At 61.6% G+C, this 230,686-nt stretch carries 196 protein-coding genes and 1 pseudogene (2 of these 197 only partly in view); 91 read left to right on the top strand and 106 right to left on the bottom strand.

What is annotated here, in order from left to right:
• On the top strand, nucleotides 1–652 hold the 3' end of the coding sequence (locus tag LDN85_RS10830; RefSeq protein ID WP_223943090.1) for an amidohydrolase. 980 nt of this gene lie to the left of the window's left edge; 652 of the gene's 1,632 nt are visible here — the last part of the coding sequence; its start codon lies beyond the left edge, outside the window; its stop codon occupies nucleotides 650–652.
• Here LDN85_RS10830 and hrpB read toward each other — a convergent pair.
• Entirely contained in the window at nucleotides 649–3,516 is a 2,868-nt protein-coding gene (gene hrpB / locus LDN85_RS10825; protein ID WP_223943089.1) for an ATP-dependent helicase HrpB, read from the bottom strand. The two genes, LDN85_RS10830 and hrpB, sit on opposite strands and share 4 nt — an antisense overlap.
• Nucleotides 3,443–4,486, bottom strand: coding sequence for an NAD(P)-dependent alcohol dehydrogenase (locus tag LDN85_RS10820; protein WP_026540574.1), 1,044 nt, complete (start codon nucleotides 4,484–4,486; stop codon nucleotides 3,443–3,445). The genes hrpB and LDN85_RS10820 overlap by 74 nt, the downstream gene beginning before the upstream one ends.
• Before the next feature lie 128 nt (nucleotides 4,487–4,614).
• Here LDN85_RS10820 and LDN85_RS10815 point away from each other — a divergent pair, with 128 nt between their 5' ends.
• Nucleotides 4,615–5,505 carry a helix-turn-helix transcriptional regulator gene (locus LDN85_RS10815; RefSeq protein ID WP_091551733.1) on the top strand — a complete coding sequence of 297 codons (891 nt, stop codon included), beginning with the start codon at nucleotides 4,615–4,617 and terminating at the stop codon, nucleotides 5,503–5,505.
• 160 nt (nucleotides 5,506–5,665) lie between these two features.
• Nucleotides 5,666–7,372, top strand: a complete 1,707-nt coding sequence (locus tag LDN85_RS10810; protein WP_223943088.1) for an acyltransferase — start codon at nucleotides 5,666–5,668, stop codon at nucleotides 7,370–7,372.
• 106 nt (nucleotides 7,373–7,478) lie between these two features.
• Here LDN85_RS10810 and LDN85_RS10805 read toward each other — a convergent pair whose 3' ends face one another.
• Together LDN85_RS10805 and LDN85_RS10800 are read right to left on the bottom strand one after the other, a co-directional pair.
• Nucleotides 7,479–8,039, bottom strand: a complete 561-nt coding sequence (locus LDN85_RS10805; protein ID WP_223943087.1) for a Clp protease N-terminal domain-containing protein — start codon at nucleotides 8,037–8,039, stop codon at nucleotides 7,479–7,481.
• Between the two features lie 151 nt (nucleotides 8,040–8,190).
• The gene (locus LDN85_RS10800; protein WP_223943086.1) at nucleotides 8,191–9,141 is read right to left on the bottom strand and encodes a 5'-3' exonuclease; all 951 of its coding nucleotides are present in this window, start codon (nucleotides 9,139–9,141) and stop codon (nucleotides 8,191–8,193) included.
• A 169-nt stretch (nucleotides 9,142–9,310) separates the two neighbouring features.
• Here LDN85_RS10800 and LDN85_RS10795 point away from each other — a divergent pair, with 169 nt between their 5' ends.
• Both LDN85_RS10795 and LDN85_RS10790 read left to right on the top strand, forming a co-directional pair.
• Nucleotides 9,311–11,221: an FAD-binding monooxygenase gene (locus LDN85_RS10795; RefSeq protein WP_223943085.1), complete on the top strand. Its 1,911-nt coding sequence runs from the start codon at nucleotides 9,311–9,313 to the stop codon at nucleotides 11,219–11,221.
• A 185-nt stretch (nucleotides 11,222–11,406) separates the two neighbouring features.
• A complete protein-coding gene (locus tag LDN85_RS10790) occupies nucleotides 11,407–12,678 on the top strand; it encodes an MFS transporter (RefSeq protein WP_223945457.1) in 1,272 nt (423 codons plus the stop codon).
• 19 nt (nucleotides 12,679–12,697) lie between these two features.
• On the opposite strand, the gene LDN85_RS10785 is transcribed toward LDN85_RS10790, so the two are convergent.
• Nucleotides 12,698–13,654, bottom strand: a complete 957-nt coding sequence (locus tag LDN85_RS10785) for a LysR family transcriptional regulator (protein ID WP_223943084.1) — start codon at nucleotides 13,652–13,654, stop codon at nucleotides 12,698–12,700.
• 29 nt (nucleotides 13,655–13,683) lie between these two features.
• Entirely contained in the window at nucleotides 13,684–14,910 is a 1,227-nt protein-coding gene (locus LDN85_RS10780; protein ID WP_223943083.1) for an MFS transporter, read from the bottom strand.
• Between the two features lie 271 nt (nucleotides 14,911–15,181).
• Between LDN85_RS10780 and LDN85_RS10775 the strand changes: the two genes are divergently transcribed.
• The 7 genes from LDN85_RS10775 (at nucleotide 15,182) to LDN85_RS10745 (ending at nucleotide 21,712) form a co-directional block, all read left to right on the top strand.
• Nucleotides 15,182–16,201 carry a VOC family protein gene (locus tag LDN85_RS10775; protein WP_026546732.1) on the top strand — a complete coding sequence of 340 codons (1,020 nt, stop codon included), beginning with the start codon at nucleotides 15,182–15,184 and terminating at the stop codon, nucleotides 16,199–16,201.
• The gene (locus tag LDN85_RS10770) at nucleotides 16,201–17,142 is read left to right on the top strand and encodes a fumarylacetoacetate hydrolase family protein (RefSeq protein ID WP_223943082.1); all 942 of its coding nucleotides are present in this window, start codon (nucleotides 16,201–16,203) and stop codon (nucleotides 17,140–17,142) included. Before LDN85_RS10775 ends, LDN85_RS10770 begins: the two co-directional genes overlap by 1 nt.
• Nucleotides 17,143–17,186: 44 nt before the next feature.
• On the top strand, nucleotides 17,187–18,146 hold the full coding sequence (locus LDN85_RS10765) for a cyclase family protein (RefSeq protein WP_175493428.1): 960 nt from the start codon (nucleotides 17,187–17,189) through the stop codon (nucleotides 18,144–18,146).
• 65 nt (nucleotides 18,147–18,211) lie between these two features.
• The gene (locus tag LDN85_RS10760; protein ID WP_223945397.1) at nucleotides 18,212–19,336 is read left to right on the top strand and encodes an FAD-dependent monooxygenase; all 1,125 of its coding nucleotides are present in this window, start codon (nucleotides 18,212–18,214) and stop codon (nucleotides 19,334–19,336) included.
• Nucleotides 19,333–20,409 carry an amidohydrolase family protein gene (locus LDN85_RS10755; RefSeq protein WP_223945396.1) on the top strand — a complete coding sequence of 359 codons (1,077 nt, stop codon included), beginning with the start codon at nucleotides 19,333–19,335 and terminating at the stop codon, nucleotides 20,407–20,409. The genes LDN85_RS10760 and LDN85_RS10755 overlap by 4 nt, the downstream gene beginning before the upstream one ends.
• A 10-nt stretch (nucleotides 20,410–20,419) precedes the next feature.
• Nucleotides 20,420–21,433 carry a fumarylacetoacetate hydrolase family protein gene (locus tag LDN85_RS10750; RefSeq protein WP_026546727.1) on the top strand — a complete coding sequence of 338 codons (1,014 nt, stop codon included), beginning with the start codon at nucleotides 20,420–20,422 and terminating at the stop codon, nucleotides 21,431–21,433.
• Nucleotides 21,434–21,451: 18 nt separating this feature from the next.
• On the top strand, nucleotides 21,452–21,712 hold the full coding sequence (locus LDN85_RS10745) for a hypothetical protein (protein WP_026540560.1): 261 nt from the start codon (nucleotides 21,452–21,454) through the stop codon (nucleotides 21,710–21,712).
• A 59-nt stretch (nucleotides 21,713–21,771) separates the two neighbouring features.
• On the opposite strand, the gene LDN85_RS10740 is transcribed toward LDN85_RS10745, so the two are convergent.
• The 5 genes from LDN85_RS10740 to LDN85_RS10720 form a co-directional block, all read right to left on the bottom strand.
• Complete coding sequence (locus LDN85_RS10740; RefSeq protein ID WP_026546726.1) at nucleotides 21,772–22,128, bottom strand: TraR/DksA C4-type zinc finger protein; 357 nt, start codon at nucleotides 22,126–22,128, stop codon at nucleotides 21,772–21,774.
• A gap of 3 nt (nucleotides 22,129–22,131) precedes the next feature.
• A complete protein-coding gene (locus tag LDN85_RS10735; protein ID WP_223945395.1) occupies nucleotides 22,132–22,614 on the bottom strand; it encodes a pyridoxamine 5'-phosphate oxidase family protein in 483 nt (160 codons plus the stop codon).
• Between the two features lie 161 nt (nucleotides 22,615–22,775).
• A complete protein-coding gene (locus LDN85_RS10730; RefSeq protein ID WP_223945394.1) occupies nucleotides 22,776–23,420 on the bottom strand; it encodes an MBL fold metallo-hydrolase in 645 nt (214 codons plus the stop codon).
• Nucleotides 23,417–24,052: a dihydrofolate reductase family protein gene (locus LDN85_RS10725; protein ID WP_223945393.1), complete on the bottom strand. Its 636-nt coding sequence runs from the start codon at nucleotides 24,050–24,052 to the stop codon at nucleotides 23,417–23,419. Before LDN85_RS10725 ends, LDN85_RS10730 begins: the two co-directional genes overlap by 4 nt.
• A 72-nt stretch (nucleotides 24,053–24,124) precedes the next feature.
• Nucleotides 24,125–24,520, bottom strand: coding sequence for a hypothetical protein (locus LDN85_RS10720; protein WP_223945392.1), 396 nt, complete (start codon nucleotides 24,518–24,520; stop codon nucleotides 24,125–24,127).
• A 158-nt stretch (nucleotides 24,521–24,678) separates the two neighbouring features.
• Between LDN85_RS10720 and arfB the strand changes: the two genes are divergently transcribed.
• Nucleotides 24,679–25,098: an alternative ribosome rescue aminoacyl-tRNA hydrolase ArfB gene (gene arfB / locus LDN85_RS10715; RefSeq protein WP_026540554.1), complete on the top strand. Its 420-nt coding sequence runs from the start codon at nucleotides 24,679–24,681 to the stop codon at nucleotides 25,096–25,098.
• Nucleotides 25,099–25,147: 49 nt separating this feature from the next.
• Nucleotides 25,148–27,661 (top strand): excinuclease ABC subunit UvrA, encoded by a 2,514-nt coding sequence (uvrA, locus tag LDN85_RS10710; RefSeq protein WP_223945391.1) that lies wholly within the window; start codon nucleotides 25,148–25,150, stop codon nucleotides 27,659–27,661.
• A gap of 1 nt (nucleotide 27,662) precedes the next feature.
• Here the strand turns inward: uvrA and LDN85_RS10705 are convergent, their stop codons facing one another.
• Nucleotides 27,663–29,411, bottom strand: coding sequence for a pyruvate dehydrogenase (locus tag LDN85_RS10705; RefSeq protein ID WP_223945390.1), 1,749 nt, complete (start codon nucleotides 29,409–29,411; stop codon nucleotides 27,663–27,665).
• 81 nt (nucleotides 29,412–29,492) lie between these two features.
• Nucleotides 29,493–29,843: a DUF3846 domain-containing protein gene (locus tag LDN85_RS10700; protein ID WP_223945389.1), complete on the bottom strand. Its 351-nt coding sequence runs from the start codon at nucleotides 29,841–29,843 to the stop codon at nucleotides 29,493–29,495.
• Between the two features lie 407 nt (nucleotides 29,844–30,250).
• On the opposite strand from LDN85_RS10700, the gene ligD reads away from it, so the two are divergent.
• The 3 genes from ligD to LDN85_RS10685 all read left to right on the top strand — a co-directional run bounded on the left by ligD (nucleotide 30,251) and on the right by LDN85_RS10685 (nucleotide 33,797).
• Nucleotides 30,251–31,495 carry a non-homologous end-joining DNA ligase gene (gene ligD, locus LDN85_RS10695; RefSeq protein WP_223945388.1) on the top strand — a complete coding sequence of 415 codons (1,245 nt, stop codon included), beginning with the start codon at nucleotides 30,251–30,253 and terminating at the stop codon, nucleotides 31,493–31,495.
• Between the two features lies 1 nt (nucleotide 31,496).
• Complete coding sequence (locus LDN85_RS10690; protein WP_223945387.1) at nucleotides 31,497–32,771, top strand: cation:proton antiporter; 1,275 nt, start codon at nucleotides 31,497–31,499, stop codon at nucleotides 32,769–32,771.
• 132 nt (nucleotides 32,772–32,903) lie between these two features.
• Nucleotides 32,904–33,797 (top strand): glucose 1-dehydrogenase, encoded by an 894-nt coding sequence (locus tag LDN85_RS10685; protein WP_223945386.1) that lies wholly within the window; start codon nucleotides 32,904–32,906, stop codon nucleotides 33,795–33,797.
• A gap of 37 nt (nucleotides 33,798–33,834) precedes the next feature.
• Here LDN85_RS10685 and LDN85_RS10680 read toward each other — a convergent pair whose 3' ends face one another.
• The 7 genes from LDN85_RS10680 to LDN85_RS10650 all read right to left on the bottom strand — a co-directional run bounded on the left by LDN85_RS10680 (nucleotide 33,835) and on the right by LDN85_RS10650 (nucleotide 40,935).
• A complete protein-coding gene (locus tag LDN85_RS10680; protein WP_223945385.1) occupies nucleotides 33,835–35,031 on the bottom strand; it encodes an FAD/NAD(P)-binding oxidoreductase in 1,197 nt (398 codons plus the stop codon).
• Nucleotides 35,032–35,035: 4 nt separating this feature from the next.
• Nucleotides 35,036–35,242 carry a DUF2945 domain-containing protein gene (locus LDN85_RS10675; RefSeq protein ID WP_223945384.1) on the bottom strand — a complete coding sequence of 69 codons (207 nt, stop codon included), beginning with the start codon at nucleotides 35,240–35,242 and terminating at the stop codon, nucleotides 35,036–35,038.
• 92 nt (nucleotides 35,243–35,334) lie between these two features.
• Nucleotides 35,335–36,951: an ABC transporter ATP-binding protein gene (locus LDN85_RS10670; protein WP_223945383.1), complete on the bottom strand. Its 1,617-nt coding sequence runs from the start codon at nucleotides 36,949–36,951 to the stop codon at nucleotides 35,335–35,337.
• Nucleotides 36,944–37,789 (bottom strand): ABC transporter permease, encoded by an 846-nt coding sequence (locus tag LDN85_RS10665; RefSeq protein WP_223945382.1) that lies wholly within the window; start codon nucleotides 37,787–37,789, stop codon nucleotides 36,944–36,946. The genes LDN85_RS10670 and LDN85_RS10665 overlap by 8 nt, the downstream gene beginning before the upstream one ends.
• Nucleotides 37,773–38,714, bottom strand: coding sequence for an ABC transporter permease (locus tag LDN85_RS10660; RefSeq protein ID WP_223945381.1), 942 nt, complete (start codon nucleotides 38,712–38,714; stop codon nucleotides 37,773–37,775). Before LDN85_RS10660 ends, LDN85_RS10665 begins: the two co-directional genes overlap by 17 nt.
• Before the next feature lie 27 nt (nucleotides 38,715–38,741).
• Complete coding sequence (locus tag LDN85_RS10655) at nucleotides 38,742–40,331, bottom strand: ABC transporter substrate-binding protein (protein WP_223945380.1); 1,590 nt, start codon at nucleotides 40,329–40,331, stop codon at nucleotides 38,742–38,744.
• Nucleotides 40,332–40,509: 178 nt separating this feature from the next.
• Entirely contained in the window at nucleotides 40,510–40,935 is a 426-nt protein-coding gene (locus tag LDN85_RS10650; RefSeq protein ID WP_223945379.1) for a ChaB family protein, read from the bottom strand.
• 180 nt (nucleotides 40,936–41,115) lie between these two features.
• On the opposite strand from LDN85_RS10650, the gene LDN85_RS10645 reads away from it, so the two are divergent.
• Complete coding sequence (locus LDN85_RS10645; RefSeq protein ID WP_223945378.1) at nucleotides 41,116–41,895, top strand: type 1 glutamine amidotransferase domain-containing protein; 780 nt, start codon at nucleotides 41,116–41,118, stop codon at nucleotides 41,893–41,895.
• On the opposite strand, the gene LDN85_RS10640 is transcribed toward LDN85_RS10645, so the two are convergent.
• Nucleotides 41,896–42,834, bottom strand: coding sequence for a LysR family transcriptional regulator (locus tag LDN85_RS10640; protein ID WP_026540541.1), 939 nt, complete (start codon nucleotides 42,832–42,834; stop codon nucleotides 41,896–41,898).
• 228 nt (nucleotides 42,835–43,062) lie between these two features.
• On the opposite strand from LDN85_RS10640, the gene LDN85_RS10635 reads away from it, so the two are divergent.
• Nucleotides 43,063–44,181, top strand: a complete 1,119-nt coding sequence (locus LDN85_RS10635) for a PrpF domain-containing protein (protein WP_223945377.1) — start codon at nucleotides 43,063–43,065, stop codon at nucleotides 44,179–44,181.
• A gap of 12 nt (nucleotides 44,182–44,193) precedes the next feature.
• The gene (locus tag LDN85_RS10630; RefSeq protein ID WP_091551687.1) at nucleotides 44,194–45,639 is read left to right on the top strand and encodes an SLC13 family permease; all 1,446 of its coding nucleotides are present in this window, start codon (nucleotides 44,194–44,196) and stop codon (nucleotides 45,637–45,639) included.
• Between the two features lie 192 nt (nucleotides 45,640–45,831).
• Here LDN85_RS10630 and LDN85_RS10625 read toward each other — a convergent pair whose 3' ends face one another.
• The 9 genes from LDN85_RS10625 to LDN85_RS21925 form a co-directional block, all read right to left on the bottom strand.
• The gene (locus LDN85_RS10625) at nucleotides 45,832–47,256 is read right to left on the bottom strand and encodes a glycoside hydrolase family 32 protein (RefSeq protein ID WP_223945376.1); all 1,425 of its coding nucleotides are present in this window, start codon (nucleotides 47,254–47,256) and stop codon (nucleotides 45,832–45,834) included.
• Nucleotides 47,257–47,417: 161 nt separating this feature from the next.
• Nucleotides 47,418–48,968 (bottom strand): glycoside hydrolase family 32 protein, encoded by a 1,551-nt coding sequence (locus LDN85_RS10620; RefSeq protein WP_026540537.1) that lies wholly within the window; start codon nucleotides 48,966–48,968, stop codon nucleotides 47,418–47,420.
• Nucleotides 48,965–50,044, bottom strand: a complete 1,080-nt coding sequence (locus LDN85_RS10615; RefSeq protein WP_223945456.1) for an ATP-binding cassette domain-containing protein — start codon at nucleotides 50,042–50,044, stop codon at nucleotides 48,965–48,967. Before LDN85_RS10615 ends, LDN85_RS10620 begins: the two co-directional genes overlap by 4 nt.
• A gap of 11 nt (nucleotides 50,045–50,055) precedes the next feature.
• Nucleotides 50,056–51,018, bottom strand: coding sequence for an ABC transporter ATP-binding protein (locus tag LDN85_RS10610; RefSeq protein WP_026540535.1), 963 nt, complete (start codon nucleotides 51,016–51,018; stop codon nucleotides 50,056–50,058).
• Complete coding sequence (locus LDN85_RS10605; RefSeq protein WP_223945375.1) at nucleotides 51,015–51,953, bottom strand: ABC transporter permease; 939 nt, start codon at nucleotides 51,951–51,953, stop codon at nucleotides 51,015–51,017. The genes LDN85_RS10610 and LDN85_RS10605 overlap by 4 nt, the downstream gene beginning before the upstream one ends.
• Nucleotides 51,954–51,963: 10 nt before the next feature.
• A complete protein-coding gene (locus tag LDN85_RS10600) occupies nucleotides 51,964–52,941 on the bottom strand; it encodes an ABC transporter permease (protein ID WP_026540533.1) in 978 nt (325 codons plus the stop codon).
• A 242-nt stretch (nucleotides 52,942–53,183) separates the two neighbouring features.
• Entirely contained in the window at nucleotides 53,184–54,857 is a 1,674-nt protein-coding gene (locus LDN85_RS10595; RefSeq protein ID WP_026540532.1) for an ABC transporter substrate-binding protein, read from the bottom strand.
• Between the two features lie 80 nt (nucleotides 54,858–54,937).
• The gene (locus LDN85_RS10590; RefSeq protein ID WP_026540531.1) at nucleotides 54,938–56,008 is read right to left on the bottom strand and encodes a LacI family DNA-binding transcriptional regulator; all 1,071 of its coding nucleotides are present in this window, start codon (nucleotides 56,006–56,008) and stop codon (nucleotides 54,938–54,940) included.
• 166 nt (nucleotides 56,009–56,174) lie between these two features.
• Nucleotides 56,175–56,303: a hypothetical protein gene (locus LDN85_RS21925; protein WP_263422089.1), complete on the bottom strand. Its 129-nt coding sequence runs from the start codon at nucleotides 56,301–56,303 to the stop codon at nucleotides 56,175–56,177.
• Between the two features lie 207 nt (nucleotides 56,304–56,510).
• On the opposite strand from LDN85_RS21925, the gene LDN85_RS10585 reads away from it, so the two are divergent.
• On the top strand, nucleotides 56,511–57,539 hold the full coding sequence (locus tag LDN85_RS10585; RefSeq protein ID WP_026540530.1) for a DUF808 domain-containing protein: 1,029 nt from the start codon (nucleotides 56,511–56,513) through the stop codon (nucleotides 57,537–57,539).
• A 6-nt stretch (nucleotides 57,540–57,545) separates the two neighbouring features.
• On the opposite strand, the gene LDN85_RS10580 is transcribed toward LDN85_RS10585, so the two are convergent.
• Both LDN85_RS10580 and LDN85_RS10575 read right to left on the bottom strand, forming a co-directional pair.
• Entirely contained in the window at nucleotides 57,546–58,580 is a 1,035-nt protein-coding gene (locus LDN85_RS10580; RefSeq protein WP_223945374.1) for an AAA family ATPase, read from the bottom strand.
• 98 nt (nucleotides 58,581–58,678) lie between these two features.
• Nucleotides 58,679–59,368 (bottom strand): ANTAR domain-containing protein, encoded by a 690-nt coding sequence (locus LDN85_RS10575; RefSeq protein ID WP_337588005.1) that lies wholly within the window; start codon nucleotides 59,366–59,368, stop codon nucleotides 58,679–58,681.
• Nucleotides 59,369–59,741: 373 nt separating this feature from the next.
• Between LDN85_RS10575 and LDN85_RS10570 the strand changes: the two genes are divergently transcribed.
• The 3 genes from LDN85_RS10570 to LDN85_RS10560 are packed head-to-tail and all read left to right on the top strand — an operon-like array spanning nucleotide 59,742 to nucleotide 63,623.
• Complete coding sequence (locus tag LDN85_RS10570) at nucleotides 59,742–60,788, top strand: homoserine dehydrogenase (protein ID WP_026540527.1); 1,047 nt, start codon at nucleotides 59,742–59,744, stop codon at nucleotides 60,786–60,788.
• The gene (locus LDN85_RS10565; protein WP_081733281.1) at nucleotides 60,781–62,208 is read left to right on the top strand and encodes an aldehyde dehydrogenase family protein; all 1,428 of its coding nucleotides are present in this window, start codon (nucleotides 60,781–60,783) and stop codon (nucleotides 62,206–62,208) included. Before LDN85_RS10570 ends, LDN85_RS10565 begins: the two co-directional genes overlap by 8 nt.
• Nucleotides 62,209–62,246: 38 nt before the next feature.
• A complete protein-coding gene (locus LDN85_RS10560; protein WP_238324869.1) occupies nucleotides 62,247–63,623 on the top strand; it encodes an aspartate ammonia-lyase in 1,377 nt (458 codons plus the stop codon).
• A 24-nt stretch (nucleotides 63,624–63,647) separates the two neighbouring features.
• Here LDN85_RS10560 and LDN85_RS10555 read toward each other — a convergent pair whose 3' ends face one another.
• Nucleotides 63,648–64,865 carry an MFS transporter gene (locus LDN85_RS10555; RefSeq protein ID WP_051421521.1) on the bottom strand — a complete coding sequence of 406 codons (1,218 nt, stop codon included), beginning with the start codon at nucleotides 64,863–64,865 and terminating at the stop codon, nucleotides 63,648–63,650.
• Between the two features lie 60 nt (nucleotides 64,866–64,925).
• A complete protein-coding gene (locus tag LDN85_RS10550; RefSeq protein WP_346347066.1) occupies nucleotides 64,926–65,777 on the bottom strand; it encodes a dihydrodipicolinate synthase family protein in 852 nt (283 codons plus the stop codon).
• Between the two features lie 150 nt (nucleotides 65,778–65,927).
• Here LDN85_RS10550 and LDN85_RS10545 point away from each other — a divergent pair, with 150 nt between their 5' ends.
• From LDN85_RS10545 to LDN85_RS10530, 4 genes are all read left to right on the top strand, one after another.
• Complete coding sequence (locus tag LDN85_RS10545; RefSeq protein WP_026540523.1) at nucleotides 65,928–67,337, top strand: PLP-dependent aminotransferase family protein; 1,410 nt, start codon at nucleotides 65,928–65,930, stop codon at nucleotides 67,335–67,337.
• A 66-nt stretch (nucleotides 67,338–67,403) separates the two neighbouring features.
• Nucleotides 67,404–68,102, top strand: a complete 699-nt coding sequence (locus tag LDN85_RS10540; protein ID WP_223945372.1) for a histidine phosphatase family protein — start codon at nucleotides 67,404–67,406, stop codon at nucleotides 68,100–68,102.
• 18 nt (nucleotides 68,103–68,120) lie between these two features.
• On the top strand, nucleotides 68,121–68,675 hold the full coding sequence (locus tag LDN85_RS10535) for a DUF3090 domain-containing protein (RefSeq protein WP_223945371.1): 555 nt from the start codon (nucleotides 68,121–68,123) through the stop codon (nucleotides 68,673–68,675).
• Nucleotides 68,675–69,442, top strand: a complete 768-nt coding sequence (locus LDN85_RS10530; protein ID WP_026546696.1) for an SCO1664 family protein — start codon at nucleotides 68,675–68,677, stop codon at nucleotides 69,440–69,442. Before LDN85_RS10535 ends, LDN85_RS10530 begins: the two co-directional genes overlap by 1 nt.
• Before the next feature lie 173 nt (nucleotides 69,443–69,615).
• Here the strand turns inward: LDN85_RS10530 and LDN85_RS10525 are convergent, their stop codons facing one another.
• Nucleotides 69,616–70,497 (bottom strand): helix-turn-helix transcriptional regulator, encoded by an 882-nt coding sequence (locus tag LDN85_RS10525; RefSeq protein WP_223945370.1) that lies wholly within the window; start codon nucleotides 70,495–70,497, stop codon nucleotides 69,616–69,618.
• Between the two features lie 166 nt (nucleotides 70,498–70,663).
• On the opposite strand from LDN85_RS10525, the gene LDN85_RS10520 reads away from it, so the two are divergent.
• The 4 genes from LDN85_RS10520 to LDN85_RS10505 all read left to right on the top strand — a co-directional run bounded on the left by LDN85_RS10520 (nucleotide 70,664) and on the right by LDN85_RS10505 (nucleotide 77,748).
• Entirely contained in the window at nucleotides 70,664–71,548 is an 885-nt protein-coding gene (locus tag LDN85_RS10520) for an aldo/keto reductase (RefSeq protein WP_223945369.1), read from the top strand.
• A 159-nt stretch (nucleotides 71,549–71,707) separates the two neighbouring features.
• Nucleotides 71,708–73,924 (top strand): catalase, encoded by a 2,217-nt coding sequence (locus LDN85_RS10515; protein ID WP_223945368.1) that lies wholly within the window; start codon nucleotides 71,708–71,710, stop codon nucleotides 73,922–73,924.
• 601 nt (nucleotides 73,925–74,525) lie between these two features.
• Nucleotides 74,526–75,938, top strand: a complete 1,413-nt coding sequence (locus LDN85_RS10510) for an MFS transporter (RefSeq protein ID WP_223945367.1) — start codon at nucleotides 74,526–74,528, stop codon at nucleotides 75,936–75,938.
• 412 nt (nucleotides 75,939–76,350) lie between these two features.
• Nucleotides 76,351–77,748 (top strand): potassium transporter TrkG, encoded by a 1,398-nt coding sequence (locus tag LDN85_RS10505; RefSeq protein WP_223945366.1) that lies wholly within the window; start codon nucleotides 76,351–76,353, stop codon nucleotides 77,746–77,748.
• Between the two features lie 50 nt (nucleotides 77,749–77,798).
• Here the strand turns inward: LDN85_RS10505 and LDN85_RS10500 are convergent, their stop codons facing one another.
• Complete coding sequence (locus LDN85_RS10500; protein WP_223945365.1) at nucleotides 77,799–79,070, bottom strand: amidohydrolase family protein; 1,272 nt, start codon at nucleotides 79,068–79,070, stop codon at nucleotides 77,799–77,801.
• Nucleotides 79,071–79,176: 106 nt separating this feature from the next.
• On the opposite strand from LDN85_RS10500, the gene LDN85_RS10495 reads away from it, so the two are divergent.
• Nucleotides 79,177–79,665: a MarR family winged helix-turn-helix transcriptional regulator gene (locus tag LDN85_RS10495; RefSeq protein WP_026540513.1), complete on the top strand. Its 489-nt coding sequence runs from the start codon at nucleotides 79,177–79,179 to the stop codon at nucleotides 79,663–79,665.
• 491 nt (nucleotides 79,666–80,156) lie between these two features.
• On the opposite strand, the gene LDN85_RS10490 is transcribed toward LDN85_RS10495, so the two are convergent.
• From LDN85_RS10490 to LDN85_RS10475, 4 genes are all read right to left on the bottom strand, one after another.
• Nucleotides 80,157–81,317, bottom strand: coding sequence for an acyl-CoA desaturase (locus LDN85_RS10490; protein ID WP_223945364.1), 1,161 nt, complete (start codon nucleotides 81,315–81,317; stop codon nucleotides 80,157–80,159).
• A 13-nt stretch (nucleotides 81,318–81,330) separates the two neighbouring features.
• The gene (locus tag LDN85_RS10485) at nucleotides 81,331–82,431 is read right to left on the bottom strand and encodes a ferredoxin reductase (RefSeq protein WP_223945363.1); all 1,101 of its coding nucleotides are present in this window, start codon (nucleotides 82,429–82,431) and stop codon (nucleotides 81,331–81,333) included.
• 399 nt (nucleotides 82,432–82,830) lie between these two features.
• Nucleotides 82,831–83,694 (bottom strand): nucleoside hydrolase, encoded by an 864-nt coding sequence (locus LDN85_RS10480; protein ID WP_223945362.1) that lies wholly within the window; start codon nucleotides 83,692–83,694, stop codon nucleotides 82,831–82,833.
• Nucleotides 83,695–83,755: 61 nt separating this feature from the next.
• Nucleotides 83,756–84,364, bottom strand: a complete 609-nt coding sequence (locus LDN85_RS10475) for a TetR/AcrR family transcriptional regulator (RefSeq protein WP_223945361.1) — start codon at nucleotides 84,362–84,364, stop codon at nucleotides 83,756–83,758.
• Between the two features lie 188 nt (nucleotides 84,365–84,552).
• Here LDN85_RS10475 and LDN85_RS10470 point away from each other — a divergent pair, with 188 nt between their 5' ends.
• The 4 genes from LDN85_RS10470 to LDN85_RS10455 all read left to right on the top strand — a co-directional run bounded on the left by LDN85_RS10470 (nucleotide 84,553) and on the right by LDN85_RS10455 (nucleotide 90,661).
• Nucleotides 84,553–85,872 (top strand): MFS transporter, encoded by a 1,320-nt coding sequence (locus LDN85_RS10470; protein ID WP_223945360.1) that lies wholly within the window; start codon nucleotides 84,553–84,555, stop codon nucleotides 85,870–85,872.
• A gap of 39 nt (nucleotides 85,873–85,911) precedes the next feature.
• Nucleotides 85,912–87,183 carry a family 1 glycosylhydrolase gene (locus tag LDN85_RS10465; RefSeq protein ID WP_223945359.1) on the top strand — a complete coding sequence of 424 codons (1,272 nt, stop codon included), beginning with the start codon at nucleotides 85,912–85,914 and terminating at the stop codon, nucleotides 87,181–87,183.
• Between the two features lie 48 nt (nucleotides 87,184–87,231).
• Nucleotides 87,232–89,511 (top strand): family 78 glycoside hydrolase catalytic domain, encoded by a 2,280-nt coding sequence (locus tag LDN85_RS10460; RefSeq protein ID WP_223945358.1) that lies wholly within the window; start codon nucleotides 87,232–87,234, stop codon nucleotides 89,509–89,511.
• Nucleotides 89,512–89,593: 82 nt separating this feature from the next.
• Nucleotides 89,594–90,661: a quercetin 2,3-dioxygenase gene (locus LDN85_RS10455; RefSeq protein WP_223945357.1), complete on the top strand. Its 1,068-nt coding sequence runs from the start codon at nucleotides 89,594–89,596 to the stop codon at nucleotides 90,659–90,661.
• Nucleotides 90,662–90,725: 64 nt separating this feature from the next.
• Here LDN85_RS10455 and LDN85_RS10450 read toward each other — a convergent pair whose 3' ends face one another.
• From LDN85_RS10450 to LDN85_RS10405, 10 genes are all read right to left on the bottom strand, one after another.
• Nucleotides 90,726–91,979, bottom strand: a complete 1,254-nt coding sequence (locus tag LDN85_RS10450; RefSeq protein ID WP_223945356.1) for a DUF3500 domain-containing protein — start codon at nucleotides 91,977–91,979, stop codon at nucleotides 90,726–90,728.
• A complete protein-coding gene (locus LDN85_RS10445; protein WP_223945355.1) occupies nucleotides 91,957–93,678 on the bottom strand; it encodes an FAD-dependent monooxygenase in 1,722 nt (573 codons plus the stop codon). The genes LDN85_RS10450 and LDN85_RS10445 overlap by 23 nt, the downstream gene beginning before the upstream one ends.
• Nucleotides 93,678–94,535, bottom strand: coding sequence for a fumarylacetoacetate hydrolase family protein (locus LDN85_RS10440; protein WP_091551640.1), 858 nt, complete (start codon nucleotides 94,533–94,535; stop codon nucleotides 93,678–93,680). Before LDN85_RS10440 ends, LDN85_RS10445 begins: the two co-directional genes overlap by 1 nt.
• Nucleotides 94,536–94,634: 99 nt before the next feature.
• Nucleotides 94,635–95,492: an alpha/beta hydrolase gene (locus LDN85_RS10435; RefSeq protein WP_223945354.1), complete on the bottom strand. Its 858-nt coding sequence runs from the start codon at nucleotides 95,490–95,492 to the stop codon at nucleotides 94,635–94,637.
• A gap of 94 nt (nucleotides 95,493–95,586) precedes the next feature.
• Entirely contained in the window at nucleotides 95,587–96,594 is a 1,008-nt protein-coding gene (locus LDN85_RS10430) for an alpha/beta hydrolase (protein WP_223945353.1), read from the bottom strand.
• The gene (locus LDN85_RS10425; protein ID WP_223945352.1) at nucleotides 96,591–97,469 is read right to left on the bottom strand and encodes an alpha/beta hydrolase; all 879 of its coding nucleotides are present in this window, start codon (nucleotides 97,467–97,469) and stop codon (nucleotides 96,591–96,593) included. The genes LDN85_RS10430 and LDN85_RS10425 overlap by 4 nt, the downstream gene beginning before the upstream one ends.
• Nucleotides 97,470–97,606: 137 nt before the next feature.
• Nucleotides 97,607–98,614, bottom strand: coding sequence for an ABC transporter ATP-binding protein (locus LDN85_RS10420; protein ID WP_051421503.1), 1,008 nt, complete (start codon nucleotides 98,612–98,614; stop codon nucleotides 97,607–97,609).
• A complete protein-coding gene (locus LDN85_RS10415) occupies nucleotides 98,611–100,662 on the bottom strand; it encodes a dipeptide/oligopeptide/nickel ABC transporter permease/ATP-binding protein (protein ID WP_223945351.1) in 2,052 nt (683 codons plus the stop codon). Before LDN85_RS10415 ends, LDN85_RS10420 begins: the two co-directional genes overlap by 4 nt.
• Nucleotides 100,659–101,612 (bottom strand): ABC transporter permease, encoded by a 954-nt coding sequence (locus tag LDN85_RS10410; RefSeq protein WP_026540496.1) that lies wholly within the window; start codon nucleotides 101,610–101,612, stop codon nucleotides 100,659–100,661. Before LDN85_RS10410 ends, LDN85_RS10415 begins: the two co-directional genes overlap by 4 nt.
• Before the next feature lie 51 nt (nucleotides 101,613–101,663).
• A complete protein-coding gene (locus LDN85_RS10405; protein ID WP_026540495.1) occupies nucleotides 101,664–103,220 on the bottom strand; it encodes an ABC transporter substrate-binding protein in 1,557 nt (518 codons plus the stop codon).
• 230 nt (nucleotides 103,221–103,450) lie between these two features.
• On the opposite strand from LDN85_RS10405, the gene LDN85_RS10400 reads away from it, so the two are divergent.
• Complete coding sequence (locus LDN85_RS10400; RefSeq protein ID WP_081733280.1) at nucleotides 103,451–104,281, top strand: IclR family transcriptional regulator; 831 nt, start codon at nucleotides 103,451–103,453, stop codon at nucleotides 104,279–104,281.
• On the opposite strand, the gene LDN85_RS10395 is transcribed toward LDN85_RS10400, so the two are convergent.
• Nucleotides 104,278–104,925, bottom strand: coding sequence for a TetR/AcrR family transcriptional regulator (locus LDN85_RS10395; protein WP_223945349.1), 648 nt, complete (start codon nucleotides 104,923–104,925; stop codon nucleotides 104,278–104,280). The two genes, LDN85_RS10400 and LDN85_RS10395, sit on opposite strands and share 4 nt — an antisense overlap.
• 109 nt (nucleotides 104,926–105,034) lie before the next feature.
• Here LDN85_RS10395 and LDN85_RS10390 point away from each other — a divergent pair, with 109 nt between their 5' ends.
• The gene (locus LDN85_RS10390; RefSeq protein WP_223945348.1) at nucleotides 105,035–107,428 is read left to right on the top strand and encodes a family 78 glycoside hydrolase catalytic domain; all 2,394 of its coding nucleotides are present in this window, start codon (nucleotides 105,035–105,037) and stop codon (nucleotides 107,426–107,428) included.
• A gap of 41 nt (nucleotides 107,429–107,469) precedes the next feature.
• On the opposite strand, the gene LDN85_RS10385 is transcribed toward LDN85_RS10390, so the two are convergent.
• Entirely contained in the window at nucleotides 107,470–108,099 is a 630-nt protein-coding gene (locus LDN85_RS10385; RefSeq protein WP_081733531.1) for a TetR/AcrR family transcriptional regulator, read from the bottom strand.
• A 9-nt stretch (nucleotides 108,100–108,108) separates the two neighbouring features.
• Nucleotides 108,109–108,528 carry an FAD-dependent monooxygenase gene (locus LDN85_RS10380; protein WP_223945455.1) on the bottom strand — a complete coding sequence of 140 codons (420 nt, stop codon included), beginning with the start codon at nucleotides 108,526–108,528 and terminating at the stop codon, nucleotides 108,109–108,111.
• Between the two features lie 178 nt (nucleotides 108,529–108,706).
• Between LDN85_RS10380 and LDN85_RS10375 the strand changes: the two genes are divergently transcribed.
• Together LDN85_RS10375 and LDN85_RS10370 are read left to right on the top strand one after the other, a co-directional pair.
• Nucleotides 108,707–109,606, top strand: coding sequence for an ABC transporter ATP-binding protein (locus LDN85_RS10375; RefSeq protein WP_035760651.1), 900 nt, complete (start codon nucleotides 108,707–108,709; stop codon nucleotides 109,604–109,606).
• Entirely contained in the window at nucleotides 109,606–111,225 is a 1,620-nt protein-coding gene (locus LDN85_RS10370) for a polyketide antibiotic transporter (RefSeq protein WP_223945347.1), read from the top strand. The genes LDN85_RS10375 and LDN85_RS10370 overlap by 1 nt, the downstream gene beginning before the upstream one ends.
• A 142-nt stretch (nucleotides 111,226–111,367) precedes the next feature.
• Here the strand turns inward: LDN85_RS10370 and LDN85_RS10365 are convergent, their stop codons facing one another.
• Nucleotides 111,368–111,850, bottom strand: coding sequence for a pyridoxamine 5'-phosphate oxidase family protein (locus LDN85_RS10365; protein ID WP_026546672.1), 483 nt, complete (start codon nucleotides 111,848–111,850; stop codon nucleotides 111,368–111,370).
• A gap of 262 nt (nucleotides 111,851–112,112) precedes the next feature.
• Here LDN85_RS10365 and LDN85_RS10360 point away from each other — a divergent pair, with 262 nt between their 5' ends.
• The gene (locus tag LDN85_RS10360) at nucleotides 112,113–112,535 is read left to right on the top strand and encodes a pyridoxamine 5'-phosphate oxidase family protein (RefSeq protein ID WP_026546671.1); all 423 of its coding nucleotides are present in this window, start codon (nucleotides 112,113–112,115) and stop codon (nucleotides 112,533–112,535) included.
• On the opposite strand, the gene LDN85_RS10355 is transcribed toward LDN85_RS10360, so the two are convergent.
• The 4 genes from LDN85_RS10355 to LDN85_RS10340 are packed head-to-tail and all read right to left on the bottom strand — an operon-like array spanning nucleotide 112,480 to nucleotide 116,465.
• Nucleotides 112,480–114,408, bottom strand: a complete 1,929-nt coding sequence (locus LDN85_RS10355; protein WP_223945454.1) for a heavy metal translocating P-type ATPase — start codon at nucleotides 114,406–114,408, stop codon at nucleotides 112,480–112,482. The two genes, LDN85_RS10360 and LDN85_RS10355, sit on opposite strands and share 56 nt — an antisense overlap.
• A 9-nt stretch (nucleotides 114,409–114,417) precedes the next feature.
• The gene (locus LDN85_RS10350; protein ID WP_223945346.1) at nucleotides 114,418–115,485 is read right to left on the bottom strand and encodes a zinc-dependent alcohol dehydrogenase family protein; all 1,068 of its coding nucleotides are present in this window, start codon (nucleotides 115,483–115,485) and stop codon (nucleotides 114,418–114,420) included.
• 48 nt (nucleotides 115,486–115,533) lie between these two features.
• The gene (locus tag LDN85_RS10345) at nucleotides 115,534–115,998 is read right to left on the bottom strand and encodes a pyridoxamine 5'-phosphate oxidase family protein (protein WP_026540485.1); all 465 of its coding nucleotides are present in this window, start codon (nucleotides 115,996–115,998) and stop codon (nucleotides 115,534–115,536) included.
• On the bottom strand, nucleotides 115,995–116,465 hold the full coding sequence (locus tag LDN85_RS10340) for a pyridoxamine 5'-phosphate oxidase family protein (RefSeq protein ID WP_223945345.1): 471 nt from the start codon (nucleotides 116,463–116,465) through the stop codon (nucleotides 115,995–115,997). The genes LDN85_RS10345 and LDN85_RS10340 overlap by 4 nt, the downstream gene beginning before the upstream one ends.
• 153 nt (nucleotides 116,466–116,618) lie before the next feature.
• Between LDN85_RS10340 and LDN85_RS10335 the strand changes: the two genes are divergently transcribed.
• A complete protein-coding gene (locus LDN85_RS10335; protein WP_223945344.1) occupies nucleotides 116,619–118,328 on the top strand; it encodes a GAF domain-containing sensor histidine kinase in 1,710 nt (569 codons plus the stop codon).
• On the opposite strand, the gene LDN85_RS10330 is transcribed toward LDN85_RS10335, so the two are convergent.
• Nucleotides 118,321–119,028 (bottom strand): response regulator transcription factor, encoded by a 708-nt coding sequence (locus LDN85_RS10330; protein ID WP_223945343.1) that lies wholly within the window; start codon nucleotides 119,026–119,028, stop codon nucleotides 118,321–118,323. The two genes, LDN85_RS10335 and LDN85_RS10330, sit on opposite strands and share 8 nt — an antisense overlap.
• Nucleotides 119,029–119,332: 304 nt before the next feature.
• On the opposite strand from LDN85_RS10330, the gene LDN85_RS10325 reads away from it, so the two are divergent.
• Entirely contained in the window at nucleotides 119,333–120,196 is an 864-nt protein-coding gene (locus LDN85_RS10325; protein WP_223945342.1) for a universal stress protein, read from the top strand.
• 215 nt (nucleotides 120,197–120,411) lie between these two features.
• Nucleotides 120,412–121,821, top strand: a complete 1,410-nt coding sequence (mtr, locus tag LDN85_RS10320; RefSeq protein WP_223945341.1) for a mycothione reductase — start codon at nucleotides 120,412–120,414, stop codon at nucleotides 121,819–121,821.
• Nucleotides 121,822–122,568: 747 nt separating this feature from the next.
• On the opposite strand, the gene LDN85_RS10315 is transcribed toward mtr, so the two are convergent.
• From LDN85_RS10315 to LDN85_RS10285, 7 genes are all read right to left on the bottom strand, one after another.
• Nucleotides 122,569–123,543, bottom strand: a complete 975-nt coding sequence (locus tag LDN85_RS10315; protein ID WP_223945340.1) for a cyclase family protein — start codon at nucleotides 123,541–123,543, stop codon at nucleotides 122,569–122,571.
• Between the two features lie 225 nt (nucleotides 123,544–123,768).
• The gene (locus tag LDN85_RS10310) at nucleotides 123,769–124,032 is read right to left on the bottom strand and encodes a hypothetical protein (protein ID WP_223945339.1); all 264 of its coding nucleotides are present in this window, start codon (nucleotides 124,030–124,032) and stop codon (nucleotides 123,769–123,771) included.
• Nucleotides 124,033–124,178: 146 nt separating this feature from the next.
• Nucleotides 124,179–125,066 carry an alpha/beta hydrolase gene (locus LDN85_RS10305; RefSeq protein WP_223945338.1) on the bottom strand — a complete coding sequence of 296 codons (888 nt, stop codon included), beginning with the start codon at nucleotides 125,064–125,066 and terminating at the stop codon, nucleotides 124,179–124,181.
• A 71-nt stretch (nucleotides 125,067–125,137) separates the two neighbouring features.
• Nucleotides 125,138–126,688 carry a sodium:solute symporter family protein gene (locus LDN85_RS10300; protein ID WP_223945337.1) on the bottom strand — a complete coding sequence of 517 codons (1,551 nt, stop codon included), beginning with the start codon at nucleotides 126,686–126,688 and terminating at the stop codon, nucleotides 125,138–125,140.
• Complete coding sequence (locus LDN85_RS10295; protein WP_223945336.1) at nucleotides 126,688–126,924, bottom strand: hypothetical protein; 237 nt, start codon at nucleotides 126,922–126,924, stop codon at nucleotides 126,688–126,690. Before LDN85_RS10295 ends, LDN85_RS10300 begins: the two co-directional genes overlap by 1 nt.
• Nucleotides 126,925–127,054: 130 nt before the next feature.
• Nucleotides 127,055–127,462 (bottom strand): LuxR C-terminal-related transcriptional regulator, encoded by a 408-nt coding sequence (locus tag LDN85_RS10290; RefSeq protein ID WP_223945453.1) that lies wholly within the window; start codon nucleotides 127,460–127,462, stop codon nucleotides 127,055–127,057.
• 618 nt (nucleotides 127,463–128,080) lie between these two features.
• Nucleotides 128,081–129,109: a substrate-binding domain-containing protein gene (locus tag LDN85_RS10285; protein WP_223945335.1), complete on the bottom strand. Its 1,029-nt coding sequence runs from the start codon at nucleotides 129,107–129,109 to the stop codon at nucleotides 128,081–128,083.
• 73 nt (nucleotides 129,110–129,182) lie between these two features.
• Between LDN85_RS10285 and LDN85_RS10280 the strand changes: the two genes are divergently transcribed.
• On the top strand, nucleotides 129,183–130,583 hold the full coding sequence (locus LDN85_RS10280) for an amidase (RefSeq protein WP_223945334.1): 1,401 nt from the start codon (nucleotides 129,183–129,185) through the stop codon (nucleotides 130,581–130,583).
• Nucleotides 130,583–131,392, top strand: coding sequence for an alpha/beta hydrolase (locus LDN85_RS10275; RefSeq protein WP_223945333.1), 810 nt, complete (start codon nucleotides 130,583–130,585; stop codon nucleotides 131,390–131,392). Before LDN85_RS10280 ends, LDN85_RS10275 begins: the two co-directional genes overlap by 1 nt.
• Nucleotides 131,393–131,672: 280 nt before the next feature.
• On the opposite strand, the gene LDN85_RS10270 is transcribed toward LDN85_RS10275, so the two are convergent.
• The 5 genes and pseudogenes from LDN85_RS10270 to LDN85_RS10250 all read right to left on the bottom strand — a co-directional run bounded on the left by LDN85_RS10270 (nucleotide 131,673) and on the right by LDN85_RS10250 (nucleotide 138,733).
• Nucleotides 131,673–133,139 (bottom strand): NAD-dependent succinate-semialdehyde dehydrogenase, encoded by a 1,467-nt coding sequence (locus LDN85_RS10270; RefSeq protein WP_223945332.1) that lies wholly within the window; start codon nucleotides 133,137–133,139, stop codon nucleotides 131,673–131,675.
• Between the two features lie 39 nt (nucleotides 133,140–133,178).
• Nucleotides 133,179–134,526 (bottom strand): annotated as a pseudogene (gene gabT / locus LDN85_RS10265) (4-aminobutyrate--2-oxoglutarate transaminase).
• 175 nt (nucleotides 134,527–134,701) lie between these two features.
• Nucleotides 134,702–135,508 carry a maleylpyruvate isomerase family mycothiol-dependent enzyme gene (locus LDN85_RS10260; protein WP_223945331.1) on the bottom strand — a complete coding sequence of 269 codons (807 nt, stop codon included), beginning with the start codon at nucleotides 135,506–135,508 and terminating at the stop codon, nucleotides 134,702–134,704.
• A gap of 47 nt (nucleotides 135,509–135,555) precedes the next feature.
• Entirely contained in the window at nucleotides 135,556–137,247 is a 1,692-nt protein-coding gene (locus LDN85_RS10255) for an amidohydrolase (RefSeq protein WP_223945330.1), read from the bottom strand.
• 154 nt (nucleotides 137,248–137,401) lie between these two features.
• Nucleotides 137,402–138,733 carry an MFS transporter gene (locus LDN85_RS10250; RefSeq protein ID WP_223945329.1) on the bottom strand — a complete coding sequence of 444 codons (1,332 nt, stop codon included), beginning with the start codon at nucleotides 138,731–138,733 and terminating at the stop codon, nucleotides 137,402–137,404.
• A gap of 156 nt (nucleotides 138,734–138,889) precedes the next feature.
• On the opposite strand from LDN85_RS10250, the gene LDN85_RS10245 reads away from it, so the two are divergent.
• A complete protein-coding gene (locus LDN85_RS10245) occupies nucleotides 138,890–140,059 on the top strand; it encodes a helix-turn-helix domain-containing protein (RefSeq protein ID WP_223945328.1) in 1,170 nt (389 codons plus the stop codon).
• 193 nt (nucleotides 140,060–140,252) lie between these two features.
• Here the strand turns inward: LDN85_RS10245 and LDN85_RS10240 are convergent, their stop codons facing one another.
• Nucleotides 140,253–141,194 (bottom strand): LysR family transcriptional regulator, encoded by a 942-nt coding sequence (locus LDN85_RS10240; RefSeq protein WP_091551424.1) that lies wholly within the window; start codon nucleotides 141,192–141,194, stop codon nucleotides 140,253–140,255.
• Between the two features lie 120 nt (nucleotides 141,195–141,314).
• On the opposite strand from LDN85_RS10240, the gene LDN85_RS10235 reads away from it, so the two are divergent.
• The 3 genes from LDN85_RS10235 to LDN85_RS10225 are packed head-to-tail and all read left to right on the top strand — an operon-like array spanning nucleotide 141,315 to nucleotide 143,949.
• Nucleotides 141,315–142,307, top strand: a complete 993-nt coding sequence (locus LDN85_RS10235; RefSeq protein WP_223945327.1) for a DUF1852 domain-containing protein — start codon at nucleotides 141,315–141,317, stop codon at nucleotides 142,305–142,307.
• A 20-nt stretch (nucleotides 142,308–142,327) separates the two neighbouring features.
• Nucleotides 142,328–143,374, top strand: coding sequence for a methionine synthase (locus LDN85_RS10230; protein WP_223945326.1), 1,047 nt, complete (start codon nucleotides 142,328–142,330; stop codon nucleotides 143,372–143,374).
• A gap of 2 nt (nucleotides 143,375–143,376) precedes the next feature.
• The gene (locus LDN85_RS10225; protein WP_223945325.1) at nucleotides 143,377–143,949 is read left to right on the top strand and encodes a flavin reductase family protein; all 573 of its coding nucleotides are present in this window, start codon (nucleotides 143,377–143,379) and stop codon (nucleotides 143,947–143,949) included.
• Between the two features lie 53 nt (nucleotides 143,950–144,002).
• Here the strand turns inward: LDN85_RS10225 and LDN85_RS10220 are convergent, their stop codons facing one another.
• From LDN85_RS10220 to LDN85_RS10190, 7 genes are all read right to left on the bottom strand, one after another.
• Complete coding sequence (locus tag LDN85_RS10220) at nucleotides 144,003–144,680, bottom strand: response regulator (protein WP_026540472.1); 678 nt, start codon at nucleotides 144,678–144,680, stop codon at nucleotides 144,003–144,005.
• On the bottom strand, nucleotides 144,680–147,319 hold the full coding sequence (locus tag LDN85_RS10215; protein ID WP_051420775.1) for a DUF4118 domain-containing protein: 2,640 nt from the start codon (nucleotides 147,317–147,319) through the stop codon (nucleotides 144,680–144,682). Before LDN85_RS10215 ends, LDN85_RS10220 begins: the two co-directional genes overlap by 1 nt.
• Nucleotides 147,320–147,368: 49 nt before the next feature.
• Nucleotides 147,369–147,974 (bottom strand): K(+)-transporting ATPase subunit C, encoded by a 606-nt coding sequence (gene kdpC, locus LDN85_RS10210; RefSeq protein ID WP_026540471.1) that lies wholly within the window; start codon nucleotides 147,972–147,974, stop codon nucleotides 147,369–147,371.
• A 7-nt stretch (nucleotides 147,975–147,981) separates the two neighbouring features.
• Nucleotides 147,982–150,120, bottom strand: coding sequence for a potassium-transporting ATPase subunit KdpB (kdpB, locus tag LDN85_RS10205; protein ID WP_026540470.1), 2,139 nt, complete (start codon nucleotides 150,118–150,120; stop codon nucleotides 147,982–147,984).
• Nucleotides 150,117–151,784 (bottom strand): potassium-transporting ATPase subunit KdpA, encoded by a 1,668-nt coding sequence (gene kdpA, locus LDN85_RS10200; RefSeq protein WP_223945324.1) that lies wholly within the window; start codon nucleotides 151,782–151,784, stop codon nucleotides 150,117–150,119. Before kdpA ends, kdpB begins: the two co-directional genes overlap by 4 nt.
• Before the next feature lie 6 nt (nucleotides 151,785–151,790).
• On the bottom strand, nucleotides 151,791–151,889 hold the full coding sequence (locus LDN85_RS10195) for a potassium-transporting ATPase subunit F (RefSeq protein ID WP_155854075.1): 99 nt from the start codon (nucleotides 151,887–151,889) through the stop codon (nucleotides 151,791–151,793).
• Between the two features lie 258 nt (nucleotides 151,890–152,147).
• Nucleotides 152,148–154,124: an amino acid transporter gene (locus tag LDN85_RS10190; protein ID WP_026540468.1), complete on the bottom strand. Its 1,977-nt coding sequence runs from the start codon at nucleotides 154,122–154,124 to the stop codon at nucleotides 152,148–152,150.
• Between the two features lie 413 nt (nucleotides 154,125–154,537).
• Here LDN85_RS10190 and LDN85_RS10185 point away from each other — a divergent pair, with 413 nt between their 5' ends.
• Nucleotides 154,538–154,870, top strand: coding sequence for a carboxymuconolactone decarboxylase family protein (locus LDN85_RS10185; RefSeq protein ID WP_223945323.1), 333 nt, complete (start codon nucleotides 154,538–154,540; stop codon nucleotides 154,868–154,870).
• An 8-nt stretch (nucleotides 154,871–154,878) separates the two neighbouring features.
• A complete protein-coding gene (locus LDN85_RS10180) occupies nucleotides 154,879–155,325 on the top strand; it encodes a cupin domain-containing protein (protein WP_223945322.1) in 447 nt (148 codons plus the stop codon).
• A gap of 403 nt (nucleotides 155,326–155,728) precedes the next feature.
• Here LDN85_RS10180 and LDN85_RS10175 read toward each other — a convergent pair whose 3' ends face one another.
• Both LDN85_RS10175 and LDN85_RS10165 read right to left on the bottom strand, forming a co-directional pair.
• On the bottom strand, nucleotides 155,729–156,013 hold the full coding sequence (locus LDN85_RS10175) for a hypothetical protein (RefSeq protein WP_223945515.1): 285 nt from the start codon (nucleotides 156,011–156,013) through the stop codon (nucleotides 155,729–155,731).
• Nucleotides 156,014–157,184: 1,171 nt separating this feature from the next.
• Complete coding sequence (locus LDN85_RS10165; RefSeq protein WP_026540466.1) at nucleotides 157,185–158,504, bottom strand: MFS transporter; 1,320 nt, start codon at nucleotides 158,502–158,504, stop codon at nucleotides 157,185–157,187.
• Between the two features lie 230 nt (nucleotides 158,505–158,734).
• Between LDN85_RS10165 and LDN85_RS10160 the strand changes: the two genes are divergently transcribed.
• Nucleotides 158,735–159,613 (top strand): LysR family transcriptional regulator, encoded by an 879-nt coding sequence (locus LDN85_RS10160; RefSeq protein ID WP_162150369.1) that lies wholly within the window; start codon nucleotides 158,735–158,737, stop codon nucleotides 159,611–159,613.
• A gap of 71 nt (nucleotides 159,614–159,684) precedes the next feature.
• Here the strand turns inward: LDN85_RS10160 and LDN85_RS10155 are convergent, their stop codons facing one another.
• The 7 genes from LDN85_RS10155 to LDN85_RS10125 all read right to left on the bottom strand — a co-directional run bounded on the left by LDN85_RS10155 (nucleotide 159,685) and on the right by LDN85_RS10125 (nucleotide 166,329).
• Nucleotides 159,685–159,897: a hypothetical protein gene (locus LDN85_RS10155; protein WP_035760648.1), complete on the bottom strand. Its 213-nt coding sequence runs from the start codon at nucleotides 159,895–159,897 to the stop codon at nucleotides 159,685–159,687.
• A 131-nt stretch (nucleotides 159,898–160,028) separates the two neighbouring features.
• The gene (locus LDN85_RS10150; RefSeq protein ID WP_026540464.1) at nucleotides 160,029–161,426 is read right to left on the bottom strand and encodes an aldehyde dehydrogenase family protein; all 1,398 of its coding nucleotides are present in this window, start codon (nucleotides 161,424–161,426) and stop codon (nucleotides 160,029–160,031) included.
• A 115-nt stretch (nucleotides 161,427–161,541) separates the two neighbouring features.
• On the bottom strand, nucleotides 161,542–162,870 hold the full coding sequence (locus LDN85_RS10145; RefSeq protein ID WP_051420772.1) for an aminotransferase class III-fold pyridoxal phosphate-dependent enzyme: 1,329 nt from the start codon (nucleotides 162,868–162,870) through the stop codon (nucleotides 161,542–161,544).
• A 93-nt stretch (nucleotides 162,871–162,963) separates the two neighbouring features.
• A complete protein-coding gene (locus tag LDN85_RS10140; protein WP_091470866.1) occupies nucleotides 162,964–163,362 on the bottom strand; it encodes a heme-binding protein in 399 nt (132 codons plus the stop codon).
• 102 nt (nucleotides 163,363–163,464) lie between these two features.
• Nucleotides 163,465–164,418, bottom strand: a complete 954-nt coding sequence (locus tag LDN85_RS10135) for a phosphotransferase (RefSeq protein WP_223945321.1) — start codon at nucleotides 164,416–164,418, stop codon at nucleotides 163,465–163,467.
• Nucleotides 164,419–164,551: 133 nt separating this feature from the next.
• Nucleotides 164,552–165,679, bottom strand: a complete 1,128-nt coding sequence (gene solA / locus LDN85_RS10130; RefSeq protein WP_223945320.1) for an N-methyl-L-tryptophan oxidase — start codon at nucleotides 165,677–165,679, stop codon at nucleotides 164,552–164,554.
• A gap of 35 nt (nucleotides 165,680–165,714) precedes the next feature.
• A complete protein-coding gene (locus tag LDN85_RS10125; RefSeq protein WP_223945319.1) occupies nucleotides 165,715–166,329 on the bottom strand; it encodes a TetR/AcrR family transcriptional regulator in 615 nt (204 codons plus the stop codon).
• A gap of 224 nt (nucleotides 166,330–166,553) precedes the next feature.
• On the opposite strand from LDN85_RS10125, the gene LDN85_RS10120 reads away from it, so the two are divergent.
• From LDN85_RS10120 to LDN85_RS10105, 4 genes are all read left to right on the top strand, one after another.
• Nucleotides 166,554–167,351, top strand: a complete 798-nt coding sequence (locus LDN85_RS10120; protein ID WP_223945318.1) for a tyrosine-protein phosphatase — start codon at nucleotides 166,554–166,556, stop codon at nucleotides 167,349–167,351.
• A 46-nt stretch (nucleotides 167,352–167,397) separates the two neighbouring features.
• Nucleotides 167,398–168,846 carry an APC family permease gene (locus tag LDN85_RS10115; RefSeq protein WP_026540458.1) on the top strand — a complete coding sequence of 483 codons (1,449 nt, stop codon included), beginning with the start codon at nucleotides 167,398–167,400 and terminating at the stop codon, nucleotides 168,844–168,846.
• A 66-nt stretch (nucleotides 168,847–168,912) separates the two neighbouring features.
• Nucleotides 168,913–170,481, top strand: coding sequence for an amidohydrolase (locus LDN85_RS10110; RefSeq protein ID WP_223945317.1), 1,569 nt, complete (start codon nucleotides 168,913–168,915; stop codon nucleotides 170,479–170,481).
• Nucleotides 170,482–170,612: 131 nt separating this feature from the next.
• Nucleotides 170,613–171,464, top strand: a complete 852-nt coding sequence (locus LDN85_RS10105; RefSeq protein ID WP_051420770.1) for an SDR family oxidoreductase — start codon at nucleotides 170,613–170,615, stop codon at nucleotides 171,462–171,464.
• 1,392 nt (nucleotides 171,465–172,856) lie between these two features.
• Here the strand turns inward: LDN85_RS10105 and LDN85_RS10100 are convergent.
• From LDN85_RS10100 to LDN85_RS10085, 3 genes are all read right to left on the bottom strand, one after another.
• Nucleotides 172,857–173,801 carry a sporulation-delaying protein SdpB family protein gene (locus tag LDN85_RS10100; RefSeq protein WP_223945316.1) on the bottom strand — a complete coding sequence of 315 codons (945 nt, stop codon included), beginning with the start codon at nucleotides 173,799–173,801 and terminating at the stop codon, nucleotides 172,857–172,859.
• Nucleotides 173,802–174,427: 626 nt separating this feature from the next.
• Nucleotides 174,428–175,129: a hypothetical protein gene (locus LDN85_RS10090; protein WP_223945315.1), complete on the bottom strand. Its 702-nt coding sequence runs from the start codon at nucleotides 175,127–175,129 to the stop codon at nucleotides 174,428–174,430.
• Nucleotides 175,130–175,174: 45 nt separating this feature from the next.
• Nucleotides 175,175–175,624 (bottom strand): SdpI family protein, encoded by a 450-nt coding sequence (locus LDN85_RS10085; protein ID WP_223945314.1) that lies wholly within the window; start codon nucleotides 175,622–175,624, stop codon nucleotides 175,175–175,177.
• A 1,074-nt stretch (nucleotides 175,625–176,698) separates the two neighbouring features.
• On the opposite strand from LDN85_RS10085, the gene LDN85_RS10080 reads away from it, so the two are divergent.
• Entirely contained in the window at nucleotides 176,699–177,730 is a 1,032-nt protein-coding gene (locus LDN85_RS10080) for a DUF4192 domain-containing protein (protein WP_223945313.1), read from the top strand.
• 178 nt (nucleotides 177,731–177,908) lie between these two features.
• Entirely contained in the window at nucleotides 177,909–179,159 is a 1,251-nt protein-coding gene (locus LDN85_RS10075) for an IS256 family transposase (RefSeq protein WP_223945312.1), read from the top strand.
• Nucleotides 179,160–179,661: 502 nt separating this feature from the next.
• On the opposite strand, the gene LDN85_RS10070 is transcribed toward LDN85_RS10075, so the two are convergent.
• From LDN85_RS10070 to LDN85_RS10040, 7 genes are all read right to left on the bottom strand, one after another.
• On the bottom strand, nucleotides 179,662–181,065 hold the full coding sequence (locus tag LDN85_RS10070) for an MFS transporter (RefSeq protein WP_223945311.1): 1,404 nt from the start codon (nucleotides 181,063–181,065) through the stop codon (nucleotides 179,662–179,664).
• Nucleotides 181,066–181,067: 2 nt separating this feature from the next.
• On the bottom strand, nucleotides 181,068–182,294 hold the full coding sequence (locus LDN85_RS10065; RefSeq protein ID WP_223945310.1) for a cytochrome P450: 1,227 nt from the start codon (nucleotides 182,292–182,294) through the stop codon (nucleotides 181,068–181,070).
• Nucleotides 182,295–182,323: 29 nt separating this feature from the next.
• Nucleotides 182,324–183,295 (bottom strand): PDR/VanB family oxidoreductase, encoded by a 972-nt coding sequence (locus LDN85_RS10060; protein ID WP_223945309.1) that lies wholly within the window; start codon nucleotides 183,293–183,295, stop codon nucleotides 182,324–182,326.
• 100 nt (nucleotides 183,296–183,395) lie between these two features.
• The gene (locus LDN85_RS10055; RefSeq protein WP_223945308.1) at nucleotides 183,396–184,160 is read right to left on the bottom strand and encodes an IclR family transcriptional regulator; all 765 of its coding nucleotides are present in this window, start codon (nucleotides 184,158–184,160) and stop codon (nucleotides 183,396–183,398) included.
• An 816-nt stretch (nucleotides 184,161–184,976) separates the two neighbouring features.
• The gene (locus LDN85_RS10050; RefSeq protein ID WP_223945307.1) at nucleotides 184,977–185,993 is read right to left on the bottom strand and encodes an NAD(P)-dependent oxidoreductase; all 1,017 of its coding nucleotides are present in this window, start codon (nucleotides 185,991–185,993) and stop codon (nucleotides 184,977–184,979) included.
• 156 nt (nucleotides 185,994–186,149) lie between these two features.
• On the bottom strand, nucleotides 186,150–188,405 hold the full coding sequence (locus LDN85_RS10045; protein WP_223945306.1) for an alpha-L-rhamnosidase: 2,256 nt from the start codon (nucleotides 188,403–188,405) through the stop codon (nucleotides 186,150–186,152).
• 366 nt (nucleotides 188,406–188,771) lie between these two features.
• A complete protein-coding gene (locus LDN85_RS10040; protein WP_223945305.1) occupies nucleotides 188,772–189,374 on the bottom strand; it encodes a TetR/AcrR family transcriptional regulator in 603 nt (200 codons plus the stop codon).
• Nucleotides 189,375–189,532: 158 nt separating this feature from the next.
• Here LDN85_RS10040 and LDN85_RS10035 point away from each other — a divergent pair, with 158 nt between their 5' ends.
• The 6 genes from LDN85_RS10035 to LDN85_RS10010 are packed head-to-tail and all read left to right on the top strand — an operon-like array spanning nucleotide 189,533 to nucleotide 197,664.
• Entirely contained in the window at nucleotides 189,533–191,062 is a 1,530-nt protein-coding gene (locus tag LDN85_RS10035) for an ABC transporter substrate-binding protein (RefSeq protein WP_223945304.1), read from the top strand.
• A gap of 54 nt (nucleotides 191,063–191,116) precedes the next feature.
• Nucleotides 191,117–192,058, top strand: a complete 942-nt coding sequence (locus LDN85_RS10030) for an ABC transporter permease (RefSeq protein ID WP_223945303.1) — start codon at nucleotides 191,117–191,119, stop codon at nucleotides 192,056–192,058.
• Complete coding sequence (locus LDN85_RS10025; RefSeq protein WP_223945302.1) at nucleotides 192,055–193,839, top strand: dipeptide/oligopeptide/nickel ABC transporter permease/ATP-binding protein; 1,785 nt, start codon at nucleotides 192,055–192,057, stop codon at nucleotides 193,837–193,839. Before LDN85_RS10030 ends, LDN85_RS10025 begins: the two co-directional genes overlap by 4 nt.
• On the top strand, nucleotides 193,836–194,726 hold the full coding sequence (locus LDN85_RS10020) for an ATP-binding cassette domain-containing protein (RefSeq protein WP_223945301.1): 891 nt from the start codon (nucleotides 193,836–193,838) through the stop codon (nucleotides 194,724–194,726). The genes LDN85_RS10025 and LDN85_RS10020 overlap by 4 nt, the downstream gene beginning before the upstream one ends.
• Nucleotides 194,723–196,513 (top strand): glycoside hydrolase family 3 N-terminal domain-containing protein, encoded by a 1,791-nt coding sequence (locus LDN85_RS10015; RefSeq protein WP_223945300.1) that lies wholly within the window; start codon nucleotides 194,723–194,725, stop codon nucleotides 196,511–196,513. Before LDN85_RS10020 ends, LDN85_RS10015 begins: the two co-directional genes overlap by 4 nt.
• Nucleotides 196,510–197,664, top strand: coding sequence for an SGNH/GDSL hydrolase family protein (locus LDN85_RS10010; protein WP_223945299.1), 1,155 nt, complete (start codon nucleotides 196,510–196,512; stop codon nucleotides 197,662–197,664). Before LDN85_RS10015 ends, LDN85_RS10010 begins: the two co-directional genes overlap by 4 nt.
• A 126-nt stretch (nucleotides 197,665–197,790) precedes the next feature.
• On the opposite strand, the gene LDN85_RS10005 is transcribed toward LDN85_RS10010, so the two are convergent.
• Entirely contained in the window at nucleotides 197,791–198,471 is a 681-nt protein-coding gene (locus LDN85_RS10005; protein WP_223945298.1) for a TetR/AcrR family transcriptional regulator, read from the bottom strand.
• Between the two features lie 191 nt (nucleotides 198,472–198,662).
• Between LDN85_RS10005 and LDN85_RS10000 the strand changes: the two genes are divergently transcribed.
• The 16 genes from LDN85_RS10000 to LDN85_RS09925 all read left to right on the top strand — a co-directional run bounded on the left by LDN85_RS10000 (nucleotide 198,663) and on the right by LDN85_RS09925 (nucleotide 216,007).
• Complete coding sequence (locus tag LDN85_RS10000) at nucleotides 198,663–201,335, top strand: GH116 family glycosyl-hydrolase (protein WP_223945297.1); 2,673 nt, start codon at nucleotides 198,663–198,665, stop codon at nucleotides 201,333–201,335.
• 385 nt (nucleotides 201,336–201,720) lie between these two features.
• Entirely contained in the window at nucleotides 201,721–202,806 is a 1,086-nt protein-coding gene (locus tag LDN85_RS09995; protein ID WP_223945296.1) for a Gfo/Idh/MocA family oxidoreductase, read from the top strand.
• Complete coding sequence (locus tag LDN85_RS09990) at nucleotides 202,803–203,591, top strand: hypothetical protein (protein ID WP_223945295.1); 789 nt, start codon at nucleotides 202,803–202,805, stop codon at nucleotides 203,589–203,591. The genes LDN85_RS09995 and LDN85_RS09990 overlap by 4 nt, the downstream gene beginning before the upstream one ends.
• Before the next feature lie 67 nt (nucleotides 203,592–203,658).
• The gene (locus tag LDN85_RS09985) at nucleotides 203,659–204,984 is read left to right on the top strand and encodes an extracellular solute-binding protein (RefSeq protein WP_223945294.1); all 1,326 of its coding nucleotides are present in this window, start codon (nucleotides 203,659–203,661) and stop codon (nucleotides 204,982–204,984) included.
• Nucleotides 204,985–204,998: 14 nt separating this feature from the next.
• Nucleotides 204,999–205,958 carry a sugar ABC transporter permease gene (locus tag LDN85_RS09980; RefSeq protein WP_223945293.1) on the top strand — a complete coding sequence of 320 codons (960 nt, stop codon included), beginning with the start codon at nucleotides 204,999–205,001 and terminating at the stop codon, nucleotides 205,956–205,958.
• Nucleotides 205,959–206,843, top strand: a complete 885-nt coding sequence (locus LDN85_RS09975; protein WP_346347065.1) for a carbohydrate ABC transporter permease — start codon at nucleotides 205,959–205,961, stop codon at nucleotides 206,841–206,843.
• A 43-nt stretch (nucleotides 206,844–206,886) separates the two neighbouring features.
• Nucleotides 206,887–207,627 carry a sugar phosphate isomerase/epimerase gene (locus tag LDN85_RS09970; protein ID WP_223945291.1) on the top strand — a complete coding sequence of 247 codons (741 nt, stop codon included), beginning with the start codon at nucleotides 206,887–206,889 and terminating at the stop codon, nucleotides 207,625–207,627.
• A gap of 539 nt (nucleotides 207,628–208,166) precedes the next feature.
• Nucleotides 208,167–209,087, top strand: a complete 921-nt coding sequence (locus LDN85_RS09965) for an alpha/beta hydrolase fold domain-containing protein (protein ID WP_223945290.1) — start codon at nucleotides 208,167–208,169, stop codon at nucleotides 209,085–209,087.
• Nucleotides 209,088–209,146: 59 nt separating this feature from the next.
• Nucleotides 209,147–209,425, top strand: coding sequence for a hypothetical protein (locus LDN85_RS09960; RefSeq protein ID WP_223945289.1), 279 nt, complete (start codon nucleotides 209,147–209,149; stop codon nucleotides 209,423–209,425).
• A gap of 78 nt (nucleotides 209,426–209,503) precedes the next feature.
• A complete protein-coding gene (locus LDN85_RS09955) occupies nucleotides 209,504–210,328 on the top strand; it encodes a polyphosphate--glucose phosphotransferase (RefSeq protein ID WP_223945288.1) in 825 nt (274 codons plus the stop codon).
• 21 nt (nucleotides 210,329–210,349) lie between these two features.
• Nucleotides 210,350–211,558 (top strand): Gfo/Idh/MocA family oxidoreductase, encoded by a 1,209-nt coding sequence (locus LDN85_RS09950; RefSeq protein ID WP_223945287.1) that lies wholly within the window; start codon nucleotides 210,350–210,352, stop codon nucleotides 211,556–211,558.
• A gap of 1 nt (nucleotide 211,559) precedes the next feature.
• The gene (locus tag LDN85_RS09945; RefSeq protein ID WP_223945286.1) at nucleotides 211,560–212,561 is read left to right on the top strand and encodes a sugar phosphate isomerase/epimerase family protein; all 1,002 of its coding nucleotides are present in this window, start codon (nucleotides 211,560–211,562) and stop codon (nucleotides 212,559–212,561) included.
• A 763-nt stretch (nucleotides 212,562–213,324) separates the two neighbouring features.
• The gene (locus tag LDN85_RS09940) at nucleotides 213,325–213,657 is read left to right on the top strand and encodes a cyclophilin-like fold protein (RefSeq protein ID WP_223945285.1); all 333 of its coding nucleotides are present in this window, start codon (nucleotides 213,325–213,327) and stop codon (nucleotides 213,655–213,657) included.
• An 18-nt stretch (nucleotides 213,658–213,675) separates the two neighbouring features.
• A complete protein-coding gene (locus LDN85_RS09935; RefSeq protein ID WP_223945284.1) occupies nucleotides 213,676–214,695 on the top strand; it encodes an SDR family NAD(P)-dependent oxidoreductase in 1,020 nt (339 codons plus the stop codon).
• A 66-nt stretch (nucleotides 214,696–214,761) separates the two neighbouring features.
• Nucleotides 214,762–215,520 (top strand): hypothetical protein, encoded by a 759-nt coding sequence (locus LDN85_RS09930; protein ID WP_223945283.1) that lies wholly within the window; start codon nucleotides 214,762–214,764, stop codon nucleotides 215,518–215,520.
• Nucleotides 215,513–216,007, top strand: a complete 495-nt coding sequence (locus LDN85_RS09925) for a DUF6644 family protein (protein WP_223945282.1) — start codon at nucleotides 215,513–215,515, stop codon at nucleotides 216,005–216,007. Before LDN85_RS09930 ends, LDN85_RS09925 begins: the two co-directional genes overlap by 8 nt.
• A gap of 262 nt (nucleotides 216,008–216,269) precedes the next feature.
• On the opposite strand, the gene LDN85_RS09920 is transcribed toward LDN85_RS09925, so the two are convergent.
• The 3 genes from LDN85_RS09920 to LDN85_RS09910 form a co-directional block, all read right to left on the bottom strand.
• Nucleotides 216,270–216,515, bottom strand: coding sequence for a transposase (locus LDN85_RS09920; protein ID WP_223945514.1), 246 nt, complete (start codon nucleotides 216,513–216,515; stop codon nucleotides 216,270–216,272).
• A complete protein-coding gene (locus LDN85_RS09915; RefSeq protein WP_223945451.1) occupies nucleotides 216,470–216,718 on the bottom strand; it encodes a transposase in 249 nt (82 codons plus the stop codon). The genes LDN85_RS09920 and LDN85_RS09915 overlap by 46 nt, the downstream gene beginning before the upstream one ends.
• Before the next feature lie 195 nt (nucleotides 216,719–216,913).
• Nucleotides 216,914–217,318 (bottom strand): transposase, encoded by a 405-nt coding sequence (locus LDN85_RS09910; protein WP_263422088.1) that lies wholly within the window; start codon nucleotides 217,316–217,318, stop codon nucleotides 216,914–216,916.
• A 729-nt stretch (nucleotides 217,319–218,047) separates the two neighbouring features.
• On the opposite strand from LDN85_RS09910, the gene LDN85_RS09905 reads away from it, so the two are divergent.
• Nucleotides 218,048–218,530, top strand: a complete 483-nt coding sequence (locus LDN85_RS09905) for a hypothetical protein (protein WP_223945280.1) — start codon at nucleotides 218,048–218,050, stop codon at nucleotides 218,528–218,530.
• A gap of 90 nt (nucleotides 218,531–218,620) precedes the next feature.
• Here LDN85_RS09905 and LDN85_RS09900 read toward each other — a convergent pair whose 3' ends face one another.
• The 3 genes from LDN85_RS09900 to LDN85_RS09890 form a co-directional block, all read right to left on the bottom strand.
• On the bottom strand, nucleotides 218,621–219,589 hold the full coding sequence (locus LDN85_RS09900) for an alpha/beta hydrolase (RefSeq protein WP_223945279.1): 969 nt from the start codon (nucleotides 219,587–219,589) through the stop codon (nucleotides 218,621–218,623).
• 72 nt (nucleotides 219,590–219,661) lie between these two features.
• Nucleotides 219,662–220,810, bottom strand: coding sequence for an alpha/beta hydrolase (locus LDN85_RS09895; RefSeq protein ID WP_223945278.1), 1,149 nt, complete (start codon nucleotides 220,808–220,810; stop codon nucleotides 219,662–219,664).
• 324 nt (nucleotides 220,811–221,134) lie between these two features.
• Nucleotides 221,135–221,758, bottom strand: a complete 624-nt coding sequence (locus tag LDN85_RS09890) for a TetR/AcrR family transcriptional regulator (RefSeq protein WP_223945277.1) — start codon at nucleotides 221,756–221,758, stop codon at nucleotides 221,135–221,137.
• A 199-nt stretch (nucleotides 221,759–221,957) separates the two neighbouring features.
• Here LDN85_RS09890 and LDN85_RS09885 point away from each other — a divergent pair, with 199 nt between their 5' ends.
• The 8 genes from LDN85_RS09885 (at nucleotide 221,958) to LDN85_RS09850 (ending at nucleotide 230,267) form a co-directional block, all read left to right on the top strand.
• Nucleotides 221,958–223,211, top strand: a complete 1,254-nt coding sequence (locus LDN85_RS09885; protein ID WP_223945276.1) for an MFS transporter — start codon at nucleotides 221,958–221,960, stop codon at nucleotides 223,209–223,211.
• 74 nt (nucleotides 223,212–223,285) lie between these two features.
• Nucleotides 223,286–225,070, top strand: a complete 1,785-nt coding sequence (locus tag LDN85_RS09880) for a glycoside hydrolase family 3 N-terminal domain-containing protein (RefSeq protein ID WP_223945275.1) — start codon at nucleotides 223,286–223,288, stop codon at nucleotides 225,068–225,070.
• A 69-nt stretch (nucleotides 225,071–225,139) separates the two neighbouring features.
• A complete protein-coding gene (locus LDN85_RS09875; protein ID WP_223945274.1) occupies nucleotides 225,140–226,045 on the top strand; it encodes an arginase family protein in 906 nt (301 codons plus the stop codon).
• A 265-nt stretch (nucleotides 226,046–226,310) separates the two neighbouring features.
• Nucleotides 226,311–226,700: an EthD family reductase gene (locus LDN85_RS09870; protein WP_223945273.1), complete on the top strand. Its 390-nt coding sequence runs from the start codon at nucleotides 226,311–226,313 to the stop codon at nucleotides 226,698–226,700.
• Between the two features lie 132 nt (nucleotides 226,701–226,832).
• Complete coding sequence (locus LDN85_RS09865; protein WP_223945272.1) at nucleotides 226,833–227,201, top strand: NAD(P)-binding domain-containing protein; 369 nt, start codon at nucleotides 226,833–226,835, stop codon at nucleotides 227,199–227,201.
• Nucleotides 227,202–227,967: 766 nt separating this feature from the next.
• Entirely contained in the window at nucleotides 227,968–228,135 is a 168-nt protein-coding gene (locus tag LDN85_RS09860; protein WP_223945271.1) for a hypothetical protein, read from the top strand.
• 948 nt (nucleotides 228,136–229,083) lie between these two features.
• Entirely contained in the window at nucleotides 229,084–229,746 is a 663-nt protein-coding gene (locus LDN85_RS09855) for an EthD family reductase (RefSeq protein WP_223945270.1), read from the top strand.
• The gene (locus LDN85_RS09850) at nucleotides 229,746–230,267 is read left to right on the top strand and encodes a nuclear transport factor 2 family protein (protein ID WP_223945269.1); all 522 of its coding nucleotides are present in this window, start codon (nucleotides 229,746–229,748) and stop codon (nucleotides 230,265–230,267) included. The genes LDN85_RS09855 and LDN85_RS09850 overlap by 1 nt, the downstream gene beginning before the upstream one ends.
• A 113-nt stretch (nucleotides 230,268–230,380) precedes the next feature.
• On the opposite strand, the gene LDN85_RS09845 is transcribed toward LDN85_RS09850, so the two are convergent.
• On the bottom strand, nucleotides 230,381–230,686 hold the end of the coding sequence (locus LDN85_RS09845) for an MFS transporter (protein ID WP_223945268.1). The gene runs 1,047 nt beyond the window's last position; the window shows 306 of its 1,353 coding nt (coding positions 1,048–1,353); its start codon lies off the right edge, out of view — the gene reads right to left on this strand; its stop codon occupies nucleotides 230,381–230,383.

Here is a 230,686-nt window from a genome sequence, read left to right as displayed (position 1 = left end):
CGGCATCCCTACGGCCACGCATGCGATCGGAGATGCCGGGGTGGAGCATGTCCTGGATGCGCTGGAATCGTTGCAGGGAACCGTTCCGGCAGATGTCCTCCGCCGGACGGTCCACCGCATTGAACACATCGAGACAGTTCCGGACAGACTTGTGGAGCGTTTCAGGGGTGCGGGAGTGGTGGCCAGTATGCAACCAACACACTGCACCCACTACTCAGCAGCGGACCACAGCGACAATTGGTCCACCCGCTTGGGCGCCGAACGTGCCGGCCGGGGTTGGCGCTGCAGGGACCTGCGCAATGCCGGGGTGACTTTGGGCATCGGCTCGGACTGGCCAATCGCACCCTTTGCACCGCTTCCCATCATCGCGGATGCACAGTTGAGGCGGCGATCCGGACATCCCGAGCTGGAACCCATAGCGCCGGCCCAAGGGCTCACCGCGATGCAGGCCCTGGAGGGTTATACCTCGCACGCGGCAAAAGCTGCCGGCCTGTGGGATGTTTCAGGCTCCATTACAGTGGGCAAGCGGGCAGACTTCACAGCCTTCGAAGCTGACCCCCTGACCACCGACCCAGACGAACTCGCCGCCAGTGTGGTCCTTGGAACGTTCGTGGACGGGGAGATCCAGTTCATGCTGGAGCGACTGGCCTAGCGGGACGGCCCTGGCTGCATCCTGTTCTTGGTCCTGGCGGTGGCCGTCGCAGTCCAAGGGTCTTCGGGCCAGGGATGCTTGGGGTAGCGCCCGCGCATCTCGGCCCGGACCTGGGAGTACGGGCCGGACCAGAAAGAAGCGAGGTCGTCAGTGACCGCCAGCGGCCTGCCGGCCGGGGACAGAAGGTGGAACAGCACAGGTACCCGGCCATCGACCAGCCGTGGCGTGCGGTCCCAGCCGAAGCATTCCTGAAGCTTCACCGCCACCACCGGCCTCCCGGCGTCGTGCTCGTACCTGCCGGCGTCCGGCACCTCGGGATATTCGATCCGGATATGCGAACCGCTGGGAACCTCCAGGCGCTCGGGAGCAAGGGTGTCCAGGCGGGCGGCTTCGGGCCAAGGCAACAGCCTGCGCAGGGGCTCGGCCAGGTTGATCGACTTGACCGGGCTCCCAGTGGCGATCTTTTCAAGTTCCGGGGCCAACCAGTCATCCAGCCTTGCCAGCAGGCCGGTTTCGCTGACATCGGGCCACGGCGCGCCGAGCTCTCGATGCAGCAGCGCCAAGCGCCGACGCAGGGCATCGGCCCCGGTTGACCAACCAATCATTGCCAATCCGGTTTGCGCCAATGCCTGCCCCACGGCCTTGCGCCCGGTTTCAGCGCTGGGGCGGACCGGTGTTGAGGACAAAACAATAGCGCCCAACCTGCGTTCGAGCCGTGCGGTCACTTTCCCCTGGTCAAACTTCGCCCGCACTTCATCGACCCTGGAATTCGGGGCTGCCGCTTCGGCGAGGTCCTCTGACAGGGGTGCGGCTGAGCGGATGACAGCGCCCGTTCCCGCAGCGTCACGGCCTTGGGCACGCGAGACTTCGGCCACGGCCAACCACTCGTGCCCGGTCAACGGGCTTCCGGCTGGCAGGCCTGCCCGGGTCCCGGAGGCCAACAGGTAGGTGGTGGAGCCATCCCCGGGAACGCGACGCGCCACCCGGTCGGGGAAGGCAAGGGCCACCACGAATCCGGCCGCCTCCCTCGCTGTGACCTCCGTCCCGGGACGTGAAGGCACGACGACGGCCCCCTCCTTCCGGGCAATGGACTCCATGCGGCCGGCTTCTTGGGCGAAACGGCGTGAGGCGGGGTCCGAACCCGATTTCAATGACCTGAGCAATGCCGTAAGGTCAGCGCCAGGCGGACGCTGGTCTCCAGCAACCAGGGCCACCGTTTCCGCCGCCGGACGCATGCCTACCACTGGCGAGCCGTCCAACAGAGCACGGGCAAGGCGGGGGTCGGCGGGGACGCGGGCCAGTGTCTTGCCGATTGCCGTGGCGGTTCCGTCATTGGCAACGGCGCCGAGTCCCCGCAGCACCTCGACGGCCTCTGACATGGCGCCGGGTGGGGGCGGATCAGGCAGCCGCAGGCCTTGACCTCCGGGGGCGCCCCAGCATGCAAGGACCAGCGCGGCTGAAGTAAGGTCTGCTACTGAAATTCCCGGCGTTTGGTGCGCCGGCGCAGCTGCAAAGGCCTGCTGGTCGTAGCAGCGCACTACGGTGCCCGGTCCTTGCCTCGCGGCACGGCCGGCCCGTTGATCAGCGGACGCACGCGAGCAGGAGACAGTCACCAATCCGGACATTCCACGGCCTGCATCCCTCCGGGGTTCCCTTGACAGCCCCGAATCAATGACCAGCCGCACCCCGGGAACGGTGAGGGAGGATTCAGCCAGGGATGTCGAGACAATGATCCGCGGTGGCCCACCTGGTTCGCGGCCTGAAACGGCACGGTCCTGGGCGTCGGGGCCGATCTGGCCGTGCAATTCAAGTACCTCCACGCCCGGCGCAACCTGGGCCCGAAGGCGACCGGCGACGTCGGACACTTCACGGGCTCCCGGCAGGAAGACCAGTGCGTCCACCCCAGGGTTCGCTGCCATGGCTTCGGTATGGGCGGTGGCAGCCGTTCGGGCTACGTGATCCAGGAAGGTACGGGCCACACCCCGATCATTGAGTCTGTGCTCCCGCGCCGGAGCCCACCGGACCTCCAGGGGGAACAGTGCTGAAGGCGAGTCGATAACGGGAGCCGGGCCGCCGTCGTCGTGCCCTGCGCTGCCCTGTACCAACAGGGCGGCAAAGCGCTCCGTGTCCAGGGTGGCAGACATTGCGATCACCATGAGGTCGTCCCGAAGCTCCCGGACCTCGGCAAGCATGCCCACCAGCAGGTCTGTGTCGAGCCCCCGCTCGTGAACCTCATCCAGGACCACGGCGTGGACATCCTCCAGGCCGGGATCATTGAGGAGGCGACGCAGGAGGATGCCTGGGGTGACGAATTCCACCACGGTCTCCTGGGTGGTCTTGCTCTCGCCCCGTACGGTGTATCCCACCCGGCCGCCGACACGGCTTCCGTCCAATGCCGCGAGCCGGCGCGCCGCCGAGCGCGCGGCGACTCGCCGTGGCTGGGTAACCACGACACGCGGGTGTGCGCTGTGCTGCTGACCGGAAAGCCGCGGTTCGGCGCGGGAGGCCCACTGTGAGAGCAGGTTAGCCACCAGCGGCGGCACCAACGTGGTCTTTCCGGTCCCGGGAGGTGCCTGAACCACTGTTGCGCCACCCTGGCCCTGACGTTCCAGCGCCGCAGTCAGTTTTGCCAGCGACCCGGCAAAGACCAGCCCCTTGCCGATGGTGTCCAGTCTGAAAGTCACCACACCATTGTCCCTGTTGCCCGGCACAGGAAAGGCCACGCCGGGGTGGACCTGGCGCGGCCATTCCTGCGGGTTGCAGGGTTCTGCAGGGTTCTGCGGGCGTTTCCTAGCCGATGGTGGAAGCGTCGATGACAAAGCGGTAGCGGACGTCAGAGGCCAGTACGCGTTCGTACGCCTCATTGATCTTGCTTGCCGGGATGACTTCGATCTCGGCACCGAGGCCGTGTTCGGCGCAGAAGTTGAGCATTTCCTGGGTTTCGCGGATGCCACCGATGGCTGAACCGGCGAAGCGGCGGCGACCCGTAATCAAGGAGAAGACGTTGACGGGAAGGGGCTCAGCCGGGGCTCCAACGTTGACCAGGCTTCCGTCGAGCGTCAGCAGTTGGAGATAGGCGCTGATGTCGATCGAGGCACTGACGGTGTTGATGATGAGATCGAAAGTGCCGCCGAGCTGTTCGAACGTGGCGGGATCACTGGTGGCGTAGTAGTGGTCCGCGCCGAGCTTGAGACCGTCCTCCATCTTCTTCAGGGACTGCGAGAGGACCGTGACCTCGGCACCCATGGCGTGGGCGATCTTGACGGCCATGTGGCCGAGCCCGCCGAGTCCCACCACGGCAACCTTTTTGCCGGGTCCCGCTCCCCAGTGGTGCAGGGGTGAGTACGTGGTGATGCCGGCGCAGAGGAGCGGTGCTGCGACGTCGAGTTCCAGGCCTTCCGGGATGGTGACAACGAAGTCCTCGTTCACCACTACGTGGCTGGAGTAGCCGCCCTGGGTGATGGTGCCGTCGCGGTCAACGGAACCGTACGTGCCGACGTTTCCCTTGAGGCAGTACTGCTCTTCTCCGGCAAGGCAGTTCCGGCACTCTTTGCAGGAATTGACCATGCAGCCGACGCCCACGCGGTCGCCCACCTTGTGCTTGGTGACACCGGAGCCAACTTCGGTGACGATTCCGGCAATTTCGTGGCCGGGGGCCAGCGGGTACTGCTGCGGACCCCAATCGCCGCGGACGGTGTGGATATCGGAGTGGCAGATACCGGCGAACTTGATATCAATGCTGACGTCGTTGGTGCCGACTTCCCGACGCTCGATGGTGGTCAGGGTCAGGTCGCCCGTAGCCGAGGGGGCAGCGTAAGCGTTAGCGGTAGGCATGTTTCTCCTGCGTTGTGAACGTGTTGGTATTTCCATCTAACCCTGTTTTCCTGAACGCAAGGAGTTACTGCTGTAAGGGGTAATGGCAGGGACTCCCTTAGCCGGACAAAAGAATTACCGTAGGAGCTATGGACAACCGGACCGAGACCCGCGACTTCCTTTCCACCAGGAGGGCGAAGCTGACTCCGGAGCAGGCTGGACTTGCCGTCTATGGCGGCAACCGCCGCGTTCCGGGACTTCGCCGGGGCGAAGTGGCCATGCTGGCTGGTGTGAGCGTGGAGTATTACACCCGCCTTGAACGCGGAAACCTGGCCGGGGCCTCGGAGAGCGTCCTGGAATCGCTCGCCGGCGCCCTGCAGCTCGACGACGCCGAGCGCGCCCATCTCTTCGACCTCGCCCGTGCAGCCAGCGACGGCGGCAAATCCCGGCGTCGTCCGGTCCGGAAGCAATCGATCAGGCAGGGCGTACAACTAACCTTGGATGCGATTACCGGTGCCCCTGCCTTTGTGCACAACGGCCGCTTGGACATCCTCGCGGCCAACGCAATGGGCCGGGCGTTGTACTCCGATATCTTCGACAGTCCGGCCGGTCCCCCAAACCTTGCCCGCTTCCTGTTCCTGGACCCCCGCAGCCACGATTTCTATGCGGACTGGGAACGCGCCGCCAACGACACCGTGGCCATGCTGAGGACCGAAGCCGGCCGCGATCCCTATGACCGGGGATTGAGTGACCTGGTTGGTGAGCTGTCCACGCGCAACGAGGCTTTTCGAGTCCGGTGGGCATCCCACAACGTCCGGCTCCACTTCAGCGGCAAGAAGCAGTTCCGGCACCGGCTGGTAGGCGACCTTCACGTGGTGTACGAAGCACTGGGGCTGTCCGCGGACTCTGGCCTGACATTGACCGTATACAACGCCGAGCCCGGTACAGGCACCGCGGACGCCTTTCAGCTGCTGGCAAGCTGGGCAGCGACGACCCCGGCACAATCAGGGGACTTCGAGCCACTCAGTCACTACCAGTAGGCCTCTTTCAAAAGAATCAGGCATGTTTCATCAATGGGGAGTACGGCTGTCCGGAGTGTTCGGGACTGATCGTTTACCTTTGGTGCATTGACCACTCCGTAAGCTCCACCAATAATTGCGGGAAGCGCTTTCCCCGATCCCTCAGCACGGAGCCTGCGACGTGAATCCCGAGCATCACCTCAACTACGACTACTCCCCCTGGACTTTCTGGACTTCCGCCTCGCAGTCCGAACGGGAGGCGCAGCACGCCTACCACAGGGATTTCATCCAACGGACTGGAGCCACTATCGGTGAGGGAGCGTTCCTCTCGCCCAGGGCAAGCATCGCCCCTGATTCCCTCTGCATCGGCGCGCGATCCTTCATTGCCGCCCACGCGTACGTCACAGGCTCCATCACCATGGGCACCGACTGCACCGTCAACGCCTTCACCGTAGTGCGGGGAGATATCACCATGGGCGACGGAGTCAGAATCGGTGCACACACGTCCATTCTCGGCTTCAACCACTCCATGGATCCGGCCGAACCTGTCTTCAGGCAGCCCTTGACCAGCAAAGGAATCCGGATCGGAGACGACGTCTGGATGGGCTCCAACGTGGTGGTCCTTGATGGAGTCCGCGTGGGCTCCCATGCCGTCTTGGCTGCGGGAGCGGTGGTCACCAAGGACGTACCTGATTGGTCCATTGTGGGCGGCAATCCGGCACGTCGGATCCGTGACCGGCGGGATCCCGTTGCCGCCCCGACTGCCGATCTCCCCGAGACGGACGCGGATGCCGGCAACGGGCTGTCAGCAGCCCTGGCCTCGTTCGCCGATGCGGCCCGCACCGATGCTCCGCTGATTCTTTCCCGGAACTGGACCGACTCTGGCGGCGGCCGCTACGTGGACGGTCCGCAAAAGGCGCCCACGGTCAGGGCGCACTGTGATGCCATCGAGATCGCGGACCTCCTGCTGGGTACCGTCCCTGCGCAGCTCTCTCGGGAGGAACACATCGAACGACTGCAGTCCCTCCAGGATCCAGGCACAGGGTTGCTGCCGGAGCTTGGGTCCAACCATTTCAGCTCCGATGCTCCGCTGGTCTTCGGAGAGGGGCCGGCAACCTATCACGTCCTCTCAGCCGGTTATGCGCTGAATCTCCTGGGCAGCCGGTTCCGGCATCCAGTGCACTCGGTGGCCACCATGGATCCAGCAACATTGCTCTCTTCCTTGGATGCGCTGCCCTGGCATGAGGAAACGTGGGGATCAGGGGCGTGGGTAGATGCATGGGGCACTGCAGCCTACTGGAACCTTGAACAGGAACATCCGAACTCGGCTGGTTCGTTGGAGGCGCTGTTCGGTTGGTTGTTGACGCGCGTCAACCCTGTGGCAGGAACGTGGGGTACACCCAATGCCAGCACGCGGCTCAAGGTAGTGAATGGGTACTACCGCCTCACCCGCGGCACTTTTGCCCAGTATGGCGTCTCTGTGCCCCATGTTGAGCGCTTGGTGGACACTGTGCTCGCACACTCCGGAGACGAACGGTATTTCGCTCCCGGAAAGCAGAATGCCTGCAACGTCCTGGACGTCGTCCACCCCCTCTGGCTTGCGTCCAAGCAGACTTCCCATCGTCGGGCCGAGATGAACAGTTGGGCCCACGTTCAGCTGGAGGAAGCGCTCGGCTGGTGGCATCCGGGCCAAGGATTGGCCTTCAGCGCCGACCCTTCGAGTGGACCGGGCCATCTGCCGACTCTTCAGGGAACTGAGATGTGGCTGTCCATTATCTGGTACCTCGCTGACCTCCTGGGCCACGCCGAGGCATTGGGATACCGTCCACGTGGCGTACATCGTCCCGAACCTGCGTGGAAGCTGCCGGGCGTCTCTCCCAGTAACTAGCGGGGAACAAGGATTCCCCCGGGGCCGCCCGGAGGAATCCTTGAATCAACCCGTCAGCGGGTCAACCCGCTGGCGAGTGAGACTGTCAGTGGTTTAACCCCCAGCCTCAGCGGCCGCCTCCGCCGATGACGCCGGCTTCAACGGCCTTGGCCACGGCATCGGCTTCTGCCTGCGTGAGCTTGCCGTCAGTGACTGCCTTGTCCAGCCTTGTTTTCAGTGCAGCGGACCGCTCCGCAGTGGCTTCAGCGCGGATCTCCTCCAAGGCTGTGGTGACCTTCGCTTCATCCACGCCCAACGCTTCGGCCAGCGACTTCGCAAGGGCGGCGTCCTGAGCCGTCCGGTCGGGCTTGGCGCCTTCGGTTCCTTCGGCCGGCGGGGTTGTGGGCTTGTTCGCCTCCCGGAAGGCCTTCAGTGCCTCGGTGACCTTGGACTCCTCGACACCCAGCTTGCTGGCCAACTGAGTGGCAATCTGGCCGCCGTCGCGTCCGTGGCCGTGGCCTCCGCCCGGACGCCCGCCTACGTCAGAAGGCTTGCCCGCATCCGTGGAGGAAGTAGCCGCCGGCGATGGTGTGGTGGCTGCGGTCGCGATGCTGGTTACTCCAAGGCCTGCGCCCAATGCCAGGGCTCCGGCCGCAACGCCCAGGGTAATTCTCTTGGTTTTCGACATGTACCTCTCCTCGATGAGCCGTTGGTACGGCTGGTGTCTGAGGGACGGGCATGAGCGCCGTCCTCTTTCAACAATGAGAGGAGAACCCCAGCCCACGCTGTCGCGAACCTGTCATTCGCCTGTGAAAATGAACGTCAGGCTGTGAGGGCCCTCAGTGGATCCTGTCGAGGGCGTCCATGAGCCGCTTGGCCGAGCCTCCCAGATTCCACTCGGTGGCGAGTTTTTCGAGCTCCTCGCGTGCAGCCCCGGCAACGGGACGCAGTTCAGCGCCCGCGTCCTCAAGTGTGGGTACTTTGAGGTCCCGCACTACGTTGACGACGGCGGGGGCTACTTTAAGGTAGTCCGCCGCTGCCGAGAGTTTGGCCCGTATGGAAGCGGATAAGCCGCCGTCGGGGTCTTCAGCCGCTTCGAGCAGGCCTTCCAACGAGCCGTGCACGCCCAGCAGGGACGCTGCTGTCTTTTCCCCGATTCCCGCCACACCTGGCAGTCCGTCGGAAGCATCTCCGCGGAGGGTGGCGAAATCAGCGTATTGGGCGGGCAGGACACGGTACTTTCCCACGACGACGACGTCGGTGAGAACTTCCAGGTTTTTCATCCCGCGGGCTGTGTAAATGACGCGGACCGCGCGTTCGTCGTCGACCAGTTGGAAAAGGTCGCGGTCGCCGGTGACCACATCCGTGGGAAAGGTTGCCCGGCTCGCATAGGTTCCAATGACGTCGTCGGCCTCGTGCTCGTCAACGCCCACAACGGCGATTCCGGCCAGGTCCAGTACTCGGCGGATCATGGGAATCTGGGCTTCCAAGGGGTCCGGGACCACTTCGACGTCAGGGCCGTGCTCGACGATCTCCGCAACCCTGTGCGATTTGTAGCTGGGAATCAAGTCCACGCGCCATTGCGGCCGCCAGTCATTGTCCCAACAGGCGACCACGTGGGTCGCTTCGTAGTCCGTGGTGAGGCGGGCGATCATGTCCATCAGCCCCCGAACCGCGTTGACGGGGGTCCCGTCCGGGCGGCGTATGGAATCGGGAACGCCATAAAAGGCACGGAAGTACAGCGAAGCGGTGTCCAGCAGCATCAGTCGGGGCATACCTGATCCTGACATGCCGAAGGTCCTTTGGGCAGGAACCTCACGGGCATCGAACAGAAGGGGGCGCAAAAGACTTGAACGCCACTGTGAGCCGCATTACGATTGACTGAGCGATAATAGAACACGTTGTTCTATTATCGAACACCACCAGCCGCTATGGCCCACGAAGAAGTGAGGAAAGCCCGTGCAGTTTCACCACCACGGTTATGTATCCGGTGACCCGCGAGTCGAGCCCGCAGCCGGCGTCGGAATTAACCGCCCAGCCGAGCTTCCTGACGAAGTAGACGTCCTCATTGTCGGTACCGGCCCCGCCGGAATGCTCACTGCTGCGCAACTGTCCCAGTTCCCGGAGGTGACAACCCGCATTGTGGAGCGTCGTCCTGGTCGCTTGGCCATTGGCCAGGCCGATGGCATCCAGGCCCGGAGTGTCGAGACTTTCCAGGCGTTCGGTTTCGCCGAGCGGATCATCGCAGAGGCCTACCGCATCACGGAGATGGCCTTCTGGAAGCCGGATCCGGCCGACCACTCACGCATTGTTCGGGCCGCCCGGGCCGTGGATGATCCTGCCGGCATCAGCGAGTTCCCGCACCTGATCGTGAACCAAGCCCGCGTGCTGGACTATTTCGCAGAATTCATGGCCAACTCCCCCGCCCGCATGACTCCCGATTATGGCTACGAATTCCAAGGCCTCAAGGTCACCGGCGACGGGGATTACCCGGTTGCTGTGACCTTGGCCCACACATCCGGGCCCCATGAAGGCCAGGAACGGATCATCCGGGCAAAGTACGTCGTGGGTGCAGACGGCGCCCGCAGTAAGGTCCGCGAGTCCATTGGCTGCCACCTTGCCGGGGACCAGGCCAACCATGCGTGGGGTGTCATGGACGTCCTGGCCGTCACCGACTTCCCGGATATCCGCACCAAATGCGCCATCCAGTCCGGCAGTGGCGGCAGTATCCTGCTGATCCCACGTGAAGGCGGCCACCTGTTCCGCATGTACGTGGACCTGGGGGAAGTGGACCCCAACGACAAAGGGGCCGTGCGCAAGACCTCCATCGAACAGATCATCCAAAAGGCCAACGACATCCTCCACCCTTACACGCTGGATGTGCGCAACGTTGCGTGGCACAGCGTCTACGAGGTAGGCCACCGGCTCACGGACAGGTTCGACGACGTCCTGCCGGAGGAGCGCGGCACGCGTACCCCGCGGGTGTTCATCACCGGCGACGCCTGCCACACCCACAGTGCCAAGGCCGGCCAGGGCATGAACGTTTCCATGCAGGATGGGTTCAACATCGGCTGGAAGCTTGGACATGTCCTTGAGGGGCGCAGCCCCGAAAGCCTCCTGGACACCTACTCGGCCGAGCGGCAGGTCGTGGCCAAGAACCTGATCGACTTCGACAAGCAGTGGTCCACCCTGATGGCCAAGAAGCCCGAAGAATTCGAAGACCCTGCAGAGCTGGAGACTTTCTACACCAGCACCGCCGAGTTCCCTGCAGGTTTCATGACCCAGTACGACCCTTCCCTGGTCATCGCCGAGGCAAAGCATCAGGGCCTTGCCACCGGCTTCCCGGTTGGCAAGCGCTTCAAATCTGCTCCGGTACTGCGGGTCTGCGACACCAATCCCATGCACTTGGGGCACCACGCCAAGGCGGACGGCCGCTGGCGGATCTATGTCTTCGCCGACGCCGCCTTGGCAGGCGCCCCGGGCCCTGTGGCGGACTTTGCCGAGTGGATCGCGAACTCGCCTGACTCGCCGTTGGCTGCTACGCCGTCGGATGCTGACCGCGACGCATGGTTCGATCTGAAGGTGATCTACCAGCAGGACCACACCAAGGTGGACATCAACGCCGTACCGGCTGCCTTCAAACCCACAGTCGGACCATTCAAGCTGACCTACCTTGAAAAAGTCTTTGGCACCGATGCCAACGCGGACATCTTCGACCTGCGTGGCATCAGCCGCGACGGAGCCGTAGTGGTGGTCCGCCCCGACCAGTACGTCGCCAACATCCTGCCCCTGTCCGGCACGGCTGAGCTCGGCGGGTTCTTTGCCCCCTTGCTGGCTTCCCGGCCGGGAGCGGGACTCCTTCGCGCATAAAGAGCACGCATCCCCCTGGGATGGGAACTGCCGGCAGGCCGCAAAGCCTGCCGGCAGTTGCGTTTAAGGACCCGGACGGAAGGTCGGCTGTAACGAACATTGTTGCCCACAGCGCTCTGGCAAAGCCCTGAAGCGGGGACGACAATGAGGTGGTGGTCCCTCACAGCAACGTGGGCGGCGACACGATGCCCCCGGCCGCCCGCAAGATCCAGCGCGTCTACCTCACCCTGACGCTGGGCAACACCATCGCGGCCTCTTTCATCTGGGGCATCAATACGCTTTTCCTGCTGGACGCCGGGCTGAGCAACCTGGAGGCATTCGCCGCCAACGCTTTCTTCACCGCAGGAATGGTGCTGTTCGAAATCCCCACCGGCGTCATTGCTGACGGTTGGGGCCGGAGGGTTTCCTTCCTGCTGGGCACCGTCACCCTCGCCGCATCCACCTACCTCTACTTTGCTCTGTGGCAGGTCCAGGCGCCCTTCTGGATGTGGGCTGTGGTGTCGGTCCTGCTGGGCTTGGGCTTCACCTTCTTCTCCGGCGCCGTGGAAGCCTGGTTGGTGGATGCACTGCGGTTCTCCGGCTACGAGGGCGGGTTGGAATCAGTCCTGGGCCGGGGGCAGATGGTGCAGGGCGTTGCCATGTTGGCAGGCTCGATCGCCGGAGGCGCCATTGCCCAGGCAACCAACCTGGGGGTGCCTTTCCTCCTGCGTGTTGTTGTCCTGGTTGCCATGTTCGCCGTGGCCTTCACCTTGATGCACGACGTCGGATTCTCGCCTGAGCGTTCGACGCATCCCCTTCGGGCCACCCGGGCAGTGCTGTCCGCATCCATTGATAATGGCCTGAAGAATCCGCCGGTCCGCTACGTGATGTTGGCAGCCCCCTTCAGCGCCGGCGTCGGAATTTATGTCTTCTACGCGCTGCAGCCTTACCTTCTGGACCTCTTTGGCGATCCTCGCGCCTACTCCATTGCCGGGCTGGCCGCAGCAATCGTAGCGGGCTCGCAGATCCTGGGCGGCTGGCTTGCTCCCCATGCCCGGCGGCTCTTCCACAAACGCACGTCCGTCCTGGTATTCGGCGGGTTCATGGGGGCGGCCAATCTTGTGGTCCTTGGCTTCACGAACAATTTCTGGGTCGCGCTGGCGTTGCTGGTGCTCTGGGGGGTGGTGGGTTCCGCGGCCACGCCGGTCCGTCAGGCCTATGTCAATGACATGATCCCTTCCAAACAACGGGCAACTGTCCTCAGCTTCGATTCGCTCATGGGATCAAGCGGCGGGGTCGTCATCCAGCCACTCCTGGGCCGTACAGCCGACCTCTATGGTTACCCGCTATCCCTGGCCACGGCCGGCGTGATCGAACTCATTGCCGTGCCGTTCCTGCTGGCCAGCCGAAAGCAAGGATCTGCTGCAGACCGGGGCAGCACGACGGGCGGCACTGCAGGAGAACAAGTCGCGTCCTGAGCTGGAGGATTGCGGCCGGCTAGCTTCCCGCGCGCTCGGAAACAAGGACCGGATGTGCGGTCACCGGGAAAATCAGGTGCAGCTGCGAACAGGCTCTCTGGACTACAGAGCGGAGCCAGGCATTGGCGGGATCCTCGGTCTGGGAGGGGTGCCAGTACATGGCCTCAACCAGCGCCGCTTCCAGCTTTTGCTCGAAGTCCAGCACTTCGATACTTGCCCCCCGCCGGGCCCTGGATGCCAGCATCCGCGGGACCAGGGCCACCAGGTCCGTACCCTCAACCAGCAGGGGCAGGGATAGGAAGCCGGCCACCGTCGCTGCCACCCGGCGTCGAACGCTCCGCGACTCAAAGAGTTTGTCAGCGGGAGTGCTGATTCCCTCACCGAAGTACCCCACAGCATGTGGCAGCTCGACCAGGTCTGCGAGCGTCACTTCCGGCCTCTTCAGGAGTGGATTGCCGGCGTCGACCACTGCGACAAAGCTGTCGCGGAACAACTGTTTGGACTCGCCTTGCATCTTGTATCCGGTGGGCCCCACCAGCAAATCCATCTTCGAATACTCGGCCATCGTTCCGGCAAGGCCCGAGGTCGGAACGAAATCCACCAGGACCCCGGGCGCTTCCTGTTGCAGGATGCCCCGCAACGGCCCAACAATCAAGGCCGCCGCGTAGTCGGAAGCGGCAATGACAAACTCCCGGGAACTCGTGGCGGCATCAAAACCCGAACGGACGCGGGTGGCCCGCTGGACGTGGAGCATGGCTTCATCGACCAACGGGACCAACGACTGCGCAAACGGGGTGAGATCGTAGGTGCGGCCGTGGCGGACCAGCAGTTCGTCGTCGAAATGCCGCCGCAGCCTTGCCATGGCAGCGCTGGTGGCCGGCTGGCTGAGCTGGAGTCGCTCGGCGGCCCGGGACACGTTCCGCAGTTCGAGCAGCACCTGGAGTTGGGGCAGCAGGTTCAGGTCCAGGTTCTTCATCCCCCTAGGTTATCCAGCCCCCGGCAACGTCAGTGGCTGACCGGCACCAGCCGGGGGGCCCGGACCAGGACCAACAACAGTGCCAGGGCACAAGCAATGCCCAACGCGCCGAGGGCCAGTGCCAGGTTGCCCAGCGCTGCAGCGGTTGCCCCCAGCACGATGGGCGTCAGGAATTGGCCAATGAACAAGGCTCCGGTCCAGATGCCGGTGCCCCGTCCGCGCTGGGAGAAATCAAGTCCACTGACTGCCCAGGTCAACAACGTTGGCAACAACACACCCGTCCCGGCACTGGCGATGACTGCGCCAAGTATTGCCAGCGGAACACTGCCTGCCACGGAGACAACGCAAAGCCCGGCGGCGGCAAGGCCGAAGGCGCCTGCCAACAGTTTTCGGGTTCCCAACGTGGCAAGGAAGCGGAAGGAAATTGCCCCCGCTGCCGTGGCCAATGAAGCGATCGCGGCGGCTCCGCCGATGAGGGCAGCATCCTGGACGCCCAACCCTGCCATGACGTACGGCAGGTGGACGATCAGCGCGTAGAAGACAATGCCCCCGAACAGCGTCACGGCAGCAGGCGCTCCTATCCGGCGCCAGGGCACCGGCTGTTTTACTGCTGACACGCCCGGGACGTTTACTGCACCCTGGTTTCTGGCCGGCTCCCAAAGCTTGAAGACCATGGGGACCACCAGCACAGCGCCGGCGGCGTAAAGCCAGAACGGCGTCCGCCAACTGATGCTGCCCAAGGCCCCGCCCAAGGCAAAGAAGGCCGTTGCGGCAAGCGCGCTGACCATGGTTTGGAGGCCCAGGTATTTGTTCCTTTGCAGCCCCGCGTAGTAGTCGGTGATCAGGGTGGTGCAGCAGGTCATGATGGCGGCTTCGGCTATACCGACGCCGATCCTTGAGACGGCAATGGATTCAAGGGTGTCCAACCACAGTGGAGCCGTACCAAAGAGTGAATAGGCCAGCATGGCGAAGATCAGCAGCTGCTTACGTCCGATCCTGTCGGCGACGTAGCCTGCCAAGGGTGAAAAGAGTGCCACGAACAGTGCTGGAAGGGTCAGGACCAGCGGCACCAGAATTGCGACACCAGCGGTATCCGCGAAAACCTGGTTCAAGGTAGGCAGGACCGGTGCCAGCAGGACCGCGCCCAATACCGGCATGCAACTTCCGGCCACAAGAAGTGCGGCCTGGGCTTTGCCGGCCTCCCTGGCGGAGGCCGGGCGCCGCGATCCAAGCGCAGTGGGATCAATGGTGGTCATGGGGGTGTTCCTTCGCCGTTGAAGAGTCCCCGCTACGGCCGGAGCGCCGAGGGGATGTTGATCACTGTGACAAAGCCCATGCGTGCGGTGAATACCCATTTGGGTATAGCAGGTATTCGTGCCAGTGATAGGTGCTGGGCTCCTGAACTATTTGTCGGGCGGATAGCTCCTATCAGATAGTTGCTCTTCTCCAAATACGTGATGTGTCTCATGGTGGTTACAGGACCTGCAGAGAACTGTCCGAGACATCAGCACTTAGAAGGAATTCATCGTGGAAACTCCCCTCTCCCATCTTGCCCACCTCGAGATCACCGCTCCGGACGTCGAAGCCTCGGCACGGTTCTACGAGGAAAAGTTCGGCATGCGCATCATCGACCGCGTGGATGGCAACGTCTACCTGCGCTGCTGGGGCGACTACTACCGCTACAGCCTGGTCATCACCGAAGGCCCGGAAGCATCGCTGGGACGCATGGCATGGCGCACCAACACCCAGGCCGCACTGGAAGCAGCCGCTGCCCGTGTTGAAGCAACCGGCGTGCAGGGTACCTGGACTGCCGGTGGCCACGGCTTCGGCAAGGCCTACGAATTCACCGGTCCCTACGGACACCACATGCGCCTGTTCTATGACGTAGAGAAGTTCGTCGCCGAGCCCGGTTTCGAATCCACCTACCCTGACCGCCCCGAGCGCCGCAGCAGCCACGCAGCCGCACCGCGTTTCCTGGACCACGTCACTGTGGCTGCCTCCGATGTCCGCGGATTCGCCCAGTGGTACAACGAGGCCTTGGGATTCCGCGTCATGGCATTCGTGGACCTGGATGAAGCGCCGATCACCGTATTCTCCGTCCTGACCACCAACGAGAAGTCCCACGACCTCGGAGTGGTCCTGGACACCTCCCAGCGTGCCGGCCGCGTCAACCACATCGCTTTCTGGGTCGATGCCACCGAGGACCTGCTCCGCACGGCCGATGTGATGATGGAAAACGGCACCCCCATGGAATACGGACCATCCATCCACGGCGTGGGCGAGCAGAACTTCCTGTACTTCCGCGATCCCTCGGGCCTGCGGGTGGAGCTTAACTCCGGCGGCTACCGCAACTACGTACCGGACTGGGATGCCAACACCTGGAAGCCGTCGGAAGGTTCGAACAACTTCTACAAGAACGGTGCCATGCCGCACTCCATGACCGAATCCTTCCCGCCCGCTGAAGGCTTCACCGCCACGGAAGAGGGAGCATCGGCGGAGATGAAGGAAGCCCTCCTGAACCCCTACGCAAAGCAGGGCCGGGGCTAATGACACAGGCAAGTTATGCACTGATCCGCTTTCAGGAGCCAGGCGATACCAAGCCCAAAGCCGGCCTGGTGGTCGGAGAACGTGTCCTGCCCCTGGACGGAGACATCAATTCGATCATCCAGCACTGGGACGCCACCGAATCCGAGCTGGACGCCTTGGCCGCCTCCGCGGGTGCCGGTGCCGGCCTGGAACTCTCCGGCGTTGACGTCCTTGCCCCTGTGGAACCTGCACAGGTGCTGCAAACAGGTGCCAACTACCGCAAGCACGTGATCGACCTCGCCGTGGCACACCGCGATGCCGGCCAGGATGCCGAGGAGGTTCGCGCCAAGACTGCTGCCATGATGGACAAGCGTGCCGGCCAGGGCACACCATACTTCTTCATTGGCCTTCCGACAGCCATCGCATCAGCCACCGACGACCTCACCCTCCCCGCCTACAGCAAGTCCCATGACTGGGAATTGGAACTGGCGGCCGTGATCGGCAAGGAGGCGTTCCGGATCAGCCCGGAAGAAGCCCTCGAGTACGTCTTCGGCTACACCATGGTCAATGACATCACCACCCGGGAGTACGTCTTCCGCAAGGACATGCCAGCCATCGGGTCGGACTGGTACCGGGCCAAGAATGCCCCGGGCTTCCTGCCGACCGGCCCACTCTTGGTTCCGGCCAAGTTCTTCGGGGACCCCCAGGACGTCCAGGTCACCCTGAAGCTCAACGGCAAAGCAATGCAGGATGAATCCACGCAGGACATGATCTTCGGGGTAGCCAAACTGGTCAGCGAAGCTTCCCAGACGATGCCCTTGAAGCCGGGCGACCTGGTGCTGACCGGCAGCCCTGCCGGCAACGGACAACACTGGGGCCGGCTCCTGCAGGACGGCGACGTCATGGAAGGCACCATTACCGGCCTGGGCACCCAGCTGATCCACTGCAAGGACGAGCAGTGACCACCGACGCCGTGAACGCTTCCCTGATCCAGCTGGACGATCCGATGGCCAGTATTGCCGCCGCCGCAAAGCGGTACAACAACTGGGACCGTTGGGGCGAAGGGGACGTGCTCGGGACACTGAACTTCATCGACGCCGCCAAGCGCGTGGAAGCGGCGCAGCTGGTGAAGTCCGGCGAGGCGTTCTCCTTGTCCCAGCCCTTTGATACCAACGGCCCCCAGAAGGGATGGCGCCGGCGGACCAACCCCGTCCACACCATGACAGACACCGGCGTGGACGCCGAGCGGGGAAACCAAGGATTCCCGCACGGCTTCGGCGGGGCCGATGACGTCATTGCCATGCCGCTGCAGTGCTCCACCCAATGGGACGGGCTGGGACACATCTTCGATCGCGGCAAAGCATGGAACGGCCGTGCAGCCGGGGATGTTGTCACCTCCGAGGGCGACCTTGTCACCGGAATCGAAACAGCTGCGGCAAAGATCGTGACCCGCGGTGTGCTGCTCGATGTTGGCCGGGCACTGGGTCCTGACCTGGGACGGACCGATGGCGAACTGCCGGACGGCTTTGCGATCACCCCGGAACATCTGGAACTGACCATTGAACGCCAGGGTTCCAGCGCCGAGGTTCGCCGTGGCGATATCGTGGTGATCCGGACGGGCCAGTACACCAGGGTCCGCCGCGACGGCTGGGGAGACTACGCAGGCGGATCCGCGCCGGGGCTGTCCTTCAGCACCGCCGAATGGCTCCACGGTTCGGAAATTGCCGGAATCGCCACGGACACCTGGGGCTTCGAGGTCCGTCCCAACGAATTTGAGGGCGCATTCCAGCCGTTGCACCAGATCGCGATTCCCAACCTCGGTTTGTTCCTGGGAGAGATGTGGGATCCGGATGCGTTGGCCCAGGCGTGCGCCGCGGATGGCAGGTACGACTTCATGCTGACTGCGGCCCCCCTTCCCATTACCGGAGCCGTGGGTTCGCCGGTGAATCCCATCGCAGTCCGCTGACACGCAGCCCGCTACTACAGGCAGCACAATAGGCAGTAAAGCCGTCACCACAAAGGAGTTTTCAGATGGCAGCAGTACAGAGGGTTGGAATCGTTGGAGCGGGGGCCGCGGGCCTCACTGCTGCCATCCTCCTGGCCGGGTCAGGTATCGATGTGGAGGTTTTGGAGAAAGCGGCGGAGCCGCAAACCCTGGGCTCCGGCATTACGCTCCAGGGCAACGCCCTGCGGATCCTCCGGGACCTGGGCGTTTGGGAACAGGTACAGGGGAAAGGCTACGCATTCAGCACCCTTGGCCTGCGGGCTCCCGATCCCGCCGGCACTGTGGTGGCGGTACTGGAGGATATCCGCACCGGCGGTGACGACCTTCCCGCAACGCTTGGGATGTACCGGCCGGACCTGACCGAAATCCTCCGCGTCCGCGCCGAAGAAGCCGGGGCCCGGATCAGTTACGGCAAAACAGTCGCCGAAATAGCAGACGACGGCGCCACCGTCACCGTCCGCACTGCCGATGGCGCAAGCGCTGCCTACGATCTCCTCATAGGTGCCGACGGGCTTCATTCCTCCGTACGGTCAGCGATCGGGATCGAAGAGGGACCCAAGCCCACCGGTATGGGCATCTGGCGGGCTTTCGTTGAGCGGCCCGAAGACGTCGTCCGGACGGACCTGACCTACGGCGGCCCATGCTTCATTGCCGGCTATTGCCCCACCGGACCGGACACCATCTACGCCTACCTTGTGGAAAGAGCCCAGGAACGCAGGCATGAAGACGGCCCCAGGGTCATGTCCGAACTAGCGGCGGCCTACGGCGGTCCGTGGAACGAAATCCGCGCAAATCTGGACCACAGTGCCCGCATCAACTACACCTGGTTCACCTCGCATCTGGTCGACGGACCCTGGAACCGTGGCCGCACGGTGATCATCGGCGATGCCGCCCACAGCTGCCCGCCGACCGTCGCCCAAGGGGCAGCCATGGCATTGGAAGATGCCGCGGTCCTCGCCGAACTCATGATCTCAGCCGACCACCTCACCGAGACACTCTGGAAAGAATTCACGGACCGTCGTTTGGACAGGGCCGCCGCCGTAGTGCGGGCCTCCGTCCAGTTGGGCCAATGGATGCTGGACGGCGTCCGGGACGCAGATGTGCCCGGCCTCATTAACTCACTTTCGACCATGCTGAAGGAACCCGCGTGAACACCGCCGCAACCAATCACCAACCCATCCTCGACGTCCACGCCCACGTCCTCATCCCAGCCCTCCAACAAACCGTGGCGAACGCGGACCCCGAGGGTTTCGCAGCCCTGCAGGCACTGGAAGTGCGGAGGAACGGACCTGAGTCCATGGCGAACTCGGGCGTCATGATCAAGGAGAGGTGGCTCCAGCTCACCGACCTCGACAGGCGCCTGGCAGATATGGATGCCCAGGGGGTGGACGTCCAGCTCGTCTCTCCCTCGCCATCGCATTTCTATTACTTTGCCGGGGCCGGGCTTGCGCTGACGCTGGCCAAGCAGGCCAACGAGGCAGTACGCGGGCTGGTACAAGGGGCTCCGGACCGGTTGAACGGCTTGGGACTGGTGCCGTTGCAGCATCCGGACCTCATGGTTGAGGCCTTGGAACATGCAGTCATCGAATGCGGCCTGCGGGGCGTTGAAATTGGATCGTTTGCCGGCACGCCCGGCGATCCGGAGCACACCACCGTTGAGCTCTCGGATCCACGGCTGGAAGCCTTCTGGAGCCGGGCCGAGGAACTCGGCGCCCTCGTTTTCCTGCACCCGTTCGGCTGTTCCCTGGACGAGCGCCTGGACCGGTTCTACCTGGCCAACACCGTTTCCCAGCCTGCCGAGAACGCCGTGGCCCTTTCCCACCTCATTTTCAGCGGAGTACTGGACCGTTACCCGGGGCTTTTGATCCTTGCTGCCCACGGTGGGGGTTACCTTCCCACCACGATCGGCCGTTCCGACCATGCGTGGAAGGTACGTCCGGAGGCGCGGAGGTGCGCCGAACCGCCGTCGTCATATCTTCAGCGGATTTTCTTCGATTCCCTGGTTCACAATCCGCGCGAACTCGCCGCGCTCGTCCAGGCCGCAGGGCCCGGCCAAGTGATGCTCGGTTCCGACTACCCCTTTGACATGGGTTCGGATGACCCTGTTGGCGAGGTCCATGAGGCAGGTCTTTCCGAAGCAGATGCCTCAGGAATCCTTGCCGGGAACGCCGCCCGGCTCGGCCTTACTGCCGCCGCTGCCCTCACCGCCCGCCCCACCGCCTAAGGAAGCCGCCATGGTAAAGATCGCCCGCTGGAACTACGACGGCGGTACTCACGAGGGATTCATCGAGGACGGCAACTGCTTTGCAATGCCCGCGGGACGGACCGTCCAGCACCTGCTGCAGGCGGGTCTGGAGGAGGCATTGTCAATTGCCGCGGCAACCAGCCGGGATGTATCTCCGGTTGCCTTGCAGAAGGTCCAGTTGCTGGCACCGCTGCTCCCTGGGACCATCCGGGATTTTGTGGCCTTCGAGGAACATGTTGAAGGGGTGCGCAAGAGCATTGATGGTGTGGCCGGCGTAGTTGCCGAATGGTACGAAGCCCCTACGTTCTATTTCACCAATCCGCATACAGTGACCGGGACGGGCGAGGTCATCGGCATTCCGGCAGGTTGCAGCGAGCTGGATTTTGAGACAGAAGTTGCGGCCGTCATTGGGTACGTACCGGGCAGTGAAGGGAAGAACCTGTCCGCAGCCGACGCGCACCGGCACATCTTCGGCTACACGATCCTCAATGATTGGTCGGCGCGAGATCTCCAGAGGCGGGAGATGAAGGTCAGCCTGGGGCCGTGCAAAGGGAAGGACTTCGCCAACACCCTCGGCCCGTGGATCGTGACGGCAGATGAATTCGAGCATTTGCATGACGAGGAGGGGTTCTTGCCCCTTGCCATGTCCGTTGAGGTCAACGGCGACGCCATTGGCCAGGACCTGCTCTCCAACATGGGGTGGCCCTTCGCTGAGCTTGTGGCCTATGCGTCCCAGGACTCCGTGGTCCGGCCAGGGGACGTCCTGGGCTCTGGAACCTGTGGCAGCGGTTGCCTGGCTGAGCTTTGGGGACGGAACGGCAGCAGGACTCCGGCGCCGTTGAAGACCGGGGACAGCGTAAGAATGACCGTGGACGGAATCGGCTCCATCATCAACACTGTGGGTGAGCGCCGCGAGGCCGTGACCAGGGTACCGGCCCGTTCCCGGCCCGGAACAAAAGCACGCACCGGCCAGGAAATGCGGGAGACTGTCACCAACCACTAAAAGAAAGCGCGGTCTACTTTGATTTCCCTGCAGCAGGACACTGAAGGCTTCGTCCGGATGAAAAGACACTTTCCGGGCGGCGCCTCGGTATCCATACTCTTCACCGACGGAAGCCGGGAAGTCTTTACAGGCCAACGGCTGAACGAGATCTACGATGAGGCGCTGGCTGCGTATCGGGCCGGCAACCATCTGGACGCCAAAGGATTCAACCGCGGCCCCCGCAAGAAGGTCCAGGAAACCATCGAGTTCATCCCCGTGTCCCCTGGCATGTCTGCCTAGCTGCTGCATCCTGGATAACTGCTGCCTAGCTGCTGCATCCTGGATAACTGCTGGCCGGCTCACCGGCGCCGCCCGGTGGCATGCTGGACACAGAAGGGTGTCCACGGACGTGCCTCAAGCCGGGCCTCCGGTATGGCTGCCCCGCACACCTGGCAAGTGCCGTAGCTCCCCGTGGCTATCCGTTCCAGGGCGGCCTCTACCTGGTCCAGGCCGGCGCGGCTTTGGTCAAGGAGGGCTTCCGCCTGGGAAAGCTCGAACGCTATGGTGCTGCCCTCGGGATCGTGTTCGTCGTCCACATTGGAGTCCTGACGGGCAAGGCTTACCGACGTGATGTCGCTGCGCAGCGCCTCAACGAGCTTGAACTTGCGGTTCCGCTCCTCCTCGAGGAGAAGCCGGAACCGCTGGACGTCAACCACGGCTCAGAGGTCCACCGTTCCGCTTTCGCCCACGCTGAAGCGGGAGTTCGTAACCTTGGACTTCACCCACTGGAGCACCGTAGCGGCTGTCCCGCCGGGGCTGGTCCAGTACTCTGCCGAATCTGAGTCAACGTGCAGCAGGCAGACCTCCGGGGTTTCAGGCCCGCCCGGATACCAGGCTTCGACCACCTGGTTCCACATCTCGCGGATTTTCCGGCGGTCGGTCACCACTTCAGCGGTGCCGGCCACGGAAACCCACTCCGTGTTCTTCCCAAAGGAAACATTGACGCGGGGATCCTGCCGCACGTGCGCAACCTGCGAGGTGTCCAGTCCTGTGAAGAACCACATGTCGCCGTCGTCCTTGACGTCCTGAACAGCGAGCGGCCGGCTGACCAGCGCGCCTTCTTCGTTGATGGTGGTCAGCATTCCGATCCTGGAGTCGTTGATAATCTCCGTCACCTTGGCAATGCCTTGCTCTTCAGTCATGTTTCCCTCAATTCTCCATGCCAGGGGACTTTCCCCAGCGGCCAGCCTAATAGTAAGTCTACTGATTTACTAGGAAGCCATGGAATCCAGCGCGGAAGCCGGGAAACAAGAGCCAGGGCACAGCGGGATGCTGCACCTCCCTCCGCACGGTCGCGTTGACGCTACGATCCGGCTGCAGACCCGCTCAGCAATGCACGAAGCAGGGAACCTGGATCCTGGAGTTCTCCACCATGGGAAAAGACCATCCTGCCTGGAGACATGGTGGCGATCTTCCACAGGGAACGTTCGGCCTCCGCCGGATCAGCAGTGAAGGGTGCAGGTGGGCGCACCATGGTCCCGTCCATGGCGCCCACAGCGTCGCCCACGAACATCAGTCCCTCGTTTTCCAACAACAGGCTGATGTGCCCTTGGGTGTGACCGGGTGTCGAAACGACCCTCAAGCCGCGGATGAGCTGACCATCGGAAGCTCGCTGGATCTCTCCGCCAACACCCATGGCAGCGGCTTCACCATCGCCGGCCCACACCGCAACTCCTGTTGTCCTGGACAGGACATCTTCCAAACCGCCAACGTGATCCGGATGCGAATGCGTGAGCACGACGTCCGAAACGTCGCTCCAGCCCGCACCAACGTTCTCCAAACCGCGTCCGATGTCCTCCACATTTCCAGCCAGACCGGTATCTATGAGGACAATTCCGTCAGTGACAGGAAGAACGAAAGACCTGACATCGAAGCTGATCTCTCCAGGACCGGCCATTCCCGCAGGTAAGTGCACTTGCTGGACGACGACTTCCAGCGCCTGGCTCATGATTGCCGCTTTGCCGGCGGGCCGTCAATGACCCGCGGGATGTACTCCAGCAGCTGCGACCGGCCATCGAAGGTCCGGCTGTCCACGAGCTCCAACGCTACGTCCGGATAGCCATCGAAGATGCGCTCGCTGCCGGTCCTTCCGGTGATCACGGGAAAGACAACCAGGCGGTATCTGTCCACCAGTCCGGCGGTCAGCAGGGAGCGGCACAGGCTTATGCTGCCAAGGGTGCTCAGAATGCCTGTTCGAGTCCGCTTCAGTTCCCGTACCGCTTCCACCGCATCACCGGAAATGAGTTCGGTGTTGGGCCACGCCAAAGGTTCTTTCAAGGTGGAGGAGAAGACTATTTTGGGCAGGGCCGCCATGCCGCTCAAACTGGCGCCTTCGTCCTGCGAAAAGCCCGAATCCTCCGCACTGGCTTCCTGGGACAAGCTGGACATCACCCGGTATGTGGTGGCCCCCATCAAGGTGGTGAAGTCCTTCTTGCCTTCCTCGTCCAGCCAAGCCAGGTACTCAGGACCCTCCAGCCCCCACCACCCGGGCCAGCCCTCAGCAGATGCATAGCCATCCAAGGAAATAATCAGGTCCACCACCAGGGTTGCCGTTGACTCGCTTGCCGTTGACTCGCTCATGCGCTGCCTCCTCGGATCTACCGTGCGGGACATGCTAGCCCCGGAGCAAAGAGCCATTCAAGGGGTTGATGGTTAGAGGACCAGAAGGGCGAAGCCTCCCAGCGTACTGAGGATGCCGACGCCGGTGAGTATCCAGCCGAGGATCAACACAGTATGGTCATACCGCGGCGGCTGAAGCGAGCATCGGGAAGGATGGCAGAGGTCATAGTGGACCACCACCGCTCCCGGCTGGAAGCTGCCATCGCCGGAAGGGACATCCAACAGGATCTTGCGTTCCTCATTGGCCTGGTCAACCCAGTGCAGGCCCACGAAACCACCGGCAGCGAACCGTTCACCGTCGGCGGTCACCCAAACGCACCGGCGCCTGGCAACGATCCACGCAGTGATCAGCAACGGGACACCCGGGACGAACCCCACCCAGGTCATCATTTCCAGGATGGGGCCAAGAACGTCCACGCTACCGGCCATATGGTTGATCCTATGCGCTTGACGCCGGAGTCAGGCAGGGTCACGCAGCATAAGGCCTGGTGTCTTCGTGCCACTGGCCACTGCGTCCCGCCGGCGTGGATGCGCCGGACAGACCCACGTGAGGCGCCGGATGGTTGCGGACATGAAAGGCTTGACCCATGGACCTGGAAATTACCCCCACAGTGACAGTTCCCGCCTCGGAATTGTCCTGGCGGTTTTCCCGTTCCTCAGGGCCGGGCGGACAACATGTCAACACCACCGACAGCCGGGCAGAACTGCGATGGAACATCGCCGGAACGACAGCACTCACGGACGGGCAGCGCCACTTGTTGCTTAGACGGCTCGAGCGAAAGCTCCTTGACGGAGTCATCACCGTGACAGCCTCCGAGGAACGGTCCCAACTGCGCAACCGCGAGATCGCCTTGGCGAAACTCGCGGCAATCATCCGTTCCGGCCTTGCCCCCGAAGCCATTCGCCGCCCCTCAAAGCCCACCCGCGGCTCCGCCCGCAGGCACCGGGCCGCCAAGGAATTGAGGTCCGCCACCAAGCAACAACGACGCCGTCCTCCGGCTGAGTAGGCCGCCGAACCGTCCGGACACCCTCACGAACGCCGATAGAGTCATAGGAATGGACAGTAAACTGACAATCCCCGAGCGACCCGTTTCCGATGTACCGGCAGCACAATTCATCGATCCTGAAGATGGTTTTGTCAAAGTCCGGGGAGCACGCGAAAACAACCTCCGCTCCGTGGACGTCAATGTCCCAAGAGATGCCATCGTCGCCTTCACGGGCGTCTCCGGGTCGGGAAAATCCTCCCTCGCCTTTGGCACCATCTACGCCGAGGCCCAGCGCCGCTACTTCGAATCCGTAGCCCCCTACGCCCGCCGCCTCATCCAACAGGGACACAATCCCAAGGTTGAAGCCATCACGGGGCTCCCGCCCGCCGTCGCGCTTCAACAACGCCGCGGCACGGCTACCGCACGGTCCAGCGTCGGCACAGTGACAACACTGTCCAACTCCCTGCGCATGCTCTTCTCCCGTGCCGGACGGTACCCGGAAGGCACCAGCCAACTGGACTCCGACGCCTTCTCCCCCAACACCACCGCCGGAGCATGCCCCGAATGCCACGGCCTGGGTGTTGCGCACACGGTCAGCGAGTCATCCCTGGTGCCGGATCCCTCGCTGAGCATCCGCGACGGAGCCATAGCCGCGTGGCCTGGCGCATGGCAGGGCAAGAACCTGCGCGACATCCTCACCCACCTGGGCTACGACGTGGACGTACCGTGGAGCAAACTGGCAAAGAAGGACCGGGACTGGATCCTGTTCACCGAAGAGCAGCCCGTGGTGGAAGTGACTCCCCAGAGGGACCGCGTCGCCAAGCCCTACAAAGGCCGCTTCTGGAGCGCCAAAAGCTACGTCCTCCACACCCTTGCAGACTCCAAGAGCACCGCCATGCGGGACCGGGTCCTGCGCTTCATGACAACCGGCCGCTGCCCACGGTGCGACGGCAGCGGACTCAGGCCCGAAGCGCTCGCCGTCACGTTCGCCGGAAAGACGATTGCCGAGTTCAACGCCCTGCCGCTGACCCGGTTGGCGGAGATCATCAGGCCCACCACCGAGCTCACCACGGCCGGGACTGCCTCCCGCACCCAGAGGTCCGGCGAAGGCAACGAGGTAGCCGTGGCCATCACCCGTGACCTGCTCGCCAGGGTTACCGTGCTCCTGGAACTCGGCCTCGGCTACCTGGCGCTGGGACGGGCAACCCCCACCCTCTCCCCCGGCGAAATGCAAAGGCTCAGGATCGCCACGCAACTGCGCTCCGGCCTGTTCGGCGTCATCTACGTCTTGGATGAACCCTCCGCAGGGCTCCACCCCGCTGACGCCGAACCCCTGCTTGAAGTGCTGAACCAGCTCAAGAAGTCCGGGAACTCCGTCTTCGTTGTTGAGCACAACATGAAGTTCGTCCAGGCGGCTGACTGGTTGGTCGACGTCGGACCCCTCGCCGGCGAGGGCGGCGGCCAGGTCCTCTACAGCGGCCCCGTGGACGGCCTGGAACACGTGCACGATTCCGTGACCCGCCCCTTCCTTTTTCCTGAGGAGGACAGATCGGGTGCCGGTGTTCCCCGTCCCTGGGATCGGTCACTCAAGCTTCGAGGCGCAACCCGCCATAACCTCCGCGGACTCGAGGTGGAGTTTCCTTTGGGCGTCCTGACCGCTGTGACCGGCGTTTCCGGTTCGGGCAAGTCCACCCTGGTCAGCCAGGTCCTGGCCGAGGTTGTCAACGCCCGGCTCCATCCGGAATCGGCGGACCACCCTGAATCCACGGAAACTGCAGCCGTGTCCGGGCTCCACCACCTTGACCGCCTGGTCAAGGTGGATCAGAAACCCATCGGCCGCACACCACGATCCAACCTGGCCACCTACACGGGTCTTTTCGATGGGGTCCGGAAGGAATTCGCAGCAACCGACGACGCCCGCGCCCGTGGCTTCGGTGCCGGAAGGTTCTCGTTCAACGTCGCCGGAGGCCGCTGCGAAACCTGCCAGGGAGAAGGGTTTGTGGCCGTTGAATTGCTGTTCCTTCCCGGTAGCTACGGTCCCTGCCCCGAGTGTGAGGGCACCCGTTTCAACCCGGACACCCTGGAAGTGAAGTACCGTGGCCGCAACATCGCTGAGGTCCTGGGCATGACCGTAGCTGCGGCGTCCGGGTTCCTTTCGGACCTGCCCTCCGTTTCGCGAAGCCTACAGACCCTTCAGGACGTCGGGCTGGGTTACCTCAGGCTCGGGCAGCCTGCCACGGAGCTTTCCGGCGGAGAAGCTCAACGCATCAAACTCGCCACCGAGTTGCAGCGCACCCAGCGCGGCCACACCCTTTACCTGCTGGACGAACCCACCACCGGCCTGCACCCGGCCGATGTCCAGCTGCTCATGAAGCAGCTCCACGGACTTGTTGACGCCGGCAACACCGTGATCGTGGTGGAACACGGCATGGACGTTGTGGCGGCCGCTGATTGGGTGATCGACCTGGGGCCAGGTGGAGGCGACGCCGGTGGCGAGGTGATCGCTACCGGGCCGCCCGCCGTCGTCGCCCGTTCCACCAAAAGCCGGACAGCCCCCTACCTTGCGGCCGCCCTCGGGCAGTAAGTCAGCGCCGCGGAATGTTCCGGAGGTTGCTGCGCGCCATGCTCACGGCCTCGCCTGCTCCCCGGTTCAGGACCACCTTGGACATCGCCGTAGCGAACCCAATGACCTGGGATCCGGAGATTTTCGGTGGAATGGACAGCGCGTTCGGGTCTGTAATGAGTTCCACCAGTGACGGTCCGGGATGCGCAAATGCCTCCCGGTAAGCAGACTCTATGTCCGCCGGGTCCGTAACGCGCACTGCATGGAACCCCAACGCTTTGGCTACCCCGGCGTAGTTGGCATCCGGGACGTCCACGCCAAAATCAGGAAGGCCGTCCACCAGCATCTCCAGTTTCACCATGCCCAGCGTGGAGTTGTTGAACACCACCACGTTCACGGGCAACTTGTGCGCGGCAACCGTGATGAGCTCACCAAGCAACATGGACAGGCCACCATCCCCGGATACGGACACGACTTGCCGGCCGGGATAGGCCACCTGCGCACCGATTGCGTGCGGGAGGGCGTTGGCCATGGAACCGTGAAGGAAGGAACCAATCAGCCGCCGCGTGCCCAGCGGGTTGATGTACCGCGCGGTCCAGACGTTGCACATACCGGTATCCGCCGTGAAGATTGCATCCTCTGCTGCAAGCTGGTCAAGCAAGGAAGCGGCATATTCGGGGTGGATCGGCTGCTTTTTCTCCACCTTCCGCGTGTAGGCCCCCACGGCCTTGTTCATCAGGCGGTCGTGTTTCTTGAGCATCTGGTCCAGGAACCGGCGGTTCTTCTTCGCCTGGACCAACGGCAGCAGTGCTGTGAGCGTCGGCAGGACATCGCCGTGTACTGCGATGTCCACGTCTGTCCGCCTGCCCAGCCGCTGGGCAGCCCTGTCCACTTGGGCCGTCCGGGTATCGGGCAGGAACTGGTCATACGGGAAGTCGGTGCCCAACAGGATCAGCAGCTCGGCATCTTCAATGCCCTCTGCCGCTGCGCCATAGCCCAGGAGCCCGGTCATGCCAATGTCGAAAGGATTCCGGTACTGGACAAAGTCCTTTCCCCGGAGCGAGTGGCCAATGGGGGCATTGATGAGTTCGGCCAGCGCCATGAGTTCGCTGTGGGCGCCTTCGACGCCGGCACCGGCGAAAATGGCCACCTTGCCGGCGTCGTTGATCGCCTGGGCGAGGTCCTGCACGCTGGCCGGATCGGGCACCACGGTGGCGGGCCGGAACGTGGCAGGTGCCGGAGTGGGCACGACGGCTTCGAGGCCGGCGATGTCGCCCGGAAGGGTCACCACTGAGACTCCCCTGAGGGCGATCGCGTTCTGGATGGCGCTGTGCATGACCCGGGGCGCCTGCTCCGCCGTGCTGATCAGTTCCGAATACACCGAGCATTCGGTGAACAACCGGTCAGGATGCGTTTCCTGGAAGAAGCCGCTTCCGATCTGCTTGCTGGGGATATGCGAGGCGATCGCCAACACCGGCGCCCCGGTTCGGTTGGCGTCGTACAGTCCGTTGATCAAGTGCAGGTTTCCCGGTCCGCAGGAACCTGCGCACACGGCAAGCCTGCCGGTCAGTTGTGCCTCGGCAGCGGCGGCGAAGGCGGCCGCCTCCTCATGGCGGACGTGGATCCAGTCGATGCCTCCTTTGGCCGAACCCCCGGTTTTTCGCACAGCGTCCACTATCGGATTGAGGCTGTCACCGACAATTCCGTAGATGCGCTGCACCCCGGCAGCCTGGAGTTGTTCGATGAGCTGGGTGGCAAGTTCCTTGGCCATTGTGTGCAGGCTCCCTGTGTGTGGTGGCGGGCTGACATGGCCAAATATAGTCTGCCTGCCTCTGCGGCTGCTGAATGGCCGCTATGCCGCCAACGGGGTCCCGAAGAGGCGTTCGGCCTTGATCAACAGGTGTCCGGGAACCGAAGCATCGTCTCCGTCGCTTCCGTGGCCGAGGAACACGGCATCACCATTGATGGTGTCCTCCACGGGGATGCCGGCCTCCCGGATCAACACTTCAGCACGGGGGTTCAGCGGCAGGGGGATAAATTTTGCCTCGTCATTCAGGAAAACATGCCACCCCCGGCCGGTAATTGTCTCGACATTCCCCCGCACGAGTTCTTGCCGCAAATCCAGCCCCTGTCCGATATGAACCAATTTAATGGGCAAGGAAATCCTGGCCGGCACAATAAGTGCTGCAATGTTTTGTTTCAAGACTGCACTCTCATTACTCAATGAGGATGACGTCCGCCGTCATCCTGGACCACCGAAGTCAGGGCGCTGCTGCGGGCAGGGCCTGACGCTTACCCGCAGCAGCATGGCGACCCGGTGGCTACCGCTGGTTTTTTCGCGGCTTGGAAAATAAGTTGTCGCTACCGGCTGCTTTAGCCCTCTTTTCGGCCCGCTTCTCCAGGATGGTTTTTCCGGACTTTTTCGCCTTGGCGCTGCTGGGGGATTTTCCCGACAATCCAATCACTCCATTCGTAGGTGCTTTACCATCACCATACCGACTTTAAATTTAAATGCCAGTTCTGGAATTGTCGCTCCCACCGCAAAGAACGCGACCCAGTTTTTCTTCGGCTCCTCTGGTTGGGACAGCCGTTCATTGCTAGCGTGACCGCATGAGCCCCTCCAAGACCCCGGCGGAGATCTTCGACATTGACGGTGCAGAGGTTCGCGTCTCGAATCCCCACAAGGTGGTTTTTCCCGGACCCGGCGTGACCAAGCTCGACCTGGTCAACTACTACCTGGCGGTGGCCGATGGTGCGCTGCGGGGAGCCGGTGGCCGGCCCATGGTACTCAAACGCTTTCCCAAGGGCATTGACGCCGAGCCGTTCTTCCAGAAGCGCGTTCCGGAAAACCACCCACCGTTCATCGACACGGCCACTCTCCACTACTCCTCGGGAACCTCAGCAGAAGAGACCGTTATCCGGGATGCCGCGGGACTGGCCTGGGTGGTGAACCTCGGCTGCCTCGACCTCAATCCGCATCCTGTCCGTGCTGAGGATCTGGACCACCCTGACGAGCTTCGAGTGGACCTTGACCCCATGCCTGGTGTGGATTGGTCACAGATCGTCGATACCGCATATGTCGCCCAGGACGTCCTCGACGACGTCGGGCTGGCGGGGTGGCCGAAGACGAGCGGGTCCCGGGGGCTCCACATCCTGGTGCGGATTGCTCCCAACTGGTCCTACCGCCAAGTGCGGCTCGCAGCCGAAACCCTCGCCCGGGAAGTCGAAAACCGTGCGCCCGGGCTTGCCACCGCCAGATGGTGGAAGGAGGAGCGGGGTGAAAGTGTGTTCGTGGACTTCAACCAGAACGCCAAGGACCGCACTGTGGCTTCGGCCTACTCCGTCCGCTCACTTCCCGATGCCCGCGTCTCGACACCTCTGACCTGGGCTGAAGTACGCTCCATCCGCCCGGAGGAGTTCACCGTGCTCACTGTCCCGGACCGCTATGCCGAAATGGGTGATCCGCACGCCGGCATCGACCGCGCCGTGGGCTCCCTCGACGCACTGCTGGCATTGGCCGCTGAACTGGGGCCGGCCGAGAAAGCTCCCCGGGCAGGAGACGGATCCGGCCGCCGGATGTCCGCCATGCCGCTCATCGAGGTGGCTCGCACCAAGACCAAACCCGAGGCCATCGCTGCGTTTGAGGAGTGGAAAGGACGGCATCCCGGCGTCGTCTCCGCGTTGCACCCCGCCGATGTCCTGATTGACGGCATGAGGGGCTCCAGTTCGCTCTGGTACAGGGTTCGGGTGAACCTGCAGCATGTACCGGAAAACGAGCGGCCACCGCAAGAGGAACTCCTCGCCGACTACGATCCGTGGGCGGGCAAGGAATGGCAGGGACGGCACGGATCCTGACATGCAAGACCTGCCCGGATCCCTGGTGCTCATTGCAGCGTTGGCAGTTGCGGCCCCCATTGCCGTCCGACTGCTTGATCCCGTGGTCAAGGTTCCGATCGTGGTGTTCGAAATTGTCCTGGGGATCCTCTTGGGCCCGAGCTTGCTTGGATGGATCGACTCCACGACCTTCACCGACACCTTGGCCGATTTCGGACTGGCCATGCTGTTTTTCGTCGCGGGAAATGAAATCGACTTCACGGCCATCCGCGGACGTCCCATCAGGCGCGCTTCGGCAGGCTGGCTGATCTCTTTGGCTGCCGGAATCGGCGCAGGCCTTGCTCTGGCTCCGGCCCCGGAGTCGGCCGTCATCATCGGAGTCGCCTTGTGCTCCACAGCATTGGGAACCCTGCTGCCCATCATCCGTGATGCCGGTAAATCCACGTCACCCACAGGCACGGCCGTTGCTGCCCTGGGCGCTGTCGGGGAGTTCGGTCCCCTCATCGCGATTTCGCTTTTCTTCACCGGGAAGCAGGTGGGAACGGCATCTGTGGTGTTGCTGGGGTTCGTGCTCCTGACCTGTGTGGCCATTTTCTTCGCTTCCAAGGCGCAGCACACTGTCCTGCACGCGCAAATTACCCGAACCCTCCACACCAGCAGCCAATTCGCCATGCGCTCCATCATGCTGGTCCTTAGCTCGCTGGTTGTGCTGAGCATGGTCCTGGGGCTGGACATGCTGTTGGGCGCTTTCGCCGCCGGCGTTCTTTGGCAGGTGACCATCGCGCGGGCTCCCGAAGAGGATCGAAAAGTCATTGAAACGAAAATCGACGCGGTCGCCTTCGGCTTCCTGGTGCCTGTTTTCTTCATCGATACCGGGATCAATTTTGATCTCGGCGCCTTGACGTCCAGCCCCGGCACGCTGGTCCTGGTTCCGCTGTTCCTGGTCCTCCTGCTGGTCATTCGCGGGCTCCCGTCCCTGCTCGCAGCTCCCCGCGGCTCCACCAAAGCGGACAAACGGGCACTCCTCCTGTTCGGGGCGACGGGCCTGCCGATCATCGTGGCCGTGACCACTATTGGCCGTGAGCACGGGTTCATTACCAGCGGCTTCTCCTCCGCCCTGGTGGGCGCCGGGATGCTTTCGGTCCTGCTGTTCCCGTTGCTGGCTTTGCGGGAACTCCAACGCAAGGGCGCGACTTCCACGCCAGCCGTTGGGCCCGAGGACAAGGGTCCGGCACCAACACGACAGACGCACGACGGCGACCTCCCGCCGTCGGCCGCTTCCGGCCAGTTACCGTAACGGCTGGCTGCCAGGATCCATCACAGGCTTTGCACACAGGCGTCGCCATGCTTAGGGTTGATTCATAAGCTTCCTTAGCTTTTTCATGATGTATCAACAACACGCCATCCGTCGGACATCAGGAGGACAACCATGACTGACCAGTACACGTTCCGGAACCCTGTCACCGCCTATGAGCAGATTTCCCCGCCCAAACAGCACCAGCCCGAGCCGGGCCTGGATGCAGAGCTGACACCGAAAGCGGACCTCGGCGAGGAAACCTACCGTGGAACAGGGCGGCTGGACGGCCGCAAGGCGATCGTCACAGGAGCGGACTCGGGCATCGGCGCGGCGACGGCCATTGCCTTCGCGAGGGAGGGTGCAGACGTGGTGCTCTCCTACCTGCCCGAAGAAGAAGAGGACGCAAGCAGGATCGCCGGCATTATCGAAGCCGCGGGCCGCAAGGCCGTCAAGGTCCCCGGCGACCTGAAGGATTCCGCCACATGCCAGGAAGTAGTCGATACCGCCGTGGCCGTCCTGGGCGGGGTGGACATCCTGGTGAACAACGCCGGAAAGCAAGTAGCACAGGAAGAGCTCGCGGACATTACCGACGAACAGTTCGACCACACCCTGAAGACCAATGTCTATGCAATGTTCTGGCTGACCAAGGCCGCACTTCCCCACCTGCCCGCCGGTTCCACCATCATCAACACCACCTCCATCCAGGCCTACAACCCCTCGCCCACCCTGGTGGACTATGCCACCACCAAGGCAAGCATCAATAACTTCACCAAAGGCCTGGCCCAGCAGCTTGCCCCCAAGGGCATCCGCGTCAACGCTGTGGCCCCGGGTCCCATTTGGACACCGCTTCAGGTCAGCAGCGGCCAGCCCAAGGAAGCCTTGCCGGAGTTCGGCCAGTCCACTCCCCTGGGCCGCGCCGGCCAGCCGGCAGAGCTCGCACCGGCCTATGTGTTCCTGGCCTCGCCCGAATCAAGTTATGTGGTGGGCGAGACTTTGAACGTCAACGGTGGAAGTCCCACGCCGTAGCCCCAAACTACGCGGTGCCGTGGTGGGAACGGACTCCTCAGGCCCGGCCTTTGAGGATCATGTGCCAGTAGACCTTGGGGAACATGATGCGGTCCACCCACCACGACAACCGGCTTTCCTTCCACGTGGGCACCCGGGGAAAGGTGGGCATCGGGCGGTACCGGTGATCGAACTCGGCAAAGACCACCGTGGTGCGGGAGACGGTGAAGGGGCACACTGAATAGCCGTTGTATTTCATCACCGGCGGTTTTCCACGGCGCGCGGCAACCAGGTTCCTGGCCAGCACCTTGGTCTGCTTCCGCAGCGCGCCGCCGGCCTTGGAATTGGTGGTGGCTGCGGCGTCGCCGAGGGACCAAATATTAGCGAAGCGGACGTGGCGCAACGTCTCGGTATCGACTTCGACAAATCCATCCTGCCGGCCAGGGGCCGGCAAGTCCGTTGCCGCGAGCCAGTCCGGTGCCGACTGGGGCGGCACCGCATTGAGGACGTCGTAGGCCAGGTCCTCTGTTGTACCGGTGACTATGTTGCGGATGGTTGCCTGCCTGCCTACGGGATCCACAGCCACCAATTCGCTGTTTGTCCGCAGTTCAATGCCGTACGCGGCGATGATCCGCTCAAGCTCCCTGTCTACCTCGGGCACGCCGAACACTGTGGGATAGGGCTGCACCATCACTACCCGGATATTGTCCAGAACGCCCTGTTCACGCCAGTAGTCACAGGCCAGGTACATCGGCTTCTGACTGGCACCCCCACATTTGATGGGCCCTGATGGCATGGTGAAAATTACGGTGCCGGACCGCACGCTGCGCAGAAGGGACCAGGCTTTCGGGGCGAGCTCGAACTCATAATGCGAAGCGCCGTAGGGGGAATGGACAGCCTCCGCCAAGCCCGGCACAGCATCCCACTGGTACTGAAGCCCTGGACAAACAACCAGGTGCTGGTAGCTTACGGTTCTGCCCGTTGCCAGCAACACTGCGTTGGCGGTGGTGTCTACATCCACAGCTTTGTCCTTGATCCAGGCAACTCCCTTGGGCGTCACGGATGACTGGCTGCGGATGGCCTCCTTGACCTCAGCCCTGCCACCGGCAATATGGGAGAACAGCGGCTGATAGAGGTGATGGTCCTTGGGCTCAATGAGGGCGATATCCTTGACCCCGTAGCGCCTTAGGCGTGCCGCCAGCGATACCCCAGCATTACCTCCGCCGATGATGACTACATCATGGTGGTTGGACATGGGCCTACTTCTTCTCGGTAAGGGCCGAGCCTTTGTGCGCCGCCCGTGCACCCGTTTTTTCGGATTCAACAACGTACTGCGGATCTTCTTCGGAGGCCCGATGGGTGTTGGCGTCAAGCTCGAAGTCGCTGGTCTTCTTTTCCAGGATCTTTCCGTGCGTCTTTCCTTGGGAGGTATTCCACTCCACGTGGGTTCCCTTGCTCAGTGCCATGTCCGCTCCAATGTGTGCTCTGCAGCTCTGACATCACGCGCCGCCCCACAATAGTAAGCATGATGATCTTTTTGCGGAACCCAGGCATCGGTTCACGCGGTATTTGAGTTGGCGCTTGCTCCCTGCCCGTGCAGGGGTGTCCTCATCTTTTTCAGATGCAATCCCCTGCAGGGAATCGCTGCCGAGACCAAGTCTTTGCTGTGGTGGTGCTGGGGGTCAGTGAAGAACTTGTCCGTGTCCGTCAGCTCCACCAACCGCCCTTGGTAAAGGACGGCTACGCGCTGGCACATGTGGCGGACCACGTCCATGTCGTGGGTGATCATCATCAGGGAGAGTCCCCGTTCGCGGTGCAGGCGTTGCAGCAGATCAAGGATGGTTCTCTGTGTCAGGGCATCCAGGGCAGAGGTTGCTTCGTCGCAAATGAGCACCTCGGGCTCCAGCAGGAGTGCCCTGGCGATGGTGACCCGCTGCAACTGGCCTCCGGAGCATTGGCCGGGGCGCCTGTCCAGCAGCGCGGGGTCCAATTCCACCTCGGTCATGGCATCGTTCAGCCGCTGCGTTTTCAAGCCCGCTGAAAGTTCCCGCGGTAAAGGTGCTTCCAGGCTGGCGCGGAGCGTCATGCGCGGGTCGAAGGCGTCGTGTGGTTCCTGGAACACCAATTGGACGGCAGTGTTATCCGTAAGGCGGCCTGCCGACAGAGCCCGGGTGATGCTGCCGCTGCTGATTCCTTCAAGACCGACGATGGACCGGGCGAGGGTGCTTTTCCCCGATCCTGACTGGCCGAGCACCCCGAGGATCTCGCCCTTGTTCAGTTCAAGGGAAACAGCATCCAGCGCTGGAGTGCGGCCCCGCCTGCTTCGTCCGAAGTTCTTCACCACGCCGTTCAGGGTGAGGACAGCGGGGCCCGGCTTCGGCTGCTTCACAGTCCCCGATGGCAGTAGGTTCGAGGCTTCCAGGAGCCTCTGCGTGTAGGGCGTCCTCGGACTTCCCAACACTTCTTCGGTAGTGCCGGACTCCACGATCTTCCCTGCGTCCATCACCAACACTCGGTCAGCAAAGGCCGCAACGGAAGCCAGGTTGTGGGTGATGTAGAGAATTCCCAGTCCGCGCTGGCTCCGTTCGCGGTCCAGCAACTGCAGGATCTGGCGTTCCAGGACCTTGTCCAGCGCGGACGTCGGCTCGTCGGCAAGCAGGATTCCAGGCTGGCCCGCCAAGGCCATGGCTGTCATTGCACGCTGGGCCATGCCACCGGAAAGTTGATGCGGGTAGGACCTGGCGCCCCACTGCGGATCCTCGAATCCCACTTCACCCAACAGCTCCAGCACCTTGGCGTCCGCAGCTTTACCGCGCAGGCCTGAATGGAGACGCAGTGGTTCCCTGAGATGGGCGCGGATGGTCTTATTGGGGTTGAACATCTTCTTGGGCTGTTGGAACAGCATCCCCAGCCGGCCACCCCGGATGCGGTTCAGTTCACCTTCAGGGGCACAGGTCACGTCAATGGAGCCCACATGGATGGACCCCGAAGCAATCCGCAACTGCTCCGGCAGCAACTGCAGGACGGACCGGGCAGTCATGGTCTTGCCCGACCCCGAACCGCCCACGAGCGCTACAAACTCGCCGGGATGTACTGCAAGGCTCACGCCGGAAAGGACCGGGCGCGCGGCGTCGGCACCCACCACCGTCAGGTCCTCGATCACCAGCTCAGGCATGCTGGCCCTCCACCACCAGGACATCCACCGGATCGGCTGCCCGCCGTGATGTCCGCTGACCGATCAGCGTGACACAAAGGGCAACCAGGAAGATGGTGAGTCCCGGAGCAACAATCCCCCACGGCGCCCGCTCCGCGTATGGCTGGGCCGCTGCCACCATCGAACCCCAGTCCGATTGCGGCGGCTGAACGCCCAGGCCCAGGTAGGACAGGGCTCCCACGCTGATCAGGAGCTGCCCGAAACGCAGCGTCGCCTGCCCCAGCATGGGGGCGGCGAGGTGCGGGATGATGTGGCGGAACACAATGAACGACGGCGAACAGCCCACCACACGCGCTGCTTCGACGAAGCCGCGCGCAGAGACGTCATAGGCCAATGTCCGCGCCAGGCGGGCAAAGGGCGTCCACCCTGTCACCGTCAACGCGACCAGCAGCGACGTAAATCCGGTGCCCATGGCAGCAACGATGAACAATGCCACCACCATCTCCGGCAGCGCCAACAAAACGTCATTGGTACGGGTGAACAGTTCATCTACCCAACCCTTCCGCCGGGCGCTGAGCACACCGATCCCCAACCCGATGATCCCCGTCAGGAGGGTAGCCAGTGCCGCCACCACCAGGGAGAACCGACCGCCGTCGAGCAAGCGGCTCAGCGTATCCCGCCCGAGGTGGTCTGTCCCCAGCCAGTGTGTGGCACTGGGCGGCGCAAGCCGCACAGCGAGGTTCTGGTCCTCCGGAGGAAAAGGCGCCAACCACGGCGCAGCCGCCACGGCGGCGACTATCAGGACAAGAATAACGACGGCGGCGCCGTCGAGCACTGACCGTTTACGCAAGGGCGCCACTCACCTTTGGGCTCAGAATCCGGTGCAGGAAGTCCGCCAGAGTGGTGATGGCAACGGCCAACGCCACCACAACCACCACGCCTCCCTGCGCCAGGGGGATGTCACTATTGACCACGGCGTCGTAGAGGAGCCGTCCCATGCCGGGGATTGCGAAGATTACCTCCACAATCACCGAACCTCCCAGAAGCCCCGCGAACCACACCGCGAACAAAGTGGACAAGGGAACCAGTCCGTTGGGAATCACATGCTGCAGGACCGTCTGGACGTGGCTGAGGCCCCGGGCCCGGGCCGCCTGGATGTGTTCGGCTTCCAGGGCATCGATCATGCCCGAGCGGACTGCTGACGTGAAGAAGCTGATAGGGCGCAGGGCCAGCGTCGCGGCGGGCAGGACGATGGAGGACGCCGTGTTCCACCCTGCCGAAGGAAGCCAGGCAAGCCTCAGTGCAAAGACCAGCACCAGCAGGGGTGCCAGCCAGTATTCCGGCATGGCAATGAAAGACTGCGTGACGGTAGTGATGAGTTTGTCGGTTTTGCTGCCTTGCTTCAGGGCCGCCACGATCCCCAACGGCAGGGACACCACTAAAGCAGCGCCCAAGGCCACCAGGACAAGGCTGACGGTGATCCCCAAAGCAGGCATCACTTGATCGATCACCGGTGTCCGGCTGATGTGGGACAACCCCATGTCACCGGTGAAGAAATCACCCAGCCACCGCAGATATTGGGCGGGAAGGGGATCGTTCAATCCCAGGCTGTCCGCCAGTGCCTGGACCGTTGCCTCATCAACGACATCTCCTGCCACCCTGGAACGGATGATTTTCCTGACAGGATCGCCCGGAGTCACATACGGAATCAGGAAGACGGCGAAAGACGACAGCAGGACGGCGACCACCAGGGTCGCCGTCCGCCTCGCAAGGAAGGTGATCATACGCTTCTAGCTTGTCCCGGCCCGTTGCTAGGAGCCGGCCTTGGCCGTCTGCGCAGTCAGGACATACCGGGACAGCGGATCCTGGGCGTAGGACAGGACGTTGCTGCGGACAGCGTCCGTGGCTTGTTCATTGACCAGCCAGAGGTTCACGGCTTGGTCGTTAAGGAGTTGACCGGCTTTGGCATACAGCTTGTACCGTTCCTCGGTGTTGGAGGTCTTGGCTGCTTCGGCGATGATGGCGTCGTAGTCCTCGTTGCAGAAGTGGCTCAGGTTGTACGTCCCCTTGCAGGTGTAATCGGCCGTCAGGAAACCAATGGGATCTGCGATGTCGATGAGCCGGTTGCGCTGGCTCAGGATCATGTCATAGTTCCCGGCCAGGACGTCCGGTTCAGCCGAGGCGTATTCCTTGGCCTGGATGGTCACCGGTACACCGATGTCCTTGAGGTTGTCCTGGATCACTGTTGCTACGTCGGCGAACTCTGCCCGCTCCACAATGGCGATGATCTCCAGCGGTTTGTCCGCGGTGTAACCGGCATCGGCCAGGAGTTTCTTCGCTTCGTCCAGGTTCTGCTTGGGCGCCTTGGCTTCGCTGGACGCCCAGGGCTCGGAGGGCGCGAAAGGACCGGTGGCAGGCAGCGCCGCGCCTTCGTAGACGCTGGCTGCCAAAGCTTCCAGGTCCAATGCGGACCGGAGTGCCTTGCGGAAATCGACGTTGTTGAAAGGTGCCCGGCCGTTGTTCATGTACAAGGTGGCCGTGCGGGGCGAATCTGCCTTCAGGACCGAAACATCAGGTGCGCTTTCAAGGGTGGACAGCGCAGAAGCCGGGATGGATAGGGAAATGTCCGCTTCGCCGGTCTGTACTTGGGCCGCACGGGTAGCTCCGTTGGTGATGAAGCGGACCTCGGCGCCCGCCAATTGCACCTTTCCGCCCCAGTAGTTCTCGTTGCGGTCAAGCGTCAAGGACTGCTTTGCCTTTTCCGATACCGGCGTGAACGGGCCGGTGCAGTGACCGAAAGGATCAATCGTGGCACCTGCGTAGGCGGCAGGGGCGAGAATGCCGGTGTTGACGCTCGCCAGGCGGAACGGCACCAGTGGGTTCTCCGCCGGGGTGGTCACGCGAACGGTTTTGGCGTCCGTGGCCTGGACGGCAGTGACGATGGCCGGGCTGAACGCCCGGGCAGGGACTTTGGCCTTCAGGACGGAGTTCAGCGAGGCGGCGACCGCCTCCGCCGTGAGATCGGTGCCGTCCTGGAACTTCACGCCTTCGCGGATGGTGAAGTCCCACTCCAGGGGTGAGACCTGCTTCCACTCAGTGGCAAGGAACGGGACCACTTTGCCCTGGGCGGAGTCGTACTTGGTCAAGGTTTCCAGGCAGCCGGACAGCGAGAGGATGTACGCGGCGTCGGACTCCAACGCCCAGTTGGCCACGGGGGCCCGGAAGTTGTCCACGACGATGCGCTGGTTGGTATCGGCCACCTTTTCGGTGCTGGCTGTCTGTCCACCGCTGAGGCCGCAACCGGTCAGGGCGAGAAGTGCAGCGACCCCAAGGGCTGCTGTGGGAAGGCTGAGTGTGCGCAAAGGAACCGCCTGCGATGTATGCCCGGAACGGGAGGGCATGGGGAAGTAGAGACTATTTAGGTTAGCCTTACCTCCCACGCAACACCAAAAACGGCCGGCTTCGCAGGCGCGTCATAATGTGCCCGACATCACCCGCCAGTTTTCGTCAGGGCAGTTCATCGAGGCAGTTTGAACAAGCCGGACCATCACCAGGGCGCCACGGCATGGGCACTCCGGATCAGCCTTCCCGGGCCTTTCTGGTAACGGCGTCATTGGCCTTCTGCAGTGCGTGGATCAGCTCATCCTTATCCATGGTTGAGCGCCCCTTGATGTCCAGCTCGCGGGCCCGCCGGTAGAGGTGCTCCTTGGAAGCATTGGCGTCCACTCCGCCGGCAGTGGGTTTGTCAGAGCTGGCCCCTTCCACCGCATGGTCATCGGAAGGTCCACGTTCTTCCTTGGGTTCCCAATGGTCGCCAACCTTCTCGTAGCTGTGCTTCAGCGATGCGAAGGCCGTGCGGGCGGCCCTGCTCTCATCGCCGTCGTAGGATTCCATCGCGGAGTCGTAGGTCTTGGCGAACGTGTCCTGGGCTTTCTGGTCCGAGCGCTGAAGGGTTGAGGGCAACTCGTTTTTTCGGGCGTGATCGTTCTTGCCGGTCTTGGGCATGTCACTCACTCTCCTGGTCCAGGGAATACCTCAAGCATGCGACAACACCAGGGCCGACCTCAAGATGCCCTCACGAGGCCCCGGCGCCTGCCAAAGCCGGCCAGAGTCTGAAGCCAAGGGCCCAAGAAAGGGCCGAAAAGCGGTGGGCGTAGGGTGGAAGGTGGACGAAAGGAGCACTTCATGAAGAAAATCCTCATGGTAGTAACCAGCGTTTCCGAGCTCGGCGACACGGGAGAGAAAACCGGCTACAACGTGGCCGAAGCCGCCCACCCCTGGAAGGTCTTCAAAGATTCAGGCCACTTCGTCGATTTTGCGTCCATCAAAGGAGGCCAGCCTCCACGCGATGAAGTGGACGAAAACGATCCCATCCAGGTTGCCTTCACCCAGGACGAGACAACGCGCGCAGGGCTGTACAACACCGCCCGCGTCGACGTCGTCGATCCCGCCCAATACGATGCCATCTACCTCGTGGGTGGCCACGGCACCATGTGGGACTTCCCCGACAGCGAAGGCCTGCAGAATCTGGTGGCCGGCATTTACAACGCCGGCGGCCTGGTGGGTGCCGTATGCCACGGGCCGGCCGGACTGGTGAACGTAGAACTGGACAACGGATTCCGGCTGGTCGAGGGCCGCGACGTGGCAGCGTTTACCAATGACGAAGAAGTGGCTGCAGGCAAAGACAAGGTCATTCCCTTCTTCCTTGCAGACCGGCTTGAGGAACAGGGGGCGCGCCACGTCTCCGCGGGGGTCTTTGAGGAGAAGGTGGCGGTTGACGGCCGCCTTGTCACGGGCCAGAATCCTGCCTCGGCGGCCGGCGTGGCCAAAGAAATGGAAAAACTCTTTGCCGAAGTCATCCACCAGGAAAAGGCCGAAGAGCAGCACGAGGCAGAAGCAGTGCGTGCTGGGAAGGACGCCGAAAAGTCCGCAAGGAAGCAGGCCGGTTCTGACGCCGGCCATTGACTAGAGGTAGTCATGCCCCCGCGCCCGCGCTATTTCCACGAGCGTCGAGTGGAAAGCCACTTCCGCGGGGGCATACACCTTGTCCTGGCGCTGGGCCAGGAGTACCCGACGCAAGGGCGCATCGGGGCCAAGGCTGAGGACGCGGACATCGGGGTGCTGCAAGGCCACCGCCGTTTTGGGCACCATCGCCACCCCCATACCCACGCTGACCATGGCCTGCGCCTCCTGGTAATCGTTCGCCAAAAAGCCGATGTTCGGCTCAAAGCCGGCAACATGTGCTGAACGTTGAAGCACTTCAACCACCGGATGCGCTTCCGCGCGGACTATCCATGACTCCTTCCGGAGTTCTCCCATCTCCACTTGCTCCCGGTCGGCCAAGGGGTGTCCCTTGGCCACCAAAATCACTGTGCTCTCCTGGAAGACCTCGGTGATGCGGATGGATTCATCGTTGAACCGGTTCCAGGGGTAGTCCCACAGCAAACACAATCCCGTCACTCCTGACTGAAGGTCCGAGACCAACTCGTCAAAGCGTGCGCTGCGCACGGAGAGGCCAATGGCCGGGTACCGCTTCTTGAATGCCCTGATGACCAGGGGCAGAAATGATCCCGCGAGTGTGGGAAAGGTACCAATGGTCAGCGAACCGCGGTTCAAGCCTGCGATTTGGTCCAGGTCGGACCGGGCCGCCCGCATCTGGCCCACAATTTTCCGGGCATGCCCTGCGAGTATCTGGCCTGCCTCGGTGGGAACAACGCCGCGCGAACGTCGGTTCAGCAACGGCTGGCCGACCTCTTGCTCAAGCTTGCGCAGTTGCTGTGAAACGGCCGAGGGAGTGTAGAGCATGGTATCGGCTGCAGCAGTAATGGATCCCTGCTCGACGACTTCCACCAGCAACGCGAGCCTTCTGATGTCGAATAATTCCGGGGTGTCGTCGTTAAGCATGCCTTCACACTCCTGTTTTAACCGTTCATTCACTGCATTTACTCGGCATAGAGCAGCCATTCCGCGGACCGCATCGCCCAGAGACAGGCACGCTTTCCTCCGCTAGACACTTTAGCCGCAATGAATGAAGCAAGGCTACAACCCCCTCTAGATATCCAACATTGTCTTCATTTGTGATCCGGATCATCCTCGTAACAGGAACAACATCAACGAGATGCAGGGAACACCATGAAGATAGAAGCGGAATGGATGCGCGGAGGTACCAGTAAGTGCTGGGTCTTTGAAACTGCGCATCTGGAACAAACCGGCACCGACGTCAACGAGCTGCTTCCCAGGCTCTTCGGAAGCCCGGACTCCCGCCAGATCGACGGCGTTGGTGGGGCCACTTCCACCACCAGCAAAGCGATGATCCTCAGCCGGCCCGAGGACGAAGACGTGGATGTCGAATTCACCTTCGCGCAGGTAGGCATCGAAGAGGCAGCCGTGGACTGGGGCAGCAACTGTGGCAACTGCTCCGCAGTTGTGGGCCTGTACGCCATCGAAAAGGGCTGGGTGTCGCCCGACGGCGATTCCACCCGCATCGTCACCCGCAACACCAACACGGGCCAGATCATCATCCAGCGGGTTTCCACCCCCAATGGCGCCCTGCCGATCGTTCCGGATGCGGAAATGCCCGGCGTCGTTTTTCCCGGTTACAGGGTGGGCCTCGGCTTCTTTGATCCGGCAGGAAAAACCACCGGGAAGCTCCTTCCTACCGGCGCGCCGACGGACGTCATCCTCGCAGGAGGCACGCGGTGGACCGTATCAATGGTCGACGCCGGTGCGCCAGTTGTCATGGTCCGCGCAGAAGAGTTGGGACTGGACACTTCGCGCTATGACACCTGGGGCGCAGGGGTGGAACTGCAACTGGACACCTTGGACGTTATCCGACGCCAGGCGGCGGTCCGTATGGGTTTGGCAACGAGCCCCTCCCAGGCGGCGCGGGCCGTTCCCAAGCTTGCGATCGTGGCCGCACCCAGCAGCAACGACCCCGTAGGTGACGTCAACGTCATGATGCTTTCCATGGGCAAGCCACATCCGGCACTGGCCATCACGGGCAGCATCGCTTTGACATTGGCCGCCCGCACCCCAGGAACGGTGCTGAACGGGATCACGGGCACCGTTTCTTACCCCACCCTGAAACTCCGGACGCCGGCCGGCGTGATCGAGACCTGGACCGAGCAACGCGACGGTTCACTCCTGGTGGGCGTCGACCGGACTGCCCGCACCATCGCCACCAGCATCATTCACCTCCCGGAGACTCTCGGCAGTGCCGTCGAAGCCTCGCTTGCATCAGCCACTCAATGAGGAGAAACCATCATGGCTAAGACTACGTACCAACCAGCTCCCAAAGTCGAGAGCGAAATCCGGGACCGGAGTTCCAGCAGTCCCAACCGCCGCCGCCGTATCCTGCTTCTAACGGTTGCCGCTTCCGTGATCCTGGGCTTGGTCGCCATCCTGTTCGGGGGTGCCATCTTCAACCCGGCGGCTACCCCGGAATCGGAGCCGACCATGACTGCCACCCAGATCATCCCGCTGGTCATCCTGGTGGTGATGTTCGTCGTCGCCACCAAGTGGCCGCTGAACATTGGCGTGATGGGGCTGGTGGCCTCCTTCGGTGTCGGCTACTTCATGCTGGGCATGACCGATAAGGAGATCCTGGCCGATTTCCCGTCAAACATCGTCATCACCATCATTGGCGTCACGTACTTCTTCAGCATGGCCCAGAGGAACGGGACCATCGACATCATCGTCCAGAACTGCGTCCGTGCGGTTCGAGGCAAAACGTTGCTTTTGCCATGGGTATTCTTCCTGCTGGCAGCATCACTGACCGCCCTGGGCACGTTCTCCCCCGCAGCCGTCGCCCTGCTGGCGCCTGCAGCCATTGGACTGGCCTACGAATCACGGATCCACCCAGTCCTGATGGGCGCCTTCATCATCAATGGGGCCCATGCCGGAGGGTTCTCCCCCTTGTCCGTGGCAGGCGTACTGGTCCATGACATTGCCGTGAAGAACGGCTTCCCGATCTCCCAAGGTGCCCTTTTCGGCGCGAGCTTCGCGCTGAACCTCATCCTCTCGGTCCTCACCGTGGTGCTGTTCGCCCTCCTGGGCAAACTTCGCGACGGCGCCGCGGGCCAGCATGCCGACCTCGAGGCACGCAGCACCCGGCCCCACGGCCAGCAGATCCTCACCCTGGGCCTGATCGCGGCAATGCTTGTGTGCGCCTTGGGCTTCCACATGCCCATCGGCTTCGTCGCCCTCTCTGCCGGACTCCTCCTGGCCCTGGTCAACATCAAGGAGCACCAGACGTTCATCGGCGGAGTTTCATGGTCAACGGTGCTGCTGGTCGCCGGCATGATCACCTACGTGTCCTTGCTGCAGCACGTCGGCGTCATCGACACGCTGGCCGAGCAAGCCCTGGCGCTCGGAGCCCCGCTGCTCATTGCCCTTGTTCTCTGCTACGTAATCGGAGTCGGCTCGGCCTTCGCCTCCTCAACTGCCCTGCTGACCGCATTTATCCCGCTGGCCGGGCCGTTGCTTGCGACCAGTTCACTCAGCGCGTCAGGCACCGTGGCTGCCCTGGCCATCGCCGCAACCGTCGTTGACGTCTCTCCCTTCTCCACCGACGGAGCGTTGGTTGTGGCCAATGCCCGCGAAGACGATCGCCAGCGCGTGTATAAGCAACTGATGATGTACGCCGGCGGCGTAGTCCTGGTGGCACCCGCCCTGGCTTGGGCCCTGCTGGTTCCCACCGGAATCATGTAGTCCAGGACCTCATGGACTGCCGAAGAAGAGTTCGGCATGCGTAGGGGACGGCACCTGCACACCATCGCAACAGGAAGCCCGAACCGCGGGCGCAGGAAACGCACCCTACGCAGCAAAGGGCAGGGCCACCAGGAAGGTGGTCCTGCCCTTTGTCGTTGGACGCTGGCCAGCCGTCACCGGCTCAGCATCGGTCTATGGGGTGACCTTGAGCTCCCGGAGGGTCAGGTTCCGGAACGTGGCCGATCCTTCATGGGCATAAAGGCGGATACCGTCATCGCCTTCAAGGGGAAATACCCGATGTGAATGGACCACGCGCCCGTCACCGACGAACATTTCCACGCTGGTGCGATCCACCAGGATGCGCAGCGCAAGACTGCCCACGGCAGGGTCCACCAGGGTTTGGGTTTCGCCGGCCGTGGGGTTGATCGTGGGGCGGCGGTTGACGTAGGCGAAGGGACCACCCAGGAAGGCGCCCGCGGCGACGTGCCTGCCGCCACCTGGTGCCCTGCATACTTCGAATCCAAGGTTGGCAGGCGGCGAGGCCGGGTCCCACACCACCTCACAGCTGAGGTCGACGGCCAGGGACCGGACCTCCAGGTCGTGGGTGCCGGCCACCACCACGTCACCGAGTCGATGCTCGCGCCTGACATGGTCACCCACGGCAGAGGTCGGCGCGGAGGCGAGGTAGTAGACGTTGCCTCCACGCTTGAGCCGGATGTCGCGGACGATCATGTCATCGCCGTTGTAGCCATCGGTGGCAAGCGTTGGCGTGTTGTGGGGGTAGTCCCAGAAATTTGCCCAGCCGATCGCCCTGCGCAGGGTTGGATCCTCCGCGCCCGAGGAATCGTGGTGTGGGTAGGTAACCGCGCCATAGAAGTCGAAACCATAGTCGAGCCATTCGGGTTCGGGCCGGTCCGGGGTGAACGAATTGCCGTCAAAAGCTCCGGTCCAATAGGCGTACGTTGCGGGCAGTCCGCGGCCCTTGCCGTTCGCGCTGGTGCCAAGAACCCAATGGGAGGTGCCGTCGTCGGCTGTCATCCTGAAAATATCCGGACACTCAAGCAGCCCCAGGTCCTCACGCACAAATTCGCCAACGCGTGTCCAGGACCGCAGGTCCTTTGATGCGTAAAAGCCGAGTTTCCGGCCCTCGGCGTTCGCCATGAACCACCGGCCCCGGTCCCCGTCCCAGATCACTTTGGGATCACGGAAATCATGTACGCCGGGGTTGGGCAGTACCGGCGCTTGACCTCCCGGGGTGAAAGAGCGGCCCCTGTCCGTGGAGTACCAAAGGTACTGCGCTTGCCGTCCTTCCGGTGCCTGGGTAACCAGGGCTATGACAGCACCCGCCCCGTAACCGGCAGTGTTCTTCTCATCCACCACCAGGGAACCGGACCAGCAGTCACCATTGCCGTTGCTGAACTTCGGTATCGCCACACCCTGGTCCCGGAATGAGACATGGTCCGTGGTGGTTGCCCGGCGCCAGGACGTACCCCCACCGCCGTTGATGTAATCGGCGTTGTACAGGTAGTAGTAGTGGTACTCGCCGTCCAGGTAGATGGGCCGCTGGGGATCGTTCTTCCAGTTGTCCGGCACGCTGAAATGATAGCCGGGACGCATTCGCGATCTTCCTTTCGACGGCGGGACATCTGCCGATCCAGGTCCGCCGGGCCCGGCCTGCGCGGTGGAAACCGACAATGCAATTGAACCGCCCAATGCGGCCGCGCCGGCTCCTGTGAGAAGTCCGCGGCGGGAGAGGCTCGAGGATTTTTCCATGGATGTCACTTCCCTTCCGGCAAAAGGCTGCGGGTGCCTTCGAAGATCCCGGCCATGGACCAGGCATCAAAGGAAATCAACCGCACCGAACCTTCGCTGGCAGCCAGGCTCACCTTCCCGCCACCGAGGGTGGGGTAGATCCGGGCAGTGAGCGGCTTGCCGTTGGCGAAAATTTCGACGGCGGACCGGTCCACCAGCACGCGCAGGCGGACACGGCCTTCCGCCATGGGCAGGGGTCCGGACTTGTCCTCCACATCCACCAACGGGTCCAGGCTGCTACGGGTGCGGTCAAGGCGGAGGGTGCCGTCCAGCGTTTCATCAGCCGGGCGGTCCAGCACGATCACCGTCTCCTCGGCGCCGTCCGGGGACGCGAGGATTCCCAGCCTCAGCTCCCCTCCTGGCGCGAGTTGCAGCTCCAGTTCAAGGTCCAGTTGGTTCCCTGACACACCCGTATCCAACGGCGTTCCATGCCCCACCAGCACCTGGGCCGGCACGCTGGCGTGGTTCTTGCGCAGCTTGTCGATTTCGGGGACCGGCGCGAACTCCAGGGTTCCGTCCTGCCCCACGGTGGTGACCCGGGGCAGGCTCATCACTCCGGACCAGCCGGCCTCAACCATGGCTGCGTCGCTTCGCCCTTCCTGCATCCAGCCGAACATGATCCGCCGGCCCGCCTCATCCTGGAATGACTGGGGCGCGTAGAAGAACCGCCCTCCGTAGTCCAGCCGGTGCAGTGCCTCGGGCTCGAAGGCATCCCCGGCGTAGCGGCCGGTCCAGTACAGCGGGTGGCGGGTTTCGCCGTCGTCCCAGGCTGAAAAGACCAGCACATCTGGCGAGTTGCCGGCAGGTGCCGAACCCAGCGATCCCGTCCCTGCACGGAAGAGGTCTACGCATTCCCACATGGTCCCGGTCCAGTCCGTGTCCGATGGATCACCTTGGGAAGCATCGCCGATGACCAACGGTCCCACATAGTTCCAGGACCGGAGATCCTCTGATTCATACAAAAACGCCGTGCCGCCGCGGTGCCGGATTCCCGAACCCACCAGTTGACGCCACACAGAGCCCTCCCGCCACACACAGTGATCGCGGTAGGCGGTGATGTCCACCCCAACGGGCGGTGCGGCAATGACGGGGTTTTGGGGATCTTTGGTCCAGCTCATCAGGTCCGCGGAACCTACAGCGACGCAGGGCAGCTCCCTGTCGTTGGACCGTCCGGAGTACACCAGGGTGGGCGTACCGCCGTCGTTGACCAACACCCCGGACCAGCAACCTTCAGCGTCCGGTCCCGCGGAGGGCTCCAAGGCAACAGGTTGGTCCTCCCAACTGACCAGGTCGGTGCTGGTGGCGTGCCCCCACTGGATCCGGTGGTGGAAGGCACCCTCAGGGTTGTACTGGTAAAAGAGGTGGTAGGTGCCGTCCCACTGGCTGACGCCATTGGGATCGTTAAGCCAACCGGCCGGGGAGACAAAGTGGAAGCGCGGCCTGAGGGGATCGGCTTCAGCGCGGGCCACCAGTTCCTCCTGCGGAACGGTGGCGAACGGGTGGGTCAATTCAGTCATGCTGAGGCCTCTTCTTGAATGGTCGACGTCGGGTGGCTGGGTTGGGCCGGTTCACCCGCCAGTGCATGGCCACCGGCAGCTGCCCACGGGCGGTAGAGGTGGCAGCGCACCCAGTGCTGGTTTTCGGGGTCCCCCACTTGATGGCGGACGGGCTCGTTGGCGGAGCAGGCCTGGTTCGGGTCACCATCGAAGGCGCAATGGGCTGAGGCCATGACCGCCTGCCGCAGGGCCGCCCTGCGGACGGGATCGTACGAGCCTGCCCGCGCCGGGTCCGGAACGGCTGAAACCAGCAGCTGCGTGTATGGATGCGCAGGGTTTGCCAGCAGGTCCAGCGATTCGCCTTCCTCCACCAGTTCACCGGCGAACATGACTGCTGTCCGGTCAGCCAGGTAGCGGGCCGATGCCAGGTCATGGGTGATGTAAAGCATGGAGATGCCTTGCTCGTCCCGGAGCTTGCGCATGAGGTTGAGCACGCCGATCCTGACGGAAACATCGAGCATTGAGGTGGGCTCATCGGCCAGGATGACCTGAGGTTCGACGGCCAGTGCCCGGGCAATTGCCACACGTTGGCGCTGACCACCGGAGAGCTCGTGCGGGTAGGAGTTCAACATGTCCGCCTCGAGGCCAACAGTTGTCATGAGTCCCTCAAGCCGCCGCCGGGCCTCGTCACCGGATTTACCGGCCTTGCCGTGGATCGCCAGCGAACGCTGCAGGAAGTGCTCGATCCTGTGGGCAGGGTTCAAGGAACCGAAAGGGTCCTGGAAGACCATCTGGAGCTGGGACCGAAACGCCCGTGACGCCTGGAACCTGTCCCGCTTCAGGACATCGACGCCGTCGATGAGGATTTCGCCTGCGGTTGGCTTCTCGAGCCTTGCCACACAGCGGGCCAAAGTGCTCTTGCCCGAACCTGACTCCCCCACCAGCGCCACGATTTCACCGCGGCCAAGGGTCAAGTCGACGCCGTGCAAAGCGCGTACAGAGTCACGGGAGAACAGGCCGCCCACCGGGAACGACTTTCCCAGGCCGCGGATTTCCAAGGCAGGGCTGCCGGTCAGGGTCTCCGGCCGCGGGGTCATGACAGAGTGGCTCACAGCGCGACTCCTTCCAGGTTGGCGGGTTCGATCACTGGCGTGCCGGCACCGAAGGGGGCCACAAAATGGCCGGGGGCGGCCTCGGTGAGGTCCGGGATGTTGCGGAACTTCACGCCGTCGGGCAGTCCGGTCAGTGGAACCCGTGGTCCGGTGAGCGGCGGGAACGCACCCATCAGGGCTTGTGTGTAGGGGTGGCGGGGATTGGCGTAGACATCCTGGGCCTTGGCGGTCTCCACGATCCTGCCGCCGTACATGACGGCCATGCGGTGCGAGAGTTCCACCATGAGGGACATATCGTGCGTGATGAACAGGACGGAGAAACCCAGCTCCCGCTGCAGTTCCTTGATTTGGGCCATGATCTCCTGCTGGACCACCACGTCAAGTGCTGTGGTGGGTTCATCCAGGATCAACAGCGATGGTTTGAGTGCAACCGCCATGGCAATGACGGCACGTTGGCGCATGCCACCGGAGAGCTGGTGCGGATAGGACTTGAGCCGCGCGGGGTCGATCCTGACCAACTCCAGCAACCCGGCGGCACGCCGCATCGATTCCTTCCGCGAGTAGCCGGCGTGGGTGGTGAAAATGTCCACGATCTGTTCGCCGATGGTCAGGACCGGGTTGAGCGAGTTCATGGCCGATTGGAAGACCATGGCCACGTCCTGCCAGCGGAAGCGCCGCAGCTCCTCCTGGCTCATGGCCAGGACGTCCTTGCCACCGAAGGAAATGCTGCCGCCGGCAATCTTGGCCGGGTCCTTCAAGAGCCTCATGATCGAGTTGGCGATGGTGGACTTTCCGCACCCTGATTCTCCGGCGAGGCCGAATACCTCACCGGTGCCGATGCTGAAGGAAACACGGTCGACGGCGGTGGTGGACCTGGTATCGCCGATGTACTTGACCGTGAGGTCCTTGACCTCAAGGACGGGTTCGTGGGAGCCGAAGGAAACCTGGGAAATGGTCACTTGGCGGCGCTCCTTTCGGCGGTGCCGGCTGACGTCTTGGGGGTCTTGATCTTTCGCAGGCGCGGGTTGGTAACCTCATCGACGGCGTAGTTGATGAGGGCGAGGGCGAAGGCAACCAGGGCAATGCACACGCCGGAGGGTACAAAGACCCACCAACTGCCGGTGAGCAGCGCGCCTTCATTGCCGGCCCAGAAAAGGTTGTTGCCCCACGAGACCGTGCTGACATCGCCCAGGCCCAGGAATTCCAGGCCCGCTTGGGCTCCGATTCCGTAGATGACGCATGCCAGCAGGGTGCCCATGACGATCGAGGCCATGTTGGGCAGGATTTCGCGGAACATGATCCGGCCTGCCCGTTCGCCGGAGACTACGGCTGCGGCCACGAAGTCCTTGGATCGGATGGAGAGGGCCTGGGAGCGCAGGACGCGTGCCGAACCGGCCCATCCGGTGACCACCAGAACCAGAATCACGGTGCCCAGGCCCGGCGGAAGGAACGCGGCCAGGATGACCAGCAGCGGCAGGCCGGGCAGGAGCAGGAAGACGTTGGTCACCAGGGACAGTGCCTCGTCGATGAATTTGCCGAAGTAAGCCGAGGCAAGTCCGACCAGGATGCCGATGAAGGTCGATGCCAGGCCCACGGTCAGTCCCACGAACAGGGAACTGCGGGAACCGTGGACGGTCAGCGCGAGCACGTCCTGTCCCTTGGCGGTGGTCCCCAGCCAGTGCTCGGCCGATGGTTCCAGTGATGCCATCGCGGTGATCCTCGAGGGGTCTCCCGGGAACAGCACCGGCGCCAGCAAGGCCAAGGCTATGAAGATAAGCATCACGGCCATGCCTGTCAGTGCTTTCTTGTTGCTGATGAGGCCGTGGATGAAGCTGCGGTTGGGCTTGCGGACAGCCGGTGTGGTGGTTGGCTGCTTCAAAAGTGCGGTTGTCATGGTCAGTCCTCTAGTTGCTGCGCACGCGCGGGTCGAGGCGGACGTAGAGGATGTCCACCAGGAAGTTGGCAAGCAGCACAGCGGCGGTGATGGTCAGGAACAAGCCCTGCATGAGCGGATAGTCAAGGCCCTGGACGGCGTTGAGCAGCTGGTAGCCGACACCGGGGTAGGCGAAAACCACCTCTGTGAGCAGCGCACCACCCACCACAAACCCCAGCCCCATGCCGAAGCTGGTCACTGAAGGCAGCATGGCGTTGCGTGCTGCGTAGCGGAGCATGATTCGTCCCGGACGGAGTCCCTTGGCCTCGGCCATGGTGATGTAGTCCTCGGAGTTCGTGGCAATCATGGTGTTCCGCATGCCCAGCATCCAGCCGCCAATGGAAACCAGCACGATCGTCAACGCCGGCAGCACAAGGTGGGCACCGACGTCGCCAATGAACTCCCAAGTGAAAGCAGGTTCCAAACCGTCAGTGAAGGCATGACGGATCGGGAACCACCCCAGCACCACCCCGAACAGGTACAGCGCACCCATGGCCAGCCAGAAATACGGGAAGGAGCCGATGAAAACCAGCAATGGAGGAAGCGCCGAGTCGATCGCGCCGCCGCGCCGCCAAGCAGCGAGGATCCCCAACAGGTTGCCCACGACGGCGGCAATCACCAGCGCGGTGCCGCCCAGCAACAGCGTCCATCCGATCTGCGAGGAGATGACCTCGGTAACCGGCGTGGGGAAACGGGAAATGGAAACACCCATCTGCCCGGTGAAGATGTTCTGCATGTAGTTGATGTATTGCTCCCAAATGGGCCGGTCATCAACACCCAGCAGCTTTCGCAGGGCCTCGATTTGTTCGGGCTGCATTCGGTCCTGGGAGCGGGCAAACATGCGGGACACGGGGTCTCCGGGCATGAACCGCGGAAGCAGGAAATTCAGGGTGATGGATGCCCAGAAGGCGATCAGGTAGAAACCCAGGCGGCGCAGGATGAAGCGCACGGTTTCCCTCCATTCGGGAATTGCGGAAAGTGCGGAAAGAAAGGGGGCACGCCCGGCGGGTTGGCCGGTTAGCGGCCAACCCGCCGGGCGTGCAATGCCAGGCCGTAGATGACCCGGTGGCAGGGGCCCACGCCGCCCGGGTTCCCTGGCCGAAGCGCAGCGAGGTGAGGGCGGCGGTGGATGGGCCCACGCCGCCCGGGTTCCCTGGCCGAAGCGCAGCGAGGTGAGGGCGGCGGTGGGGACTACTTGCGCGGTTCCAGCGTGGTCAAAACCAGGACCGTGGTGGGCGACTTCACTGAGAGGGTGGCGTAGGGGTTCTCTTCGGTGGGCCATCCGGTGAAGCGGGTGTCGTTGAAGGCGCCCCATTCAGGGCCGGAGAACAGCGGCACCAGCGGTGCGACGTCGTTGTACTCTTCCTGCAGCTTGTTGGCGAGGTCCTTTTGCTTGGACTCGTCGGCCTCTGCGGCGAAGTCGGCAAGGAGGACGTCGGCCTTGGGATCGCCAAAGCGGTGGTAGTTATCGAACGTCTTGGTGCCTACCGGCTTCACACTGGCGGTGCCCATGGAAGTGTTGAAGTACTTGTACGGGCTGGGGTCGTTCGCGCTCCAGACAATGCCCGAGTCGAAGTCTCCTGTCTCATAGCCGGCAACCACTGCCGCCCAGTCCGGGGATTCCACCTTGGCCGTCACGCCAACTTCGGCCAGGTTCTGTGCGATGACATTGGCTACGGAGAGCCAGTCCGAGGACGTTGCGCCCACGGAGATCTTGAATTCGAACGGCTTGCCGTCCTTCAGAGTGCGCTTCCCGTCAGCACCCTTGGGGTAACCCGCTTTGTCCAGGAGCTCGTTGGCCTTCTGGACGTCATGGTTGGTCCACGTGCAGCTGTCCTTGACTGCGGGGTTCTTCCACTTCTCATAGTTGCCGGAGAGTCCGGTGCAGTCCGCCGGCTTGGCGTAGCCACTCATGCCGATCTTGGTGACCTGGTCACGGTCCACGGCCATGCTCAGTGCTTTGCGGACATCAACGTCGTTGAACGGAGCTTTGGTGGTGTTCAGCTGCCAGTTGATCATGGCGCCGGTAGCCGGGAACCAGTACTGGCGGTGTTCCTTGTCCTTGGAAACGAAGGTCTTTTCTATGTTCGGGATGTACTGCGGAGCCCAGTCCACATCTCCGTTGGCAGCGGCGAGGTTGGCGCCGTCGTTGCCTGCGAAAGCAAGCATCTTGATGCCTGCGATCTTCTGCTTTTCCGGCTGCCAGTAGTGGGGGTTCTTCGTCAGCACGAAGGACTGGGCCTGGAAGCTGTCAATCTCGGTGTAAGGTCCCGTGCCTACCGGCTTGGCGTTCGCGTCCTTTTCGGGGTCCGGCAACGCGGACCAGATGTGCTTGGGCAAGATGGTGAGCTGACCGACGTCGTACAGGGCAGGCGACCATGGCTTGTTGAAGTTGAAGGTGACCTTGTTGCCTTCAGCCGTGACAGTGTCCAGATAGTCGAAGCCGCCCTTGATCTTCTTCTGGAGTTCGAAGGTATAGGCAACATCGTCGGCCACGAAAGGCTGGCCGTCGGACCACTTCACGCCGTCCCGGAGTGTAAAGGTGATGGACTTGCCGTCCTCTGCTGCGGCCCATTCAGTGGCGAGCCACGGCACTGTATCGCCCTTGGCCGGGTTGAAAACCAGGAGGGATTCGTAAATGGACTGCTGAACCATGGGATTCACGGTGGGAGCGAACGGGTTGAAGTTCTGCACGAACGTGCCCATGTCCTCCCGCGGAATGGTGAGGAAGGCACTGGCGTTCGCTCCGGCGTCGGAGGTGCTGGTCTTGGTGACGTTGGCGGTGCAGCCGGTGAGCAGCATTGCGCCCACGGCAAGGCTTGCCGCCGTCATCCGGGCAGCCCGGAAGTATCGGGGTTGTGTCATGATGGTTATCTCTTTCCTGTCTTCATCGTCCAAGGTGAAGGGGTGGGTGAGGGGTTGGCTCTTCGGCGTTGATTTCGCGGTCAGACCGAAGAGCGTTCTAGCAGCGGACAGTCGACCAATTGCTGGTCGGCGTTGATCGGCTGTCCTGCTGTAAGAGCGGCGAGCGTCTGGACACCCAGGGCGCCCATTTTTTCGAAGGGCAACGCAACCGTGGTCAATTTCGGCCTCAGGTAGGCCGCAATAAGTTCCTGGTTGTCGAAGCCGATCACGGCGATGTCCCCGGGGATGGTCAGGCCCCGTTCCTTGATGGCGTCATAAGCACCCATCGCCATACGGTCGTTCAAGCAGAACAGCGCCGTAGGCCTGTCCTGTGGCGGATAGTGGTCAAGGATTTGGCAGGCGGCGTCATAGCCACCGTCCGCCGTTGCATAGCCGGACACCACCAACTCGGGGTCCAACTCCAGTCCGGCGGTGGCGAGTGCTTCGCGTGCACCCTCCAAACGCCCAACTGCCGCGGGAATCACGGGGTCAAGATTGATGACCCCGATCTTCTCGTGACCAGCTTGCAGCAAACGTTCTACGGCCGCCCGGCCACCCCCGCGCTCGTCCGGGACGATTGAGGGCAGCTTTCCGTCGGCGTCGAAACAGTTGATCAGTACGGTTGGTACTTCATTGGCGCTCTCCGGAACATGGACGCCCCGGTGGAAAGTGGCTGCGTACAGAAGCCCCTCCACTCTTTGTTCCAACAGCTTCTCAGTGGCGGCATCTTCCAAGCCCTGGTTGGGTCCTACGGCATCGGCCTGGTCGGAGGGCGCGATGAGCAGGAACCGGCGGTCAAGCCAGGCTTGGTCCTGGGCACCTTTGATGATGTCGACGGCGAAGGGCGCGGTGACGATCTCCGTCACGATTCCGTACCAGTCACTGCGCTGTGATGCCAGCGCCCGGGCACCGGCATTGGGGCGGTAGCCCAACTCCTGCACGGCGTGGTTGATGCGGTTGCGTGTTTCCTCGGAGATGCTGGCGTTTTCGCGGTTGCTCAGCACAAAGGAAACAGCAGTTCTGGAAACGCCGGCATGGTTGGCGACGTCCTTCATGGTGACCCCACGCTGCCGTATGGCTGCGGGGTCGCCAGGGGTGGTGCTTTTCGCCATCGAATGCTCCGGTGTCTTCGCTGATCTGGATGTTCGCCCCGGACCTTCGTTGTCTGGGAAGCCTGGCGTAAAGCGTCGTTGGTAACGCGCGTTACTTGCCGGGCATGTGACTTAGGTTACCCGCGTTACTTCGAGTCTGTCAACACCCCTTTAGGGCTTCGGTGCGTCAGCTTCCGCGGGGCTTGTCCTTGGCTGCTTTGCTTGCCTCTTTGTCCGCGGTGTCGTGCACCTTTTTAGGCATCTTGCCCTCAACGTCAGCGGGTACGGGCGGGTCTTTTTCTTCATCGGAAGTCATGGGGACAGCATAGGCGGACTCGGTTAGTGACGTCCGTCATGAACAAACCGTGCCAGAGTTGATTTTGGATTCCGATCTGCAGGCCAAGGCGCGTCACGGCCACTCCCCGATCCGCCGGCCACCGTATACTCCGAGCATGCCTTTCATGCTCCTCGTACCAGTTGTCCACACCCAGCCATCCGTTCCTGACCTGGACGGAGCAGCCCTGTGAGCGGCGGTCTCGTCGCCCTGCTCGATGACGTAGCTGCCTTGGCCCGCATTGCGGCCGCCTCCGTGGACGACATCGCAGCCGGAGCAGCCAAGGCCGGAGCCAAAGCCGCCGGTGTCGTCATCGACGACGCCGCAGTTACCCCGCAGTACGTGTCCGGGGCGGATCCGTCCCGCGAACTTCCCATGATCAAAAAGATCTTCTGGGGCTCACTGCGCAACAAACTGGTCATCATCCTGCCGGCCCTGCTACTGGTAAGTGCGTTTATCCCCGGAATCATTCCGTTCATCCTCATGCTGGGTGGCACCTACCTCTGCTACGAGGGCGCCGAAAAGGTCTGGCACAAACTCCGCGGGCATGCTGACGCCGAAAAGGCGCCTGCTGTGCAGCGGGGCCCTGAAGCCGAGGCGAAGGTGACCAAGGGGGCCATTACCACCGACTTCATCCTGTCCTGCGAAATCATGGTGATCGCCATGAACGAGGTCGCCACGGAATCACTCTGGGTCCGGGCGTTCATCCTGGTGGTGGTCGCTATCGCCATCACAGTCCTTGTCTATGGCGCAGTGGGACTCATCGTCAAGATGGACGACATCGGACTGCACCTGACCACCAAAAACTCCCAGGGCTCCCAGCGTTTCGGCCGGCTTCTGGTCAAGGGGATGCCCGCTGTCCTGGCCACGATCACCTTGGTGGGAACCATCGCCATGCTGTGGGTCGGCGGCCACATTATGTTGCAGGGTGCCCACGACCTCGGCTGGCATGGACCGTACGACCTCGTCCATGTCCTCGAATCGCCCTTCACCGGAATCCCTGTTGTGGGCGGCTTCCTTGCCTGGCTGGTAAACACGGTGTGCTCGGCTGTCTTGGGCGCGATCTGGGGTCTGCTCGTCATGGTGATCGTGCACCCGCTGCTCAAGGTTCTTCCGCTGGGGAAAAAGGGCAAGGAAGAGCACGAGGAAGGCGATCTGCGCGCCGCGATCTCCGGACATCAGCCCGCACAAGACCACGCCCAGGAGGAGCGGGCCTGATTCCGGTCAGGCCAGCCAGCGCCACCAGCGCGATTGCGGCGGTTGCGGCGGAATTTCGGGCTCCGGCTCTTGACCCAGGGCCAGCGCTGCCTCGACGACGTCGTCCCCGGTAAGGGTCACCACCGCCTCGCGATCGAGGGCGTCGAGGCTTTGCCCTTCATCCAGGGAGAGCCTCAGCGCCTGGCGATTGAGCGCTTGCTCAAACAAGGTGCGTGCAAACCGGGCGTTGCCGGAGTCTTCGCCTGCGTGGAGGCCCGCGAGGATACGGCGCAGCACCTGATCTCCTCCAGGTTCCAGCGTGTATTGGTGCTGGGCCAGCATTTGGTGGAATATCGTCTCGAGTTCGTCCACGGAGTAGTCCGGAAAGGTGATTTCGCGGGCGAACCTGGAGCGCAAGCCGGGATTGGAGAGCAGGAAGGATTCCATCAGCCGGGGGTACCCGGCCACGATCACCACCAAGCGGTGGCGGTGGTCCTCCATCCGCTTAAGCAGGACTTCAATGGCTTCGGGCCCGAAGTCCATCCGGCCGTCCTCCGGGGCCAGCGCGTAGGCCTCATCGATGAACAGGACGCCGTCCAGCGCACGCCGGATCACCCTGTCCGTCTTGATGGCAGTGGCCCCGACATACTGGCCCATAAGGCCCGAGCGGTCCACCTCGACCAAGTGGCCCTTCTGCAGCAAGCCCACCGCGCGGTACATCTCCGCCAGCAGCCGCGCCACGGTGGTCTTCCCGGTGCCCGGGTTTCCAAGGAAGACAAGATGCTGGGACGTGGCAACTTCCGGCAGGCCGTGCGCCTTGCGACGGGCCTGGACCTGGAGCAGTGCCACCAGCGCCCTGACCTGTTCTTTCACGGACTCAAGTCCCACCAAAGCGTCGAGCTCGGCCTGGACTTCGGACAACGGTCGGGCCGGACCGGAGCGCGCACCGACCAGATCGCCCATCAGGTCATCGACGCGTTCTGAACCCGTCAGCTTGAGTTGATTGGCCAGATGGCCGATGGTTTCCCTCAGCTCATCCAACGGATTGCGGCTAGCAGCCATGCATCCACTGTAATACCGGATCCACCCCAAGGACCTGGGTTGCATGGACAGGAAAATGCTGATGTCCACCGGCGGCGAAATGGTCAGCGCGCAGTGCCCTAGTCCTCGAAGTGGGCAGCGACATTCTGTTCGCCGGATATCGAGGCAACAATGACCGCCGCAACGTCATGGATTTTGATGTTCCGGTGACTGGAGGTTTCAGCGATGACCCTGAATGCCGATTCCCGGCTGCAGTGGTTCTGTGCCATGACGATTCCCACGGCGTTGTCAATGGCCGTCCGGTACTGCATGGCCGAGGCCAGGTCATCGCGGGCGTGCTTGAGATGGGCGATCCTCAAAGCCAGCCTCAGCGAAACAGCCCCGTGTTCGGCGAAAGCTCCAGCAGCCAGGATCCGGGGCTCGGAAAATCCCTCGGTGGCATCACAGTAAAGGTTCATTACGGCTTCAGCTTCACCGGCGAGTTCCAGGGCAACAGCCAAGATGGATCCCGTGCCTTCCTCCCTCACTGCCTCCATGTACTGGGGCCAGCGGGTCTCGGCGCTGGTGTCAGGGACGTACATGACAGTTCTCTCCCGCAGCGCAGTCAGGCATGGCCCGTCCCCAAAACTGTTCTGAAGTGTGTCCAAGCGATTGGCCCGTTCATCGCTGCTGGCCGCGACAACCCCTCTTTTCCGCCTGACCACGGTAACGCCGCACCTGACCTTGGTTGCAGGGGTTGAAAACCTGGACGCTGCCAGGGCGGAAAAATTGCAAAGAAACTCCCCCACGTCTGGGCTGTCCAACACCATGTCCTGCAGGGTGCAACCAAGATCAGGGCCCCGCTCAGGAATGACGGTGGTGACGTTTTGGGCCTTCGTCTGCTGAAGTTTGCTCATAGCTCTGGAACCCTCCGGCTGATTGCAATGACACTATTGTGGCCGCTTTTCGCCGGTTCCCGAAGGGGTGGCTGGTTTCCTTCTTTCCGGGGCGGGGGGTGACTCCACTTCTACGCCGGCAACTGGCGGTCGCTGGCACTTTTGTGGAGTCAATACATGGAAACTGACCGGAATGTCGCCGATTGGGCATATCGGCATCCTTGACGGGCAATTCGGACATAGGTAACTGACGCCGTCCGGACGGAGGCTTGGAGGACAGCATCACCGCCCTACAAAGGAGATCGAAGTGACTACTTACAACCTGGCCCTGATCGGTTTCGGAGGCGTCAACCGCGCCCTGGCTGAACTGATCCGCGACGAACCGCGCCGCTTCGCTTCCCTCGGGTTCGAGCTCCGGGTCGTAGCCATCACTGACCTTGCCTTTGGCTCCCTCGTCCAAGGCGATGGCATCGACCTTGCCGCCGTTCTGGCCATGCCCCGTGGAGCTTCCTTTGACGGGCTCCCCGGCGGCAGCTCCGACCCCCGCAACGAGGAAGTCATCAAGAACAGCCCTGCCGACATCATCGTGGAGGCCACCTTCACCAGCCCGGTCGACGGCGAACCGGCAGTTTCGCATGTGAAGTGGGCCATCGAGTCCGGCAAACACGTCGTCACCACCAACAAGGGACCTGTGGCACTCCGAGGCCCTGAGCTGAGCAGGCTTGCTGCAAGCAACGGTGTCCGCTTCGAGTATGAAGGCGCGGTCATGAGCGGCACGCCCGTGATCCGGCTGGCACACAAGATGCTCGAAGGCCTTGAGGTGACTGCAGTCCAGGGAATCCTGAACGGTACCAGCAACTACGTGTTGGGCCGCATGGAGGCCGGCTTGGGACTGGACGAGGCCATCGCCGAAGCCCAGGACCTCGGCTACGCCGAAGCGGACCCGACCGCTGACATTGGCGGCTCGGACGTCAGGCTCAAGGTAGCCATCCTGGCCAACGAACTTCTCGGCGCCACCATTTTGCCCGGCGATGTGGACACCACCGGCATCCAGGATGTCAGCAGCGAGGACGTCGCCCACGCCCTGGCCAGCGGCCTCCGTTGGAAACTGATCGGCGAAGCCCGCCGCGGGAGCGATGGCAGCCTCACTGCTTCCGTCCGGCCCATCGCCCTCCCGGCAGATCACCCGCTGGCCGGCATTTCAGGTGCCACCAATGCCGTCTCGTTCACCACCGACCTCCTCGGTGCTGTCACCGTTTCCGGCCCAGGTGCCGGTCGCGTCGAAACTGCCTACGCCCTCATCTCGGACATCATCGCCGTCGACGAATTCACCAAAGGAGCCGTCCGTGCCTGAAACAGCAGTCGCCGAAACAACGAACGAAGCCACCACCGCTGTGACAACCCGGGAACTGGTGGTGCACAACAAGTTTGACGGCACCGTCCTGGCCACCTTGGACCAGTGCTCCGACGCTGACGTCCGCGTAGAACTTATCCGCGCGGCTGCGGCCGCTCCGGCAGCAGCCGCCATGCCCCGGCATGAGCGCGGCAGGATCCTGGACACCGCCGCCGATCTCCTGCAGGAGCGATCCCAAAAAGTCGCGGAACTGATCGTCGCCGAAGCCGGTAAGACCATCAAGCAGGCCCGCAAAGAAGTCTCCCGCGCAGTGAACACGCTCAAACTCTCAGCGGCGGAAACCCGCCGCAATGTCGGAGAAGTAGTCCCGTTTGACTCCTTCGCCGGTTCTGAAAACCGGCAGGGATGGTTCACCCGCGAACCACTGGGACTCATCGCCGCGATCACGCCGTACAACGACGCCTTGAACCTGGTAGCGCACAAGCTCGGACCGGCGATTGCCGGCGGCAACACCGTCATCCTCAAGCCCTCGCAACTGACACCCTTGACGGCCATCCTCCTGGTGGACCTGCTCCGCGAGGCCGGCCTGCCCGCAGAGTTCGTGACCGTGGTTCTGGGCGATCGCACGATGGCCCAAACCATCATCTCCTCCAAACTGGTCCGCATGGTCTCCTTCACCGGCGGCTTCGCCACCGGGCACGCCATTGCGGCGAACGCCGGCCTCAAGCGCCTGTCCATGGAGCTTGGCGGCAACGCACCCGTCATCGTCTTCGACGACGCCGACCTTCCTGCCGCCGTCGAATCCTGCGTTTCGGGTTCCTTCTGGGCTGCAGGGCAAAACTGCATCGGCGCCCAGCGGCTCCTTGTCCAACGCCCCGTATTTGATGCCTTCGTGCAGGACTTCGTCGCCCAAACCGCGGCGCTGAAGACCGGCGATCCCCGCAACGAACTCACCGACGTAGGACCCATGATCAGCAAAGCCTCCGCCGCCGAAGCCAAACGCAAGATCGAAGACGCCGTGGCCGCCGGGGCCCAGCTGCTGACCGGAGGCGATCTGGCCGGAGCTGTATTGACGCCTGCCGTACTGACCGGGGTGCCCCGCAGCTGTGAGGCGTGGAGCGAGGAACTGTTCGCACCGGTGGTTTTGGTGGAGCCCTTCGATACCGCCGAGGAAGCCATCGAGCTGGCCAACGACAGCGAATACGCCCTGCAAGCCGGGGTCTTCACCCAGGATCTGAGCCGGGCCCTGGCCACCGCCAAGGCGATCGACGCAGGTGGCGTGATGATCAACGACTCCTCCGACTACCGCCACGACGCCATGCCGTTCGGTGGTTCCAAGTACGGCAGCATGGGCCGCGAAGGCGTTCACTTCGCTTACGAGGAAATGACCCAACCCAAAGTCATCGCGATCGCCTCATGAACGTCGGGATAAGAATCGAACACGACAGCCTCGGTTCCATGGCTGTCCCGGAATCGGCGTTATGGGGAATCCACACCGAACGCGCCATCCTCAACTTCCCCATCAGCGGCATCCAACTCGGGACCCACCGGCACCTCATCCGGGCCCTGGCGCTTGTGAAAAAGGCTGCTGCGCTGACCAACACCGAGCTCGGCTTGATCCCGACGGACATCGGGGAGGCAATCGTTGCAGTCTGCGACACGGTTGCCTCGGGCGAGGTCGACCACGCTTTCCCCGTGGACGTCATCCAAGGCGGTGCCGGAACATCCACCAACATGAATGCCAACGAGGTCATCGCCAACCTCGCCTTGGAAGCCCTGGGCCATCCACGTGGCTCCTACGAGCTAGTGGACCCGATCGGGCATGTCAACAAGTGCCAGTCCACCAATGACGTCTATCCGACGGCGGTCCGCTTGGCCCTGGTGTTCGGGCTGGAGGACTTGTTGGAACGTCTTGACCTGCTTTCGGCAGCGTTTGCCGAACGGGGCCAGGCCTTCGCCGCCATCCCGAAGGTGGGTCGCACGCAACTCCAGGATGCGGTGCCGATGACCCTTGGCCAGGAGTTCACCGCCTTCTCCGTCACGCTGGAGGAAGACCAAAAGCGCCTCCGGGAAGCGGCTGGACTCCTGCTCGAGTGCAGCCTGGGGGCCACTGCCATAGGGACCGGAATCACTGCTGATCCGCTGTATGTTGAGCGCGTCATCGACCAGCTCTCGGCGGTGAGTGGAGTGCAGTTGGTCCGGGCCCATGACTTCGTCGAAGCAACGTGGGACACCGGCGCCTTCATGACGTTCTCCGGAACGCTCAAACGCACCGCCATCAAACTCTCCAAAATCTGCAGCGACCTGCGTCTGCTTTCCAGCGGACCGCAAACGGGCTTGGGCGAAATCCGGTTGCCCCCACGCCAGGCAGGTTCCTCGATCATGCCCGGCAAGGTCAACCCGGTGATCCCGGAGGTGGTCAACCAGATTGCCTTCTTCGTGGCCGGGGCCGACCTCACCGTCACCATGGCTGCCGACAACGGGCAGCTTCAGCTCAACGCCTTCGAACCTGTCATCGCCCACGCCCTGCTGCAATCACTAAGTTGGCTGACCAACGGCACAGACGTACTGCGGGACCTCTGCGTCGAGGGCATTGAGGCAAACGAGGCTCTGCTGCGCTCCCGGTCAAGGGCCTCCACGGCACAGGCCACAGCACTGCTCCCGCTGCTGGGCTACGCCGTGGCAGCGGCGATCTCCCATAAGGCCCTCGCTTCAGGGCAAAGTGTTCTGGACATCGCCGTCAGCGAAGGCCTGCTCCTGCCTGAACAAGTCGAGGCGCTGGTGGGACCCCAAAGCGGCGACACAGGGCAGCCCACCCCAGGCACCCCAGGATAGGGCCCCCCGGGCTGGAGGGGGATGTCAGGCTGCAGAACGCTCCCGGCCCCGGTCCAGGAGCGAGGTCACCACGGCAAGGATGACAACACCGGACGCCAGATACAAAGGAAGCGTGGCTGCAGGGGCGATGAGTGCTCCAGCCAAGGCCGTGCCGGCTGATCCGGCAGTGATCTTCAGGGCGCCGATCCAGACGAATACCTGACCGCGGACGGCCGGTGGCGCGTACTCGCTGCGCGCCGCCAAAGTGGCTGCGAAAAAGTACGAGTTCAGTACGCCGGCGCAGGCAAAGGCTGCAACCGCCGTCGGAAATGTCCCTGCCAGGGCTGCACCGCACAAGGCAATCCCTACTGCCGCAGCCAACCACGTCATCAAGGGATCCGCATCGGTTCTCAGCGGCCGGATCATGACCCCGGCTGATCCCAGGAGTGCACCAAGTCCGTAGGCAGCAGTCAGCAGGCCTGCCGCCGCCGGAACGACGCCCAGCCCGCCGGTGGAAGCAACCGCGGTGATCGGCAGGGCCGCCACTGACATGGCCACCACCACTGTCATGTAGAGGGTGCGTCGGAGGGGTCCGCTGGAGATCATCATCAGCAAAGTCCGGCCGGGCCGGGGAACCTCGGAAGCAACAGCAGCCGGAGGCGAAGAGGGCAACAGCTTGACGACGGCAGCCGCCACGAAGGTAAAGCCGGCGAGAATCAACGCTGCAGTTGCCGGATTGGCCCAAGCCGAGACTGCCGCAACCAGCGACGGCCCGATCGTTCCACTGATGCCGTACGTGGCTACATCCCAGCCTTGGGCACGCCGCTGGCTGGTCCTTCCGGGGCCGGCGATGGCTGCCAACCTGCTGCTGATGCCTCCTGTCAGTAGGGGACCCACCAAGCCGGAGGCAATGAGCAGCATCGCCGGGATGAGGGGCGGAGTCAGCGGGAAAAGGAGGACAGCTGCAGCCAGTGTCACGCCATGGATGACACACGCCCAGGCGATCACTGCCCTGCCATCCCTGGCGGTATCGAGGACCCGGGCTATCAGCGGGCCGAAAAGATGTGGCGCAGTAATGCATCCGCCCAATATTCCAGCCAGCCACCCTGGTGAACCGCTGGTGGTTGCCAGCAGGACGATTGCTACAACAGCTCCACCATCGGAACTGCGTGCAAGGGTGGCGGCGAGGACATAACGGGCAAGGCCACCCGGGGAGCCTGGGCGCTCCGTCCCGGCGTGCCGGGTTCTCCCGGCCAGGGTCACTCCGGCACTCCCCCCGTTGCTGCCCGTCTTTTCCTGGGAAGACTCGTTCCGGACCAACTCCTAGGCCTCCAAGCCGCATTCACGGATGGCATCCGCCACCTTGTTCCGCCCCTCGGCGTCCAACCCCCGGAGGGGCAGCGGCAAAGTGGAGGACGGCACCACACCAAGATCCTCGGCGAGGGCTGCAACCACGCGAAGGCTTCCATAGGTGCGGAAGAGGGACCACAGGGGTTCGAGATCCGCGGAGGCGCGCATGGCCGCCTCACGCCTGCCCGCGAGAGCATGATCGGCGAGGGTCCGTGCTTGGTGCGGCAACACCCCGGCGATCACCGAGTACCAAACATTGCATCCGGCCAGCAGGGCTTCCGCAGCGATCCAGTCGCCGCTGATACCCACTGATGTTTGGTCCGGCAAGCCGGCCTTGAGCCTGGAAACTGTGGACGCAACGTCACCGGTCGCCGGCGGCGGGATCTTGATGGAGGCAATCCCCGGAAGTTTGGCAATCTCACTGTGCAAGGCAGCGCTGAAGGTGAATCCGGTGGTGCCGGGGTTCTCGTAGACAACAACGGGAAGATCGGACTGTGCCGCCACGGTTTGGAAGAGTCCGAATACCTCTGCATCGGACAGCCTCTGATAGGACACAGGGGCCAGCAGCAATGCGGACGCTCCGGCGGCCTGGGCATCACCGGCCAGCATCAGTACGTCCCTGGTGCGAACAGCACCGATTCCGGCAAGGACCGGAACGCCGTTGGAAGCTTCCACTGCGACTTCCAGGACTTCCCTGCGTTCGTCTCGGGAGAGGTAGGCATAATTCCCCGTTGAACCGAGAACCCCCAGCGAATCAACTCCGGCTTGCGCGGCACGGTTCACCAGTTTGTCGAGGGCATTGAGGTCCACGCTTTCGCCGTCCATGGGAGTGAGCGGAAAAGCGCTGAGGCCGTTGAACACTGCTTCCTGCTTTCGTCGTGCTGCAAGAACGCAGCGCTTGGGGTATCACTGTCCATGCTGCCAAGGGTCTTGGTCCTACACTAGGTCCAAGAATGTAAGAGTCTGGAGGTCCAAATGAGTGAAGCCGAAATACCCATCGAGCTGGACAGGAACAGCGTCACGTCCCTTGCGGCCCAAGTGGCCAGCCAACTACGGGCCGCTATACTCGATGGCGTCCTGCAGCCGGAAGATACGCTTCCTGCCACTCGAAGGCTCGCGACGGAGCTCGGTATCTCGCGCGGAGTGGTGGTACGAGCCTTCGAACAACTCTCCGGCGAGGGGTTCCTGGTCAGCAATGGCGCAGGCGGGACCAAAGTAGCCATCCGTCCGGATATCAACACCCGCCCCTTGGAAGGGAATCGGCCGTCCACTCCCCCACCCCGAAGCGAGGTCATTGACCTGACGCCCGGCCGACCCTCCGGATCACCTTTCCAGGACCGCCAATGGCGCAGCGCATGGAAGGCGGCCGTAACGGAGCAGGTGAAGGTCCAGCTCCCACCGGCACAAGGAACACCGGAGCTCCGTGTTGCGGTTGCTGACCACCTGGCCGTCTCCAGGGGCCTTGTTGTCGATCCCGACGATGTCATCATCACCGGCGGCACCAGCGATGCGCTGCACCTGGTGGTTGCCATGCTCCGGCACGGAGGCCTGCGGCCACGTGTGCTGGTTGAGGACCCCGGCTACCCCACTGCGCGCCGGGTCATGGAGGCTTCAGGCGCGGAGCTGGTAACACTTCCCGTGGACGAAGACGGCCTGAAAGGCTCACAGCTGGAGGCCTTGGAGCACATACCGGACGCAGTCCTGGTAACTCCCAGCCACCAATACCCCTTGGGCGGCAGGATGGCTGTCCAGGAGAGAATAGAGTTGCTCGCGTGGGCCGGCCGGCACGGTGTGCTTGTGCTCGAAGACGACTACGACAGCGAATTCCGGCACAGTCGCATGCCCCTCCCCGCTGTTGCCTCCCTCCCGAGCACTGCCGACGTCGTCCTGTTGGGAACGTTTTCCAAGAACCTCAGTCCGTGGTTGCGCTGCGGCTATTTGGTGGTTCGGGGCGATGCCGGCAGACGGCTGAAAGCAACCCGCCAAGCCCTGGACACCCCGGTGGCCGGAGTGCTGCAGTCAGCAATTGCCCACTACATCAAAGGGGGAGGCCTTTCCCGTCACATCACACGGGCAAGACGTGAATACGCGCACCGCAGGGCCCTCATCATCGAGCGGCTGGGCAACCGGAAGGACCTTGAGATCTCAGCTTTGGATGGCGGACTGCATGCAGTGGTGCGGTTCCAGGAACCCGAGGCGACAGAAGTTGCCGCCACGGCCCTGGCACGGGGAATCCTGGTGGTCCCCCTGGCCGGATATTATGCCGACCGCAGGCCCGGGAATGGCCTGGTCCTTGGTTACGGTGCCGTCACCGACCTCCAGCTTTCCAAAGCCCTGGCGATTTTGTCGAGCCTCATCGGAGGACAGGAAGAGCCAATGCACTGATGTGGGTGGCTTGGCGGGGATTGGGGTTGGTCAGAACACCACCTTCGGGATGACTAGGCTGGGTGCATGGCCACAGTTATCCTCGTGCGGCACGGCCGCACCACAGCCAATGCCACCGGACTGCTGGCAGGCAGGGCCGCGGGCATCAGGCTGGACAAAACCGGGCTCGAACAGGCTGCCGTGACAGCAGGCAGGCTCGCAGCCGTACCGTTGGTGGGAGTGATTTCGAGCCCGCTGGAGCGCTGCCAGGAGACCGCCCAACTCATCCTTGACCACCAGGCCGGTTCGCCTCACGCGCCCCTCGAAGCCGACCTCACCGAGTGCGATTACGGCCAGTGGCAGGGCCGCTCGCTCAGTGACCTCGCAACCGAGGACCTGTGGCCCGTGGTGCAAACGCAACCATCCGCCGTCGTGTTTCCCGGTGGTGAATCCATGGCCGGGATGCAGGCCAGGGCGGTGGCGGCGATTCGACGCCACGACGCTGCCTTCGAAGCTGAGCACGGCCCGGGTGCCGTGTGGGTTGCGGTGAGTCACGGTGACGTCATAAAGTCGGTCCTCGCCGATGCCCTCGGCATGCACCTGGACCTTTTCCAGCGCATCAATGTTGGCCCCGCCTCCGTATCGATTGTCCGTTACGGCCGTGACCGGCCTAGCGTCCACGCGACCAACACCGACGCCGGCGACCTCTCATGGTTGTCCAACGGCATCCATTCCGGCGATGCTCCGGTGGGCGGCGGAGCAGGGCAGAACGCGGAGCGAACCTGATGTGCCTAAAATACTGACATGCCTACACGTGTTCACGAGTTTGCCTGGCCTGACCGGGTTGTAGTTGGCACCATTGGCCTCCCAGGGTCCCGGACGTTCTACCTGCAGGTACGTGCGGGAAAACAGATCGTCAGTATTGCCATGGAGAAGCAGCAGTCGGCCCAGCTCGCAGAGAAAATCGACGAAATACTCGACCAGCTCATTACAGTTCAAGGCAACCCGTTCAGCGTGCCGACAGGGACCCCCATCGAGCTCGTGGACAACGACCCCCTTGAAGCCGTTGAAGAGCAGTTCCGTGCCGGAGCCATGAGCCTGGGCTGGGATCCCACCACCGCACAGGTTGTCGTTGAGGCCTACCCCATCGCCGATCTCGATGCCGAGGACAATGACGAAGCCTTTGACGAGGACGGCGCGAACGAATCCGAGATGCTGCTGGTACGCATGCCGGTAGGCACAGCCCGCGCATTCGCCAAGCGGACCCGTGAGATTGTCGGAGCCGGACGCCCCACTTGCCCGCTGTGCGGTTACCCCATGGACGCCGAAGGGCACAGCTGCACCCTCCCCGAGGCCTGATGCCGGCGCCGGACCTGGACACCGCCGAGCTGACGCTCACTGGCCGGATCACCACGGCTTCGAACGCCACTTTCCTGGGCAGCATCGGCGAGGTCGCCGTGGTCTATAAGCCGGTGGCAGGCGAAAGTCCCTTGTGGGATTTCCCGCATGGAAGCCTGGCGCAACGGGAAGTGGCAGCCTACCTGGTTTCGGAGGTGCTGGGTTGGAACATCGTGCCACGCACCTGGCTGCGCGATGGGCCGTTGGGCGAGGGCATGGTCCAACTCTGGCAGGAGCAAGACCCTGCCCAACAGGCAGTCGACCTCGTGGCGACTGAACAAGCACCGGAGACTGGGTGGAAACATGTTCTCGAAGGGCAGGATGAGAACGGGCGGATGGTCTCCCTCATCCATGAGGACTCTCCCGCGCTGAGGCGCATGGCGGTCTTTGACATGCTGGTCAACAACGCCGACCGCAAGGGCGACCACATTCTGGCCATGGCGGACGGTCATCGGCATGGGGTGGATCACGGGCTGACCTTCCACCAGGAGCACAAGCTGCGGACCGTGCTGTGGGGCTGGTTGGGAGAGCCGCTTGACACCGGGGAAATCGACGGCGTTGATCGCCTCACCGAAGCACTGGATGGCGGGCTGGGCCGTGACCTTGCGGAGTTGATCACCGCTGAAGAAATCGCCTCTCTGACCGCCCGCTGCGTCCGGTTGCGCTCAGCAGCCCGGTTCCCTGCGCCGAGCGGTGGCATGCCCGCGGTACCATGGCCCCTTTTCTAGCTTGCCGCCTGCGGTCCTGGACAGCGCAAACTGCGCCCACCGCCGTCGTGCTTTAAGTAACGCACGACGCCGGTCCCCTGCTTGGGCGGGCATGCCCGGCAACCCGATCAGAACTTCGCTCCTCAAGGGTGTCCCTTGCCCACGGGATACCGGCGCCGTCTACTGCGCAGCACTCACTTCGCTTGCTTCACGGCAGCGCCCATGGTGCTCTGCCTGGTCGCGGCCCAGCTGGCCAATACTTTCAAGGCATCCTCGGACGGCGTGCCGGGATCTGCCGTGTAGATGTTGATGCGCAGCCCCGGATCCGCTGCCAGCTCGAGCGCTTCGAAAGTCAGGTCCAAGTCCCCCACGATTGAATGATGGAGCCGCTTCCGTCCGGTTCGGTGGTACTTGACGTCATGCCGGGCCCAACGGGTCCGGAATTCCCCGCTCCGGGTTGAAAGTTCACCGATCAGGTCCGTGAGGTCCTTGTCATAAGGGTTTTTCCCTGCCGTGGACCGCAGGACAGCCACTATGTCATCTGCCGCACGTTCCCAGTCGGCGAAGAACTCCCGTGCCTTCGGGTTCAGGAACGTGAAACGGGCACTGTTGGGCGGCGTGGTTTCTTCAGCCATCAACTCCATATACAGCGCACTGCCAAGATCATTGGCGGCCAAAACGTCACCACGGTCGTTCCGCACCCAGGCAGGTGCGGCCGTGATGGCATCGAGGACTCGTTGGACACTTGGACGAACAGCCTGGGGACTGCGCCTGCGCCGAACACGGGGTACAGCACCGGAAGCCCGTGCGAGATCGAAAAGGTGCGCCAATTCGGCGTCGTCCAGCTTTAACGCCCGTCCCAGCGCTTCCAGAACGCTGTCGGAAGCACCGGAGAGGTTTCCGCGTTCAAGGCGGATGTAGTAGTCGATGCTCATCCCCGCGAGCATCGCCACCTCCTCGCGACGCAGGCCACTGACGCGCCGGTTCCCACCATAGGCCGGCAGGCCGGCTTCCTCAGGGGTGATCCTTGAACGGCGCGACGTCAGGAATTTCCGCACATCCTCGCTAAGTGTCATGGACTCAACGCTACGCCCGGCCGCTGGGCCCAGGGAGGCACTGGCAATACCCGTGAGGACCGGAGCACGTAGCTTGTTCAAGGGGGTACTGACGTGCACTCCCTGGGAATCGGGCCCTGGTGTTCACTGGGAACTGATGCACAAGCCACAAAGGAGAGGGATCCCCATGGATGTCACGCTCAACAACGGAATCACCATGCCGGCCATAGGGCTCGGCGTCTTCCAAAGCGCCCCTGCGGACACGACGGCGGCCGTCGAGTCCGCACTGGCCACTGGCTACCGCCATATCGACACCGCCGCCGCCTACGGAAATGAACGGGAAGTCGGGGAAGGCATACGCAATTCAGGCCTGAACCGTTCGGAGGTCTTCATCGAGACCAAGGTGTGGGTCAGCGACTATGGCTACGACCAGACCCTGCATGCCTGGGACAAGGCAGTCGGCAAACTCGGTGTGGACTATCTGGACCTCTTCATCCTTCACCAGCCCGCTCCGGACCGGTTCGAGAAGACAATCTCCGCTTACAAGGCGCTTGAGCACTTGCTCGCTGACGGACGCGTCAGGGCGATCGGTGTCAGCAACTTCATGCCACACCACCTGAGGCAACTTCTCGCCGCTGCCGAGGTGGTCCCTGCTGTCAACCAGATTGAACTGCACCCCTACTTCACCCAACCGGACGTCCAGGAAGCCGATGAAGAGCAAGGGATCCTCACGCAGGCGTGGTCGCCCATCGGTGGAATCACCTTCTACCCGGGCTGGGGCGGCGAGGACCGCAGGAACGTCATGCAGGATCCCGCAATTGCCGGCATCGGCCAGGCCCACGGAAAGACACCGGCCCAAGTGATGCTTCGCTGGCACTTGCAGCAGGGCCGGTCAGCCATCCCAAAGTCCACCAACCCGGGCCGGATCGCCGAGAACTTCGATGTCTTCGGTTTCGAGCTTTCAGAACCGGAACTAGGCATCATCGACGCGCTCGACAGCGGTGTGCGGAGCGGCCCCGACCCGGACGAAGCCCGCGAAGAACGCTTTGCCATGGTCATTCCCGAAGCGTGAAGGCCCAAGCCGCCGGCCTGGCGGATGTCTCCGGACCGTACCCAAGTAACTTGCAGTCTTGGAAAACGTTCCCTAGGGTACAGAACATGCTAAGCATGCTTAGTAAGTTGCGGATCAGCCGAGGCCCGCTGGTTTCGCCCACTCTGAGGAGAGATACATATGCCAGAAAAGCACAGCATCAAGATCCCCGGCGCCCCGGCAAGCGAACCTGCCAGCTTGGAAGAACCTACAACTCCCAGGGAGCCCCTGCCGCCCAAGCCGGATCAGCGCGGACCTGAGGCGGTCTCCCCCACAGGAAGCCCAACCGGGGCGCCGTCCACTGCACGCGCCCAGTCCGGCCAGTACCTGACCACGGCACAGGGGCTTCGCCTTCAAGACACCGACCATTCCCTGAAGGCCGGCCCACGCGGGCCCATCCTGCTGCAGGATCACCACCTGCGCGAAAAGATCACCCACTTCGACCACGAACGCATCCCGGAGCGGGTAGTCCATGCCCGTGGCGCCGGCGCCCACGGTGTTTTCCGTTCCTACGGCACTGCAGCCAACATCACACGCGCAGGCTTCCTGGCCAAAGATGTTGAGACTCCGGTGTTCGTTCGGTTTTCCACCGTCCTGGGATCCCGGGGCTCTGCCGATACCGTGCGCGATACCCGCGGGTTCTCTACAAAGTTCTATACCGACGAGGGCACTTATGACCTGGTAGGCAACAACATTCCCGTCTTCTTTGTTCAGGACGGCATCAAGTTCCCTGACATCGTGCATGCGGCCAAGCCCCATCCGGATCGTGAGATTCCGCAGGCACAGAGTGCGCACGACACATTCTGGGACTTTGTCTCGCTCCACACCGAGGCCCAGGCGCACACCATGTGGAACATGTCCGACCGCGGAATCCCCCGTTCCTACCGGACGATGGAAGGTTTTGGCGTACACACCTTCCGGTTCGTCAATGCCGAAGGCGCCACCACTTTGGTGAAGTTCCACTGGAAGCCAAAGCAGGGCGTGCATTCACTGGTATGGGAAGAAGCCCAGATCATCAATGGCATGGATCCGGACTTCCACCGCAGGGACCTTGCCGACGCCATCGAGGCCGGCGCCTACCCGGAGTGGGAACTCGGCGTCCAGACGTTCCCGGACACCGAAGACCAGATGTTTGAAGGCATTGACTTGCTGGACCCCACCAAGTTCGTACCGGAGGAACTCGCGCCGGTACAGCCCATCGGCCTCATGACGCTCAATGCCAACCCCACCAACTACTTCGCCGAAACCGAACAAGTGGCGTTCCACCCCGGCTATCTGGTTCCGGGGATCGATGTCACCAATGATCCCCTGCTGCAGGTACGCCTGTTTTCCTACCTGGACACCCAGATTTCGCGCCTCGGCGGCCCCAACTTCGGGCAGATCCCCATCAACCGGCCGCAGGCGCCTGTCAACGACATGTTGCGGGACGGCATGCACCAGCAAGCCGTCCACGCCGGAGTTGCCCCCTACCACCCGAACTCGCTCGACGGCGGCTGCCCTTTCCTCGCCGGACAGGATATGGGCGCATTCATCGACGTGCCCGAAGAACTGGCCGCCTCCATCAAGGAGCGCAGAAACCCGGTTTCCTTTGATGACCATTACAGCCAGGTGGGCCTCTTCTTCCGCAGCCTGAGCCCGGTGGAACAGGACCACGTCATCCAGGCCTACACGTTTGAACTGGGCAAGTGCTACGAGACGTCCGTCCGCGAACGGCAGCTCGCAGCCTTGGCCAACGTGGATGCGCGGCTGTGCGCGGCTGTGGCCAAGGGCCTTGGCCTGCCGGCCCCCTCGCCGAGCGAACAGGTCCAGGAGTCCAAGCCCAGCCCTTCCCTGTCCCAGGTTGGCAAGAAGTGGCCTGTTGCCGGTCGGATCGTGGGGATCCTTGCCGACGAGGGAAGCGATCTTGCCGCCGTCGAGGCTGCACGGCAGGCGTTGGACGCCGAGGGCATCGTCCCGCTGGTCATCGCTCCGGCGGGTGGCTTCCTTGGATCGGGGAACGACGGCGGGGTCCCCGTTCAGCGTACTTATCTCACCGCACGTTCAACTGAGTTTGATGCAGTGCTGGTCGCCACGCCCGGCACTGTGGCGCCTGATGCCGCCCCGGGGCTGGACGCCAAGGCCGCCGCTCCCGGGGATGCGTTGGATCCGCGGGCGGTGTTGCTGCTGACGGAGGCGTTCCGCCACGCAAAAGCAATTGCGACCCTGGACAGCAATTCAGCTGCCTTGAAGGCCGCAGGCATCCCCGCGGATGCTCCGGGCATCGTCTCCGGCAAGAAGGTAGAGGGTGTCATCCAGGAGTTGACGGGCCTGCTCTCCGCCCACCGCGTATGGGAACGGTTCCCCGCAGTGTCAGCCTAAGGGTAGGCCGGCCCGGCAGCCGCGTGGCTGCCTAACCCTCCACATGTGCCAGCCGACCAGTGTCCTTCTGCCGCATCATGCAGCGGAGGGCCGCTGGTCGGCTGTGTTTGAAAGCGCACGCAGCGCCGGTCGCTCTGCGTATAGATCATCCCAGGCAGCACGAGTGGAACGACGCCGTGGCGTTTGCTTTGCTTCCGAACGCGGCGGGCACAGCGCGGCACTTTCCTCGATTCATCAGCCGCTTACAGCTGCCGCGCCCCGGCAGCCTTTCGTTGTTAAGCCCTTGACCGAGAGGGAACCTACGCTTAGAGTTCTGATATATGAGTCATATGTCACATCCGGGCGACCAAATTGTGGTTGCTTGGATGGGTCGGCACGAGGGTGCCGGATCCAAGGTCTTGCCGGTCCGTACTGGAGATCAGTGATACATGACGACGCCGAGATCGTTTCGCGGGTCCTGCGCGGCCAGTTGGCATCAAGCCAGCCGGCATCGTCCAGCGCTCCCAAGAGGGCTCCGGCTGTCCGACCATCCGTCCGTCCAGGGAACAGCACTCTGGTGCCGTCAGTGGTTTCCACTGAAGCCAGAAGGGAATAGATCTCAATGATTCATCCAACCAGGACGACGGATCCCGTCGACACCTCCACGCCGGAAGAGACCAGCTCCAAGTTCAAGCACCGCTTTATGGTGCGGCTTGTGGCTGTTTTCATCGGCGGAATGTTCCTTGACGGCTACATCCTCGGAATCATTGGCCCCGTCACCGGGCCCATGCGGTCAGAGCTTCAGCTGGACGCACTGTCTTTGGGCATGATCGCCGCAGGACCACTGGTTGGTATCTTCGTCGGCTCCCCGCTGGCGGGCTGGGCTACTGACAAATTCGGACGCAAGCCCATGTTCCTCCTGGACATGGGCCTGTTCCTGGTTGCTTCAGGAGCCCAGTTCTTCGTAACCTCCGGAGACGGGGCTGTGATCCAGTTGGCCGCCATCCGGTTCCTTATGGGCGTCGCAATCGGCGGCGAGTACTCAATTGGCGGCCCCTTACTCTCAGAGTTCTCGCCGCCAAAACTCCGTGGGCGCTTGCTCGGACTGACCCTGATCGCCTGGTACGTCGGTTTCATGATGGCATTCATCATTGGCACGCTCCTGCACGATGCAGGCACCCCATGGCGCCTGGTCATCGGCACGAGCACAATACTGGCACTCATTCTGTTCATCGCCCGCTTGGGGCTGCCCGAATCGCCGAGCTGGCTCATTACCAAAGGGCGGCGTGAGGAAGCACTCGCTATCGCCCGCCGATATGTTGAATCCCCTGAGATGCATGACAGCATCACCGAGGAGATCAACTTGAGGATGGTCCAGGAGGCCCAGGCCGCGAAGAGCAGGACCAAAATCAAGGGCGCCTCCATCGGAATGCTGTTCTCGAAGCAGTACTGGCGAACCACCCTCTTCACTGCAGGTTTTTGGTTCTGCGCGGTCACCCCGTACTTCGCGATCGCGACCTTTGCCGACGACGTGCTCAATGAATTCGGCTTCGGCGGCGGCTGGACGGGTGGAGTCGGACTCTCCGCACTTGCTGCCGCGGGCGTCGTCACCACCGTGCTCCTGATTGACAAGCTCGGACGCCGGATCCTTACCGTGCCTGGGCAATGGCTCTGCGCAGGCATATTGCTGGTCATCGGACTCTGGGCGGACGCACCTGCGATCCTGGTGCTCGTACTGTTCCTCGCCTTCTCCTTCTTCAATGCCGGCTACACCACCATGACCCAGGTGTATCCCGCCGAGGTATTCCCCGGCCACCTGCGTGGCATTGGCATGGGCTTCTCTGCCGCCTTCAGCCGCATCGGAGCTGCGCTTGGCACCTTCGCCCTGCCTTGGGCGATCAGCAACATCGGGATGGGACCAAGCATGGTGGTAGCGGCGGCCGTCGCGTTGCTCGGCGCACTGCTTTCCCAGTGGCTCGCTCCCGAAACAAAGGGTCGCACCCTCGCCGAGATCTCAGCAGACTTCTCCCACTGAACCGGCAGGAAACTGCTCCCCGGCCATAGCGGGCCCGGTCAACTGCCCTCCTAGTCTCAGCCTTCACATCAGCAGCAAACTGCTCAAAGCCGGCCCTCAGGTTGCTAAGCGCGCCCAAAGGCCACCCAGGTGACCATGTCAGTCTGATCGGAGTTGAGGTGGCAGACGGCTTCGGCGCCTGTGCCCCGGCAACTGGCCCCGCACCGCCGTCGTGCGACGTATGTGAATGACGTGCACCGCGGCGTTAAGGATTCGTCAAGGTATTCGCCTTTCCGCCCGTGGCGGCGCGTTCGCTGCTAGATTTCGCACGGAAAGAAGTGCGGATCTGCCGTGCGGAAAGGGACGCGGTGACGACGTTGACGAGGTCGCTCGCGGATGCGAGGCCTTTGTGTACCGGCCAGGACGGTCCGGCATGACCGAACGTTCCTCGACCGGGCTAAGCCCTGTGTTGCGGGTTCTGGCCAACGAAGGAGAACGTCTTAAGGCTTCCCTTCTGCACCCGGTCCGTTCAGTGCCAATGGCGTTCCTGGCAGTGATAATCCTCGGCGCTGGAATCCTGATGCTGCCCATGTCGCGGACAGGCGAGGGCGAAGACATCATTACCACCGCGTTCTTCACCGCGGTTTCAGCTGTTTGCGTCACTGGACTCATCACCGTTGATACGGCAACTTTCTGGACCCCATTCGGCCACGTGGTGATCCTGGCACTGATTCAGGTGGGAGGCTTCGGGATCATGTCCCTGGCAACCCTTCTGGCGTTGTTCGTGCGCAAGACCATCGGGCTTCGAGGCCAGCTCGTGGCCCAATCGGAAACCCACACTCTGAACTTCGGCGACGTCAAGACCGTGCTGTTCAGGGTGCTGAAGATCATGGCCTTCTTTGAAGCCCTCACAGCCATCATGCTGACGATACGCTTTTGGATCGCCTATGACGACAACCCTGGCGCAGCAGTGTGGCACGGCATCTTCCACGCCGTCTCCGCATTTAATAACGCAGGCTTTGCCCTCTACAGCGATAATCTCATTGGGTTCGCAGAAGATCCGTGGATCATAGTTCCTATCTGCGCAGCCATCATTGCCGGCGGCCTGGGCTTCCCTGTGATCATCCAACTGGGCAGGGACCGTCTGAGGTTCAAGAACTGGACCATCCACCTTCGCCTGACCGTCTACGGATCATTGTTGCTTCTGGCAGTGGGAATAGCATTGTTCGCGGCCTTTGAATGGAACCGACCCGAGACTCTGGGGTCGATGGGTTTCGGCGGAAAAGTCCTGGGCTCGTTGGCGGGTGGAGTGTTTCCCAGGACAGCGGGTTTCAACAGCATCGATTACGGGGCCGCAACCCCGGAAACACTCATGGTCACCAACGTCCTCATGTTCATTGGCGGCGGCAGCGCAGGCACCGCCGGCGGTATCAAGATCACTACGTTCCTGGTCCTGGCTTTTGCAATTTGGAACGAGATCCGTGGACGCGAGCAAGTAACCATTGCGCACCGGTCCATAAGCTCCTCCACGCAACGCCAGGCTCTCACTGTCGCCCTGCTCGGCGTAGGAGCGGTGATTTTAGGGACCATGCTGCTCCTCATGACCACCGACTACAGCTTGGAGAAAGTGCTTTTTGAATCCATCTCCGCCTTCGGAACTGTTGGCCTGAGCACTGGAATAACCTACAACCTGCCTCCAACCGCGGAGTGGGTGCTGATGGCCCTGATGTTTACTGGGCGCATCGGCACCATCACCGTGGCTTCAGCCATTGCCCTCGCTTCCCGGCCAAGGCATTTCATGCTTCCCGAAGAACGGCCAATTATCGGCTGATCCGGGAATGGACAGTGCGCGAAACCCCCTGCAACTGCATTTCCGGTTGTTCAGGACAATGGGAGACCCTCGTTTACGGAGACCAAGTGCTCGGCGCGCGTACCTCGCCGCCAGACGTCGCGGACATTGAGGGTGTCGCTGATTGTGGACGTGGGGTCGCCGTCGACAAGGAGGAGGTCTGCGCGCTGGCCAACCTCGATACTTCCCCGGTCAGTGAGGCCAAAACGTCGTGCGGTGACTGCCGTCGCAGCGCTGAGCGCTTTGATTGGGGTTAGTCCGGCGTCAACAAACTGTTGAAGCTCCTGATGAACGCTGGCGCCGTGGGCCAGGCCTCCGAGGAACGGCAGGGGTTGGGAGACATCTGTTCCGATGAGCAGGTCAACTCCGGCTTCATCCAGCGCGCGCACAGTGTTCAGGACGTCTTGGAGGCGGCCTTGGGGGAAATGGTTGAAGCTGCTCCTAAGAGTTTCGTCCCATTCCTTTGAGAGCTTCGAGGAGACCCTTGGGTCATCTGCAAGGGCGGCCCCGGTGATCCCCATCATGGAGGCATTCAGCACCACGCACGCGACCACGAATGTCTCGGACTGAGCGATCGCATTGACGATCTCCGGAGTGTGCGGGCGGTCCATGAACAAATGCGCCAGGCCATCAATCCCGGCCTCAATACTCATCCGTGTTGCGTCAAGGGTGAGCGCATGGGCAATGGTGGTCATGCCCAGTCGGCGCGCTTCGGCTACACCGGCATTCAGTGTGGCTTGATCGAGCATTGGCAAGCCCGGGTGGCCTTCGACGGTTCCGTCGTCAACCATGAATTTGATGTAGTCGGAACCGGCTCCGGCCAGCTTTTGGACCACGGAAACAGCTTCCTGCGGCGAGGTGACCTTCGCCCGCACAATGGGATCAACGCGCACCCGCGCACCGGGACCGCCAGGACCCTTGCCGCGCTGTGGATTGAAGTCTTTGGGGAACAATTCCTCCGGGTGGCCACCGGGCGGAGTGAGACCGAAGCCGGCGGAACGGACATCAGCAAGGGCGTCGTCCTGCATAATATGGTCGCGATCGCGGGCAGTATTGACGCCCTGCATTTCCAACTCCGTGGTCACACCGAATTGCAGCGCCATCCGCAGTCCACTGACGTCAGTATGGACGTGCGCGTCGATCAACCCGGGCAGAAGTGTGGTTCCCGGAGCTTCAACGATTCCAACACCTTCCGGGACCCGATCCGTGACGGCGTCGATGAGGCCGTCGACGACAACAACTACCTTTCGCCCAAGGTTCTTTGTACCGTCAAATACGCGGTCGGCCACAATTGCAGTACGCATAGGATTAGTCCCCGTTTCAATGTCGTCGAGAATGAGTCGATGACCCCGTCCATGTACGTGCATAGTATCATCTAGGTGACAGAATGCACGTACTTTAGGAGCTGCAATGAATGACCGCACCACAGAGTCGGGGGCCGGCCCGGATGATGAAGCTCTTCTCGAGACGATCGGCACGGCCTTCTCCAAGCTGCGGCGGCGGACGTCGAGCGTTCCGCTGGACCCGCCCATCGTGCGCACGGACATTCAACGTGATCTTCTGCTGGCAGTAGTAGAGGAATCGGACGGACTCTTGAGCGTCAACGCCGTTGCCGCCGCCCTGAGCATGGACCGCACCGCAGTGAGCCGCCTCGTAGCCCGTTGTGTGGGCGAGGGGCTGTTGGAGCGGGTCGCTTCCCAAACGGACGGGCGAAGCATCACCCTGCGACTAACCGCCGCAGGTCACGAGGCGTTGGCATACTCCCGCCGCCAACAACGTCAAGCATTCGACTACATCACCCAAGATTGGGACCACGACGAGCGGATCCAATTCGCCAGGTTGCTGCATAAGTACGTGAGGGCAACGGCGTCACTCCCCCGGCCCTCACTGGAGGACTAACGGTAGACAGGCAAGTTATTGCCCAACGCGCAGGTCCCGGCAAAGGACAAATCCGAGTTACGGACCTCTGCCGCTCGGATCGCCAGCCACCCGTGGGAGGAGTCTGGGAGGCGGCCCACTGCAAGACCTGCCACCCAGGATGTCCATGCTTCCGCCCGGACGCTATTAAAAATGGTGGCGCAACCTCAAGAATTGCTCAGTAAGACCTCAAGATTTCCTCAAGATCCAAGTTGGCGCTGGGTCATGTGCGCCGACGTCCCAGCCACCTGGCGAAGAGCCGGGACCGGCCGGCGCCTCGCCCACGGAACCATAAGGACCAGCCAACTACAGGCTTAGATGGATCCGTGGCTGTGGGCAGGCTATTTCCTATAGTCACGAGTCGGATAGTGACAAGCGGCGCCGCCGCAGTGTCAATAGGTAGCGTTTTCAGCGAGGTTCGTACTGTCCCCCAGGAATTTGATACCCAGTGAGCGCTTGGAACGCCGTGCTGCCTATTTTTTGGGAGGCAGCGCGAGTTTGAAGACCTTGGCCCACGCGGAGCCGACCTGCTTGGGCAGCGGTCCCGTGGTGTACTTCAAGCCGTAACGTTCGCAGATGTCGCGGACCTTGGGTGCGATCTCGGCGTACCGGTTGGAGGGAAGGTCGGGGAAGAGGTGGTGCTCGATCTGGTGGGACAAGTTTCCTGTCATGACGTGCATGAACCGTGGGCCGGAGATGTTGGCAGAGCCGATCATCTGGCGGACGTACCAGTCGCCGCGGGTTTCGCCTTCCACCATTTCCTCGGTGAACGTGTCCGTTCCTTCAGGGAAGTGTCCGCAAAAAATAACCGCATGGGCCCAGACATTGCGGATGGCATTGGCAGCGAGCGTGCCGTAGAGGGCTTGTTTCCCTGAACCCGACAGCATGGCCAAGGCCGGGGTGGCTGCATAGTCCTTGGCGAACTGTTTGATCGCCTTCCGCCCCAGCGCCTTGAGGTCCTTATTCATGGCCTCCTTCGACTTCAGGCCTTCCTTGTACTCGGGAATCTCCAGATCGTAGATGGCTATGCCCCATTCGAACACTGGCGCGAGCAACGCGTTGTACAGCGGGTTGCCCAGATTGAACGGCTTCCACTCCTGGTCGGGGTCCATGCGCAGAAGGTTATAACCGACGTCGCGGTCCTTGCCCACCACGTTGGTCCAGCGGTGGTGGAGGTCGTTGTGCGTGTGTTGCCACGACCGCGACGGGGTAACGAAGTCCCATTCCCAGGTGGTGGAGTGAATGTCCGGGTCACGCATCCAGTCCCACTGGCCGTGGAGGATGTTGTGGCCAAGTTCCATGTTCTCCAGGATTTTGGCCACGCTGAGCAGTGTTGTGCCGGTGAACCAGGCCACCCTGTTCTTGCCTGCCAGCAGCGCGGCACGACCGGAGATCTCCAACCCGCGTTGGATCTTGATCATGCGCCTGATGTACGCGGCGTCGCTTGAACCTCGTTTGGCGAGGATTTCGTCCCGAACTGCGTCGAGCTCACGGCCCAGTTCGGCTACTTGCTCGTCGCTGAGGTGTGCGGCCGCCGGAGGCCGCACGGTGGGCCTGCCCTCATCGGCAAGGGCACCAGGACGTGTCTTGGGTTCGACGGCGGCGGCGGACCTTTTGGTTGAAACTACTGACATGGGGTTGTGCTCCTCAGATTTCGAGGTTGACTGGCCCGGCGGCTGCCGAGACGCAGGTTTGGATGAGTTCCCCGGGCGCTCCATGGACTTCACCGGTACGCAGGTCGCGGACTCTTCCGGCGAGCAGCGGAGTCAGGCAGCTGTGACAAATACCCATGCGGCAGCCGCTGGGCATCAGCACCCCCGCGTCCTCCCCGACGTCGAGAATGGGGACCCCGCCGTCGGCCATGACCTCGCGGTCAGAAGCTTCGAAGGTGACCACGCCACCTTCACTGCCGTCCCCTCCCAAGAGTTCGGTGCTGAATCGTTCGATAGTGAGCGAGCCGTGCCCGCTTCCACCATCGGATTCCTTCACTGCTGTGGCGGCTGCAGGCAACGCAGCCCGATTCCACATATCTTCGGCGTCGTTCAGGAACGATTCGGGGCCGCACGCATATGCCGCCCTGTTCCGCCAGTCCGGGCAGACCTCTCCCAGTGCGGCCGCGGACGTAAAGTTCAGGCGGCCGCGACCGCCGGTGTGCCACTGCACCAAGCGGAAGTTGGGAAACTGATCAGCGAGTTCAGCCAGTTCTTCACGAAAGATGGTGTCGCCCTCTTCGCGGGAGGAGTGGATCAGGACAACATCTGCGTCGGGGCGGCTTGGGACCAGTGTCCGAATCATTGACATGACGGGGGTGATGCCGCTTCCCGCAGTGAGCATCAGAAGTGACCGTGGATGCTCAGGGAGGACAAAATCGCCCTGGGGTGGCGCCAGGAAGAGGACGTCACCCACTTTCGTGTTACGGACCAAGGTCCCGGACACGGATCCAACATCAGTGACCGTGATGGCCGGATCCTTACCTGCCTTCGCGCTCAGCGAATAGGACCGCCATTGGCGCACCCCGTTCAGTTCCACCCCTATCCGCGCCCATTGGCCGGCGAGGTGGGCATGCCAGCCGCGGCCGGGACGGAAGAAAATAGTGGCTGATTGGGCTGTTTCCTGGACTACCTTAGTAACGACTCCACGCAGCTGACGAGACGAATAGACCGGATTGAAGAGCGCCAGAACGTCCTCCGGCGCAAGCGGGCTCGTCAAAACTGAAGCTATACGGGCCAAGGGCCGAAAGCTGACCATGGGGCTACTCCTCACAACGACGGAGAACGAGAACCCCGGCTGGGTCCGTCGGGACATCCACACTACCAACTGCAGTAAGCATGATTACGACTTGCCTCATGCTGACGCCTCATTGGCTGCCAGGCATAGGGAAAGCCCCTCGGGAGGGGCTTTCAACGGGAATGGGACGTGATGCTTGGATTGGTCAGCGGTGATGCGCTCCTCCTCTCCGGGCTTCGGTGGCCCATGCCGGTTTCAGTAGGAAGAGGTTAATACGTCCACTGGATTCCACGCAAACCCTGGCAACCTTCTTGCTCTCCTTGGATGAACAAACTCAGACTTATCCAGGACTAAACGACGACGGCAGCCACGTCCGCGCGCACGTGGAAGCTTACTGACGGGCTGGCTCAATTGGACACATCAGCGGATAGCCGCCGCGGCTTGATGTGCGGCCTGCAGCCGCAGACTGGCCAGAAAGTCGGCAACAACAAGCCGCGCATCAACGTGCCGGCACATCCGCCTGTGCGGAGTTGTGCTCGTAGTCTCGAATGTACTGGTCACTTCGCCGAGGCCGGTGACAACCAAGGGGGCGCTGTCCCCCAGGCACCACAAGGGCCCGAACTTGATGAAGTCCGGGACTTCCAAGCCATGAAAGTGATCCCATAACCACCTACCTACGCGGCCGCCAGCCCTCAGTGCCTCATCAAGCTCCGCCACTGAGATAACAACTGGTCGGTACGCCTCCGCAGGAAACTGGTCAATGTCCAGCTGCTGGTTGGCAAAGACGAACTTCGCAGCCATGGGGTCGGTGAAGTAGTTGTATTCATCGTCATCCAACCCCTGGGAAGATCCACCAACCCAGGCCAGCTTGAACCGTGATGCGATCTCCGGCTCCTGAAGAAGGGCATCTGCCACGTTGGTGAGCGGCCCTGCACACACCAGTGTCAGGGGCAGCCCGTCCTCTTCGCGCACGGCGTCAATGATCAATTGGGCCGCCGGGTTCATTCGGGACCGCCCTGTAAAAGTTGAATCCGGTCCTGCCTGGACGGTTGCGGGGTTCCGCTGCTCCAGAGTGTCAAGCAGGTCCTGTGCGAATTGTGCTCCAGCTTGCGCCTTACCGACGGGAGGCCCAAACATGGGGTTGGTCAGTGAACTCGTGATGGCGGTGATCCGATTGGCCGGCGCCATGGCATGGTGGGCCAGTGCGACGAGTCCGTCGGGATCACCGGCCCAGTCGTTGTCCAGGACCACCCTGCTGGTTGTTGCGATGTTGATCATTGGCATGTAAATGCGAGCCTCTCCTGACACGGTACTGCGAAGTGGTTGTCCCGATGCAGTCCTCGACCTAGCCCTTGATGAGGTCCATGAATGCCTGAAGGTGTTCGGCCATGTCCACCGACTCGTCATAGAGCCAGGCGAGTTGGATTCCGTCCACAAGGGCGGTGATCTGGCGGGCCACTATGTGTGGCTGGATGCCTTGCCGCAGGCGCCCGGCCTCACGCTCCCGCTCCAGCTCGGCGACGACTGAGTCAACAAAGTCCTGGTTGCGCCTCAACAGGAAGTCATGGGCCGGATGGTCGGGGCTGATGGCCTCCGCACGCAGCGTGGCATCGAGTTGGATCACTCCCCGGATACCGGCATTGTGCCTCATCACGGCGGGGACAGTTTCCAGAAGGCCCTGTTCGCTGATCAGCTCCTGCCTCCAGGGCCCTTCCCGTTCTTCACGGAGTACCAGCACGGCTTCAAGCAGCGCTTCTTTGCTGCCGAAATGATGGAGAAGTGCGGTATGGCTGGTGCCCACGGCCTCCGCTATCTGCCGGATGGACAATCCCAAATAGCCTTTCTCGGCGAAGACCTGGAACGCCGCCTCTACCAGTTCGGCTCGTTTCCTGGCCCCGTTGGCGTAGGGGGCGCGCTTGCCCGTGCGGGCCGGCCCGCGGGTTTCCTGATCCATGGATAGACCTCCTTTCAGACGAGGCTACCAAGTTTCTTTTCCACTTTGGTAAAGAAATCTTCACTAAAGTATTCCAATGTGGTCTAGGTTTGGTTACCGTTGCATGAAAGGCCCGGCCGTTACTGCCCGAGGCCTTCATCACCGGTCACAGAGAGCCAAAGGTGGTTCTGATCCAAAGGAGGATTTTTATGGGTGACCCCACAGCTCAGGCACAGGTCATGGAACCTGCCAATGCCGCACCTGGCTCATCAGCAGAAGCCGCCAAGCCGGCGTCGAACGTTTCGCCTCAGACGCTGCCGTCCAGTAAAAAGACCATGGCCCTGGTCCTCATCGCAGCCCTGGGCATGTACATCATGAGCCTGACCCTGGGCACGGCGCTCTCCCTGCGCTTGGCAGTAGTTGATCCGGCGGCCAAAGAGGCAAGCTACGGCATGGCCGTCTCCATCAGCTCACTTCTCTTGCTCGTCACCATCCCGATCACCGGTGCCCTGTCCGATCGCACGGCCGGCCGGTTCGGCCGCCGTCGGCCTTGGATCATCGGCGGGCTGGTACCTGCTTTGCTCGCCGCAGCCGTGATTGGTACCGTGCCGTCCACGCCCGTGATCATCGCCGCGTACGTCGTAGCCCTGGTCTCTGCGCAAGCGGCGTTCAACGCCTACGCGGTGATTCCCATCGAGGCCCTTCCGGACAACAAACGGGCGCGTGTCATGGGTGCCATGGGCATGGCCGGCGCACTGGCAATGTCCGCGGGCTCCTACCTTGCCGCCTGGCTGGTGGACGCCCCACTGCTCATGATGTGCGTGCCGGTCCTGCTGGCCCTCGTCTGCAGCATCCCACTCCTGGTCCTCTACAAGGATCCAGCGAAGACACGTGCCGAACTCCCGCCGCTTGACCTCAAGGGACTCGCGAAGTCCTTCCTGGTCGACCCGCGAAAGCACCCCAACTTTGCCTGGGCCTGGGTTTCACGATTCCTGGCCGGCATCGCCATGACGGCACTCTTCGCCTACTTCATCTTCTTCCTGATGGACCACCTGGGCATGCCGATCGCCGAGGCCGGAAAGAGCGCCGGCTTGCTGACCCTGATTTCGGCTCCCGTCAGCATCCTGTTCTTTACAGCCTCCGGCTGGCTCTCAGACAAGATCGGCCGCCGCAAGCCGTTCGTGATCGCGGCGGCGCTCCTCATGGCCACGGCCTTGGTGCTCGGCGCCACGGCAACGTCCTTTGAACAGTTCGTCGTTGCATGGATCGTATTCGCGATGGGCCAGGCCATGTACCTCACCGTGGATCTGGCATTGTGCGCCGCCGTCCTCCCGGACGCCCGGGACACCGGCAAGGACATGGCCGTCTTCAGCCTCGCCCTCAGCATCCCCAACATCATTGTTCCCGCCGCCGCCCCGGCGATCCTGGCCATCGGCAGCGGACACAACTACGGCTTCCTCTGGTTCGCAGCAGCAGCACTCTGCGCCCTGGGCAGCATCACCGTCACGTTCATCAAGGGTGTTCGCTAAGCAGCGGACAACCAACTTCACGCCTCGAAAAGGAAAACCATGACAAGCTCCGCATCGTTCCCCAACGACTTCCTCTGGGGAGTCGCCACCGCCGCACACCAAGTTGAAGGAAACAACGTCAACAGCGACACCTGGTTCCTGGAACAACTGCCCGGCACCATCTTCGCCGAGCCCTCGGGCGACGCAATCGACCACTACCACCGCTACCGCGAGGACATCGCCCTCATTGCGAGCCTCGGGTTCACCACTTACAGGTTCTCCTTGGAGTGGGCTCGGATCGAGCCGGAGGAAGGACAATATTCGACGGCGGCGCTCAACCACTACCGTCGCGTCCTGGAGGCGTGCCACGAGCACGGACTGACCCCGGTGGTCACCTTCCACCACTTCACCTCCCCGCTCTGGCTGCTGGCCGCAGGCGGATGGGAAGACGCGGCCACTCCGGAGCGATTCGGGCACTACTGCGCCCGCGTTACCGAGCACCTCGGTGACCTGATCGGCGTCGCTTGCACGCTGAATGAACCCAACCTCCCGTGGTTGCTCAAGGAACTCGGTATTGGTGGCGGCCCCGCCGAGACCCGGGGCCAGGTGCCCGTCTGGGCTGCTGCGGCCGAGCGCCTCAACATCGAAGCGGCGAGAGTGGCCCCCTTCCAGTTCACCGTCTCCGATGCAGGCTTCGACGTAAAACTTGCAGCGCACCACGCCGGCCGTGACGCCATCAAAGCCCGCTACCCTGAGCTCATGGTGGGCTGGACCCTGGCCAACACGGACATCCACGCCGCGCCGGGCGGGGAAGCCAACGCGGACCGGATACGCCGCGAGGTCAATGAACGCTTCCTGGAAGCCTCCCGCGGAGACGACTTTGTGGGAATCCAGACCTACGGACGCACGGTGTTCGGAGCCGAGGGACTTGTCCACGCCGAGGACGGCGTTCCCACCAACCAGATGGGCGAAGAAATCTACCCTGAGGGCCTGGAGGCAACCATCCGCGAGGCTGCCCGCATTGCACAGATCCCCGTCATCGTCACTGAGAACGGGCTGGCAACCGAGGACGACACCCAGCGCCTGGATTACCTGCGCACCGCTGTTGCAGGCGTTGCCTCCTGCCTGGCAGACGGCATCGACGTTCGTGGCTATATCGCCTGGACCGCATTCGACAACTTCGAGTGGGTGTTCGGATACGTTCCCAAGTTCGGCCTTATCGCGGTGGACCGGGCAACGCAGGAGCGCACTCCCAAACCCAGTGCGCACTGGCTGGGCAGCGTGGCGCAGAGCAACGGCGCCTCGCTGGAACCCGCAAGCCAACCTGCCTGATCCTGACCGCACCACCTGCAAATCCCTAAAACCCTGGAGGCTACCCTGATGACTACCTGGCACGCCCGCATGATTGCTGCGGACAAAGAGCACGACGGCGCACCGCTGTTTCGCGGCGAGTTCGAGCTCGACGAAGGCCACGGCGATGTGGAGTCCGCCACGCTCTTCCTGTCCGCACTTGGCGTGGTGGAAGCGTGGGTCAACGGCCAGCGTGCTTCCCAGGACCTGCTGACGCCGGGCTGGTCCAGCTACGAGTGGCGGGTCCGGTACAGCGAGCTCGACGTCACCGCGCTGATCAGCACGACGACGGTCATCGGACTCGCGCTGGGAAACGGCTGGTACAGGGGCCGGCTGGCTTGGTCGGGGGGTTCGAAGTACTACGGCCAGGAGCTGGGTGCGTTTGCCGAGTTGAGGGTTCGGTTCGCCGACGGCCACCAGCAAGTGATCGGCACGGACGGCTCGTGGACCGCCGGGCCTTCGGCCACCACGGCCAATGACGTTTATGACGGGCAGTCAATAGACGCCCGACGATTCGACGACGCCTGGCTCGCCCCTGGGTTCAGCTCAGGGCAGTGGACCCCGGTGCGCATTCTGGACGATAACCTCAGCCGTCTTGAGCCCTACATCGGTCCGCCCGTACGCCGTCAAATGGAGCTGCAGCCGACGAAAGTATGGACGTCGCCCGCCGGCAAGGTCCTGGTGGACTTTGGCCAGAACCTGGTGGGATGGGTCCGGGCGTCTGTGACTGGTACTGCCGGTGACGTGGTCACCGTCCGTCACGCAGAAGTGCTGGAGCATGACGAGTTGGGCACCCGGCCCTTACGCTCGGCTGAGGCGACTGACCGGTTCACGCTTTCGGGCGGGGCAGACGTCTTCGAGCCGACCCTGACGTTCCACGGCTTCCGGTACGTGGAGGTTGAGGGCTGGCCAGGAGGTGTTGACGCCCTGCTCGACGGCGGCCTGACCGCCGTCGTGATCAGTTCGGACATGAAGCGGATCGGCACTTTCCAAACGTCGAATCCCCTGCTGAACCGCCTCCATGAAAATGCGGTGTGGGGCATGCGGGGAAACTTCGTGGACGTCCCCACTGACTGCCCGCAGCGGGATGAACGGCTCGGCTGGACAGGTGACCTCTCGGCGTTCGCACCGAGCGCTGCCTTCCTGTTCGACAGCCGTGACTTCCTGCGGGATTGGCTGCGTGACCTGGCCTTGGAACAGAGCCACGACGAGGACCTGGTGCCTTTCGTGGTGCCCAACGTCCTGAAGTACATTGAGCAGCCTGCGGAGTTCGGCGCACCGGACACGGCTGCGGTGTGGAGCGACGCTGCCGTGTGGGTCCCTTGGGCACTGTGGGAGGCCTATGGTGATCGACGAGTACTCGAGGAGCAGTTCGCTTCCATGACCGGGCACGCCCGGCGGCTGCGCAGCAAGCTCTCGCCCAACGGGTTGTGGGACACCGGTTTCCAGTTTGGTGACTGGCTCGATCCCGATGCCTCGCCGGACCAGCCGTGGGCGGCGAAAGCTGACAAGCACGTGGTGGCGACATTGTGCGCTTACCGCACAGCGTCATTGGTGGCTGCAGCTGCCAAAGTTCTCGGGGACAAGGGGGCCATGGCCGAGTTTGATGCCATGGCGGCGGACCTGCGGACGGCCTTCAAGGCGCACTATGTGTCCGCAGAAGGCGTCATCACCAGCGATTGCACCACTGTTTATGCGTTGGCCATTGTCTTCGGAATTCTCGGGGAGCCGGATCGTAAGTTCTCAGGCCATCGGCTGGCCGAACTGGTGGAAAAGTCGGGCTTCCGTATCTCCACAGGTTTCGCGGGCACACCCTTTGTGACCGATGCCCTGACGGTCACCGACCACTTGGACGCGGCGTACCGGCTCCTGCTCCAAACCGAAAACCCCTCGTGGCTCTACTCCGTCACCATGGGCGCCACCACCATCTGGGAACGGTGGGACTCCATGCTTCCGGACGGCAGCATCAACCCGGGCGAAATGACCAGCTTCAACCACTATGCCCTGGGCGCAGTGGTGGACTGGATGCACCGCACCATCGGCGGACTATCGCCGTTGGACCCCGGCTACAGCCGCATCCTCATTGCCCCGCAGCCCGGCGGTGGACTCACCTGGGCAGAAACCACCCTGGAGACGCCCCACGGCATTGCCTCGGTCCGATGGGACCTGGTTGATGGCCGGCTCGAGGTCTCCGCGACGGTTCCGGAGGGCACCGAGGCAGTCCTGCGGCTCCCGGGCGAGGACGACCAAACAGTCGGCCCGGGCCGGCACACCATCAGCGCCCACCCCGCCGAGCTCACCTTCCAATGATTGAAAATCCAGCACCGGGCCACCGGCGTGGTGCGCGAAGCTAAAAGCAGACACACAGCCTGACGAAGGAAAGAAGGAACACATGCCCCTCAGCGTCGAGGAAATCAACAAAACACTCCCCCTGGCCAACACGCTTCCGGGCGAAGCTGTCCCCTACTACATGGCCTCCGGCGAAGGCGCCCGCTACGAGGTCAACGGCCAACTCATCACCGTGATCGCCCGGGCGGCAGACACGGGCGGTATCTTCAGTGCTGCTTACGTTTCGGGCGGCATGGGTGCTGAGTCGCCCTTTGTCAGCCACGCGATCGAACATAAAACGCTGTACGTCTTCGACGGCATCCTGCACGTGTGGCTGCCGGGCGAAAGCCGTATCCTGACACCCGGAGATTCAGTAGTCATTCCGCCGGGTACTCCCCACGCCTACCGCATGGCCAGCCACTACACCCGCTTCCTCAACTGGATGACACCCGGCGGGGCGGATGCCTACTACGAGCGTGTGGGCACTCCCATCGACTCACACGTTCCGCCCGCCCGCGCCGGCCACACGCTGACCAGCCGGGAACAAGCAGAGGTCGGTGCCGAATTCGGCATCACTTTCCCGGATGTGGAACGCGTCCAGCCGGGACTGCAACAAAACGCCGGCCTGCCCGCAACGCTGAGCCCTTACTTCCTCAGCGCGGGCGAAGGCGAGCGCCTGGTCAGCTACCAGACCATGTTCTCCTACCTTTCACGGCCGCAGAATACCGGGGATAGCTATTTTGCCGTCCACACCAAAGGCGCCAAATCTCCCTATATCCCGTTGCACTTCCACTCCGAGCACACGGAGAACTTCCTGTGCACGGAGGGCCGCATGTGGCTCTATGCGAACGGCCGGGAGATGCTGCTGACCAAGGGCGACTTTGTCCACGCCCCTGCAGGAACCATCCATTCCTTCGCGTTCGATGCCCACAACACCCAGATGGTGGGCTTCCTGACGCCATCGGTCTTCAATGGTTTCTTCGAGTACTTCAACGAGCCCACAGAGGACTACATCTATACCGAGGGCGGTGCTCCGTACATGGACATGGAGGGTTTTGGCCGGGCACAGGCAGAGATGGACCTGACCGTCGTCGGCCCTCCGCCGCAGCGGCGTGTGGGCCTGGACTTCTAGGCTGAAACAACAAAGGGTCCGGACTCTTCAAGGAGTCCGGACCTTTTTGTCGTTGTTGGGCTTCTCAGGCGAGCAAAGCCCGTCCGTAGTCGTTGCCGTTGGGAGTGCGCACCACCGTGTGCATGTGGAAGGGCGCGGGGGTGTCGTTGTTCAGGAAAACGCCGGTGTGGTGGTCCAATTCCAGAATGGCCACCGGGCTCTGGATGCGGAAGTAGAAGGCTTCGGAGCCTTGCCAGCCGCCAATCCAGGAGAACCAGGTTTCGTCGTAGTGTGCTTGGATTTCCCGGAGGCGGGCAGCCCGCGGGCCGGCCGGCAGGTAGGAGATCCACTCCTCCACAATCCTGTCCAGGAGTGCTGTCGCGGTCGCCGGCATTGATGAGACCGGAATGCCTTCATAGGGAATGATCCGGTTGTCCTGGAAGCAACCCGCCAGGTGCCGTTCATCCCCTGCATGCAGGCGTCCTTCCGGCATGGATGGGTCCTGCATCTGCTGGTAGACGGTTGCTTCGGCACGGAGCCCAGCCGGTAGGGCGCCCATGAGCTCCCGCGCCCACTGGATGCGTTCTTTGAAGACCCGTTCCTTGGAAACCCGTTCTTCAATAAACTCAGCGCCGTGGTGGGCGCCGTCGTCGATGGTGTCTGGTTCGGCGCCCAGGAACACCGGTGAAATGACCATTTGGCTGCCCGCTGCCAGGCAGTTGAGTGCCACGTGGTGGCCGAAGAGCTGCCAGCCCCACGGTTCTGTTTCCGAGGGGGTCCCGTACATCGCGAAGTTGTAGCTGTACTCGTTCATGAGCAGCGGCAGGTCCACGAGGTCGCCCAGAAAGCCGTTGATGCGCATGAGGTTTCGTGTCAGCGCAAAACCCTCGGGGCTGAGGCTCGCTTCAACCACGGCCAAGGCGGCATCCCGGACTGCTGGGTCGCATTCGTCCAGGCGAAGCCCGGTGTCATGCTGCATGAATTCCGGGTTGGCCCAGCTTTGCCATTCAGGGGCATCCACGTCGTAGCACAGGCGGTCCTGCAATTCTTGAGGCAGCAGCGCCAGCAGCTTTTCAGCTGCTGCCAGCATGTCCGACGTCGGTGCTTCCTCGCCTGGCAACGCTTCAGTGAGCGTGTACAGCCCTTCGCGCACCATGCCGTCGTTGGTCACACCGACGAAGGGTTGGGGATACAGCTTCTTCCATCCCTCGATCATGGGGCCGGCAAACGGGTCGTCTTTGGCTGCTTCGGCGTAGGCCCGGGCGTCCAGGCCGCGGAGTTTCGCTACACGTGGATGATCCGGCGTGTAGAGGTAGTCACGAAATGACGGCGTCGACATGGGAGGCGTCCTCTGGTTCATGGGTTTCGGTGTGGGACCACCCCGCGGCAATGCGGAGGGCATGTGCTGCTGGTTCGGCGGTGCTGCCCCGCCAGGCAACGTGTTGATCGGGGCGGACCAGGACGGCGTCGGCTGCCCACAGGTCCGCCATCCGCGTTCCCTTACTGTCAGGTCCTACTGCCATCGTGGCCATGGGAACGCCGAGCTCCGCGGCGGCCAACAGGACCGGCGCGTACACTTCTCCGACGTCGCCACCTGCCAGGGATTCGACGTCCACCAGCAACGTGAACCCTGCGCCCAAATGGTCGTAGAGGGATGTTGAGTCCGGCAGCCAGGTGTGCGGAAGCAGCGCTCCCGGAGTGGCTGTGGGCACGTAAAGGATGGGATCTTCCGCAGGCACGGGTGCACCGTCCGGGACAACCAGCGGCGATGCTGCGTAGTTGTACCCCAACACCAGGCCCAGGGAATCGAACTCGCTTTGCTTCACGCCCAGTGCTGCATGGGCGCGTGCCCTGGCAGCCGCTCCGTCCTCGCCTTCACGTTCCAAAGCCGGGTCCGCGAAGTGGTACGCGAGCGCCTTGCCATTGGCTGCGGCGTCGTTGATGGTTCGCTCGGCAACGGGGCGCCGTTCCAGCACGTAGCTGTCCAGTAAGTCCGGCCCGGCCCAACCATCCAAAGCGGCGGCGATCTTCCATGCCAGGTTGGCGGCGTCTCCGATGCAGGTGTTGAAGCCGTGGCCGCCCCAGGGCGGATTCTGATGAGCGGCGTCGCCCACCAGGAACACGCCGTCGCTTCCGTAGGACGGTGCAAGGAGCATACGCGCGGTCCAGGGATCGGTCGCGATAACGTCAACCTCGACGTCGGCACCCACCAGGGATCGGACCATCGCTGCCGGATCCAGGTCAATCCCCTCTGCCGTGGCGTCGACACCTTGAATAATCGCCCACCACGTTTGGCCAAGGTTCATCCGGCCAACCATCCCGGCTGTTCCCGGGCCGAGGACCCAATACTGGACGGCAGCATCCAGGCTGATCGTTTCGGCGAGGTCGCTGGAACGGAAGAGGATGCTGATGTTGGACAGGGCTGCAGATCCGCCTTCGAAACGGATTCCCAGCCCGCGGCGGACGGTGGAGGAACCGCCGTCGGCCCCGGCCAGGAAGCTGCACCCAACGGTCCGGCTGCCTGCACCGTCGGTCACGGTGACGGACTGCCCGCCGCCTGCCCTTGCGGTGAAGTCCTCCACCCTCAATCCGGTCAGGAGTGTGGCATGGGCTGAGGCTGCCACGGCCTCACGGAGCACGGTTTCCAGCACCGGTTGCGGTACCTGCTGCCCGCATTCGGGTTGCGGCCCATATCGGCCTGCTTCAAGCTGGAAGGCGTTCGGGAACCGCCGGATCTCGCGTCCGGTCAGGGACGAACAAAAGATGACGTCCTGGGCGAAGTCCACAGGCAGCGGCGCTGCCTCCCGCAACTGTGCAGCGAGTCCGAGCCGGCGCAGGTGGGTCATGGTTCGCGCATTCGTGGTCTTGGCACGCGGCCGGTCCTGGTCTATGGCCGTTCGCGGCTCAATGACCACGCTGCGGATCCCCCGGTGGGCAAGGTCCAAAGCCAGGAACAACCCGCTCGGGCCACCACCTGAGATCAGTACAGGGACCTCGGGTGGCAGATCCGCCACGAGCGCCGGGCTGATAACAGCCATCAGGCCCTCGCCCGGAGCGACGGTTCACCAACGGGAGTCACCAAAGTGCCGAGCTTCTCGATCTCGACCTCTACGACGTCGCCTGCCTGCAACAACCACTGTGGCGTGCGGGCATAGCCGACTCCCTCAGGCGTGCCGGAAGCGATCACATCTCCAGGGTGCAGGGTGAAGGTTTCACTGATCAGCGAGACGATGGCCGGGACGGAAAAGATCATGTCCCGGGTGTTGCCGTTCTGAACTTCCGTGCCGTTGACCCGGGTGCGGACCTGGAGGCCATCGCGGAGGTCGCCCACGTCATCGCGGCTGACCAGTGGGCCCATGGGACCGGTGAAGTCGCCGTTCTTGCCCAGTGTCCACTGGGACGTGAGCTTTTGGGCACGCCGTGCGGTGATGTCGTTGAAGGTGGAGTAACCAAATATGGCCTCCTCGGCTGCAGCCTCGTCACCAGACTCCACCCGCCTACCGATGTAGGCAGCTACCTCGCCCTCCCAGTCCAGGCCCGCCTCGCTCCCCGGAACCGGTACCGGTACGTTGCCCACGGACAAGGAGGCAGTCCACCGGCCAAACAGGGTGGGATAAGGCGGGAGCTCCTGGTCCTTATAGCTGCCTTCGGCGGCGTGGGCCTTGTAGTTCAGGCCCACGCAAATCACCCGCGCGGACGCCGGAACCAGTGGAACCTCAATAACAGCCGCTCGATCGAGGCCGGCAGCAATGTCGGTGATGAGCGCCGGTGCCTTCTCCTGCCACCTCGCTGCATCGGCCCAAAAGTCCGTCACGGACGCCAGCGGGAAAACGCGCTCGCCGCTCAGGGCCGCGACCCAGGGGCCGCCGTCGTGGTTGATACCTATGTACTGCATGATGGGCCTTTCAGGTTCGCCCGAAGGCGGTTGTCGGAAGGTAGAGGGCACGGCAAAGTCGGGCCTGAAGGCCGGGCCGTAGCCAGTAGTGCGGAAAAGTTATGGATGGCCGGACTGGTGGCGGAAGAAGGAGACTGTGGCCGCGAGGGCCTTCTCGGCAGCGCCCGGGCTTCCGTCCTCCAGCCGCCACATGTGGTCGGCGTCCTCGATGAGGAGGAGTTCGACGTCGGCGCCGGCCTTCTGCAGTTCGGCGGCCAAGGACTCCGATTGGGCGGCGGGAACAAACCTGTCTGCCGTGCCGTGGACCAACAGGAAGGGCGGAGCGTCCGGATGGACAAAGCTGATGGGGCTCGCTGCAGCTGCCTTACCGGGATATTCAGCCAACACCGCGCCCACCAGCAGCTCTTCCCGGGACCCGGGATCGCTGGCCCGCGCGACAGCGTCGGGCAGCGCCTGCTCCCCCATGTGAACCAGATCGGTGGGCGGGTACCACGCGGCGACCGCGGCGACCTTGCTCTCGCCTGCCCCGGTGAGGGCAACAAGACTGGCCAGGTGCCCGCCTGCAGAGTCGCCCCAGGCATAAATGTGCTGGGGATCAACGCCGTAGTGGTCAGCATGCTCCCGGAGCCATTGCACTGCGGCCAAGGCATCGTGGAGCTGAGCTGGAAACTGCGCCTCGGCGCTCAGCCTGTAATCCGCCGACGCCACGACGAATCCGGCTTCGGTAAGAACATCAAAGGGCGTCAGGCCGAAGCCATCGCACACCGGCCCCAGGGAGGAACGCTCCCCTACGCGCCAGCCGCCACCGTGGAAATGAACGACGGCGGGACGCAGCTTGTGGTGGCCAGCGGACCCGGGCGCGGATTCCGGCAGGTAGAGATCGAGCAACAGCGGCCGCGAGCCGTCGTCGCCGGTGCGGGCAAACTCAATCCCGGTGAGTATGCGGCCCTCCGTCATCGTTGACTCCCTCTGCGTCTTTCGCCGGATCCTCGATGTTCCGGGCGTTCCCTCCAAGGATGTCGAATACGCTCCCCGGCGTGAACAGTCGATTTCAATCATTGGAACCGTCAGCACTGGCCAGTTCAGAAGCCAGGAACGCCAACCCGCGTTGGACTATGTCCAATGCTGCGGAGTGGTTGAGGTATCCGTGAGTGGCTCCTTGCTCGAGTCTGAACGCTACATTGATCCCCGCGCCGCGGAGGCTTTGTGCATACAGTTCTGCCGAGGGACGGAGGTCGTCGTATTCGCAGGCCACGACGGCAGCAGGAGGCAACCCTGTGGGATCTCCATGCCCGGGCACGGCATAGGAGGATGCCGTGCTTGCCGGGCCGCCGAGGAAATTTTCCAACATGGCCGTGCAGTCCTCGGCCGAGAACCGCAAAAAGGGTGGCAGTGAGGACATCACCGCGGACGGCACGGTCAATGGTGGCACCGTCGAGTGGAGGAACGGATAGGCCAGAAGCATCTTCGCCGGCAGCGACGAGCCGATATCTTTAAGGTACATGGCGGCCCCACATGCCAGGTTGGCTCCCGCGCTCGCCCCACCAAGGCAAAGCCTGCCCGGATCGATTCCCAGGCCACTGGCCTGTTCAACGGCCCAGAACCATGCCGCGATGACGTCTTCGTGCGGGACGGGAAAATGCACCCCGCCCCTGGCCAACCGGTAGTCAACGGAAATGACCACTCCGCCGGTCCTGGCCACGAGTTCACGGGCCAGCTGGTCGGCTTCGCGCATCTCCAGGTCGCCGCCGGCAAACCCGCCACCATGCAACCAGACCAAACCGGGACCACCGCCGTCGTCCGCTTTGCCCCGCAGCGGGCCATCCACGCGCAGCGGGCCATCCTCGCCCAGAGGACCGTATACGCGCAACGGGACCAGGCCGTTGGGACCTAGTGCCTGCGCCTCCATGACGTGGACCCGGGGAGGCGAATACGGGAGGCCCGCCCCGCCGAACGCCTCCAGCCTGTTCATCCCTGATGGATTGGCAAGCAACTCAGCGAAGGACGCCTCCCCGGCCACTGGCTCCATCAGTGCACGGAGCCCGGCGTCCAGGCTCATTGCTGCCCGAATTCACGCCGGAAGAAGTCGATGGACGTCTCCAGGATCCAATCCACCTGCTCTTCGGCAAAAAAGAAGCAGTGGTCCGCGCCCTCGATGGTGATGAGTTTATTCTGTACGCCTGCCCGTTCCAGGGCATCGGCGAGAAGTTCGCTTTGGGAGTGCGGCACCAGGCCATCCTTGTTGCCATGAATCAGCAGGAACGGAGGTGCTCCGGCTGTGACATATCCAAGGGGGCTGGCTGCGTGCAGCAGTGCCGGTTCCGGTGAGCCTCCCACGAGCATCGTTCCGGGATCAAGCGAAGCTCTTCGCGGGACGGCCGCGGTCAGTGGACCGTTCAGGAAGGACTCCATTCCTTGCCGTCTTGAAACATCGTTGAGCGAAGAAATGCCGTAGAAGTCCACCACCGCGTTGACTGCGCTGGACTGGCCCTGCACGCCGAGCCCGCCTTCGAGGTCGTCCCGGGAACCGGTGAGCCCCAGAAGTGCAGCGAGGTGGCCTCCTGCCGATTCGCCCCACGCCCCGATCCTGTCCGGATCGATTCCCAACTCATCAGCGTGGTGCCGGAGGTAGCGGACCGCTGATTTGATGTCGTGCAGCTGGGCGGGGAAAGGGGCCTCGAGGGAGTGCCGGTAGTCCACCGTTGCGCACGCGATCCCAGCCTCGTTCAACAGCCGGAACACAGAGTCCGGGGCGAAGGTCGGCGGGAGCTCCCTCCGGTCGCCCAACTGGAACGCTCCCCCATGGATCCACACGACCACCGGGACGGCGGCTTCGGAAGTCTTCCGGGGCAGCCATACGTCCATGGAAAGGCGGCGGAAACCGACCGTGATGGCGTAACTGAGTTCCCGGTGCAGCAGCGATTCCTCCGACACCTCTTCAGGTTTGACTGGCGCATGAAAGGCGGGAAACGGCGGCGGGGTGGGTACCCGGTGTGAATCAGGGCTGATATCGGCAGTCTTTGCTGGTGTTTGAAGGGTCACTGGTTGCTCCTGGAGTCTTGGGCGGAAAATCAGGCGTAGTGGCAGGCGACGTCAGCTTCGCCGACGCGCCGCAAGGCGGGCCGTTCGGAGGCGCATAGTTCCGTGGCCAGCGGGCAGCGCTGACGGAAAGGACATCCGCCGGCGGTCGTTGAGACAGCGGCGGCAGTCCTGACTCCCATGGATTCACGGACAGCCCGGCGCTGCGCTTGTTCGGCCGGGCGTGGCACCGGTGATGCCGCAACGAGGGCTTGGGTAAAGGGATGCTTCGGCGATTCCGTGACCGCTGCGGCAGGGCCGGCCTCCATGACCTGCCCCCGGTACAGGACCACCACCCGTTGGGCCAGGAACTGGACCACGGAGATGTCGTGGGCAATGAACAGGTAGCTCAGGCCGCGCTCGTCCCGCAGATCGGCCAGGAGGTTCAAAACCTGCGCCTGCGTTGACAGGTCCAAGGCGCTGACAGCTTCGTCGCAGACTACAAGCTGTGGTTCGCAAATGAGCGCGCGTGCCACCGAAATGCGCTGCCGTTGCCCGCCGGAGAACTGGCTCGGGTACCGGTCCACGGCTTCCCGCGGCAGTCCCACCCGTTCCAGCATGTCCTCTGCTTTGGTGCGGGCCTCGCCGCCGGCAATACCGCGGACGCGTAAGGGTTCTGCCAGTGAGGCGCCGATTGTCTTCCTGGGATTCAGCGAAGAGTTGGGGTCCTGGAACACAGCCCGGAGCTCACTGCCAATGGCGCGGCGCTTGCCCGAGCCCGCATGCGTGATGTCCTCACCCTTGAATTCCACGGAACCGCCGGACACCTTCTGCAGGCCGAGGATCGCTTTGCCAATGGTCGACTTGCCCGAGCCGGACTCCCCCACCAGACCCACCGTTTCACCGGGCTGGATGGTGAAGCTGACACCGTCGACGGCTGGCGGTGCCGCAGAGGCCTTCCGACCCGTGCCGTAGCGGACCACCAGGTCCTTGACGTCGAGCATGGGCCCGGGCCTGACGGCCATGGCCGCGGAGCTCAACAGCGGGGTTTCGATGCTCATGCCAGGTCCTTTTCTACGATGTCCAGTCTGTGCCGGGCGGGTACGTCCGCCGGAACCGCGTGTTCTGAAGGGAGCTCAGTGGGCACCCACGACAACCCTTCAATGGCCAGTTCATCGGCCTTGACGCAACGCACCAGGCCGGACCCCGTTCCCGAAGGCAGGAGGGGCACAGGTACCAGGCAGGCAGATCCTGCGAACTGGCAGCGGGCGGCAAACCGGCAGCCTGCCGGCCAGTCCTTGGGCTGCGGCACCTGGCCCTGGATGGTGGCCAGGCGTTCGGGCATATCGTCTGCCGTATTCGCGTGGGGATCGGCCGCAAGCAGTGCCAGGGTGTAAGGATGCCGTGGGTTGTCCAGGATGCCGGCTGTGCGGCCGTTCTCCACCACTTGGCCGGCGTACATGACCGCAACGTGGTCGCAGATGTCGGCCACTACTCCGAGGTCGTGCGTCACCATGACTACAGACATGCCCGTGTCCTTCACGAGCGTTCGGAGGAGGGACAGGATCTCGGCCTGGACGGTAACGTCCAAGGCGGTGGTCGGTTCGTCGGCAACCAACAGGCGTGGATTACCGGACAACGCCAGGGCAATGGCTACGCGCTGTGCCATGCCGCCCGAGATCTGGTGCGGGTAGGTCTTGAGGATGCGCTTCGCGTCAACGATCCCCACCTTCTCCAGCAGGCCCAACGCATCGGCGTTCGCTGCCGTCTTTCCCACCGAACGGAGTCGGCGGATGGCAGAAGTCAGCTGGTAGCCCACGGTGAACATCGGATCCAGTGCCCGCATTGGCTCCTGGGAGATGAGGGCGATGTCGCGCCCCCGGATGCCTTCCAAGTCCTTGTCCGTGGCAGCGGCCAGGTTCCTGCCGTTCCAGAGAATCTGCCCGCCGGTGATGGCGACGCCGGAAGGCAGCAACCCCATCAGCGACAACGCGGTCATGGTCTTGCCGCAGCCGGACTCGCCAACCAGCCCAAGGACCGTTCCCGGCTCGACGTCGAAGGAGACGTCCGTGACCAGTGGAGTGCCGCCGTCGACCCCTACGGAGACTCCGCGGACGCTCAGTTTGCCGGCCCCAGGTGCGTCGCGCACCGCAGGGGCGGCCGCGGCTGCGGCGGCAGCCTGAGCGGCCCGCTTTCGCCGGATGGCGGCGGAGGGAAGGTGCGAAGCTGTGGCGTTGGGGGCCTTGCCCAGGGCGTTGCCGATCGCGTTGGCCGACAGAACCGTCAGGGCCAACACAACGCCGGTGGGAACCATAAGCCATGGGGCGTCGTAGACATGCTGTGAGGCACTCTGGATCATGCCGCCCCAGCTGGGCTGGGGCAGCGGTGGACCGAAGCCGATGAACGCGAGGCCGGCCTGGATCAGGAGGCCCACTGCGAAGATCAGCGCCGATTGCACCACGATGGTGGTCGCCAGCCCGGGCAGTACGTGGCGGGCGCTGATGGCAACAGGGCCCAGGCCGTCCACCTTGGCCGCATCCACGTAGAGCTGGTTTTGCAAGGACTTTGCCTGGCCGAGCATCACCCGGTAAATGCCGGCTGAGATCAGAACGCCCAGGATGGCCATGATCAGGGGGATGTTGGTGCCCACGGCGCCAATGACGGCCAGGATAATGACCGTTCCGGGCAACGACATCATGATCTCGGTGACCCGGCTGATGACGCCTTCGGCCCGCAGGCTGTTGGCCGCGGCCAGTGCCATCAGGGTCCCAAGCCCGACGCCGACCAACACCGTGATGAACGAGGTCCCCAGTGTCTCGGCTGCTGAGGCGAAGATCCGGCTGAGGATGTCCCGGCCCAGTTCATCCGTGCCAAGCCAGTGCGCGGCGGTCGGTCCGGAGAGGACGGCGGTGAAGTCCTGGTCTTCGGTTTTGAAGGGCAACCACCAGGGCGCCGTCAGGGATGCGATGATCATCGCCGCCAGCCAGAGGGTGCCGGCCATCCCCGCTGGGGAGGTGGGCAGTCGGTGCCCTGAAAGCCTGGCCAGGGCTGTCCTGCGTGGGGATGCCGGGGGTGTTGCCGGCGTTGTTGCTGGAAGGGTGGGAATCATGAGGCACGCAACTTCGGGTCAAGGAATTTGGTAGCGATTTCGAGCACCAGGTTCACAGCGACCACAACCACCGTGGCGATCACCACTACGCCTTGGACTGCCGGGGCGTCGTGGGTGCTGACGGAGGTTTGGACGGCTTGGCCAAGGCCCGGCATGGCGAATAGTTGCTCGGCAATGACGGAACCGCCGAAAAGGCCGATGAACTGCAGCGCGATGCCTGCCACGATCGGCAAGCTCGCATAGCGCAGGGCGTGGATATAGAGGATCTTCCATGTGGGAGTAGCTGTGGCGCGGAGCGTCCGGATGTGTTCCTGCTGCAACGCCTCGAGCATGGAAGCCCTGGTCTGCCGGGCAATAAACGCTGCGCCGCCAACGGCGAGCGTGATCACGGGAAGGGCCAGGGACATCGCCCAATCCTGCGGGGAGACGTCGAACGGGACATAGCCGGTGGCCGGGAAAACGGACGATTGGACGGCGAAGAGGTAAACGAAGATGACGCCGATCCAGAACGCAGGCAGCGCGACGAGGAGCCCGACGAATCCTCCAATGAGCTGATCCAGGAGGCCACCGCGAACAGCTGCTGTGACGCCGAGGACGATGCCGAAGACTGCGCTGAGGACGGTGGCGCCGGCGGCGAGGGAAGCGGTGACCGGAAGCCTGTTGGCCAGGTCTGCACTAACGGACCGGCCGTCAATGAGGGAGTTTCCGAGGTTGCCTTGGACGGCATCACCGAGCCAGCGGAAGAACTGGCCCACCAGCGGATCGTTCCAGCCGAGCGATTGGTTCAACTGGTCGATGGCCTCCTGCGAAGCGCCTGCTCCCAGCGACACCGCACCTGGGCTGCCTGGCATGGCGTGGACCAGCAGGAACGCCAGTACCGCCACCACCAGCACGGTGGTGAGCGCCATCAGCAGGCGTTTGGTGACGAACATTGCCATGGTGACCTCCATTGGTCGGGCAGGGCGCCGGTTCCTGGGAACCGACGCCCTGTCATCGGTGGATCAGTTGGTGGGTGCGTACGAGGACAGCAGCGGGTACACGTTGCTTCCGGCGAACTTCACCTGCTGGACCTTCTTGGTGTTGTAGCCCTGGTTGGTGAGGGATTCATAGAGCGGGATCATCCAACCGGACTCCACCAGGCGGGTGTTGAGCTTGGTCAGGGCGGTCTTCCTGGAAGCATCGTCCTTCGCCGCCGCAGCCTCGGCCGTCGCAGCATTCAGCTGATCATCCGTAGCTTTCTGGACATTGGTGAAGCCGCTGAGGACGGCTCCGTACATCAGTCCAACCGGGTTGTCCCAGCCCAAGGGGGCGTAACCCAGCGGGGTTGTAGCCACGGCTGCGAAGGCTTCATCCGTGGAGGCCGCCAGCTTGACGTTCATGGTGATTCCAACGGCTGCCAGGTCCTTTTGTACTGCCTGCAGGTCCGTTTGCGTCTGGGGGCCGGCAATGATGGTGAACTCGAAGCCGCTGCCGTACCCGGCTTCCTCCAAGAGGCTCTTGGCCTTGGCGGGATCATAGGCGTAGGTCTTGTTCAGTTCTTCCGAGAATCCCGCAGAGTCCTTGGGCAGTGCGTTCCATGCAGGAATGTCGCCCTTGTGGAGCGCGTCCACCAAAGCTTGGCGGTTGATGGCGTACTGGAAGGCCTGGCGCACCTTTTCGCTGGCGAATGCAGGTGCGGTCTTGCCGATCTTGTCGAAGGAGATCATGGTCTGGACGGTGCCGCCGATCTGGGATACGCCCACTCCCTTGGACTTGGCGAAGTCGACCGTGGGAGAGGTCAGCGAGGCGACGTCCGCCTGGCCGGAAACCAGCGCGTTGGCACGGGCCTGGGGGTCCATGATCACGCTGAAGGTGATCTTGTTGTACGGGTATTTGGAGGCGTCAGCGTTCTTGTCGTTCTTGGTGAAGACGTACTTGTTGCCCTTCACAGTTGTGGCGCTGTCCAGGGTGTAGGGCCCGGAGCCGTCCGGGGTGGTGGCCAGGCTGGCTGTGTCCGTAACGGCTTTCTTGCCTACGATCATGCCCAAGGTGGAGGTGAGGTTCTTTTCGAATCCCGGCTGGGCTTTTGCGAACGTTATGGCCACTTGGGTGGGGCTGACAACATCCACGGAGGCAATTTCCTGTGCACCGCCCTTCGCTATGGCCGAGTACGCGCTGAGGGCGGTGTCGGTGCGACGGTCAAGGTTGGCCTTGACCAAGGCTGCGTCCAAGGTGGACCCGTCAGTGAAAGTCACGCCTTCCTTGAGGGTCAACGTGAGGACGGTGTTGTCCGCGTTGTAGCTGAATTCCTTGGCAAGGCCGGGACCAACGCTGCCATCTGGTTGAAGGGTCATGAGGTTCTCGTAGAGGCCTTCGAAGAACTGGCGCTGGGCGTCCGAAACCCGCAGGGGGTCATAGCCGAACGATGCACTGTCGCTGTCTGTTGCGATGGTCAGCGTGCTCTTGTCCACGTTGGATGTGGCAGCTGAACCGCCACCGCAGGCTGTGAGTGACCCAAGGAGGAGCGCCCCGGCCAGGACGGCCGCGCTCCGACGTGCAGGTGAGGTGAGGAGATTCATGTGCTGCGCCTTCGCATTCGTGATGGAATCGTGTGTCGAGATGTGGGACCGGCGGCCTGGACATGGTCGGCTGTGACCTGTCCGGGCCGATCCGACGGCGCCCTCTCGTCAGATGGCTTCCGGTAACCGGCTTCTTCAAGAGTCCTTTGAGGGCAGCCCTTCGCCCCATGTGTATTTCATTGGTTGAAACAGTATTGTGGTGGAGATCACTCGGGGCGTTGAAAGGATTCATGTTGACGCAGGCCAACGATGGGAACGGCATCGAAAAACCGCAGCGCGGCAAGCGGCCCAAGCAGGGCGAACCCGTGATCGACCGCGCCCTGAGCCTTCTCGCCGTCTTCAGCGACCGGCGTCGTGCGTTGACGTTGTCGGACATGGCGAGGTTGGCTGATATGCCGGCTCCCACTGCCCTGCGCTTGATCGGGCGCCTTGTTGCGTGGGGAGCCTTGGAGCGTTTGGAGGACGGGCGTTACGTTGTTGGCGTCAGGTTGTGGGAGGTAGCATCGCTGTCACCCCGCGGGCACGGCGTCCGGGAGATCGCACTGCCCTACCTTGAGGACCTCTTCGCAGTGACGCGCCATCATGTGCTGCTTGCCGTGCGGGACAAAAATGAGGCCGTGCTGATCGAGCGGTTGTCATCCAAGGAGGCCACGGAGGTCGCCTATCGCGTCGGCGGGCGGGCGCCGTTGAGGTCGACGGCGGTGGGCCTGGTCCTGCTGTCCGGTGCCGATGCAGACTTCCAGGAGTCAGTGATCACTCAGCCACCCGACGCCGAGGTGGGAGTGGATTCCATGCCGGAAGGTCAACTGAGGCGCACGCTCTCCGATGTCCGCAGGACGGGCCTGGCCATGATCCGGCGATCTGCACCCTCAAAAACCGTATCGGTGGCCTCACCCATATACGGCGCGGAAGGGTCCGTGGTGGCGGCGCTGTCCATTGTGGTTCCTGATGGCGCTACGCCTCCGAATGTCCTGGCGCCGGCTGTTCAGGCGACTGCCCGGGCGGTATCGCGAAACCTGGGCTTCAACCCGGGACCCAGCGAGAGTGTGCGGATGCGCTAGATCGCTTCAGCGGCGTCCAGATATTCGGGGGCAAGGAGCGACCTGGCCAGGCGCCGCGCGTAGTCCCGGACACCCTCCACCAGGTCCAGGGTTCCCCCGGACAGCACATATTGCAACTGAAGGCCGTCGCTGACGGCGATGATTTCCCGGGCGCATGCTGCCGGGTTGGTGTCCGACCGGAGATAGCCACGCTCAACGCCCTCGGCGAGCCGCCCGGCCGTCTCACGCACGGCCCGTTCGTACCATGAGGCATACAGCTGGTGCGCGGGCGTGGTGGTGTCCGCGGCCTCGGCGGAGATCAGCACGAAAAGCTCAATAAGGCCCGGCTCGCCCACCAGCTCACCCGTAGAGTCCACCATGTTGTGGAACAGCGCAACCGGCTCCTTGGCATTGCCTTCCTGGCGCGAACCCCACCACGTTGCCGTTCGTTCCAACCGCTGCTCCGCAACACCGAGCAGGAGGTGCTTCTTGGAACGGAAGTGATGCATGAGGCCGCTTTCACTGAGGCCGACGTCCGCTGCCACTTGGGACAGGGGAACCTTGTGATAGCCGGAGGCTGCGAAAAGCCTGGTTGCGGCATCCAGGATTTCGGCGCGCTTGGCACGCCCAACTTCATAGCTTCCTGTTTTCCGACGTGTTCGCACCTTCCCAGCGTAGACAAAGCTGTAGTGAATAAAAACAGTGCACACGTTGTTTTTATGTTCTACCATTGGCGAAAGCGGTGACGATGCCGGCTTTCCCAGAGGAGTTCCCTTGACTGACCACCGATCTTCCCTGTCGCCGCAGGCGGCACTTAACGCCGCCACGTGGATCTCTCCAGCAGAAGATCAACCGGCTGAACCCGGCAAGCGGCCTGCGTACTGGATGCGCAGCCACTTCACGTGGAGCCCGGACGACGGCGAGACAACAGCACATGCCACGGCCCACGGCATTTACGAGCTGTTCGTCAACGGTATTCGTGCAGGGGACGAGGAACTGACTCCAGGATTCACCTCCTACCGCAAGCGGCTGCAGGTCCAGTCCTGGGATATCACCCACCAACTGGTCAGTGGCGGGAACGTCATCACCGCATTACTCTCGGATGGCTGGTTCCGCGGCAGGCATGGATTTGAACGCCGGGCCGATGGCTTCGGCACGGCCACAGCCTTCCTCGCATCCGTAACATCTGCCCGGGGAACCCTTGCCGCAACAAGCGCTGACTGGGAATCGCGGGAAAGCCACATCACCCGCGCCGACCTCATGGACGGCCAGACCACCGACTTCCGACTCTTAGGCTCCGCGGAGGAAATTACGACGGCGGATGGCTGGGTTCCCGTGGTCCCCCGCCAGGGCGGGTTGTACGACAACCGGGAGCGGCTCATCCGGCCCATCGCCCCTCCTGTGCGGCGCATCGAGGAGCTGGCTCCCGTCACTGTGGCTGTTCCTGCGTCAGGGATCACCGTGGTTGACTTCGGCCAGAACATCAACGGCTGGGTTCGCCTGCGGGCGCTGGGGCCCTTCGGAACACACATCACGCTAAAGCACGGCGAAATACTGGACGACGCAGGCCTGGTATCGCTGGAAAACATCCGGGCCTTCGACTTCGCCAGCAAAACTCCCCTGCCCGCCGGCCAAATCGACGAAATCATCTCAGCCGGCCGCGCAGGTGACGTATTTGAACCGCGGCACACGACCCACGGCTTCCGTTACGTACAAGTTGAAGGCAACGCGGGCGCCATCGCGCACGAGGACCTCACCGCCGTCGTGGTCCATTCCGATCTCCAGCGCACCGGCACCTTCGAATGCAGCAACAACCGTCTCAATGCCCTGCACGACGCCATACTTTGGAGTTTCCGCGGCAACGCTTGCGACGTGCCCACTGACTGCCCGCAACGGGAACGGTCCGGCTTCACCGGTGACTGGCAGGTCTTTGTGGATACGGCCGCCCTCATGTTCGATGTCTCGGGATTCAGCGCAAAGTGGCTCCGGGATCTGTCAGCGGACCAGGGGCCTGACGGCCGTGTGCCCACTGTGGTTCCGAATCCGGCCGGCGACGGACCCTCCGGCAACTTCTTCGAAGATTCAGCCGCAGGCTCTGCCGGATGGGGTGACGCAGCCGTCTTCGTCCCATGGTCCTTGTGGCGTGCCTATGGAGACCGACAGGCGCTGCGGGAGGCCTTCGGCGCCATGCGCTCATGGGTTGACTACGCGTCCAGAGCCGCAGCCAGCGGACGCCACCCTGAGCGGGCAGCCCTACGGCCCGCTCCCCTGCCCCACGAGCAGTACCTGTGGGACACCGGCTTCCACTTTGGCGAATGGCTGGAACCGGACACTCCACCGAATCCGGACCCCGCGCGGGATCATGGCATCGTTGCTACGGCCTACCTCTACCGGTCTGCTGACCTGCTGGCGAAAGCGGCCGGCGTACTCGGTGATTTCCCGACCGCTGACCATTGCCGCGCGCTGGCCGCCGAAGTCCTCGCGGCCTGGCGCGAAGAGTACCTCGAGGACTCCGGCCTGTTGAGCGAAGAGTCCCAAGGACACTACGTCCGAGCCCTGGCCTTCGGTCTCGTACCGCCCCACCTTGCGCCCCTCGCTGCCGCCAGGCTCGTTGAACTCATCGGCCTCAACGGAAACCGGCTGGGCACCGGCTTCCTCGCCACAGGCCTCCTGCTGCCAACGCTCGCCGACCACGGTTATCCCGACGTTGCCTACGAGCTCCTGCTTTCCACCGGCTCACCCTCCTGGCTGGGGATGCTCGACGCCGGGGCCACCACCATGTGGGAATGGTGGGATGGAGTGACAACCAGTGGTGCCCGTGGGTCCCTCAACCACTACAGCAAAGGCGCAGTGGGATCGTTCCTCTACACCCATGTGGCTGGTATACGCCTTCCGGAGAATCCAGACGAGGCACACGCCGGTTACCGCACGGTAACCATAGCCCCGCAGCCAGGGGGCGACATCGCCTGGGCGAGGGCCGCCGTCGATACCGTCCACGGCCGGATCAGCAGCGCCTGGAGCATCGAGCATGGAAAGTTCACGCTCCACGTGGAAATCCCGATGTCCGTGAACGCGACGGTGAAGATGCCGGACGGCTCAACGCATACTGCAGGGGGTGGCTCGCATGAGTTCACCAGCGGACATCACGATCCCCTTCCTCGTTATTAACGACGTCGCGGACCCAGCTGTTGGACGCTGTGGTCGCCCCATCAGCCCCGGCCCGGGCCCGGGCCAGCGACGATGGTTCTCGCAAGTCCTGTGACGCGCTGGTGGAAAACTTCGATGCTCTCTTCTTCGACCATGAGGAACCGGGCTCCGTACATGAGCCGAAGCAGGCACTCGGCATACACCGCGCGAACAGCTGTGGCTCCTACCGTAAAGTCGGCCGGAATTACCTGGGCAAGGCGGCGTACGAATTCCTGGGAGGCCAAGGCACCTCTCTCGAGAAGCTCCTCGTCCCGCGCGCTGCGGTCGGTGAGGGCCCGCAGGGCGCCTGCGTGCCTTTCAAAGACTCCCATGACCACCTGCGCTGCGCCGCCGGCACCTTCAGAGGGCGACGCATCGACTCGTAGGAATTGGGTAATGAGCTCACCTTCGGTGCGGGCGATGCGCTCCAGCCAACGTTCGTGAACAGCGAGAAACAGCCCGGCTTTCCCATCGACGCGCGCGTAGAGCGAAGGGGCTGAGATCTTGGCCCGGCGGCAGACCTCGGTGATGGTCAACCCGTCCCAGCCATGTTCTTCAAAGAGTTCCATCCCTACGTGGAGCGCGCGCTCCCAGCTTTGCCTGCTTCGATCCTGTTGGGGTGCGCGCTCGGTGGGAGCATGTCCTTGCTTCATTGACTCAGGCTATCTGGCCGCACGGACCAGCCCTTCTCCCATTTCCTTCAGCTGTGCGACGATCTCACTGGGACTCTTCTCGCCGACCTGCCTTTGCAGGATCGAAGTGTGGTCGAGGACGAAATCCCGAAGAGGTCGCAGGAAGGCGGGCGCGTGATGGAACACCTTGCCCAAAATGTAGGCTTGCTGAACCTGGGAGTTCGTGTGTGCGATGCGGCGCGAGTCGTAACTCCGAAGCGCTGCGGTAACTGATTCCGTGTCTGCGAGATCGACGCCCGTCAGGCATTGGGCCAGTGTGTAGCCGTCGCCGATCGACATGCCGGCACCATAGGCCGCGTAAGGGGAGGTAGCGTGGGCCGCGTCGCCAGCGAGAGTAATACGCCCCTTCGACCAGGCCCAAAACGTGGCGGCTCCCGAAGAACGACCCATCATCGGTTGAAGAACCTCAAGTCAATGGCAGAGTTGCCACAGCCACTTCCCCCGCTGATTGGGCGGACGTAGGCTGTGATTCGGAGAGCCGGGAAGCCTGGTCGGCCCGCTGGGCATCGTGCCCGCGGAACGACTCCGGCAACCGCCTGGGTCGTTGGACCGAGGGACGGGATCCACCATGACATCAGCATCAGAACCAGTCATCGAGACCAAACAGCTTGTCAAAACCTTCGGCAGAACACGTGCCTTGGACGGGCTGGATCTGCAGGTCGGCCCCGGGGAAGTCCACGGCTTCCTGGGACCCAACGGGGCCGGGAAATCAACAACCCTCCGCCTCCTCTTAGGACTGATGCGCCCAACGGCAGGAACAGCCCGGGTTTTTGGACTTGATCCCTGGCGGGACCCTGTCCGGGCGCACCGGGACATAGCTTATGTCCCGGGGGATGTGAGCTTGTGGCCGAACCTTTCCGGTGGTGAGGTCATCGATTTGCTGACAGGCCTGCGCGGGGGCGTCAATGAACCGCTCCGCCGGGTCTTGATCGAAAACTTCGAATTGGATCCGCGCCGCAAGGCCAGGACGTATTCGAAAGGAAACCGCCAGAAGGTGGCCCTGATTGCGGCGTTCGCACGCCCTGCACGCCTGTATCTGCTCGATGAGCCGAGCGCTGGTTTGGATCCTGTCATGGAGTCGGTCTTTCGTCAGCAGGTTCAGCGCGTAACCGCGGACGGCGCCACAGTGCTGCTTTCGAGCCACATCCTCAGTGAGGTTGAACAGCTCTGTGAAAAGGTTACGATCATCCGTGCAGGGCGCACCGTGGAATCAGGGACTCTCGCAGGTTTGCGGCACTTCAAACTCACTCATTTCAGAGTGGAATGCCCCGACCCTGCAGTCTTTGAGTCCCTGCCCGGCGTTCGGGACCTTGTAGTCGACGGCGGTGTGGTTGAGTTCGACGTTGACCCGGCCGATCTCGCGCCGGTACTGCGGGCAGCGGCAGCAGCCCGACTCAGCGGGCTCACCGTGTCCCCACCGTCGTTGGAGTCCCTCTTCCTCAGCCACTACAGCAGCCAGGTGCGTTGATGTCCGGCATGTTTGCCCTGCTCGTGGTTCAGGCGCGCAGGGAACGGGTGCTGCTGCCCGTTTGGATTCTCGGAATCGCTTTTCTGAGTTACATCATCTCCAGTGCCGTTTCCACCGAATTCGGCGACGAAGCAGCCCGGCGGGCGATCATCACTGTTGCCGGTGCGAGCCCGGCGTTCCTGTTTGTGCGGGGACTTCCTGACGGGACCAGTGCCGGGGCAATGGTGTTTTTTCAGGGCTACGCCTTCACCGCTGTCCTTGCAGGTTTGATGAGCACGTTCTTGGTTATCCGGCACACCCGTACGGATGAAGAACTTGGGCGGGCGGAACTAGTCAGTTCCACTCCGGTAGGCCGGGCGGCACCTATTACGGCAACGCTTATCCTAGGAGGGGCAACGAACCTGGTTCTGGCAGTCTGTGTGGCGGCGGGGCTTGCCGCCACAGGTTTGCCCGGCATTGGTGCTCTCACCGCTGGAGCGGCCGTAGGTTCTGTTGGCTGGTTCTTCGTGGCCGTCGGTGGACTTGTAGCACAGATATTGCCCTCGGGGCGGTCGGCCAACGGCGCAGCAGCTGCTTTGGTGGGCGGAGCCTACTTCGTTCGGGGCATTGGTGACGCCTCAGGCATTCCGTCCGCTGATCTGACCCGAGTGACGAGTGGATGGTTTTCGTGGCTTTCCCCCATCGGCTGGGGGCAACGTTCCCGGCCTTTTACGGTGGCTGATCCCACACCTCTGCTGGCATTGACGACAGCGGGCCTTCTTCTGGCCTTGGCCGTGGCAGCGCTCAGGAGCAGAAGAGATTTGGGCGAAAGTCTGCTGGCCGAACGCACAGGGCGGGATCGGCTCGCGTCCGGGTCATCCTCGTTTCTTGGCTTGGCGTGGCACCAGCAGCGCTTAACCATCCTTGGATGGTGTGTCTTCGCGGCTCTGCTTGGCAGCATCGCCGGTGGGCTGGGACCTGTAGTCACCCATGTCATCGGCGGTAATGAGTCGCTTCGCGAGCTGATTCTCCGGCTCGTTCCCGGCGGCCGTGGAGAGCTCATTGACGTTTTCACCACCGCCTTGCTGGGCATCGCGGGCGTTCTTGCCGCTGCCGCAGGCGTCCAGGTGGTGCTGCGACTCCGGGCAGAGGAAGCGGAGGGACGCGCTGAACTGCTATTGGCGGCCCCGCGTTCGTCGGCGCGTTGGCTCGCCGCGAACCTGATAATCGCCGTGGCTTCTGCCGGCGTAGTTGCAGTAGTCGCGGGAACGGCAACGACGGCAGGACTTGCCCTGTCAGGGACGGCGAGTGGAGCGCCTGGATTGCTGATCGGCGCCGCCCTCGCTCACGTTCCGGCCGCCGTCGTTTTCATCGCTGCTGCGGCCGTGGCCTTCTCTGTCATCCCGCGGGCGAGCATCGCCGTGGGCTGGGGGTTCCTGGCTGTCGGGCTGGTCCTGGGCCAATTCGGCGAACTTATGCGCCTGCCAACCTGGCTCCAGGACCTTAGTCCTTTCCGCCACACGGCGGCGATGCCCGTCGAAGCATTCGATCCCATGGCTGCCCTCAGCATGACCGGCATTGCCCTGGCCGGGGCAGGAATCGCCGGTTATTTACTCAGGCACCGGGACCTCACAGCCTGAGAGGCTGCTGCAAGAGAGGCGCAATTGCAGGTCATGGGTACAAAGGGCGGGCTGGTCTGGGCGTGCTGCTGTGATCCGTTATCCAGCATGTGCTGCGCCGGACTTTACTGACGCGGCCCACGCCAAAGGTGCCGGGCGTTGCCTAGTGGGTGTCGCCGTCGTGATCGTCGGTGGCGGTCGGATCCAGCGGCGGCCACCACTTCGTCGGAGGTGCGATAACGAACCGGCGACCGGTGATCTCCGTGGGCGTCACCCTGACCAGGACATCCTTGGCGCCAGGCTGCCATGGAGAAAGACCGGCCTCCACTGCCTCCCGGATGTCTTCAGGATGGGTCACGAACTCCGGGCTTCCTTTGAGGACGACACTCCAGGCGACGGTTCCGTACCGGTTGAACCCATCGGCTTCCAGCGCAATCACCGCCCCTTCCCGCAGGGCATCATGCTTCGTCCCTGGTCCCGTTCTGAAGAGAACAGTTCCATAGTTCGGCACGTAGTTCACCGGAAAGATCTCCGGTACCTCGCCGTTGATAACGGCGATCCTGCCGATGGAAACCGATTGAAGGTACTTCCAGCAGTCGTGGACGCTGAGCTCTGTGGTGTCTGGATCCATCGATGTGTTCTCCATGGGGCGAGCCTAACCCGTGAACCGACACGCTGATAGGGCAAAAGGTCCCGCCCCAAGCCCGCGCTCTTCGGCTTTGCTGAGGCGCTCCTGGGCCTTCCACCCAGCGGGCCCCAAGACCAGAGGCAAAGGTCATGATGACAACGTTTCCCCCGGGACCTTGGACTCTGTTGGTGGTGGGGAGGCGGTCATAGGCTCGGGAGCATCGAAACCAACGGCAACGCGGCGATTCGCAAGCAGCCATCCCACCCAGGAGACACAGACCATGGAAACCGACGAACGCCCAGGAACCGTCCTATCCGAAGCCGACTCATGGAAGGTTCTGGAACGGAACCAACACGGTCGTTTGGCAGTCAGCGTCCTGGGCGAGCCTGACATCTACCCACTGAACTTCATCGCCCACAACCAGCGGCTGCTGCTGAGGACGAATCCGGGGACAAAGCTCGCTGAGCTGACCGTCAATGAAAAGGTTGCCTTCGAAGTGGAGGAGATCGTCGACGCCGAAGCCTGGAGTGTTGTCCTTAAGGGCACTGCCAGGGTGATTGAGTCACAGTCGGAGATCGACGAAGCGGACAAACTGCCCTTGAAGCCGTGGATTCCAACGCGCAAATACACCTACGTGGAGATCACCCCTACCCGGGTCCATGGCCGCCACTTTGAACTCGGTGATGAGCCGGAGCGGTATTGACCCCGCGGTTATCCGCCGCGCGCACTGGCACAACCATCCGTCCGGGACCCAAAGCCCTGAGGGCATTGAGAATAGTGGCAAGATCCACCAACTCCTGCAGCAGCGCCCCGGCGACAGCCGGAATCATGCCTAACGAAGCCATCACCATCAGGCCGAGGCTCAGCAGTATTCCAGTCCAAATGCTGGTCCGCGCGATGTGAAGGGTACGCTGCCCGATGCCAACGGCAACGGCGGCCTTGGATAGGTCGTCGACCATAATCACTACGTCCGCTGACTCGCTGGCCGCGGTGGCGCCTTTGGCACCCATGGCGATGCCGACGTCGGCCGCTGCCAGTACCGGGGCATCATTGACGCCGTCGCCTACCATCATTACAGGCCTGAGCGGAAGGGCTGCTACGGCAGTAACTTTGTCAGCAGGCAGGCATTCGGCAATGACGTTGCTGATGCCCGCCTCCGCAGCGATGTGTTCGGCTGTAGTTGCAGCGTCACCGGTCAGGAGCATCGTCTCCGCGACCCCGAGCCTCCGAAGTTCCGTCAGGGTATCCTTCGCATTTGGACGCAATGGATCGCTCATGATCAGGGTGCCTGCAAACCGGCCATCCACACCGATGTAGATCCCGAGTTGGCCTCCGGGCAGTGCCATCTTGTCGAAGCCGGACACGAGGGAACCGACATAGGCAGGTTTTCCGACGACTACGTGGTGGTCTCCGCAGTCGGCCGTGACACCGTTGGTTGCATGTTCGCTGGCGCTCGTTGCCGGTACAAGCGCCAGGCCGCGCGATCGGGCTGCTGCCATGACTGAAGCAGCCAGGACGTGGGTGGAATACTGCTCGGCGGAGGCGGCCAGCTGCAGCAGGGCGTCTTGGGACAGTTTTGAGGCCGGGGCCACCCGAATTTCGGCCAGGGAAGGATTTCCTTGCGTGAGGGTCCCGGTCTTGTCGAAGACGGCGGTTTTGACTCTGCTGAGTTGCTCAAGCGTCCCCGCGTTTTTGATGATGATGCCGGCATGGGCGGCCCTGCTGGTCCCGGCAAGGAACGCGACAGGTGCAGCTATCAGCAGTGGGCAGGGGGTGGCTACCACCAGAACCTCAGCGAACCGTCCCGGATCCTGGCTGAAGAACCACGCAGCGCCGGCCAGCACCAAGGCGACCAGAGTGAACGGCACCGCGTATCTGTCGGCGAGCCGTACTGTCGGCGCGCGGCTTGCCGCAGCTTCCTGAACCAAGGCAACTATTTGGCTGTACTGGGAATCCCCCGCGGTGGCCGTGGCCTTCATACGCACGGCATCGGCTCCGTTGATCGAGCCGCTGAGCAGAAGTTCGCCCGTGGTTCGCTCAGCAGGCAGGCTTTCACCCGTTAGCGCTGACTCGTCAAAGAGTCCGACGGCGGACAGCAAGCTGCCGTCCACCGGGACCAACTCTGACGGCCTGACCAGGAGCACGTCCCCCGGAACCACGGCATCGACCAAGATATCTTCCACCGGCAGGCCGGGCCGTTCCCGGTGAGCGTTCCGTGGGGACCGATCCAGGAGTGCTCGGAGCTCCCTTGTTGCGCGGCCTTGGGCAAATTGTTCCAGCGCTTCGCCGCCTGTCAGCATCAACACCACGATCATGGATGCCAGGTACTCCCCCACGGCAACAGTCGAACAAATGGCCATCACCGCCAGGAGATCTATCCCCCAGCGTCCATGCAGGAGCCCTCTGATCATGGTGCCGGCCCGATAGAGGGCAACACTAAGTGCAAAAATGCTCGCCACCCCTTGGGCCGCCGGCATGAGGCCGATAGCAGCCAGGACCGCGACGGCGGCCAGCACCACCAAGGTTGCTGTCACTAAAGGAAAACGCAAGGCCGGGTGCAGCAGCCGTTGTCTCATATCCACGGATCAGGCATGAGGATTTCGGCTCAGGACCACCTTCAGGGCCCCTGTTTCCGCTGCACGCGAGAACGTGTCATAGGCAGCCATGATCTGTTCCAGCCCGAAATGATGGGTAGCGAACTTGTCCGCCGGGAGCTTGTGTTGGGCCACCAGGCGAAGCAGCATTGGGGTGGTGTTGGTGTTGACCAGCCCCATGCTGATGTTGATGTTCTGGATCCACAGGTCCTGGAGCGGAAGTTGGACGGGTTTTCCGTGCACACCGATGTTGGCTACATGCCCGCCGGGGCGAACCAGTCGCAGGGCCATGTCAAAAGTCTCCGGTACTCCGACAGCTTCCATGGCCACGTCCACCCCGGCGCCATCAGTGAGGGCCAGAACTTCCGCCATCCAGTCGGTGTTGCTGGGATTGACCGTGTGGGTGGCTCCGAAGCCGCCGGATTTGGCAAGCCGGCCCTCGTCCGGATCAATGGCCACCACGGTAGCTGCGCCGTGGAGTCCCGCTGTTGCCATGGCCGCCAGGCCAATGGGTCCTGCCCCCACGATGGCCACCACGTCACCCGGGGCCACGTGTCCGGCCTGGACTCCGATTTCGAACGCCGTGGGCAATATGTCGGAGAGCATGACGGCTTCCTCGTCGTTCACTCCGTGGGGCAGTTTGTGCAGGGAGTTTTCCGCATAGGGAACCCGGACGAATTCGGCTTGTGTCCCGTCAATGAGGTGGCCGAAGATCCAGCCGGTTCCAGCCTGTCCTTCATCACCAAGACAGTGGGAAAACAGTCCCTTCCTGCAATTGCCGCAGTGTCCACACGACTTGATGCAGGAGATGATGACCCGGTCCCCCGGGCTGAGTGAACTGACCGAACTTCCAACCTCGGTGACGGTCCCAACCCCCTCGTGCCCGAGGATGCGACCCGGCTGGACAGCTGGAACGTCCCCTTTGAGGATGTGCAGATCCGTGCCGCAAATGGTGGTGGTGTCGATGCGCACGATTGCGTCGGTGGGATGCAGGATGACGGGGTCCGGAACCTCTGTCCAGGACTTTTCGCCGGGGCCACCGTAGACGAGTGCCTTCATTGTGTTAGTCCGTCCTTGTCTTTGCCTGGTTCAAACACCGGGCGGGTGCTAGTGGAATTCGTCCAGGCGGGCGTCGTTCAAGGGGGTCCCCCAGAGATCCGGTCGTTTAGTCTCGAACCGCCGCCCAGTGACTGTCTCCGGCGTCAACCTCAAGTAGCAGTCCTTGCTGCCTGGTTGCCAGGGATCCAAACCCAGGGCATCGACGTCGGCTCTTTCCTGCCGGTCCAGTACCAGGTGCGTCTGCCCTCGGACAACGACGCTCCACGCCTTTCCGCTCAGGGGCCAGTAGCCGTCGCTTTCCAGAGCGCAAGGCGTGGTCAATGTGCTCCAAAACTTTGTACCTGCCCCGGTTCGGAACACAATGCTGTCACCGTCCAGCACATAGTTCACCGGAAAGATGTCAGGATGGCCGTCCACCAGGACGGCCAGGCGGCCAACGTTGGTCTGTGCCAGCAGGTCCCAGCATTCATCCGGAGCGAGGCGTTCGACGGCGGCACCCGGCTTGGTTGTCATTCCACACCCGCCCGGGTGGCGTCGTCGAGCGGACTCCACCACGTCAGCGGTGGCGTCACCTTGAAGCGGCGGCCGGACAAGGAAGTAGGAACAACACGGACGAAGTGATCCTTCCGCCCGGCCTGCCAAGGGAATAGCAGCAGGCCAACGGTGTCCATTACATCCTCTGTCAGCTTGATGCTCTCTGCTGATCCCTTGACCACCACGCTCCACGCGACGCCCGAATTTTGGTCTACGCCATCCGCTTCCAACGCTACCGGTGTATCGCTGAGGGCAGCGTGGAGCTTGCTCCCCTCGCCCGTGCGGAAGACCAGCGTCCCGTGATCTGCTTTGTAATTGATGGGAAAAATGTCCGGATGGTCCTGCGCCCAGACTGCGAGGCGGCCCACGGAGACACTGCGCAGCAGTTCCCAACACTGCTTGTTGTCCAGGACCTCAGCTTCCGGAACTGTGAGTTTGTTCGTCATGGTTAGACCGTAGGTCCGGTGGCGCCGGGGCAACAGGGCACAAAGGCCTACACATCCCGTGCGCCGTAGCCCGTTCAGAATCGCCGGAGTAGTCTGGCAGCAAGGAGCCCTTGGGACCCTCACAGGATTTCCAGCATTCTTCGAAAGGAACTTGTGAACGACTCAGAAACACCTGAGCCGCAGCCCAACGTTGTACCGCGGATCCGGATTGAAGACCTCCTGAAGGACTTTGTTGGCCGCGCCGGGGAACTTTTGCAGGCACAGGAAAGAACCCGGGGTCTACTCGAAGCAGTTGTCGCCGTAGCCGAGGACCTGAGTCTTGAAGCGGTGCTCAACCGCGTAGTGAGTTCCGCGTGCCAACTGCTTCAGGCCCGCTATGGCGCCCTGGGGGTCCTGGGCGAAGACAACGCCCTCAGCCATTTCATCACTGTGGGCATAGACGAAAACCTCGCCCAACGCATCGGCCCGCTTCCTACTGGACACGGCGTCCTCGGCCTGCTCATCACCGAGCCGGCACCCCTGCGGCTCCACGACCTCGGCCACCATCCGCGAGCCTATGGATTCCCTCCGCACCACCCGCCCATGAAGTCGTTCCTCGGAGTTCCCGTGCGGGTAAGGGACGTGGTGTTCGGCAACCTCTACCTGACCGAAAAGGAAGGCGGCGGGGACTTCACTCCGGAAGACGAGGACTTGGCTGTAGCGCTGGCTGCCGCGGCCGGGGTGGCAATCGAGAACGCCCGGCTGTATGAAGACGCCAGGCGTCGGGCGTCCTGGCTTGAGGCCTGCATGGACGTTACAGGGAGGATGCTGGGTGGCGACCAAACGGGGCAGGCTGAGAACTCTGCTCTGGACCTGATCGCGGCGAGGGCCCTCCGGGAGTCAGGTAGCCATCTGGCCCTGATCCTTGTCCCCTCGCCAAATGCGCCCTACGTAGTCGCTGGCACGGCCGGAGCCCACAGCCTTGATTTCGCTGGCGTGTCCCTGGATATGGACCACCCTGTAGTCCAGGCAGTCGCAAGCACCGGAAAGCCAGTATGCCTTGATGACTCCCGGGATCTCCTCGGCATAGCGCGCGAAGGAGCCGCAGCCAAGCTTTTGATCATCGACCTCAGTGCCCAAGGAGCCCACCACGGTCTCTTGGTGCTTGCCCGCGATCCCGGTATTGGAAATTTTTCAAAGACCGATGTTGAGATGGGGGCCGTCTTCGGTTCGCACGTTGCGCTCGCGCTGGCCCTGGAGCGGATTCACCGGCTACGGGAGCAAGTCGTGGTGTTCTCCGACAGGGACAGGATCGCACGGGATCTCCACGACCTGGTCATACAACGTCTGTTCGCAGCTGGACTGAGCCTCCAAAGCCTACGGCGTTTCACCACCGGCGAGTCTGCCTTGAGCAGGATTGACTCTGTGACCCAAGAGCTGGACACAAGCATCCGCGACCTCCGCAACACCATCTATTCACTGCAGGACAGTAGCCGTGAGCGGGAGCCGTTGAGCGGCCGTATCCTCCAGTCCATCCAGACTGCTGGCCAATCCCTGTCCTACGCGCCGAGTCTGACGCTGGCTGGCCCCGTTGACTCGGTAGAGGACGATGCCATCATCAAACACCTGCTGGCTGTCCTGTCTGAAAGCCTCAGTAATTCGGTTCGCCACTCAGGAGCGCATTCCATCAACGTTTTCGTATCCGTGGCCGAGGGACGGCTGAGCTTGGAAGTCGTGGATGACGGATGCGGGTTTGTGGAGCCAGCCGCGGGAAACGGCCTGGCCAACATAGCCCGGCGTGCGAGGGAGATGAACGGCACCAGTACCATCACCAGCACGCCTTTCAACGGTACAACCATGAGATGGAGTGTCCCGCTCAACTGATCGTTCGACGGTGGGAACCTGCGTCCCGGTCAGGTGCTTGTGCCATGAACACCGCCGCCTGGGTTCGCCGCTCAAATCCGAGTTTTGCCAGCAGGGATGAGACGTAGTTCTTGACCGTTTTTTCTGCCAGAAGCATTTCCTCACCGATTTGTCGGTTGGTCATACCTTGGCCAACGTATTCAAGGACCCGGCGCTCTTGGTGCGTGAGGGATGCCGTCCTGGGATCCTCCCTCTTCGCCGTGAGGCCCTGAATAATTCCCATCCTGACGGCTTCGTCGAACAACGACTCCCCGCCGGCGGCTTTTCTTAGGGCTCCCAGGAGGTCAGTGCCCCCGATTTCCTTCAGGATGTAGCCTGCGGCTCCGGCGAGAACAGCAGCGCGGAGAGCCTGTTCGTCGTCGTAACTTGTCAATATCAGGCAGTTCACGTCAGGGTCGACGGCGCGAACGTCCCGGCAGACCTCGATTCCAGTGCCATCGGGCAACCGTGCGTCCAGAACAGCGACATCGGGCCGCAGTGCGGGAATCCGGCGAGTTGCTTCTTCCGCGGAACCGGACATGCCCACAACCACGAAACCTTCGCCTTCCAAAAGTTCCTGCAGGCCTCGGCGAACCAACTCGTGGTCGTCGAGGATGAAAACCCGGATTGGCTCTCGGGGGGAAATGCCGATGGCTGGACCAGCTGTTTCTGGGCGATCCATGATTCTCCTGTCCGGCGGCTGAGAGCCGCGATGTCGAGAGCTCACACTGGGGCCCTGCCAAATTCTTGCTGACTGCCGGCCCTGCCCACAAGGGCCCAAGGACCCTGCCGCTGACGGGACTTCAGGCCGGCCGGGAACGTTCTTTCGTGACGGTCCATGGGCAGGACACCAAGATCAGGGACAAGGTGGGCCATAACCGAAATAAGGACTTTCGACCCTAACCCTCCCCGATGCAACCGGTACAAACTGGCAACAAGGCCCGGCCGGCGTCCGGGGAACCCATGAACGAAGAACGGGCCCAGCCATGAATGAAGCAATTGTCGTCGGCGTCAACGATTCCCCCAGCAGCGAGGCTGCCATGGGGTGGGCCATGCATCGAGCAGCCACCTTGAAAGTTCCGGTCCTGCTTGTCCATGCAGTGGACGATCGGTGGGTGTACGACGCCGTAGGGTACAACGAGTGGATCCGGGAATCCGGCGTCAACTTTCTTGCTGCGGCAAAGGACCGGGCCGCCAAGATGGAACCCACCGTCAAAATCACCACTGACCTCGTCTCAGGCGGAGCCGGCTACGCTTTGCGCAAGAGGTCCAAGAAGGCCGCAATGGTGGTCATAGGTTCCGGCCATGGTTGGGCCGGCGGTTCCCTGACCGATCGCGCATTACAGGTTGCTGCCATTGCACGTTGCCCCGTAGCTGTTATCGGTGAGCACGACATGACAAACCGCAAAGGGATTGTGGTGGGCGTGGATGGTTCTGAGGAGTCCACCCAAGCTGTCGCATTTGCCGCGGAAGAGGCCGACCGCCAAGGCCAGGAGCTGACTGTTCTCCATGCTTTCCTCACGCCCGAACCATGGGTTACCCGCGGTGTTCCCCGCACCAACTACTTCGAGGTCATCACAGAAGAAGAGCGCGTAGTCTTGGCCGAGACCGTCGCCGGCTTGACAGGCAAGTATCCGGATTTGGTGGTGCACCAGGTCCTCGACACCCACACACGGGCCGCCGAAGCATTGCTCGCGGCCGGAGCCACTGCACAATTGCTGGTGGTCGGCAGCCGTGGACGGGGAAGTTTTAAGCGACTCTTGCTGGGCTCGACAGCGCACGCGGTTCTCACCAAATTGCCGTGTCCCACGATTGTGGCGCGAATCAGCCCGGTCAAGCACTCCCACTGAGGTCTTCGCTGACGTGGCTGGCACCACTGATGCGGACAGGGCTCGGCCTATTCATTTCATGCTTCCGTTTCGGGGGTACGCACTACAAGCACCGGGCAATGCGCGTGGGCGATGCAAGCGACGAACGGCCCTCCTGCGCCGCCGGCAGGTCCCGTGCTGAGCCAAGCTGCCCACGTTCAGTAGGGTTAGGGTGACCCCGGAATGAGGACAGCCCCGTGAACAGCCCTGCCAGCAAGACTGCCGTGGACCGGCACTACGACTTGATCATCATCGGCACAGGATCCGGGAACTCCATTCCCGGGCCTGGGTTCGAGGACCAATCGATCGCGATCATCGAGAAAGCCTCGTTCGGAGGGACCTGCCTGAACGCAGGCTGCATCCCGACCAAAATGTACGTACACACCGCCGACGTCGCGCTGCAGACCGCCGAGGCTGGAAGACTGGGCCTGGACGCCGAAGTCAACTCCGTCGACTGGCCGGGCATGGTGTCCCGCATCTTTGAGAACCGCGTCGACCCCATCGCAACTGCCGGTGAAGAATATCGGCGCGGACCAAACACCCCGAACATTGACGTCTACGATCAACACGCCGTTTTTGTCGGAGAACGCACCTTGCGCACCGGGCAAGGTGCCCACCAGAGAACCATCTCCGGTGACCAGATCGTCGTCGCCGCCGGCTCCCGGCCCTTCATCCCGGAGGCCATCGCCGCCTCCGGCGTGAGGTACCACACCAACGAGGACATCATGCGGATGCCGCGGCTGCCCAAATCCCTGGTGATCATCGGCGGCGGTTACATCGCCATGGAGTTCGCCCATGTCTTCGATGCCCTCGGAACGGACGTTACGATCATCGCCCGCTCGACGCTCCTTGGGAACCTCGACGAAGACCTCCATGATCGCTTTAACGCCCTGGCTGCCGAACGCTTCGACATCCGGTTCGGCCGGACCACTATCGGTGCCGATCAAACGGATGAGGGCATCAGCGTCAGGCTCGACGACGGCTCCACCGCCACCGGGGAGGTACTGCTGGTTGCCGCCGGGCGCATCCCCAACGGAGACCTGTTGGACCTGCCCTCCGGCGGGATCGAAACGATCGGTGCCGGTCGGGTCCGGGTCGATGACTATGGCCGCTCAACCTCCGCTGTAGGTGTTTGGGCCCTTGGCGATGTTTCCTCGCCCTACATGCTCAAACACGTCGCCAACGCCGAGATGCGGGCCGTCCGGCACAACCTGTTGAACCCGGAAAAGCTGCAGAAGATGCCGCACGACCATGTCCCAGCCGCCGTGTTCACCCACCCGCAGATTGCCACCGTGGGGATGACCGAGGCCCAAGCCCGCAAAGAAGGCCACAACGTCGCTGTCAAAATCCAGGACTACGGGGACGTCGCCTTCGGCTGGGCCATGGAAGACACCACCGGCATCTGCAAACTCATCGCAGATCAGGACACCGGCAAACTCCTCGGGGCCCACTACATGGGCCCGCAAGCATCAACCCTGATCCAGCAAATGATCACCGTCCTGGCGTTCGACCTCGACGTGCGACAGTTCGCTGCAAATCAATACTGGATTCACCCTGGACTTCCCGAAGTCACCGAAAACGCGTTGCTTGGACTCACGTTCAACTGACCGGATACGGCCTAGTGAGCGCTGGTTACCGAAACCCTTATCCACCAGATCTTCCGAGGGGTCGCTCCGGTGATGAAGGGCTCGAGGTTTACTTTGCGGTCCTGGGATCAGTTTTTGTGGTCTTGGGGTGATTTCGCAGGACCTGGCCACCCGCAATGTCCAACCCTCAAAGCAACCCCTTGAGGAGGGGTTGCCCGGCCCGAGGTGGGACTCGAACGTGATTCCAAGGGTTGGAATCACTGTGGTGCGGCGGAAACATGCGGAATCTGGGGCAGTCCGTTGGCTGTACGGGCCGGTTCGGGTTGGAAAGTGTGGACAGTGTCCACACTTCCTTTTGCCTCGATCGAACAGCGAAAAACGAGGACTTGACGCGTCCCTGCGTTTTCCTAGCCTGCGCTAGGAAAACGACGCTGCCGCCTCTGCAGACTAATGGCTGGATGGCACCTCTGTGTCCTTGTGAAACCCCCGGCCAAGATGGGGCCACAACCTCCAAGGCACGACTTCCCAGCGGCCGGTCGAACAGCCCAAATACGACCACCCTCCGCCCACCAGAACGACGAATATCCAACACAATGGTTGCACCTCCTTCATCACTTACATGGCGGAGACGACACCGGGCATCATGACAAGATCTCCCGGCAGGCTCGACGACAGAACGTCCATTATCGGCGCTAGTGGATTACGCAGACTCAGTCTCTGGCTCTGCGTCGGGCCCATTCGAGCGCGGCCACAACGCTGGTAGACGGGCTACTTAATAACGACTGGGTTGACCGGCGCGCCCGAGCCGCCAACAATCTTCATAGGAGCGGCAGTGTAGAGGAAAGTCCATTGCCCGTCAGAGAAGCAGTCGTCGGCAAGTTTATCCAAGGCGATGATTTCCGTAAATGCGATGCCCAGGTTACGCATGAGCGCGTTGTGCAGTGGAAGGTCAACTCCGCTGACCGGGTCGCGGGTGACCTCGTTGCCGATGGTATCAGTCACTAGGTTGGGTATTTCCATATCTCGGAACCACTCCACTAGCTGCGGGGAGTAGGTCAGGCCAGGTTCTAGGAAGTCGCGGTAGAACTCCGTTTCCTCCGTTTTGTAATAGGAGCCGACCCAGCCTGTGCGAATAAGTAGTATGTCGCGCTTATGGATGGTGACACCCTGTGCTGACGCAGCAGCCACCAGGTCCTCATGGGAGAAAGTTTCGCCTCTTTCCAAGGCCGCTTTGCCCCGAAAGCGCGCCATGTCGATGAGGATGCCCCTTCCCACGATTCCGCGGTCTGCTATAGGGAAGATGCTGGCCTTCTTCAGGCTCCCGATGGTTGTCTCTGCGGCATACCCATTGTAAATTTTTTCGCCGTACCACATATGCCCCAACGCGTCGTACTGACTGGTTCCTTGAAGATACATGGTGATCACATCATCGGCGTATTCAAGATCGCCATTGAAGCTAGGGCCTGTCCCACAGAGAAAATTTCCCCGGTCCATGACGTTAGTCCTCACTGCGGTCTTTCGGCCGGGCCAGATCGGATCGCCTTCTGGATTGCCAATTGGAATGGCCAGAGTAAAACTCTTCCCGGTACGGATTTCCGCCGCACCGCGCTGAGCTTCTTCGACTGTAAGGTAATTCAAGGAGCCGACTTCATCCTCCGGTCCCCACTTCCCCCAATTCTTAGGCGAATCAAGTAGAAGTTCCTGCAATGTGGGCGTGCCCAGGGTTTCCTCGGTCTCAGTCATCGCTAGCTCCTTCGGTTTTCTCGGGACTGCAGCACCAATTGCTGAAGAGATTCTTGTGATCGGCGTCACTTCGGTCGATCGCTCTGGCCTCAGTGGCGGGGGTGCCGGTGGCGCAGACTAGGGCGGAATGATGACCAGCTCTCGCGGCTTGGCATCCCTGCTGGCTACAGTGCCATATTCCTAGGTAGTCCAGGCACTAGGCAGCCCAAGCACGGAGGCGCCGGTTTACCGGGGCGATTCAGTCAACTTGAAAATCGATGAGCTGTCGCCATCAAAGGTCATCTTGCGGCCGTACCCGTCGATCCATAACCAGAAATAGGAGGCATCATCACCTATATCGTCGACGGTGGCGTTTTGGAGCGGAAACCCAGGGACTTGGACGAGCACCCTGTCCCCCTCGTTGAGATGCACCCAATCGTCATAGCCCAATTTGCAAACGTGGTAGTCCCCCGTTGAGTGCACATCCGGGATTTTAATGTTGGTTTCCATGAACTTCGATCCGATTTCCGTGGCGGCCGCTGGCTCCTCCGACTGCCAATTCGTACTGCACAGTCAGGATTGAAGCTGCCTAACGGCCATCCCTTTGAGCAAATTACATCAGTGGGCAGGCGCCATGGCCTGGCCCACTGATGTGTTTAGGACCAGCTTTTGATGAACTCAAGAACTGCCGAGTCAACCTCTGCGGGCTTTGAAGCACTCAGGAAGTGATGGCCGCCTTCGATGACCTCCAGACGGACCTCCGTCGCACCAGTGAACATGAGTATTTCTTTTTCTGCGTTGGCCACGGAATAGACCTTGTCCTCTGAGCCGTGCAGCCACAGCACAGGTGAGGTAATGTCGTGCAGTCGTCCATGAAGCCCGTCGCGGTCCCTGAGGTTAATGGTGCTGAGCAACAGCCGTCGGCGACCGCCGTCTCCGGAGTAGTTGGTGCGGTAGGTAGCTAGCCAGAATTCGCGTTCGTCAGGTGAGAGTCCGCCCAGAGCCGCGTCAAAGGTGTCGTCGACAAACTGCTCCGGTACCACCCATTCGTCCGATACCGGATCTGCGAAGGCTTCAATGAAAGGCGTACAGAATTCTAGGGCATCCCAACATCCGAGCTGCCGGCTCTGGAGGGTCTCCGAATCCATGGACGAACCAAGCGGAATGATTCCCCGGACTACTTCCGGCGCCAACAACGCCATGCGCGCCGCTATCCACCCTCCCTGTGAGGTCCCCAGTACAAAGGCCTGGTCGATACCCAAAGCGGCAAGGACCTGCAGGTTGGCGACGGCGCTGTCCCAGTACGTGAAGTGCTGGTAGGCCGCTCTTGTACGGCCGTGACCGTACGGTTCAAGTGCAAGAAGGTTTACGGCCGATGTCAGGGCGGTGTTGGCGAACTGGGGCCTATAGAGTTCTGCCGATGTGGTGTAGGAATTGATCAGCACCAATGTGGGGAGATCCGGGTTGTATTGACCGCTCAGCGTGTATCCAACCACTGATCCGCCAAGGTGCGGGATGCTTACGGTCTGTTCGATCTTGCTCATGTGCGTATTACTTTCTTTCCTATTGTCAGACCCGTTGGCCAGAGGCAGTTCCTCGAGCCTTACACGGGAGGTCATGCTGGTTCTTGACTGGGTACTGGTTTCGCATCCTTTAACACAGAAGCGTGCTCCAGCACTTCTGCACGGGCTCGGGCGGCACGAAAGAGACCGTCTACTCTCGCCAGCTCTGCGTCGCTGCTTCTACGGATGAAACTGACCAAGACGTAGACAATTAGATTGACGATCAACCCGACCAAGCCGGCTCCAAACCCGCCGAGCCATGGAACTGCGCCTCCCGTGTCCATGTACGGAATGGTCAGCACCAGGGCTATCACTGTGCCGATAAGAAGCCCAGCAATTGCTCCATCCTTGTTACCTCGGCGCCAGATCAGTCCACCGAAGATCGGTACAGCCAGCTGGATGATCGCCTGGTAGGCAAGCTGGGCCACTCCGGCCAGGTTTGACCACCCGTAAATTTGATTTGCGATGACTGCTGCAATGATGGCTGCGCCAGCCATGGATCCTTTGGCCAGATAGAGTTCCTGCTTATCGCTCAGAGGCCGAATCACGCCGACTATGTCGTTGGCGACCTGCGTTCCAAGAGATTGTGTGACTCCGTCAACAAATCCCATGCTGGCCGCAAAAACGATGAGCAGGGCAAAGGCAAGGAGCCAGGTTCCGCCCGCGTCTTGCGTGAGGGCGAAGAATGCCGACAACGGATCCGTCGACGCAAGAGACATGGGCGCGGCGCAAAGCGCAACAGCCATAAGCAACACAAAGAAAACAAACCCGATGACCATGGCTTGGAGGGAGCCCTTCTTGACTTCCCGAACACTGCCGGCTGTATAGATCCGGGTGAAAATCATGGGCCAGCACAAGCTGCCGATGATCCCGGAAGCAACAATTCCGAAATAGAACCATTCGCCGCTTTCTGAACCGTAACCCGGAAGGCTTAGCTGTGCGGTGGTGAGCTGTTCAAGATTCGAGAAGCCGCCGAAGTAGAAGATCAGCAGGCCCAAGCACAGAACGGCAGAACCGATGTATGCCACGATCCCCTGAACCATATCGGTGACGATCAGTCCACGCATGCCCATTTGCACAGTCCAGAACTGGCGAATCACGAGCACTGCGATACCGATCAGAATCGAGACTTCGAAGGAGAGGTTTCCCAGTGAAGCCCATTGGATGACCGCACCCATGGCAATGAGTCCGAGGATGAGCCAGGGAAGTAGCGCGACAACGCTGATAGCGCTGCTAAGCAGTTTCAGGCCAGGGCTGTTATAGCGCAGCGACAGCAGGTCTGACTGGGTGCGCAGGTCGAACTGTTTGCCCCATTTCCACACTGGTCGAGCTATGAAGTACATGGCGAGAACGCCCAAGGTGGAGTAGACGAGGAAATAGAGTCCAATGACACCACTGATGACGGCAAAGCCGAAGACCGCCGTGAACGTGGAGCCGGGCCACCACGAATTCGTGTAAGCCATTGACACGAACCAGCTGGAGAACGATCTTTCGCCCACCGCGTAGCTGCTGAAGCTTGAGACGCTGCGGCCATGTTTGGTCCTATGGAGCACGAGGACGATAAGCATAAAGAACGCGGCGAGGACGCCGAAAGTGATAAGCATCAGTCCAACTCCCCCCGTCGTCCCTCAACGCGCCAGAGGCCGTAAGCCACCAAGATGGGTGCGGCTGAAACCAAGAGGAGATACCAGATGGAGCCGGGGACACCGGCAACCAGTGCGTGCTCTTCAGAAAGTGCAATGTACAGCGGTGGTGCCAAGGCCAGCACGAAAATCAGGGTGAACAGCGTGCCGAAAAGAAAATTAGTAAGGGACCGCCGATGAATCTCTGCGCGTTCCATGATGCCTCACTTAGGACTATGTTTTGGGGGGTGTCATCGTTGACAAATCCCAGCCTAAGGAAGCTTGATCCTAAGTGATATCGGTCACCTGACGTATCTTCTCCTCGTGAGGAGGAGTCACCGTCCTTGGCTAAGCTCTCTGAGACGGGACGGGCAAACGCCTGGGGGCTTCTTGAATGAGTCGCAGTCCCTCGCGGCTAACAAGAGCGGCCGCTTCAGCACGGGATGAAACCCGAAGCTTTGCAAGGATGTGTTCGACGTGAGTTGAGACCGTTCGCCGACTAACTACCAGGTGATCGGCTATCTCAGGGTTGCTGATGCCATCAGCAAGAAGTGTGACGATCTGAAGCTCTCTGGGAGTTAGCCCATAGGGCGGTAACACTTCTCGTTCCGCCACAAGGGCGGCGTTCTGTATACATCGTGTGATGCTGATTCTGTGGTAACTCCCCTGATCTCCAATCCAGATGTAGCTGTTGTCTCCGCGGGGGGCGAGCGGCAGAAGTAGTGGCCACAAGGGTCCGTCCGATCGCAGGGTCATGCCTACTTCACGGCCAGCAATGGCTTGGTCAAAACCTGCAGCCATCACCGCTACGTTTGCGTCGCCATGCAATTCTTCGGCCAAGACCCGGTGCGGTTGCGATGGGTCACAGGCGGAGGCAAGCACCGGAAGGAACTGTTCGACGATTCTCTTGGTTTCTTCCGTAGCAGACCGCGCCGTCCCCCAGTTCATATGGATGGCTCCCACGTGGTGCCCTCCGGGCAACCAAAGGCTCGCAGATATGCCTTCGTTAAAGCCTGCCGGTCGAAGATAATCTTCGGCCAGGGACGTGAATGCAAAGTGGACGTCCCAGTCACGATCGAGGTCTGCCCATCGAAGAGCCTGACGGACTCGGTTTCGCACGACTCCGAATCCTGGATTCTTGGTTTCCGGGATGAAGTTCTCGAGCAGTTGTGAAACCGCGTCCTCCGAATAGCCGTCCGAGGCCAGTTGCTGGTGCTGGGGTCGTTCTCCGGAAGGATTCGACGCCGACAGCAAGACAGCATCGCACCTCACCAAGTCGCGAAGGAGCCTGGTAACTTGCTCTGCGCGCTCTAGGACAACCGGCGTTGCTGCCATAGGAGCCGTAGGAGCTTCTAATGTGGGATAGGCGCGCATTTAGCTATTCCTGACATGAAGAAGTGTTGATTCCCGGATGACCAACTCCGGAGCCAAGCGCTCAGAAGACGGATTCTGTCCACGAAGAACTGAAACGAGCAACTCCAGCGCCCGGGTACCCATGGAATGCAGTGGTGAGCGCACGCTGGTCAAGGGCAACGGCAACTCGGCTGCGAGCTGAGTGTCGTTGTAGCCCGCCACGGCGATGTCCCTGCCGGGACGCAGTCCCGCATCGCGCACTGCGCCCAGAACACCGATAGCGGCAAAGTCATTGACAGCAAAAATGGCTGTCAAATCAGGGGCTTGTTTGATGAGGTATTCCGCTGCCTCATGGCCGCCTCTCGCATCAAAGGCGGAATTCACTGTTAACACTTCAATACCCGCTTTCCGGTACGTATCGACAAAGCCACTGCTCCGGTCCACGCCTGTACTGGCGAAAGACTCGCCAGCGACTACGCCGACCTTCACGTGCCCAAGGTCCAGAAAGTGCTCGGCAACAAGGCTGCCTCCCAGATAGTCATCACATGTCACGGATGGATACTTGGACGCGTACCGGCTCACGAGAACGAAAGGCACCCCGCGCGCCGCCACTTCATCCAGCACAACAGCGTCCCGGTGCGCGTCGCCGAGTATGAGGCCATCGACGTGACGGGACAAAGCCAAATCAATCCTGGCGCGCTGTTCGGCGGGGCGGTCATAAGTGTTCATTACAAACGTGGCCAGTCCATTGCGGGCACCCGCGTCCTCTACCCCCTCATAGATAGTGGCGAGCACCATGTCAGACAAGCGGGGAACCAGCACTCCAATCAGATTGCTTCGTGCCGTTCTCAGGCTCTTTGCATGTGGATTGGGTTGATAACCGAGCCGTTGAGCCCAATCACGCACTGCTGCTGCCGTAGCCGGTGACGCCGCACGCGAAACCTCATCAGGAGATCCGCTGAGAACCCTCGACACCGTCGAGACGTCGAGCCCCGCCGCCTGCGCAATCGTTTTCAGCGTGACCGAGCTGCTTTTATATCTACCTGGCATCGTTGAAAACTCCTTCGAAGGTTTGAGTACAAATCTTACCAAACGATTGTCCCAAACGTTTGGGTATGGTTACATGCAGTTCACCACCACCATCAACTGCGAAGAGGGACGTATGCGATCGCCCGAAGCACAACTGAAAAAGCCCTCTGGTGCGGGGTTTTTCGCCAGCGTTGGTGTTGCCGAGCTCGCCGCCATGATGCGGAGTGGGCTTATCACGCCAGCGGACCTTGTAAACATTGCATTGCAGGAGGCCCACCGGTGGCAGCCTTTGATCAACGCGTTCGTCTCGTTCGATGAGAACGGCGCCTATGCGGCGGCGGCGAGGGCTCGTACTGAGCTGGCCTCGGGAATTGATCGGGGGCCGCTACACGGCATTCCAGTTGCTGTTAAGGACGTCATCGATGTTCGAGGAATGCCCACAACTGCAGGTTCGCGCCACCGAAAAGACCACCTTGCTAGTGAGAACGCCGAATGCGTTGAACGGCTCGTCCAGGCAGGGGCGATCATTATCGGGAAGACCACGACCCACGAATTTGCGAACGGACCTACCGGAGATCGCTCTGCCACCGGTCCTACGCGCAACCCACACGATACCGACCATATGGCTGGTGGTTCGAGCAGTGGGTCGGCTGCCGCGGTTGCCGCTGGCATCATCCCATTGGCGCTTGGTACCGACACCGGCGGATCCGCTCGTATTCCGGCGGCTTGCTGTGGCGTTGTAGGGCTCAAACCCACCCATGGAGCTTTGCCCACCGGCGGGATGGTGCCTTTGTCACCAACTCTGGACACCATAGGCTTGCTGGCCCGCACCGCGGCCGACTGTCTCCTGATGTGGACCGCATTGAGAGGCACCCAGACTGTAGCTCTCCCCCGTGGTATCGGATGGATCAAATCGAATTCGATATATCCGACGCAACCCTCGGTCGCTTCCACTGTCCGCGACATGATCGATAATTTCCTGACAGGTGAAGCCGAAGTTCTGGAGGCTGGTGATCTGAGGGAAACATATAGGATCATTCAAGGCAGCGAGGCATACGCTCAGCACACAGAGCTCGTGTCCGGTGCGCCCGAACTTTATGATCCCGAAGTCCTCGCCAGGCTCCGTTCCGGAGGAGAGATTCTTGGGTGGGAGTACGTTAAAGCGATTAAGCTTAGGCACAGCGCCCGCCAAAGTATCCAGCCTCTACTGAGAAGATACGGGCTTCTGGCGCTTCCGACGATACCCCTGGCCCCTCCCAAGCTGAGCAGCCGTACGGAAATCATAAACGGAAGCAGCGTCGAGACCCGGAAGGCTCTTCTCTCCCTTACAAGCCCATGGAGCGTTTTAGGGCTCCCGGCCATCTCCATTCCAGCGGGCACGACCGAGGGGCTACCGATTGGACTACAGCTGGTAGGTCCCCCCGGAGCCGAATCCCAACTATTGAGGATGGCTGCGCAAATTGAAGAGACCCAGCACCCGATGAAAGGAAACTGATGCGAACACTTAAATTCAACCGCGAGGGAACAATTTTGACTGCCGAGCTACGAGAAGGCAGCGGACCGCCCGTGGTGATAGTTCCAGGCGTTATGTCCGATGCGTATACCTGGCGCCCTGTCGCCGATGCATTGAATTTGAATAACCCGATAATGGTCATCAACCGCCGCGGGCGGCTGCCTAGCGGCCCGACAGGTCGCGGCTACTCGGTCCGGACTGAAATTGACGATTTGCACCACCTCCTCGACACCCTCGAGGAGGACATCCACCTGTTCGGCTGGAGCTATGGGGGACTGATTGCTTTGGAAACGGCGACAGAGCGACGCAACCTGCGCTCTGTCGTCGCGTATGAGCCCGTCTCCAGCCCGTTCGGATCGAACGCCCTTGAGCCCCTACGTCTTGCTCTCGGGAGGGGCGACCTGGACAGCGCTGTCGAGGTGGTCAAGCGGGTCATGGCGGGTTACTCCGCCGAATATATGGCAGCGCTGCGCGCGGACCCTATTTGGCCTGTCCTCCGTATTCTTGTTCACCCCTTGGCTGATGAGCTGACTGCTATAAATGACCATGTTGCAGCGCTTTCCCGATACAGCGAAATCACGGCTCCAGTCACCCTGATGCTTGGCGAACGCAACGAGGAGAAGCCGCCATACGGTGTCGCTTTCACCGCCTTCTCTCAGGCCCTCCCCCAAGCCGAGGTGGTTCGGCTGGCAAATCAGGGTCACCTGGCCCACAGCGAAGCACCCGGCCTTCTGGCTGAGCACCTTACGCAAGCAGTCTTGAAGCACAACGAATACCAACATTCCAGTTAGTGCGCTATTGCCCTAACGAGAACTTCAGAACGAGCCTCCAACAGGCCCATTCTCATCCGGCCATTGGTTCATCAAATCACCTTCGCATTCTCGACTTTCCTGACGGATGCACCGCCAGGCAAGTCCAATCGTGATCCTGCTCCTGCGCAGACCGTTTGGCATGCACGGTGGGAGCAAAAGCGAGGACCTTCACGTTCCAGCCCGGAACGTGAAGGCCATCGCTTTCAGTCAGTTTCAGTGGCTATCGACTAGCCCCGAGAGATCGGTTCAGGGACGTCCATCAGCGGGGAATAAGGGTGTATTTGGTTGAGAGGAACTCGCTGATGCCCTCAAAACCGCCTTCCCGGCCGATACCGGACTGCTTAATACCGCCAAAGGGTGCTGCCGCGTTGGAGATGAGACCAGTGTTTAGGCCCATCATTCCCGTCTGCAGCTTTTCAATCATGCGCTGGCCGCGATGAATGTTCTCCGTGAACACATAACTGACCAGCCCATAATCTGTGTCATTGGCGATTTTGACTGCTTCCTCCTCATCAGTGAATCGGATGATGCCAAGGACCGGTCCAAAGATCTCTTCGGACATCAGAGCCGAGTTGGGACTGAGCCGATCCAGAACTGTTGGCTCGAAGTAGCTCCCGGGACCTTCGAGGGACTTACCTCCAGTGAGAACCGTTGCGCCGGTCGCTACGGCGTCAGCAACCAGACGTTGAACCTTTGCGACCGCACGGCCGTCGACCAAAGCGCCGATGTCAGTACTTTCCTCAGCTCCCCTGCCGATCTTCATTTGGGCCACCCGGTCGCTCACACGTTGAGCAAAAGCATCCGCGATCGAATCATGGACAATGATGCGATTCGCCGCAGTGCATGCCTGGCCGATATTTCGGAACTTCGCCAGCAGGACACCCTCCACGGCTCGATCCAAATCTGCATCCTCGAAGACGATGAACGGTGCGTTACCCCCCAACTCCATAGAAGTTCGCAGGACATTCTGGGCTGCGGCTTCAAGGAGCTTTACACCGACAGGGGTCGAACCGGTGAAGCTGAGCTTTTTGAGGCGGGCGTCCCTCAACAGCGCGCTGGACTGGTCCGCAGGCGACGTAGTTGGAACGACATTTACAACTCCTGCCGGCAGGCCCGCTTCTTGGAGCAGTTGTACCAAGAAGATGGTCGTCAGCGGAGTCAGTTCGGCGGGTTTGATGACAACCGTGCAGCCGGCCGCCAAGGCTGGGGCAATCTTGCGGGTTGCCATAGCCAAGGGGAAATTCCACGGCGTGATGAAATAGGTGGGCCCGACCGGAAGGTGCGACACGACGATGTTGCCAGCACCCTCAGGAGTAGGACGATAGTCGCCGCGGACGCGCACGGCTTCCTCCGAGAACCAGCGCAGGAACTCGCCTCCATAGGTCACTTCAGCGCGGGCCTCGGAGATCGGCTTGCCCATTTCGATGCTAATGAGCAGTGCAAAGTCCTCGCCGCGATCCATGAGAAGGTCGAACGCTCGGCGCAGGATGTTTGAGCGTCCCCGCGGAGAGGTCTCAGCCCACGCCTCCTGCGCCGTTACGGCAGCTTCGAGCGCCCTAAGGGCATCGTCGACGGTCGCATCGGCGATCGTTTTGATGACTTCCCCGGTTGCCGGGTCTTGCACGTCGAATGTCGCACCGGCCGAAGAGGGCTGCCACGTACCTCCGATGCCGAGACCGGTTTGCACCTGGTTGATCAGTTCTTGCTCGTGGGGCTTTAAAGTCATCGCTGTCCTTCTAAGTATGTGTAGTTGTTTTGCTGTGGTTCAGGCAGTTGCTTTGAGAGCTTCCGCCACGACCTGAAGGCCCTCGCGCAACAAGTCATCTGATATGGACAGTGGCGGCAGGAACCGGAGCACGTTGCCGTATGTGCCGCATGTGAGTACCAGCACGCCGTTCTGGCCTGCCTTCTTCGCGATGGCAGAAGTCAACGCAGCGGCCGGTCTCTGGCTGCCCGTTTCGACGAACTCGATGCCGATCATGGCACCGCGGCCGCGGATGTCGCCGACGCGGTCATCCTCTGCCGCTAGACCAGCGAAGAAATCGGGTGATGATGGCACCGATTGCCCGTGCACGTTCCGTCAGGTTTTCCTTTTCATAGGTTTCGATCGTTGCCAGAGCGGCAGCACAGGCGATGGGGTTCCCTGCATAGGTACCCCCGAGTCCTCCGTCCACGGCGGAGTTCATGATGTCTTTACGGCCAGTAACTGCCGAAAGAGGAAGCCCACCGGCCAGTCCCTTGCCGAATGTCATCAGGTCCGGCACTATGCCCTCATGGTTGGCAGCGAACATGTCACCGGTACGGGCAAAGCCGGTTTGCACCTCGTCCAGGATGAGAATGACCCCGTTCTGGGATGTCCATTCCTGCAGGGCGGGTAGGAAACCGTTGGCAGGGGCGATGAAGCCGCCTTCACCCTGAATGGGTTCGATGATGACGGCAGCGACACTTTCGGCACCGATCTGCTTCTCCATTTGAAGTATCGATCGTGCAGCTGCCTTAGGGCCTGTGAGTCCGTCTCGATAGCTATAGGAGGCGGGGACCCGGTAGATCTCGGGGGCGAAGGGTCCGAACCCGTTCTTGTAGGGCATGTTCTTTGCGGTCATTCCCATGGTGAGGTTGGTTCGCCCATGGAACGCGTGGTCGAAGACAACTACGGCCTGCCTGCCGGTGTAGTGGCGAGCGATCTTGACCGCGTTCTCCAGGGCTTCAGCACCGGTGCTGAAGAGGGCCGAGCGTTTTTCGTGGTCCCCAGGGGTGATGGCGTTGAGCTTCTCGGCAACTTTGACGTAGCCCTCGTAGGGGGCGATGGTGAAACAGCTGTGTGTGAACTGCTCGACCTGCTGCCGCACAGCATTCACCACAGCGGGGGCTGAATTACCGACACCGGTGACGGCGATGCCGGAACCGAGGTCAATAAGGGAGTTGCCATCGGCGTCGATCAGCACCCCGCCTCCGGCGGCTACTACTGAAATTGGGAGCACTCCGCCGGTGCCTGTGGCAACGGCTGCGTCCTTGCGGGCCAGCAGTTCCTGTGATTTCGGGCCGGGGATTGTGCTCACGAGCTTCCGCACCTGCGGGAGAGTGGGGCCGCCTGTTATTGGTGGAGCCGACATGGTGACCTCTTCTTTCAAGAGTTGTTGAGGAGATTTTTTGGTAACCAGTGCGTGGGGCATCTGCGGACTTTCCGGGAGGACGAGGCAGATGCTTCCGCCAATGAGCACCGAACACCCGCACGTGCGGTGTTCTTGGTCGGAGATCGCCTTGGTTGGGCTTCTTCCGCAGTGGCGATTAAATCCAGCGATGCGCCGCCGGCGCAGGGCCGATCTCACGTCCATCCGCAGTAATCACCACGACGCCATCGTGACCACGTCCGGTGGCCCAGGCCAGGAGGTCTGTAAGTGTGCCGGAGATTGACAGAATGTCGCCGCCTGCCGGTTCGGTTTGTCCTTCATCGCCAGGCTGAAAGTCCTTCTGGGCGTCTGTTGGGACAGCGCGCACATAATGGCCGTCCCGGCCCTCCCAAGTAGTTAACACATCCTGCAGGATGCGGGCTGCGGCTGGCAGGGGAATGTCCTGGACGGTTGCCCCGTTGTTGAGGTCGATGGCATGCAACCATAGTTCGCGGGCCCGCATCCAAATAGTCTCGGAAATGGGAATCATGCGCCCCTGCGCGTTCTTTACCTTGTAAGTCCAGCGATCGTCGGGGAGATTTGTCCAGGCTTCTTCGAGCTGTGCAGCCTCCCGCGATGAGAGCCGGCTCAGACTCGCGTGGGAGAGTGTCGACCCGAGGTCGATCTCATCGGCCCGTGACTCAGGCGATTCGTACATCGGATTCTCGATCCCTGTCTGCGCCCACTGGACCAACCGGGCAAGTGCTCGGGCGTTGTAGCCGATGTGCGCGATGACGTGCGCTCGGGTCCATCCGGGCAGGAGCGATTCGCCCTGAAGGTCCTCGGGGTCCAGATCGCGGATCAGCCGGTCAAAGCTTGCCTGTCCGTCGCTGGCGAGGGCGAGATCCAATGCGATCGTTGTTGCCGGTTCTTCGGCTGGGTCTGCATCCGATAGCGAACGCGTTGAACTTTTTACTTCGTGCACCGTTAGATCCTCTTTGTTGTGTGCGTTTGGGTTGGGATACTCGGTCGTCAGTTGGTGACCGACAGGAGCTGCAATTCAGGTGTCGGATTCTTATGAGCTTTCCGGGCGTCATAGCTCAGCCGGCCACCAAGAATCGTGGCCACGACGTCGATCTCGGCGATGTTGCGGGCCGTCAGTGGCGATTCAGAGAACACCGTGAAATCGGCGAGTTTGCCGCGTTCCAGCGTGCCCTTGTCCCGGAATTGACCGGTAGCGCGGGCTGCCCACTCTGTGTGCGTTCGAAGTGCTTCCTCAGGTGTGATGGCCTCCCCTGCGGCGAAAGGCAGGCCTTTGTCCGTCCGCCGGTCAACGGCTGATTGCATGCCCCTGCGCAGGTTGTTATCTGCTACCGGCAGGTCGGAAGATCCTGCGAGAAGGGCTCCCGCGTCGATAACGGACCGGCCCCTGTACAGCCAGGATTCCCGGTCGGACCCAACCAGAGTCACAATCTGATCGCCTAAGGGACCAATGAATCCTGCTTGGGGGGCCACTGCGATGCCGAGGACACCGGCGCGAACGACTTGGTCCGGGCGGGCCATGCCGAAATGCTCAATGCGGCAGGGTGCTTCGCCGCGGCCGTATCTGTTCTGTGCCTCCTCGATGAGGTCCATCGCCAGGTCGATGGCTACATCGCCAATGGCGTGCAGCGCCAGAGGCCACCCGGCACGGTAGGCACTCAAGGCGCGCTCCCGGTAGGTGCCTGGCTCGTCCAAAAGGTAGCCAGTGTTGTGATCGTGTCCGCAGAAGGATTCGGTTACTGCAGCGGTTGCTCCCAAGAGGGAGCCGTCAAGGAAGACTTTGACGTGTCCGAATCGGACGTAATCGTCTCCGAAGCCGTAACGAAGTCCCAAACCCAGTCCAAGACCTACTCCTTGATGGTGGAAGTCGGCAGGATGCCCCGTTATGGGTTGCAGCGCGTCCATGGCGGGCATCAGCTGCGCGCGTGCATGAAGATGCCCGGTTTCGGCGGCGGTCTGGTACGCAGCAACCTCGACAGGACTGTGGCCGATCCAGCCGCCGCCGATGCCGGCTTCGGTGAAGCTGGTTATCCCTTGCGCCGCGTATCGTTCGGTCGCAGCGTCCAATGCCCGAACGATTTTCTCAGTTGAGTAAGGCAGTAGGAGTGCCTGCACCAATCCCTGTGCGGCTTCTTCCATGACACCGGTAGGTTTTCCTACGGCGTCCCGCACCACAATTCCTCCTGCTGGGTCCTGGAAATCGTGATGTGAAGCCCCGATTAGATCCAGCGTGGCGCTGTTAGTGATTGATGAATGTCCGGAAGCGTTCCGAAGGTACAGCGGGCGATTACCAGTTATGTCATCAATTCGTCCTATGTCAGGGAACATTCCGCCATGGTGGGCTTGGTTGAAACCGGTACCGTGAACCCAAGCCTCGGCATCACCGGACAGACGTTCCATTTCAGCCTCGATCTTGGAGTAAACGTCCTCGAGTCCCCTGCACCCGCTCAGATCCACCGCATCCAGGCCCAAACCCCACCATGTTGTGTGGCAGTGGGCATCGATAAGACCCGGGGTAATGCATGCATCACCGAAGTCAAGGCTGCACTCTGCCTCCATGCTTGCGATTTCGTCATCAAAGCCAACGATACGTTCGCCGATGACTCCCACAGCGGTCGCAATGGGCCGGTCGGGGTCCATGGTGAGAATCTCGTTCGCCCGGACAATCAGGTCGAGCTTCATGGTGAACTTCCTTTCTGAGGACCACTCTCATCTTTACTGTGATGTGTGAGTGACCGTTCTTTAGACGAGTGCCCGCTCGGACTTGTCAGCATTGGGCGGCCCTATCGGGCCCGGTCTGAGGTGGCAATCGAGGCGACGGCCCAGGCCGGTCTTGTTAGTGCTTGAAGCCGGGAAGATTCACGCTGAACCGGGGTGCGATTGCACCAGCCGAAGCGGTAATGATCGAGATGAGTACAAGCATCGCGGCGGCGGGCCACCAGTGATTCCCAGCGGCTGCAACTACACCGGTGACAATCAAGGGAACGAAGCCCGCCACCATGGCCGAGGTGTTGTTTGCAACAGCCACACCCGTAAAGCGGGTCTTGGCTTCAAACAGGCCCGTCAGAACCGCGCCTGTGCCGGCGTAGGGGAAGGAGAGAGTCGAGACTGCAAGGACCATGGCGATGACGACAAGAACAGGATTACCTGAGGTGAGCAGCAGGAAGGCAGGAACGGCTACCACTGCGGAGGCAATACCGCCCCACAGTATGACCCGGCTTGATCCATATTTAGCGCCGAGGCGTCCGCTCCAGATAATGACAAATATCTCTACTACCGCGGCAGCGATAGTGCCAAGCAACATCAGGGTCGACGGGTACTTGAGGACGTTGACTCCGTACCAGACGCAGAACGTGGTGACCAGATAGAAGCCGCCCATGCCGAGGAGGCAGGAAGCCATACCGATCAAGAGCTGCCGCCAAGAATTCTTAAAGGTGGTGCGGACAGGGGTCTGCTCAATTTCGCCGGCTTCTTCGATTTGGCGGAACACTGGCGACTCTTCGAGCTTGGCGCGGATGTAGATGGCAATGAGCAGCAGGGGCAGGGAAATGAGGAACGGGATACGCCAGCCCCACGCGTCAAAGTTTTCTTTGGTGAAGAGGATTGTGACCAGGAAGAACCCTCCGGAAGAGAGTATCGTCCCGATGGGGGAACCAATCAGTGGAATCACGGCGTACCGTGCGCGAAGGTGCAACGGGGAGTTTTCCACCACCAAGGTCAGGGCCCCTGACCATTCTCCACCGACGAAGAGGCCCTGTACTACCCGTAACAACACGAGCAGAATTGGGGCGGCAATACCGATTGCGGCATAAGTCGGCAGCACCCCGATAAGACCAGTAATCATGCCAATGCCAATGATCGTGATCATCAGGGTCTTGCGGCGCCCGATCCGGTCGCCCATGCTGCCGAAGATGATTCCGCCGAGGGGTCTGGCAGCAACGCCAACCCCAAAGGTGGCGAACGAGGCCAAAGCCGCCGCAGTCGGGTTGCCGCTTGTGAAGTACTGAACGTTGAACACCAGTGCCGCTGCGGCACTGAAAAGGAAAAAGTCGTAGTACTCAAGTGCGGAGCCGATCAATGCGCCCAACGCGACCTTGTTCGCGTCTTTCCTACTCAGCTCTTTGACGGCATGTTGCTCAAAATTCGCCGCCTGTAGTGTCTCACTCATTGTCATCTCCGTTGATGCGTGATCCGGTTTACGTTTACGTGAATCTTCCGCAAACATCTTGTCCAATGAGGTTCTCAGGAGTTACAGCCTTTTTCGCACAGCATTCGCTTCGATTTTATTGGTAAAAACAGTGCATATGCACATATTCTGGAAAGCATGGACATGAACCAACCCCGGCTTAGCGGCGGTCCGGAGCCCCACGATTCCATGCGCTGGCAGGAGCTGCTGGACCAGCTGGACGTTGAGGAGCTCACCGAGGCGTTTCTTTCTCGAATTACCGCTATCCCCGGTTACGACCCTGCCCCGATCCCTCTTGCCGAGATACGGCGAACGGGGCGCCTGGCCTTCGAGGCCATGGTTACCGGCCTACGTGAGGGTGGGCTTCGTGAAGCAGTTGCTGTAGCCGCTGATGTCGGCGTCTCCCGAGCACGAGCGGGAATCCCCATCACCTCATTGATGTCAGCTATACGCCTTGATTACAACATCCTTTGGGAAGCCCTTACCAGGGTGGCAACACCGGACGATGCAACGCTGGTGGTTCGGCACACCTGGATTGTGCTCGACACCGTCGACGAATACGCGGGACAGACTCAGCGGGCATTCATCGCAGAACGGGAGCGTATGCAGGACGAAGCATTTTCCGTACGGCAGGGCCTGTTGGCGGAACTCTTCCAGACACCCGAACTGACGGACGAACAGTTGCGCACCATTGCCGGTGAGCTTGAAATTTCCCCCGCCAGCCCCCTGATAGTGGTAGGTGCCGAGCCCGATGAAATGCCAGCGCTGAGGGTCTTTATCGCCGCAGCCGAACGCGCAGGCAGAAACGTGTTCTCCCATCACCGTGGTGACGCACTCATTGCGTTCACCACGCAACTCGAAGGGACAGATCCCAAGCGCGATGCGTTCCGTCGCAATTTGCTCACCATCAGAGTCGGACTTACCGATGCTGATGCGGGCCTCCGGGGTCTTCGTCAAGCAGCAAACATCGCACGCGATCTCGCTCGGGTGTTCAGAGGCGGTGAGCACGGTGCAATGACTTGGAAGCGAGGCTGGGCCAGACTGGCCAACCGGAGCCTGATTCTGGCAGGGCACCCCGTACTGACAGACGTCACAGCAGCCCTTTCAAGCTGCACTAGAACGGAACGTAACCGGTTGGAAGAATCAGTCCGCAGCTACCTCCGTACGGGCAGTGCCGGAGACTCGGCAGTAGAGCTCTTTTGTCATCGGAATACGTTGACAAACCGTCTACGTCGTTTCGCGGAAATCACAGGGATCGATCCTACCGTCCCACAGGACGCTGCGCGCCTCGTCGTCGGGTGGGCATAAAGACCCTCTGCCCACCACCGGCGTGATGTCCCCGAGCTGGATCGTCACCACCTGGAACAGGCCGGTTTCCTCGCCGACGTCCGCCCCGGCCATCCCAACGACGACGGCGGCACTTACGACAACTGCAGCCCGCTCCGGTGCCACAACCAGGTCCAATCACCGAAGCGGTAAAGACCCGCCCACTCTCCTGCGGTCAGTCGAGCAGCGCTACGCCGAACTCAGCGACGACGGCCCGCAGTTCCCTGAGGTAGTGCTGTGCTTGGTCGGTGAGCGGGATCGCGGCGTGGCCGATCCAGCCGATCTCTATGCGTTCGTCAACGTCGAGCGGGATGGCGACGATCTCCGGGTCGAGCTCCCCGCTGATGATGCCCGTGGAGATGGTGTAGCCGTGGAGCCCGATCATGAGGTTGAAGATCGTGGCACGGTCAGAGACCCGGATCTCCTGCTTACTGGACATGGTGGAGAGAATCTCCTCTGCGAAGTAAAAGGAGTTGTTCGCACCTTGATCGAAGGTCAGCCGCGGCATCCCGGCGAGATCATCGAGGGTCGCACGCTCTTTTGAAGCGAGCGGGTTGTTCCGTGCAACGAAAATGTGAGGATCGGCGAGGAAAAGCGGAGTGAACGCGAGCCCGGATTCCCGGAGCAGCTTGTCGATGACTTTCCGGTTGAAATCGTTCCGGTAGAGGATGCCTATCTCGCTCCGGAGCGTCCGGACATCCTCAATGATGTCCCACGTGCGGGACTCACGCAGCGAGAACTCGTATTCGGCTACATCAGTGGCCTTGACCATCCGGACGAAGGCGTCCACCGCGAACGAGTAGTGCTGTGTTGACACCCCGAGCAGACGCCGCCGCGGCGGCCTGCCAAGGTAGCGCTGTTCAAGGAGAGCGAACTGCTCGACGACCTGCCTCGCGTAGCCGAGGAACTCTACCCCGTCAGCGGTGAGGGTGGCCCCGCGGGCGGAGCGAACCAGGAGCGCACGGCCAACCCGGGCCTCAAGGTCCTTCATCGATGCGGACATCGTCGGCTGCGCTACGTAGAGAAGATCGGCAGCCGCAGAGATCGAGCCCTCCGCTGCAACTTCTATGAAGTAGCGGAGCTGTTGCAGGGTCAATCCGCTCGAAATCTGGGCCATAGGAAAATTCTATATCAATGCATAGCAACCACTAGTTACCTGATACCCCTCCTAAAGCTGCACCATGGATACATCACCTTCGGAAAGGCCGTCTCCGGCCCATCAACGGAATGGCAGCACATGGCAGACGACTTCACGTTCAGCATCACCACGACCCCCTTCGACGAGGACTACTCCCCCTCGGAAGGGTCGCGGATCACCACGAATTTCGCCAACCTGGCAAGGGGCGAGCACCGCCAGGAGAACCTCCGCAACGCCTTGACCATGATCCGGCGCCGCTTCAACGATCTCGCAAGCTGGGACAACCCGGACCGGGACCGTTACACGCTCGAGCTTGAGATCGTTTCCGTGCAGATAGAGTTCACTGCCGAAGGCACCGATCAGAAGTTCCCCCTGTTCGAGGTTCTCGACATCCAGATCGTCGACCAACTGAACGGGGTCCGCCACCAAGGGATCGTCGGGAACAACTTCTCCTCCTACGTCCGTGACTTCGACTTCAGCGTCGTACTGCCAGCGGCATCAGCGGAGGCAGGCAAGCCCACCGTCCCCGAGAACTTCGGCGATCTGCACGGCAAACTGTTCCAGCAATTCCTCGATTCCCCGGCGTGCCAGGAACGTTTCCCGCAGCCGCCAGTGGTGTGCATCAGCGTCTCCACAACCAAGACGTACCGGCGAACGGAAAACCATCACCCCGTCCTGGGCGTCGAGTACCAGCAGGACGAGTTCTCACTGACCGACGCGTACTTCGCAAAGATGGGGCTGCGGGTCCGCTACTTCATGCCACGCGGCAGCGTAGCGCCGTTGGCCTTCTATTTCCGCGGCGACCTGCTCAACGACTACTCCAACCTGCAGCTCATCGGCACGATCAGCACCATGGAGACGTTCCAGAAGATCTACCGCCCGGAGGTCTACAACGCGAACTCCGCCGCCGCCGTCGTCTATCAGCCGAGTCTGGGAGAGCAGGATTACTCGCGGACACAGATCGATTACGACCGCGTCGAGCGCAGTCAGCTCGCGGTCATCCAGGCGAAGTACACCGAGGAACACTTCATCACGCCCCACAAGGATCTATTGGACCAGTGGACCGCCAAACACCCCGCCCTCGTCAACTGACCCACGGAGAAACGTCAATCATGAACACACTTTTGCCCACCACCGTCGTTGGAAGCCTGCCGAAACCATCGTGGCTCGCACAGCCGGAGACTCTGTGGTCTCCCTGGAAACTGGAGGGAGATGCGCTGCTCGAGGGCAAGCAGGATGCGCTGCGCATCGCCATCCACGAACAGAGCCGACGCGGCATCGACATCGTCAGCGACGGCGAGCAAACCCGCCAGCACTTCGTCACCACCTTCATCGAGCATCTCAGCGGGGTCGACTTTGAACAGCGCAAGACCGTGCGCATCCGCGATCGCTACGACGCAAGCGTGCCCACCGTCGTCGGACCGGTGCGCCGCGAGCGGCCGGTATTCGTCGACGACGCGAAGTTCCTCCGCGCAACCACCGACCGGCCGATCAAATGGACGCTTCCCGGTCCCATGACCATGGTGGACACACTCTTCGATGACCACTACAAGAGCCGCGAGAAGCTGGCCTGGGAGTTCGCTGCGATCTTGAACCAGGAAGCGAAAGAACTGGAGGCGGCCGGTGTGGACATCATCCAGTTCGACGAGCCCGCGTTCAACGTCTTCCTCGATGAGGTCAAGGACTGGGGCGTCGCTGCACTTGAGAGAGCGGCAGAAGGGCTGCGTGCGGAAACCGCCGTGCACATCTGCTACGGCTACGGGATCAAGGCCAACAACGACTGGAAGGCGACGCTCGGCTCACAGTGGCGGCAGTACGAGGAAACGTTCCCGCTGCTTCAGAGCTCCAGCATCGACATCATCTCGCTGGAATCCCAGAACTCCCACGTGCCCATGGACCTCATCGAGCTCCTCCGCGGCAAAAAAGTCATGCTCGGGGCAATCGACGTCGCAAGCGATACCATCGAAACCCCGGAGGAAGTCGCCGACACCCTCCGCAAGGCCCTGCAGTTCGTCGATGCGGACAAGCTGATCGCCAGCTCCAACTGCGGCATGGCACCGTTCCCCCGCGACGTCGCACTGGCCAAGCTGAGTGCCCTCAGCGCAGGGACGGACATCGTTCGCGAGGAACTCACCCGCTCCACCCCCAAGGTGTCCTAACGATGTTTCACGCCTACCCCACCGACACCTGGCTGGGGGCTCCGAACCAGAGCTTCCCGTCCTCACTCTCGGCCGACGAATTCAAAGCACTGTTCCGTGGCCACCCAGGCGGTGTCGCCGTCATCACGGCAGATGCCGGCGACGGACCGGTGGCACTGACAGTATCCTCGGTGGTGTCAGTCAGCGCGGAACCTCCGCTGCTGATTTTCTCGGTCTCAGCACTGTCCTCAGCGTCGGAGGTGCTTTCGCGCGCCGAAACCGTCGTGGTGCACCTGCTGGACGCGCACGACGTCGACTTGGCGAAGTTCGGAGCGACCCCCGGTGCGGACCGCTTTGACCAGACGCACCGCTGGTCCGCCCTTGCAACCGGCGAAGCGGTATATAACGATGTCCGCGCCTGGGTGCGCTGCGCCGTCATCAACCGCATGGAGGTAGGGACCTCCACCATCATCGCCGTTCACGCCCTGGAGTCCCGCGTGATGCGTGACGTCCCAGCGGGCGAACCCGGCGACGCCTTGGTCTACCACAACCGTTCCTGGCACCGCTTGGGCGAGCATTCCAAGCTTGACGGCTGAGCGCCGCGCCAACAACGCGAGGCGCCAAGCCGATACCAGACGTATCAAAGCACTCACGGCTGAAAGCGGTAACCCATCCCTGGTTCGGTGATGAAGTGTTGCGGATTACCCGCCTCCGGTTCGAGCTTGCGCCGAAGCTGCGCCATGTAAACCCGGAGATAGTTGGCTTCCTTGGCATAGGCCGGCCCCCATACCTCGGTGAGGAGCTGTTGCTGGGTGATGAGTTTTCCGGGGTTCCGGACAAGAACGTCCAGAATGCTCCACTCGGTGGGAGTTAATCGAACGTCATCACCACCGCGGTTGGCCTTTCTCCCTGCCAGATCGAGCGTGAATGAGGACGTCGCAACTACGGGAGATTCATCGGAAGGCTCCACTGTCCGTCGTAGGATCGCCCGGAGCCGCGCCAGTAGTTCCTCCAGGCCAAACGGCTTGGTGATGTAGTCGTCCGCTCCGGCATCCAGTGCTTCAACTTTGTCGGTGGACCCGTGCCGTGCGGACAGCACCAGGATGGGCACGTCGCTCCATTCGCGGATCCTGGTGATGACGTGAATACCCTCGATGTCGGGTAGTCCGAGGTCAAGGACCACGACGGCGACCGGGTGCTGTGCCGCTGATAGTAAGGCGGCTTCACCGTCCGCGGCGGTCGTTACGCCATAGCCGTGGGCCTTTAGAGTGATCTGCAGGGCTTTGAGGATGTGCGGATCGTCATCCACCACCAAAATGTTGCTCATCAAAGGACCCGCCGGATGTCAGCAGGTGGGACATGGGGGTGGTGAAGCAGCACAGATTGCGCCTCCATGGGCGCCTGCCCGGAAGCCCATTCCATGGGCGCTCCGGTGGATAGCGGCATCCGGATGACCATGGTCAGGCCTCCGCCCGGTGTTGCCTCGGCCGTCAGGGTTCCTCCCATGGCTTCCGCGAAGCCCTTTGCGACCGCCAGGCCCAATCCGACGCCGGTGCTCGCGGGTACGTCATCCAGCCGCTGGAACGGCTGAAACATGCGCACGACGCCGTCGGCGGGAACGCCTTGGCCGTGGTCGATGATCCGCAGCTCTCCCGAGGGGCGGCCGCCCAAGGACGTGGTGCTCAGCCCGCCGCCCGAAGCAACGATCACGATGTCCGAACCTGGCGCATACTTGACGGCATTCTCCGCGACGTTGGCGATCACGCGTTCCAGCATGCCGGCGTCAGCGTCGATGGCGGGCAGGTTCGCCGGCAGGTCCACGCGGATACTGCCGGAAGGTACTCCACGTAACGCGGGCGGGATGACCTCATGCCAACGGACAGTTTTGATCAGGGCGTTGACCGAGTCCGAGGTGATCCTGGACATGTCCAAGAGATTTCCCACCAGGACATCGAGCCGATCCGAACACTCGTCGATTGTCGTCAGCAGGTCCTGCTGTTCCTCGGGCGTGTAGGCCACGTCGTGTTGTTTAAGTCCGCCGACGGCCAGTTTGATGCCGGCCAGGGGTGTGCGGAGATCGTGGGAAACGGCGCGAAGGATGGACGTTCGCATGATGTTGCTTTCGGCCAGCCGCATGACTTCGCGGCGGCTGGCCGCAAGCTGCCTGCGCTCGAGCTGGGCTGCAAGATGCGTGCCGAAGGCTCCAAGAAGACGTCGGTCGCTCGCTGGAAGAGTCCTGCCATACAGAATCAGACGGGTCCGATCATCGATCCGCTCCGTGGTGCCGCCGGCAAGCTGACCATTGCTTTCAGGAGTCGCTGAGTCTGTTTCACCGGCCTTGGCCAGCAGTCGCCAGGCCCTTTCGGGCTCTGATCCGTCGTCGGCCGTGAACAATGACGCCCCCCGCATTTGGAAGACTTCCAAGGCCTGCGCCAGCAGTCCCTGGACGGTATCCTCGGCATCCGTTGCTCCGCGCGTCAAATCAGCCATGGTCGCTGCTTCTGCACTGGCGCGCTTGGCCTCCTTTGATCGCCTTGCCGAGATGTCGACGACGGCGGCCACCGCGGCCGAGACGCCGACGAAGACAAGGAGCGCCAGCAGGTTCTGTGGATCGCTGATGGTCAAGTTTCCAACAGGTGGCGTGGAGAAATAGTTCACCAAAAGGCTGCTCCAGACTGCCCCCAGGAGCGCTGGCCAGAGTCCACCGACCAAGGCAACAGCGACCGAACCGGTGAGCTGGACGAGAACCGCCGTCGCGATGTTGTGGGACGGACTCGCCGCCAGAATGAGCTGCAACAATGCCGGCAGGACAACCGCAAGTCCAAACCCTACTGCCGCGCGGGTCTTCCCGAGTTCACCACGGTAGGGTCGGTCCACACCCTGGCCGCCCAGCGGATGGGAGACCATGTGAACGTCGATGTCTCCTGATTCCCGGACAACCCTGTTACCGACGCCGCTGCCCATCAACCGCCCGGCCAGGGAACGGTGGCGGGAAACGCCCACCACGATCTGTGTCGCGTTAACGCTGCGTGCGAAGTCCAGGAGCGCCTGGGCCGGGTCCTCCCCCGCCACCGTGTGGTAGCTTCCGCCGAGGTCCCGTATCAGGTGTCGCTGCGATTCGAGATCCTGTGGTGACTCAGCGGAAACACCATCGGCTGCGCGGACGTGGACCGCCAGGAGGTCGCCGCCGTTGACCCGTTTGAGTATTCGGGCGGCCCTGCGGATCAGGACTTCGCCTTCGGGGCCACCAGTCAGCCCGATAACGATGCGTTCCCGGGCTGGCCAGCTGGCATCGATGTTGTTCTCTGCCCTGTACTTAGCCAGTCCTTCATCCACGCGGTCGGCAAGCCAGAGCAAGGCGAGCTCCCGCAATGCCGTCAGATTTCCGAGCCGGAAGTAGTTCGACAGGGCTGCATCCACTTTGTCGGCCGCATAGATCTTCCCGTCCCCTAAACGCTGGCGGAGCAGTTCCGGGGAGATGTCCACCAGATGGATCTGGTCGGCACGGCGCACGACGTCGTCGGGAACGGTCTCTGCTTGGCGGACTTCCGTGATCGCCAGGACAACGTCCCCCAGTGAGGCCAGATGTTGGACGTTCACGGTGGACAGCACGTTGATGCCGGCCTCGAGGAGTTCCTCGATATCCTCCCAGCGTTTTTTATTGCCACTGCCGGGGACGTTGGAGTGGGCGTACTCATCGACGACGGCGGTGTGCGGCCGCCGCGCCAAGACGGCGTCGAGATCCATTTCCTCAAAGGCCGTCCCCCGGTACTGGATGGTCCGTGATGGGATTGATTCCAGGCCCTGGGTCAACGCCCGCGTATCGCTGCGGCCGTGATCCATGGCGAAGGCCACCACAACGTCCTCGCCGCGACCAAGCAGCCGGTGGGCCTCTTCGAGCATGGCGTAGGTCTTGCCGACGCCCGGGGCAGCCCCCAGGAAGATTCTCAGTGTCGCCCGTGCCATAGCCTCATTCTTTCACCCCGAAGGCCCTCCGCTCCGATGGTCAGGTGCCTCACCGCGCGGCCTCCGCAACCGCCAGGTTCAGTTCGGCGACATTCACCGAGGGCTGACCGAGGAAAGCCTCAAGTCCATGGCTCGTGTGCTTGGTCACGAGGCCCTGAAGCGCGTCCGGGGTGAGCCCTTGCGCTTTGGCAACTCTTGGGATCTGGAGGGTGGCATACTCGACAGAGATGTCCGGATCCAGTCCTGAGCCGCTGGCCGTCACGGCATCTGCAGGCACGGCGGACTCGCTGACGCCTTCCAGCTCCGCAACAGCGGCACGGTTGGCGGTGACGGCGTCGAGCAATTTTGTGTCGTTGGGACCCAGGTTACTGGCCGACGACGTCGCCGGGTCCCAGCCGACCGCCGAAGGCCGTGCATGGAACCAGGCCGGGTCCTGTGTACCTGCCTCGTCTGCGGAGGCCTGCGCGATCAGCGCTGATGCCGCCGGATTTCCGGCGTCGTCTTTCACGATGGACCCGTTGGCTTGGAACGGGCCAACAGCCTGTCCCACACCGAAGACTGCCAGCGGATAGGCAAGCCCCAGGATGAGGGTGGAGAGCAGCAGGAACCGCAGGGCGGTGCCTGCTTGACGGAGATAACCGAGCAGCATGTTCATGGTGGTCCTAGCCGATACCGGGGATGAGGGAAATGAGCAGGTCAATCAATTTGATGCCGATGAACGGCGCCACGAGCCCGCCGAGGCCGTAGAGGAGCAAGTTCCTGCCAAGCGCCTGGTTTGCTGAGACCGCCCGGTATTTCACGCCGCGCAGTGCCAGAGGCACCAGAACGATGATGATGAGGGCGTTGAAGATCACAGCTGACAGGATGGCCGAGGCCGGGGTGGCCAGGCCCATGAGGTTCAGCAGTCCCAGGCCCGGGAACGCTGCAGTGAAGAGCGCGGGGACAATGGCGAAGTACTTTGCAACGTCATTAGCTACGGAGAACGTGGTCAACGCACCCCGGGTTATGAGAAGTTGTTTTCCGATGCCCACGATGTTGATCAGCTTGGTGGGATCGGAATCCAGATCCACCATGTTCGCCGCTTCCTTGGCAGCCGGTGTCCCGGAGTTCATCGCCACGCCCACGTCGGCGGCGGCAAGGGCCGGTGCGTCGTTGGTGCCGTCGCCGGTCATGGCAACCAGGCGGCCTTCGCCCTGTTCGCGGCGGATGACGTCCAGTTTGTCTTCGGGGGTGGCTTCAGCGACAAAGTCGTCGACTCCGGCCTCCGCGGCAATCGCTTTGGCCGTGACAGGGTTGTCGCCGGTGATCATCACCGTCCGGATGCCCATCCGCCGAAGCTCGGCGAATCTGGCGTGCATGCCGGGCTTGACCACGTCGGCCAGGTGCACTGTTCCCAAAACCCGGGTTCCGCCGTCGTGCGTGCTTTCGGCGACCAGCAGCGGTGTGCCACCCTCCGCCGAAATTTCCTGCACCCGTCGCTGAACCTCGGCGGGCATGCGCCCGCCTGCCTCCATGACATAGCGTTCGACGGCGGACGCGGCACCTTTTCGGATCCGGCGTCCGTCAACGTCCAAGCCGCTCATGCGGGTGCTGGCCGTGAATTCAACGATGGCAACCTCCTTCGACGCATTCCGGATCTCCTCCATATCCGGACCGTTCCTGCCTTTGTCGTTGGCAAGGTCCACAATGGAGCGCCCTTCAGGGGTTTCATCGGCCAAACTGGACAGGCGAGCGGCCTCGATGAGATCGGAGTCCTCCACGTCATTGGCCGGGAAGAAATTGACTGCGCGCCGGTTGCCGTAGGTGATGGTGCCGGTCTTATCCAGCAGCAACGTGGTGATATCGCCCGCCGTTTCCACCGCGCGCCCTGACGTTGCCAGGACATTATGCTGGACCAGCCGGTCCATGCCCGCGATGCCGATAGCCGGAACCAATGCGCCAATGGTGGTAGGAATCAAGCACACCAACAGGGCTACCAACACGATGGGTGACGGCGTGGCCCCGGCCAAGGATGCGAACGGCGCCAGAGTCATGGTGACCACCAGGAAGACGATGGTGAGCGATACCAGCAGCACGTGCAGGGCGATTTCGTTGGGCGTCTTTTGACGGACTGCTCCCTCAACGAGTTTGATCATCCGGTCAATGAACGTCGCTCCAGGCTCGGCAGTAATGCGGACCAGGATGCGGTCTGAGAGAACCTTGGTGCCACCGGTGACGGACGAACGGTCACCACCGGATTCACGGATCACCGGCGCTGATTCGCCCGTGATGGTGGACTCGTCAACGCTGGCAAGGCCCTCGATGATCTCGCCATCGGACGGGATGACGTCGCCGGCTTCACAGATGACCACATCGTTCAACTTAAGGTCCGTTCCAGGAACCTCCTTGATGCTCCCATCCTCCAAACGGAGCCGCGCGAGAACCCCTTGGCGGCTGGCCCGAAGACTGTCGGCCTGGGCCTTCCCGCGGCCTTCGGCGATGGCCTCCGACAGCGTGCCGAACAGCGCGGTGAGCCAGAGCCAAACAGTGACGGCTATGCCAAACACGTCTGGTTTGACCATACAGATCACCGTGCAGATGGCGGCACCCGCCAGCACCACGAACATCACTGGCGAATGGATCATTTGCCGAGGGGAAAGTTTTTTCACGGCCACGGGAAGGGCCGCCCGGATAGTAGCTGCGTTCAGCTTCGCCGGCGCTTTGGTGTGGTGTTTATGGTCTCCCGGAGTGCCAAGGGGGTTGCCGTCGGCGTACGTCAGCGCGGCGTCATCCGTTGCCGATGCCGTGGTGGACGGAGTCATTTGATGAGTCCTTCTGCGAGGGGGCCCAAAGCCAGGGCCGGGAAGTAGCTAAGTGCGGTCAGGATCACGGTCACGCTGAGCAGCAGTGATCCGAAGAGCCAACCGTGGGTGGGCACGGTTCCGGAGGAGGCTGGGATTTTACGTTGCCTGGCCAACGAACCTGCCAGCGCCAGGACGAGCGCGATGGGCAGGAAGCGGCCGAGCAGCATGGCGATCCCGAGCATCACCGAAAGGTAGGGACCGGAGCTGGTGATGCCGCCAAAGGCAGAACCGTTGTTGTTGGCACCGGAGGTGAAGGCGTAGAGCACCTCGCTGAACTGGTGCGGACCGGACGCCGGGGCGTTGGACATGACGCCCGGCAACAGCACCGTGACGCCTGCCATGACCAGCACCAACGCAGGTGTCACCAGAATGTAGAGGGCTGCGAGCTTCATCTCCCGGGGGCCGATCTTCTTGCCCAGGAATTCAGGCGTGCGGCCCACCATAAGGCCCGCAATGAAGACGGCGATGATGGCCAGGACCAGCATTCCGTACAGTCCGGATCCGGTTCCTCCGGGGGCCACCTCGCCGAGCATCATGTTCAGCATGGCGACACCGCCCGCCAGTGGGGGCAACGAGTCGTGGGCAACGTTGACCGCTCCGGTGGACGTAAGGGTGGTGGAAGCTGCGAAGATCGAGCCGGCAGCCGGTCCCAGACGCTGTTCGAAACCTTCGCCCAGACCTCCGGCAGCCGCCGTCGCGGTTCCTTGGGCCGAAGCAACAGCCCACCCCATCAATGCTGTGGACGTCAGCCAAAGCCCAGCCATGACGCCCGCAACGGTGTAGCCCTGACGCTGGTCCCCCACCATCCGCCCGTACATGTTCGGGAGCGCCGAAGGGATCAGCAGGATCAGGAAGACCTGGAACATACTCGTGAAAATGCTCGGATTCTCAAACGGATGCGCGGAGTTTGCATTGAAGTAGCCGCCACCGTTGGTGCCCAGAACCTTTATTGCTTCCTGGGAAGCGACCGGTCCACCGGGAATCAGCTGGGTGACCCCACTGGCCGTATTGGTGACCTCCGTGGACCAGAAATTCTGGACGACGCCGCCGATCACCAAGGCGATGGCCCCCACGGTTGCCAAGGGAAGAAGGACGCGGAAGGAAGCCCTTGCGAGGTCAACCCAGAAGTTGCCAAGACGCTCTGTCTTGGTTCGCATAATGCCGCGGATCAGGGCGACCACCACCACAATCCCTACGGCGGCCGAAAGAAAGTTCTGGACGGCCAGCAGGCACATCTGGACGAAAATGCCCATAGTGGCCTCCGGCACGTACGTTTGCCAGTTGGTATTCGTGACGAACGAGATGGCTGTGTTCATTGCAATCCACGGATCCACGCCCGGAAGGTCGTTGCTGCCGGGAAGAACGCCTTGGAGTCGCTGCAACAGGAAAATCATTAAAATGGAGACCGCCGAGAACACCAGAACGCTGCGCAGATACACAGACCAGCTCTGTTCAGTTCCGGCATCGACCCCGGCCAAGCGATGGAACAACCTCTCAGGCCGCGACGATTCAGTGCCCGAGAAAACCCGTTCCAGATACACGCCCAAGGGCTTGTGCAACAGCACGAGAACGAGCACCAGGACGACTAACTGGGTGATGAAGGAAGCAGCGCTGAAGACCACCGGCCATCACCACTTTTCCGGGTGAAGCAACACTGCCAGCAAATAGCCCACAGCGGCGAGGCCGGCCAGGAACAGTCCGATCCACATGATCGCATCCAGCGTCATTGCCCGCTCACCGGACCATCGCCGTCGACCATTTTGCCCAAGAGGTGGGCAACCCACATCACGATTCCCATGCACGCCATAAGAATCACCACAACAGCCACGTCGGCCACTGGAACGTCCTTTCATCAGCGCCCCGTTCGCGGGGCTGATGTCAGTCAATCCCTTGAAACGGGACGAAAAGACGATCCTTACGGTTCCTTAATGCCGGCGGGGTGGTTCTTGATGAATCCTTAACGCCAAGACGGGCCAGCTCAATGTTCAGCCGACGTGGACCCACGGCCGCCGCGTGACATCCGGTTCGGCTTGCCGCAAGACTTCACGTGTTACCGGGGCGATTTCTCCTTCGCCCAGGAAAAGGAAACGCACTAGATTGAGCACGGGATTGCCCTCCGTCCAGCGGAAATAGATATGCGGCATCAACCCGGTTACGTCCCGGATATGCAGAAGTACTGAGGCGATGGTGTTCGGCACAGCCGGTGCGTGAACTTCCAGGACCCGGTAACCGTGCCGGACAACCCCCTTCACTTCCAATGCGGTTTCGAAATCCGAGGAGTCATCCACCACCACTTCCAGGAACAGCGCCGGGAAGTCCGCAGGCAGGTGGCTGACAGCAACGGCAGAGTCGAACTTATCCCGGTATGCCTTCGCGGTTTGCCTCAAAGGTTCATGCGAGATGATGCCAATGGGTCCGTCCTCGATGGCTGTGATGAACTCGATGGCCTTTTGGTCAAAGCGGACATGAGTGGCGTGCAGTTCGAACGAGCGCAGCACCCTGGACAACAGCGAGATCAAGATGATGCCCAGAATGAAAAAACCGGCGATCCTGATACCCTCTGGCCTCTCAATAATGTTTGCCACTGTTGTGTAGATGAAGACCACGGCAATGACTCCGAAGCCCCAGGTGCGTTTGGGTTGCTGTCGTCTGCGGGCCGATAGGGTCACTGCAACGGCGGCAGAGGTCATGAGCACCAGGACACCGGTGGCATACGCTCCGCCTTGGGCGTCCACATCGGCATCGAAGAGGTAGGTGACCAGAAAAGCGATGGCCGCGAAGACCAACACCAGGGGGCGCACGGCTTTAGCCCACTCCGGTGCCATGCCAAACCGTGGAAGGTACCGTGGAACGAGGTTCAAGAGCCCCGCCATGGCCGAAGCGCCGGCGAACCAGAGAATGGCAATCGTGCTGACGTCGTACAGGGTGCCAAAACCGGCACCCAGATGCTCGTGGGCCAGAAACGCCAAGGCGCGCCCGTTGGCCTCTCCGCCTGGTTGGAATTCACTTTCAGGGATGAGCACCACTGTGGTGAAACTGCTGGTGATCAGGAACGAACTCATGATCACCGCCGCTGTTGTCAACAGCCGGCGGGTCCCCTTGATGCGCCCTTCAGGGTACGCTTCCGTATCCGAAACGTGGCCCCTGACCTGGGGCATTACAGCCACTCCGGTTTCAAAGCCCGACAAGCCCAGAGCGAGCTTGGGGAACACCAGCAAGGCGATTCCGACGGCCATGAACGGATTCCCATGTGACGTTGTCAGCGCTGTCCACCAATCCCCCACAGCAGACTGGTGCGTGAAAACCTCCACGAGCGTTGTTGCCACCACCACGACATTCAGTGCCAGATACAGGGCAACCAGCACCACCGCCACGCCAATGGCTTCCTTGAAACCGCGCAGAAAGACGGCGGCAAGCAACGCAAGCAAAATCAGTGTGATGGCCACATGCTGCCCGCGGAACCATCCCGGCACGAAAGGATTCTCAATCAGGTGTGCCGTCGCGTCGGCTGCAGAGAGTGTCATGGTGATCATGAAATCGGTTGCCGCGAAACCGAGCAGGACCAAGACGAATAACTTTCCGCCCCATCTTGGCAGCAAACGCTCGAGCATGGCGATCGAACCCTCGCCCCTGTGGCTTTCTCCCGCAACACGGCGATACACAGGTAGCGCCCCCAACAGCGTTACAGCAACGAGGACCAGCGTAGCCAACGGGGAGATCACCCCTGCCGCCAATGCCGCGATGGCTGGCTGATAGCCCAGAGTGGAGAAATAGTCGACGCCCGTCAGGCACATGACCTGCCACCAGGAATGCGTCTTCTCCCGCCTCGAACGCACACCGCCGGGCCCCTGATGGGAACCTCTGGAGTCCTGGAGGCCGAACAACAGCCACGATCTGAATCGCTCCGGAACCCTTGGACCAAGGGCGGACGGATCCGCTGGGGGCCTGCTCATAGTGGTCATAACTGCCTCCCGTGGGATGCGTACCCTGACTCCTACGGCGAACCTAGCACCAAGTACCCATCGCTTCTGCTTGAGCGCTTATATCTTGATGAAATCCTTGCACCCGAGCCCAGATCCTCAGCAAAGGTACCCAACAGGGGCGCCCGCGAGTCCCGCTTCTCACCCAATTCCTGCTGGGTTTGGAACATTTTGGGGTACATCTCCTTGCTTGGGTTTCAGCCTCTACTGCCATAGCCGACGTGGTGGGGATCCGGTGCCCGGAAAACCCAGCCGGGCTACTTGCTGGCCAGGCCTCCTGATGGGGGTACTGACCAGGACTCCCACAAGATCTACCGCCGGTGTTCACTGGAAACGAGGGATATTTTGCGAACAACCGGCCATTATCAGGACTCATCAGAGAGAGAAGGACCATCATGACTGACCAACCGAAGCAACTAGGCGGAGGCCGCAAAATGCTGGGAGAGTTCGCTCCGAAGCTCGCCGAACTGACCGACGACGTGCTCTTCGAAGACGTCTGGAACCGCCCCGAACTGAGCGCCCGCGACCGAAGCCTCATTACAGTAGCGGTCTTGACAGCCCGCGGGAACACAGACCAGTTGGGGTTCCACCTCGGCCGCGCCATCGACAATGGCGTGACCCAGGCAGAACTGCTTGAAGCGATCACCCACGTCACGTTCTACGCGGGCTGGCCCCAAGGCATGTCCGCAATGAGCGTCGCCAAGGAACTCTTCACCGATACCAAGTAGGGAAACCCATGAATATTGAACCCACGATTCCAACCACCAAAAATCCTTCCGCGCAGTTCTCGGGCGACGTCTGGCTCGATCCAATCGCACTCCCCCACGAGCCCGACCAGACCATGGTTGTCGCCACCGTTCGCTTTGCTCCGGGCGCAAGGACAGCGTGGCACTCGCACCAGCACGGTCAGTACCTGCGCGTAACCCAAGGGGTGGGTCGCTTCGGTACCCGCGACGGCAACATCATTGAAGTCCACGCTGGGCAGACGATCTACACTCCCCCTGGAGAGGAACACTGGCACGCCGCCGCCCCGGGCTGCTTCATGGAACACCTTGCCATGCTTCAAAACGGCGAAGACCCCTCGAAAACCACCCACTGGGGCGAGCACATCACTGACGACGAGTACAACGGCCGATCAGCGCATGCTGAGGACACCGCGACCGGTATCGATGGTGCCGAATAAGTATTACGTGGTTCCGGGATGTGCAGGCAGCTCAACCACGTTGTTGCTTTCGCTGCGCATCGTTGAAGCCCACGTGGCGAGGAGGTTGAGGGCGTCGTGTCCAGGGCTGCCGGGCACACCCCGCGGCCATCGTCAGAGGGACCTGACCAACCGGAATGACACACGATAAAGCAAAAAACTCTCTGACGAGGGGGTAGTCCGTGCCCGAGGGGGCACGAACGGGATTCCAAGCCCTGCAACCAGTGGGAGTGGCGGACACATGCGAATCCAAACCACTCTGGTGGCTGAACGAGGCAGCCCGGGGTGGAACGTGTGGACATTGTCCACACGTTCCTTCACCCCTCCAAACGAGAGCAGCCGCAACCACACCCCGTCCCAATTCCAGCGGAGATCACGGTATGGCTCAGGTGGCAGTTATCAAGCGCCCTACGGGGTTGGACTTGGGCAGTGGGCTGGATGCGAAGTCCGTGAATCCGCCAATGAGATGCGCGGACAGTTCGTCGAAAGTGTCTACGTCGCAGTTTCTCATCATGGGCGCGTCGGCCCATTCGTCGAATGTTCCGAACTGGAAGGGAAGGTCCAGGCAGTGGCCGCTGAGTTGGCCCTCCACTGCGCCACGGTAGGCGAACTCATCAATCATGGCGGGTATGCCGACGGTTTTGTATTCGTTCACAAGTGAGGTGGGCACCGACTTGTATTGAATCCACGATGATACGGCGAGGATCCTTTCGTAGGGTGACTTTTGCCCCCATAACGGATCGCCAATGACATGGTTACGTAGGCTCCCCGCGGGCAAGCTTTCCAGCCACTCCTGCACCCGCCTACTATCGGCGTGACGGAGCGTTGGGACGTTGTGGAAGAATGTTCCCGTCTCTTCGGCCGTGTACCGCGCGTAGACTGCTTCGGCACTGCAGAGCTTGGCAGCCGAAGTTGGATCAAGAAGATCCCGGGGGACGTTGTCGGTTTCGTGGGGCACGTATCCAGCAGCTGCATGTCCGAAAGCGGCCGGGGGCAACGCTGACTTGAGCGCTCTTTCCCCTGCGTCCAGGAGCTCGCGGAATGGTGCGCTCTCGACGTCGAACGGCGACAGTCTCTGGTTCGCGGCAGAGTGAATCCGGGCTTGGACGGCCGTGGATCTGGGAGTTCGGGTGCCCATGCTCCATAACGCCAGTCTCTCGAATAAGCCACGCGCTTCCGGGAGCACACTCAGGAGATGGGCGTACCACCCACCGGCTGATTGTCCGGCCAAGGTGACCCGGCCCGGGTTCCCCCCACACTTCGAGATATTGTCTTGAACCCAGGCCAACGCAGTAAGTATGTCCTGAACAGGTCGGCTCGGCGTAGGCCTGCCGCCGACGGCTGGAGGCGCCAAGTGAGCTACCGGCCCCAGCCTGTAGTTGAGAGTCACGACGACGAGGCCGCCCGCGGCTAGATGCCGACCGTTGTACCACTGGACCGATCCGCCTCCGCTCGTCCATGCGCCGCCATGTAGAAAGACCACCACGGGAAGTCCATCAGCGCCGTCAGGTGCCCATACATTCAAGAAGAAGGCATCCTCTGACTGTGGGTTTATGGTGTCAGCGCGTCCGAGAACATCTTCAAGTCCGCTCCCCCGGCTGGGAAATACCGGGACATCCGTTAAACGTTCGACGTCGGCCTGCTCCTCACCCTGGACCGGCACCGGCGGAGAAAATCGCCTTCCGCCAAGCAACGCCGCATATCGGATTCCGTAAAATGCGGCGACCTTGGCGGACCGGGGAGCCCCCCGTCCGGTTCTGTCGTACCCCTCCGTCATCAGAAACTTCATTTTGCACCAGTGCTTTTCAAGTAGTTGCGCCAAGCATCAGCCATTTGCGGCATTATTTCGTCAGGTCACGGCTGCGGGTTTCCTGTGAGATCCACAGGAACACTGCGCTGATGGCTGATATGGCCGCGATAAGAATGAGCACCGGCATGATTGACTTCTCAGACGCAGCGTAAACAGCGGCCACAACTGTCGGGGTAAAGCCCGCACCCACGAGGCTTGCAAGCTGATATCCCACTGAAGCGCCGGTGTACCGGCTTTGGGTAGCGAACTGCTCCGAGATAAACGCCCCCATTGGTCCGTAGATGGCGTTTTGTCCGATGCAGAACACGACGAAGGCGAGGGCGGTGAACATTATGCCGCCGGCTTTCAGCAATTCAAACATGGGGTAGATAAGAACGATTGACGCTATGCAGCCGAAGATCATCACAGGGCGCCGGCCAACACGGTCCGATAGCTTTGCGTAGGCAAGGATGAGTACGATCGCGGCAATCTGGCCGATGGTAAAGCCGAAGAGTACGTCCTCACGTGCCGAGCCTTGATCGACAGCATACGAGAGGCCAAACGTTGTAATGCTCGACTGCAGGGCAAAGCTTGCGATGCAGGCCAGGGCGACGACGAGGACTGTACGAGGCGACTTCATAATTGCCACGATTGGAGCGGCAGTGCTTTCTTTACCCTTCTTTTGATGAGCCGCAGCAACGAAGAGCGGGCTCTCGGAGACTTTCAGCCGAATGTAGAGTCCGAGGGCAAGCATGAGGGCGGAAAGGAGGAAGGGTACGCGCCAGCCCCAGGACAGGAAGTCGGCTTCATTGAGAATTGCCGAGAAAAGGCCCATCACCAGCGTGCCAATGATCCCGCCGGCAGGCGCACCGGCATTGACAAAGGCGGCCATGAATCCCCGTTTTCCAGGGTCGGCGTGTTCAAGCGCCATAAGGGTCGCTCCACCCCACTCGCCACCTAAAGCCACACCCTGCATGAGCCTTAGCAGTACGAGGCTGACTGCACCCCAAGGACCTATTACCGATTCCGGCGGTACAAGACCAACCAGGAACGACGCGACTCCCATAATGGACAAGGACCAGAGCAACATGCTCTTGCGGCCGAGCCGGTCACCGAAGTGTCCGAAAATGATGCCGCCGATCGGCCGGGCCAGGTAACCCGCCGCGAAGGTTCCCAACGAAGCGATGGTCGCTACCGATGATGGGAGATTCGAGAAGAACACTGGGCCGAACACCAGCGCGGCTGCGACGCCGTAGAGCAGGAAATCGTAAAATTCCAGAACGCTTCCCAGAAAGCTGGACTGGACCACGCGGCGCGCCTCACGGTGTCGTTCAACTTCGGATAATGCGAGGGTGCTTTCGATAGACGTCATCGTCTCTCCTAATAGGCAGTTTTTGGGTACCAGTCCAGGCACGCTGCAACGCTGCCTGCCTTACCCCTATGGGTGATTGGTTACCTCAATTTTTACCCGCACCCCAATAACTGTCTAATGACAATTACCCCTTACCTATATAACTATTCGGAATGCCTTTCAGGCGCTCAATACTTCATGGGATCCGCGAGACTCGTCTCCTGACCCTCCTTGTGCCCTACCCTGAAGCAATGGATAGGAGAGCACTGGAGTACTTTGAGACAGTGGCCCGACTGGGTTCAGTCAGCGGTGCGGCCGCTGAGATGTCCGTCACCCAACCGGCCATCTCCAAGCAGATCAGCCGCCTTGAGGCAGAACTGGCAGTACGGTTATTCCACCGCACCCCCACCGGCATGTCGACAACCGCCGCCGGGCAGGTACTGCTTGAGCTCGGCGAAGATGTCCTGTCGCGTTTCGAGCGTGCAGAAGGCATCATCAAGTCAAGGTTTCGAGGGCAATCATCCTTCCGCATCGCCTGTCCTCATTCCACCGCCGACATTCTCGCTTCTTTCATTTCCGCAAGAGACGCACCCATCGTCGACGTCGAAATTCTCTTGGCCAATGAACTGGATGGTGTACTCGACCGCGAGGTTGACATGGCTGTAAGCTCGCTGTCGCCACCTCGCAGCCGGGCCCAGCTCCCAGTGGCAACCATCCCTATCACTGTACAAAGCCAACCGGATTCAAATGCCCGGTTCGGCACAGCCTCACACGTTGATCTGGAAAGCCTGAAGGACGACTGGGTGATCGTGGCTCGAAGCGGCGTGCAGGTAGTGGTGACCAAGGCCATGTCCGGCTTCGGCACACCCGCCATGATCCGGGACGTCTCCACCGGCGCCATGGCCCAAGCCCTTGCAGCAAACGGGCACGGGCACGCCCTCGTGACAGAGCCTGCGCGCTTCGGCCTTCAAACCCTCCCCGCCTATGCGGACAACAGGCCATTGGAAATAGTCCACCATGCATCCTGGGACGCCACCCATTACGCCTCCGACGAGCTTCGACGCCTGGCCCGCGAACTCCGTCAATTCATGACCGACGACTGGGAGTGGCGACAAACGACAAGTTCATAGCACCAGGTACTGGACACCCCAGCGACTGCAAGGATTCGGACGTCGACGTAGTTTGCGGCGTCGAACGTCTGTTAGGTCAGGCGCCAGATCTTGTAATCGCCCGAGTTCAAAATTTGCCGATCTCCGCTGGACTGCCTCCGGACCCAGAGCACACCCAGCTCCGGTGCTGTTTCCTCTATCTTCAGCGGGTCCTTGGCATAGGGATCGTCCGCGATGGCCACCATTTCACCGGCCTTCAGAACTGACCAATCGCTCACTTCAACTGCATGTTTGCTCTGTTTCATGGGGTTCCTCGCTTCCTGGTGGGCTGGACTGCTGTGACTGCAATGGGCCTGACGGGCGAAACTCTCGACCCGATGCTGAGGTAGGCGACACGACGGACGCATGGCCCGCCGTGTCGCCCGGTTGGGTTTATTTAGCCGTTGATGATCTGGGGAACGCCGAGTGCTTTGAGGCCTTCGACGCCGAACTCCAGGCCGTAGCCTGACTGCTTCGCACCACCGAACGGGACGCGGGGGTCCACAGCGCCGTGCTTGTTGATCCACACGGTTCCGGCCTGGATCCTGGAAGCGACTTCGCGGGCCGCGTCCAGGTCGGAGGACCAGACTGAGGCCCCCAGTCCGACGTCGAGCGCGTTCGCTTTGGCGACTGCCTCGTCAACGGTGCTGTACCTGATAATCGGCAGCGCTGGTCCGAACTGTTCCTCGGCGACCAACGGGTTGTCGTTGTCGATGTCCGCGATCAGCGTGGTGGGGTAGAAGTAGCCGGGCGCGTCGGCGTCGGGGTTGCCGCCGATCAGGACGCGGGCGCCGGAGGCCTTGGCCTCCTCCACCAGGCGGGCGACGATGTCGTACTGCTGCTGGTTCTGCAGCGGGCCCAGGACGTTGTTCTCATCCAAGCCGTTGCCCATCGGCATGGCTTGTGCAACGTTGGTCAGTGCATCGCAGACGGCGTCGTACTGGGATTCGTGCACGTACAGGCGCTTCAGTGCTGCGCAGGTCTGGCCGGTGTTGATGAACGCGCCCCAGAACAGGCCCTCGGCGATGGCCTGGGGATCGGAATCGGGGAGGACGATGCCGGCGTCGTTGCCGCCGAGTTCCAGTGTGAGGCGCTTGACCGTGTCGGCCGAGGAACGGATGATCGCTTTGCCCGTGGCTGTGGAGCCGGTGAACATGACCTTGCCGATGGCGGGGTGGGATGCGAGGGCTTCGCCGACGTCACGGCCGCCGGAGACGACCAAGACAAGGTTCTCGGGGAGGGCCGTGTTGATGGTTTCAACCAGCGCCAAGACCGACAGTGGCGTGTACTCGGAGGGTTTGACCACCACGGCGTTGCCCATGCGCAGGGCCGGGGCGATCTGCCAGACGGTGATCATCATAGGCCAGTTCCATGGGCCGATGGCGCCGACGACGCCGATGGGGCGGTAATGCAGTTGGGCGCGGGTTTCGCCGTCGTCCACTACGGTTTCGGCCTCCAGGGGTGTGCCGGCAGCTGCTCGCAGCCACGCGGCACACGCGCCGACTTCGAAGCGGGCATTCGGGCCGTTCAACGGCTTGCCCTGCTCGCGGGAGAGCATCTTGGCGAGTTCCTCGGCGTTGGCTTCGACGGCGTCGGCGGCTTTCATGAGCGCGGCTGACCGTGCTTCATGGCCCAGAGCGGCCCAGGCAGGTTGCGCTTCGGTGGCGGCGGTGATGGCGGCTTCGAGGTCCTCGACGGTGTGGACCGGTGCTTCACCGACAGCTTCACCGGTTGCCGGATCAAGGATGGTCCGGGTCGGTGTGGATGTCGAGGTGAGCAGGCTGTTGGTGTTCATGGTTCCTCCTGGTTGGAAAAGTTATGAAGCTGATTCGGTGGTTGCTGTTCGATGGCAGGACGTGCGGGGCGGGACCGGATGGGTCCGGGCTACGTCGTTGGTGTGGGGAATCTACTCATGCGGTACGACCTTCGAGTGTTTCCAGGGCCAGGCGAAGCTGTTCGATCATGTACTCGGCATTTTCACGGTCGAAGACCATCGGCGGTCGCATTTTGAGGACGTTTTCGTGGCGGCCGATCTTTCCGATAAGAACCCCGCGTGTGCGCAGCTCTTCAGTGAGTGCCTTGGTGATGACAGGGTCCGGTGTCGTGTCTTCCGGATTCACCAGTTCCAGACCAAAGAAGAGGCCGCTGCCTCGGACGTTCTTGATCCGGGGGTTGCCTTTGGCCAGGGCGGCGAGTTCGTCAGCGATGTATTTGCCCAGTTGGTGGGCGTTTTCCAGCAAGCCCCGTTCTTCCATGACGCGCAGGACGGCAAGGCCGGCTGCGGAGGACACGGGGCTTCCCGCGAAGGTGTTGAAGTAGGTGTTGTTTTCCCCGAATTCCTCCAGGAGGGCTGAGGTGGTGATGACGCCACCTACGGGATAGCCGTTGCCCATGGGCTTGCCGAGGGTGACCAGGTCGGGTGTTGTTCCGAAAGCCTGGTGTCCCCACATGTGGGTGCCGATGCGTCCGAAGCCGGACTGGACCTCGTCGGCGATGACCAGGCCGCCGGCAGCGTGGACCCTGTCGGTGACCGCTTCGATGTAGCCATCGGGGGTTTTCAGCAGCCCTTCGGTGGAGAACAGCGGGTCGTAGAGGATGGCGGAGAGGCCGTAGCCCTCTGCTTGGAGTGAGGCTATTGCTGCGTCGACTTCGCGCAACGCCTCCGTCAAGACACGCTTTCGCTTGGCAGCTGTGAGTCCGGCAGCATCGGGTATGCGGATGGCACGGACGTTGGCGCCGAGGGGTTCCTTGACGTGAAGACCAGTGGTCAGCTCAGCCAGGGTTGTGGTGTTGCCATGGTAGCTGTGGTCGGAAATAAGGACGCCTGTGTTGCCGGTGTGCTGCCTGGCGATCCTCAAGGCCAGCTCATTCGCTTCCGAGCCGCTGTTGGTGAAGAACACCCGGTCCAGAGGCTGATCGAAAAGTGAAAGGAGCTTTTCGGCGTAGTCCACCACTCCGGAGTTGAGATACCGGGTGTGAAGATTGATTCTCTGGAGCTGGTTGGTGATCGCATCCCTGACGTCCGGGTTGGAATGCCCGACGTGGGGGACGTTGTTGTAGACATCCAGGTATCGTTTGCCCGCGGCATCTTCGACCCACACTCCTTCACCGGCCACAATCTCCAACGGCGTGGCATAGAACAACGGCGAGTGAGGCCCGATGGTGCGTACACGGCGGTCCATGAGGCTTTCCTGGAGGATGGCCTCGGGGGCCGGTTCTGTGGCTGTTTCGAGTGTCATTGCTGTCCTTGGCCGTTGAGCGGATTCGAATCGGGAAACGTGGGTAGGGGGCGTTGCCGGGCCGGACGGTCGATGGCCTGACCCGGCAACGGTCTAGAGGGCGTTGACGCCGGCGGTGGCAACCAGGTGGTCGTTCTCGACCGAGCTGCCGCTGACGCCGATCGCGCCGATGACGACGCCGCCCTTGGTCAAGGGGATGCCTCCGGGGAACGTGATCAGGCCGCCGTTGGAGACTTCGATGTTGAACAGCGAACCGCCGGGCTGAGAGATGGCACCGATGTCTCCGGTGGGCATGTCGAAGTACCGGGCCGTGCGCGCCTTTTTGATGGCGATGTCGATGCTGCCAAGCCAGGCACCATCCATGCGGGTGAAGGCTTTGAGGTTTCCGCCGGCGTCCACCACGGCAATGTTCATCAGGGTTTCGGAGGAACGTGCTGCTTCGCGCGCTGCCTCAAGTACCTGCTGTGCTTGTTGTTCGGTGATGTCATTCATGTCGTGCTCCTGTTGGATCATTCCCGTTTTTGGGCGTGGTTGTCACAGCTGATGGGGAGTCAGCCGGTCTGATCGGCCCGTCGGGTGGTGGTATTTGGTTGTCTAGACGAGTGCTGCCGGCGTGGCAGCGGCCTTAATGAGTTCAGGGAAGTCAGGGGAAGTGATTTCCCTGATCAGCCCTTCCCAACTGGTTCGCAATTCCCCTGCATAGTCGGCGTCGTCGTTCGGTCGGGCGTTGCCCAGTGCGGTGATCCACAGCCCGCTGTTGGACCAGTGGGCCACTGCCATGAAGAGCCGTGCGCGGGCAATTTTCACGGGGTCCTCGTTGCCGAAGTAAGCCCGGAAGAGGGCGTGGGCTTTGTCTTGTCCGAACCCGTTTTGGGCGGCGACGAAGCCGACTTCGTAGCAGGGGTCTGAGTTGCCGGCGAGGTCCCAGTCGATGATGTTGTACGTCATCGAGGAGGTCTGCTTGATGATGTTCGCGTCCCATATGTCCAGGTGGCAGGGCACGAACTGGGCTGGATCCAAGGCCAGGACCGTCTCCAGGCGATCCATCAAGGCTTGTATGGCCCGCGCTCCCGGGGGAAGTTCGATGCCGTGCGTTCCCGCCGCAGCCATCCTTTGTCTGGCCTGGTCGAAGGGATTGATGTCGTTGAGGAAGCGGCGGCCTGAATGGTGCAGCCGGTGGAGCGCGGGGACGAGCCGGGTGATGGAGTCCTCGTCATCGTTGAGCTTGGGGTGGCCGCCCGCGACGAAGTCCAAGGCCAGCGCCAGAGGGTCAGCGGAGACCGTGATCACCGGTGCGCCGACGCCTATGACAGCTGCGATCTTCGTGTTTTCCAGCACGACGTGCGCTGCTGGAAGAACGCCTACAGTTTCCCAGTAGTTGTTCCAGAGCTTGACGACGCAGCGGCGCTGCCCGTCTTCGACCAGGTAGTTCTTATGTGCTTGACCGCCAGAGAGCGAACGCGCGGTGACATGGCAGCCACCCCACTCCGGGGAGGATGAAAGCACCGCCTCAATGCTGGTGATTTCGGTTTCAGGGACGATGGTCATTAGAGTTGGATGTCCTTCGAATTTGGAATGCAGGTGCACTGTGTTGTTGTCGGGGACCGTCCTGGCTGCACTGTTCTACGAGCTCCCACAAGCTCTGTAACGGTGCGGTCAGGACATCAACGGATGACATTTCTCATGCCTTTGCTGTGACGAACCGCGAAGGCAGGAACAGGCTGGTTTCCGGTCGGGAAACGCCGTCAACATGGTCGGCCAACATTTCCCCGACAGCAGCCGCGTAGCGGAAGCCCCGGCCCATGTCGCCGGTACCGATGACCACTTTCGATGACTCGGGGTGCTCGCCGATGACCCAGTGACCGTCTTCGACTTCGGACCACATACAGACTGTGGTGGACACCGGGTTGGGGTCAATCTCCGGAAGCCTGTCGCGCAGCACGTCCTGGATGCGTTCGAGGTCTCCGGGACGAAGGTCCTGGCTGAGATCCTCCGGGTCGATCCAGTTTCCCTTTCCAGGGACGGAGAACTTCCACTCACCACTGGGCTCGGAGCAACCGTAGGACGGCGCCTCATCCGATCCCGGAGGCTTCGCGAAGTAGATGGCTGGCTTCGGCGGCCCGACCTGGCGGAAGTTGGCCAACACCTGACGGTCCACCTTGTAGGGCAGTTCCAGCTGCATCAAGTGGTTGGCGCGCGCACCCACGGTTACGACAATTTTGTCGGCGGTGTACTTTCCCCGCTCGGTGTTCACAACGATGCCCGAGGCTGTCTCGTCCCAGCCCAGAACGGACTCCCCTGTCCGAAGGGTTGCCCCCAACCGCCGGGCTTCGGATTGGAGTGCCTCGATGGCTGCGTGGACGAGGGCGACCGTGCCGTTTGGTTCCCACACGGCGACTTCTTCGTCGGCGATGCGGGCCCAGGGAAAACGCTCACGTGCTGTCTTGCCGTCAAGGACGTCATATTCGAAGTCAGAAGATCCCAGGGAAGCGACGGTCTTGTCGAACCACATCGATCCGGGCTCACCGACGAACACCGTTCCGGATCGCTCCAACAAGCGGGTACCGGTCTTCGCGGCCAGCTCATCCCACAGTTCGAAGGTCCGCTTGGTAAAGGGCGTGTATTGTGCCCCGGCGCTGCTGGACTGACGTGCCAACCGTGTAGCTCCACCGTGCGAGCCGTGCATATGCGGAGGCGCAAATCGATCCAGACCCAGGACGGTCTTGCCGCGGGCCGCCAGATGCCATGCCGTCGATGAGCCCCACGGGCCCAATCCGATAACGATGACATCGTAATGTTGTTCAGACACAAGTTCCTCCGTTGGTGTTTTGACCCAGTGGCGGGTCAGACAGTAGCTCGTACGAGAAGTCCATCAATGAGCAGCCGCACAGCCTCGACGGCCTGCTCTGCGTTCGCAGGTTTGCCTGCTGCAGCCGCTCCGGCGGCACGGATAGCCCCGGTAATCGTTGCGGCCAGGACCTCGGTTGGTGCGTCCGCATCCAAGGTCCCGTCCTCTTGGGCGTGCTTCAAATCCTGGGCAATCAGTTCCTCAAAGGAACGGGACGTCGAACCCAGGACACCGGACAACGCCGAGACCAGGTCCGGACCCATGACGCCATAGAACCGGCCCGCGGGCTCCTTCGTGGCCTCCACCAAAGCGAATGCCAGGGCGGTGATCCTCTCGCCGGGATTGGTCAACGCATCACGCAAGCTGATACCCCGCACGTAGACGCCATCGGCGATCCGGAGATAGACCTCGCGGACGATCTCTTCCCTGCCGCCCGGGAAGTGGGAGTAGATCGTCCCACGCGAAACACCCGACCGTTGGCTGAGAACTTCGATAACCGTCGCGGCATACCCCTCTGAGCCCAGAAGCTCGGCTGCGGTGTCCAGGATGTCCCCACGGGTCCTCATGCGGTTCCGTTCCCGTACCGAAAGGGGCTTGTCAGCGGTGCTCATTTTCGTCCTTTGCTTAGGTAATTAGGTGACCTGCTTCACATGATTGCACACCCAATCCTAAAAGTGAACACTCAGTCCAAACTTTGGCAGAAGCTGGCAAAATCTGACGATGAACCGCTCGCACAAGAACATTGAACAGTATGACCAGCTTTTGGACTAGCTGTTTAACATCGAATTAGCATGTTCTATTGCCGAACGACACATACAGGGTTTAGCTTTGCTGTATGAAACAGGTCACAGTCGGCTCGGGTGCATCCATGGCACTGCAGAGCGTCCGGAACTTCCGGAGCATTGGTGGTCTGCGCGCCCACGGAGGATCCCGCCTCGCTGAAGGACTCGTTTACCGGAGCGGACACTTCGGGTCCGCTACCTCCCGGGACCGTGAGCTGCTGCGGTCCGCAGGCCTGCAGTTCATTGATTTGCGTAACCCTTGGGAATCACACGCCGAAGACCGCACTGTTCCTACCTGGAAGGGCGTCCAAACGCCCCTCCAAACCAAGGACGGCAGAGATGCTGTTCTCTGGTCGGCGGTCCGGGAAGGCCGGCTCACAGAACTGGCTGACACCCTCACCGCCGAAGAAGCTGAAGAAGCGATGCACCGCCTCTACGCAAACGACATCGCCGGCAACCCTTCAGTATTTGCCAAATTCCTTACCTCCCTGGCCACCGGCGACCTGCCCGTGGTCGTCCACTGCTCAGCAGGAAAAGACAGGACCGGCTGGGCCATAGCCGTACTCCTGACCGTCCTGGGTGTACCCGATTCCGTAATCCGCGATGACTACACCCAAAGCTCTTTGCCCGAAAACCAGTACCTCATCCGCACCACCGCAGGGGACGTCCCACCCATCGACAAGCACCTGCGCACCATCATCACGCCCCTGCTGGAAGCCCGACCCAGTTATCTCGACGCCGCTTGGCGCAGCGTCGAAAACACCTGGGGATCTCGCCGTTCCTACCTGGAAGACGGACTCGGGCTCACCCCGGCACTCAGCCAAAAACTCCAGGCCCGGCTCCTCGTCTGAGGACTCCGCGCCCCGGCTACGGCCGCCCTTTTGAAAGAGAAACCCCATGATTGATAACGTCAGCGAGTTGCCGGCAACGACGCCGTCCAACACTCCTGCACCGCAACCAGGTCACCTTCGCTCCAACAAACTCGGTGTCTTCGCCATCGCCTTTTTCGTCATCGCCGCCGCAGCGCCGATGGCAGCGGTGGTCGGAACCGGTCCTGTTGTCTTTGCCTCTGTAGGAGGCGCCGCCCCGCTTATTTACGCCATTGCGGCTCTGCTCATTGCACTTTTCTCCGTCGGGTACCTGCGGATGAGCCGGTTCGTCATCAACGCCGGCGGCTTTGTTGCCTACATCGCCAAAGGTCTCGGCACGCCGTGGGCCACAGCAGGTGCCGGACTGGCGGTACTGATGTACCTCAGCCTGCAGGTAGGGCTGTGGTCGCAGTTCGGCGTGTTCGCCGGGCAGCTGCTTGAGAGCCTCACTGGACTCGCCGTTCCCCCGGTCATCTGGATTATCGTGTTGCTCGTCATCACCACGGCACTGACCATGCGGGGCATCGACGCAAGCATCCGGCTTTTGGCTGTCCTGATCATCGGCGAAACCCTTGTTGTCGCAGCCCTGGTCATCACGCTCGTAGCCAGCAAAGGCCCTGAGGTCTTCTCGGTTTCCGGGTTTACCGCTGACAACCTATTCAGCCCGGGCCTGGGCATCGCTTTGCTGTTCGCGTTCCTGTGCTTCACCAGCTTCGAAGCCACGGTCGTGTTTTCAGAAGAGGCAGTCAACCCGCGCAAAACCATCCCGCGGGCCCTCTATGCCGTGATCGCCTTCGTTGGCATCTTCTACACCCTCTCCATCTGGGTTATCGGTGGCGCCATCGGCGTCGACAACATCCAGCAGACCGCCACCGAAGACCCTGCAGGATTCATCTTCAGCCTCGCCAGCGCCAGCGGCGGCGACGCTCTGAGCATGTCCATGCAGGTCCTGGTCGTCACCAGCTACCTGGCCATGCTGCTGGGCCTGATGAACATGTTCGCCCGCTACCTCTTCGCCCTGAGCCGCGCCGGCGTCCTACCGACCCGACTCGCCGCAGTCTCCAAGGCTGGAAGCCCCTCCCCCGCAGCCCTGACCAACGGCATCGCCGTGGGCATCGTCGTTGTCGCCTTCCTGCTCTTCGGCGCCGACCCGATCACGGTCGTTTTCGCCTGGTTCAGCGCCCTGGCAACAGCGGCGTTCATCACCATCCTGATTGTGACATCCATATCGATCGTCGTGTTCTTCGTCCGGACCAAAGACTCATCCAACATCTGGGCGACCAAAATCGCCCCCGTACTCTCCACACTGATCCTCTCCTACATCGGATACGTGACCATCGAGAATTACGACTCACTCATCGGTCCTGACAACGCGGCCGCGAAATGGCTGCTCATCCTCATCCCGGTCCTGATCGTTGCCGGCCTGCTGTTCGGCAAGGCCAAAGGCAGCATCGACTACGCCAAAGAGAACGTCTAACTCCTGCCCGGTCGTCACTTTCCCGAAGACGGCAAGAAATCCACATTTGCTTGGAAGGACCACAGAGTGAGTACTGCGTACACGAATGGAAAAATCTACACGGTCAACCCTGACCAGCCCTGGGCTGAAGCCCTAGTGGTCGACGACGGGGTCATAGTGGCCATCGGAACCGAAGAGGACATCCGACTCAGGATCACCGAGGACATCGAGGTCGTGGACCTGGAGGGTCGGATGATGATGCCGGGCATCCACGATGCACACCTGCATCTGCTCTTCAGCGGCCTCAAATTCCGGTTCGAACCCAGGCTGAGCCCGGGCGGTGACCAGCAGCGGGTCATTGAAGACATCCGCTCGTGCAACTGCAGCGGGCCGGTTGAAGCGGACGGCACCAGCTGGGTTCTGGGCGGGGACTTCTTCCCGCCGGACCTGGGACCGGGCGGCGTCACCAAGGACTTCCTGGATGGGGCCTTCCCCGATCAGCCGGTCTTCCTGTACGACTACACGATCCACCACGGCCTGGCGAACTCGAAAGCCCTCGAATTGGCCGGGATCTCCGAGGACATCACCGACCCTCCCGGGGGACGCTACATTCGCGACGAAGCCACCGGTGCATTGACCGGTGAGATGGTCGAACAGGCCCGTTGGCCTGTTCTGCGGTCGATTCCGGACTACTCCCGCACCACCAATGCCGAAGCCATCGCCTGGGCGGTATCGGTCTGCCACGAATTCGGCATCACCTCCGTGCAGGAAGCGTCCGCATCCCCGCAAGCCCTGCAAGCGTTCCGCGATCTGGATCAGGAAAACCAACTCAAGATCCGCATCGCGGCGCACCTGGTGTGGCGTGATGAAGGCTTCGGCATGGCCACGCTCGACGCCCTCGAATCCACGATCAAATCCCGGGACGAATGGGCCTCACAGCACGTCGACACAAAATTCATCAAAGTCTGGCTGGACGGGGCACCCTTGCCTCCACACTTCACCCAGGCAGACCTGACTGAAGACGGGGCGGTTGATGAAACCAACATCTTGGTTCCCGAAGAGGAATTCGTCACCAGGCTCGCTGAGTTCGACGCCGCCGGCCTCACCGTCAAAATCCATTGCGCCGGTGAAGGATCCACCCGCCGGGCCTTGGATGCCATCGAAAAAGTCCGCACCATCAATGGCCCCGACGGCCCGCGCCACGAAATCGCACATGCCGGGTTCATCAGTCCCAGCGACTACGCACGCCTCCACGAACACAACGTCGTCGCCGAAATGTCCCCGGCCATCTGGCACGTGCCCGAATACGGGCTAACCGACTACTACCACTTCAACTCCGTGCTCAAGAATGATGCACACATGACCGTCGGATCGGACTGGATCATCACCTCCGATCCCAACCTCTTCCCGGCACTTCAAGGCATGCTCCAGCACGCCAGCGAATCCATCGACCTCCCGTCCGCCCTTGAAGCGATGACGATCAGCGGCGCCCGGGCCGTCGACCAGCAAAAACACCAAGGCTCCCTTGAAATAGGGAAAACAGCCGATTTCATCGTCCTGGACCGGAACCTCTTCGACGTACCCGTCAATGAAATAGGGTCCACCCAAGTAATACGCACCGTCTTCGAAGGCGAAACGGTGTTCCACAGGCCATGACCCGGCACACGTCGAGGGCACGATGACCGCTGACCGTCACCGTGCCCTCGACAACCCCACAATCACCCATTTCGCCTAAGCGGGCGGGCCATGGGCCTACCCACGGCCGCCCCTTCACGTGAGGATTACACATGAACAACTCTTCAGTCGCGATTGTCAGCGGCGGAGGTACGGGCATTGGCGCCGCCACCGCAACAACGCTTCGAGACCAAGGATGGGAAGTAGTCATCTGCGGCCGACGCCCCGATGTCCTGAACAAGGTAGCCCGCAGCACAGGATCACATCCGGTCATTGCCGATGTTTCCTCAGATGCAGACATGAAGCGACTCGTCACCGAAACCATCGACCGATTCGGCGCCCTTAACGGCCTGGTACTCAACGCCGGAATCGTCAGAGCAGGTGTGGCCGGGGACCTGAACGACGAAGACTGGGACGCCATGCTCAGCACAAACCTGACAGGACCGTTCTATCTGATCCGCGCCGCCCTACCCCACCTCTTGGCCACCAGAGGAGCCATGGTCGGCGTCGCCTCCGCCGCCGCCCTGCGGGCCACTGCAGGTATCGCCGGCTACGACGCCACCAAAGCAGCACTGGCAATGCTGATCCAAACCGTCGCCATTGACTACGGCCCTGAGGGTATTCGAGCCAATTCCGTATGCCCAGGCTGGACCCAGACCGAAATGGCAGACATGGAAATGAGCGAATTCGGTTCCGAACTCGGCGTAAGCCGCGAAGCCGCCTACGAGCTCGCAACAGCCTTCGTCCCCACCCGGCGCCCCGGCTCTTCCTCCGAAGTCGCAGCACTCATCGCCTGGCTGCTATCAGATCAAGCGTCGTACATAAATGCCGCTACGATCCCTGTCGACGGCGGGCTAGTAGCTGTCGAACCAAGCGCAATCGCCTTCGACCCGCGAGTGACAGTCACTTCCAACAACCAGAACAACGGCTTGGAAATACCCACACACATGGTCCAAGCAGGATAGATCTAGCCCCTCAGAACAGGACACCCCACGGGGAAATGCAAAGGATCACTCCCGCCGACCCTCAGTAGCACCGCCGGTCGGCGGGAGTGGCTTCCTTCAGCGACCCGCATGGGGCAATTTCCGGGACGGTTACACCATGTGTTCTCCGGCGGATAGATAGAGTTCTTGCGTGGAACCCATGAGCGCCGTCGCTGCAACAATCTCAATAGCGAGCGGATCCTCTGGCCTCTTACAGACCGGGACCAAGGGCCTCCGTTCGGCCTATCGCCGCGAACGGTTAAGCGGAACAATCGACCAGAAATGCTTGAAGCTGGACGCACTCTCAGGCAAGGACATTGAGTTTTCTGCCCGTTTCTACTCCGCGTCCCGGTGGCCGATAGCGGCGAGGCACCCTCGAAGCAACTATCGGTTCCGGCTTGTCACCCGCCCACGGTCCGTATCATCGGACCCATCGGCCAAGCGTTAGACGCTGGCTTCGCGCTTCAGGCTTCGCTGGGAACGTGCGTCGGGCCCGCCTCCAGTTGATTTCAATGTACGCGTCGATGGCACGGCCAAGACCAACTTGAAAGCACTCAGCCGACCGCCACTGAATCCCCCCTCGGAATGACCCCTAGTATGTAGAGCGCTTCCTGATCGGCGTCATGTCGCTATAGACACTCACATGCATGAGTAGATATAGGCCCAAGGAGGGAAGAGCACATGGCTGCAATCAGTTGCAATAAAGAAGACTTAAGTGTGGACAATGTCCACACCCCCTTTGGCCGGACAAAGCAGCGACAACGCAGGCTCCACGACATCATCCGCGAGCCAAAAACCACGAACTCTATCGAAGGATTTCGAAGTCATGTTGCGCTCAGTTCCCCTACCCATGAAGAGGTGTAGGCCAACCACGACCTACCCGACGAACCAAGAGAGGCACACATAACCCCAGATTAAAGCCAGCGGACGGTCACCAGCCTCGACCCTGAACCCGCTCTCCCACAACCAAACAGGCGTCCCGCGGCGCCAGGCACACCCCGCGGCCAGTGTCAGAGGGACCTGACCATCCGGAATGTACACACGTTAAAGCAAAAACCCCCTCTGACGAGGGGGTATGCCGTGCCCGAGGTGGGACTCGAAGGTGATTCCAGGGCTTGTTATTGCTGGGAAGTCGCGGAAACATGCGGAATCCGGGGCAGTCCGGCCCGTGTACAAGGCAGTTCGAGGTGGAAAGTGTGAACAGTGTCCACACCCGGGTTCGGGTCGCAGTCAGTGCGCGGAGCGTCAAAGCAGGCTTCACCTTGAACAGCGGATGATAGACGCCCGACGAATCGGTCCGGCTGGGGCTCAATGACGGGCCGGGCACAGACAACGGTCCGGTCTCGCTTCAGCAACCTCCGGACGGCTCACTGCTCAAGCGATGGGCGCCGGCTTGCCGCGCGGACTCACGTTGAAGGGCAACTCCGACAAAAGCTTGTTCATGACAGGACCCCCCCGCGACGCTGCAATCATGACGGAAAAAACCATGGCCAGTGCGAAGGACCGGATCCCAATGAACATGATGATGCCGACATGCAACAAGACGCAGGCGACGAATCCTGCGGTCTGCACCATGGGTCGCCTGCTAAGAAGGGTTCCTGCAATGACGCCTTCCATAATCATCGTTCCCCAACTAAGTGTTAGGGCAACGATAGGAACGGATGTAAGGAAGAAAACGAAACTTTGAAGAAAGTTCGCAGTTCCGAAGAACTCACCGCGAACGATGTAGTACAGGGCGCTTCCCTCGCTCCAATTCTCAACACTCAGTTTTGCCAACGCACTGTGCAGATAAATATACGCAATCTGGATCCTAAGAGCCCAATGTGCGGCCCACGAAATTCCTTGCCACGCACCAAATCTGGTAGTGGACCGTGAGTGGCCTTGCGGCCAGTGCCAAAGCCGGTTATCTGGTAGAGAGACAAACACGAGGAAAAAAGTAGTGAAAACCAATACCGTGTCGCCACCGTCAGGTAGGGCAACTGTTTGGGCAAATGAGTAGGAAAGCCAAAGGTGGAGAATTGACGTAAATCGAGGAAGAAACCCGGAAGCCACAACGATTAGACCAATAATCATCAAGACTTGCACAACTTCATCCGAGAGCTCGCTCGCAACGCAGAATAACGATACGTTCTCCAGTGCACGGGTGCACTGTCCGGTTGGAGGCTGTCCCAGAATCGGAACCGAGTAGAGGTAGGGTGCTGGTGTCAGTAGGAGTGTCAGTACCTGGGAGAGCGCCAGACCGCTCCTGGCGACAGCAATGATTCGGGATTGTGGATTGAATGACCAGATGTCATTGTTCAGCCTGGATATTATTCTCATCGCACCTTGCATCTCGAATCCACAACCGCACCTTTGACTTCAAACCGGGCTTCTGATTCAAATTCCCGGTAAGCCCAGGGGACTGCTTTGGTCTGAAAAATTACTATCCGGCCGCAAACGGAAGCAACCGGTGAGTCATTGTCGACGATCTGGGTTTCCAGGGATCGCACCCTCTCAAGGCAATCCTGTCGACCGCCGTCGGGGCTGCAATCGGCCCATTCCCTTATGGTGTTACCAATCACGCCCAGCTCCGGCCCCTGAGACCTTTGTTTACGACTTAGTCCGAAGTAGTTTTCGGGCCGGGTTTGTGGAGTCTGCATCAACGACTCTACGGATCCGTCATCTCGGAGCTGATAGACGGCGAATTCCGGATCGTTGGGCGGCTTTGTGAAGAATGCCCACGCTTGGGGTGCAACTGACACCAATGTGCGGCGAAGGGGCTCCCCCTCCTTCACGGCTAACACATTGCTGGGCATGGCGTAGAAGATCGTAAGCGCGAAGAAGGCGCCAAACAGTGCTAGAGAAATTACTCCCGCAAGCGCCGACGTTCTTGATCTCTGTGAGGGGTCATGCAGGGTCATGGCAAGTCTGGGCAGATAGCCAGTTCAGGGATAGGAGTGACGAATTCATCGCAGCGCCCGTGTGAGCTCTGCAATCGCGGTGTCCCGCCCGATCTCTTCTACACCTGCCGTTGTCATGTAGTCCTTGTTTGCCAAATAGCCGGGAACTACTAGCAAAACCAAAACGGCGCCACCGGCTACGACCACGAAGGTCGCAACCGCTACGTTGGCATACAAGGCGCCGTTTGCCACTACGAAGGCAGCCACCGCTGCACATGTCCATGTCACGCCGCACCCATAGGGCGTAACTTGCTGCGCATCCTGAGGATCGGTTATCGCCTTGCGATAGGCCAGGTAGTCATAGAACTTTTCCGTGAAAGTGGCCAGGCCAGCCTCGACCGAGCGGGGCTTTCCGGAGCGGAGCTTTGGCAGTACTTCGGAACTAAACCCTGGGTAATAGACCAGGAAGTCCTGAACGATCGGGTCAACCTCGGCAAGAGTTGGGACCGGACGATCTGCGGCAAAACCCAGCAGGCTAAGCAATCGTGGGTTACTTTCGGCCAATGGGCCGATACCAGCTAGGAGAAGCCGGAGCGCATCTTCGGCGCTGTAGTTTCCTCGGAAATCTGTTTTCTTCGTTGAAACAGTGGTAGCTACAGATGCTTGAGCGGACGAGATACCAACCGGGCCGAGCAGAAGAGATAGCAACATAGCCACGCTGATGCGAAAAGTTCGACTAGATGAACTATAAAACACAATATCCCCCAATATTAATGAAAATAAATTTAGTTGTAGACTGATTGCCGCTTTGGATTATTCATCGCCCTCAGTAATGTGTCGAGCCAGCGAATCGGCTTTGTAGTACATGTGCATGAGCAGGGCCACCATGATGACCGTGAACCCCATACCCGAGAAGAAGATCCACGGAACACTCGAATCATCCTTGGGTAGTACTGCGAATATGACCCACAGTGTTGCCACAAAGCCGATGAGCATCACCGGAATAGCTTTCAGGGCACCAAGCGCTGAAGTGTGTGCAGCGTTCCATGCACGCTCAGACGACAGAGTAGCCTTCGAACGGATGCCAAACGTATAGTTAGGCTTCGAATCGCCGGACTTAACCTGCGATGCCAGCATTTGAAGTAGGCCTGCTACAACCAAGAACGCAATCGTGAACATTGTCGTGCTGAAAACCGCCCCCAAAACGATCCTTTCACTGTTACGTACTCGGATGACCGAGGAAACTCCAGATTGAAATGCCACGCTAACATCGGCCGTGGCCCGTCACAAATCACGGCCTTTGATTTGCTGTGCCTCCGACCCCGACCCCGCTTCAGTCATTCGCTAGCACCTGCGAAATAGGGAGATAACTCGTCGGCGGAGTTACGTTTGTCCTGCAGAGGTCGGAATGGACCCAGCCTGGAGAAGGCCTAGGGCCCCATTGACGGGCCTGGCGTCGACGCCGTCGTCAGTGTCATGGCGGCAGACTGCTTCCCCGCTCCCCGCTGTCTCTGTCCCACCGCCCAGACCTCGATCTCTGACAAGGCCGCCACAGCTCGGATCCGGCAACTCAGGACTCGCCGGCCGGGGAGCCGCCCACAATGCACACGTGGCCAAGAAGGTCTCCGACGTAGGCGGAAGTACACGCATCAGACCTTCGCCTCCTTCGCCTCCTGCGTCTGCTAAACATCATTGACACCAGATACTGTCGAGCCCGCCCACACAACTACAGCGAGCACCCCCGCCGCCAGGCCAAAGGACTATCTGACCTCGTCGACCCCGCACTCTAATACGCCGCAACACTGGAACCTGAACGCGCCCAGTGTAAGACCTGCCCAAGAGGATCGATCATCGACATAACCGGAGAAAAACTAGGAGGTCCCACCACAAATCAACTCGTTGAGACATCGAGACTCATGGCGGCTGACGGATTCCCGAAAGCTAGGAGCTCACTCATGGACACTCAGGTAGCCGATAACGGCGCATATGTCGGGACTGAAAGCAGTCCCCGGCTCATCCGGCGGAGCGATCCCGCCATGCGATGCCTGATGCCGAAGACTAGGGCCGCTGAGTCATGACGCTGCACATCGGCCTGCCCATGAATAGCCAGAAGCAACAACGCTGTTTGTCATTCTGATATCCCGATCATCGCTGGATGGGCCTCCGCGCAACCGTGGCGTCACCGCGCCCTGGAAATTGGCTCAGTGCTCCCACGCCACTTGGCCCTTTCCGAGGACCTGCCCCGGTCACCCCGTTCCAGCTCCGTACCAGCGCACAAGACCCCATGAGAACGGCGCAAAGGCCAAAGACACAACGCACGCACAAAGGAACAGGACAATGAATGCGCTGACCATCAAAGACCCGGCAGACTTGCTGAGCTTCATCGGGCACACCCTCGGATTCTGGCCCAACGAGAGCTTGGTCTGCATCACCCTGGACAAGGGCAAGGTCGGCGCCACCCTCCGGATCGATCTCCCCCGCCAACCAGGAACAGAACTCCCCTATGCCCGAACTGTCAGCAGCTACCTCACTAGCGACACCAGCGCGACGAGCATCGTCTTCGCCCTCTACACCTCAACCCACAGTGAACCAGGCCAACCCAAACCACACGCAGTTACCATCGCCGCACTCACTGGAGTCCTCGCCGAGAACGGCATCACCATCCGCGACGGGATCTTCGTCAGCGACGAAACCTACTCCCCCTACGACAGCGAACCCGGACAAGACATCACCCTGCCCATCAGCACCACCGAATACAGCCGCGTCAACGCCGAATTCATCTACCGCGGCAGCACCATCGAACCCACCAACCAAATCGTCCTCCCTGCGCCAGCCCACGAAGCAGACCACGCCATCGCCGTCGAAAACTGCATGAACACCATCCGAGCCCAGTCACCCGATCAAGCGGCGCTACATGCCAGCCAACTCTGGACGGACATGCTCGTCAGCAACGACTTCCCCACCGACGAGGACTGCGCCGCTCTCATCGCGAACTTCCAATTCCCCCACATCCGCGACCGGCTCATGGCCGACATCCCCGGCATCGACGAACCGCCCCAGCACATCCTCTTCGCCCAAACTGAGACTGCTCCGAGGTGGTCACAGATCGAATGGGCCGAACAACTGCTCCTCCACGCCTACACCAGAACCAGCCCACAACACGCCGCACCCATCCTCACCACCATCGGCTACATCAACTGGTGGGAAGGCAGAGGATCCAAAGCACACCAATACATGCAACTCGCCCTCGACACCGACCCCGGATACCGCTTCGCACGACTCACCGACCAAATGCTCGGAGCCGGCATCATCGCCGGCTGGAACACCAACAAAAACACCGCCTACAAAACCCGACTCGATATGCCTTAGGCCACTTTTCCGAGCCTGTGCCGGTTGACCGAAGATCGATTATGGCGTTCGAGGGGGTCGGTGGGAGCGGCTTTGATCGCCTCGAAGTCACCCAGTTTTGATCGCGGGGACTGTCGGAATAACGGTGGATCCGGGGTTGGCCTGACACGCCGGGCTTGCCTGGCGGGGAGGACTGATCATGAGCGACACCATGGATCCCATGGCGACTGATGTGGATCAGCAAGAGTTGGCGCGGCAGCTCCTGTCCCAAGCCAAGGAACAGGGGTTGGAACTTGTTGGCCCGGGAGGGCTGTTGAACAAGCTGACCAAGAACGTCCTGGAGACCGCGTTGGAAGCGGAAATGGACGAGCATTTGGGGTACGGAAAGCATGACGTGGCCGGGCGTGGGAGTGGCAATTCCCGTAACGGTACCCGTTCGAAGACCGTGCTCACCGAGATTGGCCCGGTGGAGATCGATGTGCCCCGGGACACCGGGTCCACATTTGATCCCCAAACGGTGAAGAAGCGCCAGCGTCGGCTGACCGGTGTCGATGAAATCGTTCTGTCCTTGAGCGCGAAAGGGCTCACGACCGGGGAGATTGCGGCGCACTTCGCCGACGTGTTCGGCGCGAAAGTCTCCAAGGACACCATCTCCCGAATCACAGAGAAGGTCGTCGGGGAAATGACCGAGTGGCAGAACCGTCCTCTGGACCGGGTGCTCCCGGCGATGTTCATCGACGCGATCCACGTCAAAGTCCGTGATGGGCAGGTCAGCAACCGGCCCATCTACGTGGCCATAGGCGTCGCTACCAACGGTGAACCGGACGTCCTGGGATTGTGGGCCGGCGATGGAGGTGAGGGAGCTAAGTTCTGGCTTGCGGTACTTACCGAGATCAAAAACCGAGGCGTGGAAGACGTTTGCATCACTGTCTGCGACGGGCTCAAAGGCCTGCCGGACGCAATCAACACCGTCTGGCCCCAGGCCGTGGTGCAAACCTGCATCGTGCATCTGGTTCGGAACACCTTCCGGTATGCCTCCCGGAAGAGTTGGACCGAAATGGCCAGAGACCTTCGCCCGGTCTACACGGCACCATCAGAGGCTGCGGCCAAGGAACGGCTCGAGGAGTTCACCGGCAAATGGGGCCGGCAATACCCGGCCATCACCCGGCTCTGGCTCAATGCTTGGAGCGAGTTCGTTCCCTTCCTGGACTATGACGTTGAAATTAGGAAAGTCATCTGCAGCACCAACGCCATCGAATCACTCAACGCACGATACCGCCGAGCGGTCCGGGCACGCGGACACTTCCCGACCATCCCCGCCGCTCTTAAATGCCTCTATTTGGCCACCAGGGCACTGGACCCTACCGGCCGAAGCAGAGCACGATGGATAGCAAGGTGGAAACCGGCACTGAACGCCTTCGCCATCACCTTCGAAGGCAGAATCACATAATGCCAACACCCGAATCCACCGTTAAACGGACACTCCCTGATCGCGGTGTTCTCGCAGGCGGAGGGTGCCTCCGGCAGATGCACTTTGCCCGCGCCAGGACGCTGAATATGGCAGGAAATGGCGTCTAAATCCAGGAAAACGTGCCCCCTTTGCAGGATTTGAAGCCGACGCCAGCTGTTGTTCTGCAGGGTTGCTTGCGCCGACATATACGGCATGTGCCTAGATCGATACCTGCTTCGCGGCAAGCCCGCCAACCTGGAAGCAGAAGACTTCGGTCCCCCAATGCTTTGCTGATTTTCCAAGGATGGAACGGCCCAAGAGATTTTGGGACCTCAAACCCGGAATACTGGGACTCGAACGCTCTTCCGGCTTTGGGAACCACGGGAACCCAGAGAACATGCGGATCCCGGCCAGACCGGTGAACTTACGAGGTCGTCCACGTTGCGGCAAATGTGGAGATTACCCACATCTGCTAAATCGCTGGCGTCATGTGAGACCACCATCACCGCGAGCTTCGATGTCGGCACTCAGGTAAGTGCCGACGTCGAACTCGTTTCGGGCTCCTCTTAGCCCACCCGCACTGTCTCGCTAAGCTGCTCCCCTGCCCGTTTCCCGGAGGTGAGCGACCAAATGGTGGCCATCGCCAAAGCCGATACCACCAACGGGATGCCGAAGAGGATGAAGACGTTCTCTGCCTTCCACCCGCCGGCCAGCAGATAGCCCACAAGGATGGGTGAAACGATCGAGACGAGTCGTCCGATGCCCACCATCCAACCGATGCCCGCTCCGCGCAGAGCGGCCGGGAACAGGGTGGGCGTAGTGGCGTGAACCCGGCAACGTTGGCAGAGGTGACCACGCCGAGAACTGCACCGATGACGATGGCCAGTGATGTTTGGTTGAACGTCATCCCGAAAAGTACGTAGATCACGGCAGAGACCAGCAGGGATCCCAGCAGCAAGTGCCGGCTGCGGAGGAAGACGGCCAGGATGCTGAAGATGAAGCATCCGATGATGCCACCGAAGTTGACCACCAGCCCCATGGTCACGCCGAGGCTGTCGTCGCCCGATGATGTTGCAATGAGCTTAGGTGTCCACGTGCTGGCGAAATAGTAAGCGGCGATCATCAAGCCGTAGCCTGTCCACAGCAGTAGTGACTGGATGGCCATTCGTCCGGCGAGCAGGTCCCTGATTCCGTGCTGCACTTGCTGCCCCTGAGGTAGGTCAGGGAGCGCGTCCAGCGGCGTCCTGCGCATTTGCAGGAGAAGGGCATCTATCCGTGCCAGCGCGTTGGGCGGGCGCTTGCTGACTAAATACTCCAGCGATTCGGGGAGGAAACGCCAGGTCACCGCAAGCATGATGATGCTGGCTGCGGCCCCGACGGCGAACACAGAGCGCCAGCCAAAGTGTGGAATCAGCGGGCCCGCAATGAAACCGCCGAGAGTCGCGCCGATGGCGAACCCTGAAGTGAACAACCCGAAAATACTTCCGCGGCGTTTATCCGACGAGTACTCCGAGACGAACACGTTCAAGTTGGCGATCATGCCGCCGATGCCCAGGCCGGCCAGCACCCGGTAGGCCATGAGTTGGATGACGTCGCCGGCGAAGACTGAGAGGACCATGCCCGTGCTCACGAGGATCAGTGCCACCAGCATCATTCGGCGTCGGCCGATCTTGTCAGAAAACGGTGTGAGAATCAGTGAGCCGGCTGCCATACCCACCAGACCGGAGCTGAGCAGGAAACCCAGCGTGACGGGGTCCAGGCTCCACGATTTGGACAGTGCGGGCGCGGCATAGGCGGCCACCGCAACGTCCATACCGTCTATGAGCATCAGGGCGATGGCCACCGCAACGGCCCGGACTTGGAGCCTGCTCATCGGGGATGAGCGAAGGTCTTTGAGAATGTCCATGTTTACTTCCTTGTAAAGGTGGGACTGGTCTTCACGCGCACGGGCAAGGATTGCCACGCCCGCAGCGTGTTGTTGTGGTGCCTGCGTGTGGGGCCATAGATTTCGATGGTTTCGATTCTTCGAGCGAGCACTTCGAGCAGGGTGGACGCTTCGAGCCTGGCAATGTGTTTGCCGACGCACTGGTGGATCCCGAACCCGAACCCCACGTGCCCGGAGGGATCCCGGTTCAGGTCGAAGGTGTCCGGCTTGTCCCAGCGCCGGGGGTCCCGGTTGGCTGACCCCAGAAACATGAGAATTTTCCTGCCCTCGGGGATGAGCGTCCCGCCCACCTCGATGTCGCGAGTGGTGGTCCGGAAGAAGGTCTGGACGGGTGACTCGAAGCGGACTGCTTCGTCAAAGGCTGTACGTGACTGTGTGGGGTTTTCGCGAAGACGGGCCCATTGGCCGGGGTTGGTGGCAAACGCGTAAAGTACAGCGGCCAGGCCGTTGACCGTGGTATCCACGCCGGCAGTGAGCAGTGACCGGACAATGAGCGGAGCCTGCGCCTCGGTGATATCCCCCCGATCCGCGGCGGCCCAGATTTGGGCACCGAATCCGTCCGTGGTCAGCACCTCCCGAGCACATTGAGAGGCGATCGAGGCGGACAGTTCCGGCACCCGCGGCGCACCCTTTGCCACGAGCTCGTTGGGCGGGCCAAAGGCATTGAATGCGTGGTCCCCGTACGGGAGCAGGTTCTCCCGGCCGGCTTGGGGTATGCCCACAGCATCTGGAAAGACACGAAGCGGAAAAGCCGCGGCCAGGTCCGCGACGGCGTCGAACTCCGGGCCACGGGACAGGACTTGGTCCACCAGTTCTTCCGCGTCGGCTGTCCAGGATTCCGACAGTTTGCGGATCTCCCGGGGTCCAAGAATCTTGGTCAGCAGAGCACGTGGCGCGTCATGGTGGGGAGGGTCAGCTTCGAGGAGAAGGCTCGGTGGTCGCCACGGCATTTCCTTCCGGAAGTTGCTGAGGCCAACACCTGCGGCGGACTGGAAGGTTTGCCAGTCGGTCAGCGCGGCCTGTACCTCCCCGTACCGGCCCACGGCGTAAACGTCGTACTTGTTGAGGTAAACCACAGGGCCGGCAGCCCGGAGTTCGGATTGGAACGGGAGTGGATTTTCCAAGACCTCCCGGCTGAACGGATCGACGTCAGTGCAGGGGGTTTTGGGGTCGCTGATGATGGTTGTCATGGGTGGGTCCTTCGTGAGTTGTGCCGGGGCTAAACGTCAAGAACGAGGCGGTCACCGCAGGAGCGCGAGACGCATGGAAACATGCAGTTTCCTGCTGCCCGATCCGCGTCGCTAAGAATGGAGTCGCGGTGGTCTGGTTGACCGTCGAGGACTGTGACTTCGCAGGTTCCGCACGTGCCTTCCCTGCACGAGGTCAGCATTCGCACGCCGGCTCGCTGGATCGCTTCGAGGACGCTGACCTCGGGTGGAACGGTGACGGTGATCCCTGCGCGGGCCAGCTCGACGTAGAAGGAAACGTCTCTGATGGGGGCGCCGTGCGATTTGGCGGCGAAGTGTTCCAGGCGCAGGAGGCCCGGCGGCCAGTCAGCGCAGTGGCGTTCGACAGCGGCAAGGAGCCTCTGCGGACCGCAGACGTACACTTTCGTGTCCGCTGAAGCTGGTCCGATGAGTTCCGATGCACTGCAGGGTCCTACTTGGTCCTTGGGCATGATCATGACGCGATCACCATAGGCTGCGAGCTCATCCAGGAATGCCATAGTTCGCCGAGACCGTCCAAAGTACAGCAGCCTCCACTCCGCTCCCATCATGTGGGCGGCCTGGATCATGGGCAGCATGGGTGTGATCCCGATGCCTCCGGCGATGAATAGGTACTTTTCGGACGGTACGAGGCGGAAATTGTTACGGGGCCCGCCAATGGCGAAGGTCATGCCCTCGGTGAGTCCATGATGGATAAAGTCAGATCCGCCGCGGCCGTCCGTCTCATGGAGGACGGCAATGCGGTAGTTGTGGGCATCCCATCGGTCTCCGCAAAGGGAGTACTGGCGGTTGATGCCGGAAGGCAGTACCACGTCTATGTGCGATCCGGGCGTCCAGTCGGGCAACCTGCGCCCTGCCGGGTGAGCCAGGTTCAGGGACACCACTCCATCTGCAAAGTGCTTCTTCGCCGTGACTAACAACCTCGTCTGCAAGGCGTATGGATCGGAATTCTCTTTGGTGAACATTCGGCTCCTTTGCTCGCGTTGTTCTCCGTAAAGACTCGCTTTCAGCCGTCCGTCACCACTATGGAATTCTCAATGGTTGAGAGTACTTTTGAGAGGTGTGTCACCTCGGAGGCGGTGCGGGATACTCCATCGAACGGGTCACAGCTGCCGACGCAGCCTGTAGTACGGCAATGCGGGACTTCGCAATGGCGTCATTCGGCACAATGACAGCCAACGACGCCACCACGTTGCCCATGGGATCCCTGACCGGAACGGCCGCACCGGCAGCGGCCGGGTGGAGGTGCCCCGCCAGAAAAGCGAACCCATTCCGGCGCACCTCGGCAAGGACAGACCTGAGTTGCTGCGGAGTGCTGACGGTCTGGTCGGTGAACACGTCAAGAGGCCTGGCAATAATTCGTTCCTGCTGGGCCGCCGGAGCAAAAGCCAACAGAAGAATGCCCGACGACGAAGCGTGCAAAGGCAAGCGACCCGCAACGCGGGTGTAATTGATGACAGCCCCGGGAGCTGTCAGCCGTTCAACGAAAAGCACCTCTTCGCCCTCCATGACACCCAATTGGATATGCTGGCCGACGATCGAGTGCAGATCCTCCATGACCGGCATCGCCGCTTCCCTCAGGCTCAGCGTCGGTGACGCACGGGAAGCCAGCTCCCACATCCGGACGCCGATCCGAACCTTCCGGTCCTCATCACGCTGGAGCCACCCAAACCCGCAGAGTTCCTCTACAAGCCGCGAGGCAGTAGCGATATGCAGCCCCGAACGCCGGGAAATCTCTGTAACGCTCAACACGGTATCACCGGGCCCGAAGGCCTCAATGATCCGGACGGCGCGGGAAAGCACGGACTCTCCAGCTTGAGTACGGGGCATGGCCCTACCCTCCGTGATTTGCAAATCCGTGTCGAGCGGGGTCCTGTAGCCGGAAGCGGTGACGCGTGGGTGGACCGCGCATGAAAAATCCCTTGAGCTCCCTACCCAATTTCGTTCACGGTCTAGATGGGTCAGTGGAGTACAGCCACGTCAACGCCGAGTGCATCTTCCGCGGCAGTAGCCTTGTACCCACCAAGCAAATAGACCTCCCAGCACCGACTTAAGAAGAAGCACAAGCCGCCGCCGCAGAAGAATGCAGGGACACTGTCGCGCACAGGCACCTTCCCGGTCGACCCGACCTCAGACCCGCAGGTCCTCGAACGTCTGTGGACTTGGTGCCGGGCAAGGGGAATTCCCCTGCCCGGCTCTTCGCATCAATCGCTAGGCCAGCACTTGCGCCGCAAACTGGTGACGGCCCAACCCCACTTCTCCCTATTTCGGCCCCGGCAGCTAGATTAGCACTGTGGTTCCGGTTGGAATATCGACGACGGCAGCCAGGTCGCCGTCGTCGATTTGCCGGTGCACACCAGTTGTCCCTAAATGTTTCTCTTGCGGGTTGAGGTCCAACTGGGCCGCCCGCGGGCTGCGGCTTGACGAGGATCTTGCGATAACCGGGCACCAGAGGTGGAAAGGCCTGCGACCACGGGTGTATCCAGTCAGCCACGGCGCCTACATTCCTCGAAGGCTCTTTGATGTACTTCAGGGCGCGGAGCCAGCAACGTTTCTGGACTCAACCCCGCGGGTACACCCACGCGCCTTTACGTGCGCCGTGTCGGACCAGTGGACATAGCCGGGAATTAGCTTTATGGCGTCCTCCTACCCGACGGGCCTATTGCGGTAGCGGCTCACGAGCTCCGGCGCGGCGACCTGCAGCCGCGCCGGCGGTAGACCGTCACGAAGCAGCTCCAAGTCGTCGCAGACCATCTCACCGATGCTGAAGAACGCTTGTGGAATGCCACCAGCCCTATGGGCGGAGATGACTACATTTCTTAGGTCTAAGAAGGGATCTCCTGCTGGGATAGGCTCCACTGGCCAGACATCGATGGCTGCAAGCAGGCTGCCGGTGCGAAGCCGCTCAAGCAGCGCGTCGTAATCGACAACTGCAGCACGGCTGACCAGAATCAACCGTGCGCCGTACCGGAGAAGGTCGAGCTTCTCGGCGTCTAAGAGGTGCTCGCTGTCAGCGGTGGCTGTGGCGAACACAAAAACGAAGTCGCTGGTTCGCAGCGTCTCCTCCAATGAAGCCGAAATGGCGCCGGTATCGCGGATGATGCTGTCAGGTAGCCATGGGTCATGAATGCGGACTACATTATGAAACGGCTCAATGAGTGCATGGAACGCCCGTCCGAGGTTGCCATAGCCAATCAAACCCACGGCGGCCCCGCGAAGCAGGATTGAGTCGGCGGTGGTGGCGGAAACAATCGCATCCGAACCATCCCGGCTTGCGTGGTCCTCCCTGGTGATCCCGCGGGCGATGTCCAGGGCGAGTGCGAGTGAGTATTCGGCAACAGCCTGGGAGTAGGCAGTCCCACAGCCCAGGACTCGAGTGCCGTTTGCGAATGCCGTGGGGTAGTCGATGTTGGGAAAGAAGTTTCCTTCCACGTTGACTATTGCCCGTAAACCGGGAGCGGCGCGAAGCGTGTCTGCGCTCAGGTCGGGTTGGCCAACCACAGCGAACGCCGTTGGAAGGCGCGCGGCGAAGTCGTCATCGTCGGGCTGAGCCTCGTAATCGATGACATCGAAGTTGTTAGTTAAGCGAATCCACGATTCTGCGCTGAAAATGCGTTCCCGTAACTGAGGAGCGGGTTTGAAAAGTACTACTGGTTTAGTCATGAGCAGGTTCCTTGATTCTTGTCCATTGGCAGACGCGCGGTGGCACGAGCTACACGTTTTCGTGGGCGTCTTCATGCGGGATGGGGTGTCTTGTTGAAGCGGCGCAGTGGCCCGGGTGCGCGAGGAGGCACACGTCAGCGTCGGCCGTCCGGACGGTTAGTCCAAGACGAGGCTGTCGAACGGCACAGTAAGTGCGTGCGATCCGCCATTCAAAGTTTTTTCCACCTGGCCGGGGATTTGAACAACGCCAACGACGTTGTTCGGCAACTTGACCTGCAAGGCGATGCTGGCGTCTTGGAGTTGCCAGGAGACGGAGATCCGGCCGTGTGGGCTGTCCAGAGTGGTCTCCGCGGAGGTCACGTCACCGCCTGGTGTCGGGGCGATCAGCACCCGAGCATAACCGGGTTCAAGCGGAGTGAGTCCCCCGACTGCGCGATGTATCCAGTCGGCCACCGCGCCGAGGGCGTAGTGATTGAAGCTGGTCATTTCGCCGGTGTTGATTGAGCCGTCCGGGAGCATCGAGTCCCACCGCTCCCAGACCGTGGTAGCACCCATGGTTACCTGATAGAGCCAGCTGGGGCAATCAGTCTGCAAGAGCAAGCGGTAGGCGTGGGCAACATGTCCGGTCGATGCCAGGGCTTCGGTGATGAAGGGTGTTCCAGCGAACCCTGTGGAGATGAGGTAGCCCGAGGCTTCGACGATGTCCGCCAGCCTATCGCCGGCCTTCTGCCGGGATGGGTCGTCCAGAAGACCGAATGCGAGGGCCAGCGCATACGCGGTCGGGGCGTCGCTACGAATGCGGCCGTCCGCTGGATCGACGTACTCCTGGTTGAACGACGAGCGGAGTGAGGATGCCATCGCGTCGAACTCGGCGGCCTCGTCGGTTTTGGCGAGGGCGCGTGCCGAATCAGCAAGCATACGGGCGGTGCGATAAGCGCACGCGGTCGCCACGACCCCTTTGTCTGCTTTGGAATTTAGGGGCTCGTCCGGGTCCGACGTCGGGTCAAGCCAGTCCCCGAACTGGAAGCCTGCATCCCATACTCCGTTCGGCGATAGGAGACTCCGAACGCGGCGACCATGTGCGGCCATCGAATCGAATTGTTGGGCCAGCTCGAACTCATCGCCGTAGGCTTCCCAGAGCGCCCAGGGCACCCAGACGCCGGCGTCACTCCAAATTGCGGTGGCGTCCGGAGTCGGTAGCGGAATCTCGATGTGCTTGAGGGGGTTCGGCACCATCACCGGCACAATCCCGTCAGCATGTGACTGTTCAAGCGCCAGGTCGCGCAGCCATTCACTCAGGAAACTTTTCGTGTCATAGAGGAAGGCGGCGGTGGGGGCGAAGACTGCCAGGTCACCGGTGTAGCCGAGTCGTTCGTCCCGCTGGGGGCAGTCGGTGGGAACGCCGACGAAGTTGCCGCGAAGCCCCCACACGATGTTTTCGTGAAGACGGTTCAGCAACTGGTTGGAGCTCTTGAAGTACCCGATCCGACGAAGGTCTGAGTGGACGACGACGGCCGTAAGGCTGTCTTCTGTCAGGGGTGATCCGGACGGCCATCCGGTGATTTCTGCATACCGGAAGCCGTGGAAAGTGAATGTAGGTTCAAACTCGTCAAGCCGTCCGGACAAGATGAAGCGATCGGTTGCTTCAGCAGTCCGGAGAGGTCGGACGCCGAGTTCACCGTCTTCGAGTACTTCGGCGTATCTGACTGTGATCGCAGAACCCGCCAGTCCTTGCACGCGGACTTTCAGCCAACCACCGATGTTCTGTCCGAAGTCGACCAGGGTGGCTCCAGATGGTGCCTGCCAGATCCGTTCGGGATGACGGTACTCCTGACGCCGGATAGCCGGCCCGGCATCGTCGACGAGAAGTGCCGGATCCACGTCGATGACACGAACTGGGCCTCCGACCCCGAGGTCTTTCAACGACGGTCGAATTCGCGCATCGATGGTCTGGCCGTCGTAGAGGTCGTCGGCGAGGATCCCCGAGCCCGTCGCTGCCCAGGACTCGTCGGTTCCAACCGTCTGCTCGTGGCCGTCTTCGAAGTCGATACGTAGTTCCGCCCAGCCAGCCCTTTCGTCCCCGTAGATTGCGGAGTTGCCAAACCATCCGAGTCGGCCGCGGTACCAGCCATTGCCTATGGCGAGGGCGATGGTGAATTCATCCTTCAACAGCCCTGTGACATCGTGGCTGGCCGCGCGGATGCGCCATTCGTAGCTGGTCCATCCCGGAGTCAGAAGGTCCTGGGTGACGGGATTGCCGTTGATCCATGCATCAACTACACCCAGGGCGCTGAGTCTGAGCCGGGCGGAGATTACAGCTCCATGCCCCTGGTCCAGTCTGACGCTCCGGAATAGTAGAGGTGCGCTGTCGACATCGTCGTCGGCTGTGATGAAGCGTGCGTTGACTGTCAAGGTGGTTCCTTTGCTGACCGCATTTTGCGGGAATGGAGGGAGCGTTACGGCCGGTCTACGTGCTGTCCGGCCGGTGGAGCCGAGGCCCATTTCTTGTAAACGGGTTCCGACTCAGCGCTCGTGGAGGAGGATCAAAGCCTCACTGAAAAGTGACCGAGTGGTCATATTTCGGATGAGACTATCTCGGATGATTGATGCTGTCTAGCGGCTATTTGTGCAGAATCCGATGGGTGGCGAAAGTGAAATTGTCATCGTTGCGCCGCGCTCAAGGCATGCCGGAGGCCCCGAGATCCGGCATGGTATTGTCCGTCATCCCTGCGCCAGGGTGAATGCCTGTCGACCCTGGCATAAGGATGACTCAAGGTTTCAGAGTGGCACCGTCAGGTGCTGCCTCAGGAACTCGCGGGTCAGCTGCACCTGCGAGAAGGAGCCCGGCCGATACAGGGCCTGCAGCTGCAGTCCATCAGACAGGGCCACGTAAGACCTGGCCAGCCCGGCCGGGTCAGATTCGGGGCGTAAAGCGCCATCTTCGGCCGCCTCCCGAAAGGCCCGATGAACCGTATCTACGACCAAGTCGTAGCGGCCACGGAAGTACTCATTGGCCGGATGTTCCGGATCCGTCGCTTCGGCAGCCAGCATTGCGTACATCTGCGTCAGCCCAGGATCTTTCTGATCGCGGTCGGCGATCTCAAGGAGACCCCGTAATAAGTCAATCCCGATCCGACCCTTCAAGTGTTCATTCGCGTCCAGTTCGCGCCGGAATATGACTTCCTGCAGCAGGTCGAGCTTAGATTCGAAGTGATGTCGCAGCCCTGGCAATGTGAGTCCAGACCGCTTTGCGATCTCGCTCATTGAGGCGTTGACGAAACCCGAAGAAGAAAAAACGGTCAGAGCGGCCGTCACTATTTCATCCCGCCGACGGGCGGTCTTGGCATACTCCCCACGGGGCTTGGTTGGTGTCGTACTCACGCAGGTGACGGTATCAGCGGACCGCTCAGATGAAAACCTTTGACCCCAAAAGAATTTTATTTTTCCAAAAACCTTTGATGCCTAAGGTTTTGGTGTTAGGTTCTCCTTGTCCTGCTGAAGCGGGGCCTAGAGACTCCTTTTGAAAGGACCGTGCAAAGATGCACCAGCGCATCCTTAGGGTTGCAGCGGCCGGCCTTGCCACCCTCGTCGCATTGACCGCCTGCGTAGGCCAACAATCCGGCGGGGGTGGGACTGTGCAGTCCGAAGTACTTCGGCTCGGCATGGTCGCTCCCAACACCTCCTTCGCTCCTTGGGAGACGGCGTGGGCGATCGAATCCCCTTACCTTCAGGCTGTGTACGACACTCTGCTTCGAGCAGAACCGGACGGAACAATCGTTGCCGGACTGGCGGAGAAGTGGGAATGGGACCAATCAAAGACCCAACTCACCCTGACTTTGCGCGATGGAGTCACTTTCAGTGACGGCACGCCGCTCACTGCCGAGGTCACGGCAGACAGCCTGAAGCGCTTCCGTGATGGAACAGCAGCCAACGCTCCATATCTGTCCAATGTGGCAAAAGCCGAAGCCGTCGATGCCAAGACCGTCCTGGTGACCATGAAGAGTCCGGACCCTTCGTTGCTGACGACGCTGTCACAGAATGCAGGCATCGTAGGCAGCGCGGCCATGTGGACTGACCCAAATGCGGCCAATAGCCCGGTCGGCAGCGGTCCCTATGTGCTGGACAAGGACGAAACAGTTGTCGGGTCCAGCTACGTGTTCGATGCCAGAGCCGATTACTGGGACGCGGACTCGGTGCACTACAAAACCATCACCATGACGCTTTACGGCGATGCGACTGCGCTGATGAACGCCATCAAAGGCGGTCAGGTCGACGCAACGGCCTCACAGACACCGACCCAGATCCCAGAGGCCGAAGCTGCTGGCTACAAAACTACGCTTGCTGAATCCACTTGGGCAGGTTTTGTTCTTGCAGACAGGACAGGCAAACTCAACCCGGCGCTAAAGGACGTGCGCGTTCGGCAGGCCATCAACCACGCCTTGGACCGTGAAGGACTCGTTAAGGGACTCGCTGCAGGATATGGATCTCCGACGGCACAAACCTTCGACAAGACTTCTGATGCCTACCTCCCGGAACTCGACACTGCCTACTCCTTCGACGTGGAGAAATCCAAAAGCCTTCTGAGAGAAGCAGGCTATCCCAACGGATTCGACCTCTTGATGCCAAGCAGCAACTTTGTACCCGAAGCTGAATTCGCGGTTTACAAGGAACAACTCGGCAAGGTGGGTATCAACGTCACGTGGGAAACAACCGGCGACGATCTCTTCAGAAAAATGCTTGGAGGCACCTGGGCGGCCTTCCCCATGAATTTGGAGACCCCTAAGTCCGGCTGGGCAGGAATCCAATTCGCCTTGGCGCCGTGGGCTCCGTTCAACGTTCTGAAAACCGAAGACCCCAAAATCCTCGAATACATGAGTCAACTCAGCACAGCTGAGGGCGACGACGCAAAGAAGATCAGCCAAGACTTGAACCGGTACGTCGTGGAACAGGCATGGTTTGCACCCACCTACCGGGCTCAGACTGCCTTCTTCACCAAGCCCGGCATCGCTGTCGAACTTCAGTCCGACAACGCCTACCCCTACCTCTGGAACATTAAATCTGAAAGCTGAGCGTGCCGCCGGGGAACAGGAGCAGCCTCGCCCCCGGCGCTCGTAACCATACCCATGACTAAATTCATCCTTCAGCGGCTCCTTGCGGGAATCCTGACCATCGGGTCGCTCTGTGTTCTCACCTTCTTCCTTCTAAACCTCCGTGCCAGCGATGCAGCCCGAAACATCCTGGGACAGAACGCATCGCAGGAACTCGTCGACCGCAAAACGCAGCAGTTAGGCCTCGACCGTCCCCTGACCACACAGTTCCTGGAATGGGCCAGCGGAGCCGTTCAAGGCAATCTTGGCCGGTCCTGGTTTACCGGGCAGTCCGTGACCGAGGCGCTCCTGACCCGGTTGCCCGTTACCCTTACTCTCACCATCGGAGCTGTCCTGCTTTCCGCAGTCGTTGCGGTTTGCCTTGGCGCCGCTTCAGCACGGCAGCGGGGACCCCTGGACCGTTTCATCCAGATCGCGTCCGTCACCGTGGCCGCTGTCCCCGGATTCCTGATGGCCCTTGCCTTGGTCCTCATGTTCGCGCTAAGCCTGCGTTGGTTCCCTGCCACGGGTTACACCCGACCAGATGTCTCGTTTCCGGGCTGGCTTTCGACCATAACGTTGCCGGTCCTTGCACTCTCAATTGCGGCCACTGCAAGTGTCGCCCAGCAAATTCGCGGATCGATGATTGATGCCATGCGGCTCGACTACGTGCGCACGCTCCGCGCCCGCGGCCTACCTGAGGGGCGGGTTATGTTCGGTCACGTACTGAGGAACGCCGCGGCCCCGGCCCTTAGCGTCCTGGGACTTCAGTTCATTGTCCTCTTTGGAGGAGCAGTCGTAGTGGAACAGGTATTTTCCCTTCCGGGGCTTGGACAAAGCGCCATTGCGGCCACCGCTCAGGGAGACATACCCATCGTGATGGGACTCGTCATCCTCACAGCCATCGTCGTCTTCCTCGTAAACCTTGCCATCGACCTTCTTCAAGGATGGCTCAACCCGAAAATGCGGCAGTCATGACCCAGCAAATCGAAGCCCTAGACCGTGCCCTGCCCACTGCGGGACGCAGGAAATCCCTGTCAAGCCGCTTGCTGAGCAACCCTTTAGGTCTCGCTGCCTCAGCCTATATAGCCGCCATCATTTTGGTAGCTCTAATAGGTCCTCTTATTGCACCTTATGATCCAAACGCAGCATCCCTGCAGCTGGTTTTTGCCCCGCAATCCCCCGAGCATCTTCTCGGTGCGGACAGTGCCGGCCGTGATGTCCTTTCGCGGCTCATTCACGCCACGTCGGTAAGCCTCGCCGGAGCGGCTGTCGCGGTCGTCGTCGCCGCTGCTATCGGTATCCCAAGCGGTCTGATCGCCGGATACCGTGGCGGATGGTTCGATACCTTATCAGCCTGGTTGTCAGGGGTAATCCTTTCCCTGCCAGCAATCGTGGTACTTCTGGCGGTGAGAGCAGTTGTAGGCCCTTCCTTGTGGGTCGTCATGGGAATCTTCGGTGTCATTTTGGCCCCGTCGTATTACCGGGTCGTCTTTAATGCGGTCCGAGGTGTGCGTGGGGAGCTCTACATTGATGCCGCCAAAGTGTCTGGGCTAACGGACAGCCGGATTATCAGGCGCCATGTCCTGACGGCGGTTCGAGCCCCCGCCATCCTCTTGACTGCCGGGTTACTAGGCGTCAGCATAGCCATCCAAGCCGCCCTTGACTTCCTTGGGCTTGGCGATCCCGCACTTCCCTCCTGGGGCGGAATGCTTTCCGAGGGTTTTTACAACATCTTCCGCGGTCCCATGCTTATTCTCTGGCCCAGCCTTGCCATCAGTTTGACTTGTATAGCGTTCACACTGCTCGGATCTGCGCTTCGTGATGAGCTTGAATTGACCGGAGACAGGACCGAAGACCGCCGACTGGTGTGGTCGCCACCCCGCCCCCGCCCCGCCCCGCCCATCAACCACGAAAACAGCTCCCCCGAGGAGAAGGCTCTCCTGGACGTCGATTCACTCTCCGTCTCCTACCAGGTAGACGGTGGATGGAAAACTGTGGTTGATGGGGTATCCCTAAGAATCGCCCCGGGAGAAGTTCACGCCCTGGTTGGCGAATCCGGGTCGGGTAAGACCCAGACAGCATGGTCCATTCTCGGTCTTTTGCCTGAGGGCGGAAGGATCATGGCCGGCACCATTCGGATGGAAGGAACCGAGCTGACCTCGGCCCGTCCCCAGGTCCTCGCCCGTATCCGCGGCCGCCACATCGGATACGTGCCGCAGGAGCCACTGTCGAACCTGGACCCTTCCTACACCATCGGGCACCAGCTTTGCGAACCGCTGCGGGTCCTGCTGAACATGGACCGGAAAGCGGCACGAGAGACCGTGATGCGCCTCCTGGAACGTGTCGGCATCAACGATCCTCAGCGGGTTTACTCGTCGTATCCTCACCAAATTTCGGGGGGTATGGCCCAAAGAGTGCTCATAGCCGGAGCCGTTTCCTGCAAACCTGCGCTAATAGTCGCCGACGAACCCACCACAGCGCTCGATGTCACCGTTCAAGCCGAGATCCTCGATCTGTTGCGAACCCTCCAGCGGGAAGAAGGACTAGCCATGCTCCTCGTGACCCACAATTTCGGGGTGGTGGCTGATCTTGCCGACAGAGTCTCAGTGATGCGCTCAGGATCCATCATCGAAACCGGTTCTGTTGAAACATTGTTCAACAACCCTGAGCACGACTACACCAAGAAACTATTCGCCGCCCTACTGGACGATGCACCTGCACGCCCGGCGTGGACAAACCATGAGGTGATGGCATGAGGTCGCCAAACGCAACAGCGGCTCAGCCGCAAACCGCCGCTGGATCTGCGGAGCCGTTGCTCGCAATCAACGATCTGGAAGTGACGTACCGATCCAAAGGCCTACGCCGAAAGAGCTTTCAGGTCCTTCATGGGGTCAGCCTCAATGTTCGGCCCGGCGAAACCGTTGGATTGGTGGGGGAATCAGGCTCCGGCAAATCAACACTGGGAAGGGCCGTACTAGGTCTGGCACCCATTTCCGGCGGAACGGTTACCTACCATCAGGAAGACATAACGACTGCCAGTAAACAACGCCGCCGCCAACTTGCAGGGGAAATGCAGGCTGTCTTCCAGGACCCGTATTCCTCGCTTAGTCCTGCTCTGACCATCGGTGACACTCTGTCAGAACCCCTGAGGGCCGGGGGCATCCGGCGCAAAGAAGCTGCACAACGCATCAGCGAATTGCTCGACGTCGTTCACTTGCCGTCCGACGCCCTCCAACGGTACCCACGCGAATTCAGTGGAGGGCAACGTCAGAGGGTGGCCATCGCACGAGCACTTGCACTCTCACCCAAACTCATCATTTGCGACGAACCTGTCTCCGCGTTGGATCTGACAACCCAGGCGAGGGTCATGGAACTGCTCTTGGACATACAACAAGAGACGAACGTAGCCCTGCTGTTCATCTCCCACGACCTTAGTGTCGTTCGGGTCATGAGCCACAGGGTCGCGGTGATGTACCGCGGGCAGATAGTTGAAACCGGCGAAGGGGCCAAAGTCACCACCACGCCGGAGCACCCCTATACGCAGCGCCTGCTACTGGCCGCCCCGGCGGCTGACCCCAAGCGTCAGGCAGAACGCCGACGGGAACGAGCAGCCACAACGACTTCCGGCATCGACAAGAAATGATGGACGAGCTAATGAACCCCACCGGCGTATCGACAACGTTGCACAGCAGGAGTGTCGACGAAATCATCGGCGGCCTCACTACTGCGCAGAAAGTCGGCTTGCTCTTCCAGCCTATGGTGATGGTCGACGCGGATCTCGACCTCGACGCACCTTCCCCGCTGGGCGGCGACACTCTGCGTCACCTCATCGTGGATAAGGGCATCCGATACTTCTGCCTCGCAAGCATGCCCGAGCCGGCCAAGGCAGCCCCAGTACTTCAGGTCCTGCAGGACCTTGCTACGTCCACTGGGTCACGACTGCCGATTATCTTCTCCTCAGACCCACGACACTCATTTATCCAGAACGCAGGCGCAAGCCACCGGGCGAGTGGTGTCTCGCAATGGCCCGAACCTATCGGACTCGGCGCCCTCCGTGACCCCGAAGCTGTGCGGACCTTCGCCGACATTGTCCGGCAGGATTACCTGGCCATGGGCGTGCGCATGGCCCTCCACCCCCAAGTCGATCTTGCGACGGAGCCACGGTGGGCCCGGCAAGCCCAATCGTTCGGCGCCGAGCCGCAGCTCACCGCAACCCTCCTTAGGGCCTACCTCGAAGGCCTGCAGGGCACCACCCTGGGACCAACAAGCATTGCCGCAACGACAAAGCACTTCCCGGGAGGCGGCCCTCAACTCGACGGCGAGGACCCGCACTTCCCCTACGGGCGCGAGCAGGTCTACCCTGGAGGCCGACTGCGTGACCACCTGCTCCCGTTCAAAGCCGCGATCGATGCCGGCACGGCAGCAATCATGCCTTACTACGGTATGCCCGTCGGGCTGACCCTCAACGGTGAACCCGTCGAGGAAGTCGGCTTCGCCTTCAATCGCCAGATCCTGACCCAGTTGCTTCGCGAGGAGCTGGGATTCGACGGGATCATCCTCAGCGACTTCGGCCTGATCACCGACGTAACCGTTTTCGGTAAGCCGTTCCCCGCCCGCGCATGGGGTGTGGAGCACCTGAATCGCCGCCAGCGGGTTATGAAGCTTCTCAAGGCGGGCGTCGACCAATTCGGCGGTGAAAGTGATACCGAACTCTTAATCGGCCTTCTTGAATCCGGCGAAATCAGCGAAGACCGCCTCGATCAATCAGCCCGCCGCACAGTTACCCTGATGCATGACCTCGGGATCCTAACCCCTCGTGCCTCTGAAACGAACGTGGAGATCGGGACCGCTGAACACATCCATCTTGGCAGGGTCACACAGTCAGAGTCGCTCACCGTGCTGATGAACCAGAACAAAGAAGGCGCGCAGGTGCTGCCCGTTACCGGGCCGCAAAAGGCCTACCTCGTCGACATCGAAACTTCCGTGTTGCCGGGAGGGTGGACGCCATCATCACTGGAAGAGTCAACGGTCGCGATCGTGCGAGCCCATGCTCCCTACGAAAAACGCGACACCTACTTCCTTGAGAACGGGATGGAACAGGGGTCTCTCGACTTTTCCGAGGAATACGTCGAGCAGCTGAGAACAATTGCCCGGCAGGTTCCCTTGGTCTTCGTTGTCACGCTGACCAGGCCCGCCATACTGACACCCATAGCCGCCTTTGCGTCTGCCATCGTCGCTGATTATGGCGCTTCCGACTCCGCCGTTCTCGACGTCCTCACCGGTCGGGTCCGTCCCCGAGGGAAGCTCCCCTTCGAGCTACCACGCACTATGGAAGCCGTTTTTGCGAGCCGCCCCGATGTGCCCTCCGATACAGAGGAACCGTTGTTTCCCCTGGGATGGGGGTTGGACGTGGACGAGGCCCGACCATGAATTCCCTGAGCGAGCCCACGCGGGACATCATCGTTCAGGCTCTCCGCGGAGCTCTGGACGTAGAACACACTTCCGGAGGTGTGGTTCCCCACCGGCTTCCTCGGTCGGTGGATTCCTATCACGACGAAGAAACGCTCAGGATCAACGCCACGCAGCCTTCGGGTGTCCGTCTCGCGTTTACGACAGCGGCCAGATGTCTTACGTTGACCGCTCTTTCGACCCGGCGCCTGTACCCCGGAATGGACCCTGCTTCAGTCCTGGTCACCTACGGTGCCGTCAGCGGTGACCTGACAATGGAGCAATGGGAAACTGAAGGACCCTACGACGTACTTCAGCTTGGTGGTCCTCCCGAACATCACACGGGAAAGCCCGCCTCGCTGATATTCGAGCTCGGCGGGGACGGCACTGCCCGCGATGTTGAGATCTGGCTCCCCAACAACGCCAGCATCGAGATCCTCGACCTTAAAGCCGACGCCCCGTTCCAGCCGACGCCGCACTCCGACATTCCTCGATGGACGCACTACGGCAGTTCGATCAGCCACTGCGCCGAGGCGGACTCGCCGCTCTCAACCTGGCCAGCCGTGGCAGCACGAAAGCTCGGCCTAAATCTGACCTCAATGGCTTTCGGCGGAGGTGCCCACCTTGACCACTTCGTCGCACGCATCATGCGGGACCTGGAAGCGGATCTCATCAGCCTCAAAGTTGGCATCAACATCGCCAACGGGGACACCATGAAACGCAGAACCTTTATACCGGCCGTCCACGCGTTCCTGGACACCATCCGGGAGGCAAAACCGGAAGTACCGATCCTTCTCATTTCCCCCATCGCTTGCCCAATGCAGGAGACGAACCCGGGACCGATCACCTGGGACGCGCGCTCCGGGAAGCTTCGCACCGTTCCGCCACCCGTGACAGGACAGAACATCGGGTCCTTGAACCTCACAGAGATACGTTTGTTGTTGGCCGAAATCGTCACGTCCAGATCTGCAACCGATTCGGCGCTCTACTACCTCAACGGCCTCGAACTCTTCGGACTCAACGATGCTCCGGACCTCCCGGACGGACTGCACCCGAACACCGCCGGCTACCTACGCATGGCTGATAGGTTCGTGGGAAACGAGCGCATTGGTGAATGGCTCCGCGGTGGGTAGCAGAAGCCGTTCACACACCCTGAAGCGCTAAAGAATGACCGAACCTCTGAGAACCTTTCCTCCGAGGTGAGGAGGACATTCCTGTGCTTGACTTGCTTCCCCCACGAAAAATCTCAGGCAGATGTTTCACATCGCGGCATCGCGCCCGGAGTTCACGCGTTCCAGCCATGTCTCTGTCTCAAGCGTGACTTCTTCGATGCTCCTTCCGGTCCAGCGGGAGATGGTGATGTTCACCTGTGCCTGGAATTTGGTGACAAGGTCGAGGTCGGGATTGAGCAGCCACTGGAGCTCCATCCCGTCCATGAGTGCGATCAAGGAGCGCGACTCCAAATCGATGGCATCATCAGTAAGCGGCAGGATATCGCCGGCGTCACGGGCAATGCTCAGCTGCCGATTGAATCCGTGGAGCGCTTCTTCGTAACGCTTGACGATAAATCCGCGGGCGGGATGGTCCGGGTTTGAGGCCTCGGTGCTCAGGGTCAGAAAAAGTTCGATGAACCCGCGGTGCGTTACGTGGTACCGCATGAGTGGGATCAGCGCCCGGATGTGTTCAAGACCCGTGTGAGGCCCTTGCCAATGGGACGACTCCTCCTGCCAGCGGCGTAGAACCGCTACCAGCAGTCCTTCCTTGCTGCCGAAGTAGCGGATTAAAGCCGCTCCGGTTACGCCAACTTCCTCGGCTATGTGACGCAGAGAACCCGCGTGATAGCCGTGCCTGGCGAATACACGCGCAGCGGCATCGACGATTTCTTGACGCCGTTGGACACCCTTCTTATACGGGCCTCGGCTCGTGAGTGAAACTGACATTCCACCTCTTCCCTTCCTTGGTGTCCCATCCTATGACCCTCTTGCCAAATCAGAAACATCTGTTTATGTTTGGCGAAACCGAATCGATCGGTTTCTTTTTGGGTGGCCTAGAGCACATCCAGTCAGGCAGATGTTCAGATCAATGAGGAGATTTACATGTCCGCTCTCGAACAGCACGAGATAGCAGTCCTATGAAAAAGCCAACCTTGTTTACAACCCACGGCCTAAGCCTGCGCTTAGTTGCCGTCGTTGCTGCGGCGGGCATAGCCGCCACAACCATCGCACCAGCCCTGGCGTCACCGCCGCCCGCGCCCGCTGCGGAACCGGCGGGACACTCGGCCTTGGGTGAGGCCGCATACCAGCGGCCTCTCGGAGTCATTGGAAGCACCCCATGCAGCCCTCACGTCTGGCAAGCCTGTGCAGGTGATACCTCCGAACCCAATACCTCGCCGTTCCAGCTCGGCAATCCCATGGCTCAGCCCGGCCTGGGGATTCCGCTGGGTGGACTCGGGGCAGGTTCGTTCATGATCAACCAGGCCGGGACCTTCGGTCCGTGGAACATGGGCGGATCGACAAACACGAACTACGAAAAGCGCATCCTGCCTCAGGCCGCCATCCACATCCGTGAACAGCAGCCAGGCCAAACCGCCACGACCAAGACGCTCGCCGTCAACAGCTCCGAGTTCGGGTCCGTCCTCCCTGCATGGTCGACCCTGGATGCTGGGAGCGGAACATACAGCGCGCTCTACCCCTACGGCCGCATCGACTACGCCGACCCCGTACCCTCCACATCCGTGTCAACAACGTTCTGGACACCCATCGTGGCCGGCAACGACGAGTCCTCCTCCCAACCCGTGGCCTACTTCGATGTGGAACTTAAAAACGAAACGAGCAAGCCGACGAACGTGTCGACCATGTTCACCTTCCCCAACGCTCCAGCTCACGTGGGCGCCACGGTGCAGAACACCCCCAGCCCCGTGCCTAGCGTCCGCACGGGCTTCACCAGCCACGAGACCGTCGATCACCGGAACAAAATCACCGGCATCACCCTAGGCGCATCCAGCCCCACCAACACCGCAGACTCACAGAACAGCGAGTGGACGACTGCCGTGCGAAGTGAACCCGGACAGCGAGTCTCGTACGCAACTTCCTGGAACGCCGACGGCGACGGCTCCGACATCTACACCCCCTTCAGCGCAACCGGCAGCCTCCCCAACTCTGCCCTCGACGACAGCAACTCCGCCAGCGCCCTCGCAGTCGAGATGAACCTGCCACCTAATAAAACGCAAACCGTTCGCTTCGTCCTGGCCTGGGACTTCCCACAGATCACGTTCGGTACTGAGGGCGACACATCCTGGATGAGGCGCTACACCTCCTTCTACGGAGCCCGTCAAGACGAACAAAACAACTACGTCGCCGGCAGCTATCCCGGCAACCAGGGCTTCGCCATTGCTGCGCGGAACCTCACACGCCGAGACGAGGCAGAGGAAGCGGTGGAACGCTGGTGGAAGCCGGTGGCATTCGATGACACCGTGTCGCCCGCGATCCGCATGGCCGCCCTGAACGAACTCAGTCAGCTCACGTTCAACGGCTCCTTCTGGGAATCGGGCCTCGTCTCCAGCCCACACCAGACCGGAGCGCCCCGACCAGGCTCGGCCGTCCCCGGCACCCACCTGTTCCACACGCTCACTGGTGGTGGCTGGGCCGACGCCGGGGAGCTCGATGTCCAAGGCCAGATGGCCATCGCCCTGCGTGAGCTGTTTCCCTCCATCGAAGCCGACTGGGTCCGCGCGACCTCCGAGATGATTGCCCAAGACCCTAACGGCCGAGTGCCCGGCAGCCCCGGCTTCAACCCCCCGGTCGAGGGCTATAGCTGGTGGCACCTGAGCGCGCCTTGGCTGCTATGGGAGACCTCAACCAGCCCAGCCACACCCGAAACCACCTTCTTCGACCGTCCGGTCAAATACCTGATCCGCGCCTACGGAGCGTATCGCAGCTCCGGCGACGATTCCCTGTTGCGCGACGCATACCCGGCAATGCTCCGCCTTTGGACACACGACGTTCTACCCCGAATACCGCAGGGCGACACGCTGCCCACGGAGCCGGCCACCTTCGCCAGCACCTACGACGTGATGGGGCAATCTGGCGGAGTACACGGGGTCTACACCTCGGGCCTGTACATCCTGGCCGCGGACATCATGGCAGCCGCTACCGAGGACGCCAAGCGGCTCGGCATCTCCGAAGCCTCGACGGTTGATGTCGACACCCTCAACAACACGCGGGCGGCTTCCCTAGAGGCATACGAGTCCGCCTTCTGGACCGGAAGCTACTACAAGTTCACCGACGCAGGCGCGAGGTCCACGGACGTCTTCGTCGACGTGCTGTGGCCCCAGCACGTGGCCGAGCAACTCGGGCTGCCCGACATCAACCCGCCCGAACGCGTGACCGCTCACCTGACCAACACCTTCGACCATCTCACGCAGGTGAAGGACTCCACAGGGCACATGCTTGGAGCGCCGAACCTCGTCCCGATCGGCGGCAAGCCCTACCCGGTAATACCCGGCCGGCCCAGGGAACTGGGCTTCCAAGCCGCGGAGGTGTGGACCGGGACGAACTTCGAGTTTGCCGGAACGCTCATCCGGGAAGGCCGACGGCTCGGACGCCCCGACCTTGTCGCCGACGGCAACGAGCTCGCAGAGGGCCTGGTGCACCAGATATACAGCCCCACCGCCGCCGCAGGTGGCGCCTTCGCCTTCAACACCCCCGAGGCATGGAACGGCTACGACACCACCACCTACCGGGCGGCCTACTACGTCCGGGCACTGGCCGCCTGGGACACATACGCATCGGCCCGCCGCCAATGACAGCGCACATCTAACGCACGTGCACCAACAGAGGACGCAGGGTCAGGCCGTGACCCTGCGTCCTCATCACGTCCGCGGGTCAAGGATTCCACTTTCGATGCAGCGTGACCGATATGTTATCCGGCCAGTGCCGAAACGCCACTCGACACCTCGGGTCAACCTACCTGAAGCCGGCTGCTCACTTACCGCACACACGCAGTAGAGCCCGAGGGGCTCTGCGACTTGCGGGTGTTTCTCTTCCCTTTCTGGGTATCCCATCCTGCTCCCGTCTTGCCAAATCCAAAACAGCTGTTTATATTTAGTGAAAAGTAAACGCACGATGTCTTTTCGGGTGGCGTAGCCCACACCCTGTGACGCAAGTGTTCAGATCAATGAGGAGATGTACATGTCCGCTGTCGAACAGCAGGAGACAACAGCCCCGCCGCCCTTAGGAGTTGGAATACTGGGAGCAGGTCCTGTCACGCAGGCAATTCACCTGCCCACCTTGGCCCGGCTCACCCACACGTTCTTTGTGGCCCATGTCATGGATGTCGACGCGGGCATTGCTGAATCAGTTGCCGGCCGGGTCGGCGCACGTTTTTCCACCAGCGTCCAGAAACTGCTGGCTGACCCTGAGGTCGAGGTAGTGGTGATCTGCAGCCCTCACCAGTTCCATGCCGAACAAGTTATCGCTGCATGCCGGGCTGGCAAGCGCGCGATCCTTTGCGAAAAGCCCTTTGCCATGAGCGGCGAAGAAGCGGCCCGAATCTCGGAAGTTTCGACCGAGACCGGCGTACCGATCATTGTGGGCGCGATGCATACCTTCGACCCTGGGTGGAAAGCAGCGGAGGAAGCCTGGGGCGACCTGGCCGACACAGCACACACCTTGCGGTCATCAATCGTATTGCCTCCTAATCCTCGCTTTGAGGATTTCGCCACGGAAGTTATCAACCGGCCGGTCACTCCCCCGGCCGCCCCTGACCTCCGCGACCCAACCGTTCTGGAGAACTCGATCCGTGGAGGAGTCATGGGACTGGCGATCCATGACCTTCCGTTGGTGCGCCGCTTCGTCCCTTCTTTTACTGATCTCGAGGTACTTTGCGCCGAGGCCCTGGAGCCATTCGGCTACCTCATACTTGCCCAGGCCGACGGCCGGAACGTTGATCTGCAGGCCGTCATGTCCGACAGCTGGGAACCCGAATGGACCTTCGAAGCATTCAGTGACACGAAATCCCTTAGGGTGACTTTCACACCCTCCTACGTGCAGGCCGGCTCGGCTGTGGCCGAAATATCGGACGGCGAGAAGACCCAGGTCTTTGGCCCTTTTGATGCCAATGGTTACGAGGCGGAATGGCAGTTCCTTGCGCTCCTGGCGCGGGGCGAAGCCAGTCCTCCAAGCGCCGACACTCTGATCCAAGACCTGCAATTCGCACTCGCAATAGCCGACGCAGCGGCGTCGGCGGCACTGAAACGACAGGAGGCCGCAGCATGAAAGCCACATTCGGCGTCCATGCGGACAACGGGGCCGCTGAAACGGGCGACGTCGCATCTGTCGTTGCTTCCCTGCCCATGTCCTTGGCACCGGGACAGGCGGATACGGCAACGTTGCAGGGCGTGACCGGCACGAATGGTTGGGCGCATCGAGCCGCCGAAACCATCACCAAGGGTGCGGCCGGCGTCGCGGTGATCGCGCCGGAACCAGGCGAGACGCAGTCTCTTGAAAGACTCGCGGCCAGCAAGGCCGTACCCGTGGTGTTGGGCTTCCGGTGGGCTTCCAATCCTGCGATACCTCAGGCGGCGGAGGCCTTCAAACAGGCGGCCTCCGACAGCGTCCTGGTTGAAGTCATAGCCTATATACGGGGCAGCATCCCGACCGCGCAGGTAGGGGCAGAACTGCTGGTGCTGGCCGCGAGGCTTCTAGGCCCCCTGGATGACGTTCGCAGTCTTCGCACCAACAAGAACGGCTTTACCGTTGCCGCCACCTTCACCGGGTCAAGGGCTCCAGTGACCATAACTGCCGTCGTCTCGAACGCTTCGGACAACGACGTGCGTGTGCGGATGCTAACCAAAGCCGGTTGTGTCGACTTGTTGATCCCGGCTCCTGATACGGCCCGCCCGGCAACGCTGAAGAGAACAGACCCGCAGGGGTCACTGACTGCCCCAACAATTTACGAATCTTCCCACCGCGCAACCTGGAAACGCTTGGCAGCACTCGCTTCCAGCGGTTCCACCGCACCGGACCTTGCGGAATTCGAAGCCGCGGTCACACACCTCTAGCAGTTCTAAATTATCCATCTCAACGTCGAGCAGGGCCGGGGACACCAGGTCCGAAAAGGAAAGAGCAATGATGAATCCCAACAGCATTACCGCGAAATCAGTCTCACGCCGTGGCTTTCTCGGACTCACGGCCGCAGCTGCCGCAGTCCCGCTTCTCGCCGCTTGCGGCGCAGGATCCTCCCAAGGCGGCGGGTCGGGCGCTGGGGCCACAGTGAAGTTCTGGGACATGCCATGGGGGCCGGCCTCCTACACGGAAGCAGCCAAAAAGATCACGGAATCGTACGCACCTGAAGGCGGAAAAGCCAAGGCTGCCTACCAGTCGATCCCATGGACCAACTACTACCAGACCTTCTCTTCGGCCATCGCGTCCAAGACGGGGCCTGCAGTGTCCACCGGCGCCGGCTTCCAGGCCTTCCAGTTCGAAGAGCAGAACCAGATCGCTTATGCCGACAACGTCATCGCGGAATTAAAAAAGAACGGGATGTTCGATGACTTCCTCCCCGGCGTGCTCGAACCCTTCGAGTCCGACAAGGGCTACATCGCCATCCCCTGGCAGCTGGACCCGCGCGTCTTCTGGTACCGCAAGTCACTCTTCGAGCAGGCAGGAACCGAGCTTCCCAAGGACTGGCCCACACTGCTGGAAGCCGGCAAGAAACTTAAGGCAATCGGAGCATTCGCCTTCGGTACCGGCGCCGGCGCGGGAAATAACATCGGAGTCCAGTCCGTGATCCAGATGTTGCTCAACAACGGCGGCGGCCTGTTTACCAAGGACGGCCAGCCGGATGCCCTTAACGACCGTAACGTCGAGGCCGTGGAGTTCATCCGTGAACTCGTGTCCAACGGGATCGTGGACCCGGCCGCGCTGAGCTACAACGAGGACAGCCTCACCACCCAGTGGAGGGACAAGAAGATCGCCTTCGGCACCCACTCCCCCGGCCTTCCCGCTCGCGCCGGGGACACCACGGGTGACATCTTGGTGGCGGATCCACTCACGGGCCCGCATGGCGACAAAGCAACCCTCACGTACGGCAACAACATCATGATGTACAAGAACACCCCGTCGCAGGAGTCTTCTGAAGCATTCCTGATTTACTACCTGGGCCAGCTGAAGGAATTGTGGAAGCAGGGCTTGGTCGGAGCGATGCCGGTGTTCAAATCCATCACGGAACTTCCCGAGTTCCAGAAGGATGCCAACAACGTCAAGATCATCAAAGACTGGCAGCCGATCTCCAAGTCATTCAGCGCCCAAGGTACTAGGCTCTTCGCCGACCTGGCAGCTGTAGAGGGCGGTCAGTTCCTTGGCCAGTTCACGCAGACGGTCCTTGGTGGTAAGACCGATGCGAAGACCGCTCTGCGTGAATTGCAGACCGGCATCGAATCCGTAACGAAATAGTAAAGGCTGAAACGTTGTCCTCGTTCACAGCACGTACCGGCCTGGACCGGGCCCGCAGGGGCGTAGCCCCCGGCGGGTCCGGTCTACCGGGAAACCGCAAGAGCAAACTCAGCACGCAGACCCGCCGGACCTTCTTCTGGCTGTTGTTGCCATCGGTGGTTTTGCTGGTACTCATCCATGCCTATCCCCTCATCTATGCCGGAGTGCAGGCTACTCACGACGGTTCACTGATCGAGACCGGCAACTTCATCGGGGTGGAAAACTTCGCCAGCGTGCTCTCCTCTGAAGCGTTCTGGAAGGCCGCACGTTTCACCTTGCTCTTCACTGTCGTCGGAGTGTTCGGCTCCTGGCTTGTCGGAATAGGGCTGGCCCTGCTGTTGCGTACCAAGATCCCGGGGAACGGAATCTTCAAGGTGCTGCTGCTCCTGCCCTGGGTAGTGCCGATCGTGGTCTCCGCGGCCGCTTGGAACTGGTTGGTAGCAACGCCTGACAGTCCCGTTCCCGCCCTGTTTCGCAGCTTGGGCCTGGGTACCCCCCTGTTTCTGGCCGACCCTGCCTTGGCCGCCATTACCGTCATGATCTTCAAGGTGTGGGTCAGCTTCCCGTTCATGATGATGATGACGTCCTCCGCCCTGGCTTCCGTCGACACTTCCGTTTACGAAGCTGCCAGCATGGATGGCGCCAGTCGCTGGCAGCAGCTTAGCCAAATCACGCTGCCGCTGATCGCCCGCTCCACCTATATCAGCTGGATCCTTATGACGATCTTCTGTGTCAATGACTTCCCCACCATTTACCTGCTCACCGGTGGCGGTCCCGTCGACGCGACTACGTCCCTCGTGGTTCTGGCTTACCGCACGGTGTTCCAGAACTTCCAAACAGGCCCGGGCGTGGCCATCGCCTTCCTCATGACGGTCACCCTCGTCGTGGTGTCGGTCCTTCTCTACCGCCAGATCCGAAAGTCGAGCGTCGAATAAATGAATGCAGTACTGCATACACCCGCCGAAACTGGCCAGGCCACCGGAACCACAAGCAAACCCCCGGTACTTCCTGAAGCCGGGACTCGGGGTCGCTGGTGGAGATTCGTCCTGGTTCTCATCCTCACCGCCATCGTTCTCGTTCCTATCATGGTGACGATAGTTCTCTCGTTGACACCAGGTCCTACAGGTACCGCCACAGGTTTTACCTTGGAAAACTTCGGCTACATCTTCTCCGAAACCCTTGCCACCACTTGGCTGCAGAACAGCCTGATCACGACGTTGGCGACGGTTGTCGTATCTGTAGCCGTGGCAGCACCGGCCGGCTACGTCCTCTCCCGCGGCAGGAGCAAAGCAGTCTCCGGCTACTCACTGCTCCTGTTTGTGATGCAGTCCCTGCCCATCATCACCTCAGTAGTACCGCTGTTCATCCTCTTCGCCGGGATGGGCCTGGTGGACAACCTTCTGGGCCTGACCATCATCTATGTCGGGTCCACGATGACCGTGGCAACTTGGATGATGGCCGCCTACTTCGACTCCATTCCCATGAGCCTGGAGGAAGCAGCATGGATCGACGGGTGTTCGGTCTTCGGGTCCTTTACCAAGGTCGTACTGCGCAACTCCCTGCCGGGAGTGCTCTCCACAGCGATTTTCGCGTTCCTGCTCGCATGGAACGACTACCTCGTAGCCATCGTGTTCCTTCGATCAACCGAGATCATTACTCTGCCCTTGGGCGTCCAGTCATTCTTCCAACAGAACCTCACCGACTGGAGTTCAGTCATGGCCCTCGCCGTCGTGATGATGGTCCCGCCCATCATCCTCTTCGCCACCTTGAACAAGTACTTCAGCGTCGGCGGCATCGGCGGATCCCTTGCTGGACGCTAACACACACCACAAGGTTCGAAGCCTCAAGACGTCAAAGGAAAACATGTCCTACTCCCTCCAGCTATACACGCTGCGTAATTCCCTTCAGGAAGACCTGCCAGGCACCATCAGGAAAGTCGCCGCTATCGGCTACACGAAAGTGGAACCGTACAACTTCGTCGCCACCGTCAAGGAACTCGGTGCCGCGCTGAAGGAGAACGGAATTGCGGCTCCTTCCGGACACGCTCCGCTCTTAAGCCAGGACCAGGATGAGATCTTTGCAGCAGCAAAAGAACTGGGCATCACGACAGTTATCGATCCGTTCCTGCCGCCCGAACACTGGCAGGACCGGGAAACGATTCAAGCTACAGCGGAGAAACTTAATGCCGCGGCCCGGAAGGGGGCCGATTACGGCATCCGCGTTGGTTACCACAACCATGCCTGGGAACTGGAGAGCACCATCGACGGCGACACGGCCCTTGAGTACTTCTCCAGCTTGTTGGATCCGGAAGTTGTCCTGGAAATCGACACGTACTGGGCGGCCGTGGGCGGGCAAAACGTCGTGGATCTGCTGACCCGGCTCGGCAACCGAGTGAGGCTCATCCACATCAAGGATGGGCCAATCACCACCGATACTTCGGCCCAGCTGCCTGCCGGCGACGGGGCAATGCGTGTGACTGACATCCTCCGGGCAGCAGAGCACCTGGAAACAGGTGTAGTCGAATTTGACGACTACACCGGGGACCTCTTCGAGGGCATCAGCAGGTCCTTGACATTTCTTTCCGACATCGATCTCGGCCAATAGCGGGCAACACGTCTACTCGGAGCTCCGCCGGGCACGAGGGCGGAGGAATGCTCAGTTCATGGGCACATAGGAGCCGATCCACCCCGGTCAAGCAGACGGCATGGATGGGCGGCTGTCACTAAAGGTAAGGACCTACATTGCCTGATTTCCTGCCAGGAAAGTCCTACGTGACAGCCCCCTGGCAACCCATTGACGACTGGACAGCGCTTAAGAGTCAAGACGTCGAAATCTTCAGAAACGGGAGCCTGATAGACCATGGCCGAGTCGATGACGTTGCCACTGATGGATCGATGTTGTGGTTGATGCACGACGGAGTCTTGAGCAGGCGCATCATCGAAAATCTGCCGGGAACCTTTGTCCGCCACGCAGCTTAGAGACGTCCGCGGATCAACGCCCTCAAAACAGAGAGTGGCCTTGGAGACAAAACCGCTGTTTCGGATGTGTTCTTGCCCCTGCTCAAGTCCCGGCATTCAGAGTTCCAGCACCCTCTTGAGTGTCTGCCCGAAAAACCACCCAGATGCCTCGAAAAGGAATAGATCATGACAGAAAACGCTGTCCACGCCGAAAACCGGCGGCTCCAAGGGCCTTACGGGGAAATCCCTGTCCGCCTCTATAACCCGGCCGGACCGCGCCCCGAGCCGCTCGGCCTGGTGTGGTGTCACGGCGGAGCGTTTATCTACGGCGATCTCGATATGGCCGAGAGCGATTGGGTAGCCACAACTCTGGCCGAGGCCGGGATTTCTGTCGTCGCTGTTGACTACCGACTCGCCCCGGTGCCTCAGTGGGCTCTGGACCTCGACGTCGAACCAGGCACCGGTGACGCCTACTACCCCGTAGCGATCGACGAAATCGAGGCCGTCCTGGATTGGGCGAACACAGAACTTCATTTGCAGAGTCCCGCGGGTTGGGCGCTTGGCGGAGCAAGCGCTGGGGGAACACTCACCGCAGGATTGACTCTGCGCCTACGCGATCAGGGCCTCGCCATGCCCTCCAGGCTGCTTCTTGCCTACCCCCTCCTGCACCCAGCCTTGCCGAAGTTCAGCACCGAGCTGCAGATCAAGCTCGCCGCAACTACGCCGGGCACCGGCATACCTCTCACGCCGCAAGGCGTCGAAGGCCTGACTCTCAATTACGTAAATGGAAACCCTCAACAATTAGCCGACCCGTATGCGTTCCCTGGCGGACATGATCTAACCGGTTTTCCACCGACGTTCGTGCTCAATTCGGACGTCGATACCATTCGCTCCTCCGGCGACGCGTTTGCCGCCGAACTCGCCGGCGCGGGCGTCGACCTGCTAACCGTCAGAGAACACGGAACCGACCACGGACACCTGAACGAACCCACGACCGTCGGTGCCCAACGCAGCGTCCAACGCATGATCGAGTGGCTCACCTCGCCGTGGGCCTACAGCCAGCCCACCGATAGCTCGCTGTCGCAGACAGAAGCATCAGTCCGATGAACCGCCCCGTCAGCCCTCACACTTCTTCTGCCCGTTCATTCAACAGCCCAGGAGGGCTCATGTCCCACGACACCGATCGGCCGCCCATGAATGGAGCCGACCTCCCTCAACTCAACGAATCGACCGGCCAACCACCGGTTTCGCTGTCCGTTCAGGTCGCGACAGATGACAACGCACACAGCCGGGACCAGAAGATCAGTAAAGCCGTCGACCGCCTGATGCCGCTAGCATTCGAACGGAGACACGGAATCCTGGTCACCCAACAAGCCCTCGACTTGTACATAATCCAAGTCGATCCGAGCGTGCCTTGCGGCACCATCCATGAAAAGCGCCACTGAAGCAACCAGAACGATATCAAGCACGGCGCTCACGTTCGCCTACCCTGCCTCCTTGCTCCTGCGTCGAACGGAAGTCATATGGACGAGAACTCATACCAGCACAAGCCACTGATCGGTATTGACATTGGAGGCACCGCTATCAAGGGCGGCATAGTCAATGTGCAAGACGGCAGGCTCCTTGGTGAACCATTCCGTGTACCCACACCGCAGCCAGCCACGCCCCAAGCCATCGCCGAATCAGTCTCCAGGGTCGCCGACGAGCTCTCTGCCCGCCCTGAAGCCCCTGAACCCGGCACCCCCATGGGCGTAACCTTTCCGGGCATCATCCAGCGCGGCGTGGTTCGCTCCGCTGCCAACGTAGACAAGAGTTGGCTGAACACCAATATTGAAGCCCTGCTATCGGCCCGTCTGGGTCTACCCGTCGAAGTCATCAATGATGCCGACGCTGCCGGGCTTGCAGAAGCACGCTACGGCGCTGGGGCTGGAGTCGCCGGTACCGTCCTCGTGATCACTTTAGGCACTGGAATTGGCTCAGCATTTATCTCCGACGGAAGACTGGTTCCCAACACGGAATTGGGTCACCTTGAGATCGATGGCCACAACGCCGAAAGCAAGGCCTCGGCCGCTGCCCGTGAAAGAGCCGGATTGTCGTGGAACGAATACAGTCTTCTGCTGCAACGCTACCTTTCCCACATCGAGTTCTTGTTCTCCCCTGAACTCGTCATCGTAGGAGGCGGCATTTCCGAGCGGGCACACGACTACTTGCCCCATATCAAGCTACGCGTGCCCATCGTGCCGGCAGTTCTTCGCAACGAAGCGGGCATCATCGGAGCCGCTGGCGAAGCTGCGTCCAATCATCAGGCAATCCTGTCGCATTGGGCCCCGGCAACAGACACCTTCTAAGATTCAGCAAGGAAACACACCATGACAACCCCCGCCCGGTCTGACCAGACGCCTTCCCCGACCACCCACCCGAAATCCGTTCCGTTAGGGGTGGCCGCAATCGGATACGCCTTCATGGGCAAGGCCCATTCAAATGCGTGGCGGAACGTGGCCAGTTTCTTCAATGTCCCGGCCTTCGAGCAGAAAGTGCTCGTGGGACGCGACGCCTCCGCTGTGGCCGAGGCGGCTGCCAAGTACGGCTGGGCCGAGTCCGCCACGGACTGGCGTTCCGTGATCGAGCGGGACGACATCCACATCATCGATGTCTGCGCCCCAGGCTGGATGCACGCCGAAATCGCCATTGCCGCCCTCGAGGCGGGCAAGCACGTGCTCGTGGAGAAGCCACTGGCGAACACGTTAGCCGAAGCGGAGTTGATGACAGCGGCTGCTGCCGAGGCGCGCGCCCGCGGCGTGCAGTCGATGATCGGCTTCAACTACCGCCGCGTCCCTGCCCTGGCCCTGGCCCGTGAACTGATCGCCGAAGGCCGGCTAGGGACTATCCGGCATGTTCGGGCCGCGTACTTGCAGGACTGGCTCAGCGATGCTGAATCCCCGATGAGTTGGCGGCTGCGGAGGGAAACGGCTGGTTCCGGGGCATTGGGTGACATCGCCTCGCACGCGATTGACCAGATCCAGTACCTGACGGGGCAAACCGCGCTGGAAGCGTCGGGGATGCTGAAGACCTTCGTAACCGAGCGTCCCGGACCAGGCGGACCCGAAGCCGTCACGGTCGACGACGCGGTGTGGGCAACCTTCTGGCTTACCGGGGACCTGGGCGCTTCCGTTGAGGCGTCCCGGGTCGCGACCGGCCAAAAGAACAGTCTGAAGATCGAGGTCTACGGCACCGCCGGCTCCCTGATGTTTGATCTGGAGAACCTGAACGAACTCCAGTTCCTGGACGCCACTGCACCTGTCCGGGAGCAGGGGTTCCGGAGGATCCTGGTCAACGAACCAGAGCACCCGTACCTCGAAGCCTGGTGGCCGCAGGGCCACATCATTGGCTGGGAACACACCTTCACACACCAGATCCGCGACTTCCTCACCGCGATCGCCGCCGGTGAGTCGCCGTCGCCGTCGTTCGAAGACGGGCTGCAAGTCCAACGCGTCCTCGACGCTGTGGAAACCTCAGCAAAGAACAAGAGCACCATCACCGCCGTAGAACACAACTCACTCATCGCTGAAGGAGCCTGACATGCCCCGCCCGTACACCTTGTTCACCGGCCAGTGGGCCGACCTCCCGTTCGAGGAAGTCGCCCGCCTCGCCTCGGGCTGGGGCTACGACGGCCTGGAAATCGCCGTCTCCGGAGACCACCTGGACGCCTGGCGCTGGGACGAACCCGGCTACGTCGACTCCAAACTCGCCATCCTGGAAAAGTACAACCTCAAAGTCTGGGCCATCTCCAACCACCTCAAAGGCCAAGCAGTCTGCGATGACCCCATCGACTTCCGCCACGAAGCCATCGTCGGCTCCCGTGTCTGGGGCGACGGGGAACCCGAAGGCGTCCGCCAACGCGCCGCAGAAGAAATGAAACACACCGCCCGCCTCGCCAAGGCACTCGGCGTGGACACCGTAGTCGGGTTCACCGGCTCCTCCATCTGGCAATACGTCGCCATGTTCCCGCCCGTCCCCGAAAAAGTCATCGAGGCCGGCTACCAGGACTTCGCCGACCGCTGGAACCCCATCCTGGACGTCTTCGACGAAAACGGGGTCCGCTTCGCCCACGAAGTCCACCCCAGTGAGATCGCCTACGACTACTGGACCACCGTCCGCACCCTCGAAGCGATCGGCCACCGGCCCGCGTTCGGACTGAACTGGGACCCCTCCCACTTCATGTGGCAAGGCATCGACCCCGTCTCCTTCATCTGGGACTTCAAAGACCGGATCTACCACGTGGACTGCAAAGACACCAAGCTCCGCCCCACCGGCCGGAACACCGTCATGGGCTCCCACCTGCCCTGGGGCGACCCCCGCCGCGGCTGGGACTTCGTCTCCGCCGGACGCGGCGACGTGCCCTGGGAATCGTCCTTCCGCGCCCTCACCGCCATCGGCTACGACGGACCCATCTCTGTTGAGTGGGAAGACGCCGGCATGGACCGCCTCCACGGCGCCCCCGAAGCCCTCGCCGCCCTGAAAAAGTTTGACTTCCCCGCCTCACAAACCAGCTTCGACGCCGCCTTCAGCAGCAAAGACTAGCGCGTGGCTGAGGCAGAAGCGCACGACGACGGCGGGTTCGTTGAGCAGCTCTTAGCCCCCAACATAGCGACCCAAGATCTGATGAGAACAAGACGTATCGGTTCGCACTTGGTCCTTTCTAGTCGGCTGCGGCAAGGACAGATCACCCTCCGACCTGACGTGAGAAAGCGTCACGAAAGGCCTATATCTGCAAACTGCTCGGCGTCGGCGTGCTCCGTAGTCACCGAGGGAGTAGTCAGCTTCTTCCAAACCGCCTCTGCACATTTGTAGTGTCGCGTCGATGACGATGGTTAGGCCAAATTCGAAGCACACGGTCCACCACAGCTGCTGAAGTCTCTTGGAGGGAATGGCATTACATGGTGCACTTGCCGATCGCAGTCATGTCGATTGGGGCGCCCAAATGAAATTCGGACGTAGGCCAAACAAGGGACGGTGAACGGTCGATTCATGTGTGCACAACGTCAACACCCCTTTGGCCTGGCAAAGCATCGGCAGCCCGGTCTCCCCACGCCAAAAACGAACCGAATCCAGGATCTTTGACGGGAGTCGTTGAGGGTCATGTTGCCCTCAGTTCATCTACGCTTGGCTCCGGGATTGACGACTCCTCGTGGCTCCCTCTTCTGAACTACGCAGCCACGGAGCCCGCGCGATCGCAGGGTTGGGAGTCCCTCCTGATACCCCTCTCGGCAGGGACTCCCTCTGTGCGGGTTCTCCGTGTTCTATGGACGGAGTACTGCTCCAACCGATCTGTAAGGAATCCACGATGCGACTGCCCGGAACTGCCGCCGACAACGCGTTCACGTTGCCGCTGCTCCTTGCCAGATGCAGCACACCGCCCTCAGGCGAGAGCCCAAGGCCTCCGCGCACAGAGGCCGCGTCGCCGAGCAGAAGCGCCACTTCTTCAACCACACCCTCATCTCGGGCACCGGAGTCCCCGGGCACGTTCTCCTACAGGCCGTGGGGCAACCTCGGATTCTTCTACAACGCCGAGGGGAGCACCTTCTCGAACGACTTGACCAAGATCGGCGAAACCGAGGACATCGTCCAGATCAAGTTGCGGGACGGGCAGCAGGTCACCATCGCGGTGGCAGGCTGAATGAAGAAAATGACTAGAGTGACGCTCGATACGAGGTCTCTGACCAGACGCGTCTTCCTGTTGTCAGGAGCAGCGCTTGGCGCGGGGATTCTGGCAGGCTGCACCAGCACTCCACCGCAGGACTCCTCGTCGGCCGCACCCACGAACTCTGCGCCCAACCCGGCTGAGACCACCGCCGACGGGATACGCGCTCAGGGCGACCGGTACGGAATCGGCCAGTACAACACCCAGCAGGTTGCCGACGAGCTGGTGTGGATCGACGAGAATGTGCAGCCGCTCAAGGGCGGGCAGCAAAAGCGCGTCCTCATTACCGGGTCCACCGCCGGCGCCGGACAGCTTGCGTCCGCATATCTCTTGAAGCGCGGGCACACAGTCGTCGCGCACGCCCGGAACGAGCAGCGCGCCGCCGACGCGCGCCGCGACCTGCCGGGCCTTGAGGATGTCGTGATCGGCGACCTTCTCGACCTCGACCAGACGAAAGCGCTGGCAGAGCAGATCAACGCCCTCGGCGACTTCGACGCGATCATCCAAAACGCCGGCGAATATGGGCTCCCCGACCGCGAGCTGCTCAACTCCAACTCACTCTCGCCGTACCTCCTCACCGCGCTGGTGCCCCCTCCGCAGCAGCTGATCTACCTCAGTTCCGACCTGCACCTCGGCGGCAGCCTGAAGCTCAACGAGGTGCGCTCTGGCGACGGTATCGGCTACGGCGACAGCAAGCTGCACATGGCGATGATCGCCACCGCTGCGGCCCGCGTATGGCCCGGACGGCGGGTCAATGCCGTCGCACCCGGCTGGATCCCCACCCTGATGGGCTTCCACAACGGCAACATCTCTACCCCTGACAGCCTGCGGGGCGGCTACATGACCCAGGTCTGGCTCGCCGAAGGGGTAGAGCCAGGTAGCGGCGTCACCGGCGGGTTCCTCTTCCACCAGCAACTCGACACGCGCGTGAATCAGCTCGTGCACGACTCCCAGGCGCAGGAGCAGCTGCTGGCCGCCTACGCCGAGCGGACCGGCGTCCCATTCCCCGCATAAAGCTGAGCTGCAGCACCAGCCCCGCCGGACGAATTCCACACACCCATCACGTAAGGATCGACGACCATGACCATCTCCACGCACACCGAACGAACACGTCGTCGCGGTCTTCTAGCCACGGCGGCCCTCCTCGTCACGGCAGGGATGGCACTGGTCCCAGTATCCCCGGCCGCCGCGCATCACGGCTGGGACGGCTTCGAGACCAACAACCTCGTCTACATCGCCGGCACCGTCTCGTCCGAGGGGAGCTGGGGCGACCCACATTCGCATTTCGATGTCACGCTGGATGCCCAGCTGCCGGCCAACACCCCTGACCTGCCGATCCCCGAGGAGCTGTCAGGCCCGGAGGACAGTGTTCGGGTCGAATCCGCCGTTGGGTATGACGGGCCCCACCACGAGCTTGAAGTCATCATCGCCCCGCCGTGGTGGTCCAGCAGCAATGGTCTGGACCGCACCCTGCGGGTCGCAGAACGCTTCCAGGGCGTCGGATACATCAACAGCACCGATGACGGACTATTCCGCCCGGTCGCGTTCTGGTATGGAGACGACAATGCGCCCGTCAACCAGGTGATCGGCAACACGCTCCCCGTCAGGGCACCGCTGCCAGGCACAGCGCAGGCAAGCGACGCACCCACCGGAGTGCCGTCCACAGTCGGGGATCCCACGGAGCTGACCCCGCCCGCACAGGATGCCGACAACAGCAGCGGCCCAGGGACGTGGGTCGTCTGGACGGTGTTTGCCGCCGTCGTGGTCGCGGCAGCCATGGGCAGCGTCTTCTACATACGCCGGCGCACCCGCCACGTTGAACGGAACCAGGATGCCTGAACGGCTTGAACTGATCCTGCGCTGGCTGCAGGACTCCATGCTCGGTGACGCCGTGCGTTCCACCCCCTTCATGTACCCAACGCTCGAGAGCCTCCACATCCTCGGAATCGCAATGCTCGTCGGTCCGGCTTTCGCGTTCGACCTCCGCCTGCTGGGCGCCGGGCGTTCCCTGGTATCCGTCACGAAAGCCGCACGCTATCTCTTGCCCATGTCCCACATCGGCCTAGCCATCGCCGTCGTGACAGGCATCTTGATGTTCAGCGCGCAGGCCGTCGGCGTCGCGGGCTCAGGTGCTGCGCCGTGGAAGCTCGGACTCTTGGTCCTAGCCGGACTGAACGTCATCGTGTTTCACCGCAGTGTCTACCGTCGAGTCCCTGAGTGGGCAGAGGCCGATACGACACCGGCCGCAGCCCGCATCTCGGCGGTCGTATCGATGTCCACGTGGACGGGCGTGATCTTCGCGGGACGATTCCTGGCCTACATCTGATGAACCCGCGCCGTGAATGCGACCAAGTCATCAACGGCACGTCTGATATGTAGGTTCTGGTGTCAAGAGGGCATGGATGAGCGGCTCCTGGGTTTGTTCGGGGGCCGCTCATCCTGTGCCGGTCGGTTGTGTTCGGAAGTGCGGGCGAGTCGTTATCGACGGCAGTGTCAGACTGATATTCGCGGGTTGATTACCGCATGACGATGTTCGGCTGGAGCTCTGCTAGGTGTCTAAGGTCGAGCGTCGGCGGTTGTGTTTCGGGTTAGGCCACAGTCATGCGGTCTCCTTGCTGGAGCGGTGCGGCCAGTGACCAGCACCAGCCCGCGAGTTCGCGGGCGATCGCGGTGTTGGCCTTGACGGACGGTTTGTGCGGTTCATCGAGATGTTCCCACTTGTGTTGGGGCCGGAGGTTTCCTTCGAGGGCACGGATCCGGGTTGCCGAGCCGACGAGATCAAGTTGGCTCAGTAGCCGTTCGCCGGGCCGGGCATATGGGCTTCGGTGCTGCAAAACCGCTTCGACCAGGAGCTTTCGTGCGTACGTGTGTTCCCGGCTTTCGTGATCGGACCCACCTGCCGGGATTGGCCTGAGGAAATTTCGCTGGGGTCGAGTCCGAGGTAAGAGCCGATCGATTTTCCGGTGAAGCGGGTCCAGTCTCCTATTTCCACGGCCAGCCCGAACGCTGTCGTTGTCCGAATCCCGCGCAGACACATTAACGCGTAGATGACCTGGGTGTCGCGGCAAGCCTTGGCGGTGGCCGAGATGTGTCTGTCGATCCGGGACAAATGCCCGGCGAGCAGTTCGGCCTGCTCGATATGCGCTTCGTAGGTGAACTGCAGCGGCGGTTGGTCAAAGTGTTGGCGGTGCAGCCACAGGTAGTGTTCCTTCGTCCACCGGGCGTCCTTGAGCTAGCGGATGCCGTGGCGCAAAAGGATGGCGTTCACGGGCTGCCGGACGTGTGCGAGGTCCTTGGCAGTGCCCGAGCGGAGCCGGTGCAGATCCCGGAGTGCTTCCTCGTCCAGGTTGGGGACGCGGGCCTCGGTCACTGAGCCGACCGCGAGTATCTCGGCCAGCACCAGGGCGTCCCGCCGGTCGGTTCTGACTCTGTCGCCAGAAGCTCGCAACAGGTTCGAGGAAGCTGCCACTACGCAGTCGATGCCCTGCGCCCGTAGGAACCGGGCCAGGACGAACCCGGTTGGGCCTGATTCGTAGACAACCTTGACTGGCGGCTCGAACCGATGGACCCAGTCCAGGACCACGGGTGGTTCAGCGACCATCGTGTGGGTGCTGATTTTTCCGGTACTCGGATTCATCGCGTGGCCAACGATATTAACCGCGTGAACATCGAGCCCGATGAAAGTATGCTCAAACACAGCCGGGACCTCCCAAGCTTCACATGTGGCACTACCATTGCACCCCCGATGAGCCATCCGGCCAAGGGCACCGTTAGTGGCAACCTACGGAACATGTGACAGAGAAGGCCCCGACCGTCCGCGCAAAGGACATCACCACCGGGGAATTAGGCCCGGAAACGCCGCCGTCCACTCAGTGGCAACCGAACAGATAAGGCCGGCGCTGCCGGACCGCCCCGGCGACATGCCCTCAGACCGCCACGGGCCGGCATCAACAACTCGCGCCCCCACTTCGTAATGTCGCGTACTGCCTGAACGTGCGATACCCCTGCGCCGTCGACACCAAAACACTACAAGGCGTGAGACTCCACAGACGATGACCAGATCCTCGCCGTCGCCGTCGCGAAGACCGTCGACGCGTTCGGTAGCCTAGACATGGCGTTCAGGAGCGCCGGGATCATGATGCCCCCGGTCGACTCCGCCGACGAGACCGAGGAACCCCATTGACAAGGTCGTCGCAGTCAATCTAGGGGATTCTGGGCCTCGATGAAGTATGAGCTGAAGCGATGCGCGAGCAGGACTCCGCCGCGATCGTGAACTGGGTCTTCACTCGGCGGGCTGGTCGGCGGTGGGGCCGCACCACCTACCACGCGACCAAGTACCCTTCCTTTCGGCGCCGGCCATACCCCCGTGAGCTACGTATTCGACCTTGACAAAGAGGAAACCCCCGTTGCCGATTCGCCTCGACGCGCCAGCGGTCATCTTTTCCATCTCGGCGAGCGGCAGCGGCAGCCCTTCGAATTGCCCGACCGCGTTCGGGCCGATAATCCGAAGGAAGTGCTCATCGACCTTGTCGCCCATGGCCTCTGGCAGAAATGGGGCCAGCCGGCGAGGGCCTCGTTCCGCCACGGGCTGGAACGCCCGCAGGTAGATCTCCCGCAGAGGCAAAGTATCGACGTCGCTGGTTACGCGCAACCAATCCGTCTCCTGATTGTTGACGGCGAGTTCTTCAGCTACGCTCCGACGCCCGGACCGGATGCCGCGAAGAGCGGGGACCGCTTGAAGTTGGTTCCCGACCCCAGGGCAACCCCGTCGTCCTCGAAGGCCCGGCCGAAGCGAGAGACCAGCAACACATCCCGGGACGAAGCGAGCGCCACCGCAGACGGGAAGTAGGTCGCCGGCGCGCTGGCCCCCAGCCCCAGGTGATCAGATCCCTCGGCCTGGTTGCGCAGCCCGAGGAGACCGCCGGTCAGCATGCCCGCCTCAGATCAGGCTCTCCGCGTAGAGGGCTGCGATCGCATCGAACGGGATCAGGTCGATGCGATCATAAAGGTCGATGTGCCGCGCACCGGGAACGACGAGGAGCTCGCTCGGCCCGGGCGCCTGGGTGTGGACATCTTCGCTGAAGTAGCGGGAATGTGCGTTCCCACCGGTGACCAGTAGGATCGGCCGCGGCGCGAGGTCATCCAGTGAGCGCAGGGACCCGAAGTTGATGTGCGCAGCATCGCTGGTGGTCGTGAAGCCGCCGATCGCGCGGGGGTGGTGGCCGCGCTCGGTGCCGTAGTACTCGAAGAACTCCGCGGCTCCAGGGTTGAGGCCCTCGGGAACCTGATCGGCGGGCTCGGCAGGGAAGGCGCGGACGACCTTTGGAACGCCTGCATCGACATCCTTCCACCGCTGCTCGGAAAGCGCCGCGAGGGTTGCGCGGCGCTGCTCGTCGGTGGCGGCGTGCTCCCAGCCTTCGCGCTTGACGCCGGAGATGTCGTACATCGCCGACGTGACCACGGCCTTGATGCGGGTGTCGATCTGCGCGGCCGACAGTGCGAAGCCGCCGCTGCCGCAGACCCCGAGCGCACCGATCCGCTCGCGGTCGACGTGGGGTAGGGTGCCAAGGAAGTCGACGCCCGCACTGAAATCCTCGGCAAAGATCTCCGGGGACGTGACACGTCGGGCCTCGCCGCCGGACTCGCCGTTGAACGACGGGTCGAAAGCGAGGGCGACGAGGCCCCGCTTCGCAAGCTGATTAGCGTAGACGCCGGGGGCCTGCTCCTTGACGGCGCTGTGCGGCGGGCCGATCACCACGGCCGGATGCTTCGCGGACCGGTCGAGGCCCTTGGGGAGGTAGAGGTCGGCGGCGATCTCGATGCCGTAGCGGTTGAGGTAGCGGACAGGTGTGCGCGTGACTTCGGAGTCGAGGTCGAAGCGGTAGCCGCCATCATGCGGTGCTGTCATGGATGTTCTCCGTCTTCTCTGTGTTCTATCTGTGCTGGGTGGTTGGCGTTTTTGGGTGGGGCCTTGTACCTACTAGGTCAGCTTCGAGCGGAAGAAGACCGTGAGCTTGTCGAACGGAATCAGGCCCGTGCGGTCGTAAAGGTCCACGTGCCCTGCGCCGGGAACGTACACCAGTTCCTTCGGGCCGGTGGCGAGCCGGTAGGCTTCCTCGCTGAACTCGCGGGAATGGGCCTGATCGCCGGTGATGAACAGCAGCGGGCGCGGCGAAAGGAGATCCATATCGTTGAACGGATAGAACGTCATGAACTTCGTGTTCGTGGCCAAAGCCGGGTGCGTTGTGGTGTTGGGGCACCAACCACGGGCGGTCCGGTAAAAGTCGTAGAACTCCCGGTCCACGTCGGTCGAGTCCGGAGTCAGCACCTCGGGTGTGCCGCCCGTGTAGGCGGTCTTGCCGCCGTTGAACTCCACGTCACGCTGCGCGGCGGCCAGGGCGACGAATCCCTTGCGCTGTTCCAAGGACACGGACTTCCGGAGCCCGTCCCGGTTGGCCGCTCCCATGTCGTACATACTCACCGTGGCGATCGCCTTAATGCGCGGATCGATCTTGGCCGCGCTGAGGACAAAGCTCCCGCTGCCGCAGACACCGATCGCACCAACACGCTCCTTGTCCACGAAGGCCAGAGACCGCAAGTAGTCCACCGCCGCGCTGAAATCCTCAGCGTAAATATCCGGGGACACGGCATTGCCGGGCTTGCCCTCGCTTTCGCCCCAGAAGGACAAGTCGAAGGACATTGCGACAAAGCCCTGTTCAGCCATCTTGGTGGCGTAGAGGTTGGCACTCTGTTCCTTCACTGCACCCATCGGATGGCCCACCACAAGGGCCGGGTTGCTCAGCCTACGGTCCAGGTTCTTCGGGATAAAGAGATTGCCCACAACCTTCATCTGGTATTGGTTCTTGAATGAAATCTTCCGTACCGTGACCTGTTCACTGGTGTAGAAGTTGTCCGCACCGTTGGAAGTGTCCCCTGGCTCCAGATCACTGCGGGGTCCAGTGGGCGCCGCGTTGGCGGCACCGGCTGTTGCCATGCCGGCCACACCGGACAGCCCGAGCACGGCAGCACCGGCACCTGTCAGCTTCATCAGCCCTCGGCGCGAGACAGCGTCCTCCGTCAAGGCCGCGCGGATGGCAGCTTTCTTGATTCCGTCAGTGTTCGTAGTCATATCTTTGGCATCCTCGTAATCTGCGCTAACGAAAGTCGAAGTTTCCTTCTGCACTCTCAAGAAGACCACGGTTCACCAACACGAGGGAGCCCCGCTTAAGAGAGGTACCAGTAGGGCCTCCGTCAGCAAATCCCAGCTCAGACGTCATTTTTCACAACAATTCACGCTGAGTTTGCGGTCGTCCCCGGACCCCTGGTTGTCTCTCCCGTCGATGTTGTTGGCGACAAACCAAAGCGACCCGTCCGGAGCATGATCCACGTCCCGGACACGGTTGTATTCGGCGTCGACGTAGCGCTCCGACGTCTCAGGTACTCTCAGCGGCCGCTATTTCGTCAGCGATATCATCGTTCGAACCTGGCGCGTGTAGGACTTGAACAGAGAAAGAATGTCGACTCCCTCGGGGTCAACGAGCCATTGGTTTTCCAGCCCTTCATGCATGGCTATTATCTGAGTGGCTAAGGCCTCGTAATCGATGTCGGGACGCAGCTCTCCCGCGTCAACGCCCTCGGCAAAAGCTGCAGTGAGCAGTGTGCGTCCAAGATCGAAATGCTCTAGAAAGAATCCGCGGGCGGGATGACTATCGCCTGTTGATTCTGCACACAGGACGTGCGAAAGCCGGACGAGGCCGAGGAATCGAACGTTACGTTCAACGACGCTGTCCCAAGCGTCCAGGACCTCAGTTCCTACAAGCTTTTTCTGCGGCCACCCTGCAAGGTCTTCCTCGTCTCGATCCTTCAGAACTGCCACAAGAAGCTTTTCCTTGTTTCCAAAATGGTAAAGGAGCCCCTGCTGGGTTATTCCGGCAGCCTTCGCAATCTCCGAGAGGGAAGCTCCACGGTAACCTCGCTGCCCGAAGGCTTCCTTCGCTTCAGCAAGGATTCGTAATCTGGCCGCTTCCCCCGGCGCGTAAGGGCCCCTGGCCTGAGCAGTCAACGTCACATTTTCCACGTTTCCAGCATAGGCCAGCTTAACTTTCCCTTCTGTTTTTCGGTCCGTCCGGACCGTCGGGACCACTGCGGGTGCGTTACCACCATGTAAATTTTCTGTTCATATTCGCCGAATACCTACCAACCACTCAGAGTTCGTTGTATGGTTTTTTCAACCGATCGCGTATGGTCGCGGTCACATTCCCCGAAATGAGAGCAAGATGGCTTCTCCTTCTCTGACGGCACAGTCCTCGCTGCCCACGCGCCGATCTGCTGGGTTTATCGGCTTGTATTCCCTTGCGACCCTTGGCCTATGGCTCGCTGTTTACGCACCTGGCCTTGTTACCGTGTCCGTCCGGGTTCGGGAGATACGTCCGGATGATGCGATTGCGGTCTATGGATCCATCACTGCTCTGGCGGCTTTGTTTGCTCTGTTCGGAAATCCCTTCTTCGGACGGCTATCCGACCGGTCCCGCTCCCGCTTCGGTCGCCGGCGTCCCTTCTTCATCGGCGGCATGGCGGCCGGCACCCTTGCCGTAACCGTCATTGGCATCAGTGATTCCGTGCCGGTAATCATGGCATCGTGGTGTGCCGCCCAACTGGCGTACAACGCGGCCATTGCAGCGTTGACTGCCGTGATCGCCGACTACGTCCCGCAGGACCAGCGCGGCCGTGTGGCAGGTATTTCAGGCGTCTGCAACTACGGGGCTATGGCCGGTGCTGCATACGTCGCAGCATGGTTCTCTACAAGCACACTTCTGATGTTCCTCGCCCCGGCAGTCATCGGGCTCGTTCTCGTTGCAGTTTTCCTTCCTTTCCTTCGTGAGCCCAGGAACACCAGCCCTCACGTCTCATTCGGTGTCCGCGAATTTCTCAGCACTTTCTGGGTCAACCCGCGCCGCCACCCGGACTTCGCCTGGGCATGGGTTAGCCGTTTCTTCATCGTGCTAGCCTGGATGACTTTGCTGACGTACCAGTCTTTCCTGCTTATCAGCCGCTTCGGCTTCACCAACACCACCGTTGCGCCCGCCGTCGCTACCGCCTCCGTCGTGTTGGTGGCAGGCATCCTCATTGGCTCCGCCGGCGGCGGATACCTTTCCGACAAAACAGGGCGCCGTAAGATCTTCATTGCCGTGGCAACGGTCATCGCAGCCATAGGTTTCCCCGTCATCGCATTTTCAACAGACCTTGCGTCCTTCCACGTCGGCGTCGCAGTGGTCGGGCTGGGTATCGGCGTACACATGGCTGTAGACCTTGCACTCGTTACCGACGTACTGCCCAACTCCGAGGAAGCCGGCAAGGATCTAGGGGTCTTCAACATCGCCAATGCCCTGCCGCAGTCGGTGGCACCAGCATTTGCTGCCATATTGTTCACTCTCTTGGGCACCGAAAACTACACCGCCCTCTACCTCTGGGCTGCCGGATTCGCCCTCGCAGGAGCAGTCGCCGTGCGCTTCGTTCGCGGCTCTCGCTAACCCACTGACCAGACCTGAACCAACCGGTCACGCCGGCGCGGACCGAACCTCGCCACAAGCCAAGGAGAACAACGGTGCCATCCGCATCAACCCGCACATCCCCGTACCTGGATCCCAGCCTTTCCACCGACGAGCGGGTCGAAGACCTGCTTGCCAGAATGACCCTCCTCGAAAAGGCCGGGCTCTTCTTCCACCAAATGATTGAAATCGGCGACAACGGTACTCTGTCCGGACCAAGCACTACTTACGCCCTGCCGGGAACCGAGGACATGCTGCTCAACAAGCAGATCAATCACTTCAACGTCCTCCACGGCAGCGACCCCAGGACCATGGCTGAATGGCACAACAGAATCCAGGAATGCGCACTGTCCTCACGACTCGGTATTCCCGTCACCCTCTCCACAGATCCCCGCCATGCCTTCACTGACAACCCCGGAGCCAGCTTCACCGCCGGATCCTTCTCGCAGTGGCCCGAGTCCTTGGGACTTGCTGCCATTGGCGACGAAAACACAGTGCGCGAGTTCGCCGACATCGCGAGACAGGAATACTTGGCCGTCGGTCTGCGCGTTGCACTTCATCCCCAGATTGATCTCGCTACGGAACCTAGATGGGCGCGAATCGGAGGTACCTTCGGAGAAGACGCGGAACTTACATCGCGCCTCCTAACGGCCTACATCAAGGGTTTTCAGACCGACCAATTGGGCGCCGAAGGTGTGGCGACCATGGTCAAGCACTTCCCCGGCGGCGGCCCCCAGAAGGACGGGGAGGACCCTCACTTTCCGTATGGACGTGAACAGGTGTACCCGGGAGGGAATTTTGACCACCACTTGCTACCGTTCGAGGCGGCCTTTGAGGCTGGAGCTTCTCAGGTCATGCCCTACTACGGAATGCCGGTTGGCACGCAGTACGAGGAAGTCGCATTCGGGTTCAACAAGGGAATCATTACAGGACTGCTCCGAGAGAAGTACGGCTTCGAAGGGATTGTCTGCGCGGACTGGAACCTCATCCACGACAGCGTCGTCTGGGGCGAACCGCAGGCAGCACGGGCATGGGGAGTGGAACACCTGTCGCCCTCCCATCGGCTCGCAAAAGCCATCTCGGCAGGCGTGGATCAGTTCGGCGGGGAGCATTGCCCCGAGCTACTCGTTGAACTCGTCAACTCCGGCCGCCTCTCCGAAACGCGAATCGATATCTCAGCCAGACGGGTGCTCCGCGAGAAATTCATTCTCGGCCTGTTTGATAACCCCTTCGTGGATCCTGATCTGGCCGCATCAACGGTTGCAAAGACCGCGTTCCTCGAGGCAGGCTACGACGCACAATGCCAATCCCTGACGGTCCTGACTAACGGCTCAGAATCAACTGTCCTGCCAATCACCGGGCAGCCACAGATCTACGTCTCGAACATCGATCCTGCCGTGGCAGCCCAATATGGCACCATCACGGAAACGCCGGAACAAGCCGACATCGCAGTGGTGAGGATCAAAGCACCCTTCGAACCCAGGCAGGGGGCCTTCGAACAGTTCTTCCACGCAGGCAGCCTTGAATTCCCTCCCGAGGATCTCGCGGAAGTTCTAGGAATTTGCAGCCGGGTCCCCACAATCGTGGACATCTATCTCGACCGCCCAGCCATCATCCCGGAAATTGTCCATCGGGCGGCAGCAGTCGTTGCAAACTACGGCGCATCCGACGAAGCACTACTGGATGTGCTCTTCGGCCGGCGAACGGCCCGAGGGCGTTTGCCGTTCGATTTACCGTCATCAACACGAGCCGTGGAAGCAAGCCGCGCCGACGTCCCCTTTGACACTGACGCTCCTCTGTTCCGCTTCGGTCACGGTCTCACCCTCCACCGCGTCGATTAGTTCTCTTCATGGGCTCCCACCGGCACGGTCCGTACCGGCTGACGAGCACTACTAAAAGGATCGTTATACATGACCATCGCAGGACCCTCTGCATCTGAATCTAATCCAACGACACTTCGACTCTTGTGGCCCCAGTGGCAAGGGGCTACCCCGGAAAATATCACGGCATTGATCCCGGAACTCCCGCTGGCAGCCGCCCAAACCGGTTACAGCATAGGCTCCAGCATCCTGGGTGCGCTTCTTCCGGCAACGGACGGTCCTGTCCTAACGGTTCCTGTTTCATCAAACACTCAAGACTTCGAGTCAACTCAAGGCATCTTTGCCCGGGAAGCGGTCCTGTCGCAGCTGACCGAAGCCGTTGGATTGATACAGGAAGCCTCCCCGGCGAAAATTGTGACACTGGGGGGAGAGTGCTCCGTTAGCGTCGCCCCATTTGCTCACTTGGCAGCTAGGTACGGTGATGACCTTGCGATCGTGTGGTTGGATGCACATGCCGACTGCACGCTTCCTGACGATGCCTACGATGGATATCACGCCATGGCCTTGTCACACCTGATCGGCAAGGGAGACCGGGATATTGTCGGCGCACTACCAGCGACAATTGCCCCCTCTAGAGTTGCCCTCGCTGGCGTCCACGCGTGGACGGATTGGGATTTGCCGAACGCCCGCGAGTGGGGCATCCAAAGCTTCAGCGCCGAGGACCTCAACAGGGGTACTGAAACCCTACTCACATGGCTTGAAGGCACCGGCTGTTCCAAGGTTGCTGTCCACCTTGATCTGGACGTCGTGGACAGCAACGACATTGTTTTGGGTCTGGGCATGGAGCCAGGCGGCCTAAGCCGGGAGGCGCTCATCCGAACTGTTACTGATCTGACAACGACAGCCGAACTCGTGGGAGTAACTGTGGCCGAATACGTGCCCCGCCAGGTCATAGCTGTCCAGGAAATCCTCAACGCATTGCCATTGCCCAAATAAACGTCGGCGCAACGCAATTTACTGGAGAAGAAGTAGCCAGGCAATGCCTCATTTTCGGCAGCGCTCCTGTCCATAGGCTAGATGCACCGGCCATGGACTTCATTTCCCGTTTGTCCTCACGCTTTCCAGCGAGCAAAGCACCCATAGGGTGCGCCATCCTGACAGCGTTGAGGAATCTTTTCGCAACCTTCCCGTGGTCCCGCTGATGTCCGGGACCCGCCCGCGCAGCGGGGAACCTTCCTGCCAGAGAGAAAAAGAAAGGTGGATGAGCTTGTTTAAAATCGTCTTCCTAACCAGGCGCAAGGCTGGAGTATCCGAATCGAAATACCTCCGTCACTATTCTGAGGTCCACTTCCAACTTGCCGTCGCCCTGCCCGGACTATTGGCGTATTATCAACAGCCAATCCTGCACGGCGGTTGGAACGCTACGGATTCCTTCCCAGACTACGACGCACTTTCGGAATACTCCTTCGAAACGAGAGAAGCTGCCGAGCGGGCCTTCGCTTCGGCCCAAGGCGCGGCCCTTAACGAGGACACTGGATACTTCATCGATTGGGACACCGTACTCAGCATTCCAGTTGCAGTTCATCAGTCCTACAGCGCCGAAAAGCATTGGCTTGCATGGGATCCGGTGGAGGCACGGCCCCGGCTTTAGCCGAGACTCAGAATAAATGACCTTCCCACAGGCTTCTGCTGGCATAACAGCCACACCTTTTTGAAAGACACCAACACCAATGACACCAACCATAGGGACCATCGGCAATGGTCTCATCGGCAGCACAGCTGCATGACTCGCGATCGCAGCAGGTTACGATGTAGTGCTCAGCAACAGGCGAGGACCAAAACCCTTGCCAACCTCGTTGCCGAACTCGGACCCAAGGCACGCGCGTCAACCCCCGCCGAAGCCGTAGAAAGCGGCGATCTCGTCATCGTGAGCATTCCATTAGCGGCTTTCCAGGAAGTCCCCATCGAACCCCTACATGGCAAAACCGTGATCGACACCAACAATCACTACCCTGAGCTCGATGGGCAGATCGCCGAGCTGGATGAGGAATTCACCACCACGTCGGAAATCTTGCAGGCGCACCTGGCGCAGTCAAACGTCGTCAAGGATCTACTTCGAACACCTCACATGTCTCGCCCGGCCCAGCGGTGACCCCGAGCGCTCCGTATTCGCCATCGCCGGCGACGACGACGCAGCGAAGCACACCGTGACGGCGTTCCTCGACGCCATCGGCTCCGACACCCTAGACGCTGGCCGGCTCTCTGAAGGGTGGCACTTCCAGCGCGACACCGCCGCGTACAACCCTTACTTGGGCGAGAGCGCCTAGAATTCGGCACTGAGGCAGTATCCGGTCCAGGCCCTAGATACCAGATCACAGGCGGGCAGCTACGGCAAAAACTCGACAAGGCGATCCGCTACCGGGACCTGTGACTAAGCAAGGGCGTCGTAGGAGGAGCATGGTAAATACGAACCGGCGTGCCGTACGGCAATGCACCTGTCAACCAATGATCGGCAACACGCTTCCGGTCAGGGCGCCGCTGCCAGGCGCCGTGGAAGCACGAGGGACCTGTCGGGGTGCCGTTCACGGTCGAAGATCCCACAGGGATGGCCCCTACCGCCGAGGGTGCCGACAGTGGCTCAGAGAGTCTTGGTTCGTCTGGGTGGTGTTCGGTGCCGTACTCGCCAGGATGACCGGAGCCCGGATGCCTGAATGGCTTGAACCGATCCTGCGTTGGCTGCAGGATTCGGCGCTCGGGGGCGCTGTGCGTTCCACCCCCTTCACCTATGCGACGCTTGAGAGCCTCCACATCCTCGGAATCGCTGTGCTCGTCGGTCCGGCGTTCGCGTTTGACCTCTGCCTGCTCGGCTTCGCGCGGTCCCTGCCGCCGCCACCAGGGCTGCGCGCTATCTCTTGCCCGTGTCCCACGTCGGCCTAGCCATCGCCGTCGTAACGGGTATCTTGATGTTCACCGCGAAGGCCGTCTGCGTCGCGGGCTTCGGTGCTGCGCCGTGGAGGCTCGGACTCCTGCTCCTGGCCGGTGCTAAACGTCCTCGTGCTTTCACCGCAGCGTCCACCGTCAAGTAGGGGATGGTCGGATGCCGACGCCGGACCGGTCGAAGCCCACGTCTCTGCGGTCGTGTCGATGACGACGTGGACGGGCGTCATCTTCTAAGGACGATTCCTCGCCTACGTCTTAAAAATCGTTCCATACGGCAACGAAGCGCAGAGCAGACCGCCAGCCTTAACATCCTGCACTGCCCGCCAAACCCGACGGGCAGAAGTTCCTTCCGAACGAACTTGCCTCCAGTATCCATCCCCCGGCTCCTCCCGAATGATCACGCCCCGCGAGCTGGCTGCAGCCTCCATCTACTTGGGTGGGAACGGAGCGGCCACGGCCGAAACCGCCGACGCTTTAGGGCTCCTTGGACGGCATGGAGAAGCATCGCACGTCGATCCGGCGGAAGATCAAGACCGAGGCAAAGCCGCAACCCAGACTTGCTTTGGGCATCGCCTGATCGCTGAAGAGCGGTTACACAATACGCAAGACCGCATCGAGAATCTGTCGAGCGAGCCACCCTGCCCAGGTGCTGACAGATGAGCTCTTGTCGCGAACTGCTCGGCTTCAACTTGCGCGGCCCGACGAGGTTGTGAACTCCCAGCGCTCGGCGACCTTGGCAGTGACCGCAATTTGTGCCGGGAGTTACGCGTCGACGATGCTGACGAGACCTCCCCCAGAGCACCCGGTCGGCCGTAGTAGCCGAACTCTTAGGTTGCAGCCCGCCCTCTCAAATGGTGCGCCTGCGACCGAGCGTCGTGTCGCTCGGGCCTTACAAGCGATGAGCAGACGTTTGCCGAAGAAGACAGGAGCCAATGGCTGACTAACAATCGCAATAAGAAAAGACTTAAGTGTGGACAAATGGAATCGTTGTAACCGATCCCGGGACGAGCCGGAAACTCGACGAACAAACGATCGTTTGACCAGAGCTTCGTGCCAGGGAAGATTTGATGCATACCACCAACCGAAGGAGCTTAATGATGCCGAAACGCATTACGTATCTAGAAAAACGTGACGGGATGCCGCGCGAGGCTTTCCGCGCCCATTGGTCCACCGCTCACGCTGAGATTGCACGTGCCCTTCCCGGTGTGGTCGCTTACCGGCAAAATCATGTGCACCAGTCGTTTGCCTTGGCTTCCGAGGGCAATTCCTATGCTGTCGACGGCATTGTGGAACTCTGGTTTGAGGACGAGGGTGTGGTTCGCGCCGGTTACGATTCGGACGTTGCCGAACGACTGGCTGCTGATGAAACGAACTTCTTGAGCGGGTTGACGGGAGGGGCCGTTTCCGCCAGCGAGCCGCATGGCCCGTCTCCCCACAAACTGTGGCTACTCGCCCGCTGGCAGAATGAGGAATCTGCGGACCAGGACGCGGTGACGGCCTGGGCTGACCGCATGGCCGATGAGTGGTTCGGCGCGATTGACGCGAGCGTGAACTTCCTGGCTCCCGGTTGCCAGCTGCTTACACGCAACGCCTTACGTGCCGAACCCCTAATCCCGCAAGTGGCGATGGCTTTCGCCTTCGCTGACGAGACGTCGGCGGCTACGGCGGCAAGCCAGGTCTACAAGAGCATTAAGTCCTTGACTGGCGTGGTGAATGGCGTGCACGGCTACCTAGCCCATGAATTGGTCATCATCTGATGTGCAACGCGGACTTTGACGAGGTCCGGAACCTCAAAATCAACTATTTTCGACACCTTGACGCCAAACGCTGGACTGAACTTCGGGGGGTGTTCCATAACGAGGCGCAATTCGCAGGGTTTCCCTTCGACGCCGGTGATGCCGATGCCTTCGTTGACGGCGTCTCCCGCTTCCTGGACGGTGTCGATTCGGCGCACCAGGGCTTCATGCCCCAGATCGCCTCTATGGGTGATGATTCCATGCGCGCAGTGTGGTCGATGCACGACTATCTGGTCTGGCCGAGGGATAGTCGGGAGTACCGTGGAGCGAAGGTTCCGGGGCTATACGGCATACGGGGATATGGCCACTATGAGGAAGAGTATCGGCGCGTTGAGGGGCGGTGGCGCATCTCAATAATGCGTCTGGTCCGGACCAGGATCGAGCTCCTAACTGGCGACTCTTCGCCTCTGCATCGTCAGGACTACTTCCTGGCTGCCGATCCAGGTTGGATGTCATGCCGACGCTCGGACCTTGGCGGATAAATCCACTGACCTACATCAACCACGACATATTGAAGGGCCGCCCCTCCAGGAGCGGCCCTTCAATGTTCCTTTTGCTGAAAACGAAAGTCGACGACTCCAGGGTTCCGTCGGTGTCAGTGTTCGCTGTGGAGCGACTGCTTATAGCGCTCGGGCAGGCTCAGTACGGCAATTATGGAGATAATCACCAGCCCGACGCCGATGCAAGTCAGGGCCAGGATTCCGTTGCTGGTGTTCTGGAAAATCCATGCTGCGATGAACGGGATCGGAGCTCCGAAGATTAGTCCGGCCAGAGTCATGCCTAGTGCCGATCCCGTGTAACGCATGGACGTCGGGAGAGCCTCCGAGAAGAACGCCGCCTGGGTGCCTGCCGTAACTTGGATGCCGCACAGTGCCAGTGTGATGATCGCGACACTGGCCGG

This window comes from Arthrobacter sp. StoSoilB20 (genome assembly GCF_019977295.1).
Taxonomy (GTDB): Bacteria; Actinomycetota; Actinomycetes; order Actinomycetales; family Micrococcaceae; genus Arthrobacter; species Arthrobacter nicotinovorans_A.
This window is presented reverse-complemented; position numbering and strand designations above follow the sequence as displayed.

What these genes read in the sequence shown, in the direction of transcription:
- LDN85_RS10730 (WP_223945394.1), bottom strand. Translation starts at nt 23,420, where the DNA reads ATGAGCCAGGCGCTGGAAGTCGTCGTCCAGCAAGTGCACTTACCTGCG.
- LDN85_RS10750 (WP_026546727.1), top strand. Translation starts at nt 20,420, where the DNA reads ATGGTAAAGATCGCCCGCTGGAACTACGACGGCGGTACTCACGAGGGA.
- LDN85_RS10075 (WP_223945312.1), top strand. Translation starts at nt 177,909, where the DNA reads ATGAGCGACACCATGGATCCCATGGCGACTGATGTGGATCAGCAAGAG.
- LDN85_RS10070 (WP_223945311.1), bottom strand. Translation starts at nt 181,065, where the DNA reads ATGGACATTCTCAAAGACCTTCGCTCATCCCCGATGAGCAGGCTCCAA.
- LDN85_RS10230 (WP_223945326.1), top strand. Translation starts at nt 142,328, where the DNA reads ATGAACACACTTTTGCCCACCACCGTCGTTGGAAGCCTGCCGAAACCA.
- LDN85_RS10030 (WP_223945303.1), top strand. Translation starts at nt 191,117, where the DNA reads ATGACTAAATTCATCCTTCAGCGGCTCCTTGCGGGAATCCTGACCATC.
- LDN85_RS09950 (WP_223945287.1), top strand. Translation starts at nt 210,350, where the DNA reads ATGACAACCCCCGCCCGGTCTGACCAGACGCCTTCCCCGACCACCCAC.
- LDN85_RS10290 (WP_223945453.1), bottom strand. Translation starts at nt 127,462, where the DNA reads ATGACCCTGCGATCGGACGGACCCTTGTGGCCACTACTTCTGCCGCTC.
- LDN85_RS10005 (WP_223945298.1), bottom strand. Translation starts at nt 198,471, where the DNA reads ATGTCAGTTTCACTCACGAGCCGAGGCCCGTATAAGAAGGGTGTCCAA.
- LDN85_RS10640 (WP_026540541.1), bottom strand. Translation starts at nt 42,834, where the DNA reads ATGCTTAACGACGACACCCCGGAATTATTCGACATCAGAAGGCTCGCG.
- LDN85_RS09985 (WP_223945294.1), top strand. Translation starts at nt 203,659, where the DNA reads ATGATGAATCCCAACAGCATTACCGCGAAATCAGTCTCACGCCGTGGC.
- arfB (WP_026540554.1), top strand. Translation starts at nt 24,679, where the DNA reads ATGGACCTGGAAATTACCCCCACAGTGACAGTTCCCGCCTCGGAATTG.
- LDN85_RS10340 (WP_223945345.1), bottom strand. Translation starts at nt 116,465, where the DNA reads ATGACGAACAAACTCACAGTTCCGGAAGCTGAGGTCCTGGACAACAAG.
- LDN85_RS10405 (WP_026540495.1), bottom strand. Translation starts at nt 103,220, where the DNA reads ATGAATCTCCTCACCTCACCTGCACGTCGGAGCGCGGCCGTCCTGGCC.
- LDN85_RS10400 (WP_081733280.1), top strand. Translation starts at nt 103,451, where the DNA reads ATGTTGACGCAGGCCAACGATGGGAACGGCATCGAAAAACCGCAGCGC.
- LDN85_RS10770 (WP_223943082.1), top strand. Translation starts at nt 16,201, where the DNA reads ATGACACAGGCAAGTTATGCACTGATCCGCTTTCAGGAGCCAGGCGAT.
- LDN85_RS09970 (WP_223945291.1), top strand. Translation starts at nt 206,887, where the DNA reads ATGTCCTACTCCCTCCAGCTATACACGCTGCGTAATTCCCTTCAGGAA.
- LDN85_RS10270 (WP_223945332.1), bottom strand. Translation starts at nt 133,139, where the DNA reads ATGACTTTAAAGCCCCACGAGCAAGAACTGATCAACCAGGTGCAAACC.
- LDN85_RS10160 (WP_162150369.1), top strand. Translation starts at nt 158,735, where the DNA reads ATGGATAGGAGAGCACTGGAGTACTTTGAGACAGTGGCCCGACTGGGT.
- LDN85_RS10760 (WP_223945397.1), top strand. Translation starts at nt 18,212, where the DNA reads ATGGCAGCAGTACAGAGGGTTGGAATCGTTGGAGCGGGGGCCGCGGGC.
- LDN85_RS10820 (WP_026540574.1), bottom strand. Translation starts at nt 4,486, where the DNA reads ATGCCTACCGCTAACGCTTACGCTGCCCCCTCGGCTACGGGCGACCTG.
- LDN85_RS10245 (WP_223945328.1), top strand. Translation starts at nt 138,890, where the DNA reads ATGGACATGAACCAACCCCGGCTTAGCGGCGGTCCGGAGCCCCACGAT.
- LDN85_RS10505 (WP_223945366.1), top strand. Translation starts at nt 76,351, where the DNA reads ATGACCGAACGTTCCTCGACCGGGCTAAGCCCTGTGTTGCGGGTTCTG.
- LDN85_RS09960 (WP_223945289.1), top strand. Translation starts at nt 209,147, where the DNA reads ATGTCCCACGACACCGATCGGCCGCCCATGAATGGAGCCGACCTCCCT.
- LDN85_RS10475 (WP_223945361.1), bottom strand. Translation starts at nt 84,364, where the DNA reads ATGGATCAGGAAACCCGCGGGCCGGCCCGCACGGGCAAGCGCGCCCCC.
- LDN85_RS10325 (WP_223945342.1), top strand. Translation starts at nt 119,333, where the DNA reads ATGAATGAAGCAATTGTCGTCGGCGTCAACGATTCCCCCAGCAGCGAG.
- LDN85_RS10215 (WP_051420775.1), bottom strand. Translation starts at nt 147,319, where the DNA reads ATGGCACGGGCGACACTGAGAATCTTCCTGGGGGCTGCCCCGGGCGTC.
- LDN85_RS10250 (WP_223945329.1), bottom strand. Translation starts at nt 138,733, where the DNA reads ATGAGTGAGACACTACAGGCGGCGAATTTTGAGCAACATGCCGTCAAA.
- LDN85_RS10590 (WP_026540531.1), bottom strand. Translation starts at nt 56,008, where the DNA reads ATGGCGAAAAGCACCACCCCTGGCGACCCCGCAGCCATACGGCAGCGT.
- LDN85_RS10720 (WP_223945392.1), bottom strand. Translation starts at nt 24,520, where the DNA reads ATGGCCGGTAGCGTGGACGTTCTTGGCCCCATCCTGGAAATGATGACC.
- LDN85_RS09915 (WP_223945451.1), bottom strand. Translation starts at nt 216,718, where the DNA reads ATGTGTCTGCGCGGGATTCGGACAACGACAGCGTTCGGGCTGGCCGTG.
- LDN85_RS10625 (WP_223945376.1), bottom strand. Translation starts at nt 47,256, where the DNA reads ATGCGTCCCGGCTATCATTTCAGCGTGCCGGACAACTGGAAGAACGAT.
- hrpB (WP_223943089.1), bottom strand. Translation starts at nt 3,516, where the DNA reads ATGAGGCGTACGAACGCGTACTGGCCTCTGACGTCCGCTACCGCTTTG.
- LDN85_RS10280 (WP_223945334.1), top strand. Translation starts at nt 129,183, where the DNA reads ATGCAGTTCACCACCACCATCAACTGCGAAGAGGGACGTATGCGATCG.
- LDN85_RS10310 (WP_223945339.1), bottom strand. Translation starts at nt 124,032, where the DNA reads ATGGAAACCAACATTAAAATCCCGGATGTGCACTCAACGGGGGACTAC.
- LDN85_RS10225 (WP_223945325.1), top strand. Translation starts at nt 143,377, where the DNA reads ATGTTTCACGCCTACCCCACCGACACCTGGCTGGGGGCTCCGAACCAG.
- LDN85_RS09870 (WP_223945273.1), top strand. Translation starts at nt 226,311, where the DNA reads ATGAGCTTGTTTAAAATCGTCTTCCTAACCAGGCGCAAGGCTGGAGTA.
- LDN85_RS10465 (WP_223945359.1), top strand. Translation starts at nt 85,912, where the DNA reads ATGACAAGCTCCGCATCGTTCCCCAACGACTTCCTCTGGGGAGTCGCC.
- LDN85_RS10645 (WP_223945378.1), top strand. Translation starts at nt 41,116, where the DNA reads ATGAAGAAAATCCTCATGGTAGTAACCAGCGTTTCCGAGCTCGGCGAC.
- LDN85_RS10635 (WP_223945377.1), top strand. Translation starts at nt 43,063, where the DNA reads ATGAAGATAGAAGCGGAATGGATGCGCGGAGGTACCAGTAAGTGCTGG.
- kdpB (WP_026540470.1), bottom strand. Translation starts at nt 150,120, where the DNA reads ATGACTCCGTCCACCACGGCATCGGCAACGGATGACGCCGCGCTGACG.
- LDN85_RS10420 (WP_051421503.1), bottom strand. Translation starts at nt 98,614, where the DNA reads ATGAGCATCGAAACCCCGCTGTTGAGCTCCGCGGCCATGGCCGTCAGG.
- LDN85_RS10300 (WP_223945337.1), bottom strand. Translation starts at nt 126,688, where the DNA reads ATGCTTATCACTTTCGGCGTCCTCGCCGCGTTCTTTATGCTTATCGTC.
- LDN85_RS10705 (WP_223945390.1), bottom strand. Translation starts at nt 29,411, where the DNA reads ATGGCCAAGGAACTTGCCACCCAGCTCATCGAACAACTCCAGGCTGCC.
- LDN85_RS10240 (WP_091551424.1), bottom strand. Translation starts at nt 141,194, where the DNA reads ATGGCCCAGATTTCGAGCGGATTGACCCTGCAACAGCTCCGCTACTTC.
- LDN85_RS10285 (WP_223945335.1), bottom strand. Translation starts at nt 129,109, where the DNA reads ATGCCAGGTAGATATAAAAGCAGCTCGGTCACGCTGAAAACGATTGCG.
- LDN85_RS10540 (WP_223945372.1), top strand. Translation starts at nt 67,404, where the DNA reads ATGGCCACAGTTATCCTCGTGCGGCACGGCCGCACCACAGCCAATGCC.
- LDN85_RS10025 (WP_223945302.1), top strand. Translation starts at nt 192,055, where the DNA reads ATGACCCAGCAAATCGAAGCCCTAGACCGTGCCCTGCCCACTGCGGGA.
- LDN85_RS10675 (WP_223945384.1), bottom strand. Translation starts at nt 35,242, where the DNA reads ATGGCACTGAGCAAGGGAACCCACGTGGAGTGGAATACCTCCCAAGGA.
- LDN85_RS10055 (WP_223945308.1), bottom strand. Translation starts at nt 184,160, where the DNA reads ATGCCCCGTACTCAAGCTGGAGAGTCCGTGCTTTCCCGCGCCGTCCGG.
- LDN85_RS10785 (WP_223943084.1), bottom strand. Translation starts at nt 13,654, where the DNA reads ATGAAGAACCTGGACCTGAACCTGCTGCCCCAACTCCAGGTGCTGCTC.
- LDN85_RS10550 (WP_346347066.1), bottom strand. Translation starts at nt 65,777, where the DNA reads ATGGACGGCGAAAGCGTGGACCTCAATGCCCTCGACAAACTGGTGAAC.
- LDN85_RS10365 (WP_026546672.1), bottom strand. Translation starts at nt 111,850, where the DNA reads ATGGAGAACACATCGATGGATCCAGACACCACAGAGCTCAGCGTCCAC.
- LDN85_RS10605 (WP_223945375.1), bottom strand. Translation starts at nt 51,953, where the DNA reads ATGACAACCGCACTTTTGAAGCAGCCAACCACCACACCGGCTGTCCGC.
- LDN85_RS10495 (WP_026540513.1), top strand. Translation starts at nt 79,177, where the DNA reads ATGAATGACCGCACCACAGAGTCGGGGGCCGGCCCGGATGATGAAGCT.
- LDN85_RS10195 (WP_155854075.1), bottom strand. Translation starts at nt 151,889, where the DNA reads ATGACGCTGGATGCGATCATGTGGATCGGACTGTTCCTGGCCGGCCTC.
- LDN85_RS10780 (WP_223943083.1), bottom strand. Translation starts at nt 14,910, where the DNA reads ATGACCACCATTGATCCCACTGCGCTTGGATCGCGGCGCCCGGCCTCC.
- LDN85_RS10010 (WP_223945299.1), top strand. Translation starts at nt 196,510, where the DNA reads ATGAATTCCCTGAGCGAGCCCACGCGGGACATCATCGTTCAGGCTCTC.
- LDN85_RS09855 (WP_223945270.1), top strand. Translation starts at nt 229,084, where the DNA reads ATGATGCCGAAACGCATTACGTATCTAGAAAAACGTGACGGGATGCCG.
- LDN85_RS10035 (WP_223945304.1), top strand. Translation starts at nt 189,533, where the DNA reads ATGCACCAGCGCATCCTTAGGGTTGCAGCGGCCGGCCTTGCCACCCTC.
- LDN85_RS10535 (WP_223945371.1), top strand. Translation starts at nt 68,121, where the DNA reads ATGCCTACACGTGTTCACGAGTTTGCCTGGCCTGACCGGGTTGTAGTT.
- LDN85_RS10765 (WP_175493428.1), top strand. Translation starts at nt 17,187, where the DNA reads ATGGCCAGTATTGCCGCCGCCGCAAAGCGGTACAACAACTGGGACCGT.
- LDN85_RS10520 (WP_223945369.1), top strand. Translation starts at nt 70,664, where the DNA reads ATGGATGTCACGCTCAACAACGGAATCACCATGCCGGCCATAGGGCTC.
- LDN85_RS10440 (WP_091551640.1), bottom strand. Translation starts at nt 94,535, where the DNA reads ATGCAGTACATAGGTATCAACCACGACGGCGGCCCCTGGGTCGCGGCC.
- LDN85_RS10800 (WP_223943086.1), bottom strand. Translation starts at nt 9,141, where the DNA reads ATGTCAGGATCAGGTATGCCCCGACTGATGCTGCTGGACACCGCTTCG.
- LDN85_RS10385 (WP_081733531.1), bottom strand. Translation starts at nt 108,099, where the DNA reads ATGAAGCAAGGACATGCTCCCACCGAGCGCGCACCCCAACAGGATCGA.
- LDN85_RS10670 (WP_223945383.1), bottom strand. Translation starts at nt 36,951, where the DNA reads ATGCCTGAGCTGGTGATCGAGGACCTGACGGTGGTGGGTGCCGACGCC.
- LDN85_RS10790 (WP_223945457.1), top strand. Translation starts at nt 11,407, where the DNA reads ATGCCCCCGGCCGCCCGCAAGATCCAGCGCGTCTACCTCACCCTGACG.
- LDN85_RS10375 (WP_035760651.1), top strand. Translation starts at nt 108,707, where the DNA reads ATGACATCAGCATCAGAACCAGTCATCGAGACCAAACAGCTTGTCAAA.
- LDN85_RS10680 (WP_223945385.1), bottom strand. Translation starts at nt 35,031, where the DNA reads ATGTCCAACCACCATGATGTAGTCATCATCGGCGGAGGTAATGCTGGG.
- LDN85_RS10165 (WP_026540466.1), bottom strand. Translation starts at nt 158,504, where the DNA reads ATGACGTCTATCGAAAGCACCCTCGCATTATCCGAAGTTGAACGACAC.
- LDN85_RS10530 (WP_026546696.1), top strand. Translation starts at nt 68,675, where the DNA reads ATGCCGGCGCCGGACCTGGACACCGCCGAGCTGACGCTCACTGGCCGG.
- LDN85_RS10000 (WP_223945297.1), top strand. Translation starts at nt 198,663, where the DNA reads ATGAAAAAGCCAACCTTGTTTACAACCCACGGCCTAAGCCTGCGCTTA.
- LDN85_RS10595 (WP_026540532.1), bottom strand. Translation starts at nt 54,857, where the DNA reads ATGACACAACCCCGATACTTCCGGGCTGCCCGGATGACGGCGGCAAGC.
- LDN85_RS10135 (WP_223945321.1), bottom strand. Translation starts at nt 164,418, where the DNA reads ATGACCATCGTCCCTGAAACCGAAATCACCAGCATTGAGGCGGTGCTT.
- LDN85_RS10080 (WP_223945313.1), top strand. Translation starts at nt 176,699, where the DNA reads ATGAATGCGCTGACCATCAAAGACCCGGCAGACTTGCTGAGCTTCATC.
- LDN85_RS10690 (WP_223945387.1), top strand. Translation starts at nt 31,497, where the DNA reads ATGCAAGACCTGCCCGGATCCCTGGTGCTCATTGCAGCGTTGGCAGTT.
- LDN85_RS10145 (WP_051420772.1), bottom strand. Translation starts at nt 162,870, where the DNA reads ATGACACTCGAAACAGCCACAGAACCGGCCCCCGAGGCCATCCTCCAG.
- LDN85_RS10815 (WP_091551733.1), top strand. Translation starts at nt 4,615, where the DNA reads ATGGACAACCGGACCGAGACCCGCGACTTCCTTTCCACCAGGAGGGCG.
- LDN85_RS10805 (WP_223943087.1), bottom strand. Translation starts at nt 8,039, where the DNA reads ATGTCGAAAACCAAGAGAATTACCCTGGGCGTTGCGGCCGGAGCCCTG.
- uvrA (WP_223945391.1), top strand. Translation starts at nt 25,148, where the DNA reads ATGGACAGTAAACTGACAATCCCCGAGCGACCCGTTTCCGATGTACCG.
- LDN85_RS10305 (WP_223945338.1), bottom strand. Translation starts at nt 125,066, where the DNA reads ATGAGCAAGATCGAACAGACCGTAAGCATCCCGCACCTTGGCGGATCA.
- LDN85_RS10575 (WP_337588005.1), bottom strand. Translation starts at nt 59,368, where the DNA reads ATGGTGTTGGACAGCCCAGACGTGGGGGAGTTTCTTTGCAATTTTTCC.
- LDN85_RS09940 (WP_223945285.1), top strand. Translation starts at nt 213,325, where the DNA reads ATGCGACTGCCCGGAACTGCCGCCGACAACGCGTTCACGTTGCCGCTG.
- LDN85_RS10315 (WP_223945340.1), bottom strand. Translation starts at nt 123,543, where the DNA reads ATGACTGAGACCGAGGAAACCCTGGGCACGCCCACATTGCAGGAACTT.
- LDN85_RS10155 (WP_035760648.1), bottom strand. Translation starts at nt 159,897, where the DNA reads ATGAAACAGAGCAAACATGCAGTTGAAGTGAGCGATTGGTCAGTTCTG.
- LDN85_RS09895 (WP_223945278.1), bottom strand. Translation starts at nt 220,810, where the DNA reads ATGACTACGAACACTGACGGAATCAAGAAAGCTGCCATCCGCGCGGCC.
- LDN85_RS10480 (WP_223945362.1), bottom strand. Translation starts at nt 83,694, where the DNA reads ATGCCAATGATCAACATCGCAACAACCAGCAGGGTGGTCCTGGACAAC.
- LDN85_RS10100 (WP_223945316.1), bottom strand. Translation starts at nt 173,801, where the DNA reads ATGAGAATAATATCCAGGCTGAACAATGACATCTGGTCATTCAATCCA.
- LDN85_RS10020 (WP_223945301.1), top strand. Translation starts at nt 193,836, where the DNA reads ATGAGGTCGCCAAACGCAACAGCGGCTCAGCCGCAAACCGCCGCTGGA.
- LDN85_RS09875 (WP_223945274.1), top strand. Translation starts at nt 225,140, where the DNA reads ATGACCATCGCAGGACCCTCTGCATCTGAATCTAATCCAACGACACTT.
- LDN85_RS10455 (WP_223945357.1), top strand. Translation starts at nt 89,594, where the DNA reads ATGCCCCTCAGCGTCGAGGAAATCAACAAAACACTCCCCCTGGCCAAC.
- LDN85_RS10435 (WP_223945354.1), bottom strand. Translation starts at nt 95,492, where the DNA reads ATGACGGAGGGCCGCATACTCACCGGGATTGAGTTTGCCCGCACCGGC.
- LDN85_RS10015 (WP_223945300.1), top strand. Translation starts at nt 194,723, where the DNA reads ATGATGGACGAGCTAATGAACCCCACCGGCGTATCGACAACGTTGCAC.
- LDN85_RS10220 (WP_026540472.1), bottom strand. Translation starts at nt 144,680, where the DNA reads ATGAGCAACATTTTGGTGGTGGATGACGATCCGCACATCCTCAAAGCC.
- LDN85_RS10350 (WP_223945346.1), bottom strand. Translation starts at nt 115,485, where the DNA reads ATGAAGGCACTCGTCTACGGTGGCCCCGGCGAAAAGTCCTGGACAGAG.
- LDN85_RS10360 (WP_026546671.1), top strand. Translation starts at nt 112,113, where the DNA reads ATGGAAACCGACGAACGCCCAGGAACCGTCCTATCCGAAGCCGACTCA.
- LDN85_RS10725 (WP_223945393.1), bottom strand. Translation starts at nt 24,052, where the DNA reads ATGAGCGAGTCAACGGCAAGCGAGTCAACGGCAACCCTGGTGGTGGAC.
- LDN85_RS10450 (WP_223945356.1), bottom strand. Translation starts at nt 91,979, where the DNA reads ATGTCGACGCCGTCATTTCGTGACTACCTCTACACGCCGGATCATCCA.
- LDN85_RS09995 (WP_223945296.1), top strand. Translation starts at nt 201,721, where the DNA reads ATGTCCGCTGTCGAACAGCAGGAGACAACAGCCCCGCCGCCCTTAGGA.
- LDN85_RS10415 (WP_223945351.1), bottom strand. Translation starts at nt 100,662, where the DNA reads ATGATTCCCACCCTTCCAGCAACAACGCCGGCAACACCCCCGGCATCC.
- LDN85_RS09975 (WP_346347065.1), top strand. Translation starts at nt 205,959, where the DNA reads ATGAATGCAGTACTGCATACACCCGCCGAAACTGGCCAGGCCACCGGA.
- LDN85_RS10580 (WP_223945374.1), bottom strand. Translation starts at nt 58,580, where the DNA reads ATGGCTGCTAGCCGCAATCCGTTGGATGAGCTGAGGGAAACCATCGGC.
- LDN85_RS09990 (WP_223945295.1), top strand. Translation starts at nt 202,803, where the DNA reads ATGAAAGCCACATTCGGCGTCCATGCGGACAACGGGGCCGCTGAAACG.
- LDN85_RS09865 (WP_223945272.1), top strand. Translation starts at nt 226,833, where the DNA reads ATGACTCGCGATCGCAGCAGGTTACGATGTAGTGCTCAGCAACAGGCG.
- LDN85_RS10500 (WP_223945365.1), bottom strand. Translation starts at nt 79,070, where the DNA reads ATGCGTACTGCAATTGTGGCCGACCGCGTATTTGACGGTACAAAGAAC.
- LDN85_RS10410 (WP_026540496.1), bottom strand. Translation starts at nt 101,612, where the DNA reads ATGGAGGTCACCATGGCAATGTTCGTCACCAAACGCCTGCTGATGGCG.
- LDN85_RS09900 (WP_223945279.1), bottom strand. Translation starts at nt 219,589, where the DNA reads ATGACAGCACCGCATGATGGCGGCTACCGCTTCGACCTCGACTCCGAA.
- LDN85_RS10235 (WP_223945327.1), top strand. Translation starts at nt 141,315, where the DNA reads ATGGCAGACGACTTCACGTTCAGCATCACCACGACCCCCTTCGACGAG.
- LDN85_RS10065 (WP_223945310.1), bottom strand. Translation starts at nt 182,294, where the DNA reads ATGACAACCATCATCAGCGACCCCAAAACCCCCTGCACTGACGTCGAT.
- LDN85_RS10525 (WP_223945370.1), bottom strand. Translation starts at nt 70,497, where the DNA reads ATGACACTTAGCGAGGATGTGCGGAAATTCCTGACGTCGCGCCGTTCA.
- LDN85_RS10120 (WP_223945318.1), top strand. Translation starts at nt 166,554, where the DNA reads ATGAAACAGGTCACAGTCGGCTCGGGTGCATCCATGGCACTGCAGAGC.
- LDN85_RS10430 (WP_223945353.1), bottom strand. Translation starts at nt 96,594, where the DNA reads ATGAGCCTGGACGCCGGGCTCCGTGCACTGATGGAGCCAGTGGCCGGG.
- LDN85_RS10510 (WP_223945367.1), top strand. Translation starts at nt 74,526, where the DNA reads ATGATTCATCCAACCAGGACGACGGATCCCGTCGACACCTCCACGCCG.
- LDN85_RS10255 (WP_223945330.1), bottom strand. Translation starts at nt 137,247, where the DNA reads ATGAAGCTCGACCTGATTGTCCGGGCGAACGAGATTCTCACCATGGAC.
- LDN85_RS10445 (WP_223945355.1), bottom strand. Translation starts at nt 93,678, where the DNA reads ATGGCTGTTATCAGCCCGGCGCTCGTGGCGGATCTGCCACCCGAGGTC.
- LDN85_RS10295 (WP_223945336.1), bottom strand. Translation starts at nt 126,924, where the DNA reads ATGGAACGCGCAGAGATTCATCGGCGGTCCCTTACTAATTTTCTTTTC.
- LDN85_RS10630 (WP_091551687.1), top strand. Translation starts at nt 44,194, where the DNA reads ATGGCTAAGACTACGTACCAACCAGCTCCCAAAGTCGAGAGCGAAATC.
- LDN85_RS21925 (WP_263422089.1), bottom strand. Translation starts at nt 56,303, where the DNA reads ATGACTTCCGATGAAGAAAAAGACCCGCCCGTACCCGCTGACGTTGAG.
- LDN85_RS10105 (WP_051420770.1), top strand. Translation starts at nt 170,613, where the DNA reads ATGAACAACTCTTCAGTCGCGATTGTCAGCGGCGGAGGTACGGGCATT.
- LDN85_RS10460 (WP_223945358.1), top strand. Translation starts at nt 87,232, where the DNA reads ATGACTACCTGGCACGCCCGCATGATTGCTGCGGACAAAGAGCACGAC.
- LDN85_RS09850 (WP_223945269.1), top strand. Translation starts at nt 229,746, where the DNA reads ATGTGCAACGCGGACTTTGACGAGGTCCGGAACCTCAAAATCAACTAT.
- LDN85_RS10380 (WP_223945455.1), bottom strand. Translation starts at nt 108,528, where the DNA reads ATGGGTCGTTCTTCGGGAGCCGCCACGTTTTGGGCCTGGTCGAAGGGG.
- LDN85_RS10115 (WP_026540458.1), top strand. Translation starts at nt 167,398, where the DNA reads ATGATTGATAACGTCAGCGAGTTGCCGGCAACGACGCCGTCCAACACT.
- LDN85_RS10050 (WP_223945307.1), bottom strand. Translation starts at nt 185,993, where the DNA reads ATGACTAAACCAGTAGTACTTTTCAAACCCGCTCCTCAGTTACGGGAA.
- LDN85_RS09945 (WP_223945286.1), top strand. Translation starts at nt 211,560, where the DNA reads ATGCCCCGCCCGTACACCTTGTTCACCGGCCAGTGGGCCGACCTCCCG.
- LDN85_RS09885 (WP_223945276.1), top strand. Translation starts at nt 221,958, where the DNA reads ATGGCTTCTCCTTCTCTGACGGCACAGTCCTCGCTGCCCACGCGCCGA.
- LDN85_RS09925 (WP_223945282.1), top strand. Translation starts at nt 215,513, where the DNA reads ATGCCTGAACGGCTTGAACTGATCCTGCGCTGGCTGCAGGACTCCATG.
- LDN85_RS10190 (WP_026540468.1), bottom strand. Translation starts at nt 154,124, where the DNA reads ATGACCACTATGAGCAGGCCCCCAGCGGATCCGTCCGCCCTTGGTCCA.
- LDN85_RS10490 (WP_223945364.1), bottom strand. Translation starts at nt 81,317, where the DNA reads ATGTCAGTAGTTTCAACCAAAAGGTCCGCCGCCGCCGTCGAACCCAAG.
- LDN85_RS10650 (WP_223945379.1), bottom strand. Translation starts at nt 40,935, where the DNA reads ATGCCCAAGACCGGCAAGAACGATCACGCCCGAAAAAACGAGTTGCCC.
- LDN85_RS10515 (WP_223945368.1), top strand. Translation starts at nt 71,708, where the DNA reads ATGCCAGAAAAGCACAGCATCAAGATCCCCGGCGCCCCGGCAAGCGAA.
- LDN85_RS10560 (WP_238324869.1), top strand. Translation starts at nt 62,247, where the DNA reads ATGGCTGTCCCGGAATCGGCGTTATGGGGAATCCACACCGAACGCGCC.
- LDN85_RS09965 (WP_223945290.1), top strand. Translation starts at nt 208,167, where the DNA reads ATGACAGAAAACGCTGTCCACGCCGAAAACCGGCGGCTCCAAGGGCCT.
- LDN85_RS10180 (WP_223945322.1), top strand. Translation starts at nt 154,879, where the DNA reads ATGAATATTGAACCCACGATTCCAACCACCAAAAATCCTTCCGCGCAG.
- LDN85_RS10355 (WP_223945454.1), bottom strand. Translation starts at nt 114,408, where the DNA reads ATGAGACAACGGCTGCTGCACCCGGCCTTGCGTTTTCCTTTAGTGACA.
- LDN85_RS10060 (WP_223945309.1), bottom strand. Translation starts at nt 183,295, where the DNA reads ATGTTCACCAAAGAGAATTCCGATCCATACGCCTTGCAGACGAGGTTG.
- LDN85_RS10735 (WP_223945395.1), bottom strand. Translation starts at nt 22,614, where the DNA reads ATGACTGAAGAGCAAGGCATTGCCAAGGTGACGGAGATTATCAACGAC.
- LDN85_RS09910 (WP_263422088.1), bottom strand. Translation starts at nt 217,318, where the DNA reads ATGAATCCGAGTACCGGAAAAATCAGCACCCACACGATGGTCGCTGAA.
- LDN85_RS10185 (WP_223945323.1), top strand. Translation starts at nt 154,538, where the DNA reads ATGACTGACCAACCGAAGCAACTAGGCGGAGGCCGCAAAATGCTGGGA.
- LDN85_RS09955 (WP_223945288.1), top strand. Translation starts at nt 209,504, where the DNA reads ATGGACGAGAACTCATACCAGCACAAGCCACTGATCGGTATTGACATT.
- LDN85_RS10275 (WP_223945333.1), top strand. Translation starts at nt 130,583, where the DNA reads ATGCGAACACTTAAATTCAACCGCGAGGGAACAATTTTGACTGCCGAG.
- kdpC (WP_026540471.1), bottom strand. Translation starts at nt 147,974, where the DNA reads ATGAACATGCTGCTCGGTTATCTCCGTCAAGCAGGCACCGCCCTGCGG.
- LDN85_RS10150 (WP_026540464.1), bottom strand. Translation starts at nt 161,426, where the DNA reads ATGAACACCAACAGCCTGCTCACCTCGACATCCACACCGACCCGGACC.
- LDN85_RS10485 (WP_223945363.1), bottom strand. Translation starts at nt 82,431, where the DNA reads ATGGTCAGCTTTCGGCCCTTGGCCCGTATAGCTTCAGTTTTGACGAGC.
- LDN85_RS10125 (WP_223945319.1), bottom strand. Translation starts at nt 166,329, where the DNA reads ATGAGCACCGCTGACAAGCCCCTTTCGGTACGGGAACGGAACCGCATG.
- LDN85_RS10545 (WP_026540523.1), top strand. Translation starts at nt 65,928, where the DNA reads ATGAGTGAAGCCGAAATACCCATCGAGCTGGACAGGAACAGCGTCACG.
- LDN85_RS10615 (WP_223945456.1), bottom strand. Translation starts at nt 50,044, where the DNA reads ATGACCCCGCGGCCGGAGACCCTGACCGGCAGCCCTGCCTTGGAAATC.
- LDN85_RS10660 (WP_223945381.1), bottom strand. Translation starts at nt 38,714, where the DNA reads ATGATCACCTTCCTTGCGAGGCGGACGGCGACCCTGGTGGTCGCCGTC.
- LDN85_RS09930 (WP_223945283.1), top strand. Translation starts at nt 214,762, where the DNA reads ATGACCATCTCCACGCACACCGAACGAACACGTCGTCGCGGTCTTCTA.
- LDN85_RS10330 (WP_223945343.1), bottom strand. Translation starts at nt 119,028, where the DNA reads ATGGATCGCCCAGAAACAGCTGGTCCAGCCATCGGCATTTCCCCCCGA.
- LDN85_RS10470 (WP_223945360.1), top strand. Translation starts at nt 84,553, where the DNA reads ATGGGTGACCCCACAGCTCAGGCACAGGTCATGGAACCTGCCAATGCC.
- LDN85_RS10370 (WP_223945347.1), top strand. Translation starts at nt 109,606, where the DNA reads ATGTCCGGCATGTTTGCCCTGCTCGTGGTTCAGGCGCGCAGGGAACGG.
- LDN85_RS10345 (WP_026540485.1), bottom strand. Translation starts at nt 115,998, where the DNA reads ATGACAACCAAGCCGGGTGCCGCCGTCGAACGCCTCGCTCCGGATGAA.
- LDN85_RS10685 (WP_223945386.1), top strand. Translation starts at nt 32,904, where the DNA reads ATGACTGACCAGTACACGTTCCGGAACCCTGTCACCGCCTATGAGCAG.
- LDN85_RS10620 (WP_026540537.1), bottom strand. Translation starts at nt 48,968, where the DNA reads ATGACTGAATTGACCCACCCGTTCGCCACCGTTCCGCAGGAGGAACTG.
- LDN85_RS10140 (WP_091470866.1), bottom strand. Translation starts at nt 163,362, where the DNA reads ATGAATGACATCACCGAACAACAAGCACAGCAGGTACTTGAGGCAGCG.
- LDN85_RS10655 (WP_223945380.1), bottom strand. Translation starts at nt 40,331, where the DNA reads ATGCCCTCCCGTTCCGGGCATACATCGCAGGCGGTTCCTTTGCGCACA.
- ligD (WP_223945388.1), top strand. Translation starts at nt 30,251, where the DNA reads ATGAGCCCCTCCAAGACCCCGGCGGAGATCTTCGACATTGACGGTGCA.